Origin of the sequence: Paenibacillus sp. FSL R5-0810, assembly GCF_038002285.1 — a bacterium.
GTDB classification, from domain to species: Bacteria; Bacillota; Bacilli; order Paenibacillales; family Paenibacillaceae; genus Paenibacillus_AQ; species Paenibacillus_AQ lactis.
In genome coordinates this window covers 173,015-403,700 of sequence record NZ_JBBOCF010000001.1, presented here as the reverse complement: position 1 = coordinate 403,700, position 230,686 = coordinate 173,015, and the positions used below count along the sequence as shown (strand labels likewise).

At 50.0% G+C, this 230,686-nt stretch carries 225 protein-coding genes, 2 tRNA genes, 1 other RNA gene and 2 pseudogenes (2 of these 230 cut by a window edge); 68 read left to right on the top strand and 162 right to left on the bottom strand.

Annotated features, from left to right (window positions below; translation table 11 throughout):
• Positions 1 to 323, top strand: the 3' portion of a protein-coding gene (locus MKX76_RS01785; RefSeq protein ID WP_028404704.1) for an SgcJ/EcaC family oxidoreductase. The gene continues 118 nt to the left of window position 1, outside the view; only the last 323 of its 441 coding nucleotides appear in the window; its start codon lies off the left edge, out of view; it ends in the stop codon at positions 321 to 323.
• Positions 324 to 439: 116 nt separating this feature from the next.
• On the opposite strand, the gene MKX76_RS01780 is transcribed toward MKX76_RS01785, so the two are convergent.
• Complete coding sequence (locus tag MKX76_RS01780; protein WP_341032829.1) at positions 440 to 625, bottom strand: hypothetical protein; 186 nt, start codon at positions 623 to 625, stop codon at positions 440 to 442.
• A gap of 397 nt (positions 626 to 1,022) precedes the next feature.
• On the opposite strand from MKX76_RS01780, the gene MKX76_RS01775 reads away from it, so the two are divergent.
• The gene (locus tag MKX76_RS01775) at positions 1,023 to 1,991 is read left to right on the top strand and encodes an LCP family protein (protein ID WP_341032827.1); all 969 of its coding nucleotides are present in this window, start codon (positions 1,023 to 1,025) and stop codon (positions 1,989 to 1,991) included.
• A 232-nt stretch (positions 1,992 to 2,223) separates the two neighbouring features.
• On the opposite strand, the gene MKX76_RS01770 is transcribed toward MKX76_RS01775, so the two are convergent.
• Both MKX76_RS01770 and MKX76_RS01765 read right to left on the bottom strand, forming a co-directional pair.
• Positions 2,224 to 2,628 (bottom strand): hypothetical protein, encoded by a 405-nt coding sequence (locus tag MKX76_RS01770; protein WP_341032825.1) that lies wholly within the window; start codon positions 2,626 to 2,628, stop codon positions 2,224 to 2,226.
• A 136-nt stretch (positions 2,629 to 2,764) separates the two neighbouring features.
• A complete protein-coding gene (locus MKX76_RS01765) occupies positions 2,765 to 3,223 on the bottom strand; it encodes a hypothetical protein (protein WP_341032823.1) in 459 nt (152 codons plus the stop codon).
• 191 nt (positions 3,224 to 3,414) lie between these two features.
• On the opposite strand from MKX76_RS01765, the gene MKX76_RS01760 reads away from it, so the two are divergent.
• On the top strand, positions 3,415 to 3,504 hold the full coding sequence (locus MKX76_RS01760) for a putative holin-like toxin (protein WP_321175361.1): 90 nt from the start codon (positions 3,415 to 3,417) through the stop codon (positions 3,502 to 3,504).
• 204 nt (positions 3,505 to 3,708) lie between these two features.
• Here MKX76_RS01760 and MKX76_RS01755 read toward each other — a convergent pair whose 3' ends face one another.
• The 9 genes from MKX76_RS01755 to MKX76_RS01715 form a co-directional block, all read right to left on the bottom strand.
• Positions 3,709 to 4,893 carry an alanyl-tRNA editing protein gene (locus MKX76_RS01755; RefSeq protein WP_341032821.1) on the bottom strand — a complete coding sequence of 395 codons (1,185 nt, stop codon included), beginning with the start codon at positions 4,891 to 4,893 and terminating at the stop codon, positions 3,709 to 3,711.
• A gap of 714 nt (positions 4,894 to 5,607) precedes the next feature.
• Positions 5,608 to 6,114, bottom strand: coding sequence for a GNAT family N-acetyltransferase (locus tag MKX76_RS01750; protein ID WP_341032819.1), 507 nt, complete (start codon positions 6,112 to 6,114; stop codon positions 5,608 to 5,610).
• A gap of 12 nt (positions 6,115 to 6,126) precedes the next feature.
• Positions 6,127 to 6,639 carry a ClbS/DfsB family four-helix bundle protein gene (locus MKX76_RS01745; RefSeq protein ID WP_341032818.1) on the bottom strand — a complete coding sequence of 171 codons (513 nt, stop codon included), beginning with the start codon at positions 6,637 to 6,639 and terminating at the stop codon, positions 6,127 to 6,129.
• Between the two features lie 219 nt (positions 6,640 to 6,858).
• Positions 6,859 to 7,317, bottom strand: a complete 459-nt coding sequence (locus tag MKX76_RS01740; RefSeq protein ID WP_341032816.1) for an 8-oxo-dGTP diphosphatase — start codon at positions 7,315 to 7,317, stop codon at positions 6,859 to 6,861.
• Between the two features lie 94 nt (positions 7,318 to 7,411).
• The gene (locus tag MKX76_RS01735) at positions 7,412 to 7,681 is read right to left on the bottom strand and encodes a hypothetical protein (RefSeq protein ID WP_341032814.1); all 270 of its coding nucleotides are present in this window, start codon (positions 7,679 to 7,681) and stop codon (positions 7,412 to 7,414) included.
• Entirely contained in the window at positions 7,657 to 7,950 is a 294-nt protein-coding gene (locus MKX76_RS01730; protein ID WP_341032812.1) for a hypothetical protein, read from the bottom strand. The genes MKX76_RS01735 and MKX76_RS01730 overlap by 25 nt, the downstream gene beginning before the upstream one ends.
• A 231-nt stretch (positions 7,951 to 8,181) precedes the next feature.
• The gene (locus MKX76_RS01725) at positions 8,182 to 8,595 is read right to left on the bottom strand and encodes a hypothetical protein (protein ID WP_341032810.1); all 414 of its coding nucleotides are present in this window, start codon (positions 8,593 to 8,595) and stop codon (positions 8,182 to 8,184) included.
• A 74-nt stretch (positions 8,596 to 8,669) separates the two neighbouring features.
• Positions 8,670 to 8,999, bottom strand: a complete 330-nt coding sequence (locus MKX76_RS01720) for a hypothetical protein (protein ID WP_099478864.1) — start codon at positions 8,997 to 8,999, stop codon at positions 8,670 to 8,672.
• Positions 9,000 to 9,746: 747 nt separating this feature from the next.
• Positions 9,747 to 11,456: an MFS transporter gene (locus tag MKX76_RS01715; protein WP_341032807.1), complete on the bottom strand. Its 1,710-nt coding sequence runs from the start codon at positions 11,454 to 11,456 to the stop codon at positions 9,747 to 9,749.
• 156 nt (positions 11,457 to 11,612) lie between these two features.
• Between MKX76_RS01715 and MKX76_RS01710 the strand changes: the two genes are divergently transcribed.
• The gene (locus MKX76_RS01710) at positions 11,613 to 12,287 is read left to right on the top strand and encodes a TetR/AcrR family transcriptional regulator (protein WP_251537673.1); all 675 of its coding nucleotides are present in this window, start codon (positions 11,613 to 11,615) and stop codon (positions 12,285 to 12,287) included.
• Positions 12,288 to 12,424: 137 nt separating this feature from the next.
• Here the strand turns inward: MKX76_RS01710 and MKX76_RS01705 are convergent, their stop codons facing one another.
• On the bottom strand, positions 12,425 to 13,093 hold the full coding sequence (locus MKX76_RS01705) for a hypothetical protein (RefSeq protein WP_341032805.1): 669 nt from the start codon (positions 13,091 to 13,093) through the stop codon (positions 12,425 to 12,427).
• 175 nt (positions 13,094 to 13,268) lie between these two features.
• Positions 13,269 to 13,757, bottom strand: coding sequence for an NUDIX hydrolase (locus MKX76_RS01700; protein WP_341032803.1), 489 nt, complete (start codon positions 13,755 to 13,757; stop codon positions 13,269 to 13,271).
• An 862-nt stretch (positions 13,758 to 14,619) separates the two neighbouring features.
• Between MKX76_RS01700 and MKX76_RS01695 the strand changes: the two genes are divergently transcribed.
• The 5 genes from MKX76_RS01695 (at position 14,620) to MKX76_RS01675 (ending at position 18,824) form a co-directional block, all read left to right on the top strand.
• Complete coding sequence (locus tag MKX76_RS01695) at positions 14,620 to 15,777, top strand: ABC transporter ATP-binding protein (RefSeq protein WP_007127825.1); 1,158 nt, start codon at positions 14,620 to 14,622, stop codon at positions 15,775 to 15,777.
• A 1-nt stretch (position 15,778) separates the two neighbouring features.
• The gene (locus MKX76_RS01690) at positions 15,779 to 16,444 is read left to right on the top strand and encodes an ABC transporter permease (RefSeq protein WP_028406821.1); all 666 of its coding nucleotides are present in this window, start codon (positions 15,779 to 15,781) and stop codon (positions 16,442 to 16,444) included.
• Positions 16,441 to 17,394, top strand: coding sequence for an osmoprotectant ABC transporter substrate-binding protein (locus MKX76_RS01685; protein ID WP_341032800.1), 954 nt, complete (start codon positions 16,441 to 16,443; stop codon positions 17,392 to 17,394). Before MKX76_RS01690 ends, MKX76_RS01685 begins: the two co-directional genes overlap by 4 nt.
• A gap of 12 nt (positions 17,395 to 17,406) precedes the next feature.
• Positions 17,407 to 18,108 (top strand): ABC transporter permease, encoded by a 702-nt coding sequence (locus MKX76_RS01680; RefSeq protein ID WP_144879786.1) that lies wholly within the window; start codon positions 17,407 to 17,409, stop codon positions 18,106 to 18,108.
• A gap of 368 nt (positions 18,109 to 18,476) precedes the next feature.
• On the top strand, positions 18,477 to 18,824 hold the full coding sequence (locus tag MKX76_RS01675; protein ID WP_083832582.1) for a YkgJ family cysteine cluster protein: 348 nt from the start codon (positions 18,477 to 18,479) through the stop codon (positions 18,822 to 18,824).
• A 312-nt stretch (positions 18,825 to 19,136) separates the two neighbouring features.
• Here MKX76_RS01675 and MKX76_RS01670 read toward each other — a convergent pair whose 3' ends face one another.
• The 4 genes from MKX76_RS01670 to MKX76_RS01655 form a co-directional block, all read right to left on the bottom strand.
• Positions 19,137 to 19,979: a phosphotransferase gene (locus MKX76_RS01670; RefSeq protein WP_341032799.1), complete on the bottom strand. Its 843-nt coding sequence runs from the start codon at positions 19,977 to 19,979 to the stop codon at positions 19,137 to 19,139.
• A 104-nt stretch (positions 19,980 to 20,083) separates the two neighbouring features.
• The gene (locus tag MKX76_RS01665; protein WP_341032798.1) at positions 20,084 to 20,551 is read right to left on the bottom strand and encodes an NUDIX domain-containing protein; all 468 of its coding nucleotides are present in this window, start codon (positions 20,549 to 20,551) and stop codon (positions 20,084 to 20,086) included.
• A gap of 96 nt (positions 20,552 to 20,647) precedes the next feature.
• Positions 20,648 to 21,238 (bottom strand): hypothetical protein, encoded by a 591-nt coding sequence (locus tag MKX76_RS01660; protein ID WP_341032797.1) that lies wholly within the window; start codon positions 21,236 to 21,238, stop codon positions 20,648 to 20,650.
• A 156-nt stretch (positions 21,239 to 21,394) separates the two neighbouring features.
• On the bottom strand, positions 21,395 to 21,820 hold the full coding sequence (locus tag MKX76_RS01655; protein ID WP_341032796.1) for an NUDIX hydrolase: 426 nt from the start codon (positions 21,818 to 21,820) through the stop codon (positions 21,395 to 21,397).
• Positions 21,821 to 22,412: 592 nt separating this feature from the next.
• On the opposite strand from MKX76_RS01655, the gene MKX76_RS01650 reads away from it, so the two are divergent.
• The 4 genes from MKX76_RS01650 to MKX76_RS01635 all read left to right on the top strand — a co-directional run bounded on the left by MKX76_RS01650 (position 22,413) and on the right by MKX76_RS01635 (position 25,469).
• Positions 22,413 to 22,934, top strand: coding sequence for a TetR/AcrR family transcriptional regulator (locus tag MKX76_RS01650; RefSeq protein WP_340901441.1), 522 nt, complete (start codon positions 22,413 to 22,415; stop codon positions 22,932 to 22,934).
• A 79-nt stretch (positions 22,935 to 23,013) separates the two neighbouring features.
• Complete coding sequence (locus MKX76_RS01645; protein ID WP_341032795.1) at positions 23,014 to 23,805, top strand: siderophore-interacting protein; 792 nt, start codon at positions 23,014 to 23,016, stop codon at positions 23,803 to 23,805.
• Positions 23,806 to 23,860: 55 nt separating this feature from the next.
• Positions 23,861 to 24,295: a DUF6640 family protein gene (locus tag MKX76_RS01640; protein WP_341032794.1), complete on the top strand. Its 435-nt coding sequence runs from the start codon at positions 23,861 to 23,863 to the stop codon at positions 24,293 to 24,295.
• Between the two features lie 43 nt (positions 24,296 to 24,338).
• Positions 24,339 to 25,469 (top strand): FAD-dependent monooxygenase, encoded by a 1,131-nt coding sequence (locus MKX76_RS01635; protein ID WP_341032793.1) that lies wholly within the window; start codon positions 24,339 to 24,341, stop codon positions 25,467 to 25,469.
• 222 nt (positions 25,470 to 25,691) lie between these two features.
• Here the strand turns inward: MKX76_RS01635 and MKX76_RS01630 are convergent, their stop codons facing one another.
• The 7 genes from MKX76_RS01630 to MKX76_RS01600 form a co-directional block, all read right to left on the bottom strand.
• Positions 25,692 to 26,357: a class I SAM-dependent methyltransferase gene (locus MKX76_RS01630; RefSeq protein WP_341035010.1), complete on the bottom strand. Its 666-nt coding sequence runs from the start codon at positions 26,355 to 26,357 to the stop codon at positions 25,692 to 25,694.
• Positions 26,358 to 26,764: 407 nt separating this feature from the next.
• The gene (locus tag MKX76_RS01625; protein ID WP_341032792.1) at positions 26,765 to 27,736 is read right to left on the bottom strand and encodes a phosphotransferase enzyme family protein; all 972 of its coding nucleotides are present in this window, start codon (positions 27,734 to 27,736) and stop codon (positions 26,765 to 26,767) included.
• 103 nt (positions 27,737 to 27,839) lie between these two features.
• Positions 27,840 to 28,823: a phosphotransferase enzyme family protein gene (locus tag MKX76_RS01620; RefSeq protein WP_341032791.1), complete on the bottom strand. Its 984-nt coding sequence runs from the start codon at positions 28,821 to 28,823 to the stop codon at positions 27,840 to 27,842.
• A gap of 57 nt (positions 28,824 to 28,880) precedes the next feature.
• Positions 28,881 to 29,498, bottom strand: a complete 618-nt coding sequence (locus MKX76_RS01615) for a hypothetical protein (protein WP_341032789.1) — start codon at positions 29,496 to 29,498, stop codon at positions 28,881 to 28,883.
• Positions 29,499 to 29,661: 163 nt separating this feature from the next.
• Positions 29,662 to 30,039 (bottom strand): hypothetical protein, encoded by a 378-nt coding sequence (locus MKX76_RS01610; protein WP_341032787.1) that lies wholly within the window; start codon positions 30,037 to 30,039, stop codon positions 29,662 to 29,664.
• 359 nt (positions 30,040 to 30,398) lie between these two features.
• Positions 30,399 to 30,887 (bottom strand): NUDIX domain-containing protein, encoded by a 489-nt coding sequence (locus MKX76_RS01605; RefSeq protein WP_341035009.1) that lies wholly within the window; start codon positions 30,885 to 30,887, stop codon positions 30,399 to 30,401.
• A 63-nt stretch (positions 30,888 to 30,950) separates the two neighbouring features.
• Complete coding sequence (locus MKX76_RS01600; protein WP_007127807.1) at positions 30,951 to 31,583, bottom strand: TetR/AcrR family transcriptional regulator; 633 nt, start codon at positions 31,581 to 31,583, stop codon at positions 30,951 to 30,953.
• Between the two features lie 202 nt (positions 31,584 to 31,785).
• On the opposite strand from MKX76_RS01600, the gene MKX76_RS01595 reads away from it, so the two are divergent.
• A complete protein-coding gene (locus MKX76_RS01595) occupies positions 31,786 to 32,133 on the top strand; it encodes a TipAS antibiotic-recognition domain-containing protein (protein ID WP_007127806.1) in 348 nt (115 codons plus the stop codon).
• A gap of 79 nt (positions 32,134 to 32,212) precedes the next feature.
• Here the strand turns inward: MKX76_RS01595 and MKX76_RS01590 are convergent, their stop codons facing one another.
• From MKX76_RS01590 to MKX76_RS01535, 12 genes are all read right to left on the bottom strand, one after another.
• A complete protein-coding gene (locus MKX76_RS01590) occupies positions 32,213 to 32,668 on the bottom strand; it encodes a hypothetical protein (protein ID WP_007127805.1) in 456 nt (151 codons plus the stop codon).
• A 22-nt stretch (positions 32,669 to 32,690) separates the two neighbouring features.
• Entirely contained in the window at positions 32,691 to 33,746 is a 1,056-nt protein-coding gene (locus tag MKX76_RS01585; protein WP_251537679.1) for an ankyrin repeat domain-containing protein, read from the bottom strand.
• A 158-nt stretch (positions 33,747 to 33,904) separates the two neighbouring features.
• A complete protein-coding gene (locus MKX76_RS01580; RefSeq protein ID WP_341032785.1) occupies positions 33,905 to 34,189 on the bottom strand; it encodes a hypothetical protein in 285 nt (94 codons plus the stop codon).
• Positions 34,190 to 34,391: 202 nt separating this feature from the next.
• On the bottom strand, positions 34,392 to 34,943 hold the full coding sequence (locus MKX76_RS01575; protein ID WP_341032784.1) for a GNAT family N-acetyltransferase: 552 nt from the start codon (positions 34,941 to 34,943) through the stop codon (positions 34,392 to 34,394).
• Between the two features lie 255 nt (positions 34,944 to 35,198).
• Positions 35,199 to 35,528: a hypothetical protein gene (locus MKX76_RS01570; protein ID WP_341032782.1), complete on the bottom strand. Its 330-nt coding sequence runs from the start codon at positions 35,526 to 35,528 to the stop codon at positions 35,199 to 35,201.
• A 71-nt stretch (positions 35,529 to 35,599) separates the two neighbouring features.
• Positions 35,600 to 36,034, bottom strand: a complete 435-nt coding sequence (locus tag MKX76_RS01565; RefSeq protein WP_340899973.1) for a GNAT family N-acetyltransferase — start codon at positions 36,032 to 36,034, stop codon at positions 35,600 to 35,602.
• Between the two features lie 290 nt (positions 36,035 to 36,324).
• Entirely contained in the window at positions 36,325 to 36,873 is a 549-nt protein-coding gene (locus tag MKX76_RS01560) for a GNAT family N-acetyltransferase (RefSeq protein WP_341032780.1), read from the bottom strand.
• 143 nt (positions 36,874 to 37,016) lie between these two features.
• Positions 37,017 to 37,574, bottom strand: coding sequence for a DUF402 domain-containing protein (locus MKX76_RS01555; protein ID WP_007127799.1), 558 nt, complete (start codon positions 37,572 to 37,574; stop codon positions 37,017 to 37,019).
• Positions 37,575 to 37,851: 277 nt separating this feature from the next.
• Positions 37,852 to 38,256, bottom strand: a complete 405-nt coding sequence (locus MKX76_RS01550; RefSeq protein ID WP_341032778.1) for a hypothetical protein — start codon at positions 38,254 to 38,256, stop codon at positions 37,852 to 37,854.
• 39 nt (positions 38,257 to 38,295) lie between these two features.
• Positions 38,296 to 40,116: a hypothetical protein gene (locus tag MKX76_RS01545; RefSeq protein ID WP_341032777.1), complete on the bottom strand. Its 1,821-nt coding sequence runs from the start codon at positions 40,114 to 40,116 to the stop codon at positions 38,296 to 38,298.
• Positions 40,117 to 40,772: 656 nt separating this feature from the next.
• Positions 40,773 to 41,309 carry an HAD-IIIA family hydrolase gene (locus MKX76_RS01540; protein WP_341032775.1) on the bottom strand — a complete coding sequence of 179 codons (537 nt, stop codon included), beginning with the start codon at positions 41,307 to 41,309 and terminating at the stop codon, positions 40,773 to 40,775.
• A gap of 185 nt (positions 41,310 to 41,494) precedes the next feature.
• On the bottom strand, positions 41,495 to 41,782 hold the full coding sequence (locus tag MKX76_RS01535) for a hypothetical protein (protein ID WP_007127796.1): 288 nt from the start codon (positions 41,780 to 41,782) through the stop codon (positions 41,495 to 41,497).
• A gap of 226 nt (positions 41,783 to 42,008) precedes the next feature.
• On the opposite strand from MKX76_RS01535, the gene MKX76_RS01530 reads away from it, so the two are divergent.
• Positions 42,009 to 42,482 (top strand): MerR family transcriptional regulator, encoded by a 474-nt coding sequence (locus tag MKX76_RS01530; RefSeq protein WP_341032773.1) that lies wholly within the window; start codon positions 42,009 to 42,011, stop codon positions 42,480 to 42,482.
• A complete protein-coding gene (locus tag MKX76_RS01525) occupies positions 42,466 to 42,876 on the top strand; it encodes a hypothetical protein (protein WP_341032772.1) in 411 nt (136 codons plus the stop codon). The genes MKX76_RS01530 and MKX76_RS01525 overlap by 17 nt, the downstream gene beginning before the upstream one ends.
• Before the next feature lie 305 nt (positions 42,877 to 43,181).
• Here the strand turns inward: MKX76_RS01525 and MKX76_RS01520 are convergent, their stop codons facing one another.
• From MKX76_RS01520 to MKX76_RS01495, 6 genes are all read right to left on the bottom strand, one after another.
• Positions 43,182 to 43,730: an ATP-binding protein gene (locus tag MKX76_RS01520; protein WP_007127793.1), complete on the bottom strand. Its 549-nt coding sequence runs from the start codon at positions 43,728 to 43,730 to the stop codon at positions 43,182 to 43,184.
• Positions 43,731 to 43,849: 119 nt separating this feature from the next.
• Positions 43,850 to 44,317, bottom strand: a complete 468-nt coding sequence (locus MKX76_RS01515; RefSeq protein WP_251537692.1) for a GNAT family N-acetyltransferase — start codon at positions 44,315 to 44,317, stop codon at positions 43,850 to 43,852.
• Between the two features lie 98 nt (positions 44,318 to 44,415).
• Positions 44,416 to 45,066: a lysozyme inhibitor LprI family protein gene (locus tag MKX76_RS01510; protein ID WP_007127791.1), complete on the bottom strand. Its 651-nt coding sequence runs from the start codon at positions 45,064 to 45,066 to the stop codon at positions 44,416 to 44,418.
• 31 nt (positions 45,067 to 45,097) lie between these two features.
• Complete coding sequence (locus tag MKX76_RS01505) at positions 45,098 to 45,313, bottom strand: GrpB family protein (RefSeq protein ID WP_341032768.1); 216 nt, start codon at positions 45,311 to 45,313, stop codon at positions 45,098 to 45,100.
• Between the two features lie 390 nt (positions 45,314 to 45,703).
• Positions 45,704 to 45,799 carry a competence inhibitor ComI gene (gene comI / locus MKX76_RS01500; RefSeq protein ID WP_341032767.1) on the bottom strand — a complete coding sequence of 32 codons (96 nt, stop codon included), beginning with the start codon at positions 45,797 to 45,799 and terminating at the stop codon, positions 45,704 to 45,706.
• A 328-nt stretch (positions 45,800 to 46,127) separates the two neighbouring features.
• Positions 46,128 to 46,667 (bottom strand): histidine phosphatase family protein, encoded by a 540-nt coding sequence (locus MKX76_RS01495; protein WP_341032766.1) that lies wholly within the window; start codon positions 46,665 to 46,667, stop codon positions 46,128 to 46,130.
• 338 nt (positions 46,668 to 47,005) lie between these two features.
• Here MKX76_RS01495 and MKX76_RS01490 point away from each other — a divergent pair, with 338 nt between their 5' ends.
• Positions 47,006 to 47,146, top strand: a complete 141-nt coding sequence (locus MKX76_RS01490) for a putative holin-like toxin (protein ID WP_341032765.1) — start codon at positions 47,006 to 47,008, stop codon at positions 47,144 to 47,146.
• 257 nt (positions 47,147 to 47,403) lie between these two features.
• On the opposite strand, the gene MKX76_RS01485 is transcribed toward MKX76_RS01490, so the two are convergent.
• The 9 genes from MKX76_RS01485 to MKX76_RS01445 all read right to left on the bottom strand — a co-directional run bounded on the left by MKX76_RS01485 (position 47,404) and on the right by MKX76_RS01445 (position 54,610).
• Positions 47,404 to 47,826 (bottom strand): GyrI-like domain-containing protein, encoded by a 423-nt coding sequence (locus MKX76_RS01485; protein WP_341032763.1) that lies wholly within the window; start codon positions 47,824 to 47,826, stop codon positions 47,404 to 47,406.
• 231 nt (positions 47,827 to 48,057) lie between these two features.
• A complete protein-coding gene (locus MKX76_RS01480; protein ID WP_341035008.1) occupies positions 48,058 to 48,615 on the bottom strand; it encodes a shikimate kinase in 558 nt (185 codons plus the stop codon).
• A gap of 202 nt (positions 48,616 to 48,817) precedes the next feature.
• Entirely contained in the window at positions 48,818 to 49,381 is a 564-nt protein-coding gene (locus tag MKX76_RS01475; RefSeq protein ID WP_341032762.1) for a GNAT family N-acetyltransferase, read from the bottom strand.
• A gap of 239 nt (positions 49,382 to 49,620) precedes the next feature.
• A complete protein-coding gene (locus tag MKX76_RS01470) occupies positions 49,621 to 49,923 on the bottom strand; it encodes a hypothetical protein (protein WP_341032761.1) in 303 nt (100 codons plus the stop codon).
• A 1,220-nt stretch (positions 49,924 to 51,143) separates the two neighbouring features.
• Positions 51,144 to 51,659: an NUDIX domain-containing protein gene (locus MKX76_RS01465; protein WP_341032760.1), complete on the bottom strand. Its 516-nt coding sequence runs from the start codon at positions 51,657 to 51,659 to the stop codon at positions 51,144 to 51,146.
• 86 nt (positions 51,660 to 51,745) lie between these two features.
• A complete protein-coding gene (locus tag MKX76_RS01460; protein WP_341032758.1) occupies positions 51,746 to 52,657 on the bottom strand; it encodes a hypothetical protein in 912 nt (303 codons plus the stop codon).
• 227 nt (positions 52,658 to 52,884) lie between these two features.
• Entirely contained in the window at positions 52,885 to 53,271 is a 387-nt protein-coding gene (locus MKX76_RS01455) for a hypothetical protein (protein ID WP_341032756.1), read from the bottom strand.
• Positions 53,272 to 53,467: 196 nt separating this feature from the next.
• Positions 53,468 to 53,896, bottom strand: coding sequence for an NUDIX hydrolase (locus MKX76_RS01450; protein WP_341032755.1), 429 nt, complete (start codon positions 53,894 to 53,896; stop codon positions 53,468 to 53,470).
• A gap of 204 nt (positions 53,897 to 54,100) precedes the next feature.
• Entirely contained in the window at positions 54,101 to 54,610 is a 510-nt protein-coding gene (locus MKX76_RS01445) for a DinB family protein (protein ID WP_341032754.1), read from the bottom strand.
• 577 nt (positions 54,611 to 55,187) lie between these two features.
• On the opposite strand from MKX76_RS01445, the gene MKX76_RS29715 reads away from it, so the two are divergent.
• Entirely contained in the window at positions 55,188 to 55,586 is a 399-nt protein-coding gene (locus MKX76_RS29715; RefSeq protein ID WP_007127779.1) for a ribosomal maturation YjgA family protein, read from the top strand.
• Positions 55,587 to 55,913: 327 nt separating this feature from the next.
• Here MKX76_RS29715 and MKX76_RS01440 read toward each other — a convergent pair whose 3' ends face one another.
• Positions 55,914 to 56,090, bottom strand: coding sequence for a hypothetical protein (locus MKX76_RS01440; protein WP_341032753.1), 177 nt, complete (start codon positions 56,088 to 56,090; stop codon positions 55,914 to 55,916).
• Between the two features lie 290 nt (positions 56,091 to 56,380).
• Here MKX76_RS01440 and MKX76_RS01435 point away from each other — a divergent pair, with 290 nt between their 5' ends.
• Positions 56,381 to 56,641, top strand: coding sequence for a hypothetical protein (locus MKX76_RS01435; protein WP_340899956.1), 261 nt, complete (start codon positions 56,381 to 56,383; stop codon positions 56,639 to 56,641).
• Positions 56,638 to 57,018 carry an aspartyl protease family protein gene (locus tag MKX76_RS01430; protein WP_341032752.1) on the top strand — a complete coding sequence of 127 codons (381 nt, stop codon included), beginning with the start codon at positions 56,638 to 56,640 and terminating at the stop codon, positions 57,016 to 57,018. The genes MKX76_RS01435 and MKX76_RS01430 overlap by 4 nt, the downstream gene beginning before the upstream one ends.
• 304 nt (positions 57,019 to 57,322) lie before the next feature.
• On the opposite strand, the gene MKX76_RS01425 is transcribed toward MKX76_RS01430, so the two are convergent.
• The 8 genes from MKX76_RS01425 to MKX76_RS01390 all read right to left on the bottom strand — a co-directional run bounded on the left by MKX76_RS01425 (position 57,323) and on the right by MKX76_RS01390 (position 69,206).
• On the bottom strand, positions 57,323 to 59,302 hold the full coding sequence (locus MKX76_RS01425; RefSeq protein WP_244152621.1) for a stalk domain-containing protein: 1,980 nt from the start codon (positions 59,300 to 59,302) through the stop codon (positions 57,323 to 57,325).
• Between the two features lie 375 nt (positions 59,303 to 59,677).
• Positions 59,678 to 61,183: an alpha/beta hydrolase family protein gene (locus MKX76_RS01420; RefSeq protein WP_007127771.1), complete on the bottom strand. Its 1,506-nt coding sequence runs from the start codon at positions 61,181 to 61,183 to the stop codon at positions 59,678 to 59,680.
• Between the two features lie 381 nt (positions 61,184 to 61,564).
• The gene (locus MKX76_RS01415; protein WP_007127770.1) at positions 61,565 to 62,641 is read right to left on the bottom strand and encodes a Gfo/Idh/MocA family protein; all 1,077 of its coding nucleotides are present in this window, start codon (positions 62,639 to 62,641) and stop codon (positions 61,565 to 61,567) included.
• An 18-nt stretch (positions 62,642 to 62,659) separates the two neighbouring features.
• A complete protein-coding gene (locus tag MKX76_RS01410; protein WP_007127769.1) occupies positions 62,660 to 63,643 on the bottom strand; it encodes a Gfo/Idh/MocA family protein in 984 nt (327 codons plus the stop codon).
• Positions 63,644 to 63,779: 136 nt separating this feature from the next.
• On the bottom strand, positions 63,780 to 65,471 hold the full coding sequence (locus MKX76_RS01405) for an extracellular solute-binding protein (protein ID WP_341032751.1): 1,692 nt from the start codon (positions 65,469 to 65,471) through the stop codon (positions 63,780 to 63,782).
• Positions 65,472 to 65,527: 56 nt separating this feature from the next.
• A complete protein-coding gene (locus MKX76_RS01400) occupies positions 65,528 to 66,448 on the bottom strand; it encodes a carbohydrate ABC transporter permease (protein ID WP_341032749.1) in 921 nt (306 codons plus the stop codon).
• A 32-nt stretch (positions 66,449 to 66,480) separates the two neighbouring features.
• Positions 66,481 to 67,431, bottom strand: coding sequence for an ABC transporter permease (locus MKX76_RS01395; RefSeq protein ID WP_007127766.1), 951 nt, complete (start codon positions 67,429 to 67,431; stop codon positions 66,481 to 66,483).
• 632 nt (positions 67,432 to 68,063) lie between these two features.
• Entirely contained in the window at positions 68,064 to 69,206 is a 1,143-nt protein-coding gene (locus tag MKX76_RS01390; protein WP_007127765.1) for a GntR family transcriptional regulator, read from the bottom strand.
• A gap of 324 nt (positions 69,207 to 69,530) precedes the next feature.
• Between MKX76_RS01390 and MKX76_RS01385 the strand changes: the two genes are divergently transcribed.
• Positions 69,531 to 69,854 (top strand): hypothetical protein, encoded by a 324-nt coding sequence (locus tag MKX76_RS01385; protein WP_341032746.1) that lies wholly within the window; start codon positions 69,531 to 69,533, stop codon positions 69,852 to 69,854.
• 236 nt (positions 69,855 to 70,090) lie between these two features.
• On the opposite strand, the gene MKX76_RS01380 is transcribed toward MKX76_RS01385, so the two are convergent.
• Entirely contained in the window at positions 70,091 to 72,736 is a 2,646-nt protein-coding gene (locus tag MKX76_RS01380; protein WP_373872043.1) for an adenosylcobalamin-dependent ribonucleoside-diphosphate reductase, read from the bottom strand.
• A 610-nt stretch (positions 72,737 to 73,346) separates the two neighbouring features.
• Here MKX76_RS01380 and MKX76_RS01375 point away from each other — a divergent pair.
• The 4 genes from MKX76_RS01375 (at position 73,347) to MKX76_RS01360 (ending at position 77,654) form a co-directional block, all read left to right on the top strand.
• On the top strand, positions 73,347 to 75,104 hold the full coding sequence (locus MKX76_RS01375; protein ID WP_007127762.1) for a DEAD/DEAH box helicase: 1,758 nt from the start codon (positions 73,347 to 73,349) through the stop codon (positions 75,102 to 75,104).
• Between the two features lies 1 nt (position 75,105).
• Entirely contained in the window at positions 75,106 to 76,068 is a 963-nt protein-coding gene (locus MKX76_RS01370; RefSeq protein WP_210094793.1) for a YqhG family protein, read from the top strand.
• A gap of 142 nt (positions 76,069 to 76,210) precedes the next feature.
• Positions 76,211 to 77,308: a hypothetical protein gene (locus tag MKX76_RS01365; protein WP_244869164.1), complete on the top strand. Its 1,098-nt coding sequence runs from the start codon at positions 76,211 to 76,213 to the stop codon at positions 77,306 to 77,308.
• Positions 77,283 to 77,654: a hypothetical protein gene (locus tag MKX76_RS01360; RefSeq protein ID WP_341032744.1), complete on the top strand. Its 372-nt coding sequence runs from the start codon at positions 77,283 to 77,285 to the stop codon at positions 77,652 to 77,654. The genes MKX76_RS01365 and MKX76_RS01360 overlap by 26 nt, the downstream gene beginning before the upstream one ends.
• A 149-nt stretch (positions 77,655 to 77,803) precedes the next feature.
• On the opposite strand, the gene MKX76_RS01355 is transcribed toward MKX76_RS01360, so the two are convergent.
• Complete coding sequence (locus MKX76_RS01355) at positions 77,804 to 77,995, bottom strand: YqzE family protein (RefSeq protein ID WP_210094795.1); 192 nt, start codon at positions 77,993 to 77,995, stop codon at positions 77,804 to 77,806.
• A 161-nt stretch (positions 77,996 to 78,156) separates the two neighbouring features.
• On the opposite strand from MKX76_RS01355, the gene MKX76_RS01350 reads away from it, so the two are divergent.
• Positions 78,157 to 78,963: an N-acetylmuramoyl-L-alanine amidase gene (locus MKX76_RS01350; RefSeq protein WP_210094796.1), complete on the top strand. Its 807-nt coding sequence runs from the start codon at positions 78,157 to 78,159 to the stop codon at positions 78,961 to 78,963.
• A 94-nt stretch (positions 78,964 to 79,057) separates the two neighbouring features.
• Here the strand turns inward: MKX76_RS01350 and MKX76_RS01345 are convergent, their stop codons facing one another.
• The 11 genes and pseudogenes from MKX76_RS01345 to MKX76_RS01295 form a co-directional block, all read right to left on the bottom strand.
• Positions 79,058 to 81,799 (bottom strand): carbohydrate-binding protein, encoded by a 2,742-nt coding sequence (locus MKX76_RS01345; RefSeq protein WP_210094797.1) that lies wholly within the window; start codon positions 81,797 to 81,799, stop codon positions 79,058 to 79,060.
• 34 nt (positions 81,800 to 81,833) lie between these two features.
• Positions 81,834 to 83,102 (bottom strand): glycoside hydrolase family 125 protein, encoded by a 1,269-nt coding sequence (locus MKX76_RS01340; RefSeq protein WP_210094798.1) that lies wholly within the window; start codon positions 83,100 to 83,102, stop codon positions 81,834 to 81,836.
• A 25-nt stretch (positions 83,103 to 83,127) separates the two neighbouring features.
• A pseudogene (locus tag MKX76_RS01335) lies at positions 83,128 to 83,247 on the bottom strand (carbohydrate ABC transporter permease); the annotation flags it as partial.
• 27 nt (positions 83,248 to 83,274) lie between these two features.
• Positions 83,275 to 84,360 carry a glycoside hydrolase family 76 protein gene (locus tag MKX76_RS01330; protein ID WP_210094799.1) on the bottom strand — a complete coding sequence of 362 codons (1,086 nt, stop codon included), beginning with the start codon at positions 84,358 to 84,360 and terminating at the stop codon, positions 83,275 to 83,277.
• A 17-nt stretch (positions 84,361 to 84,377) separates the two neighbouring features.
• Complete coding sequence (locus MKX76_RS01325) at positions 84,378 to 85,445, bottom strand: glycoside hydrolase family 76 protein (RefSeq protein WP_007127748.1); 1,068 nt, start codon at positions 85,443 to 85,445, stop codon at positions 84,378 to 84,380.
• A gap of 18 nt (positions 85,446 to 85,463) precedes the next feature.
• On the bottom strand, positions 85,464 to 86,396 hold the full coding sequence (locus MKX76_RS01320) for a carbohydrate ABC transporter permease (protein ID WP_007127747.1): 933 nt from the start codon (positions 86,394 to 86,396) through the stop codon (positions 85,464 to 85,466).
• Positions 86,397 to 86,424: 28 nt separating this feature from the next.
• Positions 86,425 to 87,312, bottom strand: coding sequence for a carbohydrate ABC transporter permease (locus tag MKX76_RS01315; RefSeq protein ID WP_341032740.1), 888 nt, complete (start codon positions 87,310 to 87,312; stop codon positions 86,425 to 86,427).
• A 27-nt stretch (positions 87,313 to 87,339) separates the two neighbouring features.
• Positions 87,340 to 88,635: an ABC transporter substrate-binding protein gene (locus MKX76_RS01310; RefSeq protein ID WP_007127745.1), complete on the bottom strand. Its 1,296-nt coding sequence runs from the start codon at positions 88,633 to 88,635 to the stop codon at positions 87,340 to 87,342.
• Between the two features lie 614 nt (positions 88,636 to 89,249).
• On the bottom strand, positions 89,250 to 90,434 hold the full coding sequence (locus MKX76_RS01305; protein ID WP_251537734.1) for a GntR family transcriptional regulator: 1,185 nt from the start codon (positions 90,432 to 90,434) through the stop codon (positions 89,250 to 89,252).
• A gap of 268 nt (positions 90,435 to 90,702) precedes the next feature.
• Complete coding sequence (locus MKX76_RS01300; protein ID WP_028406320.1) at positions 90,703 to 92,229, bottom strand: glycoside hydrolase family 43 protein; 1,527 nt, start codon at positions 92,227 to 92,229, stop codon at positions 90,703 to 90,705.
• Positions 92,230 to 92,336: 107 nt separating this feature from the next.
• Positions 92,337 to 94,037, bottom strand: a complete 1,701-nt coding sequence (locus tag MKX76_RS01295) for an ABC transporter substrate-binding protein (protein ID WP_251537736.1) — start codon at positions 94,035 to 94,037, stop codon at positions 92,337 to 92,339.
• A gap of 209 nt (positions 94,038 to 94,246) precedes the next feature.
• Between MKX76_RS01295 and MKX76_RS01290 the strand changes: the two genes are divergently transcribed.
• Together MKX76_RS01290 and MKX76_RS01285 are read left to right on the top strand one after the other, a co-directional pair.
• Positions 94,247 to 95,110, top strand: coding sequence for an AraC family transcriptional regulator (locus MKX76_RS01290; RefSeq protein ID WP_028406322.1), 864 nt, complete (start codon positions 94,247 to 94,249; stop codon positions 95,108 to 95,110).
• A gap of 403 nt (positions 95,111 to 95,513) precedes the next feature.
• On the top strand, positions 95,514 to 96,020 hold the full coding sequence (locus tag MKX76_RS01285; protein WP_034273939.1) for a DinB family protein: 507 nt from the start codon (positions 95,514 to 95,516) through the stop codon (positions 96,018 to 96,020).
• 336 nt (positions 96,021 to 96,356) lie between these two features.
• On the opposite strand, the gene MKX76_RS01280 is transcribed toward MKX76_RS01285, so the two are convergent.
• The 4 genes from MKX76_RS01280 to MKX76_RS01265 all read right to left on the bottom strand — a co-directional run bounded on the left by MKX76_RS01280 (position 96,357) and on the right by MKX76_RS01265 (position 99,447).
• Entirely contained in the window at positions 96,357 to 96,845 is a 489-nt protein-coding gene (locus tag MKX76_RS01280) for a hypothetical protein (protein ID WP_251537738.1), read from the bottom strand.
• A gap of 150 nt (positions 96,846 to 96,995) precedes the next feature.
• On the bottom strand, positions 96,996 to 97,787 hold the full coding sequence (locus MKX76_RS01275) for a hypothetical protein (RefSeq protein ID WP_341032733.1): 792 nt from the start codon (positions 97,785 to 97,787) through the stop codon (positions 96,996 to 96,998).
• A gap of 111 nt (positions 97,788 to 97,898) precedes the next feature.
• Positions 97,899 to 98,906 carry a DUF4367 domain-containing protein gene (locus MKX76_RS01270; protein ID WP_007127740.1) on the bottom strand — a complete coding sequence of 336 codons (1,008 nt, stop codon included), beginning with the start codon at positions 98,904 to 98,906 and terminating at the stop codon, positions 97,899 to 97,901.
• Positions 98,875 to 99,447, bottom strand: a complete 573-nt coding sequence (locus tag MKX76_RS01265) for an RNA polymerase sigma factor (RefSeq protein WP_251537743.1) — start codon at positions 99,445 to 99,447, stop codon at positions 98,875 to 98,877. The genes MKX76_RS01270 and MKX76_RS01265 overlap by 32 nt, the downstream gene beginning before the upstream one ends.
• Before the next feature lie 346 nt (positions 99,448 to 99,793).
• On the opposite strand from MKX76_RS01265, the gene MKX76_RS01260 reads away from it, so the two are divergent.
• Positions 99,794 to 100,519 carry a type II toxin-antitoxin system prevent-host-death family antitoxin gene (locus tag MKX76_RS01260; protein WP_007127738.1) on the top strand — a complete coding sequence of 242 codons (726 nt, stop codon included), beginning with the start codon at positions 99,794 to 99,796 and terminating at the stop codon, positions 100,517 to 100,519.
• A gap of 221 nt (positions 100,520 to 100,740) precedes the next feature.
• Here MKX76_RS01260 and MKX76_RS01255 read toward each other — a convergent pair whose 3' ends face one another.
• Both MKX76_RS01255 and MKX76_RS01250 read right to left on the bottom strand, forming a co-directional pair.
• On the bottom strand, positions 100,741 to 101,928 hold the full coding sequence (locus tag MKX76_RS01255) for an SGNH/GDSL hydrolase family protein (RefSeq protein ID WP_007127737.1): 1,188 nt from the start codon (positions 101,926 to 101,928) through the stop codon (positions 100,741 to 100,743).
• Between the two features lie 340 nt (positions 101,929 to 102,268).
• Positions 102,269 to 102,352 (bottom strand) — tRNA-Leu (locus tag MKX76_RS01250).
• Positions 102,353 to 102,534: 182 nt separating this feature from the next.
• Between MKX76_RS01250 and MKX76_RS01245 the strand changes: the two genes are divergently transcribed.
• Positions 102,535 to 102,951, top strand: a complete 417-nt coding sequence (locus MKX76_RS01245; protein WP_007127736.1) for a hypothetical protein — start codon at positions 102,535 to 102,537, stop codon at positions 102,949 to 102,951.
• 130 nt (positions 102,952 to 103,081) lie between these two features.
• Here the strand turns inward: MKX76_RS01245 and MKX76_RS01240 are convergent, their stop codons facing one another.
• The 4 genes from MKX76_RS01240 to MKX76_RS01225 form a co-directional block, all read right to left on the bottom strand.
• Positions 103,082 to 103,405: a carboxymuconolactone decarboxylase family protein gene (locus MKX76_RS01240; RefSeq protein ID WP_007127735.1), complete on the bottom strand. Its 324-nt coding sequence runs from the start codon at positions 103,403 to 103,405 to the stop codon at positions 103,082 to 103,084.
• 123 nt (positions 103,406 to 103,528) lie between these two features.
• Complete coding sequence (locus tag MKX76_RS01235) at positions 103,529 to 103,747, bottom strand: hypothetical protein (RefSeq protein ID WP_007127734.1); 219 nt, start codon at positions 103,745 to 103,747, stop codon at positions 103,529 to 103,531.
• A gap of 127 nt (positions 103,748 to 103,874) precedes the next feature.
• Positions 103,875 to 104,204: a hypothetical protein gene (locus MKX76_RS01230; RefSeq protein ID WP_007127733.1), complete on the bottom strand. Its 330-nt coding sequence runs from the start codon at positions 104,202 to 104,204 to the stop codon at positions 103,875 to 103,877.
• Between the two features lie 221 nt (positions 104,205 to 104,425).
• Positions 104,426 to 104,995, bottom strand: a complete 570-nt coding sequence (locus MKX76_RS01225; protein ID WP_341032729.1) for a xanthine phosphoribosyltransferase — start codon at positions 104,993 to 104,995, stop codon at positions 104,426 to 104,428.
• Positions 104,996 to 105,194: 199 nt separating this feature from the next.
• On the opposite strand from MKX76_RS01225, the gene MKX76_RS01220 reads away from it, so the two are divergent.
• Both MKX76_RS01220 and MKX76_RS01215 read left to right on the top strand, forming a co-directional pair.
• Positions 105,195 to 105,461, top strand: coding sequence for a hypothetical protein (locus tag MKX76_RS01220; protein ID WP_341032727.1), 267 nt, complete (start codon positions 105,195 to 105,197; stop codon positions 105,459 to 105,461).
• The gene (locus MKX76_RS01215; RefSeq protein ID WP_007127731.1) at positions 105,458 to 106,504 is read left to right on the top strand and encodes a YkvI family membrane protein; all 1,047 of its coding nucleotides are present in this window, start codon (positions 105,458 to 105,460) and stop codon (positions 106,502 to 106,504) included. Before MKX76_RS01220 ends, MKX76_RS01215 begins: the two co-directional genes overlap by 4 nt.
• Before the next feature lie 64 nt (positions 106,505 to 106,568).
• On the opposite strand, the gene MKX76_RS01210 is transcribed toward MKX76_RS01215, so the two are convergent.
• The 3 genes from MKX76_RS01210 to MKX76_RS01200 are packed head-to-tail and all read right to left on the bottom strand — an operon-like array spanning position 106,569 to position 112,252.
• Entirely contained in the window at positions 106,569 to 109,796 is a 3,228-nt protein-coding gene (locus tag MKX76_RS01210) for an AAA family ATPase (RefSeq protein ID WP_007127730.1), read from the bottom strand.
• The gene (locus tag MKX76_RS01205; protein WP_007127729.1) at positions 109,793 to 111,106 is read right to left on the bottom strand and encodes a metallophosphoesterase family protein; all 1,314 of its coding nucleotides are present in this window, start codon (positions 111,104 to 111,106) and stop codon (positions 109,793 to 109,795) included. Before MKX76_RS01205 ends, MKX76_RS01210 begins: the two co-directional genes overlap by 4 nt.
• Before the next feature lie 9 nt (positions 111,107 to 111,115).
• Positions 111,116 to 112,252, bottom strand: coding sequence for a glycosyltransferase family 4 protein (locus MKX76_RS01200; protein ID WP_007127728.1), 1,137 nt, complete (start codon positions 112,250 to 112,252; stop codon positions 111,116 to 111,118).
• A 114-nt stretch (positions 112,253 to 112,366) separates the two neighbouring features.
• On the opposite strand from MKX76_RS01200, the gene MKX76_RS01195 reads away from it, so the two are divergent.
• Together MKX76_RS01195 and MKX76_RS01190 are read left to right on the top strand one after the other, a co-directional pair.
• On the top strand, positions 112,367 to 113,533 hold the full coding sequence (locus tag MKX76_RS01195) for a GGDEF domain-containing protein (protein ID WP_007127727.1): 1,167 nt from the start codon (positions 112,367 to 112,369) through the stop codon (positions 113,531 to 113,533).
• 267 nt (positions 113,534 to 113,800) lie between these two features.
• Complete coding sequence (locus MKX76_RS01190) at positions 113,801 to 115,186, top strand: RsmB/NOP family class I SAM-dependent RNA methyltransferase (protein WP_007127726.1); 1,386 nt, start codon at positions 113,801 to 113,803, stop codon at positions 115,184 to 115,186.
• A gap of 144 nt (positions 115,187 to 115,330) precedes the next feature.
• Here MKX76_RS01190 and MKX76_RS01185 read toward each other — a convergent pair whose 3' ends face one another.
• From MKX76_RS01185 to MKX76_RS01175, 3 genes are read right to left on the bottom strand one after another with little or no spacing between them, the layout of a single operon-like run.
• Positions 115,331 to 116,131, bottom strand: a complete 801-nt coding sequence (locus MKX76_RS01185) for a Cof-type HAD-IIB family hydrolase (protein WP_007127725.1) — start codon at positions 116,129 to 116,131, stop codon at positions 115,331 to 115,333.
• A gap of 56 nt (positions 116,132 to 116,187) precedes the next feature.
• Positions 116,188 to 116,949, bottom strand: coding sequence for a pseudouridine synthase (locus MKX76_RS01180; protein WP_007127724.1), 762 nt, complete (start codon positions 116,947 to 116,949; stop codon positions 116,188 to 116,190).
• Positions 116,946 to 118,550, bottom strand: a complete 1,605-nt coding sequence (locus MKX76_RS01175) for an RsmB/NOP family class I SAM-dependent RNA methyltransferase (protein WP_007127723.1) — start codon at positions 118,548 to 118,550, stop codon at positions 116,946 to 116,948. Before MKX76_RS01175 ends, MKX76_RS01180 begins: the two co-directional genes overlap by 4 nt.
• Positions 118,551 to 118,790: 240 nt before the next feature.
• On the opposite strand from MKX76_RS01175, the gene MKX76_RS01170 reads away from it, so the two are divergent.
• Both MKX76_RS01170 and MKX76_RS01165 read left to right on the top strand, forming a co-directional pair.
• A complete protein-coding gene (locus tag MKX76_RS01170) occupies positions 118,791 to 119,318 on the top strand; it encodes a thioredoxin family protein (protein ID WP_007127722.1) in 528 nt (175 codons plus the stop codon).
• Complete coding sequence (locus MKX76_RS01165) at positions 119,315 to 119,773, top strand: PCYCGC motif-containing (lipo)protein (RefSeq protein WP_007127721.1); 459 nt, start codon at positions 119,315 to 119,317, stop codon at positions 119,771 to 119,773. Before MKX76_RS01170 ends, MKX76_RS01165 begins: the two co-directional genes overlap by 4 nt.
• Before the next feature lie 133 nt (positions 119,774 to 119,906).
• Here MKX76_RS01165 and MKX76_RS01160 read toward each other — a convergent pair whose 3' ends face one another.
• From MKX76_RS01160 to MKX76_RS01150, 3 genes are read right to left on the bottom strand one after another with little or no spacing between them, the layout of a single operon-like run.
• Positions 119,907 to 120,362 (bottom strand): DUF309 domain-containing protein, encoded by a 456-nt coding sequence (locus tag MKX76_RS01160; protein WP_007127720.1) that lies wholly within the window; start codon positions 120,360 to 120,362, stop codon positions 119,907 to 119,909.
• On the bottom strand, positions 120,355 to 121,167 hold the full coding sequence (locus MKX76_RS01155) for a GTP pyrophosphokinase (RefSeq protein WP_007127719.1): 813 nt from the start codon (positions 121,165 to 121,167) through the stop codon (positions 120,355 to 120,357). Before MKX76_RS01155 ends, MKX76_RS01160 begins: the two co-directional genes overlap by 8 nt.
• 26 nt (positions 121,168 to 121,193) lie before the next feature.
• On the bottom strand, positions 121,194 to 122,288 hold the full coding sequence (locus tag MKX76_RS01150) for a quinone-dependent dihydroorotate dehydrogenase (RefSeq protein WP_007127718.1): 1,095 nt from the start codon (positions 122,286 to 122,288) through the stop codon (positions 121,194 to 121,196).
• Positions 122,289 to 122,475: 187 nt separating this feature from the next.
• Here MKX76_RS01150 and MKX76_RS01145 point away from each other — a divergent pair, with 187 nt between their 5' ends.
• Positions 122,476 to 122,613: a hypothetical protein gene (locus MKX76_RS01145; protein WP_007127717.1), complete on the top strand. Its 138-nt coding sequence runs from the start codon at positions 122,476 to 122,478 to the stop codon at positions 122,611 to 122,613.
• On the opposite strand, the gene MKX76_RS01140 is transcribed toward MKX76_RS01145, so the two are convergent.
• From MKX76_RS01140 to MKX76_RS01130, 3 genes are all read right to left on the bottom strand, one after another.
• Positions 122,610 to 124,055 (bottom strand): L,D-transpeptidase, encoded by a 1,446-nt coding sequence (locus MKX76_RS01140; RefSeq protein ID WP_007127716.1) that lies wholly within the window; start codon positions 124,053 to 124,055, stop codon positions 122,610 to 122,612. The two genes, MKX76_RS01145 and MKX76_RS01140, sit on opposite strands and share 4 nt — an antisense overlap.
• Positions 124,056 to 124,369: 314 nt before the next feature.
• Positions 124,370 to 124,609: a ferredoxin gene (locus tag MKX76_RS01135; protein WP_007127715.1), complete on the bottom strand. Its 240-nt coding sequence runs from the start codon at positions 124,607 to 124,609 to the stop codon at positions 124,370 to 124,372.
• A gap of 146 nt (positions 124,610 to 124,755) precedes the next feature.
• Positions 124,756 to 126,057: a DNA polymerase IV gene (locus tag MKX76_RS01130; protein ID WP_007127714.1), complete on the bottom strand. Its 1,302-nt coding sequence runs from the start codon at positions 126,055 to 126,057 to the stop codon at positions 124,756 to 124,758.
• A gap of 334 nt (positions 126,058 to 126,391) precedes the next feature.
• Between MKX76_RS01130 and cimA the strand changes: the two genes are divergently transcribed.
• Positions 126,392 to 128,008 (top strand): citramalate synthase, encoded by a 1,617-nt coding sequence (gene cimA / locus MKX76_RS01125; protein WP_007127713.1) that lies wholly within the window; start codon positions 126,392 to 126,394, stop codon positions 128,006 to 128,008.
• Between the two features lie 77 nt (positions 128,009 to 128,085).
• Here the strand turns inward: cimA and MKX76_RS01120 are convergent, their stop codons facing one another.
• A complete protein-coding gene (locus MKX76_RS01120; RefSeq protein WP_007127712.1) occupies positions 128,086 to 128,643 on the bottom strand; it encodes a TlpA family protein disulfide reductase in 558 nt (185 codons plus the stop codon).
• Between the two features lie 148 nt (positions 128,644 to 128,791).
• Between MKX76_RS01120 and MKX76_RS01115 the strand changes: the two genes are divergently transcribed.
• The gene (locus MKX76_RS01115; protein ID WP_007127711.1) at positions 128,792 to 129,286 is read left to right on the top strand and encodes a M67 family metallopeptidase; all 495 of its coding nucleotides are present in this window, start codon (positions 128,792 to 128,794) and stop codon (positions 129,284 to 129,286) included.
• A 78-nt stretch (positions 129,287 to 129,364) separates the two neighbouring features.
• On the opposite strand, the gene MKX76_RS01110 is transcribed toward MKX76_RS01115, so the two are convergent.
• From MKX76_RS01110 to MKX76_RS01100, 3 genes are read right to left on the bottom strand one after another with little or no spacing between them, the layout of a single operon-like run.
• On the bottom strand, positions 129,365 to 130,105 hold the full coding sequence (locus tag MKX76_RS01110; RefSeq protein ID WP_007127710.1) for an exonuclease domain-containing protein: 741 nt from the start codon (positions 130,103 to 130,105) through the stop codon (positions 129,365 to 129,367).
• The gene (locus MKX76_RS01105) at positions 130,102 to 131,190 is read right to left on the bottom strand and encodes a DUF294 nucleotidyltransferase-like domain-containing protein (RefSeq protein ID WP_341032723.1); all 1,089 of its coding nucleotides are present in this window, start codon (positions 131,188 to 131,190) and stop codon (positions 130,102 to 130,104) included. Before MKX76_RS01105 ends, MKX76_RS01110 begins: the two co-directional genes overlap by 4 nt.
• A 45-nt stretch (positions 131,191 to 131,235) precedes the next feature.
• Positions 131,236 to 132,675 (bottom strand): ammonium transporter, encoded by a 1,440-nt coding sequence (locus tag MKX76_RS01100; protein WP_007127708.1) that lies wholly within the window; start codon positions 132,673 to 132,675, stop codon positions 131,236 to 131,238.
• A 331-nt stretch (positions 132,676 to 133,006) separates the two neighbouring features.
• Here MKX76_RS01100 and MKX76_RS01095 point away from each other — a divergent pair, with 331 nt between their 5' ends.
• Entirely contained in the window at positions 133,007 to 133,453 is a 447-nt protein-coding gene (locus MKX76_RS01095; RefSeq protein ID WP_007127707.1) for a MerR family transcriptional regulator, read from the top strand.
• A 42-nt stretch (positions 133,454 to 133,495) separates the two neighbouring features.
• Positions 133,496 to 134,176, top strand: coding sequence for a zinc metallopeptidase (locus MKX76_RS01090; protein ID WP_007127706.1), 681 nt, complete (start codon positions 133,496 to 133,498; stop codon positions 134,174 to 134,176).
• A gap of 166 nt (positions 134,177 to 134,342) precedes the next feature.
• Here the strand turns inward: MKX76_RS01090 and MKX76_RS01085 are convergent, their stop codons facing one another.
• Positions 134,343 to 135,281 (bottom strand): LysR family transcriptional regulator, encoded by a 939-nt coding sequence (locus MKX76_RS01085; protein WP_007127705.1) that lies wholly within the window; start codon positions 135,279 to 135,281, stop codon positions 134,343 to 134,345.
• 83 nt (positions 135,282 to 135,364) lie between these two features.
• Positions 135,365 to 135,979, bottom strand: a complete 615-nt coding sequence (locus MKX76_RS01080; RefSeq protein WP_007127704.1) for a rhomboid family intramembrane serine protease — start codon at positions 135,977 to 135,979, stop codon at positions 135,365 to 135,367.
• A 120-nt stretch (positions 135,980 to 136,099) separates the two neighbouring features.
• Here MKX76_RS01080 and tpx point away from each other — a divergent pair, with 120 nt between their 5' ends.
• Positions 136,100 to 136,618: a thiol peroxidase gene (gene tpx / locus MKX76_RS01075; RefSeq protein ID WP_007127703.1), complete on the top strand. Its 519-nt coding sequence runs from the start codon at positions 136,100 to 136,102 to the stop codon at positions 136,616 to 136,618.
• Positions 136,619 to 136,703: 85 nt separating this feature from the next.
• Here the strand turns inward: tpx and MKX76_RS01070 are convergent, their stop codons facing one another.
• From MKX76_RS01070 to MKX76_RS01060, 3 genes are all read right to left on the bottom strand, one after another.
• Positions 136,704 to 137,096: a DUF1499 domain-containing protein gene (locus MKX76_RS01070; RefSeq protein ID WP_007127702.1), complete on the bottom strand. Its 393-nt coding sequence runs from the start codon at positions 137,094 to 137,096 to the stop codon at positions 136,704 to 136,706.
• Positions 137,097 to 137,239: 143 nt separating this feature from the next.
• A non-coding RNA gene (gene ssrS / locus MKX76_RS01065) (6S RNA) lies at positions 137,240 to 137,431 on the bottom strand.
• Positions 137,432 to 137,466: 35 nt separating this feature from the next.
• Positions 137,467 to 138,282, bottom strand: a complete 816-nt coding sequence (locus tag MKX76_RS01060) for a YesL family protein (RefSeq protein ID WP_007127701.1) — start codon at positions 138,280 to 138,282, stop codon at positions 137,467 to 137,469.
• A gap of 189 nt (positions 138,283 to 138,471) precedes the next feature.
• Here MKX76_RS01060 and MKX76_RS01055 point away from each other — a divergent pair, with 189 nt between their 5' ends.
• The gene (locus MKX76_RS01055; protein ID WP_007127700.1) at positions 138,472 to 138,570 is read left to right on the top strand and encodes a hypothetical protein; all 99 of its coding nucleotides are present in this window, start codon (positions 138,472 to 138,474) and stop codon (positions 138,568 to 138,570) included.
• 163 nt (positions 138,571 to 138,733) lie between these two features.
• Here MKX76_RS01055 and MKX76_RS01050 read toward each other — a convergent pair whose 3' ends face one another.
• The gene (locus MKX76_RS01050; protein WP_007127699.1) at positions 138,734 to 140,323 is read right to left on the bottom strand and encodes a DEAD/DEAH box helicase; all 1,590 of its coding nucleotides are present in this window, start codon (positions 140,321 to 140,323) and stop codon (positions 138,734 to 138,736) included.
• A 289-nt stretch (positions 140,324 to 140,612) separates the two neighbouring features.
• On the opposite strand from MKX76_RS01050, the gene MKX76_RS01045 reads away from it, so the two are divergent.
• From MKX76_RS01045 to MKX76_RS01030, 4 genes are all read left to right on the top strand, one after another.
• Entirely contained in the window at positions 140,613 to 141,434 is an 822-nt protein-coding gene (locus MKX76_RS01045) for a YitT family protein (RefSeq protein WP_007127698.1), read from the top strand.
• Between the two features lie 159 nt (positions 141,435 to 141,593).
• Positions 141,594 to 141,788, top strand: coding sequence for a hypothetical protein (locus MKX76_RS01040; RefSeq protein WP_007127697.1), 195 nt, complete (start codon positions 141,594 to 141,596; stop codon positions 141,786 to 141,788).
• Positions 141,789 to 142,205: 417 nt separating this feature from the next.
• Complete coding sequence (locus MKX76_RS01035; protein ID WP_340899905.1) at positions 142,206 to 143,393, top strand: putative glycoside hydrolase; 1,188 nt, start codon at positions 142,206 to 142,208, stop codon at positions 143,391 to 143,393.
• Between the two features lie 344 nt (positions 143,394 to 143,737).
• Positions 143,738 to 145,132, top strand: a complete 1,395-nt coding sequence (locus MKX76_RS01030; RefSeq protein WP_007127695.1) for an MATE family efflux transporter — start codon at positions 143,738 to 143,740, stop codon at positions 145,130 to 145,132.
• Between the two features lie 98 nt (positions 145,133 to 145,230).
• Here the strand turns inward: MKX76_RS01030 and pfkA are convergent, their stop codons facing one another.
• The 3 genes from pfkA to MKX76_RS01015 form a co-directional block, all read right to left on the bottom strand.
• Positions 145,231 to 146,202, bottom strand: coding sequence for a 6-phosphofructokinase (pfkA, locus tag MKX76_RS01025; RefSeq protein WP_007127694.1), 972 nt, complete (start codon positions 146,200 to 146,202; stop codon positions 145,231 to 145,233).
• Positions 146,203 to 146,225: 23 nt separating this feature from the next.
• Positions 146,226 to 147,308 carry a tetraprenyl-beta-curcumene synthase family protein gene (locus tag MKX76_RS01020; protein ID WP_007127693.1) on the bottom strand — a complete coding sequence of 361 codons (1,083 nt, stop codon included), beginning with the start codon at positions 147,306 to 147,308 and terminating at the stop codon, positions 146,226 to 146,228.
• 284 nt (positions 147,309 to 147,592) lie between these two features.
• The gene (locus MKX76_RS01015) at positions 147,593 to 147,790 is read right to left on the bottom strand and encodes a cold-shock protein (protein ID WP_028405178.1); all 198 of its coding nucleotides are present in this window, start codon (positions 147,788 to 147,790) and stop codon (positions 147,593 to 147,595) included.
• Positions 147,791 to 147,986: 196 nt separating this feature from the next.
• Here MKX76_RS01015 and MKX76_RS01010 point away from each other — a divergent pair, with 196 nt between their 5' ends.
• From MKX76_RS01010 to MKX76_RS00990, 5 genes are all read left to right on the top strand, one after another.
• The gene (locus tag MKX76_RS01010) at positions 147,987 to 148,220 is read left to right on the top strand and encodes a hypothetical protein (RefSeq protein ID WP_007127692.1); all 234 of its coding nucleotides are present in this window, start codon (positions 147,987 to 147,989) and stop codon (positions 148,218 to 148,220) included.
• 3 nt (positions 148,221 to 148,223) lie between these two features.
• Positions 148,224 to 148,406, top strand: coding sequence for a hypothetical protein (locus MKX76_RS01005; protein ID WP_007127691.1), 183 nt, complete (start codon positions 148,224 to 148,226; stop codon positions 148,404 to 148,406).
• Between the two features lie 201 nt (positions 148,407 to 148,607).
• The gene (gene pepF, locus MKX76_RS01000) at positions 148,608 to 150,398 is read left to right on the top strand and encodes an oligoendopeptidase F (RefSeq protein WP_007127690.1); all 1,791 of its coding nucleotides are present in this window, start codon (positions 148,608 to 148,610) and stop codon (positions 150,396 to 150,398) included.
• Positions 150,399 to 150,509: 111 nt separating this feature from the next.
• Positions 150,510 to 150,848 carry a LapA family protein gene (locus tag MKX76_RS00995; RefSeq protein ID WP_007127689.1) on the top strand — a complete coding sequence of 113 codons (339 nt, stop codon included), beginning with the start codon at positions 150,510 to 150,512 and terminating at the stop codon, positions 150,846 to 150,848.
• A gap of 90 nt (positions 150,849 to 150,938) precedes the next feature.
• Complete coding sequence (locus tag MKX76_RS00990) at positions 150,939 to 151,973, top strand: M42 family metallopeptidase (protein WP_251537755.1); 1,035 nt, start codon at positions 150,939 to 150,941, stop codon at positions 151,971 to 151,973.
• A 93-nt stretch (positions 151,974 to 152,066) separates the two neighbouring features.
• On the opposite strand, the gene MKX76_RS00985 is transcribed toward MKX76_RS00990, so the two are convergent.
• The 7 genes from MKX76_RS00985 to hemE form a co-directional block, all read right to left on the bottom strand.
• Entirely contained in the window at positions 152,067 to 154,043 is a 1,977-nt protein-coding gene (locus tag MKX76_RS00985) for an ABC-F family ATP-binding cassette domain-containing protein (protein ID WP_341032719.1), read from the bottom strand.
• A 64-nt stretch (positions 154,044 to 154,107) separates the two neighbouring features.
• Complete coding sequence (locus MKX76_RS00980) at positions 154,108 to 154,917, bottom strand: DUF92 domain-containing protein (protein WP_341032718.1); 810 nt, start codon at positions 154,915 to 154,917, stop codon at positions 154,108 to 154,110.
• A gap of 32 nt (positions 154,918 to 154,949) precedes the next feature.
• On the bottom strand, positions 154,950 to 155,573 hold the full coding sequence (locus MKX76_RS00975) for a fumarylacetoacetate hydrolase family protein (protein ID WP_210095055.1): 624 nt from the start codon (positions 155,571 to 155,573) through the stop codon (positions 154,950 to 154,952).
• Positions 155,574 to 155,577: 4 nt separating this feature from the next.
• Positions 155,578 to 156,351 carry a glycerophosphodiester phosphodiesterase gene (locus MKX76_RS00970; protein ID WP_341032717.1) on the bottom strand — a complete coding sequence of 258 codons (774 nt, stop codon included), beginning with the start codon at positions 156,349 to 156,351 and terminating at the stop codon, positions 155,578 to 155,580.
• A gap of 29 nt (positions 156,352 to 156,380) precedes the next feature.
• Positions 156,381 to 157,673 (bottom strand): CapA family protein, encoded by a 1,293-nt coding sequence (locus MKX76_RS00965; RefSeq protein WP_210095053.1) that lies wholly within the window; start codon positions 157,671 to 157,673, stop codon positions 156,381 to 156,383.
• Between the two features lie 147 nt (positions 157,674 to 157,820).
• Entirely contained in the window at positions 157,821 to 158,762 is a 942-nt protein-coding gene (hemH, locus tag MKX76_RS00960; RefSeq protein WP_210095052.1) for a ferrochelatase, read from the bottom strand.
• A gap of 35 nt (positions 158,763 to 158,797) precedes the next feature.
• Positions 158,798 to 159,856 (bottom strand): uroporphyrinogen decarboxylase, encoded by a 1,059-nt coding sequence (hemE, locus tag MKX76_RS00955; protein WP_210095051.1) that lies wholly within the window; start codon positions 159,854 to 159,856, stop codon positions 158,798 to 158,800.
• A 264-nt stretch (positions 159,857 to 160,120) separates the two neighbouring features.
• Between hemE and MKX76_RS00950 the strand changes: the two genes are divergently transcribed.
• Positions 160,121 to 161,341 (top strand): MFS transporter, encoded by a 1,221-nt coding sequence (locus MKX76_RS00950; RefSeq protein ID WP_007127680.1) that lies wholly within the window; start codon positions 160,121 to 160,123, stop codon positions 161,339 to 161,341.
• Positions 161,342 to 161,419: 78 nt separating this feature from the next.
• Here the strand turns inward: MKX76_RS00950 and MKX76_RS00945 are convergent, their stop codons facing one another.
• The gene (locus MKX76_RS00945) at positions 161,420 to 162,052 is read right to left on the bottom strand and encodes an O-methyltransferase (protein ID WP_007127679.1); all 633 of its coding nucleotides are present in this window, start codon (positions 162,050 to 162,052) and stop codon (positions 161,420 to 161,422) included.
• 167 nt (positions 162,053 to 162,219) lie between these two features.
• On the opposite strand from MKX76_RS00945, the gene MKX76_RS00940 reads away from it, so the two are divergent.
• Positions 162,220 to 163,374, top strand: coding sequence for a THUMP domain-containing class I SAM-dependent RNA methyltransferase (locus MKX76_RS00940; RefSeq protein WP_210095050.1), 1,155 nt, complete (start codon positions 162,220 to 162,222; stop codon positions 163,372 to 163,374).
• A 190-nt stretch (positions 163,375 to 163,564) separates the two neighbouring features.
• Positions 163,565 to 165,556, top strand: coding sequence for an LTA synthase family protein (locus MKX76_RS00935; RefSeq protein WP_387730636.1), 1,992 nt, complete (start codon positions 163,565 to 163,567; stop codon positions 165,554 to 165,556).
• A 188-nt stretch (positions 165,557 to 165,744) separates the two neighbouring features.
• Here MKX76_RS00935 and MKX76_RS00930 read toward each other — a convergent pair whose 3' ends face one another.
• The 10 genes from MKX76_RS00930 to MKX76_RS00885 all read right to left on the bottom strand — a co-directional run bounded on the left by MKX76_RS00930 (position 165,745) and on the right by MKX76_RS00885 (position 171,772).
• Positions 165,745 to 166,011 carry a hypothetical protein gene (locus MKX76_RS00930; RefSeq protein WP_007127676.1) on the bottom strand — a complete coding sequence of 89 codons (267 nt, stop codon included), beginning with the start codon at positions 166,009 to 166,011 and terminating at the stop codon, positions 165,745 to 165,747.
• A gap of 125 nt (positions 166,012 to 166,136) precedes the next feature.
• Complete coding sequence (locus MKX76_RS00925; RefSeq protein WP_210095048.1) at positions 166,137 to 166,358, bottom strand: DUF1450 domain-containing protein; 222 nt, start codon at positions 166,356 to 166,358, stop codon at positions 166,137 to 166,139.
• A gap of 27 nt (positions 166,359 to 166,385) precedes the next feature.
• Positions 166,386 to 166,688 (bottom strand): HesB/IscA family protein, encoded by a 303-nt coding sequence (locus MKX76_RS00920; RefSeq protein ID WP_007127674.1) that lies wholly within the window; start codon positions 166,686 to 166,688, stop codon positions 166,386 to 166,388.
• Positions 166,689 to 166,836: 148 nt separating this feature from the next.
• Positions 166,837 to 167,106 carry a hypothetical protein gene (locus MKX76_RS00915; protein ID WP_007127673.1) on the bottom strand — a complete coding sequence of 90 codons (270 nt, stop codon included), beginning with the start codon at positions 167,104 to 167,106 and terminating at the stop codon, positions 166,837 to 166,839.
• 236 nt (positions 167,107 to 167,342) lie between these two features.
• Positions 167,343 to 168,545, bottom strand: a complete 1,203-nt coding sequence (locus MKX76_RS00910) for a M14 family zinc carboxypeptidase (RefSeq protein ID WP_210095047.1) — start codon at positions 168,543 to 168,545, stop codon at positions 167,343 to 167,345.
• 246 nt (positions 168,546 to 168,791) lie between these two features.
• On the bottom strand, positions 168,792 to 169,598 hold the full coding sequence (racE, locus tag MKX76_RS00905) for a glutamate racemase (RefSeq protein WP_007127671.1): 807 nt from the start codon (positions 169,596 to 169,598) through the stop codon (positions 168,792 to 168,794).
• Positions 169,599 to 169,964: 366 nt separating this feature from the next.
• The gene (locus MKX76_RS00900) at positions 169,965 to 170,336 is read right to left on the bottom strand and encodes a YtxH domain-containing protein (RefSeq protein ID WP_007127670.1); all 372 of its coding nucleotides are present in this window, start codon (positions 170,334 to 170,336) and stop codon (positions 169,965 to 169,967) included.
• Positions 170,337 to 170,351: 15 nt separating this feature from the next.
• Positions 170,352 to 170,807, bottom strand: coding sequence for a DUF948 domain-containing protein (locus MKX76_RS00895; RefSeq protein ID WP_007127669.1), 456 nt, complete (start codon positions 170,805 to 170,807; stop codon positions 170,352 to 170,354).
• A gap of 213 nt (positions 170,808 to 171,020) precedes the next feature.
• The gene (locus MKX76_RS00890) at positions 171,021 to 171,440 is read right to left on the bottom strand and encodes a DUF86 domain-containing protein (RefSeq protein ID WP_210095046.1); all 420 of its coding nucleotides are present in this window, start codon (positions 171,438 to 171,440) and stop codon (positions 171,021 to 171,023) included.
• A gap of 44 nt (positions 171,441 to 171,484) precedes the next feature.
• Positions 171,485 to 171,772, bottom strand: coding sequence for a Dabb family protein (locus MKX76_RS00885; RefSeq protein ID WP_007127667.1), 288 nt, complete (start codon positions 171,770 to 171,772; stop codon positions 171,485 to 171,487).
• 381 nt (positions 171,773 to 172,153) lie between these two features.
• Between MKX76_RS00885 and MKX76_RS00880 the strand changes: the two genes are divergently transcribed.
• Entirely contained in the window at positions 172,154 to 173,611 is a 1,458-nt protein-coding gene (locus tag MKX76_RS00880; protein ID WP_341032710.1) for an alpha-L-fucosidase, read from the top strand.
• A 125-nt stretch (positions 173,612 to 173,736) separates the two neighbouring features.
• Here MKX76_RS00880 and MKX76_RS00875 read toward each other — a convergent pair whose 3' ends face one another.
• The 4 genes from MKX76_RS00875 to MKX76_RS00860 are packed head-to-tail and all read right to left on the bottom strand — an operon-like array spanning position 173,737 to position 179,736.
• Positions 173,737 to 175,326, bottom strand: a complete 1,590-nt coding sequence (locus MKX76_RS00875) for a glycoside hydrolase family 43 protein (protein ID WP_210095045.1) — start codon at positions 175,324 to 175,326, stop codon at positions 173,737 to 173,739.
• Positions 175,327 to 175,375: 49 nt separating this feature from the next.
• Entirely contained in the window at positions 175,376 to 177,352 is a 1,977-nt protein-coding gene (locus MKX76_RS00870; protein ID WP_341032709.1) for a YjhG/YagF family D-xylonate dehydratase, read from the bottom strand.
• A 16-nt stretch (positions 177,353 to 177,368) separates the two neighbouring features.
• Positions 177,369 to 178,835, bottom strand: a complete 1,467-nt coding sequence (gene gucD, locus MKX76_RS00865) for an alpha-ketoglutaric semialdehyde dehydrogenase GucD (RefSeq protein ID WP_007127654.1) — start codon at positions 178,833 to 178,835, stop codon at positions 177,369 to 177,371.
• A gap of 25 nt (positions 178,836 to 178,860) precedes the next feature.
• Positions 178,861 to 179,736 (bottom strand): fumarylacetoacetate hydrolase family protein, encoded by an 876-nt coding sequence (locus MKX76_RS00860; RefSeq protein WP_341032708.1) that lies wholly within the window; start codon positions 179,734 to 179,736, stop codon positions 178,861 to 178,863.
• 172 nt (positions 179,737 to 179,908) lie between these two features.
• Between MKX76_RS00860 and MKX76_RS00855 the strand changes: the two genes are divergently transcribed.
• The 3 genes from MKX76_RS00855 to MKX76_RS00845 all read left to right on the top strand — a co-directional run bounded on the left by MKX76_RS00855 (position 179,909) and on the right by MKX76_RS00845 (position 182,090).
• Complete coding sequence (locus MKX76_RS00855; RefSeq protein WP_007127652.1) at positions 179,909 to 180,829, top strand: AraC family transcriptional regulator; 921 nt, start codon at positions 179,909 to 179,911, stop codon at positions 180,827 to 180,829.
• 330 nt (positions 180,830 to 181,159) lie between these two features.
• Positions 181,160 to 181,756, top strand: coding sequence for a helix-turn-helix domain-containing protein (locus MKX76_RS00850; protein ID WP_007127651.1), 597 nt, complete (start codon positions 181,160 to 181,162; stop codon positions 181,754 to 181,756).
• Positions 181,757 to 181,901: 145 nt separating this feature from the next.
• Positions 181,902 to 182,090 carry a hypothetical protein gene (locus tag MKX76_RS00845; RefSeq protein ID WP_007127650.1) on the top strand — a complete coding sequence of 63 codons (189 nt, stop codon included), beginning with the start codon at positions 181,902 to 181,904 and terminating at the stop codon, positions 182,088 to 182,090.
• 141 nt (positions 182,091 to 182,231) lie between these two features.
• On the opposite strand, the gene MKX76_RS00840 is transcribed toward MKX76_RS00845, so the two are convergent.
• Positions 182,232 to 182,945 carry a WD40/YVTN/BNR-like repeat-containing protein gene (locus MKX76_RS00840; protein WP_213614699.1) on the bottom strand — a complete coding sequence of 238 codons (714 nt, stop codon included), beginning with the start codon at positions 182,943 to 182,945 and terminating at the stop codon, positions 182,232 to 182,234.
• Between the two features lie 283 nt (positions 182,946 to 183,228).
• Between MKX76_RS00840 and MKX76_RS00835 the strand changes: the two genes are divergently transcribed.
• Positions 183,229 to 183,864: a LysE family translocator gene (locus MKX76_RS00835; protein WP_007127648.1), complete on the top strand. Its 636-nt coding sequence runs from the start codon at positions 183,229 to 183,231 to the stop codon at positions 183,862 to 183,864.
• Between the two features lie 258 nt (positions 183,865 to 184,122).
• On the opposite strand, the gene MKX76_RS00830 is transcribed toward MKX76_RS00835, so the two are convergent.
• The 4 genes from MKX76_RS00830 to MKX76_RS00815 all read right to left on the bottom strand — a co-directional run bounded on the left by MKX76_RS00830 (position 184,123) and on the right by MKX76_RS00815 (position 188,785).
• Positions 184,123 to 184,206: transfer RNA gene (locus MKX76_RS00830), tRNA-Leu, on the bottom strand.
• A gap of 497 nt (positions 184,207 to 184,703) precedes the next feature.
• Complete coding sequence (locus MKX76_RS00825) at positions 184,704 to 185,846, bottom strand: GerAB/ArcD/ProY family transporter (protein WP_210095040.1); 1,143 nt, start codon at positions 185,844 to 185,846, stop codon at positions 184,704 to 184,706.
• Positions 185,847 to 185,860: 14 nt separating this feature from the next.
• Entirely contained in the window at positions 185,861 to 187,075 is a 1,215-nt protein-coding gene (locus MKX76_RS00820; protein ID WP_007127645.1) for a Ger(x)C family spore germination protein, read from the bottom strand.
• A gap of 18 nt (positions 187,076 to 187,093) precedes the next feature.
• Positions 187,094 to 188,785 carry a spore germination protein gene (locus tag MKX76_RS00815; protein WP_007127644.1) on the bottom strand — a complete coding sequence of 564 codons (1,692 nt, stop codon included), beginning with the start codon at positions 188,783 to 188,785 and terminating at the stop codon, positions 187,094 to 187,096.
• 268 nt (positions 188,786 to 189,053) lie between these two features.
• Between MKX76_RS00815 and MKX76_RS00810 the strand changes: the two genes are divergently transcribed.
• Positions 189,054 to 189,569 carry a hypothetical protein gene (locus MKX76_RS00810; protein WP_341032705.1) on the top strand — a complete coding sequence of 172 codons (516 nt, stop codon included), beginning with the start codon at positions 189,054 to 189,056 and terminating at the stop codon, positions 189,567 to 189,569.
• A gap of 61 nt (positions 189,570 to 189,630) precedes the next feature.
• On the opposite strand, the pseudogene MKX76_RS29710 reads toward MKX76_RS00810, so the two are convergent.
• Positions 189,631 to 189,783: pseudogene (locus MKX76_RS29710) on the bottom strand (winged helix-turn-helix domain-containing protein); the annotation flags it as partial.
• Between the two features lie 12 nt (positions 189,784 to 189,795).
• On the opposite strand from MKX76_RS29710, the gene MKX76_RS00805 reads away from it, so the two are divergent.
• Positions 189,796 to 190,920 (top strand): S8 family serine peptidase, encoded by a 1,125-nt coding sequence (locus MKX76_RS00805; protein ID WP_341032704.1) that lies wholly within the window; start codon positions 189,796 to 189,798, stop codon positions 190,918 to 190,920.
• A gap of 191 nt (positions 190,921 to 191,111) precedes the next feature.
• Here the strand turns inward: MKX76_RS00805 and MKX76_RS00800 are convergent, their stop codons facing one another.
• From MKX76_RS00800 to MKX76_RS00780, 5 genes are all read right to left on the bottom strand, one after another.
• Entirely contained in the window at positions 191,112 to 191,825 is a 714-nt protein-coding gene (locus tag MKX76_RS00800; RefSeq protein ID WP_007127643.1) for an MgtC/SapB family protein, read from the bottom strand.
• A gap of 53 nt (positions 191,826 to 191,878) precedes the next feature.
• A complete protein-coding gene (locus MKX76_RS00795) occupies positions 191,879 to 192,484 on the bottom strand; it encodes a glycerol-3-phosphate responsive antiterminator (protein WP_007127642.1) in 606 nt (201 codons plus the stop codon).
• Between the two features lie 66 nt (positions 192,485 to 192,550).
• On the bottom strand, positions 192,551 to 193,360 hold the full coding sequence (locus MKX76_RS00790; RefSeq protein ID WP_341032703.1) for an HAD-IIA family hydrolase: 810 nt from the start codon (positions 193,358 to 193,360) through the stop codon (positions 192,551 to 192,553).
• Between the two features lie 358 nt (positions 193,361 to 193,718).
• Positions 193,719 to 195,464 (bottom strand): glycerol-3-phosphate dehydrogenase/oxidase, encoded by a 1,746-nt coding sequence (locus MKX76_RS00785; protein ID WP_341032702.1) that lies wholly within the window; start codon positions 195,462 to 195,464, stop codon positions 193,719 to 193,721.
• Positions 195,465 to 195,805: 341 nt separating this feature from the next.
• The gene (locus MKX76_RS00780; RefSeq protein ID WP_007127639.1) at positions 195,806 to 196,678 is read right to left on the bottom strand and encodes an AraC family transcriptional regulator; all 873 of its coding nucleotides are present in this window, start codon (positions 196,676 to 196,678) and stop codon (positions 195,806 to 195,808) included.
• 132 nt (positions 196,679 to 196,810) lie between these two features.
• Here MKX76_RS00780 and MKX76_RS00775 point away from each other — a divergent pair, with 132 nt between their 5' ends.
• From MKX76_RS00775 to MKX76_RS00765, 3 genes are all read left to right on the top strand, one after another.
• A complete protein-coding gene (locus tag MKX76_RS00775) occupies positions 196,811 to 197,869 on the top strand; it encodes a Gfo/Idh/MocA family protein (protein ID WP_341032701.1) in 1,059 nt (352 codons plus the stop codon).
• Positions 197,866 to 198,723, top strand: coding sequence for a sugar phosphate isomerase/epimerase family protein (locus MKX76_RS00770; protein WP_341032700.1), 858 nt, complete (start codon positions 197,866 to 197,868; stop codon positions 198,721 to 198,723). The genes MKX76_RS00775 and MKX76_RS00770 overlap by 4 nt, the downstream gene beginning before the upstream one ends.
• A 69-nt stretch (positions 198,724 to 198,792) precedes the next feature.
• Entirely contained in the window at positions 198,793 to 199,689 is an 897-nt protein-coding gene (locus MKX76_RS00765; protein WP_341032699.1) for a sugar phosphate isomerase/epimerase family protein, read from the top strand.
• A 165-nt stretch (positions 199,690 to 199,854) separates the two neighbouring features.
• Here MKX76_RS00765 and MKX76_RS00760 read toward each other — a convergent pair whose 3' ends face one another.
• Both MKX76_RS00760 and MKX76_RS00755 read right to left on the bottom strand, forming a co-directional pair.
• Positions 199,855 to 200,886, bottom strand: a complete 1,032-nt coding sequence (locus MKX76_RS00760) for a Gfo/Idh/MocA family protein (protein WP_007127635.1) — start codon at positions 200,884 to 200,886, stop codon at positions 199,855 to 199,857.
• 23 nt (positions 200,887 to 200,909) lie between these two features.
• On the bottom strand, positions 200,910 to 201,797 hold the full coding sequence (locus MKX76_RS00755) for a sugar phosphate isomerase/epimerase family protein (protein ID WP_341032697.1): 888 nt from the start codon (positions 201,795 to 201,797) through the stop codon (positions 200,910 to 200,912).
• A 257-nt stretch (positions 201,798 to 202,054) separates the two neighbouring features.
• Here MKX76_RS00755 and MKX76_RS00750 point away from each other — a divergent pair, with 257 nt between their 5' ends.
• On the top strand, positions 202,055 to 202,960 hold the full coding sequence (locus MKX76_RS00750) for a helix-turn-helix transcriptional regulator (RefSeq protein ID WP_341032696.1): 906 nt from the start codon (positions 202,055 to 202,057) through the stop codon (positions 202,958 to 202,960).
• On the opposite strand, the gene MKX76_RS00745 is transcribed toward MKX76_RS00750, so the two are convergent.
• The 15 genes from MKX76_RS00745 to MKX76_RS00675 form a co-directional block, all read right to left on the bottom strand.
• Complete coding sequence (locus MKX76_RS00745) at positions 202,920 to 204,155, bottom strand: aminotransferase class I/II-fold pyridoxal phosphate-dependent enzyme (protein ID WP_028405151.1); 1,236 nt, start codon at positions 204,153 to 204,155, stop codon at positions 202,920 to 202,922. The two genes, MKX76_RS00750 and MKX76_RS00745, sit on opposite strands and share 41 nt — an antisense overlap.
• Positions 204,156 to 204,162: 7 nt before the next feature.
• Entirely contained in the window at positions 204,163 to 205,089 is a 927-nt protein-coding gene (locus MKX76_RS00740; protein WP_007127631.1) for a D-alanine--D-alanine ligase, read from the bottom strand.
• A gap of 1,596 nt (positions 205,090 to 206,685) precedes the next feature.
• Positions 206,686 to 208,146, bottom strand: coding sequence for a MocR-like pyridoxine biosynthesis transcription factor PdxR (pdxR, locus tag MKX76_RS00735; RefSeq protein WP_007127629.1), 1,461 nt, complete (start codon positions 208,144 to 208,146; stop codon positions 206,686 to 206,688).
• A gap of 705 nt (positions 208,147 to 208,851) precedes the next feature.
• The gene (locus tag MKX76_RS00730; RefSeq protein ID WP_007127628.1) at positions 208,852 to 210,516 is read right to left on the bottom strand and encodes a DUF4091 domain-containing protein; all 1,665 of its coding nucleotides are present in this window, start codon (positions 210,514 to 210,516) and stop codon (positions 208,852 to 208,854) included.
• Between the two features lie 498 nt (positions 210,517 to 211,014).
• The gene (locus MKX76_RS00725; RefSeq protein WP_341032695.1) at positions 211,015 to 212,436 is read right to left on the bottom strand and encodes an alpha-L-fucosidase; all 1,422 of its coding nucleotides are present in this window, start codon (positions 212,434 to 212,436) and stop codon (positions 211,015 to 211,017) included.
• A gap of 19 nt (positions 212,437 to 212,455) precedes the next feature.
• Complete coding sequence (locus tag MKX76_RS00720; RefSeq protein ID WP_050953996.1) at positions 212,456 to 214,057, bottom strand: ABC transporter substrate-binding protein; 1,602 nt, start codon at positions 214,055 to 214,057, stop codon at positions 212,456 to 212,458.
• Between the two features lie 180 nt (positions 214,058 to 214,237).
• Entirely contained in the window at positions 214,238 to 215,134 is an 897-nt protein-coding gene (locus MKX76_RS00715; protein WP_007127624.1) for a carbohydrate ABC transporter permease, read from the bottom strand.
• Positions 215,135 to 215,149: 15 nt separating this feature from the next.
• Entirely contained in the window at positions 215,150 to 216,079 is a 930-nt protein-coding gene (locus MKX76_RS00710) for an ABC transporter permease (RefSeq protein ID WP_232239426.1), read from the bottom strand.
• A gap of 289 nt (positions 216,080 to 216,368) precedes the next feature.
• Positions 216,369 to 218,624 (bottom strand): helix-turn-helix domain-containing protein, encoded by a 2,256-nt coding sequence (locus MKX76_RS00705; protein WP_341032693.1) that lies wholly within the window; start codon positions 218,622 to 218,624, stop codon positions 216,369 to 216,371.
• A gap of 369 nt (positions 218,625 to 218,993) precedes the next feature.
• Positions 218,994 to 219,509, bottom strand: coding sequence for a DUF4188 domain-containing protein (locus MKX76_RS00700; RefSeq protein WP_007127621.1), 516 nt, complete (start codon positions 219,507 to 219,509; stop codon positions 218,994 to 218,996).
• Positions 219,510 to 219,513: 4 nt separating this feature from the next.
• On the bottom strand, positions 219,514 to 220,158 hold the full coding sequence (locus MKX76_RS00695; RefSeq protein ID WP_007127620.1) for a TetR/AcrR family transcriptional regulator: 645 nt from the start codon (positions 220,156 to 220,158) through the stop codon (positions 219,514 to 219,516).
• A gap of 225 nt (positions 220,159 to 220,383) precedes the next feature.
• A complete protein-coding gene (locus MKX76_RS00690; RefSeq protein ID WP_007127618.1) occupies positions 220,384 to 220,953 on the bottom strand; it encodes a helix-turn-helix domain-containing protein in 570 nt (189 codons plus the stop codon).
• Positions 220,954 to 220,986: 33 nt separating this feature from the next.
• Positions 220,987 to 221,955 carry an NAD-dependent epimerase/dehydratase family protein gene (locus tag MKX76_RS00685; protein WP_007127617.1) on the bottom strand — a complete coding sequence of 323 codons (969 nt, stop codon included), beginning with the start codon at positions 221,953 to 221,955 and terminating at the stop codon, positions 220,987 to 220,989.
• 16 nt (positions 221,956 to 221,971) lie between these two features.
• A complete protein-coding gene (locus MKX76_RS00680) occupies positions 221,972 to 223,162 on the bottom strand; it encodes a glycine C-acetyltransferase (RefSeq protein ID WP_341032691.1) in 1,191 nt (396 codons plus the stop codon).
• A gap of 537 nt (positions 223,163 to 223,699) precedes the next feature.
• The gene (locus MKX76_RS00675; protein WP_007127615.1) at positions 223,700 to 224,602 is read right to left on the bottom strand and encodes a LysR family transcriptional regulator; all 903 of its coding nucleotides are present in this window, start codon (positions 224,600 to 224,602) and stop codon (positions 223,700 to 223,702) included.
• Positions 224,603 to 224,871: 269 nt separating this feature from the next.
• On the opposite strand from MKX76_RS00675, the gene MKX76_RS00670 reads away from it, so the two are divergent.
• Positions 224,872 to 226,419 carry a methyl-accepting chemotaxis protein gene (locus tag MKX76_RS00670; protein WP_341032690.1) on the top strand — a complete coding sequence of 516 codons (1,548 nt, stop codon included), beginning with the start codon at positions 224,872 to 224,874 and terminating at the stop codon, positions 226,417 to 226,419.
• 108 nt (positions 226,420 to 226,527) lie between these two features.
• Here the strand turns inward: MKX76_RS00670 and MKX76_RS00665 are convergent, their stop codons facing one another.
• Both MKX76_RS00665 and MKX76_RS00660 read right to left on the bottom strand, forming a co-directional pair.
• Positions 226,528 to 227,610 (bottom strand): sensor histidine kinase, encoded by a 1,083-nt coding sequence (locus MKX76_RS00665; RefSeq protein WP_040737838.1) that lies wholly within the window; start codon positions 227,608 to 227,610, stop codon positions 226,528 to 226,530.
• Positions 227,607 to 228,293 (bottom strand): response regulator transcription factor, encoded by a 687-nt coding sequence (locus tag MKX76_RS00660; RefSeq protein WP_028406075.1) that lies wholly within the window; start codon positions 228,291 to 228,293, stop codon positions 227,607 to 227,609. The genes MKX76_RS00665 and MKX76_RS00660 overlap by 4 nt, the downstream gene beginning before the upstream one ends.
• 156 nt (positions 228,294 to 228,449) lie before the next feature.
• On the opposite strand from MKX76_RS00660, the gene MKX76_RS00655 reads away from it, so the two are divergent.
• Positions 228,450 to 230,558 (top strand): multicopper oxidase family protein, encoded by a 2,109-nt coding sequence (locus tag MKX76_RS00655; RefSeq protein WP_007127611.1) that lies wholly within the window; start codon positions 228,450 to 228,452, stop codon positions 230,556 to 230,558.
• An 88-nt stretch (positions 230,559 to 230,646) separates the two neighbouring features.
• Here MKX76_RS00655 and MKX76_RS00650 read toward each other — a convergent pair whose 3' ends face one another.
• Positions 230,647 to 230,686: the 3' portion of an ABC transporter ATP-binding protein gene (locus MKX76_RS00650; RefSeq protein WP_007127610.1), read on the bottom strand. Its footprint extends 1,742 nt past the window's final position; 40 of the gene's 1,782 nt are visible here — the last part of the coding sequence; its start codon lies off the right edge, out of view; the stop codon is at positions 230,647 to 230,649.

Here is a 230,686-nt window from a genome sequence, read left to right as displayed (position 1 = left end):
TAACATTCGCCGGCCAGCACCTGAAAGGAAGACAACAAATCGCCGACGTCCACCAAATGCTGTTTAACGGACCACTGAAAGGCTCTGTCCTCGTGTCCCGTTCGTACACGGATCTGCAGCCGCGTTTTATTACACCGGATGTAGCGATCGTTCATGCGATCGGGGAGGTTCAACTTGCCGAGCCTGCTCAAGATCCGAATGACCGTGGGTCACTCAATTCCAATGTGATCATCAAACAAAATGGGGAATGGAAAATAACCGCCTTCCACAATTGCCGCATTCAAGAGATGCAGCAGGGCAAACCGGCGTCCATGAAAGGCTAATGCTTGCTTGCTCAAACTTCCATCATCAAGAAGTCTAATAGATGAGATGGCTGCTCGCTTCCATTCGATTAAATAACATGTAGATATACAGCCACCCGGCCGGGGTATCGCCTGTGTCATACCCGATGCGCACGCAGGCGTTCCTCGTCGAAGGCAACCTTAGACAGAACCAGCTCGTTTACATCCTCGTCCGGATGCGCCTTAGCAACGAGCTCCAGCGCAAGGTCATTCAGTTCGTTCATACGCTCCCATGCCTTCTTGATAGCCGGCGATAGCCGCTTCATATCCGATTCGACCGACACATCTGCTCTCGCCGGAATCTCTATCTATTGTAGACGCACATCCCCCTCCTTTTCCCCACATGATCCCTATCATTTAACTTAGCCCTGGTCTCTCATTTTAAAGTCAATTACGCAATGGCTGACGGGAGGTTTCCCGGTTTTTCTACGGTTTGCTGCGCTGATATCAATATTGCCCCCCGGTACCAGATGCGGCTATTGATGCATATGAATTCGTCCTTCATTACCTTATATTACGATTTTGTAAGGAAAGTGTAAGGTAATTCAATTCCGATACCATCCTGCGAAATGTATAATGTTCATTCGTACCGAATGTTTCAGTGACGGACTCGTCCCGATGGAGATCATCTGTTAAAGTGCTGTGGCACTGATTTTATGAGGTTAGGATGGTTCTAGAACGATGAAAAAGAAATGGTTAAAGATATTTTCGAGCGTATTGTTACTTAGTGTGGTAGCCGTCATATCATATTATCTCTATTCGATTGTTCACTTCACGAACAGCATCTCCACCGCATCGAACCGGCCGCCAATAGCAACGTCGTCGAATTCGCCCACGGATGGTGATCAGACCATTAAGATCCCGAAATGGGAAGGCAAAGAGCGTATCAATATTCTTCTGCTCGGAGGAGATTCCCGCGGGGAGGATTCTGGGAGATCGGATTCGATTTTGGTGGCATCCATCGATCCCGTTTCGAAAAAAGTCCATCTATTTTCAATTCTCAGGGATACTTACGTAGACATACCGGGACATGGAAAAGGAAGATTAAACTCGGCGTTTGCCTACGGCGGTACGAATTTAACGAGACAAACCGTCAGCGAGCTGCTGGATATCCCGATACATAAATACGTCTATACCGACTTTGTCGGCTTTATTGCTCTTGTGGATGCACTTGGCGGGGTTGACATCGAAGTAGAGCGAGATATGCATTACACAAGCAAAGCCGATCAGCACCTATACGACATCGATTTGAAAAAAGGGTACCAGCATCTTGACGGTAACATGGCCCTGCAATACGTGCGTTTCCGGAAAGAGGCAAGGTCGGATTTTGCGCGTACGGAGCGTCAGCGCAAGCTGATCTCTGAAATCGCTAAGAAAATGCAGTCAACCACGGGTCTGATCAAGCTTCCCGGTATTCTGGAATCCATCAGCCCCTACATCGAAACCGATTTATCACCAAAAGAAATGCTGAAGCTGGCCGCTTTAGGTTTCGATCTCGATCTGGACCATATTGATGAGGAGCAGATTCCCCCTTTCTCGTTGTTAACGAATGAAAAGGTAGGACATGCCCAGGTGCTCGGCGTGAATAAGAGCAAGCTCCAAGCCTATGTTAAGGAATTATTTGATGCGGATACGAGCGCGAACGAATAATGGGATAAGGACCTTACATCATAAAAGGTTCTGTTCAATCACTGCAGCAGTGTTGTTGGGGATTGACAGGATGTTCCTTTGGGAGATGTGACGTATGATTCCTGTAATGGACAACGAAGCTTAGGGATATTCCCTAAGCTTCTTACAGTTTTCCGCGATGTTCTGGCCCTTGTGATCAGCAAAGTAATCCCTCTCGCGAGCTCAATCGCTTGAGTATTCTTCTAGTAACTTATTAATGAAGGATATCGATCAATTTATTTCGTTCATCCTCATCTAATAACAGCTTGTAATGCCCATTATCATCATGATCCACAAATAAATCTTCTCCCTGATTCAGCCATAACGATAGCTTCTTCGTTTCTCCATTCTTCATTGCCATTTCAACCACATTATCCGCTGGACCAATATCAAGCTGTCCGATCTCATATACGCCACCATGAATTATATTCATAAAATCCTGCAACTCTGTTGGGGACAATGTTCTATTTGCTTCATCCTTATCCTTTATGATGATATCAATTATATCTCCACTTCTAATAAGATGATTACTTCCCCAGTTATCATCTTTAGTGTCATTGTTCTGACAACCCAAAATTAAGAAGGCCATAAGTAGAAACATCACGGAGATCTTCTTCATGATTCACCTCGCTTCCCAGCATTCTTGAACATCGTTTATTTAAACAGCTGCAATTATTTGATCTGGAGGCCTCTTCTCTACTTATACATGCAGCTGAACCCAGCGGGCATTAACTGGCCTTGCAGCACGAACATCACTAGATGGCGTTATAATGAATGTTTTTAATGTAAGTATAATCTCCATACCGAATCTCTTTGGGATAATCCCCGCTGCAGGTCTCAAGCTTGAGCAAATCATCATAACTTTCAATGAATTTACTCGTGAGCTCTGCCTGGGAGTATATCTGGTATAGCAGGTTCCTGATCTTCTCATCCAGCTTACTGTCGCAGCGAACCCCTAATTTTACCATGTTATGCTGATCGGTATAGCCGTTAAATAAATCAATGAATATAAAGCTGTCCCTATCGTCTTCCTTGATAAATACAAAAATATCTCCTTTTCCTGCCCCATAAGAAAGATATCGATGATATAACGCGGTTATATCGAAACTTATATGCAGCTGCCCCATTAACTGTTCTAAATGGGATCCCTCATCGGGATCATCGATCAAATCAAAAAACGGCAGGTAAAAAGAAAATTCAGTATATTTCTTCATTCGTAATTCCTTTCATGCGTTCGTTTTACATGACTAGGCTCTTCAATCGCATCCACGACGAGACCCGACCTTAGATAGCTCTTATCTTAGGCCGGGTCGTGTGTTGTTTCAATATTCATCTGTCTCTGAGAATTTTTCGAGTACAATGTACGGCTAAAAGGGCGGTTGGCTAGTCTCCATGAAGGGAGGTGATGCCCATGGAGGTCTATGACACACTTTCCTTAATGTTCATGTTCGGCATGTTCATTCTGGCGCTCCTAACCTACATGAAAAAGAAATAGACCGCCCTCCCTAAGGTAACGGTCTATTTCGACCACCACTTAGCGGCCGACTGCTCTTTATGCAGTTATTGTACACTGGAGTCGTGTTCCCGCACGACTCCTTACTTATTCTTACCTCAGTATACTTCATTTTATAACATATTTATAGGGGTTATTTCTTGCGTTTTATTGTTCATTTTATTATCACAATCCGCCTTAATTCCCTTATTCCCCTTCAACCGATGCTAATGACTGCGCCGCGAAATGGTAAAACGCCATCGCATTCTCTTCAGTGGCAAAACCGGCCTGCGCCATGTTGTCGCTTCCTCCGCCTTTACCATTATAATTAGCTAGATGCTGCTTGAAGAACGCACCGCAGGCGAGCTCGCGCTTTCCCCCTTTAGCAAGAAGCACCTTGTTGTCCGCATTGGACACAAAAAGCACGATAACGTCAGTTTGGTCGGTGAGCTTGGCCGCCAGGGTCTGCATATCCTTCAGCGGCTTGTCCGCAAAGACATGCTTGATCAGGCCGCTTTGACGTCCAGCTAATAGCTTCTCGGCCAGGTAGGCATCATTCTCAGCTTTCACGGCGTTTAATTCCGTCTGGAGCTGCTTTTGCTCTTGATCCCATTTTGCAATCCGGTCCAGAATCTCTTCCTTCGAGGTATTGAACCTAGCGGATAGGCTGCTTAGAATGTCCATTCCGGCATTGAATTCCTTCAACGCACGATAACCGCATTTAAAATAAATGCGCAAATGCCCCTTCTGCTTCTCTGCTCTCAGCAGCTTGATCATGCCGATCTCACCTGTGGCTGAGACATGGGTGCCTCCGCATGCGTTATATTCTATCCCTTCAATTTCAACGATCCGGATATCCTCGGTTACCTTCGGCTGCTTTACCAGCGGGAGGACGGCTGCCTGCTCACGGGTCACAAAATAACTCGACACCTTCCGGTTCAGGTATATCTGATCATTGACTTCGAGCTCCAGCATCATTATCTCGGCTGGGGACAGGTCTGCCCGTGCGATATCAATGGTGGCGTAATCCTGGCCCAGGTGGAAACTGAGCGTCTCCGCCTCGCATACCTCCAAACACATGGCGGACAGCAGATGCTGACCGCTATGATGCTGCATGTGGTCAAACCTCCGATCCCAATTCAAACGACATTGAACTTCTTCCTTCTCAGGGAAACGCTCCACTTTATGCAAAATCTCTCCTTCTTCAAGAACGACATCCAGCACCGGGATAGCATCGATCCATCCCAGGTCACACGGCTGCCCTCCGCCGTGCGGATAAAAGGCCGTCTCCTCCAAGACCAGATAAGCTCCATCTTCCCGCTCCCATTTGCGCGTGATTCGCGTCCCCCACTCCCGAATATAGGCTGATTCGTAATATAGCTTCTTTGTCATTTTCTATGTCCTCACTATTCTGGATGATTTATTTTAGTCTGATTTTACTATTGAAAGGTACGGCGCTTCGTTAGGTAGGGTCCGAATAACTTTATCCATCTAAATATTTTCCCACGAGTTACAGCGATTCCATTTACACGTGCCCACACTGTTAATTCCTCTAAATTAGTCTCTTCCTTATTCTTGAACCTGAAATGTAAATCCATTGAAATTAACCTATTGCCGTATCGCTTGATACCAATGCTCTGTGTAAAAGAATCGTCAATGATGATCTTTTCAATGTCTTCCTTAGAGACTTCCTTTCGATTGATCCGAATTTTATTGGGGGTTAATTTCCAGCTCACTGTTTCTTCTAAGCATTCTTGTGATTAAGCTAGCTATTCCTCCGACTTGAACCAAGATCAGGAAAGATAGAAATACCGCAAGGAAAAATGAATCAACGATGAATACCAGCTTAAACATCAATATTGAAACTATACTATAACAAATGACTTGAAGATACATCGATAAGGGAAACTTGATTTCATACTTCTGGTTATATCCGCTTCCAAAACACCCTCCCCCTCTTCCTGTTATAGACAAACATTTGGGATTCACGCGGCTATTACAGCTTAGTCAGCCTTTACCTCGCTCTAATATAAACCGATATGGTGATTAGAAAAAGACCCGTCCTTTGATAGCTTTGATCTTAGGCCGGGTCTTATGTTGTATGCGTTATTTGTTATCATTATGTCGGGCTGCCGACGAGAATGTTTGTATAGGGCCTTCCCAACCCTCTTCTCGTATTTCCTGATAGTTTCCGTCTGTATAACGGTCAATTGTTTTTCTCCAGAAGTCTTGAGCTGGTTGATTCGCCTCAATTTGAGCAACTTTCCAAATGCCCCTAAAGCGATTAAACAACTCCTGTGCAACGGTTTGTCCGACTTTTTGTTTTCGATATTTCTTCATGACAAAAAACTCGGCCATACTATAAATGTTTTCATTTAATTCAGTACCATGCATCCGTACTAAAGCAAAACCCGCCAGTTTATCATCGACCTTGATGAAAAATGGGTATCTTCCGTCTTCCGTCCAATAATGGTCCAAGTATTTATATTCATATAATCCATTGGCATTCAAGTCATCTTCTGGATCAAATTCACTAAAGTCGTATTTATATAATTCGAGGAGATTGCGTAAGATAGACTTTTGTTCGTATTCAACTTCTTGGATTGAGATCATAAAAATTCTCCTTTATACGCACACAATTTTCTTCCATTTTCTGATTTTGGTTCGAAAGCTTTTAAACGGGGCAACAGAATTAATATGAATCCATTTGCAAATTGGCCAGTTTGCGCTGGTGGCAGCCCACTTTCGTTTGCCTGGGGAGAAAAATTCTTCATCTTCAAGCTGCTCAATCCATTGACAGACCTCTTCTACGCGTTGTTGGAGTAGAGCGCGCAGTTCATGCAATGAACTACCGGCATAGGTATCGTAAAAGTGCGCATACAACAGCCCTAACTGATTCCACTTATATAGCGGGGACGGGGTGATCACTTCCAGGCCAGCTAATTCATCCCTTTCCCAGCTTAATAATAAGGTCAGCCAGCCTACCTGATAGGCAAGCATTTCTTGAGGAGTCCGGTCTACCTCTTCGACTCGGAAACATTCACGATCCTTAGGCACGGCGTCGAACTCTTGATCAAGTAAATGATAGGTTCTCATAATTTCATCAATAAGCGCTTGTTTATTTTCATAAGTCGGCATCTAAATAACTCCTTACACCTATCTTTGGCGGGACGGGTACATGGATATAGCTTTAATAATTGCACACTGTAACTTCTTTAAATCGAATTCACGGCGGTAGGCATCCAATTGTAATAATGTTACCACCTGAAATTGACTCGGAGCTTCATTCTACTTGTCCTGCAACGATGAGCGAATCCGTCTTGTTATCTGATGTTTCATTTCTCTATACACAGCAAATTACATCTTTATAACATGTTCTTCTTTCATGCCTTCTTGGTATCGATTCATATGCGTTTCAAACGTCCCTTCCTCGAAAAACAAGGGGATTCTTCTCTTAAAGTTCTCTTGCATATCGATATCGGAAATATCAGCGATCCTTACCCATTCCGGCTTTCCTTCCCGACCATCTTCAATCAAAGTACCTTCAAAGTCATGAGTTATATAATTAAAAATCATATATCTTTCCTTATCGGGATTCATATATTCGGCTAGCCCTTTAAATTTCAAATTCCTTACAAGTAGACCTGTTTCCTCTTGTACTTCTCGAATTGCACATTCAATGGGGCTTTCAGGGAACTCAATTCGTCCTCCTGGAGCAATAAAACCTTTATAGTCATCGTGTTGTCTGTTTAGCAATAAGATTCTACTGTCATTTACTATCAAACAAACGGTATATAGTTTTATAGATTCTTCCACCTTGATTCCTCCAAAATGGATTATTGGTGCATGCGTACCTGCCCCAAAGACACCCACAGCTTTTTATTCGATCTGAGAGTGGTATCTCTTCTCACTAATGACTCCATCCATAATTTTTTATTGTTTTTGTTTCAAGGATGAACTGTAACCAATCTATACCTATAATTCTGGAATTATTACTTGTTCCTTCAAATGCCCATACCGTTTCTTCAGCACTTAAATTTTGTGGTTTTGAAACTAACCAGGTGTAACTTACTTTATGTACTCTTTGTAGGACATCGAAAACTGCGTGTTCGATTTCCATTTCCTCTTCATACTGAGTGATAAATCTTGCATCTATTAGGGAGCTTTCTTTCCAAAACATTCCTCAATCTTAATGCCTTTCAAAAAATACGTGCCATGGAAATTAGCACGCCCAACGATACAACCACGTAGAATGACTTCCTGGTTGAACTGCATGATTGCCAGGTCAAGTGTCTCAATACGGCAGTTCTCGATAACAATTTTTTGATTTATCGTTTCTTCCTTAAACAATGCTTGATTGTAAAAGTCAAGCTCCTCCAGATAATATGAACTTAGGGGTTGCTCTTTCGATATCGTGAATTGTGCTTGTTTCTTCGTTAATACTTCCATTACTCCCCCATACTTCCGATTTTTTTAAAAACAATTCTGCAAACTCACTTTGCGAATAACGTCCGCTTGATCACACTTTTGCTACATTGCTTTTAGTACATTCTGCACTCTTAATCAACTTTCATTATTACAAAGTATACATCCATGGCAACTTAAATAGATATTATGTTGTTCACATTTAGGGTACCCTCTTGGGATTGTCGGGTTATCATCACCCTCTTCAATTTCTGCTCACTCTATATAATTGTTCATGCTCACATCTTCTTGATTAAACGCCTGAATCATGAAGTCAAACTGCTTCAAACAATGAACAACCTGGTCTTGACGTGGTTCATAGCTTAATTTCTCCCACCCTAAGCCTTTTGCCGCATGCGAAATCGTTCGCAGCATAAAATCCTTCTCACTTGCAAAGGAATTGACCGTCCAAGGCATTTCATCGATATCAAAACCAACGGTCCCTATTCCAACGACGGACTGATCCCTTTGTGCTAGCCAGATAATCAATTCTTTTTCTCGATTTGTTCCAGCCAGTATGGAACCGCTAATAACTAAAACCTCAATAAACACGGAGGTTAATCCATTTGACATACTTATTGGTTCAACTACATCCTTGAATCTTGGGGGTAGTGAAATCGTGTTTCCCATGCCGTCCTCCAGTACTTGTTGCTTCGTTCAATTTATCAAGCAGTTTGCCTTTTTTCCGTGGGGGAAATAAAATCCTACCTTTCTTCAAACCACGCTTTATCTATTAATTCGTCCCATTCCATAATCAGTTTCTTGTATTTGATAACCCAATATCCAAAATCAGAATTGTACTTTTTTGAAGCTGTTCCATCAAATCTATGAAATAGATAATTCCCCTCCTTATTGAGTACCTCATCCTTAAGCACTTCAAAATCAACTAACAAATCAGAATAATGAAGTTCCCTCTTTTGAGCATTTATTTCTACAACAATTCTTCTCTTATTCTTCACTTCTGAAGTATCAAATAAAATGGACTCCACAATTTCAAAATCCACAAAAGTTAACGTTGCTTCTCCAGAATACATAGCCATCCCCGTGTAGTTAAGAGGGTGATCCGATAAAACATCTATGTGCTCAAATGTTACCGATAAATTCTGCCCTTCAGTTGAGGTTGATGCAATGATGCAGTCATGCAACGAGATATGGGCAATCGTGTTCTCTGATTTATATTTAATAGGTAGCCCTCCTTCCGTTACAGTATAGTCTCAATGAACACTCTCCCACATTGATGTTTCTTTAAATCGACGCCTTTAAATTTTCCTTGCGACCGAGAGTAGATCGAGGCAGCTCCGAAGCGAGAATACATGTCAATTGCAAGTGAGTCGAGTCCTTTTCTCTCTTCTGAATATTCGCCGAAACAAAAAAATCCCAATGAAGAACACCAACAATGTTAAGAAGTAATCACGGACGAAATCTGGTGCCGTATATGAATACCAATATAAATAAAAGGCATCAGTGATATCTGTATTTATAACGATCTCTTGACCGAATAGATTTGGATCGTGATTTTGTTTTGAATTTTTTATGTTCGTGCTGATTTCTAAAAAACCAAGGTGAATGATTGGAACTAGCAAGGACACACAAGCTGCAATTAGATAGCTCTTACCTTGTTTCATCGTAACCTCCAATCGAAAGCGAAGGATCGACTCTGCCGCCGATCCCTCATTGAATTGCTTTATTCTTTATTCTCGATGGCAAGTCCAAAAACCTTTCTCCGGCAGCGGACAGATCCTTTACGATCCACCTCAATTCCGTCAAATTCATTCTGCCCATCACGCATCTTCGTTGGCAGCGAAGGCCCTCATAGATGGATCAGTCATCAGACGCTTTCCACCTCGACGATCAGAAATCAGGGCAAAGGGGATCCCTAGCAACAAAAACCATCCGCCCGCATGGAAAGTCCGACTGAAGGAGGCAACGAACGCATCCTGCAAATCCGTGCTCACCTGGGATAATTGCTGCCCCAGCTCTTGCCGCTGCTGCGTGAAAGCAGCTTGGAGCTCCTGCATTACCGATTCATCCGCCTCGGACAATAGAGCCTTCTCCATGGTATCCAGTTGAAGGAGGACCGCCCCCTCGGCGTTCTTAGCACCGGCTGAGGACTTCTCTTGTACCATACGCCCCACCTGCTCCAGGATGACCTCCTTGGCCTCCGCCGAGAGGTCGGCGCTGCTCTCGATTTGCAGCTTTATTTTGTTCACAGCCTCCCCACTGTAATGGCTTAACGCCGTATTTAGCACAGAAACCAAAATAGCTACGCCCAGAACTGAGCCGATCGCTCTAGACATATTCATGATACCCGAGGCGATGCCGATCTTCTCTTCCGGCACGTTGCGGATGGAGGCGCCCATAACGGGAGCGACAGAGAGACCTATGCCCACACCTGTTAAGATCAGCCGCCAGACCACGCTCCATTCGGTGGATGCCGCATTCAGCGATCCATACAGATAGAAAGACAGAGCTAATATCCCCATTCCCGCGGTGACAAACCAGCGGCTGCCATACTTGTTGGACATTCCTCCGGCTATTGCGGAAATCACCATTGAAGCAAGTGACATGGCAGAGATGGTGATCCCTGCTTCCAGGATACTATTGCCCAGAATCCCGGTCAGAAAGTACGACATCAGGTAGGTTGAGGCAGTAATGCCCGCACCAATCATCACAAGTGTGAGCACTGCCCCGTTGAAGGGGAGTATGCGCAGCAGCCACAAGGGCAGCATAGGCACAGACGTACGAAGCTCAACGATTAAGAAGAGAACTATAAAAACGAGAAAAGCAGCCATGTACCCGATAAATTTCAACGAATCCCAGCCCCATTCGCTCACGTTAATCAATCCGTAGGTTATGCAGAACATCGCGGCAGAAAGGGTCAACACGCCCAGCCAATCGATCTTCCGTCCCGCGGAAGTGTCGAAGGATTCACGGATCAACGGGATTGCCAGGCAGATTGCAGCTATCCCAATAGGGACATTCACGAAGAAAATAGCTTCCCAACCGATGGAATTGGTTAAAATGCCACCCAAGGTAGGTCCGCTGGCAGCCGCCAGACTGGAGATGGCCCCCCAGATGCCGAGGACCATGCCGTGTTTTTCCTTCGGAAACAAGTCAGCTGCCAAGGGAATCGTAACCGGAACGACAATCGCTGCAGACATGCCCTGCAAGACTCGGTAGAAGACCATCGTTTCGACAGAGGTTGACAGTCCGCACAGAATCGAAGTAACGACAAACAACGCTGTACCGACGAGGAAAAGACGCTTACGACCGAACTGATCAGCGATTCGGGAAGCCGTGATCAAGAAGACGGCAAAGGCCAGGTTATAACCATTGACGATCCAGGACATATCGTCCATGGCGGTGTTGAATTGCCGGGTCATCTCCGGCAAGGTGACGTTAACGATAGTCGTATCCAGGAGTGCCATGAAGTACCCCAAGATAATGGCGGCAAATGCAATCCCGCGGCGGATACCGGTAAGCTTAGACAAAGTAACCCTCTCCTTTTTAACATGAACTTTAGTTCACGTTTTAATCGGATTATATGAACTAAAGTTCATTTTTGTCAATAAAAATGTGAACTATGATTCATAATTTCGTTGACTTTGGATAAGGAGGAGAAATACAATTAGGCGTAGGTGATGAAAATGGCAGAGAAAGATCAGGATAAGACCCGCGTGCCCCAGCAGCAGCGAAGCATGGAAACGAAACAAAAGATCGTTGCGGCGGCCATGAAACTCTTCTCGGAGAAAGGCTTCCACGCCACGAATACAAAGGAAATCGCGAAGGAAGCGAATGTAGCTGTTGGCAGTGTCTATTCCTATTACACGGATAAAATGGAAATTTTCAAAGACGCGCTGGCTCTCTTCCATGAACGCTTCACAGGGATTCTCCGAGGTCACGGCGCTCTTCAACTGAATACCAGCCAGAACAAACGGGAACTGATCCGGGACGTGATCGAGATCATGATTAAGGCTCACGAGGTGGACATCGGTTTTCATCGGGAAATGGACATCATGGCGCTGTCATATCCTGAGATTAAGGACATGGCGGACAAGGAGATGCGGTTCTTCTATAAGTTTACGGCCCGACTTCTTCGCTCCTGGCAGCAGGAGACTCGAATCAAGGACCCGGACGCAGCGGCGACGGTCCTTATTCTTGCAGCGCATGGGGTGGTTGAAGCCGTAGCTTTCGGCGGTATGGGCATCAGCCGGGAGCGTTTGATTAAAGAAAGCATCGACATGCTGCACTCTTATTTGTGGCCGCAGGAAGCTCTGCAAGAAAGGCAGAACGAAGAGCTCGGACTATCTATGGAGGAGTAGCGAGGAAATTCCTCTGGAAATAGGAAAAGCTGCCCGCATAGCTTGGGGCAGCTTTTATTGGTTCAAAGAATAGACAATGTTCGAAACACATAACTTCATCTTTAGATTCAGTTTAGCTCCTGTTAGATAATACTTTGTTATCTGCTGTTCCTTGCCATCCTTGACTTTGCTCTCCTCGATCTAACTTTATAAAGCAGCCACGTCTTTAGCAAGGACTCGTTATCCTTATGGGTTGAAACCTTATCCCGAAAATAGAAATCTTGAATTTCAACTTCCAATCGGGCTATCGGCTTCACATGTTCATATGAAACCCACTCATCAAAATGAATCTTATTTTTATCAGACTGTTTAAATTTTGATTTTGGTAATATGTATATCGTCCCCTTTGTCCAAGGGTTATTCATCATTGTCGATGCATTCAAAGAATAGAAGTGATACTTCTTACTTTTAAATATTAAACATCCATTTCTAAAACCTCCGACTTGTTTACTTCTATCCAATACAGCATAGAATATGGACCATGTAGGATCCGCAGAAGCAAAGACCGCCCTGACTAATTCTCCGTTAAATAACGTTTGTTCCCGAGGTTCAAAAATATCAATCTGAGGATTATTTGATCCGTGAAACAAAATATGATTCTTCAAAGCTAAATACTGAAGAAAACGATATTTAGGATAAGTAGAGTCATAGGCAAATTCACCTTTGTAAAGCCTAGGTATCATTCCTTCATATTCAAAAACCTCTAATTCAGTAAAGTCAGAACTTGGTGAAGGGCTTAATAGAATATTCAACAGAAATTTTATCATCTTCTTTTTGATATCCCCCTTGTCTGTCCTTCTTCTTTATCCATACTTACTCAACCATTTTATAAGTAGCATGAAAATTCCGAGATGCCTCCTTGACGAACGAGTAGCCGTGAGGATTCAATGCGAGAATAGACTGCTAGCAGAGGTTGGTGACTTCCTTATCCAAAACAATCTTTTATATTGTCTCTATCTGCCGTAATCTTACTGCATCGTAATAAATTAATTTATTATTCTCAAGGATACACTTATGTTCAAAACATTCAGCGCTGCTTAAGACCTTCGGTAGGAATTGTGGAATCATCTCCCCGACCCCCAAATTCCCTTCCGACAATATCCACTCAATATCCTTCCAATCTAAAATACCTTCATCTACTTTTTTGGGCGTAATATATTGATAATCATCTGGAATTACTGCTATAAAAACATACATCCCACCTGAATAACTTGCATCTGCAATCCAACTGATAACGCCTTTATACGCTACATTCTCTAAAACAATTCCAGTTTCTTCCAAGGATTCTCGTATTACACATTCAGTTGGTGATTCGTTCCCTTCAATTTTTCCTCCTACTCCATTCCATAATCCTTTTGTCGGAGCTGAATCTCTATTCAACATGAGTAATTTACTTCCTTTTTTTATGAAGCAAAGTGTATACTTGTACATTTAGCCCCCCTATATATATTTATAAAAACAACCTTGAATCTTTTGACTTTTCAGCAATTTCACCTAACAACTTATTCCCAAACTTCATTACAACTCCCATATTACGTGTATTCCCGTCCCTAGTAAACACCCCTAGTAATAGACTTATGCCCCATCATCCAAGCCTCTTTATAGACTTGATTTATCCCCTTCAGTTTGTATGGCTTGCTCTCTAAGGAGAAAGCCTATCTCATCCCCATTTGAACCCCAAGCACCAGCAACCCACCGATCTTTCGAACTACTTGTTTCATTCCAAAGCAAAATGGGTATTGGTATTAAACATATAATTGCGGGCATACGGACCTATTCCTAAGGGACAAGTTGCTAGCTAATGCATTTTGCATAGATCCATTGGGGCTGGGGAAGGCAGTTGATTAGAACATAGCTGCCTGACTTCAGGCATATCAGAGATTCATGTATGAGACACATACTTTCCCGTGTACGACCAGGGGGTCACAGTCTTGGCATACATTTTCGAATGGGTGTAATAAGGGATTATACTGTTGGGACAACTACACTGCAGATAAAGGTGGAATTTTTTTCGATATAAGTCAATGCCGTAACGAAGATTATTGGGCTTACATTGTTAGTCCCCTCCGGGCTTCCTCTTTGATTCTTTCTCCACCATTAAAAAATGTGTCTAATCCTATCCATTTTGAGGCTTTTGCTAACTCGTTCGCTTCATTTTCTATGTCTACATAACAAGGCTGTCGCCATCTAGAGCTCTGATACTGAACTTCCCCCACAACAAATTTGGGATCCCCGTGGATGATATGCCAAATGCTCCGCATAATATGGATACTGCTTGTAAAGGGGCGATTGAATGATAGTACTGGAGCATGTGAACAAGGTTTATGAAAATGGCTTTCACGCGTTGAAAGACATTAATCTTGAATTCAAAAAAGGGGAAATTACCGTCCTCATCGGACCGAGCGGCTGCGGCAAATCGACAACGATGAAGCTGATCAATGCGCTCAACACGCCATCATCTGGCCGAGTACTGATTGACGGCAAGGATATCTCCCGATTGAATCCGGTTGAACTGCGGCGCAATATCGGCTACGTCATTCAAAGCGTTGGATTATTTCCGCATATGAATATCGCCAAGAACGCGGGAGTGGTTCCGCGTCTGAAGAAGTGGGATAAAGATAAAATCGAACAAAAAGTAAACCAGCTGCTCGACATGGTCGGGCTGGACCATACAACGTATGGCACACGCTATCCATCCGAGCTAAGCGGCGGGCAACAGCAGCGTGTGGGTGTCGTACGTGCGCTTGCGGCCGATCCGGACATCATCCTGATGGATGAGCCGTTCTCTGCTCTTGATCCCATCAGCCGTGAGCAGCTTCAAGATGAGCTGATCCGGCTGCAGCAGGAGCTCAATAAAACCATTATTTTTGTGACGCATGATATGGATGAAGCTATTAAAATTGCGGATACCATCGTTCTGATGAAGGATGGTGAAGTGATTCAAACGGGTAGACCGGACACCATTTTACGTCATCCCGCAAATGATTTTGTACGTGACTTTATCGGCTCGAAGCGTCTGCAAAACGAAAGCACCTATGAGATTCCGCTTGTCGATGAAGTCATGATTACGAATCCGGTCACTGCATTCCCAAGCCGAGGATTAGCGGAAGCCATCAAGATGATGGAAAGTAAGCGGGTCGATTCGCTGCTGATCGTAGACCGTAACCGGCAGCTTCAAGGAGCGGTTTCGATCTACCGGGTGCTCGACCAATACGGCGAGGAAGGCAAAACCGTAGCGGACGTTATGCATCCCGTTCGTTATTCGGTGGCTTCGGGAAGCACGCTTGCCCAGGCTATTGAGATCATGGACAGCCATCAGCTCAGCAACCTTCCCGTAGTCGACAGCAATAACCGGTTCCTCGGACTCATTACAAGAGGCAGCGTCGTTAAACATCTGGCAGAGGTATATCCAACGATCGTTCCTCCGGAGCAGAACGGAGAGGGTGAGTGATATGAACGCATTTTGGAGTTTCATCACGGATCGTTATCCGGATATCCTGAAGGCTTTGCAGGAGCATCTGGTCCTCTCCTCTTCTGCCGTGCTTTTGGGGACGGTCATTGCCGTACCGATCGGCATTCTGCTCGTGTACAACCGGGTAGGCTGGATCAATCGTTTCGTCTTTTTTATTGCGAACCTGTTTCAGACGGTTCCCAGCCTGGCGCTTCTGGCGATTCTGATTCCGCTGCTTGGCATCGGCATGAAGCCGGCGGTATTAGCGCTGTTTCTATACTCCCTGATGCCGATCCTGCGGAATACCTACGACGGATTTCACTCCGTGGACAAAGGCGTGCTCCAATCAGCCAGGGGGATGGGGTACAGCACCGCTCAAACGATTTTGAGAATTCAGCTTCCGTTATCGCTTCCTTACATCATGTCCGGCATCCGCATTACGACGGTGTATATCATCAGCTGGGCAACGCTCGCTTCCTTGATTGGCGCTGGCGGGTTAGGCCAGCTTATCGTATCGGGACTTGGGGTGAACAAGCCCGAGATGATATTCGTCGGCGGCATCGGTGCGATTCTCCTGGCCCTTGTAGCTGACGCGTTGCTTGGCCTGCTTGAGGGCTGGCTTAGCAAACACTACCATCAGAACCAGACCCGGGACGCTGCGGTATGAGTCACATCAGCCGTAGGCAGCAAACCGGACGGAACAAGGAAGGCGTGATGAATCTGAACAAGCTGAGATGGATCCCGATGTTAGCCTGCATGTTGACTTTGGCTGTTTTTACGTCCGCATGCGGTATTCAAAGCGACGTGACCATCGGGACTCAAACCTATACCGAAACCAAGATTATTGCCGAGATGTACAAAGCCCTGATTGAAGACCAAACCGATCTCAACGTCGATATTATCCCGGATCTGGCATCCAGTTCATTGGTCATCAATGCGATGAAAGATAACGATGTTCAAATGGCGACATTATATACCGGTGAGATTTTCAACAACCATTTCCCGATCAGCGGCAGCAAAGACCGTGCCAAGGTCTTGAAGGAAGCGCAGGAAGGGTTTCAGGAACACTTCGGATTCACTTGGATGAATCCTTTGGGCTTTGAGAATACGTACGCATTCACGGTAAGAAAGGATCTTGCCGAAACCAATGAGTATACCAAAATTTCCGATGTCAAAAAAGACATGGCCAACATGAAGCTTGGAGTAGACACCACCTGGCTGGAGCGAAGCACCGATGGATATCCGGCCTTCTCCAAAGCGTATGACATTACATTCGGACAGGTTTTCCCCATGGAGATCAGTCTGGTATACAGCGCGGTAGCCAATCAGCAGGTGGATATCGTACTGGCCTACTCGACGGATTCCCGGCTGAAAGCCTACGAATTGCAAACCCTTAAGGATGATAAGCAATTCTTCCCTCCTTATGATGCAAGCCCGGTATTGCGCTCAGACCTTTTGAAAAAACATCCTGAAATTGAGGAGGCAATAGCGCCTTTAATCGGTCGCCTGGATGCGGATACGATGATATCGCTTAATTATCAGGTGGACATTGAGAAGAAAAGCGAGCGGGAGGTCGCCATCGCGTATTTGAAAGAGCAGGGTCTCTTGAACAGCTAAAGGAGGGTAAGCATGGAAAGTGAACATTTAACATTTGCAGACTTTTTGTCGTATATATCACGAAATCAGGAGTTGCTCTGGGAGTACTTCCTCCAGCATATCATGATGGTCGTTATCGGTCTGGGACTGGCATTCATCGTCGGCGTGCCGCTGGGCATCCTGTGCTCCAAAAGCAAATGGGCAGCCAAAATCATTTTGTTTATCACCAACATCCTTCAGGTGGTGCCGAGTTTGGCCATGTTAGTGGTGCTCATGTTATGGATGGGTCTCGGAACGACAACGGTCATGGTTGGACTCTTCCTGTACTCATTGAATCCCATCACACGCAATACGTACGTTGGGTTACAACAGGTGGAGGCAAGCTACCTAGAATCAGGAAAAGGCATTGGCATGAGCCCCTTCCAACTGCTGGTCCAAGTGCGTTTTCCGCTCGCGCTGACGTATATCATGTCGGGACTGCGCATTGCAGCCGTCATTGCCATCGGCGTAGTCACGATTGCTCCTCTCGTTGGAGGAGGCGGGCTGGGGCGGGAGATCTATGCAGGACTGAACAGCAATAACTCCCTGCGAATCTTTGCAGGCGCCATTCCTGCCGCGGTGCTGGCGATTGTCGCGGATGTTGTGCTTGGTATTTTGCAGCGTAAAATGGATCTGTCCAAACGAAAGTCAGACGGTGCGGCTCCATCTGCTGCGAAAGCACAGAAGCCGGCATAATGGTTGATAAATGTAAAAGCGCATTACTACTGCACGGGGTGTCCTGAAAAGATCTAAGATCTTGCGAGGTGCCCCGTCTTTCGGGTATCGGATGCTCCGCTTGGGTGACATCACTTGAAAGTGATATCAACAGATTGAGCATGTCATAGTGATGGCTCGGACCCTTCAATGAGTTCAGAATATTGAACGGGAATTGTTCAACCCTTGCTAAGGATTCAAACAAAATGCTACAATATACCATATAAGCACACGTCGACTATAGTCTTTAGAACGCTTAAAGAGCCATTCTTTGAGCCGATCTAAAGGCTTTTTTTGTTGTGTCTGCATGTTTGAACGCTAGGGATTATAATGGAATGGAGATGATGGAGATGGAAAGTTTGCCTTGTAAAGGCTGTAAAGGGATGTGCTGCGGACCTGTTCCGATTACTCAACAAGAACGAGTGAAAATTAAAAAGGCCATCCGGAAAATGCCTGCTAAACAACGTTTGGAATTACGGAACCAGGAGCGTTTTCCCGGAACATGCATCTTCTTTGACGAACGACATGATCGATGCGGCATTCATTCGGTACGGCCATCCATTTGCAATGCATTCGGTTTTTATAACAACTTGGTCTGCTTTAAAAGCCCCCAAACGGCCTCTGCCCAAAAATACGAAGCTAACGAACGGCCGATCGGTCTATTAAGCGTGGATTTCACTTGGAAGGATTTTGATTGAGGCGATTCCATAGTGCTGTTATCGATACTTCGACCAAATTGCGAAGCTCCCCTTACGGCACCAGGTTTTATTATTTCTATCGCCGAGGGGAGCGAATCACGATCTTGCGAGACGCCCTTTTCTTTCGGTTGACGCTCCGTGCTGGGTTGGATGTCCTGATTAGTGGTTAGCATCGAGTGACTTCAATTTCTTGAAATATTTCCTCCAGCCTCGTCCAGTTCTGCCCTACCCAAATTAATTCATCAACAAACCTTTTTAAGGTCCTATGATTTTCAGACTTTATATTGATCCATGAACATTCTTTCCACCATGTTAATTTGATAGAACGAACTTGTCTACTGTTATTGGCATACTTTCGGTGTAGCCACAGATAAACGCGTTTACTGATTCCATATTGATATTACCGTTCAATAGCGTGCCGGATAGAATGGCCCGTGAAATATCAAACTCGGGATAAATATAATGCATCCTATCAAAATCTAATATTGATGAAACACAATGATCATGGAATAATAGATTGTCTACAAACAAATCCCAATGAACCCATCCCTTCTCGCATGACTTAAATAAATCGAGATCGATTTCGTCAATAATTTTCCTTTGGATTTCTAAAGCGGATACATACTTATCCGCCGCTTGTCCCACTGCTTCGTGCCAACTTTTAGCCCACTTCTGGAGCTTAGCTTCTTTTGATTCTGGTTTCCAATGTAGTGTCAATGATTGGGGCGCTTTCGAATACAGTATTTTGTGCATTCTACCTACGATCTGTCCAAGGTGGTACATTTGATCCGCGTTGACTTCGCCTGGTTTGACTAATTCACCTTCACAATATTCAGTTACAATAAATCTCTCACCGGATGGTGTGCGTTGAATGAATAAATCATTTTTTGAAAAGAGTTTCGGACAAGGGATTCCTTCTGAATGTAATAGATCTTGTAGACCTAGTGCTGCTTCCACAGAACTTAATAATTCTTCCGGATATCGTACTTCGTTATATTGTTTAACAAACAACACTTCATCGCCAGTATGAACCTTCCATTTCAAGTTAGCATAGCCCATAAGTACTGCAATAGCATCCCGGACCTTAAATCCAAATGTTGTATTTATATGTTCGCTTATCTCCTTAATTATTTCATTAGATGATTTATCACTCATGTGGAAATCCCCTTAGATTCATGTTATCTGAACTACGATAGCTAATTAATATTGTTTTCCTCAAGTCGAGGATTCCTTCAACCAGTCGTTTAAGCCATTGGTAATCATTTATACTGCTTTAGCTTAAATTCTTCTATGATCTCAATATTTCTCTTGTTGTTCACATAGTCCTTAATATGATCTTTAATATTGGGATATAGTACTATATCATCTATTTTATCGATTTGAATCCATCTAACATTGGTCTGGTTATGATCTGGCTTCGCTGGTAAAGCCGGGCTTCCGGACGAAATTCTGCAATCAAACATCAAACTCAATCTATGCCCTGTTCCATGATTATAAGCGTTTAAATGAGGGGCATATTCATACACGAAAGCTAATGGCCCCACTTCAACTTCTATATTTGCCTCTTCACGCGCTTCTCGCTTGACGGCTTCAATTATGGATTCGCCTGGTTCCGCTCCTCCTGCAGGTAAATTGTAATGAACGCCATGTTCATCATTAAATTCAACTAATAAAATCGAATCATTCTCAATGATTAGTGCACATGCTCTAACTCTTATATGGTGCATGCTTTTCTCCTTCGTGTCATATAGCTTCGCCTCAGCCGGCAGGCAGCGTAAGCCATTGTTATGGATGTTTATTCCTTACATCGAATTGTCTATGCCTCATCTCGAAATTGCAACACATTCCCTAACAGTTCTTTCAAGGACCTCGATGACTTCTTTCAAATCAAGAATCTCTAATTCTTGCTCCTTCGCCTCATCTTTCTTAGCAAAATCAACTTCAATATCCTTTATTAAATCTGGGAGGTATCTATAATCAATCTCTTCAATCTCTATGGGCTTGACTTCCATCGGTCTATAAGTGACGGAATAATGGTCAATCAGTTTTCCATTTAGTCTCCAAAAATCTCGATAATACTTTAACTGCGCTTCCTTCTTATCGGGTTGGGGTAGCCACTTGATTTTCTTGTTGTAAATGTCTTCGACCCAAATAACATCCGATATTAAATGATAGAAGTATCCGCGGTAAAATGGTTCATTCATAGAACTCAGATACTTATCCTTGAATCCGAAATAATCGGCAAATTTATGCCCGTCATTATTAGTCTTCACAAAATGAGAAATTGCTTTTGGGGTATTCATATTTTTATGTACATCAGGCGCGATGCCACCTAAGTAAAATTGATCATCATCAATCTGTAACGCTTGAGCAAGACGTGCGGTTATACAATAATGCATGACTCTAGATCCCATGGTAATCTCCTTTGCATAGTTTTTCTGAGAGCGTTTCTTACCTCCACGAACCTCGCTATCTTTCCCTTCCCCTACTTCTAGTGAACCAAGGGGGAACGAAGCCGGCAGAAATCGTTAATATGTTGTTAGATGATACATCCCTCGCAGCTTTTATCCTCAAATATTCTTATTATCCACAAACTCAACACAAAAAGGTTGCAATTCAGGTTTTAAGCAGTACTCGATGCGTTGTCTAAAATCCTTCCATTCTACTTTACGAAGCGCTTCCTCGATCGGGAAGAACCCTACTTCCAAGCTTTCATCTGTTATCGTTAATTCTCCTCCAATGGGCTTTGCTAAAAACAATGTGTTGCAAATGGAATTCCCAATGTTCTGAAAAATGCCGCAGAATTTAATAACTTCGATATCGATTCCGGATTCTTCTTTAGTCTCTCTTATGGCAGCTTGACTTAAAGACTCTCCTTCCTCTACTTGACCGCCAGGCATCTCCCAGCCCCTACGGGGTCCTTTAATTAGTAATAATTCATTTTTATCATTTACAACAATCGCTGCAGCGGAGAGGATATGTTTCGGCGGACTCATTATTCTCGCTCCTTTAGGTTTGTTTATTATATGTGCATTAAAAAATTTTATATTTCGCAGGTTTCATCAAACGTCCTTCGTTTATGACGCGACCCGGCCATAAATAACTCTTAACTTAGGCCGGGTCGTGTGTTGTCTGAATGTTCTTTCTTGTAAAAACTCTGGGAACCAAGGGCAAATGCTAATACATATGGTGGCCAAAGACGCACTTTCCTAAATGTTATTGTTGGGCATGTTCATTTCGGCGCTTCTAACCATAAAAAGAAATAGACCGCACTCCCTAAAGTAACGGTCTATTCTCGACCTAGCTTGTATGGCCGACTGCTCTTTAAGCAGTATATTGTACTGCGTTAGCCGTGTGTCCAGAACAGTTCCTTACTTATTCTTACATCAGTATAGCTCAAGTTATAACGGTTATACAGAAGTTATTTTATTGGAATAACATTGACCTTCATCCGCCAAATATGTTTCTCAAAACAAATGATTGATGTCTATAAAATCAAGTGTTCCCAACCTACGCTATTGACAATGTGCTGTTTAACATGCATTATTTATTTATCGGTTAATAAATAAATGTTAGGGGGCGTTAACGATCTCACCTAAAGGCGACACGATACCAAATGTAAAGCAGCAAATTATTCAAGCCGCCATTCAGTTATTCGCAGACAAGGGCTATTACAAAACAACGACAGCCAATATCGCAAATGCTGTTGGCGTCACTCAACCGTATGTGTTTCATTTTTTCAGCAATAAGGAACAACTTTATCTTGCCGTGCTTGAGCAGGCTATTCAGCGGGTCTTTCAGACTTTTTTGAATGTGGAGGCTCCTTCCGACAAGTTAAAAGAGGCCATGAGTCAGGCATTTAATGAATTACTGAATAGTCATCGTAACGAAATATTAGTGACGATGATGGCATACACCATCCCTGAGACTGAGATTCGAGATGTTGTTCGGAAGGGATTCGATCAAGTTTATGAGCAATTAAAAATGAAGTTTTTGCAGGCTGGATATCCAGACGCCAGTCGCGAGGCCAAGATATTTATCGGAGAAGGGCTGCTTATTTCGCTGTCAGAAACAATCCAATTAGAGAAACTGCTCCCGTGGTACCCATGATCGTTGATTCAACGATCTCATTTTTTGGATTTTATTTATTTATCAATAAATAAAACAATTGATAAAAGGAGGCCATCGTATGAATGACAACCTGAATAAAAAAAATCAGAACACATCTGAACAACCTTCATCCCAAAACCTCTTGCATCATGCGCTCGCCAAGCACATCTCGAAAGGGATGGTGTCCGAAGTAGAACAAATCTCATCATCGATGTTACGCGTCCGAATTTTGTCCAGTTCGTTGGGGAAGCTTTCTTACTCACCTGGGCAGCATGTCAGAATACAGATTAACGATCCGCTTTCCTTAAGAGGAATACTGCGTCCCCGTGAAACGCTCCGCTCTTACACCATTTGGGAATTTTCGCCCCAAGAGCAGGCATTCGAGTTACGTATTTATCTCCATGGAGAGGAAGGGATCGGTCAGAACTGGGCACGTAACGTGAAGGCTGGTGATCCAGTGACGTTCTGGGGTCCCATGGGGGACTTTGTCATCCGTTCCGCATCCTATCATCTCTTTATTGGGGAAGAAACGGCGTCCATTGCATTTGGTTCCATGATTCGATCGCTTGATCCGAAAGAACAGATTTATGGCATATTGGAGAGCAATTCGCCAGATGATGACATACCGATGCCGAGATCACAAGAACTGATTCGTGTATATCGTAACGGGGCTTCAGCCGTTGCATCACAATCCCTGCTTTCTGCGATATCCGAAATTCATCTTCCTGCGTTACGTGGAGCAGCGTATGTAGCAGGGGAATCGAAAACTTGCCAGATGGTACTCCAACATCTTGTACGCGAGCGCGGTTGGCCACGCTCATCGATCAAGGTTAAACCTTTTTGGACACCAGGCAAGCGAGGTCTGCACTGAGGCTAAGGAAACAATCAAAGTGAATACATCAACTTGGATGATAGGAGGGTTTTATATGTTTTTGATATCAAAAATAATCATTTCCTTTGTGGCGATTGTTACAATTGCAGGTGCCTTGCTTGCCGATGTGATTGTCCGTAAGACGGCGAGCCAACATATTTTTAATCCCAAATGGCCTCCGCACGCCAAATTTCATAACGGTCAGACGATATCTTTATCCATTCTACTTGGTTTTTCATCGCTATACTTACTGTTCCGGACTGAGGGGGATCTGTGGTTTCAGTTTATTTTAGCGATCTTGACCGCATCGTATTATTGGCTTTCCATGATCTTGGCCGCAATATTTCCTAACACCGGTTGGATTGATGAGGAATTTAAATCCGATGTCAAAAGCATTTTGGGACTACATCCGCAACAGTTTTTAGCATATATTATGATTTTTTTGTTAGTGGCTAGCTTCGTTCTCGGCTATCTGGATTTTCAACCGTGATTTGAACTTTCGTTTAAACTACTTTGAAGGGAAGAGCATATGCATGCGAAGCAAAGTCATTATTTTAGGCGGGGGAACCGCGGGTTTGTGTTTGGCGATTTCATTGCGATATTTTGGGATAGAGGTAAAGGTATACGAAAAGAGACCGCAGCCAGGAGATGCCGGTGCCGGTATCATTATAGCCCCCAATGCGCTGCAAGCGCTTGAACCGTTCGGAATTACGGATCAAATCATACATGCAGGGTACGGTAGGGATGGCATTCAGACATTAACTCACAAAGGGAAAAAAATCATCAAGATGTCGGTGCAGGATGGATCTTACAAATTGTACTCCATTCATCGAGGAGATTTGAACAATCTGTTATATGAGGCTCTGCCTCCTAGTACAGTTGAATATGGAAAGGAATGTGTGGGGATCAATCAAGACGAACATGGCGTCCGTATCCAGTTTCGTGATGGCAGTGATGCGACGGGAGATATTCTGGTTGCAGCAGACGGAATTCATTCCATCGTAAGAAAACAACTATCAAACAAAAATTCTTATCGTTTCGCCGGATATACATGTTGGCGTGGTATTGTCTCATCTGATTCTTGTACAGGATTGTCTGAAGAATTTATTGAAACATGGGGACCACAGGGGCGCTTTGGGATCATCCCGCTTCCAAATAGTCAAGTGTATTGGTATGCCATGGTAAATGCCCTAGAGAACGATGATCGATTCCGCAGTTATACAGTTACTGACTTAGCAAATCACTTCGAAAAATATCATGATCCCATTCCCAGTTTACTGAAGTCAAGTCACAAGATGATCCATCGTGATATTGTGGATATCATTCCCATGGATCGTTTCTATTCTAACCGCACTTTGTTTATTGGTGATGCCGCCCACGCGTTTACACCCAATCTAGGACAAGGAGCTTGCCAAGCGATTGAGGATGCGGTGGTTGCTGCCGAATGTATAAGTAGGCATACCGATTATAGGCAGGCCTTTGCGGAATTCGATTCACGCCGTCGAACAAAAATAGAAAAGATATCGAAACGTTCATGGATGTTTGGAAAAATCACTCAATTGGAACATCCGATGGCCATCGCCGTTAGAAATTTATTGCTTCAGCATACACCAAAGCAAATGTATCAACATGGTATGCAACAGCTTTACAAATTCCAAGGGTAAGCGGCCGTCGGCTTCTTCGTCAGCAATATCACCGATCAAAATCCGAGAGATTATGATCGGTGATTTATTTAGGGCTGGCTGAACTACTAATTGAAATTGCTATTCCACAGAAGCCCGAATGTTAACGTTTCAGGAGGCTGACCACGTGATGCGGTTAGCCGGTGCGGATGTGTCCCCTCCACGGTAATTTCATTTCGCACTCCACTTCCCTTTTTACTTATTCTAAAGTTTTCTTGCCTTGATAACGAAGGTTACAGGGAACATCTTCGCTCTTTTTACGAAATTATTGTTTTCATCCTGCATTTGTATGATTTCACTGTCGGTTTCTTCAATCATTTGTTCAATGACAAACCCTGCCTTCGCCATCGCATTGATATAGGTTGATAGTTTTCGGTCAGATAAGGTTAGGTCCCCTTGGCAAAAATCAGGAGATACCGGATACCACGATTCATCGAAATAACGCTTATTCAAAACAAATCTATTATTTTCTTCAACAACACATTTATGTATAGGATGAGACCAACTGAAGATAAAGACGCCGTCTTTTTTTAAATAAGAAGCGATCCGACTAAACGTGCTTTCAAGGTCGGTTGTCCAGCCAATGGCATAGATCGAATAAACGAAGTCAAAATAATCCTCGGGTATGCCGCATTCTTCTTCCATCGGAGAACGGATCAAATTTGCCGAAAGTCCGCATGCCGTCAAATGCTGCTTGGCCTTTTCAATCTGCTTTTCCGATATATCTATCCCCCATAGCTCGGATGCTTGGCGTTCCCCATGATATTGCAAGGATTGACCATTTCCACAGCCTATTTCTAGCATCTTTTTTCCTGAAACATCGCCAAACAGCTTGCATTTCTCTTCCGTGACAAACGCTCTCATGCGCATACCTAGGGCAGGTAACGCAATATAAGATCCGGTAATGTCCTGGCCATATTGCACCGATTATTGTGTTGTCCTCTATTGCGATAATTACTAACTTTTTGAAAAATTCCTCACCGCCAAACGAACGGTTGTAATCCATGTCACCGAGACTCGGATAGAATCGTCTGTTGGGTTCTTCAAATTTTCGGACGATGATGTCGCGTATCGCCTCATAATCATCTTCACCTGCATAAGGCCTGAACACAATACTCATATCTAAACCACCGTCCCTTGGATTTTTAGAGATATTGAATCTATTTTTAGGACTCCACGCGATACAAAAGAAGCCAAGGGCCAACCCCTCTGCAACGTAAATAAATTGTTATATCTAGTTGGCGCCCCCAAGAAAATTCCTTAAAAGATCCCTTCGACTATGGGCACTCCTTCTTCCAATCTTTCTTGGCTCTCAGCAATGTAAGTACTAGTCCAATCAATTTTGAAAGATCAAAACTCCGGTACATTCCGATATAAACGATAAACTCCCTTAGTCGCAGAAATAAACTCAAATTATTTAATGATTCATCATCAATATTTCTGTATCGTTCATATCCTTTAAGAAAACACTTTAAAAATTTCCTGGCCTGTTTATTCCGTTCCGGTATCGAATCATTAAGCACCACATAAACCATGTAAAAAATTTGAATTGCGATATCTTCTACGTACCAGCTATATTGGCATTCATCAAAATCAAAAAGCGTCATTTTATTATGATCGATAAAGAAGTTTCCTACATTAATATCCCCATGAATAAGTCCATATTTATCTTCTTTTTTTAAATTATTTATCTGACTAGTGAGTTGCTTGAAACTTTCAAACACACGATCCTGATTCGAGGGAATATATTTCTTTATATCCTTTAAATAAGAGTTCTCCGTCCAATCATGACGCATGAATTCTTTTCTGCTTGGTACATATGTTCTTGATAGTTTATGAATTTGTCCTGTTAGTTCCCCGCACATCTCTGAGAGGGGATCATTATTCATACACTCAGGGTAAAAAATCTTCTTTCCCGGTGCCTTCTCAAACGAAGTAATAATGAAATAGGAGTTATCAAGTTCCAGAACCTCAACATATCTGTCAGCTTTGGACGCGATTGGTTTACTTACAGACACTCCATTATTATAAAGATATTGGACCCACTCTATTTCCCCACATACATGATTTGAATGCCTGTGGGAACTATGCGTTATTCTTAAAATATATAGCTTATCCTTCTTAGGATATTCATAGACAAAGTTTTGAAAACCACCGATATACTTTAAATCTGACAAATCTATTCCAAAAAACTTCGCAGCATCCTCAAGTATATGCTCATTCATCAGTTCTTTTATATGTTGCTCCATTGCGCTCACCACCAAAGAAATTCTGAACACTAAAAATAACTTGTGCTTCGTGAATATATTGTTAGATGATGCCTCCGAGAGTTCATCGAATCCCCCTCATCATCTACAATTCAATATTGCATCCCTCAAACGGCATATCTCTTTCGATGAACTTAACTGCTTCAGTAATAGCATTCTTTTGAAATATAGATAGATTATCTTCATTCCCATCCCAGTGACCAAGCCACCAGAAAAAAGAACTGATATTTCGATATTCCATAAATAAAGGAATTCTTCGAATCCAATCATAATCTAAATTGTTATTCTTCAAGTAACCCTCTAAAAACGAAGATAGAAAATGCTTGGCAAAATCATTTTTCGATCCCCATTCTTGGTAATGTGAGCCCCACCATACGGCGTGTGCCGCTGCGATTCCGATATCAAGCGCAAACCAACCGTGCAATGAATCATCAAAATCAAATACCGTGATATCCCCTTGATGAATGAGAAAATTATAGGGATGAAAGTCATTATGAATTAATCCATAGGAGTCATTGTTCTTAGACAGAGACGCTAATTGTTTTTCAATGGATAAAAGTTTCCCAAGAAGTAACGAATAGTTACCTTTATGTAAATGCGGGTTATTGATCTCCGCTGGTCTCCATTCCATCCTTTTTAGCTCTGGTTCACCTGGGTCATACGATCTTGTTAATCTATGCATGAGTCCCATTGTCGAGCCCCATCTATAAAACAAATGCGGTCCCCATAACTTCGGGGACTCATTAAAGAACTTTCCAAAAGCCCCTTCAAACACAACTGCTATAAAGCATTTTTCATGATCTCTGCAACTTGTCGTTAGGCTTCCTTCTAATGTTTGGATTGGTAATGAGGCGCGAACACCATTCTCAGCCAAATACCGAACCCAATGAACTTCGGACTGAATCATCATTTCGTATTCGACTGGTTTTTCCGACAAACGTAGAAAGTAGCTCTTATTGCCTTTAATGTATTTGTATACCTCGTTTGTTGAGTTACTTACAAACTCTAATGAATGCATATCAAATCCGAAAGCACCAGCCGCTTGCGAAAGTATTTCATTACTAACCAATGCGATCCCACTTCCTTCTCTCCATAGCCGCCTCCAAACTCAGCTGCAGCCCCTCGGTTACTTCCGAGGTTGAATTTTACTTATTTCTATGAACTCGCTCGGTATAGCAATGCCTTCCCCCAGCCTTACAACTTGAACTATCGGGGCATGGTGTTGATCGATGTATTCATGTATATCGATATAGGAATTCACATAGGCTTGTGTGCATTCTCTACCATTACTGCAGTCATATTCAAAACCAATCCCTATCCCTTTTTCTTCCTCAATCATTTTACATTCAAGGATATGAGCATAGTCAGCAATATATATTGGGAAATCCGCCATTGGAAGAGAAATCTCAAGCAACACGTCCCCAATATATTTTCTTGTAAGCTCGTACCCCAAATCATTGTAATATTGGCTTTCGGTTAACCATGCCGGCAGAGGATCAATAAAACCTTCAACAAGATGACATCCGATTAACTCTTCCGGTGGATCAGGACAAGCTACTTCACGTCGTGCCCACAGACCTTCAGCCATGATGTTTGGGATATTTCCTTCATAAGTATAATGATAAAAGGTAAAATAGCCCTCTGTACTTACATTTAGTTTTGCCTTGTCGGTAGAATAATTTAAGTCTTTTAAGGTCCTTTTTCTGTTCTGCAAAAAGGTTTGGCCCAATCTCAAAACGTTCACTCTCCTTACGAGGGGATTACAGCTACCGTCCTTGTTTCCACGAAAAGACCCAGCCTTAGATACTCTATTCTTATCTTAGGCTGGGTCTTTTGTTGTCTGAGCTTCTTCCATGATTATACATCTGGCAGTCAAAGGGCGATAGCCCCTTAGCGTGATTATGGCACTATGCAAGAACGGCGGTGACCCAAAAACATATGGCCGTAATCACGGATAACGGTGTAATGATGTACTTCTCTTTTTTACTTTTAGATAACGCGTTCATTACGGAATTGATGGATAAATATACGGCAAAGAAGTAACATAGCCCTTTTGTAATTCCACTTGAGAACATGAAGGGGATAAGTCCTGCTGTTTGTAACAGGATCAATATTGCAAACCATTGAATCAATACAGAAAAGGCACACATATATCTCATGCGGGTCGGCATAATTTTATATTTACCTCCCATGGCAAACTCTCCATAGGGCAATCCTAATGCAAGAAGAATATATAATATGGATGCGAAGAAAAAAGCCACACTTCCTATAACTGCTGCTATCATACGATCCCTCCAATCGCTATAATATCTATTCTCATTGAACGTTCCGTATTCACAAGACCTGGAAAATGCCAAGGTGTCTGCTATGAACGCCTCGCTCCCGCCTCTCAAAGTCCATCTGTCTGATGCCTTTTCCAATGCGTTAATTCCTTTATTTAGTACAAAGGTCAATGTGCCGTTTTAGAGACATCATGATCCACTATAACTGCATTCGTTTGTTTAAATATTTGTTTTGCTCATGTTGATTTTCCTGATTCCGGAAACCCTGACATTTGTAAAAAGAACATAATGTTCCTCCTCACAAAAAATAAATGTGTTCAGGCATTAAATAGGTATCAGATGCTCCGGTCTTCCTTGAAATTCTATAAAATTTCCCCTAAATATGTTTTTATGTAGGTTCCTTTACTATAAGAATTAATAAGACTTCTGATTCCTACAGGAAACAACGGTTCTTCCATTATGTTTTCAATTTCTATCCATTCAATTCCTATCTGGTTCTTGTCCATTACTGCCCCATCCGTTACACCAGCTTCTTTCATAATCCCGCAAAATATAAATTCAACTCTATGAATACCTTTATCTAAAAAGCATTCCCTTACAAATAGCAATTCATGGACCTCTATTTCATATCCTGTTTCCTCTGCACATTCTCTGACCAGACATTCTTTAAGCATCTCGCCAGGTTTTTGCCCTCCTCCAGGCAATAAATAAAATACTTCATTCTTTTCTTCTAGCTTGGTTACAAGTAATTTATTATTATGTATGATTACAGCTTTGGATGAATTCCTTATCTTCATTGAAATCTCCTTCGGTATATTTACTAAATTATTAGAAGAATGTGTTAATAACATGTTCACATAAGCAATCCCCTTTTCGAATCACCCATCTAATTATTTTGGATCTGGATTAAAGGCTTATGCCTTTACTGGACCAGATCCATTATTATGGGAAATTCCGTACAATTGATTCAACCCGCTGCTCAGAATACTGGTAATCATAAGTGCAATGGTTCGTGGAGATTGCTGCATTCCAGTTTCGATCCAGTTCAGAAGAATGCTGAGATTGGAGGCAGCCAAGTAAGCAATCATATAGTCCTTCGGAACGATCGTGTCGGCCAAATCAGGTCGGATATCGAGGATTTTGGAGAGATGATGTTCTTTCAAAAATTCCTTAATTCGAACGGCAAACGCAGGATCTCCATTAGGACCAAGGATAACCTTGAAGAAATCGGCGTGCTCGCCGTAATATTCGATAACCTTCACCATTGCGGGATCAGGTTCATTTTTGACAGCGTAGGAGAGATAGTTGTAAGGATTCAGATTCTTCATCCTCTCTGACAAGCCCGCCCATATGTCAGCCTTCACCCGTTCGAGTAAATCGATTGCATCTGTATAGTGTAAGTAGAAGGTGCTGCGGTTTAAACCGGCATTCTCCGTTATATCACTAACGGTAATACGGGAGGGTCCTTTTTCCTCCAGCACCTTTATGAGAGCTTTGTATAATAGTGCTTTTGTTCTTACCTTTCGTCGATCCATTTTCTCAGCCATACCGATCCACCTCTGATTTTTTTTTGAGAAAATCTACAGTTCTTATCGCAATTATCGATTAAGCGACAGATCTGAATATTATCAATGATTGAATAGGTCATTAATTTTTTTTAATATACAATCATACAATATGTTATTCAACAGTTTGTCGATTAACTCTGATCGATTTCCTAAAAATTCATGAATTAGAGGAGAGACGGACATGGGCGTATGGGATTACTTTACACCTGAGCAACAGGAAAGACTTAGTAAGAGAATAGAACAAGTCAAAAATGAGTTGGGACTGGAGGAATTTAAGCGATTAAGAAGGGAGTCAAATGAAGTCGTCTCCAAACTAATCAAAGGATTTGAAGAGGGAGTCCCTCCCGAAAATGAAGAGATTATAGCTTTAGCCAAACGTTTAGATGAAAGTCAGGCTATATTCAATGAACGAGATCCTGAGATTGAAGGAACGATTGAACGATTTCACATTGAAAACCCTGATGAGAAAGATCATGGGATGGATTTGAAAATCTACAGATATATTGAGAAAGCGAAGTCTTACATATAATAAGAGGCCGTCATGCCTCCTCTAGAGCATTCCATCATCAGAGTAGCTCCAGTGCAGCGGTGGCTGACGACCTTTTTTTCTATATAGTCACACTCGAGTCTGTTAGTTCAAAATACCACTCTAGAAAGGAGTTAAAGCTTTTCCATTGCGGATCCAATGTACCAGCAAAAAAATCCGCCATCTGCTGGCCTAATCCTAAGCCTAACACTGCGTCAGTGCTCTTATTATAAAAAAAGCCAAACTCCCCTTCAAAGTTATCCAACGGAATATACTCTTGAGGCAGCTTTAAAACAACATGAGTTCTCTCCATGCCTAACCTATAATCCGAAGAATTGATCATAAACCAACAAATCTGATAGATTTGACGTCGTCTACTTAAGAAAGTCGGCCCATCCTCTGCATGCAAATAAAACGCTGCAAAATCTGAATCCAAATCGATCCCTAACTTTACTAATGCGTGTTCATATTCCTCTGTAGTGTCTTCAAACCACCAGTTTTTGCTTTTGCAATAATTGATCACTTTTTCTGAAAGCATCTTCACTGCTCCTTCGATAATGTTATCGTTTATAGCCAGGCTGTTCTAATGTTATAGGCGTTGGATTGTTGAGCACCCAATGAACTGCCAGCTCGCACAATCTTGCAGGTTCATCATTTCCATTTCCGCTTTGAAGCTCCCTTGCTAATGTTACTGCCTCCTGAAGTGAAGCGGGATTTAACGGTATACCCAGGCTAAAGTAATGAATCAAACTACTGAGCATTTTACGAAAATGATTATCCCAGTTTATACCGCCATTATCTAAAATTTCGTAAGACACCTTACCCGTAATCCGGATAACTTCACCTTGTACGGTTGCCGCGTGGCCCTTTGAAGGTATAAGTAAATTCCAAAGTTCATGATGCTGCGCCTGCCATCCCTTGGTTGATACGGTTATCGTAGAGACGCCGTCATGCGTCTTTCGCTTCTTTACTGGGGGAACATCAAATAACTCATATAGTCGTAGAAGTGCCTCATCGGTCTGACTCAAATATTCTTTATTAAACCCTTCTCTGTGAAATTCAAAGTCGTTTCCGATTCGATTAATCGAATCTTTCATTTTCGGCGTTACCGTTGTTCCAGCGTTCAGCAAAAGCTCGGCAACCTCCGCCATACTGACAATATCCGCATTCCTGCACGTTGCCAAAGCCTTTTCTAATGGGGTCTGTCTCATCTTATTCTTTGCGTTAATGTTTGCGCCTTTAGTAACCAACGTGTGAACCGATTTGGATTTAAATGAACCGGCGGCTGCAAACAAAGGGGTCTCGTCTTGATAATCAGCGGCTTCTATGTCTGCACCCAAATCAATAAGCAATTCAGTATTACCGTTCCAGCTCATGGCATGTTTATGTAAAGCCGTTCTTCCGTAATTGTCCCTAGCATTTAGATCAGCCCCCTGTTCCACGAGCCATCGAACCAATTCATCCGGAATATTGAAAAAGCTCAAGGCCGTTGATTTGCTGTAGCCGCCGCGGGCATCCCATTCGCATTTGGTAAATACCTCTTTTAATGCCGCTATATCGCCTGCATCGATTAGCTCGTCAAAATTTCTTGGTAAGGTTTTTTTCTTCTTGCCCAATATGCTTTCTCTCCTTACGTCAGAGTTTATATATTTTCTTCATCACCATATAAACCCTACATTTTACCATCTTTTTAATTTATGTAGTATTGTTGTATTAAATATAAGACTTCATCTTCCTTATCAAAACGCAAACCAATGCAAAATTTCAGTTATGATCATTCCTTAAAATGTTCATAACGGACATAAAACGCTCTAATATAAATGCACCCTATTCTTGCTTTTCCATCAGGCTCAATAAAATAATCAACTTGAGCTTTGTCATAATGTGGGGTCCAATCGTAGCCCCCTTCAAGATACTTTAAGATGAATGAGTCCAAGTCAAAATGTATACAAGCACAGTTACCATCATCTATTGTTCCATGCTTTCTTATGTACTCAAATAATCTGTCTTTTTCTTCTTTAGGAATAACTCCGATAAAACCATAATCGAGTCCCATCAACTATCCCCGCCTAAGTCATTTTCTGAAACAGACATTTCTCAAAAATTCTGTATTCATGGAGCGAGCCTGCCTTAGATCCCACTTATCTTAGGCCGGCCCGTGTGTCCTTCAAGTTTTCTTCCATAATTATACCAGGGATTGCTTTATGGAGATCGTAAGTCCATCAGTATGAAAACAATGTTACGTCATATGCCTTCTTCGATCATCCCTGTTCATTTCTCCATTCATTCGCTTTCAATCCATAAATTATTCGATCTAAATATCGACCATTGATATATTCGTAATCTCTTATTTCACCTTCTCGTTTAAATCCCAATTTCTCAGGAATTGCACGGCTCCTTGCATTATCTGTAGCTACTCCTATTTCAATTTTATTTAGTTTAAGTTCGTCAAAAGCATAATTTATCAGTGCTTTAACAGATTTAGTAATTATTCCTTTTCCCTCGTATTCTTTACCTAGCCAATATCCAATCTCAGTTTTTTTATTTTCTTCATCCAAATATAAGTAACCAATAGATCCTACCAGTTTATCCCCGCTCCATATCCCTAACCAGTAACCTTCACCCTTGGCATATCTTAAACGCGTTCTTTCAATAAACGTTTTTGAATCATCCGCTTTTAAAGTAATACTCGGAAACTTCAACCACGCACCAATATGGTCCCTATTCCTGTTAATCAAATCATATAACTTCTCTGCATCTTTAATCTCCAGTAACGACAAATAAGAAGAATCATCAATTTCGTATTTAAACATTATTGGCTTCCCCTTTATACCTTTATCTCGATTCTAGCATGTGTTTTCATCTAAATTATCGCGTCTACGAACCCAAGAGGCTAAAGGAGCGTCAGTGACTAAGGCCTGGGACTCAGCCTCGTAGGTTTGTTGTTCACGGATTCCGCTTCTCGTAAATACTTCTTGTAAACCTATGACGCAACCTGAAGCGTAGATAGATTGTTATAAGTTATCACCTTCTTTAAAAGCTAACACTATTTCCATCCGTTAATTAAGTTATTTGTTTGATTTTCCTTGTGTAGAAAAATAGATGATCGGATTGATTATCCCCATACCTGTAATTGCTAAAAAACTATAAAATAAAGCAGGGTCTCCATTTAATCCAATCTCGTCAACAATGATCCCACTACTATATAAAAGTTGGCCAGAAACTAGAATCGAAATCGCTGACAAACTAAGGACCGTGAAACCGTTAATCATTTTATTTTTTTGTTTAAGGATTATCATTATAAAAAATAAAATTAGGGATGCAACCAAAATAGAGATAAAAATAGGTATTAGCATAGTGAGAGCTCCAACAGTTTCAATCGATTTATGTGTGTACATTTCTTCTACCTCTCTTCCAATACATATTCTTATACTTCAATTTGCTCTACCACCAAACTTATTAATGGAAGTCAAAGCGCTTTATCAAAGCAGTATGAATCTTTGTCATAACCATTATGTTCATAAAAAGCATGGGCATCCGTGCGTTTGAATCCACTACATAAGATGATGCTTGAAATTCCTTTTCTTTTGGAATAATCCTCAACATATTTAAGCAATTTTGTTCCTATTCCTTTATTCTGAAGCCCTTTTTGCACAGCAAGGCCCTGGATGTGTAAGTAACCAAATTCATCTCCAATTGATAACGCGTGTACCGTTGAAATAAAACCAACCACTTTATTTTCAAATAATGCTACAAATGTCTTATAGTTCCCATCTCTATTCATTTTCTCTAACGTCACTGAAAAATTATCAATATTAACCTTGCGGTTTCCTAACACATTAATCCATAACGATACTACCTCAGGATAATCACTTACTTCAATTTCACGTATTAAAACTTCCATATTCACACCGCCCAAAATATTAATAATAAAGGTTGCGAAGAATAATAATATACATTCTGGCAATGGTTATATTGTAGTTGAACTAGTTTCTTGAGATCTGGTATGTAAACATTTTAATCCCGGCATCCCGTATTCACGACGTTCCACCGATTTAAGCACCACCAGGGTCCGGCCACGGTGCGGATGTATCCCCTGAGCCTGCTTCTCTGACGATCGCTACAAGCAGGCCGAGGAGTCAAAAAACTCGGATGCGTGAATATTATGTTAGGCGAATTGACTTTGCTTTCTATCTAATGCACTTTATAGTCTTTCTTAAGAAATGCATATATGACATTATCAACAAACCGATTCCTCCAAAAATAATGTTCCTTCAATATCCCTTCTTCTCTAAAACCGACTTTCTCTAATACCGTTCTTGATCCCACATTCTCTGGTTCTACAAATGCTTCAATTCGGTTCAATCCTAGATCATTAAATCCATATTCAATTATCTTTTCAATTGCCTCGGTCATAAAACCTTGACGCCAATATTCTGGCGCTAATTCATATCCTATTTCAGCTTTATAATGGTTTTTCTTCCAGCCATGAAATCCACATGTTCCGATTACTCTGTTTAACGACTTCAGAGTGATACCCCAACGAATGGCTTGACTTCTTTCAAATCTTTCATTCCATCTTTGAATTAGTTCTTCTGCTTGTCTTATGTTCGTAAAACTCTCCACATCATAAAATCTCGTTACTTCATCCAATGAAAAATATTGAAATATATCTACGGAATCATTTTTTGTTATCTGTCTTAGCACAAATCTTTCTGTTTCTAATTCAGGAAACTGAGGCATAGAACTTTCTCCTTTAGTGGTTTAGGTCACATCATCTATCGTTCCTGTATTCACGGACCCAAGAGTCTTCAAGGAGCAAAACGACTGGGACGTATTCCAGGAAATCCAATGGCCGAACGGTCTGAAGCGTGAATACGATGTTATCAATTGCTAATACTGTCTCTGAGATACCTGGAAATAAGATTAAAATGTTTTATAGTGTTCTTTAAAATAGTGTTTTCCATTGGTTCAACTTCTTTGATTAAACCTGTCATCACATGGTTGGCCAGAATATATTCATCTTCTGTGATTTGATTGTTAGTTATGGCTTCTTCTAACTCATCCTCATCTTTTATACAGAAATCACCACTTGGAAAGACAATTAGATCTAGATAAAGATCATCCCAGAAAGGTATACCTCGCTCATTAATCCCTACGTTCTTGGATATATCGAAATACCATTGAACGATTTCTTTTTTCTCATTGAGCATTGTTGTAACACAATAATTAGAGCCAATAGGAAAGTGTTGCATCCAGTAGTACCCATTATCAACCAGACAAACTTCTTGGCCGCCTATTCTTCTTACTAGAGGTTCCTTTACCTCGTGAATACGAATTAATGATATATGCCCTTTAAAATCCCCGTCATCGAAAAACCTGCATATATAATCCCTCTTTAAAACACGTTTCCAATCTAAACGGTCAGCATATTTTCTCTTCATCTCGCACCTCTGAATTAGTTCGTCTCATTCTTGACTTACATTAATTTCTGTTAATGTTCCCAGCATCTATGAACCTAATTACAAGTGCATTAGCCATTTGTGTTTTCCATTAACATGATTATACATCTGCGGCATCTCACAGGTATATGTTCTTGTATTTCGATAATTTGCCAATTCAGCTTTTACATGTATGTTCCGATAAACAAATCAAACAGCCTGCCACAGCGGCAGGCTTATTTGTCTGTTTTAAGCTTTTTGTTTTCAAGTTATCTGACTACTATGAAGAATAGTTAATAATTATGCCTTCCTTCGTACCTTCATCGTAAGCAATCCACAACTCATCCCCCACCACTACACCATATACTGGTTCAATAGTCTGTTTAATGTGGTAGGTAATTCCGTCTTTTTCTGCGGTAATCATGGCCAATGGCCGTTCCCCTTGCGTTCCGTCATAATGAACGGAGAGAACCTTAGCCGCACCTTGCTTGCCTTGAAGTAAACGGGTTTCTCTCTGGAAATCTTCCTTCTGCATGTTAACCGGAATGACGGCGCCCACATTCACCGACAAATTTTCAGGTACAAAGAGACTATTGGCTTTACGGATTCGATCTGCCCCTCTCGAAATCATGACTTCCAGAAGCATCAGCTGCTTATTTTCAATAATGATCGGCATTTTATGCACATGGATCACTTCGCCCTGAAGAGAGAGTTGGTCCGTTTCCTATACCGTGCTCCCATTGCCGCCGTACCTAAAGATTCTCGCCATTCCCTGAATCAAAATGAGTTTCGCTCTTTCACCCGTACGATATTCAAATCCGAAAGGTTGAACGACCGGTACGGTATAATCCCGTCCTTCGGCTGTGAAGTAAAGCTTAAGGGCTTGCCCCCGGTTCACTTTCCCATGTGGTTCAATACGAGTAAGTATCGCATTTTCAATGATGACCGGTTTAGACGACTGCGCTGCATGTTTAAGATCCTCCTCTGTGATAAATACAGCTTTGTGCTTCTTTCGGTCGTAACTGATCATTACGGTGTCTCCAATTTGAATAGGACTCAGATAGGAGATGACCTGCTTGATTTCAACCTCTTTCATCCGACCTTCATCCTCGAACTGAACGATAAATCGGACCTGTGGCTGTTCATTCACATATAAGCCTGATTCCTCCATATCTATAATCCGGCCCTGAATATGCTGGCCATCTCTCATTTTTTTCATTCTTGATCCCGCCAACATGCGAGGGGCGACTGCGACGCTTAGGAATGTGAGTAGAATGATGAAGACCCAGACCGACCAGTTAATAACAATCGCTCCGCCTTGCTTATAATAATTCCAGAAACTTTGAATCGAGACTTTGTTTTCGGCTTCTGTGAGCAACCATTTCTCGACCTGATCGCTTGATAGAACCTTAGCTTCCTGGAGTCCCATCTCAACATAACCTGCCGTTCGATCTCCCCCGCGATAGTAAAGGACGTCACTGCCTAAATTCTTATAAAATTCAGTATCGCTATTTTTCAAATTCTCGTAGGACAGCTGCTCCAGAAGAGCAGAGGCATCTTGAAATTGTCCGGATTTCTCATTGAAAACATATCCTATAACGGATCCATTTAATTCATCTTCTGCAGTAGATCCGGCAATCAGAACTTCTTCGTCATTCAACAGGAATACGGAAGCTTGATATACCGGCTTTGGCGTTGGAACCGCAGCTCCCCAATGATTCTCGTTAGCGTTATAAAATGATGCTTCTTCAGGATAGTTCCCATTTTCGCGTACCAACTTGGCGTTATTGAACCCAAAGACTTTGGCGAAGCGGGCGCCGGCCCGATCCTGTGCAGCAAACGTCCCTTCATCCTTGTTCTGAAGCAGCACGGATAAATCACCGTTTTTGTCTAAAATCCCGCTGACAAATGCCGTTCTATCGTCCTTTAAATCCACTGTAAATACGGGAACTGCCTGGTCATTCTCAAAGCTCCCATGCACTTCATCTAATCGAACTGGCCTGGACGGAAGCAGACCCTTCTCACCTAAATTTACTTTATTCAGCTTTCCGTCCTTCACCTGAGCTATGTACCATTCTGAATTTGGCGATTCCCCTGCTACAATGAGTCTGCCACGCCAGGCGTAAACATTTGAACTCCATGAGGGTGGAAGGTGCATCGTTCCCTGAGCCAACTCTTCAACCTTGCCAGTTGAATGGAAGTAATTGATTTGCAGCCCGTATGAATCGTCGTAGGTCGGGATGATGATTCCATCTTGCTGATAAGTCGCCGGCCCCAGCCCGGCTTGGAAATTGGTATGTATCGTAGTATCTGTAATTAAGTTTTCCTTATCGGGATCAAAAAGATAAACATCATACTGCTCTCCAACCGGGTGTTTTGCCAAGCCAATTAATTTCTTCCCCTCATCCAGCATATAGATGCGCTCAAAGGAAGGTTGATACTCATCAATGTATCTCTTGTAATCATTCCACATGAACACACTTAACAGAATGACTGGAATCAAAAATACCAAATTGCCGAGAGATATTGCTCGCTTTTTATTCAATCTGTTTCTCTCCCTTTTTATATGTCCGTTGTTATTTGTTATGTAAAGACCTAATAATCGCGATGGTAGATACCACATTCTTATCCTGGTTCTTATGCTATAGCCACTTATATGAAATTGTTTATAAGAAGACAATCGTATTTCTCTTTGGGCGGGAGTATGTGCATGAGTTCGGCAAACAATAAAATAACCACTGATCAAACTTCAGTGGCTTGATGAGATTCATTCTATAATTGCCTTGATTCAATTCTTTATCATACCTGCTCCCTGTGAAAGCCCTATTGTTTAGAGTTTAATAAGATTCTCTATTATTCTACAACAAATTCCATATTTAAGGTATGGAGATACTTTAAAAGCATTTGGGTGCTTCAGATAGGTTTTCCATATTCACGATGTCCATTCCCCCTTAGCTGCATGAGATCTGCGAACAGGAAGACCTCAGCTGACCACAAACCGGTTGAATGAGTAGGTTGTCAACTATATCTGCCGCCATGATAGCAACCTTCAAAATGTACTTACTGAATGTTCTTAATATAAGCCCCAAACACTAAACTTATCAGAGAACCCGATAATTACTTCAAGTCATCAGGTATATGCCGAAGGACAGCGCGGCTGGCCCAATGCGTGAGTTTGTTGTTAGAAGATGCTACTGCCTTTTATGAGTTGCTTCCGAGAATCCATATCACTGCTTCTTTAAGATCCCGTGCAATGTAATTCGGCTCAGTTTCTTTCCATTTGTGTCTATACGCGTTTAAGGATCCTTCGCCCCACCCGGTTCTTACCAGTATCTTACTTGCTCCGACAGCATGTGCTGCCAGCATATCGGTATCACCGACGTCGCCTATCACTATACATCTTGTTAAGTCCAATTTATATCTCTTTGCAGCTGCGAGGAGCATTCCAGAGCTTGGCTTCCTGCAATTACAACCATCATCAGGACCATGAGGACATATAAAGGAGTCATCGAATCCAAATGAATAAAACTGTTTTCGGAATTCATCGACTGTCGCTTGTCCACGTGATATCCTATGTTGATTGGTAAATGCAAATACCTTAAGACCTGCATCTTTGAGCTTATTGATCGCTTCTTGAGCCCCTTCAAATAATGTAAAATCTCGTGGATGTATGAAATGGCCTGTACCACCAATGGTTCCATCCCGATCGATAAATACAGCTTTCCATTCTATCAACATTCATACCTCCTCGAATGATTTTAATAATACACTTTTTTGGATTTCGCCTAACCTTACTGTATTTCATGGCACGAGTCAGCCTTAAATCGCTCTTTTCTTAGGCCAGCTCGTGTGTCGTTAAAGGTATCCTCCATAATTGGAATCGGACGAATCAAGGGGCATAAGGCCTGCTGCGTGAATATCCTTTATCTCCCCTCAAATTCTCTGTCTAGTATTCCATCAATATAAACTTTATATTTTGTCTTCCTAAATCCAGCCAGTACCAACTTTCTGATTTTTTCAACCTTAACTTGGTGTTTTTCTTCATTTCCAACTTCGAATTCATAGGTTTTAATCAATTTAAATGAGAACGTTCTAAAATCATTGATTCTATCGTTTCCGTCCACTTTAATACTCAGGTTTCCTAAGAATTGATTAAATTCAAACTCCACAATATGCTTTTCTGAATGTCCAACTTCGAATGAAAATTTCATTCAGCCACCTCTTCCCTGGATATTGATTTAATCTCCGAGATTTCAAAACACGCTATTTCCTGCCCCTATTTGGAATTGTATCCCATTCTCCTTCTTGTTTCACTTCTTAGACTTTTTTTTCATTAAGATAACTGGCAGAATAGTTCCATGGATTGCATGAATGCCGCATGCGAAAGACAGAAAAAACGATTGACATTGGAGTTTACTCCAATGCTAATCTGAAGATATGGAAAAACAATATTCTATACAAGAGGTTTCACGAATGCTTGGTATCCCGAAGGATACGCTGCGGTATTATGACCGGATTGGAGTCGTATCACCGTCTCGGGGACATAATTCTTATCGCAAGTATTCGAGGGACGATATCGTCGATTTGATGAATATTCAAATCATGCAGTATGCGGACTTTTCTCTAGAAGAAATCAAGGGGAAGTTTCAGTTCCACCGAATGCAGAGTATAGATCCTGCTTATTGTGAGGAGGTCGCTGAATTCCTTGAAACCAAAAAGGCAGAAACACGCAAGAAAATCGCACATCTTGAAAAGGTCAGTGAGTTACTCGACGTAGCAGCTAAAACACTAAGGGACTTTAACCATGAAAATGACCAGCAGCTGGCAGTGTTCGTTCGGGAGATTTACCGGGATCTTCACAAGAAGGAACCTGAAATAACTAAGGAGGATTGTGATGGACATCAAAATTAAAAATTATTATTGCTTGATTGCTGGCGTTCTTGCCATACTTTTTGCTGTTACGCACGCATGGAACGGGCAATCCGTTGTACTGCCGACGCTCTTGGTAAATGATTTAGCCTTGAATGCACGGATTACATTTACGTATATCTGGCACATTATCACCGCTGAAAATCTGGCTTTCGGCATAGTATTCATTATCCTGTCATTTCAAAGCGAGAAATCGAAGATCCGGTTTGCTGCGTTAATTTTGGCGTCACTTCTACTCATTCGTCTGATGGTCATTCTCGGTGTAACGGCATTTTACGATACTTCGGCACTTACGAATACGTTAATCGATTCAATTGCCATCTTAATCTATGCTGCTTTCATCATACTGGGCACAAGAATAAAGAAAAAAGAGTAAAGGGTAAGAAGGTTAATATTTGGATCTAGCCCCATGCAATCAAGATAAAGCTTAAGTAATGCTGTTTCTTGTTTGACTTACTGAAACTAAAGTTGTACTTATCTGTCTTACAATGCTCTTTCCGGAGATTTCATCTAACGTTTCTTGTATTCACGACGTCCATCTCCTTTAGATGGCTCTTATCACAGGGAGATGGATGTGTTCGGGTGATTTTGCTTCCTTGCTTATTCACTCCCACCGGCCCGAGAGCCACTAGGTTCGAAGCATGAATATGTTGGTTATCTTATGGATCGGCCTTCTTCGAATTATCTAAATTCACTAATAACTTTTATTTGTTGAATAATTTCCATGGTACTACTGGAGTCCTTAATGTCAAATAGATAATTCGCTTCATCTTTACTAGGTTGTATTAATGTCGAATTTTCTTGTCTCTCCAATACTTCCAAAAAGCTCGAAGCACTTCTAAATATAGCTTTACTTCTTTGAGTTTTTATTACACGTTCTTTCAGTAAATCTGTTGGTAGATCAAAGTAAACGATAATGCTTTCAAATCCTTTGTCCTGAAAGTGTCGGAGTACATTTGTTCTTCCGGATTTACTTAAATTGGAATTACTCAAGATAATGTGGAAATTGCTTTCCTCAATAGCGTACTTAACAATCGCATTAGTTACAGAGAACTTTAAAGTGTTAGGACCCTCTATAGGGCGAAGTTTCTTATAATGGCTATTAATAAATTCAGCATGATTATCTTGATCAATAACAACGGCTTGTTGTAATACAGATTCTAATTCTTTAGCAAAAGTGGTCTTTCCACTATGCGTTTTTCCAACCGTCATGATTACCAGGCGCCTCATAAAATACTCTCCAATCAATGATCTGATGAACACTATAATGTTTTTGCCAATCTTTCAGATAACTTCTTTGAATCAACTTTCAAGACTTCATTGGGTGTCAATTTATTTTTAAAATAAATCTAAAATACAATAGAGTATGTAGGTTCACCATACGTAAGAGTGTTTTCTGAAGTAAATCCAAGCTTTGTATAAAATTTTATTCCGGCATCATTGTTAGGATGCACTGTTAATCTAATGCGATGACAATTAGGATGAAATTCTTTAATGAAATTAATTAGCGCGTTTATCGTTTCTGCTCCTATTCCCTTTCTTTGAAACCTTTGATCAATAAAAAAATGAAAGAGCCAATAATCTTCTTTACTAGCAGGTGTATAGTGCAAATTGAAGAAGCCTACCATTTGATTTTGTTTGTAGACCCCATAAGGTTCTACTATCCTACCATCCGGTCTGATATAAGCCTTCGCAAGAGCAATTGCAGCGGGAGGTGTTACCGAAGCAACAAATCTTTGTTGTTCCACACTTACAGTTAGTTCAATAGCTTCTCTCCAGTTCTCAGAAGTAATCTTTTTTAGTATGACTTGAGACATGACTGTTTTCCTCCAATAATAAAACCACAGTTGGGTTATTCATGTTATCGTTGCGCTGATTACCGATAACCTAAAAACCTCTGATCAAGATTCCAACTCTATTTTTCACTTTGGTATAAAAACTCAACTTCACCATCTAGCAAATATCGATATTCAAATAATTGCATTGTTCTTTCCCTAATTCTCTCCCGTATAACCCTGCCTAGGCTTACCGATCCTTGTGATCCAAGGTTACCATTATTAATAAATGTCTTCTCTACAAATTTTGTTTCCCTTAAGTGATACTGTAACCATTCTTTTTGCGATTCAATTAGTGCTTTTCTTGGTTCTTTATCCAACTTAGAAAGAAGCTTCTTATATATTTGATTCAACTCTTTATCCCAAGTCTCTGCATATTTGCTTTCCAACGCCCCCCATCCCAATGTTGTAATCTCTTTGGAATTTTGAAATTCATTAAATTCCACTTCATAATCATGATCTATAGGATTTCGAAGCATTTCATCATAAAATTCCCCAGTCAATTCATAGTTCCCAATGCTCATGGATAACAATTTATTGTTAGCAGGATCTGATCGACCTTCAGATATTTTTTTTGATTCTGTTTCATTACCTGTACTCACCACATCGGAAGGCAGTTCAGAATTCTTTATTGATTTAGTTTCGCTGTTCAAGGTAGTCGATTGACTAATATTCTGACAAGATGAAAACACGATCGTAATAAAAAATAATAAGAGTATCTTACTCTTCATAAACGATCTCCTTAAATATTATCCATAATATTTACCGGTAATGGCGCATAACGTCCCTGTGTTCACGACCCCTCGCCGACATAAGTGACCGTAGGGCACGGCAGCGATGCCCTTCAATAGAAGTTGAGCCGATATGATCTACTCGAATAGCTAGCTCGCCAAGTGCTTGTCGAATCTCTAAACCAATACTTTTAAATTCTTCTTTCCAAGAAGGATTATAGGGTACTACAATAATCGAATCTGACATAATAACCTCCGCTAAGGTTTGTGGACTAGTTCCGCATAGTGCAGGGTTGTCCACCTGATTCACTTCCTTGATAAACCCCGGGCGGCCCCAGGGAACGAAGGTGCCGCAACGTAAATACGGTGTTAGACGGAGTTAACGCTCCTTTGCGGCTGTCCTCAAATAAGGGGTGATTATCTAATTTTTTACCAAGCTTTTACCAAGCTTTTACCAAGCTCCGCTTTATTCGTTTATGTATTTTCCAGGTTCACTTCTTTTTCCAATTGTGTTATCATACTTTTAAAGAAGCCGAGTGCGGCAAACACTCGGCTTGACAATTGGCTTGGATGGGAGTCCCCTTCTGAGTCGAATAGGAACAAAAACCCACCTGGGCGCTAACCTTTGGGTGGGTTTTTACTTTTTCTTGTTGTTGGAATTGAGGTATGTTAAAAGGGCAAGAATAAACGATCCAAATAGAAACATGATCGTCAGTGCATCCTTAACTTCCATGGATTCACCTCCTTTCGAAGGGAAACCATGCCCACCCAAGATTCAATTGTCCTTCCTATTGTACCATCATCTCCCAATGGGGTGAAGAACAATTGTTCGATATTTTTATGGTTTAGATGTCGTTAATTTCAGATAACGTTCCCATACTCATCACGTCCCACCAACTCAAGGCTGAGCCAGCAGCGGCCGCGATGCGGTTAGTCGGTTCGGATGTGCCCGCTGAATCTACCATCCTGCCGATACTTCTCGCGGACGGAGGAGTCACAGGTTCCGATGCGAGATTATATTGTTATATGATGTGTGGCGCTTCTTCGAGTTACTTAACAAATTATTGTTTATTATATGTATATAATTTCCCGTTTCTAGGCTTTATATCTACCTTCCCCTTATACCCTCTGCGATCCAACTCTTTTGTTAAAGTCTTAATAAATGCTCCGTGACTTACTATTAATACATTTGTTTCTGAATATTTTTGTTCTATTTCATCTAATATCAGCTTAGCTCTAATAAGAGTTTGTAACTTGCTCTCTTCTTGTGACTTATGCGACAAAAACCAAGCTATTCGAGCTAGGATCAGCCAAATAGTGAGATGAAGTTTTATTTTTGATTTACTTACTGCTGTAATTCCTATTTCTCTTAGTTGATCAGTAATAATAATTTTACCATCAAAAATTACCTTGGCCGTTCTGGTTGCTCGAGATTGGTTACTACAATAACATACATCCCATTTCCTATCGTTACTAATATTATTTGCGATTTGTATTTCTGCATTATCGTATTCTTCTACCCAATTATTAAATTGTTTAGCTGTCATCCATTTGTTCTCAGGTTTATATGTGACCTTAAAATGCCTTGCTATTCCAATCATTTCAAGTCTCCGTTTTGATTATTTATCTCGCCACCGCATCTATGACAAGACCCGGCCTTAGATAGTTCTTATCTTAGGCGGGTCGTGTGTTGTCTGAATTTACGCCTATGGGCTTGCTTCTGGCAACCAAGGGGCTAATGCCCCGCAGCTTAGATGCATTGTTAAGTGATGTTTCTGCCTTCTCTGTATTACATTCTCATATAAGTTTTACAGATATATTTTTTCTTTCTAGTTATTTATAGTATTTTAGTGGTATTTCATCATGTCCTCTATGTTAAAATTTTCTAGTGCAATTTACGGATTTAAGGGCGGTCGGCTAATCTCCCAGAAGGGAGGTGATGCCCATGGAGGTCAAAAATGCATTTTCCTTAATGTTCATGTTCGGCATGTTCATTCTGGCATTGCTCAACGCTTTTATAGGTTTTGTTGAATATTTTTTATATAAGGTCTGTAATGTTGATTGCAGTAATTTCACTTAACGTCTTACGCATTCACGAACCCGAGAGGCTTAAGCTTACACGGCGATAAAACGAAGTGATCGCCTCGCCGGGTCGAAGACTTCGCCTCGCAGGTGTTGTCCGCTGAACTGAAGCTGTTTCCCCGAAATGCCCCGAGTGGACCGAGGGGGCGACAGCGTGAATGGCGTTGTTAGGAGATGCCGCCCTGAAATACCCTCATTATATCTTCTTTACTGGACAATATATCTTGATTTCATTCTTCTCATTATCATTTTCTATTATTGTTTTCTCATCGTATTTCTCAAAGTAATATGCCACATCATCGTACGTATATCCATTTTATGTATCCATCTTGAAGTATACTCATATGCAGTTTCTGTCTGACTAATCGGACCAACGTAGTGTGTTAATGAATAAGTTCTAGGAAGTAGATGGATATGTACCATCTCATTTGGCAATTTACTGAATGGCTCTACTTCATAGCAGCAATAGAAGTCCACGAGTCCCTGGTTCTCTTTATAGTTAGGCGGAGTTATTCCAAAGGTGACATTCGGATTCTTAACGTTTGGTATTTCTTCCCTTCTTCTCGTTAATTCAAGGAATCCTTTATTTATATTCTCTCCCAGCATAGAGATATAGGCAGTTGCTCGAATCCCAACATATGTTGTGATATCTTTTGTTTTTATGATTTCTACCTTCATTGTGATCACCTCATCGTTATCCTTCTGGCGGTTTCGCCTAACGTTCTTGTATCTACGAACCGAGAGGCTTAAGGCGCGAATGCGCCAGGTCCGACGGACTTAGCCTTGTAGGGTTGTCTGCTGAATCAACTTCCCCGAATTGCCTCTGCAGACCAAGGGCCGCTAGGCACGCAGCGTGAATACATTGTTATAGAATGTCAGTGCCTTCATGGAAAACTTACATAGCACTTATCATAAATTGAAATGCTTTTTAATCATATTTGCTACTTCGTCAGCACTTAGATAAGTATTATTAATTTTCATATAGTTTTCCCTTGTAATTTCTCCTTGATATGAATTTAACCTATGATTTTCCAAGGTATTCATTAGATCTTTCTCAGATTGTTCAACGTTCCTTTTACTCGGTTTTTGATCCAATCTAAAAGATGTTCTGTTTCTGACAATTCTTTCATCGATTTCTGCTTCTAACTCAACAAAATAGATCTCTGCACCTTTAGATTCAAAAATTTCACAAGTTTTCCTTACAAAATCCCAATCACCCTCAAGATCGAGTCCCCATACATAAGTAAAAATTAGACCATATTGATTGCTTCGAGAAAATGATTCAAAAAACTCGTTCCTAACAATATCTGATAGTCTCCAGGTTTCACTAGTGAATCCAAAATAGGGTTGAAACAATTCTATTGACATATGATTGTGGAATAATTTCAATTCAGTTATTTTCGTCAACTCATAACCGACTGTCATTTTACCTACTGCCTGAGGGCCAAATATTAGTATGAATTTAATAATTATCACTCCTGTTTTTTAGATTTGCGCTAATTTCCTATAACGTTGTTGTATTCACGACTTCCGACAAAGTCGGATGTGTCCAACTGAATTTGCTTCCTGCTTGCTGTCAATTGCCTCCCCGAATCATCTTCTCACTCTGGCCGGACCGTTGAATATGTTGTTATAGGATGTCAACGCCTTCTCGAGCCACTAGCACTTATTATTTAACTAGAGCGTAAATATGAGTATCTCTTATCTGACTCTTATCTGCTGATAAATCATTACATCTTAAGGTTCCTTCTAATTGAAAGCCTAATCGTTCTGGAATCGCCTTACTCTTAAAATTTAAAGTATCACAACGAATTTCTAATCTTCTAGCCTTCAACTCTGTAAAGGCAAAATTGGTTATTCCTTGAACTGCTTCAGTCATATACCCTTTTCCGCTCATACGTGTATCAATCCAATATCCGATTTCAAATTTACGTATCTCCCAATCCGGCTTATACAATCCAGATAAACCAATGAATTGTTCAGTTTCTTTATCAAATATCAAGAGTCTAAGATATTCTCTCTTAATAAACTTTGCATGTTCTTCTCGTAGAATCTCTTCGATTGACTGTTCAGAATGTTCGTTCTGTGCAAAAAGCGAAAACCATTCCTTGAGCTCATTGATCGAGGATAATATACTCTCATACACTATCTTGCCATCACCAGGTAGAGGTGCTCTAATCAATAACCTTTCAGTTGTAAATTGGTTTGGAAAATCTATTAGTATTGGATTCATTCTATAGTCCCCTCTAAATTTATAAATATTTTTTATCCGATATTGCGTTGATTTCCTATAACATTGTTGCATTCACGAACCTTCACTACCTTAAGGCTCGAAAGCCGCCGCGACGCGGTTAGGTAGTGAAAGGTTGTCGCCTGATTTCACCTCTCCGAAAATCCTCTTGGCGACCGAGGGCCTCTTTAGAAGCCCGATGCGTGAATGCTGTGTTATCAGATGTCGAGGTCTTCTCCGGTTTACTTACAAAATTCATTTAATTCTTTGATTTTATACCTATATCTCTTAAGACCTGGTTGTGAGAATTTCATGGCCCAAGTTCCTATGACTTCAATTTTTTTGTTGTCTTTTTCTGTCTTTATATTAACAAATTTATTTTCAAAAATTTCATTCGAAACTTTTGTAATTAACTCAATATAAAAAAACTCTTCATGTCCCTTTTCTATTTTGTAATTAAGTATTTTGACGTTAGTATCATTTACCAAGATTTTATAATGTTGATTTATTTTTTTATGCCTTTTAAAAATTTGCTCTTCATTCAATATAAAATCACTTCTTCCATATATATTTTTTATACAATTATTGTTTTTTCAGCTTTACCTCGATTTCGGATAACGGTTCGTATATTCACGACGCCTGGCGAATGCCAGGTTTGTCACAGCAACTGCCTCCTTGAAGTCGCTTCTGGGACCGAGGGGCGTAGCCCTAATGCGTGAATATGTTGTTATCTGATGGCACCAGCTTCACGAAATACTCACATTCTTTAAATAATTATTCTGAATACTCTATTTTAAATTAATTCCAGTTGTTTTTATAAAATTTTCTTGTAATTATTATAAGAGATGATACACAAGACGATTACTCCACATAATATTAGTAAAGACCCTATCCAATAGTTAAGTGATAGATTAACATAATATTCTTCTGGACTATAAGATCCTGCTGAGGCTGCTTGATATGCAGTTCGCCCCATGATTACTGAAAATTCTTCAACAATCTTTGAAATTGAGATTATACATGTACCTACTAGAATTGCTATTAAAGAAATATGACTTGGATCTTTGCTTCCGCCAGTTAAATTTGTATTCATCAGTAGTATGTGGTTTTGAAACACTATGTCTGTCTCTTGAGTAAAAGGCATTTTCGGAGGGTTGATTCATTTCTTTTGATAGTTTTTCAACTAACACTTGAAAAACTAATGCATCAGAAGGTTGCGGAGTAACCAAATGTCTACATACACCAAACTTCTTTTCAATTCTATATGTAAGTGCTTGGGATACCTTATAATTTCCACTTAAGATATCATTGCGTATTGATGTAGCTAGCTCTTTCATCAGTATTATAATTAAAATCATAGTGATCAAAAAGATCTTTAAGATCAATGCTTCGGAGTTGATTTTTTACAATTTTTCTCCAAATCTCTATTTTATCTTTTTTTCAAATATCTTGGCGAGCTCTGATTTTCTTAATTTACTGAAGCGTTCTGTCTGCATTCCAATGAACCTTCTCTCTTCATTATGAATTACTTCTTAATATGTTTTGTTCTACAAAACATATTAAGAAGACTCCACAAATTGTTGTTTTTTGTTGAAAAATCGAATTTCCGATAACGTTTCGTATATTCACGACGCCCGGCGAATGCCGGGCGTGTCCAAAGCAACCGCTTTTTCGAAGCCGCTTCTGGGACCGAGGGCGACAGCCCGATGCGTGAATATGGTGTTATTTGATGGTGACGACTTCATGAATTACTTACAAAATACTCTTAATAGTACTTCAATAATTCCTTATCAATTTCATCTATGTATCCAATGTCTTCAATTCCATCCCAAAAGATAATCTTGTTTGCTTCTTCATTCACTTCAAATGGTTTTTCCTCTACTATATCTGCGCTGAAGAGGCCACCATATTCAATCTTTCCAGTCCTTAATGTAAATTTCATTAAACCTTTAAAATCAATTCTTTCAGGAGATTGATTCGTTTCTTCATGCATCTCCCTAATTGCACATTCTCTTAATGATTCTCCTGGCTCGAGTAGGCCTCCAGGTACCTCCCAATTGTTCTTCCAGCTATTGAACAAAAGTAAAAACCCTTCTTTATTCTTTGCAACGACTAATGCATGTGTAATTGGATAATCCAAGCTAATTTGTTTTATTTGCTCTTCAGTGATATTTAACAGTTCTTCGAAAATATCACCCTTTTGATTTATACATATTGGCATCATAGATCTCCCCCACAATATAAGAATTTCGTCACTTTCATATAACGTTCCCGTATTCACGACTCAGCGCATGCTGAGTATCCGGCGAATGCCGGATCAAGGGCGCACGCCCGCAGCGTGAATATTATGTTATCTGAAGTACGCGACTACCTTGATTTCTCTCTGATGTTTCTGTTTCTTGCTACAAGCTCTAGTGTAAAACAAGCAAATACGGAACCAATTAAATAAGGAAGAGAAACCCATTTAACAACTACATCTATAAGTTCTTTGATTTCGTCTCTTGTAAAGGATTCAAATTGATTGATTTCATTTAGCTTTGATGTAACTACTTCAGCAAGATAATCAGAAATAAAAAAACAATACGAAATTGTTGAAAAAACTGCAAGCAACAAATAGACTGCAACCTTCACTTCATCAAACCTATCTGCTGGTGTCCAACATACAAAGATACTTGTTAACAATACACAAAATAGAATGACCATCCATTTGAATGCAGTATCTGATACAAAAAACTCTTTATTTGTAAATTCAAATATTAATGATCCCAAAAAACTATAAATAAAAAACGAGATAATAGGCATTAAGGAAAATAACATAAAATAAAAAAACCAATGTTTTACCCATTTCAAAAATAAATATCTCATTCCATAATAAAAAAATAGAGAAAATGGAATTAAAAATATTTTCACCAGATATGGATTAACATGAACAAAGCTCATAGAGGCAAATATCCAAAAAAAGCTTACTGTAAGCCACCAATTTAACGATTGAGAATAGAATTTCATGTGATCTTCTTTCATTCTTAAAATTTTTTTGTAAATACATATCAGAACTATTGCAGCTGAAATTACTACTACCAGATTTAAAAACTTTATAAGAATACTGTTGTATTTAAGTGAAAAAAATAAGAATGTCATCAGAATGAATGTATATGCTGCATATACTTTTTGGAATTCCTCTATAAATATATTTCTTTTTATCCAATCTTTAATCATAAAGCATATTTTATAAAACAACTTATAAAAAGCAATTATGAAACTTATTAATAGATCTTTCAACTTACAAACTCCTTTTGCTTAGTATTTCAGATAACGTTTCCGTATTCACGATTCCTCACTGGCTTAAGGGGCGAATGCCCCGGGTCCGATGGACTTAGCCAGTGCAGGGTTGTCCGGTTGCATCTACTTCCAGAAATCCCTCTGACGGACCGAGGACCCAATGGCCGATGCGTGAATATATTGTTATCGGATATTAGCGGCCTCTTGAAATACCAACATACAATAGTTTAATTTTTTTGATAACTTGGTTTAAGCCATAATACTTCAAAACCTAACTGGCTCATAATATCAAGCCCATCAAACTCTACAACACTTTCTCCATTCCATCCATTATCTATAGCATTTGTTATGAAATTCTTTATCTGTGTTGGATGATGTAAATTGAAATATTCAAATTCATTTAAACCTCTTTTCTTTAGCCTTACACCCACTAGAAGAGGACTGCCTGTAATTGCATCTTCCCATGTAATAAAACTAAATGTACAAGTAATGTTTTTAGCCTTCTCTAATGTAATCTTTAGTTTAATATCACTTTTTTCTTGATAATACTTTTGGCTAATCACATATAGATATTTTTTGCCATTGACAGTAATCTTTCTTGTTTTCTTCTTCACTAAGATCACACCTATAAGTCTATTCTTACCTTTGATGAATCGATAACGTTTCCATGTTCACTACGTCCCACCACCTTAAGGTCCGAAGGAACGTCCGCGATGCGGTTAGGTGGTGCGGATGTGTCCCTGAATCAACTTCCCTGAATTATCTCCTGGCGACCGTGGCGGCTTGTCCGGCCGATGCGTGAACATATTGTTATGTGATGTTCGGGCTATCTTCGAGTTTTCTTACTAATTCTATTATTGGTTTTGTATAGTTATCGAATATTTTATAATCATCAATTGATAACCATTTGATCTCTATAATATCGTCGTTGTCCTTATTGCTTTTATCGAGGTGTATTCTGCCTTCAATATCTGTCACTAGATATGTATATTTCCCCTCTTGGTGTTGGATTAATTTTAATGCTTTTACATCGAGTCCAGTTTCTTCTTTGACTTCTCTAATACAAGCCTCATCAGGGGTTTCTCCTTCTTCAATTCCCCCACCTGGAAAATTCCATACGATAGCCCCTCTTTGCACAAATTGACGGACCATCAGTATGTACTTGTCTTTAATAATGATTGCCTGAGCTATGATTAGGATCATCTCCAGAGTTTTTTCTCTTACTAGCCCGAATTTCACATAACGTTCTTGTATCTACGAACCCGAGAGGCTTAAGGCGCGAATGCGCCGGGTCCGACGGACTTAGCTTCGTAGGGTTGTCTGCTGAATTACTTCTCGGAAATACTTCTAGCAGACCAAGGGCCGAATGGCCTGCAACGTAGATACTTTGTTATAGGATGTCAGTGCCTTCTTCGAAGCACTTTAATATCATACACTTTTATATTAGTCATAATTCCATACAAGTTGTCCCTTTCTAATCTTTGCTGCATATATTATTTGCCCGGTATGATAATGCATTTCTCTAATCATTGCTACCATAAGATTTAGAACGGTTGTCTCATTGTTTACCTGGCTATATGTAAGAGGCGGACGATTGATAAACGGTTGTGATAATAACAATTCAGGGTTTGACTTGAGGTGTTCGAGATACTGAATGATTATATCAAATGCTTCTTTCGTCATGTTGTAAACTTGCTCTTTAGAATATTTGAGCCCACGTTCAAATTCCTTGTCTCTGTCCCTAGTGTCTGGAATATCATAAAAGATTGTTTCTATTCTGGAATGAACACAACCTCGAATATGAGCAACTAAATTAGTAATACTATTACTTTCAGAGTTAGGCACCCATGTTAAATCTTCCTCTGACAATTGTCCAATCGCTTGGAGAGTCCATTTCCTCTCCGAGTTAAACTTAATTAACATACTTTCGATTACTTCATTTGCAATTTCCATGGGCGAGCCTCCAATTAGTATCTTGATAACCAATATTAATAGTTACTTAATCTCTATGTATTATCTAATATTTGTTTTGCGCTGATTTCCGATAACGTTCCCGTGTTCACGACGTCCCACCACCTTAAGCCCGAAAGGCGGCCGCGATGCGGTTAGGTGGTGTGGATATGTACAGTAGATTCCGCTTCCCTGCTGCTGAAATGCCTCCTAGAATCCCATCTAACTTCTGACGGACCGAGGGCAAATGCCCGAAGCGTGAATATGTTGTTAGGTGATGTCCCTGTCTTCTTCGAGCTACATCCCTTCTCTTTATCTATAATCTGCAAACAGTGATCTCAATAGATTATTTTTTTACTCTTCCCTATTGTAATTTGTCAGACCACATCGAATTTCTGGCATTGCTAATTTATTTAAACTGGCCGGCCCTGCCATTGAGATCTCGTTAATCCGAAGCCTTCTTTATGTATGAACCGACGATTGGCACTACTGAGTTAATAGGATATACTTCACCTTATAAAATAACTATAAAAATTATTTCTCTGATGTCATTTCTCATACAAGAAACAGAGGTGTACTTATGAGTAGAAGACTAGTTTACTTTAGCCTTTCCTTAATGTGTATTATTTTCTGTATACTTATAGTTTTGCTCTTTAGTGAAATGCCGTTCATAAGAGGATTGGTTGGGGATGTTATTATTGTAGTTTTTATATATTATTTTATTATGACTCTGAAAGATTTTAATTCGATTTATGTTGTAATCTTTACTCTTGTATTGGCTTTTATCACAGAAGTGCTGCAGTATTTTCACTTTGCTTCAATTCTAGGTCTTCAACACAATAAAATTGCACAGCTAATAATTGGTTCTATATTCGACCCTATGGATATGATCGCATATACAATTGGAGGTATTGTTGCTTTCATCATCGATACGAAAATAATTAAGAAGCCGAAAAACACCCATATCCGCACGTACTAAGAATGCAGCAAGTATCAATTGAGTTGTACAAGAAGTGCGACTATAGAGAGAGACTTCCTTACACGGGTCTTTCTTTTAGTTTTCACCCTACTAAGGGGAAACATCAATCCAAGAAGTTATACTTCCCCCGGCTCAGTCAAGAAATAAATGGAGCTCCGCAAATAACCACCGCGGTTTTGCATCCGCAGAAATAATAATGAGCCAGTTGGTATTCCTAAGGCGTAGTAAATAAGTTTTTCTTGATTTCTATTAACTCCATCGAATTCACTCTATCATAGTATTACTGGGATTTCACCTAACGTTCTTGTATTCGCGACGCCCACCACCTTAAGTCCCTGTAATTATAACTTCATTGAAATCCTTATCCAGAAGGGAGGACTTATCGGCTAATTCATGAATTGAATCGGTCAAAAATGAAACTGGAATTTCGATTATTTCACCTTCACTGAAAGTTATCGATATATCTAACCAACCATGGGGTTGAAGATTCATTATGATATCCATGAGTTCCCCCTATTTTGAATGTATTTAGAGACTTTCGTATAACGTTTATGTGTTCCTGAACCCGAGAGGCTTAAAGGAGCGTAGCGACAGGGTGCCTCCGCCACTTAGCCTCGCAGGGTTGTCTGCCCTGATTATCCTCATCGAAAATCCTCTGGCAGATCAAGGAGCGGACGCGACGCAGCAGGAAAACGATGTTATACGCTGGTTCGTTCTCCTTCGAACTCACTATCATTGAATGTTTCAAGATGGGGTTGTACAATGAATATAAGTATTTTCGGAGGTGTTCATGTATGAAATGGAGCCATATCCGTGAAATCTACCCTAATCGTTGGATTCTAGTTGAAGCTCTTGCCACTCATTCAAATAACCATATAAGAACAATTGAAGAAATGTCAGTTGTTTCTGATTATGACGACCCTAAGCGTGCATGGGCTTCATATAAGAAACTTCATATGTTAGAACCAACTAGAGAACTCTATGTTTTTTACACCGGAAATGAATGTATTGAAGTCATCGAGCAACCCTTTACCGGGATTAGAGGTCTTCGATGAAAATCCATCTTGTAAATGGTTTGCCTATTGTTTCTCTCCCTTTATCTTACAATAATAAATCAACTCTTCTGAATAATGTACTCTTGGATACCGGATGCTCCACAACTATTTTTGATACTGATGTTGTTGAACCAATTGGGATAGATATAGACTTTATCAACGGAAAATCGGTACGGATGTATGGAGTAGGTGGTTCAAGTGAATTATGTTATCAGCAAATTATTTCAGATCTCTCTATTGATAACATTGTGCTTAAAGATTTTACTATCCAACTAGGACTTACCAAAGAACCATATGGCTTCAATGCAATATTGGGTGTCGACTTTCTTTACAAATATGGTTTAAAAATAGATTTCGAGAAATTAGTTATTTCATAAAGGTTTAACGAACTTGCACATAACCCTACACAAAAAAAGACCCCCAGCCCATCATTTCCATGACCGGGCTGCAGGCCTTCCGTGCTTCGAAGCCTCTGCTTGCCTATATAAGTTGAACTATTGTTTGGATGCGATAGGGCAGCCGTGTGAAATGTTCTTGCGATCGCTGTTGTTCCCGGATTTCTTTTGATTGTATTCATTCAAAATCAGTAGAAATCCGCTCACAAGACGACCACTACCGTTTCTTCAGAATCATTTTCCACTCTTCCTGACTCGCTCCTTTCTTTAGTTCATCTTATTTAGCTTACATGATGATCAAAATAGCTTTCCCATTCACGAAGGAAACGATATTGAAATTGGAATATCCCCACGTTTCAATGGTTTTTCCACCGCCGGAGGTAATGTCTTTGGCAGCCGGGTTGCCCCATGACAGCTGTACCTGCTCCTTCGTCATGCCGAGGGAAACCTGTCCGGCCTTAATCTGCTTCCAGATGGACGCGGACCATTTGTATTTTTTATAAGGGTCGTAAGTTAATAAGGAGGAACGGTCTGCGAACAGCTGCGTCACTTCCGAAGAGCGCATTGGGTAGCTTTTTACCGTTTTCCCTGATGCCGTCTTGAAGATGACGTTGAATTCACCCTTGTCGTCAGGCAAAATGTCGGTTACCGTCAATTTCGAGAAGCGTTCCAGGTCCTCGAATTCGTTCACCCAATACGTCCGGCCGATGAATTTAACCAAATTGCCTTGCATCGTTTTTTTGATCAATCCAGCCGTTTCGCTGGAAACCACGGTCATGGTCGCATCCTTGCCAAGGGAGATATGCGCTTGCTTCCACTTGGCATCCCAGGTAGTTTTAGCCCCCAGCGCGTCGGATAATACCGAGGCCGGGATGAGCAGCTCGCCCTTGTCGTTCATGGGCGCAGCTTTGAGACGGATGAAGCTTTCATTCAGCTTGGCCTGGCTGCTGCCTGCTTTGAACGAGAGCACGGTCTGTCCGAACTTCGCCTCCACGCCTCCGCTTTTGGCCGAATAGGTTCCGCCCAATGCTTGGATTACGGATCTCGCCGGAACCATGACATTGCCATTGACCTGTTTCGCGTATTTCAAATTGTTACGCAGGCTGGACGACACCGTTACCGATTTGGACTGGCCGCCCGATGTTACCGTAATCTGCGTCTTGCCGACTCCGGCAGATTTCAACGTGCCGTTCTTCTGCACGCTCAACAAATACGGCTTCTCGATCTCGATGCTTGCATCTTTAACCGGCACCTTGATCTTGGCCCCGTTGGTGTAGTTCTCCTGGATGCTCACTTCCAGCGACTCTCCTACATAAGGGGTCGCATTGGATATCGCAACGGATAAACTTTTAACCACCGGTACATCCACATTCTTGTTCTGCCCATCCTTATGGTGTACCCAGCTTCCGTCACTTCGCTGCGCATAGAAGCCTTCCGACAAATCCTTCGCATTCCCGTAAATGGATGTCCTTACGATCCCGCTAAGCCCCGAGATCTGCTCCTTGAGCTTCCAGCGGTCTTTATACGTTCCGGTGGTCCACACAGTTCCGTCCTGGAGTGTCACGATCAGAAGATCCGTCGGTTCATTCGATACATAAACGATATGAGCTGCCTGTTGAGCCACGGTAACCGGGATGATCCGCCCGTTATCGTCGAAGTTGGACGTCTCATATACAACCACGTCACCGTTATCATGCAGCAGGGCAACGCGTCCGCTGTGTACGGTCATGGATTTAACGGAAGCCAGACTTTCCACGATCCCTAGCTTTTTAAATTGATCGTTCTTGTAGTTATCCTCGAGCAGCAGCTCTCCGCTTGAGGACAATGCAGCCAGCTCCTGATCCGCATTGGCAATCAGCCGAATGCCGCTGAGATTGTTTACTTTTACATTGCCGCTCCATACGGTACCATCCGACTTCAGCCAGTAGGAACCCGAAATCTGCTTCACGCCGCTTGTACCCGGAACGACCTGGGGTCCCTTGCCGATGCCCCATTCCACTAAGCGGCCATCCTGCGTCATCCCGATGCCCCCGTACTCATAACCGCTAATGGCTGCGACACTACCTGGCGTACGAATGCTATGGCGCCCGTCAATCAGGGACCACATGGAGCCGTCACTCATCAGATAGGTATTCTTTCCCGCAATGTCTTTGATCTGGAGCTCGGCCCCTTCGGCAGAGACGCTGCCTTGGTTCGTCCCCGCCAATCCGAGTCCCACCAGCAAGCTGAACAAAACGAGAACATACAACGTTCTTTTCACTTCCATGACCTCTCTTCACTGTCCAAATAGGAATATTTTTCTAACAACCTCGATTGATTTCGACAAAATAGGTATAAATTCCTGCATGAAACAGCGGGACATTAATTAAAAAGCACCAAAAAAATAACGCTCCCTTTTGGGGCGTTTTGCAGATTACGCAAGATGCATGTGGGAAAGTCTGCATGTGTTCGAAATAAGCCCACTAACTAGAAAGTCCGGACCAAAAAAGGGACGCAGTCCCATCCAGTATTCGATTCGCATTCAAGCTAAACGAAAAAGCCAGCCACCGGTTAGATACCGGCGACTGGCTGCTTACATGTGACGATAGTCTTTGTTTACTTAATAAGGGAGCATGCCGAAATCGGCTGCTTGTTCCATCATTTATAATAGCGAGGTTGCGAACTTCATCTCGGGAAAGCGGCTATCCGGTCCTTTCATTAAGTTTCCGCCTTGATTTTTCAGATGCATGTCAAAGAAATCCAGCATATAGGCATTAATAACGGTGCTCGCTCTTTCAGGTGCAATTTTTCCTGTAATGCCCAGCAATTTGAAAATAGGAGAAATGAACTGGACATCGGTAAAATTCAAATGCTCCGCATCGTCGATATAGAGGACTTGTCCCCCTTCGCCGACCGTTTCGCGCATCCGTTTAAGCTCCAGCTTTTTATCTTCCCTTACTTGATCCATCCACTCTCTTGTTGAGCCCATACGGTCAAGCTCTGCATCCGTGTAAACCCGGTCATCCCTCACCATTTTTAATCGTTCATATTCGGTTTCCGAGTGGATGAATAAAAACGGCTTTTTCAGCCCCTCTCTGTCACGCAGGCGGTAAAGCCCTCCGTCCAAGTTTATCCCAGCCGTGATTCGCGGATCGAAAGCAGCGTCATAGGCCGTCGCTCCGCCGATGGAATGACCAAACACCCCGACATGCTTGAGATCCATTTTCCCTTTAAAACGACTTGGAATCTGCCCCGATTGGATAAGCTCGAACTGGTCCAGCACAAAGGCCACATCATCTGTTAAAACTTTTCCCAATTTGTCGCGATTTCCGCTTTCGGTTCGGTAATCGTGGTCGGGCGAAAATAAGTCGTTGGTTGTGCTGGTCGTGATTCGACCGTCCGGAAACTCTGTTGCAAATGTATTGAAGGTATGGTCGATCACGGCGACGATATATCCGTGACTCGCGAGATTTTCGGCTTGCGACGTATGGAGGAACCTGGAGGAGCCAAAGCCGGGATTCGCAAGGATCAGCGGGTATGTAGTCTGTGCTGAAGAGACTTCGGCCTCGGAATAAGCATGACTGGATACGTACTTCAAGTGTTGAAAAGTAAACCCGGGAAGGCCGTAATTCGCCGCCATGTAACTTAGAATCCGGGTATCAGGGATAAAAGGAGCGTACTGCCCGGTGCCGGCTTGAGCCGGATACCATACCTGAACCATCAATTCCCTCTTCCCTGTGGCGGTTGTACCGAATGTCTCCTCCCGGCTTGAATCGATGAAATGAAAGACTTGTGTACCTACCTTCAGCTCGCCAGTTGGCTCAGGAACGTTAAATACGGGAAACACAAATAGGAAGCATCCCGTTGCGATTAACCCAAACGCGATAAAGAGTCGGCCCAGCAGCCTACGGATTCGCGAAGCAGTCTGAACGGCTGCCGGTGCTTTGAAAGCGTCAATCAGTGAAAGAATAAGCATCAGGAGCGTAAATCCGTATAAAAACAATAGCTGAACCCTGTATCCTTCGACAAGCAAATGGATCACTACAAAGATGGAGCCTGCTCCGCTTGTCAGGAGCAAAGCTGATCTTCGGATACGTGGATTGACTACGAACTGGAATGCCAACAAACACGTACTCGAAAAGAATAGCAGTATTTCAAAAAACCTCACGCCAACTCCCCCTTAACAATAATCCTATCCAGGGAGTATTTTAGAGGAACAGCCAGTTTGGTACCATTGATTTAGATGACAATACCCTTACACGCTTGTAAGGCTGCACGATGATGTGCGGGAAGGCCCGGATCATCCATGGATATTAACGCCGATGAGACGTTCTTTAGTCATTAAAATAACCCGCGCAAGGCGCGGGCTCCAATGGACGATTTCCTTGTCTATCGGCAGTCTTGAATGCGTCCGACGAAATGCAGAGGTATCCACGAAGACAAGGATACGTATAAAGATCGGTATTTGATCGAATACATTCTTAATAAAACGAAAAATAATCGGCGCTTGGCAACCCGCAATGGCAAGACAGCGTTTCACGACCCTTCCCTAATCAAAATAAACCGTTTTTCCTGTTTCCGCCGATATATATACCGCTTCTAATATTTGCGAAACAATCATCGCTTCCCTCGGTTTAACCAGGGGCTCGGTATCGTTCACGATACTGTGAATCCATTGTTTGGCTTCATATTCGAAATCCGTTAATTCTTCTCCCCTGAACAATTCTCTTGCATTCGGATTCACCTCGATTTTATTGAGGAACAAGCTTCCGTCCCGCTCGCCGTTGATCCGCAGTTCATTTTTGGCAAAATCCGCCCCGCCCTTCGTCCCGCACAGCAGGTTGCCGCCGCTTTCCGCAATGTTGAGGGCCCAACTGGTTTCAATGATGACCGTCGCACCATTTTTAAATTTCACATACCCGAACGCCGAATCTTCGACCTCGAATTCGCTCGGATCCCAGGATCCCCATTCGTTCGCGGCATTTTCGGTAAACTTCAGCTTATGGAAGGTACTACCGACGACGCTCTCCGGCTCATAGTTATCCATCAGCCACAGGATCAGATCCAGGGAGTGGGTTCCAATATCGATCATCGGACCGCCCCCCTGCTTCTCTTTATCCAGAAACACGCCCCAGGTAGGCACTCCTCGTCTTCGGGTAGCGACCGCTTTGGCAAAATAGATATCCCCAAGCTCCCCGTCGGCGATCATCTTCTTTAGCAGCTGGCTCTTGGCGTTGGAACGGTTCTGGTATCCGACGGTGAGCTTCTTGCCTGTTCGCAAGTGGGCTTCGTACATCGCTTTGGCCTCGGCGCCTGTGACGGCCATCGGTTTTTCGCACATGACATGTTTGCCGCTTTCGAGCGCATCAATGGAAATTGCCGCGTGTGAGCTGTTCGGTGTTAGCACATGAACAACCTCGATCTCTTCCATCGCCAGCAGATCCTTGTAATCCGTAAACACCTTTGCGTCTGGCGTGCCGTATTTTTGGGCGGCTTCCTCGGCTCGTTCCGGCTTCAAGTCGCAGAAGGCCACCATCTGTACGTTATCCAACTTGGACAAACATGGCATATGCTTCCCGCCCGCAATCATCCCGCAGCCGATAATCCCGACTTTTACGGTTCTCATGGAATCCCCTCCCCCGCGTTATTTGAACTCCACCGTTCGGTTTTCCTTATGTGCGATGTAGGCCCCTTCCAGCAGCTCCGTCAATTTCGTCCCGTCCTCCAGTCCGAAAGGCATCGGCTTGTCATCAAGCAACGCATCTGCCCACTGGATGATCGGAAGCGGCTGCTCTTTAGGGAGCTGAGTCGGTGAGATCCATCCCGAAAAAGGTAGCTCGAGCTTCTTCGAGATGACTCGAACGGAATCATCCGAGATCATCAAGGTGCCCTCCGTACCGTAAATCTCAAGGGCCGAAGGGGTTCTGTACGTCACAAGGCTCGTTTCGACCAATGCGACCGCGTTGTTGACGAACTCAATGGAGCACTGCGCGTTATCCTCTACTGCCCGATGGGTGAAGTAATGGAACATGGATGTGATTCTTTTGGGCTGACCCAACATCCAACTGGCTAAGTACATCGGATGACATCCCAAATCCATCATGGCTCCGCCCCCGGTTTGCTTCTCATCATACCAGTAGTCGGGGAGCCAATTATTCAGAGCACCGTCGTGGCCGTTTCGAATGCGCAAAAGCGTCACGTCCCCTAATACATGGTCATCGATCAGCTGCTTCGCAAACAATTGGTGCGGCCTTGTACGGGCGGGAAAAGAAATGCAGAACTTGACGCCTGCTTTGCGTACCGCCGCAGAAATCCGATTGCATTCTTCAACAGTAAGAGCCATCGCTTTCTCGGTAAAAATATGCTTGCCGGCCTCCGCGGCAGCGACCATGACGTCGGCGTGCATGCTTGTAGGGGCATCCACCACAACGCCGTCGATGTCTTCCCGCCGTAGCAGCTTATCCAAATCCGCTTCAAAATCCGCTCCCAATCGGGCAGCCCATTCCCTTCCGCGTTCAGGCTGTTCGTCCCAGACGGCCGCGAGCTTCACGTTACCGTGAGATTGCAGCTTTCTTGCATAATCCTCTGCATGCACATGCCACTTACTTAGCATCGCAACGTTCAACATGCGTCTTCCCTCCGTAACCGTTTATATTTTTTCACCAAATTTTACACACTCAAAGGGAGGCGGCGATATAAACAAGGTTAAGAAAGTGATTGGGGATGGAGCGGCACCATCCACACCATCCCGCAATCTTCCTTCATTAGAACCCTACATCATCCCGTTCCGCAGCTTTTTGAGCCACGAACTCCGCCATTTCCTCCACGCCGGCCGCTCTGAATTTTTCCTGAACACTATGAAGCATATTTAGAGCCTCTTCATCGGACGCCGCAAAAAATGCCTTCTTAAATTCCTCATCAAAATTCAAACTACTGGTTTTATCGATATATTCCTGATATTTAGGCCACTCTCTTGCAAGGTAGCTGGCGCTTACTTTATCTATGATTTTGATCGGCATTCTTGCCGAGAAGCTCTCCTCCAGCTTTTGCCACTCGGTTTTTTGATCTTCAGGCGTAGGCCAAGTGACTTCCGAGGAGAAGGCCCCGATAAATCTTCCCGGAAGATAATTGAGCCCTGCGTCTCTCTTCAGATCCGGGTTGTCATCGAATTGCTTTTTCACATCCGGAATCCATTGGGGGATCCCGTTTTCCATGGTGTAGTGCGTTCCTTCGATCCCAAAATACGCAAGCAACCGGCCCTCTTCGCTGTTGACATAATCAATGTACCGCAATGCCGCATCGGGATCTTTGATGTCCGCGCTTAAGAACAGGACAGGGAACCCGGAACGGCCCGGCTTTTCCACTTGCGTTCGAATGTTTCCGCTCTTGTTCTTCATCGGTCCGAGCAGCTCATATTGCATTTCCGGATTCGTCTTGTACAGCGTTTTTTGTAAATCCGCCAGCATCGGCTGGGCTCCGAATACGGCAAGCTTGCCGGTCGTCAGCTTTTCATTCGCCGTTGTGCTCGTATTGTTGAAGGCTTCAAGATCGAACAAACCTTCCGTTATTAACTTTCTCATGTATAACAGCCTGGCTTCATGATCCTTGGATTGCGTCCAGTGGATCAGTTTTCCGTCGACTTCACGATAGTCCGAAATCGTGTAATCCGTCCACCCGGCTAGGAATTGGCCGTAATCCCATCCATTCCACATGGTTCCGGCCGGGATAACCGGCTTTCCGCCAATATCCTTGAAACCGCCATCCCGGATCTTGACCAATAACTCATATAGCTCTTCCTGCGTATCAATATCCTCCGCTTTCACATTTAAGGCTTTCAGGATATCTCCCCTGGCAAACAGGCCGTAGTTCCAATTATGAATGCTCTCCGGGGTTCCGTCCGGCGTCTCCGTAGGAATGAGATAAGTCTTGCCCTCAAATTCGGGGCTGTTGAGATCGAACTCGGCAAAATCCTTCGCAATCCCGGTCGTCACAAGTCTTTTTACATTCGGGTATTTATCGAGATAAGGGGTTAAATCCAGAAGCTGTCCTTCCGTGGCCGCCTTCTTGATGACTTGTCCTTCTCCTCCTGTCGTAGACCAGAAAGGTGCGTTTACGATATCCGGAACCGTACCGGAAGCAAAGATGGTGTTCAGTTTCTCGACTTCGCTCGTTGTAATGGATTCAAGTTTTAATGTGACCCCGGTTTTCTCCCTGATCTGCCCGGCAACGGGATTATTCTCCTGGTCCTGCGGGAAACCGGCTCCGCCGCCATTCCAGGCACTGAGGAAAGTCAAGGTGACCGGCTTTATTTCTTCAGTCCCTGACTCTTTTGGACCCGGTTCATTCGTGCCTGCTTCCTCTTTACCGCCCGATCCTGTGCATGCCGTCATTGTCATGAAAAGCAGCAAAGCGATTAGTGCCATGCCTAGAACACTCCTGCGCTTGTTCTTTCTCATCCTACAATCCCCTTCCATTGGAAGTTTTATATAAGAGGCTTAGCCTTTTATACCAACTACTCCTTAAGAGAACCGACCAATACGCCTTTTACAAAATATTTCTGAAGAAATGGATACACACAGATGATCGGGGTCGTAATAATGATGACGAACGTCATCCTCAAGGCCTCCGGCGTTACGCCTCGCAGCTCCATCTGGGTTTCGGTCATGTTTTGAATTGCAGATCCGCTATTTCCCGACGATGACGTCATTGACTGGAAGGACGCTTCGCTGATCATCTTGTTCAGGAACGTGGCGGCAGGCTGCAGGTTCTCATTCTGTATGAAGAACTGGCCGGTAAACCAGTCATTCCACACGCCCACCCCGACAAACAGGGCAATGGTCGCAAGCACCGGCATCGAGAGAGGCAGGATGATTCTTGCAAATACAGACAACTCGCTTGCTCCGTCGATGCGGGCCGATTCCGAGAGCCCCTCCGGGATCCCGTCGAAGAAGGTTTTCATGATAATCGCATTGAAGAAATTGTATAGCGACGGCAGCACCAATACCCAAAACGTATCCAGGATGTGGATTTGCCGGAACAGGATAAACGTCGGGATAAGCCCACCGCTGAACAACGTGGTGAAGAAAAAGAAGAATACGATATACTTTCTTCCGGGCAGCCCTTTCCGCGAAAGCGCATAGGCTAATAAGGCCGTCAGAAATACGGAGACTACCGTTACGACAACGGTTCGGGTAATGGAAATGAAGAACGAATTCAAGATCAATGAGTTGCTGAACGCTTTCGCATAGTTTTCTAACGTAAACACTCTAGGAAAAAAATAGATTCCGCCCTTCATCGCATCGTAGCCGTCATTGAAAGATAGGGCCAGGAAATAGATAAATGGATAGAGCGCCGTAGCGCAGAATAAAAACAGCACCGTATAGTTGAGCGTCATATACATTTTATCTGCCGGCGACAGCCTTCTCGCACCCATACACACACCTCCTTATCTTGAGTGCCAGCCTATTACCATAGCGATACGTTACTCACACGTCTGGATATATTGTTGACAGCAACAATGAGCAGCAGCGAAATCGCGGACTTGAATAATCCTATCGCCGTGGAATAGGCGAGTTGCCCCTGCTGGAGGCCGGTTTTCAAGACATAGGTGTCCAAGATCTCTGAGACGCTTAGCGTTGCCGGGGACTGCATCAGCCAGATTTGGTCAAAGCCGGCGTTCAGGATTCCGCTGAGGGAGAAGATCAGCAATATGCCGATCGTTGGAGTAAGGCATGGCAGCGTGATCTTAAATAGCTTGCTCCACCTTCCAGCCCCGTCGATTTCCGCTGCTTCATACAAATGCGGATCGATATTCGTTAACGCGGCTAAATAAATGATCGAACCCCAGCCTACACCCTTCCAAATGTCGGAGATGATGACCAACGGATAGAATAATTCCGGCTTTCCCATAAAAAAGATCGGATCCAAACCCATTTGGAATCGAATGTCATTGATTAGCCCTACGTTAGGAGACAGGATCTTTTGAAGTAAGGTAACGACAACAACCCACGACACGAAGTGCGGCAGATAGGAAATCGTCTGAAACACTCTTTTGATTCTTTTGTGCATGACGGCATTGAGCATTAAGGCCAGGATCAATGGAGCCGGAAATCCGAAAATAAGCTTAAGCGCGCTGATGGATAACGTATTTCGGAGCACATCGTAAAAGCTGGAATCGTTCAAAAACTGTTCGAAATATTTAAAGCCTGCCCACGGACTTCCCAAGATCCCCAAATTAAATTTGAAATCCTTGAACGCGATTAATATGCCGTACATCGGATAGTAAGCAAACACCAGAAACCAGATGATCGCAGGAAGCAAAAACAAATAGATGTGCCTGAATTGCCAGATTTTAGAGAACTTCTTATTCTTTTTTAATTGCTCAAATCCAGGGATACCTACACCTTTGGGTACCACTCTCCGAACACCTCCTCCATCTTCGTCGGATCGGATGGTTACGAATCCATTCCCGATAGCTTGGGAACAGAGCCCATGCCAATGGTTATCGATTTTCGATTATATATATCGACTGCCCCCTCCTTACTGCAAGCGGTTTCACTAAACGGTAGTTTAAATATATTCAATATACTGTTGGAATCATTCCATAATTTCTTCATTCCGGTAAAAGTATTTTTAGGCCGATAAAAGTACGGGTGGTTTCGTTGATTAATAATCGGGGGTTACATCAAAAAGAAGCTGCAGGTGGCCTAGAGTGACCTCCTGTTCTTTAGGTTATTGAGAAATGGGGGGGTCTCCTTCTCCACCTTTCAGGCATTCCTTAAGCGAAGGCACATTATATTCAATATATCCACAGAAAATTGTGTGATCAAAAATGTGGTACGAAGTCAAACAGACTGGACATGGTTGGGAGGGCTTCTGCTGAATTTCTTTATGGGGTTAGGACTTCTTATGGGAGGATTTCATGGGAAGGAGTAGCAGATGACCTAGTAGAAGAGTCCGGGGAGCCGCCGCTTCCAGAGTCAGATTCGATCGAAAGCGCGTCGGACTCGTATTTAGGTTCCTTTATATAGGGGAAACGGGGGTTGATATCACAAAGCGGAGAAGACGTTTGTTCCCGTCGTCTCGCCAATCACCAATTCCGGCTCCACGAGGGTTTTGAAATATTTCCCTTGATGTCCCTCATCACCGTTAATGACCTCAAGCAGGGTATAGGCCGCTCGGTAGCCCATGTCCCGTTCAAACTGCTTAACATGCGTAAACGTGCTGTAGCCTTCGATGATGGAGGTCGGATCATCAAAGCTGATAATGGAAATATCCTCCGGGACCTTCAATCCAACCTGACGCGCAATCTGGTAGATTTTCACGGCAAGACTTCCGTTCAGCGTAATATAGGCCGTAGCCATCCGATTTTTGATATAGCGGTACAGCGGATGGGTTTCCGCTTGCTCCAGACTTCCGAGTTCAAAGCCGGTTACGATGTGGGCTGGGTTAATGAGTGCTCCCTTTTCCTTGAAGGCATTCATATATCCGTCGATCCGCTCTTGGACGGTAACGGTTTGTATGGGCGAATCGGAGCATATGGCGATTTCACGATGCCCCAGCTCCCACAGGTAATTGACCGCCATGTTAGCGCCGAGCCTGCCGTCTGATGCTATATAATGCGTTTCTACCCCGGGAAGGTAACGATCGATGAGAACAAACGGAAACCCCGCAAATTTCATGCTTAATATTTCCTCATTGAATATTTCCTCGTCAACCGGGAAGATCAATAGCCCTTCCACTCCGATGTTACTGCATGTCTTGATCGCTTCTTTTTCTTTATCAATATCGCCCTCCGACAAATAGATCATGCAGCGGTAATCGTTCTCGTTGAGTGCTTGCTGAATGCCTTGTATAAGCCGAATCGTAAAATAATCATAAATGCTGGGCAGAATCAGGCCTATTAACCTTGTCCCCATTGCTCCGCCAGCTTTATGAATAGACTTTACGGCATTTATAGGAGAAGCCGCCGGCATTTCAGATTCAGGCTCACTTACAAAAGTCCCCTTTCCGGGCACCCTCGTTATGATTTTTTCGTTAACCAGGCCGGCCAGGGCATTCACGACCGTAATCTTGCTGACTCCGAAACGCTCCATGAGGTCTTTTTCCGTAGGAATACGGTCTCCAACCTTCAATACATTTGACGATATCAAGTCGCGTATATACTCTTGAACCCTCTGATACAAAGGCATTCTTTCCGTAGAGCTCAACCGAATCACCACATTTCATTGAATATGTTTAATATATACATTACGAATGGCGCAAGCGTTTTATTCCAAGTCATCATCAGCTTGATAAGCTGCTATTGGTAATATCATTATGGCATAATCTGTAACATTTCCTCAATTCTCCCGCTTCTCGAAACTCAGGCGAATCCTGATTTCGGTTAAAAAATTTCAAGAAAATGGTAACCTTTTTATATCTTACGTCGTCTAATTATGCAAAGGCAATAAGTACGAGCTTAGACAGAAAGGCGTGATTGTACTGAATCATTAAGGTATGATTTTCATGAAAGTGTGAAGGCGCTTTTCCTTATACGTGTTCGAGACCCGCTGCCTGCCCAATATGATCTAAAGCAGCTTGAAGCTGCTGGCACAAAGGAGTTTGAACCGTTCGGCGAAGTCTCCGATTTTAGCGGAGAGCTTATCGAGCATCCTTTTGGTTCCGCCGAGCTCTACCTACAAGCCTCGAGCGGTGGAGGAATCAGCGATTATATCGTGTGGCGGTCAGACACAGGCGACGCCTTCCTGTTCCGGCTTCACAATCCCAAGGGTGAGGAAGCTTGGGATTTCGCCGGTCCGGTCCTCGTTTCGTTATCTACGGTGCAAAGCGATTCATAATAAAGAATTCATTTACGGAAAATGAGAGAGATCATTTACGGAAGGGGACGATACTTGCGCATTAAAATATCCCATGGATCAACTTTTACTGTTAATGCACCTTCTTAGTTGCATCCTATAATCGACTCTTCACTCCAGGGTTTTAATCAAAAAAAAAGACCAGAGCAACAGCAGCTGTTGTCTGGTCTTTTTCTCTGTATTTGTATGAATATTAATTTTACAGCTTCCTTACACCCTTACGAGCACTTGCTATACCCGCAGTTCCCGCAAGTCTTACATCCCTCGATGTTGATCAGGGACGCGCCGCCGCAGGACGGGCACAGGTCCAGCGACATCGAGCCGCCGGCGTGAGCGCCGTGGCCGCCGTGGCCATGGTCGGCTGCTGGTGCGCCGTGGCTGGCAACCGCAGGCTCGGCCGGAGCCATGGTGGCCGCAACCGGCGCAGGATCATGGTCATGATCCGGTGCTCCGCTTGCCACATGCGTCTCGAGCGCCTTCGCTACGGCGTCCGCGATGGACTCCACGCGGTTCGCGCCGAAGCCGATCGCCCCGGTGCCGCCGATGCCCTTCAGATGCTTGATCAGCAGCTCCACCTTGTTGCCATGGTCACCATACCGTAGGAACAGGGAGCAGACGCGTCCAAGCGCCTCGGCCATCGCGAACACGTCCGAACCGGCTTTGCCGACGTTCAGGAAGATTTCGCTCGGGATGCCGTCCAGGTCGTTGATCGTAATGTACGCCATGCCAAATGGCGTGTTCATTTTATATGTTGCGCCGCGCAGCACCTGTGGACGCTTCTTGTACTGCTTATCGAGTCCGCTCTTGCTTCCAACCGGTGCCGCAGGGGCAGCTGCTGATGGCTGTACGCCGGCGGCATCCTCTGTTGCTTGACCTGCCGCGCTTTGCTCTAGCGCCGTTTCCTGGGAAGACGCCGTTACAGCTTCCGCTGCCTTGTCTTCTTTCTTCTCGGTCTGCAGCACTTGGATGTCGCGGCTGCCGTCGCGGTAGATCGTTACCCCTTTGCAGCCAAGGTCAAAGGCCAGCTCATAGAGGCGCTTCGTATCCTCAACCGTGAAGTCGGCAGGGCAGTTGGCCGTCTTCGAAATCGAGCTGTCCACCCAGCGCTGGATGGCAGCCTGCGCCCGGATATGATCCTCGGCGGACAGATCCATCGCCGTCACGAAGTAATCCGGAAGCTCCTCACCCGGATGGCTGTCCAGCCACTCCTGAGCGATCGGCACGAACTGCTCGTCGAAGCCGAGACGGCTTTGACGGAAATATTTGAAGGCGAAGTACGGCTCGATCCCCGTCGAGGTGCCGACCATAGTGCCGGTACTGCCTGTAGGGGCTTGCGTAATGACCGTAACGTTCCGTGCGCCTTTGGCACGTACAGCCTCAGCCACTTCCGGATAAACCTCCGCCATATTTTTCATGAATCCGCTCTGCAGGTACAGCTCAGCATCGAACGCTTCGAACGAGCCTTTCTCCGCCGCGATGTCGGCGGATGCCAGATACGCTTCGCGGGCGATGAAACCGTACAGCTTATCGAGGAATTCCAACGATTCCGGGCTGCCGTAGCGAATTTTCAGCTTGATCATCAGCTCGGCGAGACCCATCGTTCCAAGGCCGACGCGGCGTTCTTTTTTCTGATTCGCCTCGTTCTCCTCAAAATGGTAAGGCGTCCGGTCGATGACGTTATCCAGGAAGCGAACGGAGTAACGCGTCGTTACCGCCAATTCGTCCCAAGCCACATCATGCTTCTCCTCGTCGTAGAACTTCGACAGGTTCATCGCAGACAGGTTGCACACGCCCCAGCCCGGAAGCCCCTGCTCGCCGCAAGGATTCGTGCAGATGATCGGGTTGAAGTACCAGCTGTTCGACATTTGGTTGTAGTATTCCATGAAGACAACGCCCGGCTCGGCCGATTTCCAGGCCGATTCGATAATCGTATGCCACACTTCGCGCGCTCTTACCGTACGGTATGGAATGACCTTTCGTCCGGCCTTTTTCCATTTGTCCAGATCGCCGTCCCACACCTCGTCGTAATCCGGATCGGTCGTGTCCGGGAATACCAGCTCCCACTCCAGATCCTCCTTCACGGCCATCATGAAGCCGTTGCTGACGCATACCGACAGGTTCGCGTTGGTCACCTGGCCCATCGTCTGCTTCACCGTAATGAAATCCAGCACATCCGGGTGCCAGTCGTTGATCATGAGCATCAGCGCGCCGCGGCGGCTTCCGCCCTGCTCGATAAGTCCTGTCGTGTAGCTGAACAGGCCGCCCCAGGATACGGCGCCACTGGAGGAACCGTTCACGCCCTTAACGATCGCGCGGCGAGGACGCAGCGATGACAGGTTAATACCTACGCCGCCTCCGCGGGCCATAATTTCGGTCATCTCGGTCAACGTCTCCATAATGCCCCCACGGCTGTCCTTTGGAGAAGGGATGACATAGCAGTTGAAGAGCGTCAGCTCATCGCTGGCTCCCGCGCCTGCTGCAATCCGGCCGCCCGGAACGAGCTTCCAGTCATCCAGAATGTAACGGAACTTCTCCCGCCATTCCTCCTGCAGCTCCGGTGTTGCCTCAACCGATGACATCGCGGCCGCAAGCCGATCCCACATTTCCTCCGGCGTCTTCTCGATGGTCAGCGTCAGCTTCTCCACCTCCGACTCCACCAGCTCGCCTTTGCGCGTACGAACCGTTACCTTCCGTCCTTCACGAGCCACGATTTCGCCGACTTCCTTCGTCGGGAACTTCGGGTCGTCCTTCGTCAGAACGAGCACCACATCGCCGACCTTCGCATTATTGGTGTCCGCATCCTTCCACGCATACCGGTCCAAAAAGATCTTCTCGCTCAAACCTTCCAGCCTCTGACTTTGCATCGTACTCAAGAGCAACTCCTCCTAATTAAAATATAACGATTATAAATAAAACGTTGATCGACGTTCTCTAAGAAGACAGACCGCGTTTAAAAACGAACCGCCCTGAGCGGTTATCCTGCGTCGATATCAGATGCCGTGATCATGTACCGATCCGGGCAAATTCCGATAAGACTGCCAAAATTTCCGCAGTTATGCCGCAGTAGTAAGGATCCCCGTGCAGCTGCCGCTTTTTCACGAATACTGCTAGCGGGCTCACCATCAACATAACCTCATATGTAGCGGATCAAACATACAAAACGCCGAAACACACCATATATAGTGCAATGAATTCATTATACTACACTATATATAGTAAAACTATGCCGATAATGTGAAAATTAAGGGCGAAACCCCATGCTTGTCCGCTCCTGCTTCCGCTTTCTTCGTCCCGCTCTCTTTTTCACTTGTCTCCTATGAAAAACACGTTGAAAATTGCCAATTCCAGCAGCCGTGCGCTCTCTCCGCCCTTTCGCACCCCATAAAGGGAGGTGCAAGTTATGAAGACTTCTTTTTTCGTCCATACTACTCATACACCGCTGTCCGGAAACTTTCATAACAGGAGGGGATCACCATGAATCATCAGCCATCCACTGCCGGTCCAGACATGACGACGGATCCGCGCCTGCCCGTACCGCTTCAGATGGACCGTTCCTGGCTGGACGATCTCGAAGGGCGCCTTGAGAAAGGCGGTCCGTGGGGGGACTTCAGGCTGTCTCAGCTAGCCGTTGAGGGCGAGCAATCCCGCCTGGTGACGAGCTTCGAAGAGCTTCAGTGCCTCAAGCACCTGGGTGATTTGTCCCCGCTTCCGCATCAGACCGACACCGCCAAGCGGGTGCTGTTCGAGATGTCGGGCCGGGCGATTCTGGCCGATGAGGTTGGACTCGGGAAGACGATTGAAGCCGGTCTTATTTTAAAAGAATATATTCTCCGCGGGCTCGTATCCAGAGTGCTGATTCTCGTACCTGCTTCCTTGGTGCTCCAGTGGGTCCGGGAGCTGAACTCCAAGTTCGGCATTCCGGCCATTGCGCAGAAAAAAGCCTATTCCTGGGCGAATGACATCGTCGTCGCCTCCATGGACACCGCCAAACGGGATCCGCATAGCGAATATCTCCTGAATCAGGAATACGATATGCTCATCATCGATGAGGCCCACAAGCTCAAAAACAAGAAAACATCCAACTACCAATTCATTCAGAAGCTGCGCAAAAAATACTGCCTGCTCCTCACCGCTACGCCTGTACAAAATGACCTCAGCGAGCTGTTCAACCTGATCACGCTCCTGAAGCCGGGCCAGCTTGGCGGCCAGGGGCAGTTTGCGGCCAATTTCGTTGTGGATAAACGAAAGCCGAAGAACCAGGAGCAGCTCAAGGACGAGCTGTCCAAGGTCATGATCCGAAACCGGCGGGGCGAAGGCGAAGTGAAGTTTACGAAGCGTTCCGTCCGCAATGTCGGGCTGACTTTATCGCCCGAAGAACAGTCATTATACGACGGGGTCACGTCCTTCGTCAAAGATCAGTATCAGGCAGCAGGGGGAAATTTAAGCAGCATGCTGTCCCTCGTCACCCTCCAGCGCGAGGTGTGCAGCAGCCGGGATGCGGTCTTTGTTACGCTCGTCAATCTGTCCAAGAAGCTGCCGGAGGACTCCCCGCTCCGCGATAAAATCTGGGAATTGGTGTATCTGATCAAAGCGATTAAAGCCAATACCAAGGCCGAGAAAACGATCGAGCTCATCCGCCAGATGAACGAGAAGGTGATCGTGTTCACCGAGTACCGGGCCACCCAGGAATATCTGCTTAACTATTTCCGGGATCACGGACTCATATCGGTGCCGTACCGGGGCGGCATGAACCGGGGGAAAAAGGACTGGATGATGGACCTGTTCAGGGGGAGAGCTCAGGTTATGATCGCAACTGAAGCCGGGGGCGAAGGAATTAACCTGCAGTTTTGCCACCATATGATCAATTTCGACCTGCCCTGGAATCCGATGCGAGTGGAGCAGCGGATCGGACGCGTGCACCGTCTCGGCCAGACCAACGATGTGCAAATCTTCAACCTGTCCACTGCAGGTACGATCGAGGAGCATATTTTGAATCTGCTGCATGAGAAGATCAATATGTTCGAGATGGTTATCGGAGGACTGGATGTCATTCTGGAACGCTACGAGAAGAACGAATCCTTCGAGAAGAGCCTGTACAAAATCATGCTGGAGTCCGGCAACGACGAAGAGATCCGGAGGCGCATCAATACGCTCGGCGACTCGCTGCACCATATCAAGCAGGATATCGAGCAGGAAGCGAGCGGAGAAACCTTAAGAGAGGAAGAAGCCTGATATGACCATGACGCCGCAGGAGGTGCAGAAGCACTTCATGGCCTATTTGGAAGCCACCGAATGCACCGTCATTGAAAAATCACCGGAGCATGTTACCGTGAAGCTGTCGCCCCAAGCCGACAAAATGCTCACCAACCGCCCTTACTACTGGAGCTTTGTGGAACGTACCGGGGCGCCGGCCGAGACTCTCTCCTTCCAGTTCGTGTTCGATCCGGAAGCCTACGACGAGCGGATGGCCAAGGCCAAGCTCGCCGAGAGCAAGGCGCAGCTGTCCGCGCCGCAGCAGGACCCGCTGCTGGCCCGCTTTTACGGCAACGCTCCCGTGCTCCCCGTGCTCGGTCCCGGCCGCATCCAGCGCGAGAACGTCAGCTACGGAAGCAGCAGGCTGGCTCAAATCTGGAACGCGGCCCGAGAGGAAGGCAAATGCGTGTATCTGTTCCAGCAGCCCGTCACGGAGCCGCGCCCACGGGCAAGGTCAACGCCGTACGAGCAGTGGCTCGGCGTCTGCTTCAAGGTAGAGTTCAGCTGTGATCTGAAGCGCGAGGAGCTCCATTATGTTGGCATCTCGCTGTCCACCCGGAAGATCGTGACAGATTTCCCGGCTGTGCTTAATGGCCGCGAGCTGACGCCCCGCCTGCCCGAAAGCGTGCACGTCCGTCCTGCGGCCGTTTCGCTGCGCGAGGCGGCGGGGCTCCTTGAGGAGCATCTGATCGTCAGCTTAAGCAAGCTGGATTATACATGGGCATCCAAGGCACGCGAACGACTGGCGGAGGAACTTGCGGTGATCGACAGTTATTACGAGGACCTGCTGAAAGAGCAGGATGAGGAAAAGAAAGCTCAAATCGAGGAACAATACCGGAACCGGAGGTCGGAAATGCAGTGGCAGTATGAGCCGAAAATCAGCTTCTCCGCCATAACCTGCGGCCTCTTTCACCTGTGTTCGCCCGTGAGCGCGTCCTCTTGACGCTCCTCTACAAAACAAGGCAAAAAAAGAACCGTTCCCTTCTGTCCTGGCGCGACACCTTGCAACAGCGTTTGCACAGCTTGTCCGATATGATAGAACCACCATATCCCCCATCGCTTAGGATGGCGGGAAGGAAAGGCGGTTGATCCATTTGTTGCATTGGCATAAAAATAACGTCCTCCATGGAGGCTCTTTCAATAACGAAAACGACAGCCGGTCCAATCGATCCCGCGCAAGGTCTGCCCTGCTGCTGGCGGCCATATGTACGGCGGCCCTCATCCATCCGCTTGCGGTCGCTGCGGCCGGCAGTGAAGCGGCGATAATCACTCCCGCTTCCGCCGATCCATCCCTCTCCCTCGCGGATGACAGCTCCATTCGGAAGTCCGCAGTCTCCGCCGCGGTTCCGCAGAGCTTGCTCCATTTCACGGAGGACACCGTGGAGCAGCTCTCGGCCCATGTGCCGTTTACAGCCTGGAGCGAGGCCGAGCTGGAATACACCCCGCTCGGACCCGGGACGCACGGCTGGCTGGTCACGGTAACCGATGAAGGTTTGCCTCAAGGTTACCTCATTATCAGCGCCTCCGAGGATGGAGGGTATGTGCTCAGTGAATATGGAATCGGCGGTACCCTCCCCTTCAGCTTGGGACCGCTGGAGCAGCGTCTAGCCGCCGAGGGGCTTACCGATCCCGAGGGATCTCTCCCGCAAGGCAGCTTGATTCGTAAACGATATACGGGAGCTCCTGTATGGGAGGTCACCCTTCCAAACCAAGATACGCTTTATATCAGCGGCTTCAATAGCGAGCTGCTCCCGAACGTCTCGCTGGCCTCCGGCACATTGGACCGCTCCGGCATCAGCAAAGGAGTTGTTGCAGCCGGATCTGCACATGGATGGTCGGCGGACGCTCCGTCCATCACGGAGCATCGTCCCGACCCGTATGATAATCTTCAATGGCTGACCTCATCCAGCCTCACGGCCCGAAGCAGCAGCGAGCTCAGAAGGCTGCTGCAAAAGCACCCTTCACTGGTGTTTAAATCGAAGGGCGATGGCAATGCCGCTTTCGGTGCCCCGTTCAGCTTGACCGGATGGCAGCGCTGGTCATCCGTCTCCGGCAGCGCTGCTGATGCTGCAGCCATCTATGTAGCGATTCCGCTCCGGAATACGGACACTACCCGGTTTCTGCCGGCACCCCGATTAGTGGGTCAAGGCAAGTTCTATGTTTATCCGGGAAAATCAAATTAAAGACATGAATGACCGAAGATATGCCGGTTTCTTATCGAACAATAATCCAGGCTACATTCAATTTCAAAAAAACAAAGACGGAAATTATAGGTGGCAGCATATAGAAGTAAACGTTAATGAAGCATTTAGCGTCTTCGCCCCAGAACCTCTCTTGTTTTTGATTGTCACTAATGAAGAAAATAAAATAGCGAAAATGCAGGTAAGCGTAAATGGACAGGAAATAGAACAAGAGTTTACGCCTTATAAGGCCAGTGTCACCTGGATGTCTCCCCCTAAGACTGGAAAAAGTCATTATTCATATAAGTATTACGATAAAGATGGAGAGCTAATTTATTATTTTAAATAAGATGTTTTCAAACATGCTTGCGGATTTAGGTAAATCAGACAAAAACAAACACCGGAAAAAGCATCCATTCCGGTGTTTGTTTCTTTGTCATGAGGGTGCCGACGTCTCATCGTGTGCTATTAACCATCCTTTGGCCTGGTCACGTCACCCTATTTGGTTTTTCGCTTACGCTTGGATGACATGTCCTCTTTCCACAGCGATACGGAGAACGGAATCATGCCGAACCATTTCGTTGTCCACGATTCCTTCACCTTGGACTGGCGGCGGATCTCCTTCGGTGTATCTATATAGGTTACGAATCGCTCCGTAATGTATTTGATCAGTTCATCTCCGCTGGCCATCTCATCATCTCCTTTGGATCTTCTTAGGGTTTATCCGCATCCCGTTATCAGTTTGCTCCGTTTCAATCGTTTCTAGACTCACAGCTTTAGGAATCGGGATGATTTTCCGCAAATTGCACATTCTAAAGAAGTCGAAATCCACGAGAAAGAAGGAGTCCATCATGGTTAAGGCAGCAGGAATATGGATGCTTCTCCTGGCATTGGCATGCCCGGATCATATGGCAGCAGCTTTCCATTCGGAGCATGTTCAGGCCGTGGGCCAGGCCGCAAGCCACAACAATCGCACACAGGCCGCCGCCCGCAGCCTGCATATAGAGATCCCAGAATCCCCTGTCTCGTCAGGCCGGGAAAACAACCAGCATCACACACGCCACCTACATCCTTTTGCCCAGGACGTCGTACTGATCGATGCGGGGCACGGCGGCATCGACGGGGGAACCTCCCATGGCGATATTTTGGAAAAGGATATCAATCTTGAAATATCGCGCAGGCTGTTTATGCTGCTCCGGCAGCAGGGATATCCTGCCGTGCTCAATCGCGACGGCGATTACGCTTTAAGCGACGACAACCGGTGGCACAGGACGTCCTCCAGGCATCGGCGCGACCTTTCGCAGCGCAAGCAGCTTAGCGAAGAGATCCCGACCAAGCTTGTAGTAAGCATCCATGTGAACTGGGGCCGAAACAGCTCGAAACGCGGCGGCATCGTGCTGCATCAATCGGAAGGGCGCAGCAAGGCTCTGGCCGATGCAATCCAACAGCAGTTGAATCAAGTATACCGAAACCGCAACCAGATCATGGTCGGCAAGCCGTACTATTTGCTGAATACGACCGACGTTCCCGCCGTCATTGTGGAGACCGGCTTCATCAGCAATTCCGAGGACCGGCAGCTGCTGACGAGCCGCAACGGGCAGATGAAGCTGGCCGAAGCAATTGCGGCAGGCATTGTCCATTATTTAACAGCCCTGTGAGTCGGCCCGGGGCCTGCCTCATGACCATGGGCCGAACACGATCCAGCAAAAATAGACCGGCGCCCGCTTAAGCGGTACGCCGGTCTGGTTCATGTCATTTCTTTATTAAATCATCCAGCCGGACGGTGTGCCCCTTGGAGACATTTCCGGAATGGTCCACGGCTGTGAAGGTGACGGTATGGTTCCGGGGATTTCTCACCTCCGGCAGGAGCGCAGTCTGAATCCCGCGCCGTACCTCAAGCGTATCGCCCACCTGCTTTTTGTTCTTGAACAGGCGGATCTGTACAAGCTTGCCGTCCATATCGTACGGCCCATCCCAGTACAGCCGGATGTGCCCGTTCTCCCGAAGGGCCCGGACGTTCTCCACCTCGCCCGGAGGCACATCGTCCGGCACAGGCGCCGGCAGAGTAGTCGGGGCCGTAAATAAGGCCGGATCGCCGAACGTAAATTTGTCCAGGTTATACAGCCAATCCGAGCCTTTGAAAATCAGGAACACGATATGTTTGCCAGTGACGGGTGTCGCAATGTTCGCCGAGAACACTTCAAAGTTATGCCAGCCGCCGGTGCCGTCGACCTTAGCGGCGGCAATCAGCGGGCCGTTCATGCTGTCGATTCGCACTTCAATCGTGCCGCCGCCCGTATCACTGGCCGCATGAACATGGAACTGTTCCGGGCTCGTATCGCCAAAGTCGACGTAGTTGTACATCGCGTAAGGCTGGTTAGGGCCGAACAGCCCCGCCAGATACGTCTGCCCTCCGCCCTGCTCTGTGCCGAACCCGTTGCCGATCGTATAATGCTCGGCTTCGAGCTTGCCGAAGGCATCCCGGCCCGTGCCTTTAACCGTCGTGAAATTGAACCAATCGAGATTGCAAGGATAATCCTGGCCGTCCGTCCCGTGAAAAACAAGATACACGTCATGAATGCCGACAGCCTGTTCCCCATCTACGAGCGCCATCAGATCGACCCAGTCGTCCCAGCCGCCCAGGGCAGGAATCCGGGCAACGCCGACGGTCGGTCCGTCCAGACTATCCAGCTTCACCTCGATCGAGCCGCCTTTATGGCCGCTGGATACGCGCATCGTTACGCCGGATGCACCGCTGCTGCCGAAGTCGATATCCCGATAGATGGCATGAGCGCCGTCCGCAATTCCCTCCAGGTAGCCGTGTTCGGCGTTAACGCTTAAGCCCGAGCCGCCATCCAGCTGACCGGCCCGCAGCTTGGCATAGGCATCGGTTTGTCTCGGATCGTTCTCGGTAAACCGAAACCAGTTCAAGTTAAACAGATATTCGTCGTTGACTTGGTTAAACACCAAATATACGTCATGCGTGCCAGTTACGGTCACAGGATTCCCCTGCTCATCCTCAAGCACGCCGACTGCATCGATAAATTGATGCCAGCCGCCGGTGCCTTCCACGCGGACCGTGCCGACCCGCGGTCCATCCAGCCCATCCAGCCGGATGTCGATATTGCCGCCGCCCGTCCCGCTGGCGGCCCGGGCAATAAACCCGATCGCGCCGTCCGTTCCGAAGTCAACGTTCTTATAGGCAGCGAAATGGCCGGAACGGATGCCGCCGAGCTGCAGCGTGCCTTCCGGGCTCCCCTCCAGCACGAACCCTTTACCGATATTGTATTTTTCCGCTTCGATTCTTGAATAGGCGTTCCTAACCGGATAACGCGGAGCAGCCTCCTGCGGCTCCACAACCGTAAGTGCTTGAACCGCGCCCGCGGACGACCAAGACTCATAGGTGCCGGAGAGCAGTTGTCCCACCCAGTTCCCGTCAACGATCCCCTCTTCGCCGCGATGACTCCAGGCCGTAGCCGTATTAAAGGCCAGCCAGGCGTCGAATTCGCGCTCAAAATCGTCATAGGCGCGGTCATCGAGATCGTCCAGCGTCTGCTGCAAATAAGCCAGGTTGCGGATCAGAATCGTTTTGCCGCCTTTCAAATCCCCGTTCGGCCCTTCATAATTGAGCAGCCGGTTGTCGTCCACCAGCCGGTCCATCGTAAACCGGGCACCCTTCACGGCATCCTCCAGATACGTCTCGTCCCCGGTTGCCCGGTACAGCCCCACCGCCGCACCGACGAATGTCCCTTGATTATAATGCGTGGAATCCGGCACCGGACCGCGCTCCAGCTCGATCCGGTCGAACACTTTGCCGTTCCCGTCCGTCAGCATCGTTTTGCCCCAGCTGAAAATGCGGGTCGCCGCCTCAAGATAATGCCGATCTCCCGTAATTTCGTACAGGAATACAGCCGCCTGGGCAGCCGGGAAATTAATGCAGGCGTTCTTCGTGTTGTGCTCGCTGTTCAGCCACCAAATGCCGCCGCCCGCAAACTCGTCGTCCCACTGCGTATCGTACACGAAGTCGAAGTAATACTTGGCCTTCTCCAAATATCTGGCTTCGCCGGTAATCTGATAAGCCCGCGCGCTGCCCATTGCCCACCACATGATGTCATCGTTAAACGGATTGTTCGTCCAGTCCTCGCCGTGCTTAGCCACCGTGCCGTCAAAGATGTCGTCGATCTGGGTTCGAAGCTCGGCCTTCAGCTTCGGGTCTGATGTGTTCAGATAGGCGTCCATCACCATCTCCCACAGCTCCGCTTCGACCCAGAAGCTCTGGTAATTGTCGCCGCGGTTCGAATTGGCCCAGAAGTACTTCGCTTGCGGGTCCCAAAACTTGGCGTTGAACGCTTTAATCGCCGCGTCCGCGTCGGCCGGTCCGAACGAGGCGGCACGGACCGGGGCGGCCCCGATAACTGATGTCAGCAGAAGGGCCATGATCAATGGCAATGCAGTCAACCTCAATAACGACCTTTTTCCCGGATTCCCTTTCACGACATTACCTCCGTTTCGATTTGCTATTTCAAAACTATCGCATTTTGATTTCCAAACCGCACAGGCTTAACACAAATTCAACGAACATGGCGTTGGACCAGGAGAACCACTCCCGCGTAAATTGCTGCGGATTATCTTTATGGAAGCCCTCGTGGACGAGCCCCGTATCGGCATCCGTCCGCTCGAACATGCCCAGAATCTCCAGCTTCTCCGCTTCCCCGGTCGCCGTGATGCCCTGAATGGACAGGGCGATGTGCCAGATGTAGTCCTTCGGCGTATGCGGACTGCCAATGCCTCTCGCATAAGTCCCTTCGTAATAATAAGGATTGCGGCGGCTGAGGATCAGCTTGCGCGTATTCACATAAACGGGATCGTCTTTGGCGCAATAATCGAGATAAGGCAGGGACAGCAGGCTGGGCACATTGGCATCGTCCATCAGATTGACCCCGCCAAGTCCGTCAACCTCATAAGCGTAGACCTGACCGAACTCCGCATCCTCAATCAAGGCATGCTCCTCGATGCCCTGCCGGATGTCCTCCCGCAGCGCACGGACCTCCTCCGCAAACGCCTCGTCCCGGTAAAACTGCTCGTTTACCTCCAGCAAATACCCCAGCACCACGACTGCAAACATGTTAGACGGCACCAGATAACCATACTCGCAGGCGTCATCGCTTGGGCGGAAGCCAGACCAGGTCATGCCGGTATAGGCGGTTTTCCCTGCCAGCGTATTCGTAGGGCCGCCACCCGGCCGTTCAAACGTATAGGGAGACATTTCCTCATGCCGCTGCTCCGTCCGCCACGTGCGCACAATCAGCTCGGCCGCCTGCTTGAACGCTGCCGTGAAATGCTTTGTCTCTCCGGTGTTTTTCCAATATAAATAGGCCAATTGAATCGGATAGCACAGCGAATCGACCTCATATTTGCGCTCCCAGATCCAGCCGGACATGTCGGTGAGATCGTCATGGTGGCCGTGGAAGTTCTCGAATTCATTAAATGCATTGGCATAGGGATCCCGCAGGATGCACTCGCACTGTCTTTTCAGCACGCCTTCGATAATCTCCCGCAGTCCCTCGTCCCCGGCTGCCGGAATCAGATACGGCCGCAGCTGATTGACGGAGTCGCGCAGCCACATGGCCGGAATATCGCCGGTCAACATGAATACGGTGCCGTCTTCATGACGGCGGATCGTCGTTTCCAGCGTATTTTCGTAACAGCGTTTAAACATGTCTACAATCTTCGGGCGATGCCCCATCGTTTGTTCAACCAGGGCGATAATCTCGGTTTGACTAAGGGGTTTGGTCATGCTCATTCTCCTCTGCTCACTTCCATTATTCTTTTACCGACCCCAATACGATGCCATGGATGAGATACCGCTGCAGAAACGGATAGATCAGCATAATCGGAATCATCGACACAAGGATTTTGGCCGAGTTCAAGGTCGTATTGGAGCACATTCATCATCCCGCCATCTCCTTTCACGGTTGATCACTCCCCGCCTCCAGCGCAGCCGCTGCCTCCAGCAGCATCAGTCCGCTAAGCTGGACGCTGAGCTGCACCGGCAGACGCGGCGGCTTATCCCAGCCAGGCCCGCACATCAGCGGCGAAGGCTGCATGCCTTCGCGCCACAGGCGCTCCGCATTGGCCGCGATGATGCCGCGGACCCGGGGAACCTCCGGGTCGAGCCGCAGCAGCTCCAGCAAATAGCGGATCAGGATGCCCTTGAACAGCCCGGTATCGTCGATCCCTTCATCGGGCAGCAGGCCGCTGTCCGGATCGGCAAGCTCGTCAAAACAAGCTTGCGCGGTCCGCCGGGCGTCCTCCAGATATTGCGCGCTGCCGGTACACTGGTACAGCTCGACCCCGGCACCGATGAACACGCCCTGGCAGTAGGTGAATTTCCAGTCCTTGTCGATCCGGCCGTCGCCCAGCCGGTTGAGGCCGTCCCAGACAAAGCCTGTCTCCGGATCGACAAGATGAGCCTTGTTCCAATCGTAAATGCGCTTAGCCCAGGACAGATCCGCTTCATCGCCGAAGCGCCGGTAGAGTCTTGCCGCCAAAATGGCGGCCGGGGCGTTGGCCGGGGTGTTTTTGTAATCGAGCTGGTCTTTCTTCCAGGCCATTCCCCCGCCGCAATGCCCGTTCCACGCGGTTTGGATATCCGCCCACAGCTCCAGTGATTTTTTCTTGTACCACGGGTCGCCCAATGCGTCATAGGCCCGCAGCAGCGCCAGCGCCGTCCATTCCATATCGTCGTAATAATTATGCTTGAACGTACCGCCGTTATAGCTTTCCAGACTGCGGCAGAACCGCCCAATCCGCTCCGGCAGTGCCGGATCGCCGCTGCGCTCATAGGCGTCCACCAGGACGTCGAGGACATGCGCCTGCCACCAGTAGTAGAAGTTGTCGCCAGGCCGGTTCTCCGAACGGGGATACCATTGATCGAGAATACCGGTCTCATCGTTCATATAGCAGGCGAACATGTCCTGATGCATCCGGGCCGCCCGCTCCGCCCAAAGGGCGGCCTGCCCGGCCGCCAAACGCCCGCTTCGCTGTGCTTCCATCCCTTTCCCTCCTCTTCCTATCCCTGCAATCCGGGCTTCAGCTCCGCTGCCGCTTCCAGCAGCATCGCGCCGCTAAGCTGCGCGCTAAGCTGTACCGTCTCGTCAGGCTCAGGCCTGCGCCCCCAATCGGTGCCAAAGAGCGGCTGCTCCTCCGCATCATCCTGCGACCGCCAGGCCGCCTCCGCCTGAGCCGCGATGAACGCCGCAACGTTCCCCGCTTCCGGCGCGGATCGGGCCAGCTCTGCCAAATAACGGATCAGGATGCCTTTGAACAGCCCGGCATCCCCGCCGCCTTCATCGGGCAGAAGACCGGTCTCCGGTGCGGTGAATTCGCTTTGCACCACACGGAACGTCCGCATGGCCGCCTCCAAATAGGCGGGCTGCGCGCTTTCCCGGTACAGCTCCACCGCAGCCCCGATGAACACGCCCTGGCAATAGGTGAATCTCCAATCCTTGTCGATCGCTCCGTCCCCGGTCCGGTTCATGCCATCCCAGACGAGTCCCGTCTCCGGATCGACGAGATTCGCTTCCTGCCATTCGTATATCCGCCGCGCCCATGCCAGATCATCCGGATTGCCAAACTCCCTATGCAGCCGCATGGCCAGAATGGCCGCGGGGGCGTTGGCCGGGGTATTTTTATAATCCAGCTGCGATTTTTGCCAGGCGATCCCGCCGCCCATCTGCTCGTTCCAGCCGGTCTTGATGTCCTCCCATAACGTCTTCACAGCTGCTTTGTACTTCGGCTCGCCGGTTGCTTGATACGCCCGCAGCCAGGCAAGCGCCATCCATTCCATATCGTCGTACAGCTCGTTGGGCCAGACGCAGCCGTTCCGCGCCAGAATACCCTCATGGAAATTCCGCAGCCGCTCAGCGTAACGCTGATCCCCGGTGCGCTCAAGTCCGTCGACCAGCACATCGACCGCATGGGCCATCCACCAATAATGAAAAATATCATTGCACTTCCCGCCCTCGCACGGCGTCTCAATGTTGTACATACGGATCGACTCGTTCCAGAACCGCTTATCGAGCGCCCGCTGAACCCGGTCCGCCCGCTCTTGCCATACCTCTGTCATCGCTGCATTCATCTTGATCTCTCCTATCTCCTAACCCTTGATTCCGCTAAATGCAATGCCCTGGATAAAATACCGCTGCAGCATCAGGAACAGAACCAGGATAGGCAAAATCGCCACCAGCGCCCCCGCCATCATCGGTCCATAATCCGTCTGATAATTGTAAGAGAACGCCTGCAATCCCATCTGAATCGTCGCCTTGGCCGGGTCGTTCAGCACGATCATCGGCCACAGGAAGCTGTTCCATCCTGCCTGAAAGGTGAAGATGCCCAGCGTAGCCAGCGCCGGCTTCGTCAGCGGCAAATAAATTCGCCAAAATATTTTGAATTCGCCGCAGCCTTCAATCCGGGCCATTTCCATCATGTCCTTCGGCAGCGTCAGGAAGAACTGGCGCATGAAGAACACCGCAAACGTCCCCGAGGCTCCCGGCAAAATAATGCCCCAAAACGAGTTCATCAGTCCGTGACCCCCGCTGCCAAACAAATCGTTACCGCCGACAAACGGAATATGCCGCAGCACGTACACGCTTGGAATCATCGTCACAATCCCTGGAACCATCATGGACACCAGCAATATCCGGAAGAACGGCTGGTTCATCTTGAAATCCAGTTTGGCAAATGCATAGCCGCTCAGCGAGCCGAAGAACAGGTTGAGCAGCACCCCGGCTGTCGCAAGCACAAAGGAATTCCAGAAATACAGGCCGAACGGGACCGTTGTAAACGCATTGTAGTAATGCTCGAACGTGATATTGGTCGTTATCCATTTGATCGGCATGCTGAACATCTCGTTGTCCGGTTTAAAGGAGGTAAGCACGCTCCAGTAAAAAGGCAAAAACATCATTACGGCAATCACGCTGCTGATCAGGTAAAAAATAAAGTTCAGCCCTCTCTTTCTCGCCGGCGCTCCCAGCCTTTCAGTACCGGGCCGGGGATGCCCGTTCGATTGGGGAACATGTTCCGCCATCATCGCTTTCGACCTCCCTTCCGCTGCTGGCTCATACGATCGGCTCCTCCGCTTTGGTCAATCTCATGCTGATGATTGAAAACACGAGGATCGCCATCGCCAGCACAAATGCCTGTGCCGAAGCATAGCCCATCTGCAATTGGTTGAAGCCCTGCTGATAGATCAGGTAGACCGGCGTCTTGGTCACGTTGGCCGGACCGCCTTGCGTCAGGACGAAGGCCTGGTCAAACAGCTGCAGTGCACCGATGATCGCCATGACGCTGACGAGAAACGTGGTCGGGCGCAGCTGCGGCCAGGTGATGTAGCGGAAGCAGGCGAACCGCGACGCGCCGTCCAGACGGGCCGACTCGTACAGATAATCGGGCACACCCTGCAGGCCGGCCAAATAAATGATCATATTCGAGCCGACCGATTGCCATAGCGTCATGACGATGATCGACAGCATGGCCGTTTCCGTCTGCGATACCCAGGCTGGTCCCGTAATGCCAAAGTACCCCAGCAGCCCGTTGATCAGGCCATATTCCGGGTGCAGCATCCAGATCCATACGGTCGAGGCAGCGACGGCCGAGGTTAGCGTTGGCAAGTAGTAAAATGTGCGAAACAGCTTGACCCCGGCTTTTCTTTTGTTAAGCAGCATCGCCAGCAGCAGGGAAATCATCAGATTCAGCGGCACAAACACCACCGCGTAATACATGACGTTCAGAAACGTCTGCCACAACAGCGTATCGCCCGCCAGCCGCCGGTAATTATCCAGCCCCACCCAATCGTGACTGCTCAGCACGTCGTAGTTGGTGAAGCTGAGATAAAGGGCCATTACGACGGGAATGACCATAAATACGGCAAACAGCAGCATCGTTGGCGTGATGAACAGATAGGCCATTCGGGCTTGATGCCGCCCCAGCTTATTGACGGATGCCATAGTTTCCTCCCCTTTCATCGGCCCGTTTTATTCCACGGACGCATTGTCCGCAAGCAGCTTGTCGCCTTGCTCCTGGGCTTTTTTCAGCGTATCGTCGAGGCTTTGCTTGTTTTGCATGAACAGCTCCAGATTCGGGATCACGGCGTTCTCCTCCATTACGGAGTAGCCCGGATGCGTCGGACGTGTCTTGGCAAACTCCAGCGTCTCCGTAAACGGCTTCCACAGCGGGTCCTCCGTGAAGAACGGATCCGCAAGCGCCGGCTTGAAGCCCGGCATATTCAGACTGGTCTTGGCCCACAGCAGTGCATTGTCCTTATTCGCCGTCCACCATTTGATGAACTCCCACGCTTCCTCCGGATGCTTGGAGCCTTGCGGGATCACCAGGCCGAAGCCGCCCATTACGCTGCCCTGATCTCCGTTCGGCCCGCTCGGCGGCGGCACGATGCCGTAATCCAGGTCCTTGCCGTATTTGTTATAGGTGCTCATCATCCAAGGTCCGGTGTACAGCATCGCCACTTTGCCGGTAACAAATGCGTCGTTGCCTTCGCCAAGCCCTTCCTCAAAGCCGATTTTGTAAACTTTGTCCTCGTTCAGCAAGCGCTGCCAAAACTCCAATACTTGCTTGCCCTGCTCGTTGTTGAAATTCGTCTTTCCGTCCTCGGTCAGCATCTGGCCGCCGGCCTGCTGCAGATACATGTTAAACAGTCCCGGATCGCCCATCGAGAAGCCGGCGACCTCCAGCTTGCTGCCATTCCATTTCGTCAGCGTCTTGGCCGCCTGCTCCAATTCGTCCCATGTTGTCGGCGGCTGTAATCCCGCGTCCGCAAACATCTTCTTGTTATAAAACAGCGCGCGTGCATCAACCGTTAACGGCAGGCCGTAGAGCTTGCCATCATGCGTGAGCTCCTTTAACGATTCCTCGTAAAAATCATCCGGGTTCAAACCATCCCTGGTCATGTACTCGTCAATGGGCCGCAGCACGTTCTTCGGGGCGTACAGCGATGTTCTCCAGCGGTCCCAGAACAGAATATCCGGCGCGCCGCCGCTCGTTGCAGCCGTCAGGAACTTGGTGACCATATCCTGCTGCAGCATGTATTTGACTTCGATTCGGTCCTGGGACTTGTTGAACGCATCCACCATCGTCTCAAACTGCTTCTGCCCCTCTCCGCCCCAATCGCCCCAAAAGGTCAATTGAACCTTACCGCCGCTCTTACCGTCGCCCCCGTTGTCGCCGCCGCTGCTGCTTCCGCCGCTTCCTCCGCAGCCGGCGAGCAGCCCTCCGAACATAACAACCGTCAGCATCATGATCAGCCACTTTCTCATACATAAACCTCCCCTTTGATTTAAGTTCATCAAGTTGATTATAAAGCGCTTTCAGTAAATATAGTATATTAACCTAATATCATTATGTCAATAAAGAAAAGTGAGATTTCCCTGGTATAAAAATGAATATGGTGAGTATGTTGTTACATCCGTTTATGTAATTTTGCTGCTTCTGCAAAAATGGCACAGGGGACTTTCAATGGATCTTGCTAACGGAAGCATAGACACAGAAAGAAAATAAGCCTGGCTGCAAACCAGTCTGAACATCATAGGCATATTTATATCATGTTATATAATTGGTATGTGTTAAAGGAAGGCTACCAAATGAGCGAATGTTTGACGGAAAGGGGGATCTGTAGAAGTTTTAATTAAGCGAAAAACTAAACAAGTTTAAGACTGGGGGCTTAAGGAATGCGGAATTATTTATAATGCTCGCCATAATTCTTGAATTAAGGATCTACTACATGAAATATGGAATAACGTGCACCACATGAGATTAGGATTGAAAAGGGGTGACTTCAACAATCGAAGCCACCCTTTAACTTCCGTTATGAGGATACTTGTATGCCGCGCATCATGTGTCCGACCCTCTAGAGCAATCGCTAGATAACTTGCTACTTGCCCTGATCGCGGGCAGGACCGGTGGATTCCCCGGGGATGAGCTGTGCAGGAAGCTTGATTTTGTTCGCGACCGTTTCCTGCTCCATGATCGCCAGCACGTTTTCTACGGCCAGCTTGCCCATCTCCTCCTCGCTTTGTCGCATATGCGTGAAGGCATACCCTTCTCCGATGCGGAATTGCGGGCTGTCAAAGCAAATAATCGAAATATCTTCCGGGATGCTGAGTCCAAGGCGGGTTACCGCTTCTTTCGCCAGCAGCGCGATATAGTATTCGATGGCAAAAATAGCCGTAATCGCCGGCTGCTCCTGCAGATGCTTCATAATTCTCCCGATATCCCGCTCGATGTTCTCGTCGTTGAACGAGTTGGGCAGCGTGGAGGTCAGATCGCAAATCCACAAGCTCCGGTCTGCGGCCACGCCGCGGCCGGCATGGGCCTGGACGAAGCCCTCAATCCGATCCTCCACCGCAGACGTATCCACCGGAGGCGGGGACAACAGGGCAATATGGGTATGCCCGAGATCGAACAGATGCTCCGCCGCCTCCGTTGCCGCCTTCGTGTTGTCGGTGCTGATCGACGCCGCGGCCACTCCCTTGATCTCACGGTCGATCAGGACAAGCGGGAATCGCTCGATCACCAGCTTAAGGATCTCGGCATTAAAGAACTCCCCTTGCGCGGGAAACACGATCAGTCCGTCCACCCCAAGCTGCAGCAGCTTGCGGATCGTGTCCTCCTCGTTCTCCTGAACGCCGAATGTCCGCCGCAGCACCAGAAAGCAATCCCGTTCGCGCGCGGCATCCTCCATCCCGTAGATCAGCCGGGTGCCGTAGCTGCCGGCAAAATCGGTCAGCACAACGCCGATCAGCTTCACGGCCTGCTCCTGGCCATGCCCGTTTACTCCCCGGCTTCCGTCCTGCCGCCCGGGCGCTGCCGCCTCCTGCATGCTTGTCTCCGGATCGGCGACAAACGAGCCGCGCCCCGGCTTCCGCACAATCATCCCTTCGGCTGCCAGCAGCTCCATCGCCTTTTTGCTGGTAATCCGGCTCACATTGTACGCTTCAGCCAGCTCCTTCTCCGAAGGAATCCGGTCCCCGGGTCTATAGCTATTGGACATAATTTGGTGCTTCACATCATCGAATATCTTCTCGTACATCGGTTTGGACGAGGTCGTTTCATTCATGACAATCCTCCCGTGTTTCCTCCAAAAGAAATTGATATATGTTATAATATATCATGATATATTATCGTTGTCGAATCGTTGCGAGCAGCCAGCCGTATCTCCCATGTTAGTGAAAACGGGGCGACAAGGAGTCAATCTTCCAGGAACATCGTGTGAAAAAAAGAGGCCCGTGACTTGGCTGAACCTTGTCACAGACCCTCTCGTTAATTCCCTGCTGAAGCCCCCGAGCTGTGGCGCTTATGCTCACTCTGGTCGAGCCTTAACTTCATCACACTCCGCTGGCATGGTTATCAGCAACTTCATAATCGAACCAGTCAAACGCCGCAGGCGTGGTTCCATTCTCACCGTGTGCATACATCGCAATAATGACGCCTGTAAAGCCGCCGGCAACTTCTGTCGAAAGCAAATGGCTCTCGCCTGATCCCATATCGATGACATCGGACGCGTTCTGCTCAATGGAGAAACTGAAGATCTCGGGCTTTGCGTCAACCCTGAATACGACAGGTCCCTCTGAGCATCGCCGGGTCTGCTCTGAACGGAGCGAGCCTACTGTTCGTCTGAAGACGATGGATTTCTCCCCGTTAATCAACTTTACAGCAAGATCGTAATGATACCTTTCGTTCATAAACACCGTTAATCCTGCTTCCTCCCCCTCGTACGCAGGCTCAAAGTCCAGTGCGGCAGAGATATGGCTGGAAAAATGGCTTAGCCGTCGCCCGACAAACGCCGGGGAGCCTGCATCGTTTAAAGAGGATGCGTTGCCCCGAAGCACCAGAGAGCCCGGACGCTCGCGCAGCGACCAGCTTCCTTGTTTAGGATTGCGCAAGAAGATCCAGTCCAGGCCCAGCGCATTACTATCAAAATCATCCCGGATCGGCTTTCCTGGCCACCGGCATTCCGGCAATTGCGGACGTTCCATCGTCTCTTCAACCCGCCCCTCGATGCCGATGCTCGGCCAGCCGTCGTCCGCCCAGGTTACAGGAGCCAAGAAAACCTCCCTGCCAAGATGATGGCGCATCGGGTATGAAACAGGCCTGATCCCCAAGAAAACGGCCCACCACGTGCCATCCTGAGCCTGTACCAAATCCGCGTGTCCGGTCGCGTGTATGCTGCTTCTCCGGCTTCGATGGGACAGGATGGGATTACGGGGACATGGCTCAAACGGTCCGTAAGGATGATGGCTGCGCGAAATCGTAACCATATGACCATACTCGGTTCCGCCCTCGGCAATCATTAAGTAATACAGGCCATTTATTTTATATAAGTGCGGGGCTTCCGGGCTGGCTCCCCCCGTTCCTCTCCAGATTAAGCGGGTCTCCGTTAATTTCCTGCCGCTTGAAATGTCAATTTCACATTGATAGATTCCCTCTCCCTCGTCGCCTAAACAGGCTGTCTGAAAATACACGCGGCCATCGTCATCAAACAAAAGCGAAGGGTCTATGCCCTGCTGGGCGACGGGGACCGGATCAGACCACGGACCGGCTGGGTCCTTGCTTGTGACTATAAAATTGCCGACTCCGTTAACATTGGTGGTTGTCATGTAAAACCAGCCCTCATGGTAACGAAGGGTCGGAGCATAAATGCCTCCGGAAGTCGAAGCATTCGCAAGCGGCAGCTGCTCTGCCGATGTCAGGCAATGCCCGATTTGATGCCAGTTTACCAGATCCCTGCTATGAAAAACAGGAACGCCTGGAAAATATCCAAATGTGCTCGTAACCAAGTAATAATCTTCGCCAACGCGGCAGATGCTCGGATCAGGATAAAAGCCGGGTATAATCGGGTTGTTGAATTTCATGAAAGAAAACACTCCTCTGCATGCCATATTTATGTCTAGACACAATTGCCAAATCACTCGGCATAAAAAAGAGGCAGCGAATGGCCTGCCCCTGTATATCAAACGGATCAGTTATTCCACAGCTTCACCCGGTCACGGACCAGCTCCGAATATTCCCGCTCCATTTTTTCCGCCCCGGCGTTGTTCAAATCTTGGATGAACTGATCGTAAAGCGTATCGAACTGAGACGGGTCCGCAAGGATGATCTCCGGGATCCGTTTGCGAACAATCTCTTCAACCCGCTTGTAGGTGATCGTAATATTGGAGTCAACCGGCGGGGAAATGAGATATGCCGCTCCCCACGGCTTCTGCGGAAATTCCTCCGATTTCGGCCAGAGATCCTTCCACATTTCCGCACCATAGGCTTTCAGCGTTTCTTTGGCGGATGGCGTATAGTTGGCCTTAATTTGTTCCGGGAAATTGGTCGTATAATAATTGCCGGTCGAATCCATCACGCCGTCGCCGTAACGTGGGAACAAACTGTTGTATAATCCAATTCCACTCTCTTTGGTAAAGTTGGCATTATCGTTAACTTTACGGTCCTGCACGTCTTCCGGGATCACGCGCTTGCCATCCACAACTTGGTAGTGCTCTCCTTCAATCCCCCAGTTCATCAAAACTTGCCCTTCCTCGGAAGCCAAATAATCGAGGAACTTGATGATTCGCACCGGATCCTTCGCGGATGTTGTGATCCCTACGCCCCAGCCAGCCGCATAACCTGCATCCTGGAACGAAGCATCCTTGGTCGTCTCATCCAATTGGATCGGGAATCTTGCATAGGTGCGATTCTCTTTGCCGGCCGTTCTCAGCGCATTCGTCGGGTTTCCAAATCCCCAATCGGCGTCAATGACGCCAAGGACGCGGCCCGAGGCGATTTTCGCTTCGTATTGGTCCGTCTTCTGAACGAACGTTTCTTTATCCAGCAGGCCCGTGGCGTTGAGATGATTCAGCCAGCGGAAATACTCCTTATCCTCCGGGCGTCTGTAGTGCAACTTCGCCTCATACGTTTCCGGATCAATATAATACTCCCCATCCCCAGACAACCCCGTAGCAATGACGGCTGCATCCGTGACGGAGATCATGAACCGCCAGCCGTCTGCATTGAGTGTGAGCGGAATCGTCGGTTGACCGTCGATCGTCGGGTATTTCTCATAATAATCCTCCAGCGCCTTCTCAAAATCCTTTACGGTCTTAATTTCCGGATAACCGAGCTCTTTCAGCACTTCATGCTGAATATGAAAGTTTCCTCCGGCATCCAGCTGCTGATGATCCACGGCATTCAGTGTCGGAAGGACATAAATCGACTCATCCTCATTGTTCCACTTCAAACGGTTCATGTAATCCCCATAGAGCTTTTTCAGGTTCGGTGCATGTTCCTCGATCAAATCCGTAAGGTCGATAAAAGCGCCCGAATCAACAAACAGATTCGCATCGCCTTTAGCGAAAACGAGATCCGGATATTCACCGCTCGCTACCATCAACGGCAGCTTCTGATTGGAGCCGTCGACCGCGAATTCGGCCTGGATCGTGACACCGGTCTTCTCCGTCAGCTTCTTGCCGACGGCATCCTGCATATTGGCCCAGTTGGCATTCGAATCCGCGCTGAAATAAGTGATTGTAATCGGTTCCAAAACATCTCCTTCGCTGCCTTCCCCGCTGCTCGCGGACGTTGCGCCTTTGCCTTCATTACCGCTGCTGCATGCAGCTAGACTAAATGCGGCAAGCATGATCATTACAAGAAATAGTGACAGTCTCTTCTTGTGTTTCATGGATTTACCCCCATTCCAAATATCTTAGCGATCAGGTCATACTCGGCTCCCGCTTCTCAAGTCTTTCTAGGTATGAACCGTTCAGAGCTTCACTTCACGAAATCTATTATAGTGATAGCAATGTCCTCAATCCTTGATTTTAGAGTCCAAAAATAGCATGATAAGGACATCATAAAATGCAAGACCTGAGTGGGAGGGAGGGAAATCAAATGCGAAGCGTTCCCCTGAATTGGTTTACAGACGATGAGGAGTTTAAGTTTTTTATTCAGTACGGTAAGCATGAAGAGGATATGTATGTGCATCAGCATGTTGATTTCTCCGAGCTTGTGATCGTTTTACACGGCAATGCCACCCATATCGTCAACTCCGAGGAATCGTTCATCAAGAAAGGGGACGTATTTGTCATTAACGGCGAAACCTCCCATGGATATAAAGACCCCCATGAGTTTCGTATCTGCAACATCATGTATAAACCCGAGATGCTGGAATCGGCCGGTCCTGACTTCAAAAGATCGAACGGGTATCAGGCGCTGTTCGTTCTGGAACCGTATTACCGCAATATCAACCACGCCTTGAGCAAGATGAGCCTATCAATCTCAAGCCTGGAATACGTAGCGTCCGTCGTTGACTTCATGATTGAGGAATACACGAACAAGCAGCAGGGCTACCAGACCATCCTGCGTTCGCGTTTTATGGAGCTCGTCGTCCAATTGTCCAGGCAGTATGAGAACCAGGAGCGTCAAGGGGTCCAACATCATCTGATGCATTTGGCCAAGGCCATTTCCTTTATGGAGGATAACTATTTGCAGCCAATTTCACGCGAAGAAATTGCGGCCAAATCGAATATTTCCGTCAGGCATTTGAACCGGATTTTCCAATCCTATTACAAAACGACCCCTTCCGCCTATCTCCTGCAGCTTCGCTTGGAGCATGCGTGCCGGCTGTTGAAGTCGACCAACCTTCCCATTTCGGAAGTGTCTTATCAGAGCGGATTTAATGACAGCAATTATTTTACTCGTCAGTTCACAAAGGTGATTGGCCTATCGCCAAAAGTATATCGAAAGAGGAGATAAGTGCTATGAGCATCGCCTGGCAGAACACCGTCTATATCCACCCGCCGCATGCGGAATTCTTCCTGGACAATGGCATGGGCCCTGTTACCAAACCGATTATCCAGGGGTACTGTAACGATTGATGACAAAGAAGCCGGAGCATGTTCCTTCCTGCTCTAGCTTCTGTTTTTGCTGCCATACGCACAGCTGGTTAAACTAAGATTCGGCTTATGCAGGTCCAAGTTGGGTCATACTGAGAATATACACTAAATGAATCATTCAGGAGTTCTGCCATAATCCCTGCAGGGAAGAATTGAATAAACGGCGAACTGCAGTACAATATAGATGTAGTATTTTTTTGGAAAAGCTATAAGAATTGAAAGCACTGCTTAAATTGATCATGAATAAAAGGGAGAGATGTATCATGTATGCAACCATCGAACAATTTCTGAACGATTGGAAACAGGAAGCTGATCTTACTCTGCAGGTGCTGGACAAGCTGACAGACGACTCATTGAGCCAGGCGGTGTCAGAGGCACAGCCGCGAACGCTCGGCGAAATCGCATGGCATATCACCCAGAGCATCAGCGTATTCTTTAATCAAATCGGGCTGGAGCAGGAGATCCCGGCAGCCGAGGGAAGCTCCGCGGCGGCCATCGCCCAAGCTTACCGCCGTACCAACGAATCGTCCATTGCGGAATTCCGCACGAAATGGGAGGGTCAGGAGGACAAGCTGCAGGAGCCTGTTAAGCTGTTTGGCTTCATCGACACCACCAATGCCGGCATATTGGACAAAATGGTGCGTCACCAGATCCACCATCGCGGCCAGCTCACGATCCTGATGCGTCAAGCCGGACTGGCAGCGCCGGGCGTGTATGGACCGAATGAGGAAGAGACCGCAGCGATGAAAGCGGCAAGAGGGCAGTCTTAAGTTTTGTCGCTGTGGCAGGAGCAGTGCTCACTGCTTCGCTGTTTTAAACGGATTGCTATATTAACGCTGGAAACAAGGAGGGCTGCCTTGAGGCAACCCTCCTTGTTGCTGCTGCAGGGGGCATGGAATATTCCGGTGGGGAAAAGTTAAGACTTTCGGTGTATTATCACTTGCTTTTGTACTGCTATTTACTGCAAAACTGCGAATCACACAAAAGAAAACCAACAGCTTTTTTATAAAAGCTATTAGCTGGATACTGGAATAATAAGCGCAGGATTGCCGCTGTTACGAGTTGCAGCTGTTCCTCCGGTCGAGCGCAAAACGCTCTATCGAAGCTCAATTCTCAATCACATGAATCTTCTTCCGCTCAGTTTCCAATTCGTATACCTTACTGCTGCCGTCTCCATGATGAAGTCTAATTTCAGTGGCTGCCGAGATCTCGTATACGCCCGGATTTTTAAACCGATAAGTATGCTTCTCTACTATTACCTCTTTCATATCTATAGTCCGTACAATTCCGACATCCGTTCTAGTTACCGTATTTATGGACTTCCCCGTACTGTCTCGAATGATATAGTAAAACACTGGATCTCCAGTAGTAATTTCAAGCATTTCATCCGCTGCATTTTTAATTTCCGCATCCATCGTAAAAGACTCGTTAACCCCCACTTGCTCCGGAACAATAACATCAACCGCAACCGGATACTGCTCTGCTTCTGCCGTAGATGAAGGAATGGTCTCTGCCTTATCAGCCAAGGATCGTTCGGATTCAACAGACTGACAACCGAGTATAAACAACAGGAAGATCATAGCGAACTTTTTCAAGATTAAACACCTCCTAAATCACACTGACGTAATATGAGGTGGTTTTGTTTTCAAATGGAATATAAAAAAACAGATATTTGTTATAGTTTGGGTAATCCCTTCGAAGAAGCTGACAAAAGCCTGCCCGGAAGGCAGACTCTTGGATCAGATTTATGGATTCTGAGATTTACTCGATAGGATGCTCTCCGCAATCGATACGAGCGCTTCTTTCGTCAGAGGACTTGTCTTATAGGTAGAAATCTCGTATTCCAGCCCTTTTTCCGTGTCCTCCCATGTTAACTTCGTGGAATAAAGAGCGTTCGAGTTTGTAGCGTATAGAGCATCGACCCCTTCTATGCTCAGCCTTTCAAACTTCTCGCCTTTCCCCGGCACCCGTGTAATTTCGGTAATGAACGGGTATACTTTTTTGGCACTGATGCGGATAACATCTGAATCTTTCGAGAATAAAAGCGCCGCTCCCCCTGCTTCGCTCCATTTTACTTTTTTCGCGTAATATTTCTTCCCTTTCGCCTCAGCCTTGAGTTCCTTTAGCAAATCTTGATACGGTTCGCTATAAGAATCGTAGTATGGAGGGACGATATCGCCGGATTGAAAAGCATACCCTTCCGGAAGCCATTCCGGCTGCTGTAACGCCGGGGCTTTGTATTTAGACACCAGCTTCAAATAATCATCGTAATCCGTGCTGGTTATGGAGTAAAAGCTAAATGAAAGCGTATTGTCAGTCCCATCATACATAACGGTTAACTCGCCCGGCTTCTTCGCTTTAGAGTGTATGGCCAACGCTTCTTTTTTTTGCTGCTCGAGACGCTCCTTACTCGAAGCGGGCTGGGCTTTGGATGCTTTCTGCGGTGCGGCGGCAGCACCCGCCGTATAACCGCTCGCCGAGCTCAGCGCAAGCAGGAAGCTTGCGGCGACAATAATCGTTTTTTTCGTCAGATTCATGGGTAAATCTCCTTTCGGCCCAAACAGGCACATGGTTTATTTCGGGATATTTGCAAAACCCTTACTTGTATAACACCTTTACCGCCTGAAAAGGGACACTTTGGAATAATGTTATTCGACCATGCTTGCTGCGGTCCGGATGAATTCGGACTTGGACAGAGTGCTGCCCTGATTGTCGAAAACGCTATAAATGACCTCATTCTCCTCATCCAGCCACTCCAACTTATGTTTATAGAAAACTTCATCTACCGATGCAGCTTTCGACGCCTCCATATATACCATCTCTTGCCCGCCTTCCGTCACCTTCTCGACGGATACGCCCTTGTGATTCCTGAATACGACCGAGGAGGGTTGTTTTTTCCGTACGAAGGCGGTGATATAGATCGTATCCTCCCCGTTGGTATAGCTGACATTCGCACTGCCCGCTTTATTCCAAGCCAACATTTTGATGAACAATTTGGTGTCGCTGGGGGAGGATTCCGCCATCCGGATAAATTCCGGCTCCAGCTTTTTCAGATGATCAAGACTGGCCTCCCCTTCCGTAATACTCGGAAATAACTTCCCTGCCGCAAAGCTGTATCCTTTAGGCAAATATCGGGGCTCAGGAAGCAGCGGCCCGGCCGTGATCTCAAGCTGCTTCTTCAATTCCGCAAAAGTTTTGTACACAATCGGTTGATATACGGTCTGAACCCTATTGCCTGTATCGTAAGCATTCAGCGTTTCGTCATGGACATAATAAGCCGCCAGCTCTCCTGGTTTGAGCTGCTCCAGGACATGCTCTTTGTACGCAGACCGCATTTCCATATATGTCTTGGCATGCGGCGTATACTTATCTTCTCGAATTTCCTTCGTTTGAACGACCACTTCCCCTTTGGAGTTCAAAATTTGCACATACCGGGAAGCCGCGTAGCCGGTTAAGGAGGTCAGCACAAGAATAAGACAGGTAATTGTAACGACAGCTCCAGTCCGGTGCCGAACCTTGTGTTTGCCGCTGCGCCGCTCATGAATCTCCTGAACCCGTTCCATCACGTTTAGGCGTACATCGATGGGGTCGGGCTCCCCCCGAATGAGAAGTCCCTTGATCGTTTCATCTTGAAGTGTAGCTTTGGCCTTGCGCATAACCTGCTCCTCCCTTCTGCTCCATCAGCTTCTGCAGCTTCAGCTTCAACCGGCCGTATTTTTTCTTGACCGCTCCCGCGCTCTTCCCCGAAATTTCTCCTATCTCGGCAAAAGATTTCTCTTCAAGCGCTCGCAAGATCAGCAAGCTGCGCTCCTCCGCATTTAACGAGGTGATGGCGGAAGCCAGCGGTTCCCCGAATAAGCGTCCGGTCATCGTTTGCTCTGCGCTTTCGGTTATCGTATCCTGCCGGAACCAACGCTGGAACTTACGCTGAACGCTACGCTTACGGAGTAAATTCAGACAATGGTAATGCGCGATTCTGTATAACCAGGATGAAAAGCTGCCGGTCGGCTCGTAGCCTTCTATTTTTTCAAACGCTCTGATCAAAATGTCCTGCACTGCATCCTCCGCCTCTTGCCGGTTCCCCAACATCCGGGTGCAGTACCGGTACAGCGGAGCCTGGAATGCTTCCACGATATGTACATACTTTTGAATTTCGCCCGCTTGGACTTCCATTACGTATTTTTCCGCAGACTCCATGAAGCCGCCTCCTTCCTACTATAAAACACTTCAGCGGCAGCAAAAGGGACACTTTTTCCCGCTTTCGTTATTTCATGTACGATGCTTCCAATAGACGCCCCATAGGGAAGCCATGCGGACAAACGCGATGACCGCTTAACCGCGCAAAAAAAGAGACGGCCCTCCTAACGCATGGCCGCCCCTTCTTCATCCTTTGATGTAACTATGCTTTGGCCCAAAACCGAAATCCTTCTTCTTCCAATTTAGTTCGGATTATGGATTTCGTCAACAAATTAGCTATCTTCGTTGATTCCCATCTCAGAATTAGCTAATATATCATTAAATTAGCTAATTCGAGGTGAAATGTATGCGAGTGCCTTCCACCGATATGCAAAACCATTTCGGAAAATATCTAAAGTTTGCCGAGGCGGGCGAGGAAATAATCGTGACGAAGAACGGCAGAGATGTTGCCAAATTAACAACCTATACCGACGCAAATGAACTTGTACTAAGGGAGGGAGCTGCGAGGGATACGGCTGACAACGACAGAGTCACCTACGAGGAATTTCTGGAGCTGACCGAAGGCTCGGAACAGCGCTACGAGCTGATCGACGGGATCGTCTATAACCTGGCCTCCCCTTCGTACAAACACCAACACGCGGTCAATGAACTGCACGGCACCTTTTACAACTGGTTTAAAGGAAAACCCTGCACTCCCCTGACTTCTCCATTCGATATTACGTTAGAGAAGGAGAAGACAAACATCTGTGTCGTGCAGCCGGATCTGGTCGTCATTTGCGACAAAGATCGGATCGATGAGAGGGGAAAATATATGGGCACGCCTGATCTCGTCATCGAGGTGCTCTCCCCGTCCACGCGAAGCAAGGACATGATCCCAAAGCTTGATCTCTATCGGCAATGCGGCGTGAAAGAGTATTGGATCGTCGACCCGATGAAAGCTCTAGTCACGGTGTATTCCTTGTTGGACGGAGAGATCGCGGATGTGAGCTATTACGCGGGGGCCCATGATCCGTTTGTGGAATCCGCACTTTACCAGGGCTTAAAGGTTTCAACGCAAGATTTATTCGCGTGAGCCTTGCATATAAAAAAAGCAGGGGCCCCTTCGGCCACCTGCTTCCTAGCCTATGAAACCGCCGCTACACTGCGATAAAAGATTGGTGCTGAGGCGGTAAGCGAAAACGCCGGTTATTGCCGCCATATTCGCAGATCTGTACAAAAGGGACCGGCTTCCCCTTAAGATCAGTTAACTGCTCGGTTAACTAACTTTCGGAATCAGGCATTACCTCCTGCTGATTACTTGGATAAATCTTGCATGAGGGCGTTTTGGTCTTTCGGCTGCGCCTCAAACCATTTCAGGAAAGCTTCGGCAACCACCGCACCCGCAAGCCCGTTCGGATGCGGATCATCGGAAAAGCTCATATACTTCGGCTCGATCCGATGCTCCTCCGGAGCCGGGCAGGACAGGATTTCCGCAATATCGAACACGGCGTCCACGCCTTCCGGAGGACGGGTGCGAATCACTTCATTGACGGTACGCCATACCTCTTCCCTGTCTCCGGTAAAATTGAACGGAGCTACAGTGAAGAGGATGATCCGCGCTTTCGTCCCGTCCTCCCTCTGCTTTAACCGCCTTACGATCGCGGACAAATCATCCAGCAGTTCCCCGGAGCTTCTCGCTCCGATATCGATATCGTTGACGCCAAGCGCGATCGCAACAATATCCCCTTCCGCTGCCTTCGCGAGCCACGGGCCGTCTGCCGAAGCGTCATAGGCCCTCGCCCAGCCGGAACCGAGATTCCATACGCTGTAGTCCGGCGATAGGCCGTCCGCGATACGGGACACCCAGTATTCGTAGCCGTCTTTAGCCGTTCTTACGCCTTGGGTAATAGAATCGCCCAGGAAGATCATGCGCTGCTTGACCGGTCGGGCATACCCTATAAATGCAGGCATAACCAAACGGTTCTCTGCCGGCATGAATCCTGTTCCACGCTCGTCATCCGCCAGGTTCCCCTCAGCCTCATAAGCTGATACGAGCAGTCCCTCCGTATTGTACGGCACCGTTTTCCCTGGAGAGCGCGTCGTAATGGTCCACGTGAACGCCAGATCATGTCCATCGGGCAGTTCGAGCTGTACCGGATCGCTCCAAAACGTTTCGCCGGGAGCCACCTCCTTACCGGGCTTCCTGTCAAATGTAATCTGCACGCTGGTTCCTGGTACAAGCTGTCCATCCCGGCCCGTGCCGCCATCGGCAGCATAAGCCGCTTCAATGCGCCACGCTCCCCCCGGCATGCTCCCTTTTGCGACCGAGCCAACATCCCAAGTAGAATCGACCGAGTTGCTATGCCAAAATCTCAGCTCCAGCTGCCCGGACTCTCTCGGTTTCATATAGGTTCGATATGTACGTGTACTTCGATCCTCTTGCTCCATAATAAAATTGGTTGCCGTTGATACTACCGTTAATGATGCATATCTTCCTCTCACAATGTCTCCCCCTCAGCTCTATGATCTTGGGAATCTGCGGGAATCGTTTGCAGTTCCGCTTCTTGCTTAATCTATCGTCGGCCTCGTTCCCCACCGGCATCGACTGCTGATAATCGGCCGATGTTCATGGCCGCCAGTTGTCCTGTTATCCGGCCTAATGCTCATTGTAGATCAATCCGGTGGAATTGTGTTCATTTTTTTACGCATCACGATGCTAACAGCTTGCCCGGCGCCTCCTGGAACCCAGCAACCAGTTTAAGGCTTTTTTGGGAAGCAACGCAAAAAAGCTCTTGAACTCCCACAAGGGAAATTCAAGAGCTTCTTCATGGTAAATAAGGTATGCGGTCGAGAGGACTCGAACCTCCACGGGGGTTAGCCCACACGGACCTGAACCGTGCGCGTCTGCCAATTCCGCCACGACCGCGTATCATGTTCTTCGCTATTCGGAGACAAGCTCTTATCAGCGGCGACAAGATATATAATATCACGGTAATAATAGGGAGTCAACACTTTTTTTAAAACTTGATTAAACCATGGATGTTCGGTTAAAATAAGAACATAAGTTCGTATAATATATCCGATTTCTATATAAAGGCGGTGAAGTTGATGGCCATACCGGCTGTTACCTCAGAGGAGCGGGCGTTGATTAAGAGCTACCTGCTTCTGATGTTCATTCATAAGGTGTTTGAGCGGGATTGCCGAATCATTCAGGAGAGCGGTGTCTTCAAGACCCCGCAATTGTATGTGGAGGTGGTCGGCAACGGAGCGAAGCGGGCGGCCGTGCTTCTCCGTGAAGTGAAGCAGGAATTCGCGAAGCGGGCGATCAAGGTGTTCGACATCGGTCAGGGCAAGGAAGGAATCGAGGCGCGCTATGCGTGTAGGGGCTACATTGGATCGATCAACATTCTATGGCCATCCTTTCGCGAGGAGATGATGGACCGCATGCGGGCCTACCTCAATCTGCCCGCATCGGAGGCGGAAGAAGGCGTCCTAACTCCCGCTGAGGCCGCCCCAGTCCGCTGAGCGGATTACCACTGGACTACACGGATGACCTTGCTTGATCTTAATGAATCGGGTCCCATCGGTGTCCACAACATAACAACAACCGTCTGCCCCGAAATCTATTCGGAACCGACGGTTGTTTCCTTAGAGGCTATTGCAGATGGTGCTGTACCCGGGTCAGACCCTGCGACAGGGCATGTCCTGCACTTGCAGCCGAAGCGACCGCTACGGCCTCCATAATTTCAGCCTCCGTAGCCCCCTTCGAGCGAGCTTCCTCCATATGATAGAACGTGCACAGCTCATTGTTTGCGAACAAACCGATGCCAAGAGCAATCAGCTGCTTCGTCTTCTCGTCCAGCTCTCCCTCACGGAAGCACACGCCCGTGAAATGATGATAAGCCTCTGCCATCTCCGGCATGCTCTGCTTCAGATTGAGAATTTCATTCTTGTAAGCTGTTACTTTGTCATTGATCATGTCCAAGCGTCTAATCACACCTTTTCTGAATAATCATGCGTCCAGCTTAAGATGTCCGACGTTCGGCTGATCTATGCCTTATGCCCTGCCTATTGCCTGCTTATCATCTGCTTATCCTCTGCCCTATGGTTCAATCGGGCTTACCCGCGGCTCGCTCTTGAGCTGGTAGCTGTAATTCCGGTCCAGCTTCACAACGCGCCGATTTCTCCGGCGGATAATGACATGCTGGGGATCCCATGCCACGACGAAGCCGATAATATCATTGCTCTCGAGGCCGTCCCGGACAACCCGAACAAGGTCGCCGGACAAGCGAAGCTCGTCCAGCCGTTCATCGCTAATCATAGTCGATCATTCCCTCCCTTAGAATAGGATGCGCATTTCCTGCAACAAAAAGACCTAAATGAAACCATTTAGGTCTTCCTGTACGATATGGATAAACATCTGAAGCCTCAGATGTTCTATATTCCCATTAACGCTGCGCTGGCTCAATGCTGTCATTCTTCTCGTACCAGAAATCCAGCACCGTCGAAGACATGACGCGCTTCTCGATATATTCCACTTGCTGCGGCGTAAACTGCTCCTTCCACTCGAAGGAAAGCTCTTCGCATAGACCGGCAATCGTCAGAAGTTCGGACCAGGCAACATATCGTTTGTACCAGAAAAACTGAGGATGTTCAATCATATAGGGATATAGATCATCGAACTCCGTATGTTTACAGTCCAAAGCTCGTTCAAAGTGTACCTTCGCTTCATTCAGCTTCTCAATCATAAACGGCTCGGTTACAGGTTGTTTCCCCATGTTGCTGCCTCCTCTCTCATGCCTATACCTCTTCATTATAAGCGAAAATGCCCGGGGCGAAAAGAATTTGTTGTGATTTTAGGCCGAAAATTCGAATCGACAAGCATTTGCCCACCTAAAAGAACAAGGTTCGCCAAGCTTCGCTTAGGGCGGCAGTTGGTATCGGCAGCGCGCGGATGCGACTGCATGGGCAGAATCGATCGGGATCACCTGCATCCCGGCTAGTCGAAATGAATATGTCCGTCCTCCAGCGAGGAAATGGTGACCAGGGATTCCACGCGAACATTCTGCTCGCGGAGTGTCCGCGCACCCGCCTGGAAGCTTTTCTCGATCACGACGCCAAGACCAACAAGCTCCGCGCCGGCCCGGCTGATAATTTTGATCAAGCCTCTGGCTGCATCGCCATTGGCAATAATATCGTCAATGAAGAGTACTCTGTCATTATCCCGTATATACTGCCTTGACACCATGATGTCGGTCACAATCCCTTTTGTAAAAGACGGAACCCGTTCGCATAAAGCATCCGGATCGGCGAGCAGCGTCTTTTTCCGCCGGGCGAACACCATCGGCACCCCGAGCTCCAGCGCAGCCGCAAACGCGACCGATATGCCGGAGGATTCCAGCGTAATCACCTTCGTCACGCCTTGATCCCGAAAACGCATAGCAAATTCCCTGCCCATATCCATAATAAGAGCCGGGTCCACTTGATGCGTCAGCAGGGCGTCCAAGATCAGCACCTGATCCGACAGCACGACCCCCTCTTTAACAATCCGCTCCTTTAACCAATCCATCCACAATGACCTCCCACCCATTCCTTTGTCGTAAAAGTAACATATTCAACCCTTGTACGGCAAGTACAAACGCTCCACCCGTCACTTATCCGTCATGTAATTACACGGGAATTCGTCATTATACCTGACATTGGGAGTGGAGCCATCGGTTCACCTTACCATGTGCCCCTTCTGAAGCACGGTGTAAGGATGTTGCAGTGTGATGCTCGCTTGTGCGATGCATGGCAGTGTGCTGCATGGCAGTGTGCTGCATGGCAGTGCGCTGCATGGCAGTGTGCTGCATGGCAGTGCGCTGCATGGCAGTGCGCTTCCCGCCAGTGTGCTGGGAAGCGCAAGCACCAAGCACAATCCCCCTAAACCCAGCGTGGCAGGACAGGTTCGAGTCATGTCCATGCGCGGTCAGGCATACCTTGTACTATACACAGATGTGCCGATCACACCATTAGCAAGGGGGCTTAGCGCTTGAAGGATATTATCCGTGTTTTCCAGATCGCTTTCACATATATCGGAACCATCGTCGGCGCAGGCTTTGCCACCGGCCGTGAAATCCTACAGTTTTTTACCCAATACGGTCACTGGGCAACCCTTACCATCATTCTCGCAACCGGTTTGTTCATTTGGCTCGGCACGAAAATCCTGATGATCTCCAGGCGGATCGGCGCGAAATCGTTCGAGGATTTAAATAAATTTTTGTTCGGCTCGAAGTCAGGGAGCTGGATCAGCGTGTTCATGTTCGTCATTCTGCTTGGCGTCAACAGCATCATGCTGGCCGGCGCCGGGTCGGTGTTCGTGGAGCATTTAAATATCGGTTATCAGACCGGCTTGTTCGTAACCATGATCGGGGCCTACTTCATTCTGAGAAAGGGCATCCAGTCCATCATGACCATGAACTCGCTCGTCGTCCCCATGATGATTACATTATCCATTGCGGTGATCTCGCAGACGTTCCAGGCTCCCGGCGCCACCCGGTTTCTCACCTTAACGACGGATCAGAGCCTGCCCGCGGCATGGCTGGCCCCGCTTCTGTACACCGCCTTTAATTTGGTGCTGGCGATGCCCGTACTGGTGCCCCTCGGCAATCAGACCGAAAATACGAATGTCGTAAAATGGGGCGGCATCCTCGGCGGAGCGGGGGTTGGATTTATGCTGATGGCTGCCCATTTCGCCTTATCCGCGCAGATGCCCGGCATCGCCCAGTTTGAAATTCCGATGGGGAGCATTGCCGCTCATCTCGGCTGGTTCGTGCAAATGATCTACCTGATCCTGATCTTCCTCGAAATCTTCAGCACCTTCGTGGCGAATATATACGGGATAACACTGCAGGTGCAGCAGTGGACCTCATGGTCCTCAAGAACGATCACTTTCGGGATCATGCTGTTCTGCTATTTCTTCAGCCAATTCGGCTTCAGTTCGCTGCTGTCGCTGCTCTATCCGATCTTTGGCGGCCTCTGCCTGCTGTGGGTGCTGCGCCTCACCTTGTTCGGCACCCCCTTGACGAACACGAAGTAAGCGACCAGCATTTAATCGAAAAAAAGACCGGTTTCCTCCGACTGGAACCGGTCTTCCCTTATATTTACATTACGATGACTTGCGCCCCGGGAATACGCTGCCGGATCTGATCTGTAACGTGCGGATGACACGTCATCATGACGATCTGGCGGCTGTGCGACAGCTCGGATATCAGCTCCAGGACATACCCGAGCCGCCGGCTGTCAAAATTGACGAACAGATCATCGAGCATAAGCGGAATGCCCGCCGCATGCGGCATGGATTGTACCAGAGCAAGCCGCATCGCCAGATACAGCTGCTCCGCCGTCCCCCGGCTCAACTTCGCGCTCTCGACAAGCCCGCCGTCCGGCCGCTCGGCTAATAGGGCATGATCTCCCATGCGCATAACGATCCTGCTGTAGGTGCCGCCTGTAAGCTTCGAGAAATAGCGGGAAGCAAGCCGCAGCACCTGCGGCTGCTTCTCCTGTTCATAGAAGCGTCTTGTGCGCTCAATCAGCCCAGCTGCAATGGCGCGAACGGCATATTGGCTGACGAGCTCCTTCAGCTCTGCCCGCTGCTCCTCCAGCTGCTGGTTCGCAGAGTCGCGATTCCCGGCGGCCTCCAGCGATTCCCGCTCCTGCAGCAATCTTCCGCGCCGCTCCTGAAGCTCATCCCGCAGCTCAGCCAAAGAGGCATCGGCCGCCTCCCGCTCTTTGAGCATGGCCTCCAGCGCCGCACCGTCGGCCGATTCAAGCAGCTGTAAGACCTGGCTTCGGAGCTGGCTGCCCAGCCCGCTGAACATCGTGATTTCATGATGACGGACCGTGCGCTCCAGCTCTTCCTTTCGCCGTGCGGCAGCGCCCATCCGCAGATAGGCTTCCCCGTCGGCTGCCCCGGACAAGCCGAGCAGCTGTTCCTTCCGCTGCAGCACTGCCGAGCGGGCTTCGTCCGCGGCTGCCGCTTCTTCCTGCAGCTCCAAGAGCCGATGCCGAAGCGATTCCCGCTGTGCCGAAGCCTCTTGATACTGCTTCCAGCGCCGGTGCAAATCGCCGAGCAAAGACAGAATGGCATCCGGGGTAGTCAGGGACTCTCTGTTTCGCTCCGGGTCCTGTTCGCCCTGAGCCAGCTCAAGGCAGGAAGCCGCATAAGCCTTGGCATCTCGCGTTAGCTCAGCGATCTTTGCCGCTCTCGCTCTCTGCTGCCGCACGATCTCTTGCCCCTGCTCAATCGCACTAAACATATCCAGCATCGCATCAGGCGACAGGCTCTGCGGCAGCAAACGCTGCATCAGCCAGGATTCCCACTGCCGCTCCAGCTGGACAAACCGCCTCTCTTCACTTTGAATTGCACTCTCGATCGCCGATCGCTCGGCAGCCTGGAGCTTAACCTTCTCCTCGGCCGAAAGGCACTCGGACGTCAAGCGGTCCAGCCGCTGACGCCATGCCTGCCAGGCATCCATGACCGATCGGAGCTCCCGCAGCTGAGCCTCCACCGCGAGCGGATCCCGCGCAGGCCGCGCTTCGGTCTTCGCCCGTCGGCTCCCCCGATACTCCAGCGTCGCAGCGGCAGCATGGTATGGACTGGAAACAAGCTCCGACAACAGTTGTTCAACCTCATGGGCATCATCTCCGCCGGGCTCCCCGGCAGAAGGGGAGGATTCCCGGGAAGGACTGTCCTTCACATTTCTTCGGCCGCTCCAGATCACATAGACCATACCCGCCAGCATGAGCACGCCGGATATAGCTGCTGCGCCGTTCGCACCGCTCCAGAACAGGAAGGACACCAGGACAACCGTTAATATGGCCATGACGGCAAGCAGGCCCGAATAAGCGGACGGCAGCCAGCCATGCTCGCTTGCCCCGGAAGCCTTAAGCTCAGGCAGGGCCTGGCTGAGCCTTCGCTCCCGCCAGCGCTCCGCCGTCTGCTGAAGCCGGCTCCATAGCATGGCCGTCTCTTGTGGCGAGCGGGGCTTAAGCATCGCAAAATTCTCTTTCCCCCGCTCCATCTCCTCGCGCAGCTGCCGCCGTGCTTCGCTTAATTCAGACTCCGCAGCGACTGCCGCCCGCTGGGCTCCGCGCAGCTCCAGCGACAGCTGCTCCATCCGGCGGTCATAGCCGGCAAAGGCAGCTCCGAGCCGCCGAACCTCCTCGCGTTCGGCCGCCGAGGTGGACAGCGCGAGCAGCTCCGCCTCGGTCCAGCCCGGATCGATGCTTCGCAGCAGCCCTGCAAGACGGTCGGCCTGGGCCGTTTGCTCTGCCGTAAGCTGTGCAAGCTCGCGGTTTCCCGCCTCATACAAACTCCGCTTGCCCCATAAATCCTCAATTCGCTGTCCCTGCTCCTCCAGCCATGTCAGCCGGGGCATGTCGGCAAGCTTCGCCTCGGTATCCCCGAGCGCACGCTCGATCCGCTGGATCTGCGCCTCCAGCTGCAGCAGCTCCTCTTCGATTCTCTCCCACCTCGCGGCACCCTCCGGCGGGAAGCTGCCGCAATCCGGCAAGCCGTCCAGCTCCAGCTTGGCCTCACGCCAAGCCAGCCACAACGGGCGGATATCAATCGCCTTGCGCAGCAGCGTTAGATCCTCTGCAGTGTCCGCGCGTTCAAGCTCCAGCCTCTCCAGCCGGTCCTCCGTTTCCCGGATAGCATCGATGACCTCGTTATAACGAGGGACATACGTCCTGCTCTCTGTCACCTCCGCCTTGAGCTGCTCGATGGACTGCAGCAGCTTTGCCGCATGCTGTACTTTGCCCCGCGGCTTATACAGCTTGTCCATCTCCTGCGTCAATCGGCGCTCGGCTTCCAAAATATTCGCGCCGCCGCCGATTCCGGCATGGAACAGATAGCCGCTGATCTCGGCGGACTGCAGGCTGCGAATTTCCTGCAGCTCGCTAAGCGAGATGGCAAACAGCTGCCGGAACATATCTTTCGATACACCGCCGAGCGCTTCCCGTTCAAGGTCATACTGCCCCAGCTCAAGCACCGTGCCGTCACCGGCCTGCTTCTGGATATGTACGCGTTCCTTCCGGCTTCCCGCAGAGCCCTCACTCGGCTGACCAAAGCGGCGGATCGTCCATAACGTTCCCTCATCGTCCAAGAAGCGCAATTCTCCCCCATGAACGCCGGAATCCGCCGGTTCACCGCGCTCCGCCGGCACACTCTTTCCGGGAAAGCCGTACAGCATTGCTCTTATAAAATACAGCACCGTGCTCTTACCCGCTTCATTCGGCCCGTACAGTACCGTTACCGGCGCCTCGATCGGGATACGCTTGTCCTGTACGCCGCCGAACCCCTGAATATGCAACCGCTCAAGCCTCATATCCCGGCACCTTCTCCCCGCTTAGACTCTTGAGTCAGCAGCGTAAGCGTCAGCTCCTCCGCCCTGCGCAGCCAGTCCAGCAGTTCTTCGGCGGGCATGCGTTCGAGCAGCGCCCGGATTTCGGCATGCTCCATCAGCGGCGCCAATGCATAGGGTACAATCCCGTCGTCCGCAAGCAAGCGCTGCTCCGACTGCTCCTTGCGAGCAAGACGGAGCAGTTCCCCGGCGAAGCTGTCCTCGGCAAGCAGACGGTCCAGATCAAGCACATCCCCGGATTGAAGCGCGAAGCCCTCGATCCAGACGCAGCCGCCGTAGCCCTGGGTCTTCGCCTTAGCCGCTTCCCTTCTCCTCATCTCGCTTAGCAGCTCATCGAGCACGTAGCCGTTTTCAAGCTGCCGGTGGACAGGACTGCGGCCCGTGATCATGACCCGGACCAAACTGAGCTTCTCCCTGTTTTCCTCCGCAACCTGCCCGAGCGTACGCTCCAGGTATTGCCTCCATTCGTCCACGCTGCCGCATCCATCGATCGGCGCTTGCACCAGGCTCCACCGCATGGAGTCCAGCTCATGGAAGCTCAGCACGGTGTTATACCCCTCGTCGACATCGACGACATAGCACCCTTTCGGTCCGGTTTCCTTGATATGCCGCCCTTGAATATTGCCCGGATACACAATATAGGGCGATTCCTGCAGCATCCGACGGGTATGGATATGCCCGAGCGCCCAGTAGTGATAACCGGCCTGCGACAAATCCTTACGCGTGCACGGCGCGTACGTTTCGTGCTGGGCATCGCCATCCACATTCGCATGAAGCAGCCCGATATGATAAAGCTCCCGGGTTGCCTGCGGATAGGTAAGCGCAATATTATCCGTCACCTTCGATGTCGGATAGGACATGCCGGTGATCTGCGCCACCTCCCGCTTGTCCGAACGCCGGACGGCCGTCACCCGGGAAGGCTCGGCCCCGAACTCTTGAACGTTCGGGGGCAGCTTCACCGCAAGCTTCGCGCTGTCCAGCGGATCGTGGTTTCCATGGATAACGTATACCGCTATTCCCTCCCGCGCCAAGGACTCCATCGCATCCAGGAAGCGAAGCTGCGCGCGGAGCGAAATGTTGGAACTGTCATAAATATCGCCGCTAATGACCATAAAATCCACCTGCTCGCTTACGGCAAGCCGAACCAGCCGTTCCAGCGCCCGGAAGGTCGAATCCTGAATGAAGGAGCGCATCCCGTCATCCAGTCCCCGCAGGCCGATGAACGGACTGTCTAGATGGAGGTCCGCAGCATGTATAAATCGAAATGAAGCCATAGCCGCTCTTTAGCTCTCTTTCTTCGGTTGATAATTCAAATACATTTTTTTCAGCTGATTGACTGAACGGGACAACGAATATTGGTTTTTCGCCTTATCCGACGCGGTCCGGGCCAGCTCATACCGGTACAGCGGGTCCACGATGACCTTCTCCAGGGCGTCCGCCAGCGCATTCGGATCCTCCGTCGGTACCAGCAGCCCGTTCACCCCGTCCTCAATCTGCTCCGCAATACCGCCGACATTGGTGCCGACTAGCGCAAGGCAGCTCAGCGCCGCCTCCGCGAATACGGAGCCGAAGGCTTCCGCCCTCGATGGCAGAACGAAGATATCAAAGAATGGCATGAATTCCTCGGGATGAAGCGTATAACCGTAAAATATCGTTTCCTGGTAAATGCCCAGCGATTTGGCCATCTCCTCCAGCTCTTGGCGAGCAGGGCCGTCTCCGATGATATGAAGGACATAATCATGGCCTTTTCGTTTCAGCTCGGCGCAAGCCTGGAGCAGAATATCCAGTCCCTTCGCAGGAACAAGGCGGCATACAGTCACCAGCTGAGGGACCGTATTTTCATGGGGAACCGGCTTAAAGCGCCGATCGTCGAATCCGTTATGGATGACCTCGATCGAATCGGCTTGATCCACATATGGAGACATATAGGACTTGAAGGATTCCGACACCGTCACCAGACGGTCGCTGATAAACTCAAGCTCTTTGTACAGAGAGGTGAGGAAACGGTGCTCAGGCCCGCCCTCTCGAATTTTTCCGTTCAAAATCAGCTCCCGCTCATAACTCGAATGGACGGTTTGGATAAGCGGAACCTCCGGGAATACGGCTTTCATGGACATGCCTGCAATCGGATGATGGCTATGAATGAGATCATAAGGCTTTTGGATGCGCAGCCGGGTCCACCATAAATAATCCCGGTAGGTCTGTATATATTTTGCAACAATCGGACTTTCCTCGAATTCCTTCCAATCAAAGGTATGAAAGACCGGATCCTCGTGGCCTTTATTGCGGATCCGCTTCGGGAGCCAGAACATCTCCATCTCCCATCGGGAGGAATGGAACCGTTCCTGCAAATATGGAATCATCGACGATACGCCGCCCGGCTGTTCAGGAGGGAAGAATAATGCTTGAAGAAGTTTCATGGGGATCTCCCTTTCTATAAATCTCTTTCTTTAAATCTCTTTCCAGAATCTTTTTCGATATGATATATTAGAACATATGTTTCATGCAAAGGAAACCTACAGGAGTGAAGCCATTTGTCCACAGATTTGACCTCTTGGTCGACTTCGCCTCTGCCAATGATATTCGCTGTCTGCGGGGCTTGCATCGCGTTCATGATGCTGATCATGTGCCTTTTTATGTACAGCAGGCAGCGGAAGAGCGCATATATTTATATGGCGGCCGCTTTCTCTTTCATTATGACACACGAGGGTCTGAACATCCATTCGGCATGGATCGGAATTGTCGATTTTTCGCCAGAACCGATCGTGCTTCGCATCATCCGCCTCTTCTCATTCGTGCTGCTCAATATGTCCGTTGTCATGCTGTACCGCAAAATCAAGACGATGCATTACTGGCTCCCGCTGCTGACCGCCGCCCTTCTATTGCTTCCGCTGATTCTTCCATCATTTCTGTCCTTCACCATTGATCCGGTCTGGCAAAGCGTATATTTTGACGTCATCTTGCTCTGCGCTTTATATGTCGCCTTTACGAAAGGGGTTCCGCGCATCGGGCAGCCCGTGAAATATGCGGTCGGACTTGCCGCCTACGCTCTGTGGTTCGCGCTTCAAGCCGTACAAACCTACACAGGCATCGTATCCATCCCGCTGCAGGGCTTTGCGCTCGCGCTCCCGGTGTTGTTCTACACCCTTGTATTCTTCATCCTGTTCCGGCGGATCGTAGAACTGATGCAATCCATCTATCGCTCGGCGATCACGGATGGCTTGACCGGCCTATACAACCGGAGACATTTCATGAAATACCTGGATCACTACACTGCCCAGGCTTTGAAGATATCCGCGATCTTCTGCGATATTGACAATTTCAAGAAGCTGAACGATACCCAGGGCCACGCCAGAGCCGATGAAGTGCTGAAGCAAGTGGCTGCCATCATGGAAGAGGAGCTAGACGGGATCGGGATTACCGGCCGATACGGAGGCGAGGAGCTGGTTGCGCTCGTGGTGGATCGCAAGATCAAGCCCTCCCAGGTTGCCGAGAATATCCGGGCCCGCGTGGCTGCGGAGACCATCGTGACCATCAGTGTCGGATACAGCGTGCTCCGTCAGGGCGTCCAGGGGGACGAGCTGATGAATCAAGCCGACAAAGCGATGTATCATTCAAAAACGACGGGTAAGAATAAGGTTACCGATTACCGCTCTTTGGAGGAATTGCTCAATGAGCCGAAGGAAGCCGCCGTCCAGTAAAGGCCAAGGCCGTCCCTTAATCAGGGCGGTCTTTTTTTGCGGCAGAGCGGGTCGTAATGTATTCTTTACGAGCACCGCTGCCGCGTGATAAACTATTGACCGTTCCTCAAGAGCCCGGGAAGTTGCCGCATGGAATTCGCATGATGTTTCGTCCTGGCGCGGCCGCCTTCCTAAGTGCCGTTACCTTATAGTTGCTTCTGCGTGAGCTGCTCGTGGTTACGAGAGAGAACAACGGATATTTTGCACGAAAAAGGAGCTGCTGACCGGATGGGAAAGGAACAACTGCCCGCCGACTTCGTCTCCCGTATGCAGGAGCTGCTTCGAGAGGAGTCGGACGATTTTTTTGCCAGCTATGACATGCCCCGCACGCAAGGCCTTCGTCTTAATCTGCTGAAGGCGGAACGGGCTGCTGAACCTGTACGGAACATCCTGCGGGATTTCCGGCTGACACCGGTTCCCTGGTGCGATACAGGTTATTATTACGATGAAACGGTACGTCCCGGCAAGCATCCGTACCATACTGCCGGACTATATTATATTCAGGAACCCTCGGCGATGTCAGCGGTAGAGCTGCTTGACCCGCAGCCGGGAGAGACGATCCTTGACCTTGCTGCGGCGCCGGGAGGAAAAACCAGCCACATTGCTTCCAAAATGGCGGGACGCGGCCTGCTCATCGCCAATGAGATTCATCCGGAGCGGGCCAGAATCCTCTCCGAGAACGTGGAACGAATGGGTATTTCCAATGCCGTCGTGACCAGTGCTGCACCGGACGAGCTCTCCCGGCGCTTCGCCGGATGCTTCGACCGGATTATGCTGGACGCCCCCTGCTCGGGCGAAGGGATGTTCCGCAAGGATCCCGGCGCGATCGAAGAGTGGTCGCCTTCCCACGTGGAGCTATGCGTCTCCAGGCAATGGGACATTGTGCAGGACGCTTGTGCCATGCTGAAGCCTGGAGGCACTTTAGCCTACTCCACCTGCACCTTCAACGAAGACGAGAACGAGAACATGGTGCAGCGCATCCTCGCCCGGTATCCTGAGCTTCAGCTTTGCGGCATGAAGCGCCTGTGGCCGCACCGGGAACGGGGAGAAGGCCACTTCGTGGCCGTCCTCGTCAAGAACGCGGAGGGAGGATCAGCGGGCGAGCAGCCTCACACGGAGGCAGAGTCCAAGCGAGGCGGCAAATCACGCCGAGGAGACAAGCCCTCGGCGGAGCGATCCGCCCTTGAAGCGTTTAAAGCGTGGGCAGAGCAGGACTTACCGGGCCATGAGCTGCCTCCGGGCGCTCCTCTGTTGTTCGGGGATGAGCTCTATTGGCTGCCGGCCGGCGAAGGCTGGAGCTGGAGCGAGCATCAGCTGCGCGGGCTGAAAATTCTCCGTGCCGGCCTTCATCTCGCCCACCTCAAGAAGAACCGGATCGAGCCCGCCCACGCGCTCGCGATGGCCAGCAAGCCGGAGCAAGCCGCTCGCGCCGTCGATCTGCCCCCGGATTCGGCCGAGGTCTCGGCCTACCTTAGGGGTGAAACGCTATCGGTTCCAGCCGATTATAAAGGATGGACCCTCGTGACGACCGACGGGCTGCCGCTCGGATGGGGCAAGGCCAGCGGCGGACAGCTCAAGAATCACCTGCCTAAGGGCCTGCGCCAGTTTAAGTAATGACAGTGACATTTAAGGCTCCTTCATGCTTGACGACATTGCGGTAGATTCATGTGAACCGTCATTCAAGCAAATAAGGCGCTGCTGCAGCCACATATCCGTGGTTGCAGCAGCGCCTTGTTTTATGCGCGGAGCATAATAGCACTAGGACAAGCAGTATTTGACCAAAGCTTCGTGAACGCCGTCTTCGTTGTTGGACGCGGTCACCGCATTCGCAGCAGCCTTTACCTCGACCGGCGAGTTGTCCATGGCAATGCCCATGCCGGCAAATGTAAGCATCGTAATATCGTTATAATAGTTGCCGATGGCAAGCACCTCTTCCTGCCGGTATCCCCTTTTCGCGGCAAGCTGCTTCAGCGCACTGCCCTTGGAGGCCTCCGCATGCATCAGATCGATGAAGTATTCGCCGCTGCGGAGCATATTAAGGGTCATCGTCCATGTGCTCCAGTCCTTGAGGACGGCGTCCATATCCCCGGGTTCGCCGAAGGCGGTAAATTTGACAACCGGGTCGGGCAGCTCCTCCCAGGCCGGGAGATTGCTCGGCATCATCAAGTAATTTTCATACATATGCCGGACAGGGCCTGCAAGCTCCTCCACATTGTCTACATACATTTCGAAGGCTGTATTGATGTCGAAATGAACACCCCGCTCCCGGCAATAGGTCATAAACGGATCCAGCTCCGCCTGCTCCATGCCGAACTGGTGAACGATTCGCTTCGTTTCAACCTCCACCGTAGCCGCCCCGTTATGACTGATTACATAACCGCCGAGCCCCATGCTCTCCATGAACGGAATCGAGTTGAGCGGTCCGCGGCCCGTGCACAGCACGATCTCAATCCCCTGCCTTGCAGCTTCCATCACGGTGTTCCTGGTTACCTCGGTTATTTCATGCTCATCATTCAGAAGCGTCCCGTCTACGTCAAGCGCTACTAATTTGTATGCCATTCTCTACCCATCCTTATCCACTTTTTATCGTTGTCTATATCTTTAGCTCGTCCATTTTATTCGTCCGTCGCCCGTCCGATCCCGGCCAGCTCCGCTTTCGTCAGCTCCCGGTAAGAGCCGATCTCGAGCGATTCGTCCAGCCGGAGGGTTCCCATACTGATCCGCTTGAGGTAAATCACCTTTTTGCCGACCGCTTCGAACATTCGCTTGACCTGGTGGAACTTGCCTTCATGGATGGTCAGCGTAATGCGGGAGCGGATGCTTCCATCGCCTTGCTCTTCCAAGGCGTCGATAACGAGCTCCGACGGCAAGGTTACATAACCGTCATCCAAAGTCACGCCCCTGGAAAATTGCCGGATATCCTCCTCGTCCACCCGTCCTTCGACGATCGCCTGATAGGTCTTAGGCACATGCTTTCGGGGTGACAGCAGCTCATGTGCGAGCTTGCCGTCATTGGTCAGCAGCAGCAGGCCCTCCGTATCTTTATCCAATCTTCCAACGGGAAAAGGCTCGAATACAAGATACTTTTCATCCAGAAGATCCAGTACCGTCCGTTCCCGCACATCCTCCGTCGCCGAGATCACGCCTGGAGGCTTATGCAGCATGAGATACACAAACTCCCGATAGGCGATGGTTTCCCCATCGATTTCGATCGAATCCGTATACGGATCCACATGCTTCCCCGGATCTTTTACGACAGTGCCATTCACTACAATGCTGCCGCTCTTGGCCTTCTTCTTCAGCTCGGCCCTGGAGCCGAACCCCATATTGGACAACACCTTATCCAACCGCTGTGTCGTTTTTCCCTTTGCTCTCATACGGATGTCCACCTCCAACCTGCCGGATATTCGTTCTTAAGCATGCCGCCCTGCCATTTGCCCCAGCCTGCCGAGTAGCCATCTATACAGACTAACACATATCCCTTTCCTTCTGCAGCCCCGAAAACTTGCAGCCGCTCCTCCGGTATCGACAGCGTCTCGCCCTTCAGGTAACGGATCGCTTCCCCGTCTTCCGAATGCAGGCTGATCGTCCGCACGAATTCCTCAGCGCGAAGAGCGGTTGCCAGCGGGTGGCCGGGAACAAAGCGTTCGTTCTTGATCTGACCCATATACCACCCGGGGCGAATCACCTTGAGCCTCTCCAGGCGTTCTTTCGGTAACGGGGACAAATACACATGATTCCCGTAGGTAACCGTATAACCATGTAGAGTTCCTGGCAGATCCTCCCTCAGAAACGTTGTAAAAGGTTCCAGCGAGATGGAGTCGGCAGGACGCCCGGAGCCTTGCTGGCGAGTCGAATCATGCTGACCGCCTCTTCCGCCTCCGCGCGGATTGCCTTTGCGCGGATCCCGGAGGGACCCCCGTCCCTTGCGTTCGCTTCGCTTCTCCTTACCGGATGAGACCGCCAGGTGGCCGCCGGCAGCAGTATCCACATGAACAGGGGGCGCTTGTTCATCAGCTTCCTCCATCCGTGCAAGCTCGCCTTCCCGGCGCAGAACGGCAACAAAATGGCCTTCCCCTTGAACTTTATGCGGCCACAGCCTGCCTGTTCCGGCGACCTGCTCACGCACTTCAGCGGAGATATGTTCCATGTGCCGAGCTAACCACTCGGTTTCCCCCGGCGAAAACGGGCCCGAATGATCGATCGGTATGACCCGGAAATCCGGATGCTTCATCAGAAGCTCTGCAATCATTCCCTCATTCTCCTCCGGCGAGAAGGTACATGTAGAATATACAAGCGTTCCTCCCGGACGCAGCATCTTCACGGCTGAATGCAAAATGTCGCGCTGCATTTCGGCAAACGTCAGCGGGGACGACTCCTCCCAATATTTCAGCATCGACTCGTCCTTGCGGAACATGCCTTCACCTGAGCAGGGTGCGTCAATCAGTATTTTCGTAAAGGCCTCGGGAAAGGCCTCGGCAATCCGCTCCGGGCTGTCATTAAGCACAATGGCATTGCGTACCCCGTACATTTCCAAGTTTTTGGCCAGCGCTTTGGTGCGGTCCGGATGCAGGTCATTGCTGACCAGCACCCCCTTACCCTGCAGCTTGGCAGCTATTTGCGTCGATTTCCCGCCCGGTGCGGCGCACAGGTCCAGCACGACATCGCCCGGCTCAACGCCAAGGAGCTCAACCGGAGCCATGGCGCTCGGCTCCTGAATATAATACAGCCCCGCATGATAATACGGGTGCCGTCCCGGGCGCTCCCCTTCTTCAATATAATAGCCGGTCTTGCACCAAGGTATCGGGTCCAGCTTATATGGCGAGATGCGGCGGAAATCTTCATCCGAAATCTTCAGCGTGTTGACCCGGATCCCGGCAAACGGAGGCTGTTCGTAGGATTTCATAAAATTGTCATAGTTCGGTCCCAGCAGTGTTTTCATCTTCGCCTGAAACGGCGAGGGCAGACGTAATGCCATGTTTAGTACCTACCTGTTCTGTATCAGATCTGTTGCCCGCTTATTTCGTCAATATGTAGCGGCGTTTCGCATGTTCCGCTCCTACCGTTAATATTGTATAATAAACTACATTAAAAAGGACAAGTCCTTATAGAGGTTGTTCAAAAAGTCGTCTTTTGATCACGAAGGGGGTCATAAAGTAACTCGACCTTTTTGAACTCTCACTTGTGCGCTTATTATTAATCCTTAAGGGGTGTATTCATGAATCGAAAAAAAAAGAATAACTACACAGCGCTTTACGCATTCGGAGGCGTATTTGTTGTCCTTGTTGCGGCGCTTGTCATTCTGAACCTCTCGGGCGGGAAGAGCGACCTGTACGGCGGCAAGAAAATATCCAGCCTGAATCCGGCTACGCAAGAGCTGCTGAATGATCCGAACTATCAGAATATCATACTTCCGGATCAGTTGAAGGACAAGGTCAACAACAAGGAGAACTTCTTCGTATACTTCTTCGCATCCGACTGTCCGCATTGCCGGGCGACAACCCCTGAACTGATGCCGCTGGCCAGCGACGCCGGCATTTCACTGCACCAGTACAATCTGCGTGAATATCAGGAAGGCTGGAGAGATTACAATATCGAGTTCACCCCTACCCTTGTCTACTTCGAGAACGGTGTGGAGAAGGAACGCATGGTCGGCGGTTTGAAGCCGGAAGGTGCATCGGAAGGGTACAGCTTGGACGATTTCAAGCAATTCCTGGACAAATATAAAGGGAGTGTGACGAAATGAAGCGCACTCGGGCCATCCTATTTACCTTCATGCTGTCAGGCATGCTACTTGCCGCATGCGGCGGCAAGGAATCTGCTACCGCAGGGCATCATCATGGGGCCGCCTCCGAACGGTATGAAACAACGGCAAGCGTGAGCGAGATGCCGAAATTCCTATCAAGCTACACCGACAATACGCAGGCGACCTATGCGACGGTCGGCGAACTGGAAGATATCATTAAAGAGATCAAATGCTACTGCGGCTGCATGGACGAGGAAACCGGCTATCACGATTCCCTTCACCGCTGCTTCATCGCCGAGAACAAGGACGGCGAGGTGAAATGGACGGACCATGGCGCCCAGTGCGGCATATGCCTTACCGAGCTTCAGGATGCGAAGCGGCTTCATGACGAAGGCAAATCCGTCGATGAAATCAAGCAATTTATCGACAATAAATATAAAGGCACCGAGTCCTGATTCGATATATTTGCAAAAAGAAGAGCTGCTCTCAAGTAGATTATTCTACTGACGGGCAGCTCTTGTTTATCTTTTCTATATCTTGCGCTAACTCCTTGATCGATATTTCCGACCATGCATTTCGCTTCCCGGATTAAGAGGACAATCCTTGCTTCGCACGCGGCCGTTCCGGCTTACGCCGCTGCGGCACATTCGGAGGAATATGCCTCGAGGCCTCATCGACGGCTTTCCGAAGCTTCGGATCCACGATGTCGATCGTCAAATCCCGATACGGAATCGGGTATTGCTCGTACCCGGACAGTCCGCGGACATACTCCCGCATCTCCTCCACCAGTTTTCCCATCCGGATGCCCAGCTCATCTTCGGCATAGCCTTCGAGCTTGTTTACGGCGCTGCGAAACATCTTCAATCCGCCCCGAATGTTATCGTTCCGGAAATGGAACAAGGCGACAGCCGCTTGAAGGAGCCCCTTGTATCTCGGATCCTTATCCGTATCGAGCCAAAGCTCCTCCAGCACCTCATGACATTCGAAATAGTCCCGGTCCCGGTTGAAGTAAACGAGGAACGCTACGTACAGCCGCTCATACATCGTACTCGTTCACTTTCTTCTTGGCCTGTGACAACAGCTCCTTCACCTCGTCCAAGAGCAGCTTCATTTCCTCCATGTCATGCTCCTGCCAGATGGCGTTAAAGCGCTCCTGGAAGGAGATCGCTTCGTTGACCAGGTGGAAAAAATACAGCTGGTGAATCGCATGCAGCACCTGGGTCGTTATGTTGGAATCATCCTCGAACCGACGCTGCGCTTCCAGTATTTCCTCGCGGATGCTGGACATTTCGGTATCGAGCGTGTTCGCCGCTTCTCCGGCCTTTTTCAGACGTTCCCGGATATCGTCAGGCAGGCTTTCTCTATATTTATAGCTGAGCGAGTGCTCGATCGTAGCCCAGAAATTCATCGCAAGCGTCCGGATTTGAATCTCGGCTAGCACCTTCTTCTGCCCGAGCGCGGTCTGCACCGGATACTCGATGATCATATGGAAGCTGCGATAGCCGCTTTCCTTAAAGTTTGTTATATAATCCTTCTCATATAATACCGTCAGGTCCTTCCGTGCCCGAATATACTCGGCAACCCGCCGGATGTCTTCCACGAATTGGCACATGATCCGGATGCCCGCGATATCCTCGATTCCGGTTTCCAGCTGATCCATAGGAACATTAAGGCGTTTTGCCTTGTCCAGAATGCTCGATATCCGCTTGACCCGGCCCGTTACGAATTCGATAGGCGCATATTCCTCCCGTTTCTTCAGCTCTGCGCGCATCGTCTTGAATTTGACCTTCAATTCTTCAACGGTCTGCTCGTACGGAAGCAAAAATGTCCCCCAGTCTCTAACGTCCATTGCCCTTGCCTCCTGTCTTTACCCCTTTACCGATGATTCGCCCCGACAGCTTCGGAAATATGGCTGAAGCCGTCCTTGGCCAGCAGCTGCCTCAAACCGGCGTGCAGCTTGCGGTTGACCTCGGGCCCTTCATAGATAAGTGCCGTATAAATTTCTACCAGGCTGGCGCCTGCGCGTATTTTCTCATAGGCATCGGCTGCCGTGAAGATTCCCCCGGAGCCGATGATCGGCAGCGCTCCGCCGGTCTGCTTATAAATCCTGGAGATGATTTCAGTCGAGCGCTCGCGCAGCGGCTTCCCGCTGAGCCCGCCGGTCTCTTTGGCGTTGGTGTGCGTAAGCCCCTCCCTGGAGAGCGTTGTGTTGGTAGCAATAATGCCGGACACCCCGCTGGCACGGATCGTCTCCACCATGTACTCCAGCTCGGCATCGCTCACGTCCGGCGCAATCTTGACGAGCACAGCCTTCCGGCTGCCGTGAATCTCCGCCTGCCGGTTCATCTCGTTCATCACCGCTTCCAGCAATGACGAGAGCTCGCTGCCGTGCTGCAAGCTCCGCAGGTCCGGCGTGTTCGGCGAGCTGATATTCACCACGAAAAAATCGCCATACGGAAACAAAGCCTGGATGCAGGCCTCGTAGTCGCCATTCGCCTTCTCGTTCGGCGTAACTTTATTTTTACCGATGTTGACCGCTACCGGAATCCGGCGCTCCTTGAGCGCGGACAGCCTCTTCGCCATCGCATCGGCGCCTTCGTTATTAAAGCCCATTCGATTGATGAGCGCCTCATCCGGAGGCAAACGGAACAGCCTCGGCTGTTCATTACCCGGCTGGGCTTTCGGCGTAACCGTACCAACTTCCATAAAACCAAAGCCGATGGAGGAAAATCCCTTGACGGCTTGCGCATTTTTATCCAAACCGGCGGCAAGCCCGACCGGTGTCGGGAAGTGAAGTCCGAACAGGTCCACGGCCAAATCCGGGGTTTCGCTCACGCCATACATCCCCCGCATGACCGCTTCCGCGCCGATGACGCCGGAGGCACGCCCAAGGCCGCCGACCACGAGATGGTGGGCCTTTTCCGGGTCCATTTTGAAAAATAAAGGTTTGCCTATATTGCGGTACAGCACATCGACTCTTCCTCTCATCCAATTAATTTCTCTACCCTTCAGTTTATCCGTTTCCGCCGCAAAAAGAAAGTTTTTGGGCATAAACCGGGCGCGCTTGCGTACGGACATGTTATGGATTTTTGGGCGCAAACCCTATACAATATAAGGAAATCAGCGATTATTTCATTGAGAAAGAAGGGAACGCCATATGTCAGCCAAACGAAAGCCTCCAGTCCTGCAGCAAAAAAAAGAAGAGGTTAACAAGAAAGCTCTGCTGTGGATCGGCACAGGCATCGCACTCCTTGTTATCCTCATTATCGTACTGATTGTGATTTCCCAGCCTTAATCAAGCCAGTGATACACTTTGGCGGGGTTGGTCTGACCCTGGCTGTGCTTCAGCTTGAAGCGCTCTTTCGGCGTCCACAGGTCGTCAGGCAGAACCCCTTCCCGAATTTTCACCGAGGTTCCCATCGGAACGAGATCGAACAGCTCTTCGACATCCTCTTTCAGCATCCGGATGCAGCCCTCGGACTCGTCCGCGCCGATGCTGTCCAAATCCTCCGTGCCGTGTATCGCGTACTGCGTATCGGATAACTGCATGCCTCGTGTGCCGTAGGGGCCTCTGGTCGTCCCATTCGGGTTAACCACCTTATCGCTGATCTGAAAATCCCCAAGCGGCGTCTTGGCTCCGCCAAGCCCGACCGCATAGTTCCGAAGCATGATCTTACCGCTGACCACGGCGAGGCGATGCTTGTCCTTGTCAATGATGACCTGCAGCGGCTCCTTGAAATACGGAGCTCCGTCCGGCGAGGTGCCCCAGTATCCGGGCTTGTCCGCCGCTTCTCCTTCTTCCGCATTCCCCTTGGCATCGTCTTGTACCTTGCCGGGAGGGGCATCGTCCTGTTTCAGCTGAATCAGGACATCAAACATGTCCTCCATCGCAGTCGAGCGCCCGGACAGCCAGTTGTTCGGAAACGGCCGAGTCAGCTCATCCAGCGAACTCGGCAGCCGCCCGTGCCGTGTTTGATAGTTCTCCACCGCCTTCTCCAGCACGGCCGTCTCCAATTGCAGATCCGCCCACTGCTTCGCGCTGCGGGCCAATCCCGCACTGCTTTGCGGCTCGCACTCGCATTCTCCGGCAGCTCCTTCGAACGGCGTAATCGCTATTTCCCCTGCCCGGTCCCGATGCAATGCATATAACCGCTCCATATCGCTGCTCCAGAGCAGCCACTTGCCCCGGAGAGGCATACCAAGCGCAACCGACCATGAAGGTAATTGCTCGGGATGCATTAGAAGGCGAGGCAATGCGCTGTCTCCCTCTTCGTCCGCCCCGTCGCCGGCTACTGCGTTCCTGCCTTCGGCCACAGCTGTGAACATCGGTTTACCCGCACGTTCGCCCACCGCTTGCCTGATCGCCGCTGCGGAAGCCGGGGCTTCAGGCTGAGCATCGGCTTCCGCCGGCAATCCTCCCGGATATCCCGGAGCTTGCGCAGGCGGAATGAGAACGAGGAGCAGCAGCGCGAGGGCTACCAGCCAGCGCCGGTTCCGCCTCCGCTTGAGCTCCTTCTCCCGCTCGAGCTGCAGCAGACGCTGCTCGTAATTTTTCCATATGTCCGAAGGGACTTTGCTTAGCTCGAAGGCCTCGTATACCTCCTCAGCCCGGTTATAGCAGTAAGTGGCCTTGCCCTGCTCTCCTGCCCGCTCGTACTCCTTGCCCAGCAAATACCAGGCCATCTTGTTATCGGGATGGGTCTCCACATACCTTTTAAGGTACATTGAATTGTTCATATGAGAGCCTCCAATACGGCTTCAATTGTTATCTAGATCTGGATATGTCCATATCCTTTATATCGGATCCTGCATCCGGAATATGTATAAATTACAGATTGATGCCATATGTCATTCTAGCCTTATGTCCTTATGTCATGCTAGCCCCATATTTTCTGCCCCATGTCATCTTAGTCTTACGCCACTCTCTCGTGTATGTCGCTCGCAATTATCGTCATTTGCGCATACGAAAAACGTCCCCTGCCGCTGCAGGCAGGGGACGTAAGTTATGAGTTCATAAATATAGGATGTTATAGTATTTAGCCGACTCGCAATTATTCAGCGTTGAACGGTTCGTCAGCGATGCGGATCGAATCCGTCGGGCAACCGTCGCAAGCATCGAGCATATCGTCGTGCATGTCTTCCGGTATTTCCGTCACCCCGCGGTTATTGTCCCCGTTAAAGATTACTTCCGCCAGGCCTTCATCATCATAATCGTAAATATCAGGGGCTGTTGCTCCGCAAGCGCCGCATGCGATGCATGTATCTTTATCAACCCAGGTGTATTTAGCCATAGTCTCTCTTCCTCCTGTATATCTATAAACATTCTTTTAAATGAACAAAATACAAGCCAACGGATTTGCTCCGCCATCTTCATATATTAATACAATTTTTTTAGGAATACAAATAAATTTCCTAACATATTCCGACAAAACGACGTCTAATCTTCGTTATTTCGCGATTGGCCATGCTCTCTGGCAAAGTCCATCTGCAGCGATGTTCCTCTCCGTTTATGATCGCGGATGAGGGACGACGGATCATCACCCAGCATGCCGGCCGTCAGCACGGCGCTCTCCCCGAATTTATTGCGCAGCTCGTCCATAACCCGGGTCAGCGACTCCTTCTTCGGCTGCTTCTCATAATCGAACAGATCGAGCTGAATCGCCGCTTCCTCCTTCCGGGCAAGCTGCTGCAGCGTGACGCCGAGCAGCCTAAGCGGGCGTTCCTGCTTCCAATGCCGATCATACAATACACAGGCTTCCCGGTAGATGTCTTCCGTATTCTCGGTCGGAACGGAAAGCTGCTTCGATCGGGTGATCGTCTTCATATCCGGCGTGCGCAGGGTAATCTGGATCCCGCTGGCCATCAAGCCCTTACGCCTTAGCCGGCGCGCAACCTGATCGCTTAAATTCAGCAGCACGCGCTTCGCTTCGTCACTCGAGGTGACGTCCTGCGGCAGCGTCGTCGTGTGCCCGATGGATTTGCTCTGCTCCCGTTCCGCCACGACAGGTGAATGGTCAATCCCGTTCGCGGCGCGCTTCATCCAAGCCCCCGTCACGCCAAAGGCCGAAGTCAGCAAATGTTCATCGGCTTTGGCCAGATCGCCGATGGTGAGAATGTTCAGCTTGCGAAGCTTCTCGGCCGTCTTGCGGCCGATGCCGAACAGCTCGGCGCACGGCTTGCCCCACAGCACATTCGGCACATCCCGGATCCGGAGCACCGAGAGCCCGCTCGGCTTCTTCATGTCCGACGCCATCTTGGCGAGCAGCTTGTTCGGCGCGATGCCGACGGAGCATGGCAGGGACAGCTCCTCGCGGATCCGTTCCTGGATCTCCTTCGCGATATCGAGCGGTGTGCCGAATTGCTTGGAGCCGGTAATATCCAGATAGCATTCGTCGATCGACGTCGCTTCCAGCAGCGGCGTGTAAGCATACGCTATATTCATAAACGCATTGGAGTACTTCCGGTACAGATGGAAATCAGGCTGAATGATGATCAGGTCCGGGTACAGCCGCAGCGCCTGCCTTACATTCATTCCCGTGCGAATGCCGAGGGCACGTGCAGCATAGGAGCAGGTAACGATGACCCCTTTGCGCAGCTCGACGCTCCCGGCGACGGCCGTCGGCTTGCCGCGATACAGCTCCGGCTCTTCCGCCTCATGCACCGAGCAGTAAAAAGCATTCATATCCACATGTAGAATGACGCGGCCGCTGGCCGGATAATAATCATCAATATGTCCCATGGGGATACCTTCTTTCTGTTTGGTACGGTTCTATCTTAAATCCGAGACGCGGTTAATCTCATATTCGATAAGGATAAGGTTACATTCCTGACGCCTACAGCATACCCCTCGACGAATCGAACGGTCAAGACGGCTTGCTTTCTTAAAAGTTTGTTTTACTCTGTTACTTTCCCGCAAAGAAATGCTATAATACAAAATTATAAGAAAATCGTATACCAACAAGCATCATAAGAAGCACTGCTTCAGGCTTGCGGCATCTGGAATGCAAGCGCTATGAATGAATCACACACAAACTAAAAACAGTCCATCCCGGACACCCAAAAAGGAGGACATCATGTCTAAGTCCATTTCCATCTTTGATACGACGCTTCGCGACGGAACCCAAGGCGAAGGAGTCAGCCTGTCAGCGGACGACAAGGTCAAAATTGCCAAGAAGCTGGATGCTCTTGGTGTTCATTATATTGAAGGCGGGATCCCGGGAAGCAACAGCAAGGACATCGAGTTTTTCAAAAGAGTCCAGGAGCTTCGCTTAACCTCCAAAATAACGGCGTTCGGCAGCACCCGCCGCAAAGGTTCCGTTGCGGAGCAGGATGCGAATCTGAAGCGAATCCTGGAGTCGGGCGTACAGGCCGCGACGCTGGTAGGGAAGTCATGGGATTTCCATGTCCATACGGCGCTTCAGACGACGCTGGAAGAGAATCTGTCCATGATCTATGATTCCATCGCCTTTCTTAAGCAGAAGGGACTCGAGGTTATCTTTGACGCCGAGCACTTCTTCGACGGCTATAAGAATAATCCGGAGTATGCGGTTGCCGTGTTGTCCAAAGCCCGTGAAGCAGGCGCCGATTGGCTCGTCATGTGCGACACGAACGGGGGCAGCCTGCCGCATGAAATTTCGCAGATCGTCACTTCTTTGCAAGGCCCTCTGCCAGGTGCCAACCTGGGGATTCATACGCACAATGACTGCGAGCTGGCGGTAGCCAATACGCTAAGCGCTGTACAGGCCGGGGTCCGCCACGTTCAGGGAACGATGAACGGATACGGGGAACGCTGCGGTAACGCGAATCTGTGCTCCATCATCCCGAATCTGCAGCTGAAGCTCGGTTACGAATGCATCGGCGAAGAGAATCTGCGGACCTTGACCAATACCGCAAGATATATCAGCGAAATTGCCAATGTCAACATGCCGGTCAATCAGCCGTATGTCGGCAATGCGGCCTTTGCCCACAAGGGCGGCATCCACGTCTCCGCCATTTTGCGCGATTCCCGGACGTACGAGCACATCGAGCCTGAGAAGGTCGGGAACAAGCAGCGGGTGCTCGTATCCGAGCTGGCCGGCCAGAGCAATGTCGTCTCCAAGGCTCAAGATATGGGCATAGCGCTCGATCCGGCAAGCGAGCAGTCAAAGCATATTATCGGAAAGATCAAGGAGCTTGAGCATGAAGGCTACCAGTTCGAGGGTGCCGACGCATCCTTGGAGCTGCTGCTGCGGGAAGCGAGCGGGGAGCTGAAGGAGTTGTTCACCTTCGAATCCTTCAAAATGCTTGTCGAGAAGGCAGCCGGACAGCCGGTAGTCTCCGAGGCCTTCGTTAAGGTGAACGTTGCCGGGGAGAGCATCTACACGGCGGCTGAAGGCAACGGACCGGTCAATGCGCTTGACAACGCGCTCCGTAAGGCGCTCGTTCAATACTTTCCAACGCTTAAGGAAATGCATCTGGCCGACTATAAAGTGCGCGTCCTGGATGATAAAGACGCCACTGCCGCGAAGGTCCGCGTATTGATCGAATCGAAAAACTTCGAGAATTCATGGAATACGGTCGGCGTATCCAGCAACGTCATCGAAGCGAGCTGGGAGGCGCTGGTCGACAGTATGAGATATGCCCTCCTCGGCCAAATATCGCCGGAGCATGTGCATGCAGCCGAGAAACGGCAGGGGCTGGTCAATCACTAATCACTACTCCACTTAACGAAAAAGAGCGCGGGTATCCAAGCAAGATCGGATACCTGCGCTTTTTTATATGCCGCCGCTTACTCCTTGACAAGCTTCGCAACCTTCTTGTGCAGATCTTTCGGATCAGGCGCACCGAGTATGATTTCCTGGATGACGCCGTTGCGATCGATCAGGACGTTCGTAGGGAAGGCTTGGCCATGGTACAGCCCCTCGAACACCTCCCCCTTCGGGTCCGTGAGGATCGGATAACGAAGATTGTAGTCTTGAATAAACTGCTCTGCTTTTTTCTTATTATCGTATTTGCCTACATTAATCCCGTAAATCTCCAGTTCATCTGCGTACTGCTCCGCCAGCTTGTTAAGCTCCGGCGCTTCCTGCTGGCAGGGACCGCACCAGGACGCCCAGAAGTTGATCAGCAGCGCCTTATCACGCGGGCCTCCGGCGGAATACGTCTCTTTGTCATCAAAGCCTTGGAGCGTAAAAGTCGGGGCGAGCAGCCCTGCTTTGGCTCCCGTCTCGGTCGGAAGAGGCTTCTCCTGCAAGAAGACGGCCTCGATATCGTCGCCGGCCTGATTATAAATGACGGCACCCGCCGCGATAATGATCAGAACCAGGATCATGATGTTACGTTTCATGGGTATGGATTCCTTTGCTATACTTAGTAGGATGCTGCTTTGAAGAAGCGTATCCCCGCTAATATCAATCAGCATCCAATACCTATTGTACCCTGAAACCGGCAACTTTCAAACTACGCAGCACGAAGATAGTAATTGGAGGATGACCATGAATAAATCAGAGAATCCGTTCCGCCCCATTCTCCTCTGCAGGCCCGTATTCGAGCAGATGGCTGCTTATACATACGCCGCGCTTCCTCAAGAGGCATGCGGAATCCTTATCGGGCAGGGGAATCATCAAAATGCACCGATAAGCGTATCGGAATTTATACCTGTACCGAATACCGCCGAGGATCCGCTGCATCATTTTCGGCTTGAGCCGGCGGAATGGACCCGCCTTCTCCTGTCGAAGCGCGGCATCATCGGCTTGTTCCACAGCCATCCCTCCTCCCACCCGGAGCCCTCACGGAAGGACCTTGCCGACCTGCAGGCCTTCGGCGGCCTGTTCAGTATTTATCTCATCGGCACACCGGCTGGAACCGGGACAGAAGAGCTTAAGCTGAACGCCTACCGGGTTGAAGCACGCATGGACAAGGATGAACGAGGGGTTAAGAAAATACAATCGCTCCTCCCTCATACCTTCGAGATCCGGGACGATGGTTAGACAGCCCACCCCGGCTGCTGAACGATACTGCTACTGGCCCTTCAACGGCCGGAAACGGCTCGGGGCTCGTGCTGCGATTCAATCCTTGCCTAAATAAACGTACATATCGCCAAGCGTTTCGGCAAAGCCCCGCTCCTGGATTTCCCGTATATAGCGCGTCCACAGGCGGGCGGTCATCCGGGCATCGGACAATGCCTGGTGCCTTCCTTCCACCGGAATGCCGCTGCTTTGCAGCAGCTCATCCAGGCTGTAGCCAGTTTGTCCGGGGAAGAGCTTCTGTGCCAGCATCATCGTATCCAGCAGTCTGTGGGAGAGACGGACCTTAGACGTTTTCCACAGCGCCGCATTCAGAAACCCCCGGTCATGCGCGGCAGCATGGGCAACCAGAACACTGCCGCCGACAAAGCTCATGAAATCGCGAAGCCCCTCCACTAAAGGCGGGGCTTCATCGACCATAGCCTGCGTTATGCCCGTCAGCTCCGTGATCGAAGGAGGCACCGGAGCGCCGCTGTTAACGATCATGTGGAATTCATCCTCTTCGATGATTCGCTCTCCTATGGCCCTGACCGCTCCGAACGATAAGATTTCATCACCGTGCTGATGATGGAACCCTGTCGTCTCCAGATCGAACACGACGACCTCCAACTCGTTCAGGGGCGTCCCCAAAGCTTCCGGCCTCCGGTTATCCTTCATTTGCGAACGGATAAAGGCAAGCTGCTGCGCCGTCTGGGCACCGCGCATTGACGTGATGGCGGAATGGATGTTGCGGGGGCGGAGCATATTCCAGAACCCTCCGCCCGGTTGGACTGGCTCTGTCATAGGTTCCTCCTTTCCGCAAAACGATGCTCTCGCTGCAAGGAGCGGTGAATCCGTCTCACCACGCCCAGCGTATCGCGGAGCTCATACTGCACGTTTTTGTTCTTAAGCTGCTCTTTCTGAATATAACCGCTGCTCTTGACCAGCCCATCCTCGATGCGCCAAGGAGTATCGTTACGGTAACGCAAGGCTGTAAGGAATGCGCGCTGCACGCTCTCGAGCAGCAAATTATCCCCTTCGAGCAGCATCACTTTCTCCATCCGCTTCAAGGTGGAATGCTCGATAATTCCCCGCTGTAGCGCCATCGTTCGAATGCTGTTCACCAGCGGGATATACATCCCGTATTTCACGTCAAAATCGCCTGCATGCTCGCCGAACCTTTCGGTCACGATTCTGCCCATCACGTTTAGCGTAGCTTTATGCCGGACCGTGTTTCGCAACACGGCATGCGTAATTCCCGGATGCTGCGCCACCGAGCTTCGGAAATGGGACAGCCATGCATCAGAAAGCTCGGGGCATCCGGCGATGAGGCGAAGATCGGAGGCTATGATCAGATTCCGGATCGGCTCCCACTCGTGATTACTGCTCCATTCAAGGATCTGATTCTTCCAGTCTTCAAGACGCATACTCCACAAGGGCTCGGAGCACATCACCCTGCCCGGACATTTTGGATAACCCAGCACTTCCAGCATGTCGGCGAGTCTCAAACCGAATTCGCGGAAATATGCCAGATCCTCCCCCTGCATCTCATCGCCGATGATCAGACCGTTATCTTGATCGCTCCATAATGTCGCCTCCTGCCTTCCGATGCTGCCAAAAGCAACAAAAGCATAACGTGCGGGAAGCCGTCCGAAGCCGGCCTCCCACATGTTCTGCTCACAGAGCTCCGCTGCGCGCCTGTTGATCTGGTCATGCATGCTGTTCACGGAAGCGACCCACTCCAAAAACTCCATCTTGGGGCGCAGATCAAGCAGCTGCTGTTGACATGTAATCCGTACATCACGCAATTGCTCGACTGAATTTGCTTTCTGAATGTCCGGCATTTCCGAATGCTCCAGAAGCCGGTTGACGGATGCTTTGGATTCCATGCTGCGGCCTCCTTATTTATTCAATCATTCACATGACAGTAATGCTTAAAGCGCAGGATCACTGCCCGGTGCCGGATTCGGTCCGGTACGGAAGCTGCCCGATTTTACTTCGGATTCGGTCATCAGCTTCATTTGCTCCGGATAACCATACGTTCCGTGCTCGCTGATGTCCAGACCCATCAACTCCTCTTCCTCCGTTACGCGAAGACCCATCGTTACTTTCATAATGTACAAAATGATAAAGGAGATCACGAGCACGAATGCGAATGTGCCGATCAGCCCGAGGAGCTGCACGCCAAGCTGGCCGAAGCCTCCGCCGTAGAACAGTCCTGCTTTACCGACGCCGGTAATTTCAACAAGTCGTGGAGCCGCGAACAGGCCTGTGGATACCGCCCCCCACATTCCGGCGACGCCGTGCACGGAGAACGCGTATACCGGATCGTCGATGCCTTTGCGGTCAAACCACTGCGCCGTGAAAAAGGTAATCGTTCCTGCAATCGCACCGATAACGACTGCGGCCCATGGCTCTACGAATGCACAAGCGCCGGTGATTGCAACGAATGCAGCCAGAATACCGTTGAGCATGCTTGGAATATCGGCTTTGCCGAGCACCGCCCAAGAAATGAGCAGGGCTGCCAGCGCGCCTGCTGCCGCTGCGATATTCGTATTTAAAGAAACGAAGCCGAAGAATCCGTCCGTCAGCGCCGAAATGGTGCTGCCCGGATTAAAGCCGAACCAGCCGATCCAAATGATAAATACACCGAGAACCGACAGCACTTGGTTATGGCCGGGAATGCTGTTGGGCTTCCCGTCTTTGTTGTATTTGCCAAGACGAGGCTTCAGCAGAATAGTAGCTACCAGAGCTGCCGTAGCACCGGTCAAGTGAACGACGGTCGAACCGGCGAAATCCTGCATCCCCAGAGCACCGAGCCAGCCGCCGCCCCATACCCAGTGAGCAACGACCGGGTAAATGACGATCGTGAACAACAGTCCAAACACGATATACACGCTGAGCTTAGCGCGTTCTGCCATGCCGCCGCAGGCGATTGCCAAGGATACGGCAGCGAAGGACAGATGGAATAAGAACATAATCGTTGTCGGCACATCATAAATCGACAATGAGTCGAATGAGCTTGCGGCATTATCTCCGCTTAGGAAGAAGCCCTCAAACCCGAAGAAGCTGTTGCCGTTGCCGAAGGCCAGACCAAATCCGAACGCCCAGAATGCGACAATCGAAATGCCGAAGGTGAGGAAGGTCTTCCCAGCGACGTGCCCGGCGTTTTTCATCCGGACCGAGCCTGCCTCCAGCAATGCGAAGCCGGCTTGCATAAAGAATACAAGCAAGGCAGCCAGAAATACGAATACGGAGTTTAGTCCCGCCGTCAATTCAACGTTTGAGGCCCCTTCTTCCGCGGCGAACGCATTAACCGGAAACACCAGTAATGCGAGCATCCCCACCATTAAACCAATCCATCTTTTTTTCATCAAGCCTTGCACTCCCCTTCATGTCATATAATATAACACAAGTTCAAATTCTTATTGTTATTATAGGGAGCATCCTTCGCGATTTCAACGGCTTTTTTCAAAAAAATGATAACAAACCGCCGTTTTATGTAATAAAATATAACATATAGTGTTTACAGTGCAAACTCTCCGTACATTTCTTAGGAAGCGGTATAGGGGCATCGGCCAGCATATTCGTCACAACTATGACGTTTGACTGTACGGTTCCGAATCATGTATCATATTTCTATTAAAATGAAAATATATTGCTTTCATTAATGTCCAATCAAAGAACCTGTGAGGTGATTTCATTATGGGGATCATGAAAGGAAACCTTTTCCGGATCGGAGAGCTGGCGAAGGCAGCCGGAATCAGTGAAAGAACCATTGATTATTACACCAAGCTGGGATTGATCTCCCCTGAAAAACGGACGTTAAAAAATTACCGTTTGTACAGTTCCGAAACCTTAAGCACGCTCGAACGTATTAATCAGTTGAAGCAAGAGAAATATACTCTCGAAGAGATTAAGGACAGATTGAACCGGTGGAAATCCGTACCGAATGATTCCGAAATGACCGAAAAGCTGACCGAACTGGAAATCCAGATGAAGCAGCTGGAGCGCAACGTCAAGGAGCTCAATCCGCTTCTTCGTGAGATGAAGCCTAGTCAGGCCCGGGAGGTACTTGCGAATATTTTGCCCAAAGGAGCTGCATGTATCGAGTCACTTCAAATTTTGCTGAATCAATTCACGTCGATGTAGTCATGTAGCAGTCACAATCTTATTACGATGGGGGTATGATAAATGTACGCTGACTGGATGTTTGTTCTTATTATCATCGCTTTTATTTTCTCTTTATGGGCACAGTTCCGGGTAAAAGGAACGTTTAATAAATGGGCTAAGGTTGACAACAGCACCGGATTGACCGGCTATGATGCCGCACGACGCATGCTCGACGCCAACGGTCTGCACGATGTGCCGATCGAACCGGTGCCGGGCGCACTGTCCGACCATTACGATCCCGTTAAACGGGTGGTTCGCTTGTCGGAGCCGGTATATTACGAGCGTTCGATCTCTGCGGTTTCGGTAGCATGTCACGAGGTGGGCCACGCAATCCAGCATGCCGAGCATTATCCGATGCTGGTGGCGCGTCACAAGATGTTCCCGGTCGTTAACTTCGCTTCCGGCATCGCACCGTTTCTCCTAATTGCCGGGTTCCTGTTCCAGGCGATGAACCTCGTCGGTCTCGGTATCATCTTCTTCTCTTGCGCCGTGGCTTTCCAGCTGGTAACACTCCCTGTCGAGTTTAACGCCAGCAGCCGTGCCCGCCAGTTGATGGTTCAGGAAGGTTATATTGCGAACAACGAAGAACGCGGTGTGGCCAAGGTACTGAATGCTGCCGCTCTGACCTATGTCGCAGCAGCGCTGATTTCCTTGCTGGAGCTGATCCGTTACATTATGATCTTTACAAGCAATCGAGAGTAATCTTGCTTACCATCACCCCCGATCGGGCCGCTAGCGGCATGATCGGATGACAATCCAAAGATGCAACAAGCAAAGGGCCTCCCCTTACAGCCGCTACCGGCGTAAAGGGAAGCCCTTTTTCTGTGGAAACTTATGATAATTCGAATAACGAACCGCAATGCGCTAACTAGGGAGATGAAACCGACTCCCCTTCTTCTCCTTCCGGCTTGACGGATGGATCAATCCCGAAATATTGAAGGAGGAATGTGCGGAAGGCCTGGGCAACAGGCGGAAGCTTCTCATCCGCGCGATGAATCAGGCCGATTGAACGCGTAACCTTCGGTTCGGAAATCTGAACACGGGCCGGCTGAAGCGGGTTGGTCTGAAACAGCGCCATTTCGGGGAGCAGACTAACCCCCATGCCGGCTGCAACCAGTCCCCGAATCGTATCCGTCTCTTCCCCCTCGAAGGCGATCTTCGGGGTGAATCCGGCTTCCAGACAAGCATGCCAGACGATCGGACGGAGGGAGTAGCCTTTGCTGAACAGCACAAACCGCTCATCCTTGAGCTGCTCCAGCTTGATCGACTTCTCGCCGGCCAGCGGATGATTCGGAGGCAGGATCGCGAACAGCTCCTCCGTCAGCACGATATCTCCATCCACCTGCTCATGCCGTTCCGGAAACGGCGACACGAAGGCCAGATCCACCTCCGCCGTCACCACATCCCGGATCAGCGTCGGAAACATGCCTTGCTTGAACCGGAATTTGACGTTCGGATACTTCTTCCGAAACTCGGCTACAATCGAAGGAATCAAGTGTATGCCAAGGCTGTGAGGAAATCCGATGCGAATCTCCCCTTGCTCCGGGTCCAGAAATTCATGAATTTCGACGACCGCCCGCTCCAAGTCTTTCATGATGCTTTCCACCCGTTTGCAAAAAAGCTGTCCGACCGGAGTCAGCTGCAGATTCCGGCCCTTCTGCATGAACAAATTAACACCCAGCTCTTCTTCCAATTGATGAATCTGACGGCTGACGGCTGACTGAGCCACATGAAGCTCCTCCGCCGCTTGGGTAACGTGTTCCTTCTGCGCAACCTTTACAAAGTATTGCAACTGTCGTAATTCCACGCCTTTTATCGCTCCATTCTCATTCCCTAGAAAACTTTATCGGATCATTCATTATATTTGTTACAGCACCTCTACAGATCTGATTAAGTCCTCTGCTTAAATAATCGAATCATCAGACCATAGAGGAAAAACCCGCCGATCAGTCCGCCGAAATGCGCGACGAGGCTGATTCCCGGCGTAAAGGAGAGGACAATCCCTAAGATCAGCAAAGTGAACAATGTCCTGCGCGACGCCATGTCCATGACATGCCGTTGAAAGAGCGCAATATACAGATAGGCTCCGTAGGCCCCGTAGATGGCGCCTGACGCGCCCACAAGAGTCTCATAGCCTTCCATACGGCCGTAATAAGCCAGGGCGATCACGTTCCCCAGAATGCCGCTGAGCAGGTAGAGCAGCCCGAACTTCCAGCTTCCCATAATGCGCTCCAGCGGCGGGACGAAGACGAGCAGGGCAAAGCTGTTAAACAGCAGGTGATCGAACCCGTTGTGCAAAAACATCGCCGTCACGTAACGCCAAGGTTCCCCCGTAAATTGCGGCAGATCCGTCAGCGCCCCGTATTTCAGCAGCGTGATCGGATTTCGGGAGCCGCCGTCGAAGACCGTAATAAAGAACATCACCAGGTTTGCAACCAGCAGCAGCGAAGTGACGGGATAATAACGGAGATAGCTTCTCCAGTTCTCATAACGAACAAATATCATAGCATCCTCCTCTTCCAAGCCAAACAGGACGTCCGGAAAGTGGACATATCCTTTTTAAAAAGATTATAATGTACCATGAACCTGATCACCAAACTTTGATATCCAAGGAGGAGATTTCTCATGGCTCAAGAACGCACGGGGGCTGCCACATTCAAGGGCAATCCTATTACACTTATCGGACCTCAGCTTAAGGTTGGCGATTCGGCACCTGATTTCACGGTGAGCAAAAACCTGCTGGAGGATGCATCCCTTAAGGACTTTGCAGGCAAAATCAAGCTGATCAGCGTCGTCCCTTCCCTCGACACCGGCGTATGCGATGCGCAGACCCGCCGCTTCAACGAAGAAGCCGCAGGGCTCGGAGACGACGTTGTCGTGCTGACGATCAGCGCCGACCTGCCGTTCGCCCAAGCCCGCTGGTGCGGAGCAGCCGGCGTCGACCGTGTCATTACACTGTCGGACTACAAATCCCGTTCTTTCGGGGAAGCCTACGGCGTGCTCATCAAGGAATTCCAGCTTGATATGCGCTCGATCTTCGTGGTCGACAAGGAAGACAAGATCGCCTATGTGGAATACCTCGGTGAAATGACAGAGCATCCGAACTACGAAGCGGCCGTCGATGCCGTGAAGTCTCTTCGATAGAACCGCTTAGCCGCGGTTACATACGAAAATAAAAGCATCACCTTTAAAAAAGCGGGAGAGCAGCTCTCCCGCTTTTATCTATTGCCTAAGCATCCACTTTATACTTGCCGAGCTTCTTGTCCAGCACAGCGTACAGGTTCAGGATGACCCGGTAATTCGCCCCCAGGTCGCCCAGCGAGCCGCGGGAGGCCGAATACATATCAACTGCGCTGCGTACGGGACTGATGCCCAGCACGGATACGGTAATGTCCAGCGTTCGTCCGAAGGACGTTCTTTTCTCGAGTGTGATTTCTCCAACGGACTTTACTTCATGCAGCACTTTATAGCCCGGAATTTTTTTGAGTGTCGAGGTAACCTCTTCAAAACACTTTTCTTTTGAAAGATTGTAATAACGCGTCTTCAGCTTGGGATCTTTCGCACGGTCGCTTGTGCCGTCATAGCTGCGCACGATACCGATTAGAACTCGTTTTAATGACAAAGACCGTTCCTCCTTTATAAATGACCGTTCCTTTACCTACTAGTTTAACATTGTTTAGGCTTTCAGCAAACCTTTATATCCAGCAAAAAAAGGCATCTCTTCACTTCGGATTCGAAATAAAGAGATGCCGCTTCATAATCAGTACGAAACCCGCCTATGCCGTCCGGTAAACATTGTCTTCGAACCTGCTTAAGCAGGTGGGTGACCGCAGAACCGCTTATGAATTCCCCTTGTCATATAGACAGGGCTTTCCAGCCACGGTTACATATTGATCTCCCTAGACATCGTCATTGGTTCAAAACAACGGAAAACCGAAACGAACATCGCAGGATGTAGTCTTATTATAGGGGGTTTTGCCGCAAAAGTAAACCTATGAATTTCGCGGTTTCGATCCTTTATCCTCGGTTTTGACGTTATCCATGCTTTCGAGCAGCGCCTGCTCCGTCTCCGATTCCTCTTCCTCGGCTTGTCTCATCTTCTCCTGCTGCTCCTGCATCTTGGTAAACGTTGCATAGAAGTTAAAGAACGCGAACAATGCCATCAGGCAGAAGAGGAAGAACACGAACAGCACAGGCATTTGCGTGCCGATATATACCAAGATAGCGCTTCCGGCAAGCGTCGAAAACACCCGGAACGGACGAATCAAGGTCAGCAGGACCGCATTTTTCAGAAGCTGGGTCGTCTTCATCTCATAATGGACCGTCATGGAAAAGAAATTAAACAACGAGACGAACAGCACGATGAGCAGCACCAGCATAACGATGCCGACGAGCTGAAAGCCGTCTCCAAGCTGCGTCATATACACCGTATAATCCACATACATAATCACGAACAGCAGGGTGTAGACGAATCCGCCGATCATGCTTTGCTTATAATTTTCCTTATAGCCCTTGAAAAACGTTTTAAATACAGGTACATCCGGGTTCCCCATCACCCACTTGCGGACTACGGTAAAAAGGGCAGCGGTTGCAGGGAACAGCACAAAAGGCGACAAGATCCCCAAAATCCAGTTCGACAGCAGCTGCTCGTTATGAGCATCCGGCGTCTGGACGGCCATCAGGAATTTGGTCAGTACGATAAACAGGAATGGCGATGTGCATAAAACCCATAAAATATTAGAAAACGCGATGCGGGTAATCCATTCGGTGAGCTTATATAAGCCACCCATGGCTCCTTTCATTTCCAAATCTTTTCCTCCTCACTCAAAGCATGCATGTATCTATTAATATACCTTATATCGCATAGGCATGACCAGAGCCTAATTTGCGGCGGTCTGGGTGAATATCCAATCGCATAACCTGATATCACCATAGGATATCTCGTAATCCATTCAAATCAATGCTTCAATTCTCACTAATCAGAGGAGGGAATATGCATGTCTAACGTAGGCGGTTACGGTTATGGCGGAACTACTGGAGTAGTTCTGGTTCTCTTCATCCTGCTTGTTATTATCCTTAGCACATTCTATATCTAATGGATGAATTAGCAGCTTAAATGCATGATACAGCTAAGCTAAACACCATTGAACTCGTAAAAAAAGACGAAGCGCCTCTGCCCCATGCGAATGCGGGCAGGTGCTTCGTCTTTTTCATTCCATTCAAGCGATGGCCAGCGGGCTATTGCCGCTGCCGATCGGATTACTCGTCTCCGCTGCGGTTCGGACGGCGTTCGCCGCCGCCGCTGTAGCTGCGCTGCTTACGTTCGCCGCTGTTGTTGCGGTCACGGTTGTAGCCGCCATCGCGGTTATTGTAGCTGCCGCCTCCGTCACGACCGTAGCCGCCCTTGGAGTAGCCTCCGCGGTTGCCGCCACCGCCTTCGCGGTTACCGCGATAGCCTCCGCTGCGGCCGTTATAACCGCCGCTAGGCTTGCGTCCGCTGCGGATGTCCGGCTTCCGGCGCTTCGCGCGAATCGGATCCTCCGGCGTAAGGTGGATATCGGCTGCTTCCTTCTTGTCTCCGGTCAGGAGCTTCATCGCAGCTGCAAGCAGCTGAACGGAGTCATACTGCTCCAGAAGCTGGATGGCAAGCCCTTTATATTCGGTCAGCTCGCCTTGGTCGATGATTTCCAATACGCGTTCAGCGATGACGCGCTGCTTGCCTTCAATGGCTTCGGCCATCGTTGGCAGCGGCTTGCGCGGAATCCGGTGACGGGTAACGCGCTCGATGAAGTACAGATGATCCATTTCACGCGGGGTAACAAAGGACCATGCCGTTCCTTCTTTCCCTGCGCGGCCCGTACGGCCGATACGGTGTACATAGCTTTCCGGATCCTGCGGCAAGTCGAAGTTGACGACATGCGTTACGCCGGATACGTCCAGACCCCGAGCGGCTACGTCGGTTGCTACCAGCACATCGATGCTGCCGTCGCGGAACTTGCGCATAACGGTGTCGCGCTGGTGCTGAGACAAGTCGCCATGGAGGCCGTCTGCGGAATAACCGCGTTTTTGCAGCGCTTCGGCCAATTCGTCTACACGGCGCTTCGTGCGGCCGAATACAATCGCCAGCTCAGGCGATTCCATATCGAGGAGACGGCTCAGCGCCTCGAACTTCTGACGCTCAGGAACCTCGATGTAGGCTTGGTCGATCAGCGGTGCGCTCACATGCTTAGGAATGACGGATACATGCTCCGGATCCTTCAGGAACTGGGAAGCCAGCTTCTGGATGTTCGGAGGCATCGTTGCGGAGAACAGCAGGGTTTGGCGATTTTCCGGTACCAGCTTCAGGATGGATTGGATATCATCCATGAAGCCCATGTCCAGCATTTCATCCGCTTCGTCCAGCACGACGGTTTGAACATCGTCAAGCCGGATGGTCTTCCGGTTAATGTGGTCAAGCAATCGGCCAGGTGTGCCGATAATAATTTGAGGCTTCTTTTTCAAAGCGCGAATTTGCCGGCCTATATCTTGTCCGCCGTAAATCGCAAGGGAGCGGATCCCTTTAAATCTGGACAATTTGCCGATCTCTTCGGCAACCTGAATGGCGAGCTCGCGGGTTGGCGTCATGACGAGAGCGACGATCCGCTCTTCTTCTTTCGCGATTTTGTGAATAAGAGGAAGGCCGAATGCTGCGGTCTTACCGGTACCTGTCTGTGCTTGTCCGATCATGTCCTTTCCGGTGAGGGCAATCGGGATGGATTGGGATTGAATCGGTGTCGCTTCTTCAAATCCAAGTTCCGTAATCGCTTGAAGCACTCGGGGCTCCAAGCCAAAATCTGCAAAATTTTTCAATAGGTTCATACTCCTTCTATCTGTGGACTCCACTTTCTTCTCTGTATTCTTAAGTAGTGGTAACGTTTATAGGCTTTCCCGGCCAGCAGGATTTTCTGCATGAGGTGAACCGGTATATTTCTCTCTGATCACCAGCGGTGTAACTGGTTAATGTATAATCATCCTGATAAGCTTCCAAAAAGTTATCATTGTAACGGACTACTCAAGAATATCCAATACATTATATCACAAAACATTTCTGGAATACCAGCAAGCTTCAAGAAGTCATAATAACCGGGAGGTGATTCCTATGTTGAAGCGTCTATGGACCTACTTCTCCATCCTATTCGGCGGCATCATCATTGCCGCAGGCTTCAATCTGTTTCTGATTCCGCACCATCTGCTCAGCGGCGGCGTTTCCGGCGTTGCCATGCTGATCGGTTATTTCACGCCGCTTAATATCAGCATCCTGTACTTCGTGCTCAACATTCCCATCCTCCTTGCAGGGTGGTTCCAGCTTGGAAAACATTTTGTCGTGCTCAGCGTGCTCTCGGTCCTCGTGACAACGGTGTTTCTCGAGATCATTCCGGTCAGCGCCGTCGCCACCGACATGCTCCTCTCCGCCGTCTTCGGAGGAATCCTGGTCGGCTTCGGAACCGGCCTGTCCTTCCGGGTCGGCGGCTCGACCGGGGGATTTGACATCATCGGCTCCATCGTCACGAAATATCGCGACTTTCCGGTCGGCAGCGTCCTGGTATCGCTGAACGCCATCGTTATCCTGGCCGTCACTTATCTCGAGAACGACTGGAACCTCGCGCTTGCCTCCATGGTGTCCATTTACCTGGCGGGCAAAATGATCGATATGCTGCACATCAGCCATATCAAAGTGACCGTGTTCATTGTAACGAATCAGACCGAGGCCCTGCTGGAGAAGCTGCTCAAGCGCCCACGGGGCGTTACGAAGATCAAAACCCAGGGGGCGTTCAGCCACAAGGAGAAGGACATGCTGATGACGGTCACGACGAAATACGAGCTCGCTGAATTAAAGCATATCATTACACAGACTGATCCGGACGCCTTCGTCAACATCGTGGAGACGGTTGCGGTGATGGGACAGTTCCGCAAGAACTAATTGCCAAGATGAAAACACGGCAATTTTTGTGGTATAATATGAATGCCAGGTTCCTACAATATTCATGAGCTACTCTTCGTTGCCCCAATTTTAATGTTTTTCCGTTTTACAATAAGAACGTCCTGCCTGACCAAATTTGGAAGGAGAGGGTGATTTTTTATGGAAATGGAAACGGTAAAATTGTCACAGATCGTCATGAAGTGGTTCCCGGAAATGATTCCGTTCTTCAGACAGAGCGAGCTAAATTCCATGATCGTTTTGAGGGACGGGCTGAATATTTTGGAGCAGGATGACGCTTTGGAAATTATTCAGTACAGCATTTGCGAACACCAAAGCCACACGCTGCTGCATTAATGGAATATCCGCTTGAAATATTTGCAAGATCAATGCCGTTGTTCACCGGTGCATGCCGCTGAACAGCGGCATTTTTTGCCCGAATTCTCCTACGACGACAGCCCGGCTTGGCCAAGCTTAAGCCCCTCATCCTAAACATTATCGCTCGTCTTTGCCGGTGCATTTCTAAAATCCGATGCAGGATCGTTGATCTAGGCAATCCGTCTGCAATTAACTGTCCTCCCTTCAATTTCCTATCGTAATTATGTCCACTTTCGGTAAATATGGAAAAGTCGTTTAAATTGCCCTTCACCCGTTTAATGAACCAATACCGCATGCTTTAGCTCCATATCTTGGGCGAATGTAACAAACCTGTTCTTTTTGAAAGCTGCGGTTCCATTATAATCATGGTGAATGTAGACAAGGGAGAGAGTAATTATGAACATCATCTTGGCATTTTTCATCTTGGCTGCCGCGGGCTTTGGCGGCTCCGGCGCGCAGGAGAGCCCGCTTACAACCCAATTGCAGGCTTCCTGGAACTCCGCAGTGATTCAGAGCATGCATCAAAATCAGGGGAAGGGTCAGGGACAGAACGGCATCAAGCCGAATACGACCGAGATCGACCCGCAAGTCGACGCACCGAAAGTCAAAGGCATTTATGTAACAGCTTACAGTGCCGGGGGCTCCAGAATGACACAGCTTATTGACCTGATGGACACAACGGAGCTGAACGCCATGGTCATCGATATCAAGGACGACGAAGGCTACATAACGTACAAAACCGATAATCCGAAGCTTCAAAAGCTTGGAAAGTCCCAGCCCTTTATCAAGGATATCCATCAGCTGATGAAACGGCTGGAGAAGCATGACATTTATCCGATCGCCCGTGTCGTCGTGTTCAAGGATACGATCCTGGCCAAGAAGAATCCGGAGCTGTCCTTCCGCAAAGGAGACGGCACCGTGTGGACCAACGGCGGCGGAGACAGCTTCGTCAATCCGTACAGTAAAGAGGTATGGGATTACAATATCGAAATCGCCAAAGAAGCAGCCAAGCTCGGCTTTAAGGAGATCCAGTTCGACTATGTCCGGTTCCCGGAAGGCTTTGAGAAGCGGGCCGACACTTTGAAGTATGTGAAAACCGAGCAGTCCCGCGTCGATGTCGTATCGGATTTCGTCCAGTATGCCCGTGAAGAGCTTGCACCGCTCGGCATCCGCGTTTCCGTCGATATTTTCGGCTACGCGGCATCGGTGCCGGCAGCAGAAGGAATCGGCCAGGATTTTGTAAAGATATCGAATAATGTGGATATTATCAGCCCGATGGTATACCCGAGCCACTACACGACGGGCTGGTTCGGCGCCGAGGTGCCGGATAAGGCTCCGTACCAGACCATCAAGGGATCGATGGAGGATACCCACAAGAAACTCAAAGAGCTGGGCGACAATAAGCCGATCATCCGCCCATGGATTCAGGATTTCACGGCCAGCTGGCTGGGCAAAGGGAATTATATCAAATACGGGAAAAAACAGATTGAAGAGCAGATTCGGGCCTTGAAAGATACCGGAGTCGACGAGTATTTGCTCTGGAACGCCTCCAACCGTTATACGGAAGGCGTGAAGTATAAATAAACCTTAAGAGCCAGGCCGATCATGCGGCCGGGCTCTTTTTCATGAGACTGCTCGAACAGGGCTGCGCTCCCATGCCTGAACGGAGAGATTGAGTTATTTCGGCCGGCATATGGACGTAAATGAACCTTTCGCTCCATTTACGAATATGGAGGCTTGGCGAAGGATTCATGTCTTGACATCGGATGCTATGATGATTGTGGGACATGCACTTTCCCGGTCCGAGCCTAAAAGGATGTCATTCTTTGGTTCTTTTACTGCGCGCGGTGTGGCGCGAATCTAACGAATGGTCACCGCTCGCATTCGGACAGCGTGCAAATACTAAAGAGAGAAAGGCAATATGCAGCATGCAATCTACCACGACGATCCAGGGGAAACTGAGGCAGTTCGCCGTCATTCTCATCCCCATTCTCGTAACACAGCTGGCTTTATCCGCCATTACTTTTTTCGATACGAATATGTCCGGCAAATTCAGCTCCGTCGATCTGGCCGGCGTTGCGATCGCCACCAGCATCTGGGTTCCGGTACAGACCGGACTCAGCGGCATTCTGATGGGAATTACCCCCGTCGTCTCCCAGCTAGTCGGCGGGCGCCAGGAGAACAAGGTGGCCTATCAGGTTAACCAGGCACTGTGGCTGTCCATCTTGCTGGCCGTTATCGTGCTCGCTGCGGGATACGCCGTCGTCCCGAGCATTCTCGGAGCGATGAACCTGGAGCCTGAGGTTCGCCATGTCGCCGCGAGGTTTTTGGCCGCCATTTCGGCAGGCATTATTCCGCTGTTCGCCTATACGGTGCTCCGCTGCTTTATCGATGCCCTTGGACAAACCAAAATTTCCATGGTCATCACCCTGATTACGCTTCCGATCAACGTCGGGCTGAATGCCCTCTTTATCTATGGCTTTTGGGGCTTTCCCAGGCTTGGAGGCGTCGGGGCCGGCGTTGCATCCGCCATTACCTACTGGGCGGTGCTGGTCATTGCGATCATAACCGTCCACCGGGTGCACCCGTTTGCTGAATACGGCATCTTCCGCAGTTTCTCCAAGATTTCCTTCAGCGCTTGGAAGGGACATTTGAAGATCGGATTGCCCATTGGCTTCTCGATTTTCCTGGAAACCGCCGTGTTTGCAGCCGTAACGTTGCTGATGAGCGGCTTTGATACGGCTACGATCGCCGCGCACCAAGCAGCCTTGAACTTTGCCTCCACGCTGTACATGCTGCCGCTGAGCATCTGCATGAGCTTAACGATCCTGGTAGGCTACGAGGTCGGATCGGGTCGGATGAAGGATGCATGGCAGTACGCCAAGCTTGGGATCGGCACCGCCGTCATCCTCTCGCTGATAACGGCCGTCATTCTGCTTGTTGCCGGACGCCAGGTTGCGGGCTTGTACTCGAATGAACCTGCCGTAATCGCACTCATCCAGCAGTTTCTCCTGTATGCGATCTTCTTCCAGATCTCGGACGCCATTGCGACACCGACGCAGGGAGCGCTGCGGGGGTACAAAGATGTGAATGTGGCTTTCATCCTGGCCCTCGTCTCGTTCTGGGTGATCGGCTTGCCCGTCGGATATGTACTGGCCAATTACACGGATTGGCACGCCTTCGGCTATTGGATCGGCCTCATAACGGGCCTTGCCGCCGGTGCAGCGCTTATGCTGAGGCGCCTGGTCAAGATCCAGCGCAGATTCACCGAGCAACAGATGCCTGCTCGATCAGCCGCTTCCTCGCTTCCTCATCATCAATAGCCCGATTAAAAAAGACCGTCTTCCATTGCAGCGCTTCAGCTTCTGCAATGGAAGGCGGTCTTCTTTTGGTTGTGCATTAAAGGAAATCCGTAATTCGATTACTGCGACAGACGAAGTGCCAGATCGTACAACTCTCGATTGAATTCCTTCTTCGTATTCACGACCTTGTCAATATCGGTCAGGACGAGCTCGCCTTTGATGATGCCGCACCCTTTATCCGATTCTCCGTTGATCAGGCTGCGTACGGCGAAGTCGCCGAGACGGCTGGCAAGATTGCGGTCGAACGGCGTTGGCGCACCGCCGCGCTGAATATGTCCAAGCACGGTTACGCGGGCGTCGATGGAAGCATGACATTCCTTCAGCTTGCTGACAACGTCTTCGCCCCGGCCCACGCCTTCGGCTACAATAATGATGCTGTGGCGCTTGCCCTTCGCAAAGTTCTCTCTGAGGCGCTCTGCCACCTCATCCAGGTTAAATTCCACTTCAGGGACCAAAATAGTCTCTGCGCCGGAGGCAAGCCCTGCATGCAGCGCAATGTCGCCGCAGTGGCGTCCCATGACCTCGACGACGGATGAGCGCGCATGAGAGGACATCGTGTCGCGCAATTTGTTAACCGCATCGACAACGACGCTTACCGCGGTGTCAAAGCCGATCGTGTAGTCGGTAAAGGAAATATCGTTGTCAATCGTTCCCGGCAGACCCATCGTTTTGATGCCGAGCTTGCTCAGCTTGTTAGCGCCTTGGTAAGAGCCGTCGCCGCCGATGACAACGAGTCCGTCGATGCCGTGCTGATTCAGCACATCAGCGCCCCTCTGCTGCCCTTCCGGCGTCTTGAACTCCGCGGATCGGGCCGACCGAAGAATCGTGCCTCCCCGCTGGATGATATCCCCAACACTGCGAAGATCCATCTTGATAATATCGTTCTCGAGAAGCCCCTGGTATCCGCGCTGGATCCCGTATACCTCAAGCCCATAATACAAACCGCTGCGCACCACGGCGCGAAGCGCTGCGTTCATCCCCTGGGAATCCCCGCCGCTCGTAAGAACTGCAATTTTTTTGACTGCTGTCATAATTCTTGTTTCCTCCTTCTATGTCACTCATGCTTATGCTTGCGAATCCAACGACTGTTGACGTAGAAGAACAGCCTTGTCATCGGGCTTCTCCTCATCAGGCGTTTGGACACGGTGCGAACCAGCTGCTGCTCGCTGACTTTTGGATCGGATAAATATAACGCCAGTAATCCCTCAATGATCATCCGATGAAAAGGGGTGGAGGGAATTGCTCTGACATCCTTCCGGGCCCAATCGACAATGGAAGCAATGCGGTTCAGCATCGTATCGGCATCTTCGTAGTAGTTGCAAAAGTTCAGATCGCCGCCCAGCCTGTCTTCGTCCTGATCAATCAGGTAATCCAGCATAATGTGGAGACTGCATACATTCGGAAAATAAGAGGCATGAATTCTGGATGCATCCTCATCATCCAAAAACGGATCGGTCGCAGCCAAAAACAGCATGAATACGCCCAGCGTGGATCCCGTTGCAGCAGCAAACTCATTCCACCGCAAGTGCGGCGTATGATGGGCATGCTGGGACCACCATTCAAGCAATGCAGCCTCCCGCTGATCCGGGTGGATATGCTTGTAAACCTGCAGATCCGTGTACAGCCCGGCCAATTTCCTTATGTATGGCTTTGCTGCCTCATATCCCGACAATTGGCCGATGCAGTCCCGGCATGTCTGCACCAGTCCGGCCAGATAGCCTCCATCCTCCCTCTCGGTTCGGAGCGAGTAATAATCCGCCATCTCGTCTTCAGGCGTAACGGCATCCAGCATCGATTGATGGAGCTGCCGAAAATCCGCCGGATCCAGCGAAGTGCTGCGGTCACATAAATTATCGAGATAATCGCTGATCGTCTGGTAAGCAACAATCAACGGGATGAGTATATGCTTCTCTGGCAAATTGGCGGCGGCATATACCGCGCCTCCCTGGCAGTGGAATCTTTTCGTCTCTATACTGGCCAACGCCTGCTTCCGAAGCTCCTCATCCGGAATTTGCTCAGCCTCCCGGCGCCACTTCTCCAATTCAGCCCGCACTTCCGGGAGAATATATCGGTATACCCGGCTCATCAATCCAACCGGGCTTCGCGGAACCTTGCGGCTTAGCTCTTGATTATTCAATGAACTCTGCCTCCACATGGTTGTCTTTTTTATACCTATCCAAATCAAACCTATTATAATATGATCGGTCATTTTGCACAAATAACACACGTCATTGACGGCACAAAGGCCATGGTGGAAGGCCGTTACTTCCAGCTATCCCCAAGAAGACAATCATAATATACCAACCATGATGGATCAGCTGTACCCGTGAACAGGCCATCCCACGCAAAAAAACACAGTTCTCAGGGAGAACTGTGCTTCATGCCTAGGTAATTCTATAAGATCTCCTCTTCGGAGTTAGCTTACAGTTTTGTTACGTTGGCTGCTTGAGGACCACGGTTACCTTCTGTAATTTCGAATTCTACCGCTTGACCTTCTTCCAAAGTTTTGAAACCTTCTTCTTGAATTGCGGAGAAGTGTACGAATACATCCTCGCCACCTTCAACGGAAATGAAGCCGTAACCTTTTTCTGCGTTAAACCATTTAACTGTACCTTTCAAATGAACAACCTCCTAAAAATACCGCCATCTATGGCGAATATCCATATTATATCCCATGTTTTCCGACAATGCAATCCGTCAAACCCCCAGATGGAGCTTTTTTGGACCGATATTTTTACGTCATCATGATTTGCTTTTGAGCCCTTGTGTGCGTTATCATTGACCCAAAAGCCTAAGTAGCGGACGGAGAATGCATATGATCAAAAAACATGAAATATACAAAAAAGACAAGTGGAACATGATGACGGTCGAGGTTCAGGGCCGCTACATTGTACTCCGCGAAATTTCCGACCAGTGGGGCGAAGAGACGCATACCTTCATGAGCCGGCCGGCCTTGATGGAATGGGCTAGGAATCGCTTCCCCAAAGAGGATTTCGAAGGACGGGAAGAGGAATGGCAGGACATCATGGCTTCCTTTAAGCAGGTGTAAACGATGGATACCACGAATATTGTCATCTTCATTATTTTGGCGTTCAGCCTTGGCGCCATCATGATCCTGAATCGTGACCGGATCCCGGCAAGGCTGCGCCGCGGAATGGCCCTGATTGCCGCCGCCTTCATTTTGTTTGCCTTTTACCTTATTGTATACACTTTTATTAATCTGGGTTCCTCATAATTTATAAGGATGAAAGAGCCGGGTACGCGGCATACTATCGCTCGAATGCGATGAATTCGAGGAGGTTGTGCCATGAAAGGTTCCAAGGCGCTTTGCATTACGCTGGTCCTCTGCCTGCTGCCTTGTGCCGCTGCCCGCTCCGAAGCCTATACTGAAGAAGCCCGGACTCCAAATAATACATATCATGCAAGGAGGATCTCTATGGAACAACTACTGAAACGCTCCGAAGTCCCGAAGGAGCACCAATGGAAGCTTGAGGACATGTTCGCCGATCAACAGGCATGGGACGACAGCTTTGCCAAGCTGAAGGACCTGCTGAAGAAAACGGCCGATTATCAAGGCAAATTAAACAATGCCGCTTCAATCAAGGAATGCTTCGAGCTCGAAGACGAAATTTCCTACCATGCCGAGCGTCTGTACGTATATGCTCATATGCATCATGACGAAGATACCGCGAATCCTACATATCAGGCTTTGTCCGCCAAAGCCAAAAAGCTCAATGTTGAGGTGGGCGAATCCCTCTCCTTCATTACGCCGGAAATTCTGGCCCTCTCCGATGCGGAGCTGGATCAATTGATTGCCGATCCCCTGCTGAAGGAATATCAATTCACCCTTGTTGAAATGAAGCGGGAGAAAGCCCATGTGCTCTCCAAAACCGAAGAAGCGCTTCTGGCCCAGGTCGGAAATCTATCCTCTGCGCCGCAGACCATATTCGGCATGCTGAACAACGCGGATATGAAGTTTCCGAAAATCAAGAACGAGGACGGCAAGGAAGTGGAGCTGACCCACGGGAACTACATTCAATTCCTTGAAAGTCCGAATCGCGAAGTCCGCGAGCGTGCGTTCAAAGCCGTCTACGAAACCTACGGCAAGCAGAAGAACACCTTGGCCGCGACGCTTAATGCCAATGTGAACAAGAACATCTTCTACTCGCGTGTACGAAAGTATCCGTCCGTGCTGGAGATGGCTTTATATGGCGATAACATTCCGAAGGAAGTCTACACAAACCTGATCGATACGATCCACGAGAGCCTCCCGCTCCTGCACCGCTACATGGAGCTTCGCAAGAAGCTGCTTGGCGTGGATGAGCTGCATATGTACGATTTGTTCGCGCCGCTTGTCGAAGAGTACAAGTGGGACATTACGTACGAGGAAGCGAAGCAGATGACCAAGGAAGGACTCGCCCCGCTTGGCGAGGATTACCTGAAGAGTCTGCAGGAAGGCTATGACAACGGCTGGATCGATGTCTATGAGAACGAAAACAAGCGTACAGGCGCATACAGCTGGGGCGCTTACGGCACCCATCCTTACGTGCTGCTGAACCATAAGGATAACCTGAACAGCATGTTCACCCTGGCTCACGAAATGGGGCACGCGCTGCATTCGTATTATTCCGACAACAACTTGAAATACCGTGATGCGCAGTACACGATCTTCTTGGCTGAAGTGGCTTCCACAACGAACGAAGCGCTGCTGATGGATTACCTGCTTAAGAACGCCAAGGATCCGAAACAGAAGATGTACCTGCTCACTTATTATGCCGATCAGTTCCGGACGACCGTCTTCCGGCAAACGATGTTCGCCGAATTCGAGAAGATCGTCCATGAGCGCGCCGAGAGCGGTGAATCCTTGACGGCTCAGGATCTATCGGACATTTATTACGACCTGAACGTCAAGTACCACGGTAAAGGCATGCAGGTAGACAAGGAGATCGGAATGGAGTGGGCCCGCATCCCTCACTTCTATACCAGCTTCTATGTATACAAATACGCGACCGGCTTCTCCGCTGCAACGAGCTTCTCGAAGCAAATTCTGGAAGACGGCCAGCCGGCGGTGGATCGTTACCTCGGCTTCCTTAAGAGCGGCGGCAGCGACTATTCCATTAACATCCTGAAGAAAGCCGGCGTGGATATGTCCTCGCCGGAGCCGATTCGCGAAGCGATGAGCGTTTTCGAGGATATTATCAACCAAATGGAGCAGTTGACGAAATAACGATCAAGCACTTACCCGCGTTTACAATCGATCTCAATTGACCGGTGGAATAAAATCCCTTGCCCTTGCAGGCAAGGGATTTTATACTGTGTGAGGAAGGAGGTGTTCCCAGTGAAGATTCAATGGTCATTAATCGCTGCCCTGCTGTTTGCATTAATCACGGCTGTATTTGCCGTCATCAACGTCAATCCGGTACAGGTGAATTTGCTGTTCGGTACCGTCGACATCCCGCTAATCCTGCTGATTATTGGCTGCTCGCTGATCGGGGGATTGATCGTCGGAGCATTCGGCATCTACCGCCAATATCAGATGCAGAAGGAAATCCGTTCGCTCGCAGAGCAGCTCATCCATATCCGTGAGGTTACGGGATACACCCCTGAAATGCATGCCGCGGATCACCAGCTGGAGGAAGAGCAGAAGGAAGAATCCAAGGAAGGTCCGAAGCTCTAGATAACGGTTCCTGCCTTATGGATTCACATCCTATGCTTCCATTGGTTGTTCCCAGCTCATACATACAAATCCGAGGAGGCTGTTAGCCAGATGTCGATACAACCGAATGAAACCTATATCCTCAATCTGTTGAAGGAATTGCTGGATACCCCAAGTCCGACCGGATATACAGGACATATCATGAAACGAATCGAGAAGGAGGCTGCCTCCCTTTCCGTCCCGCTGGCCTGGAATGAAAAAGGCGGGGCGATCCTGTCCATCACGGGACAGGATACCAGCCGTACGGTAGGCTTGAGCGGGCATGTGGATACGCTTGGCGCCATGGTTCGCGCCATCAAATCCGAAGGCACGCTGAGGCTCACTTCCGTCGGCGGTTATATGATGAACAGCATTGAGAACGAATACTGCGTCATTCACACCCGCAGCGGCAAGAAATATACGGGCACTATCCTGTCCACGCACCCATCGGTGCATGTCTACAGCGATGCCCGCAAGTTCAAACGCGAGGAAGCCAATATGGAAGTCCGAATCGATGAATGGGTTGAGTCTGCGGATGATGTGAAGAAGCTCGGCATCGGCGTCGGCGATTTCGTATCCTTCGACGCCCGTGCGGTCATTACGCCAAGCGGCTTTATCAAATCCCGGCATCTTGACGACAAGGCAAGCGTTGCTGCGCTGTTCGGCCTTCTGGAGAGCATGAAACGCGAGAATTGGAAGCCGAAATACAATGTTAAAGTACTGATCTCGAACTACGAGGAGGTCGGACACGGCGCAGCTTACATTCCTTCGGACATCAAGGAGCTCATCGCCGTGGATATGGGCTGTATCGGCGATGATTTAAGCTGCAAGGAAACCGACGTTTCGATCTGCGCCAAGGATTCCTCCGGTCCATACGATTATGAAATGACAAGCCGTCTGATCCAGCTGGCCGAACAGGAAGGCATTGCATATGCCGTTGACGTGTACCCTCATTACGGCTCGGATGCATCGGCCGCGCTCGGCGCAGGCAGCAACATCAAAGCAGCGCTCATCGGACCGGGCGTTCACGCATCCCATGCGATGGAAAGAACGCATAAACAGGCCGTTTTAAATACAGTGAAGCTGCTTGCCGCTTATGTCAAATAATCAAGATGTAAAGAAATAAGCTCCGAACCGGTAAAAAGGGACGCCCGCTACGGCCATTGGCCGACGGGCGTCCCTTTTTCATCGAACGGCGAGTTACGACTTCTTGCTCTGCTCTATCTTCTCCGCCAGCTCGTTCAAATACGTCCAGCGCTCCATCAGCCGCTCCAGCTCCTGCTCGCATGCCTCCTGTGCCTGAAGCAGCTCCTGGAGCCTCGCAGCATCGCTTCCGGCGGCTTCCATCTCGGTCTGGACAGCGGCGAGCTTATTCTCGGCTGCCTCGATCAAACCATCGATCTGTTCAAACTCCCGCTGCTCGTTGTAGCTGAACCTGAGCTTTTCACGAGGCGCTTCCTTCGCCGGGCTGCCGTTTCCGCAGCCTGCCGCCCTCCCTTCCCCCGATGGGCTTCCTGCTGCTCCTGTACCGGCGCTATCTCGGCTTCCTGCTGCTCCGGATCCGGAAGCTTCCCCACCATTGCGCAGCATCCATTCCGCATACTCGCTGTATGAGCCTACGTGCACACGCACACGTCCTTGGCCTTCGAAAGCCATGATTTTATCGACGGTACGGTCCAAGAAGAAACGATCGTGAGACACGACGATAACAACCCCGGGGAACTCATCCAAGTACTGTTCCAGGACCGACAGCGTCTGGATGTCCAGATCATTCGTCGGTTCGTCGAGCAGCAGCACATTCGGAGCGCTCATCAGCACCCGCAGCAAATATAATCTGCGTTTCTCGCCGCCCGACAGCCTTGCAATCGGCGTCCACTGCATCGCCGGAGGGAACAGGAAGCGCTCAAGCATCTGGGCTGCCGTAATCGCAGAGCCGTCTGCTGTCCGGACGACCTCCGCCTCATCTTTAATATATTCGATCACCCGCTGGCTTCCGTCCATCTCCTGATGCTCCTGGGTGAAATAACCGAGCTTCACCGTCGGACCCATCACGATATTCCCGGAATCCGGCTCAAGCCGGCCTGCGATGAGATTCAGCAGGGTCGATTTGCCGCTGCCGTTAGGACCGACGATCCCGATCCGGTCCTCAGGAACGGCAATATAGGACAGATCGTCAACAAGAACCTTGTCGCCGACCGTTTTCCGAAGCCCTTCGATCTCCAAAATCTTGCGCCCGAGCCGCGTCGAGGCAACCGAGACGTCCAGCTCGCCCGAGCTGTGGACCGGCTCCTGCTCCTTGAGCTTCTCAAACCGCTCAATTCTCGCCTTCTGCTTCGTCGTCCGGGCCTTCGCGCCGCGGCGGATCCAGGCAAGCTCATTTCGAAGCAAGTTTTGCCGCTTCTGCTCGGATGCCGCTTCCCGCTCTTCCCGCTCTGCCTTCAATTCAAGAAACCGGCTATAGTTGGCCTCGTACCGGAATAGGCGTCCGTGGTCCAGCTCCAGCATCACGTTGGCCACGCGGTCAAGGAAGTACCGGTCATGCGTAATCATGAGGAGCGCGCCCCGGCGTTTTTGCAAATACTGCTCCAGCCAGGCGACCGATTCATTATCGATATGGTTGGTGGGCTCGTCCAAGATGAGCAAATTCGAGGGCTGAATCAATGCGGCGGCCAAAGCGACCCGCTTCCGCTGCCCGCCGGACAGCGTCCCCATCTTGGCATCATAATTCCGGATTCCGAGTTTGGACAGAATGATCTTGGCGTCGCTCTCCAGCTGCCAGGCCTGAAGATTGTCCATCTGCTGGCTCAGCTTCAGCAGCTTCTGCTGAAGCGCCTCATCATGCGGGTGGAGCTCCAGCAGCTCCATCGTTTCCGTATATTCCCGGATCGCCTTCATCTCCGGCAGCTCGCCTTCAAATACTTGCTGCAGCACCGTGTTATCGGGAGCAAATTCCGGATTTTGGGCAAGATAGCGCACCCGAATGCGTCCGCCGATCGATATTTTACCCGAATCCGGCGGCTCCAGGCCGGCGATAACCCGCAGAAAGGTGGACTTTCCCGTGCCGTTTACGCCAATGATGCCGATCTTATCCCCATCCTCCATACCGAAGGAGGCATCCTGAAACAGGATTTTCTCTCCATAGCTCTTCGTCAACTGTTCAACGGTCAAGATATTCATTCTTCTGATCCCTACTTCTGTATATAAATTTCGGTGTTCGCTTCGCTCTTTAGCCGTCAGTAATTCAATAAATCGTAAATAGAAGCGCCGTCCCGTAAGCCGCGGCCCCTCCGAGCAGCGAGCTGATCAGGTTAACCGCATCATTGGAAAGCCAGCGGAAGCCCCGATGATAGACGGTTGCCTTGCCGCAATGCCGGGAGACCTCAACCGCTCTGCCGCAAACTTGGCAGCGGTACATAACTTGAAGAGATGCTCCTAGGATCGAATCCGCAAACGCACCGACCAGCCCTCCGGTCAGTCCTGCCGCCAGGTAAGGCAGAAAGGAGGGATCCATCCCGCTCCATTCAGCCAGCAGCCACCCTCCGGCTCCGATCAGCAGGCTTCCCGCCCCGGCCGCACTGGATCCGAGCCAGGTTATGCCGCCCGATTCGCCGGCTGTCAGCTTCCTGCCGCCAAGAATGGAGCGGGGCTGCTTGCGGCTTAGACTTCCCAGCTCCGTTGCCCACGTATCCGCCGTTACCGTTGCCATGACGCCGATGTACAGCATCACCCAAAGCTCGGAGGGTTGAATAGCATGCAGCAGGCACAGGATCATGCCGATGCCCCCATTGGCGAACACCTGCCCCGCATCGCGGCGTCCGGTCTTCGCATAGGATTTCTCCAGCTCTGCCTTCCTTCTCTTTCCGTACCTCGTCAACAGCGTCGAGGTGATGAAAAAAAGAAGCAGGGTCCCGAACCAAAACAAGTTCCCCGCTCCGTAATAAATCGTACCCATCAGAATCGCGGCGGCCGCGCCGGATTCCGAGAGCGATCGTCTCCGGTAAGCCGCTGCGGACACCATCGCCGCACAGACGGCACCGATCAACCAATCCATTCCAGGACCCCTCCACCTCTATCGCGTAATGCTTAACCGATTTCGCAGCGGCCCAGACGGACATCGCCCCAGTACAACTCAAATACATCACCGGATACAGTCGGACCGACACCCGCCGGCGTTCCCGTAAAGATCAAATCTCCTTTACCCAAGCCATAATGCTTACCGATATAGTCGACAATCGTCTGAAGGGAGAAAATCATATCCTTCACATTCCCCCGCTGTACCTCTTCCCCGTTCTTGATCACCGTAAAGTCCGTATCCGCAAGCGACTCCGTGCCGGGAAAGGCGATGGATGCTGTCAGCGGAGCGGACGATTTGAAGGCTTTCGCCGCGGTCCAAGGGTGTCCCTTTTCTTTAATAACGGACTGCACGTCCCTTAGCGTAAAATCAATGCCGAGCGCCATCGTATCGACCAGCTCGTCAACGCTCATCCCCGGCTCGTAATCCCGGGCTGCCTGGATGACCAACTCCCCTTCGAAATGAAGACTGCCCCGGTCCAGCGGCAGCTGCAGCACGCTGCCGTCCAAAGGAACGACAGCATGGGAAGGCTTGAGGAATATCATCGGCTCCTCCGGAACGGCATTGCCGAGCTCTGCCGCATGCAGCTGATAATTGCGTCCGACACAATATACGTTACTCACTAATGCACACATGGTATTAGAACCTCCATTTTCGTCGCCAGAACGGAACTTTGGGCGCAATTTTCTGAATAAAAATCTGCCCCCACGTATCGGGGCGGTTCGTACAGATCATAATGTCCGGGCTCATCTTGGCCAGTGTCCGCATGCTCTTGGCATCATCCACGGTCCAGGCCATCGGCGTGATCCCGTTCCGCACCAGCTCGGCTGCAAAGGCCGCATCCAGATGGGAGTACCCGATTGATAAAAACGAACATTTCATTTGCTTAAGCCGGGATATCAAATTCCGGGGATGCGCATCGATAATAAGTCCGGTTCGAACTTCAGGCTCCAATTCCTTCGCTTTGATGAGCGCCTTCGGCTCAAAGGAGGTAAGCACCACATCCGGCAGCATATGGTATGCGCGAATCCGCTCCAGAACGGCCTCCTCCAAGCCCGGGTACATATCGCCGCTTGTCTTGAGTTCAATGTTCAGCTTCAGCCGTCCCTTGACCATCTGCAGCACTTCGTCCAGCGAAGGAACCTGCTCTCCCTTGAACTGGCGTCCTTTCCACTGGCCTGCATCCATTCTCCGAATTTCCTGCCAGGTCAGGTCCTTTACCTTCCCGCGCCCGGTTGTGGTCCGATCCACGCTGAAATCGTGGATGACGACGGGAACGCCGTCCCGGGTCAGCTGCACGTCGATTTCCATCCAATGCACGAATGGCTCATCCATCGCCATCTGAATGGCTGCGCGCGTATTTTCGGGAGCTTTGCCGGAGAAGCCGCGATGGGCCACGCATAAATTGTTCATGATGGCACCTCCTTGGTGTAACTGGTAGCTTAGATTTCCTTGGCCGTTCCCGGGATTACCTCCCCTCGAGGCGTAACGGTAACGCCGCCGATCGATCGGGACTGGACTTCCTTCAGCACGGCCTCTGCCTCCTTGCCTTCGAGCGGAATGACCTGTCCGATTTCCGTCCGGTATGGCGTCAGCTTGATGTCACATGCACCCTGCTTATTGCAGGAAGCTTGAAAGACCGCGGTCTTCCACGTATCGGCATTGGAGGATTTGGTAAAAATAAAATTGCCCGTGCTGTACGCAATCCATTTTCCTTTATATTGCTCCAGTCCCTGCAGCACATGCGGGTGTCCGCCGATGATCAGGTCTGCGCCGGCTTCGATGAAGGCGCGGGACAGATTGATCTGGTTCGCATCCGGCGTCTTATGCAGCTCCTGACCCCAATGCGGAATCACGATGACGAGATCGGCCTTCTGCCTTGCCGCGGCGATAGCTTCAACCGCTTTCGGCAAAACATGATCATAAGCACCGGCGACCCCGGGCCGGTTCTCCAGCGCATACCAAGTCGTTTCGGGCAGCACGCGGCTGAAGCCGAGAAGTGCCACCGTCATTCCTTTAAGCTCGAAATACTGTGCCGCAAAGGCCTCTTTTTCATTCCTGCCGGCCCCTACGTAGCGTATCTCGTGGTCGTCCAGGTGCTTGAGCGTATCGAGCAGCCCATCCTGACCCTGGTCCAGGATGTGGTTATTGGCCAGATTTACGGCCTCGACCCCGGCAGCCCGCAGCGCAGGCAGCACATCCGGCGATGACTTGAACACGAATTGTTTATTCGCGGCGGCTACGCCTCGCGTTGTCACCGGAGTCTCCAGGTTTAAGACGGTCAGATCATCGTCCAGAAACGCCGTGCCGAGATGCCGGTACGGATAATCATAGCCATGCTGCTTAAGGGCGTTCTCCACTTTGCCCGAGAATAAACTATCCCCGGCAAAATGCAGAACGACCCGCTCCTCCTCGCCGGAATCCCGCACTTCCTCTATTTCAGCAACCGGAATCTCCGGATCGGGATCTTCCAATTCGCCGGTATCGAACGAGCCGGAGCCAGCGCCCTTCCCGGATCCCGGGTCCGCTTCCCTGCCGCCTTCCATGCCGATGCCCGCCTGATCCGGGTAGGCCGTTCCCGCGGCCGGGTCGTGCTGCTTAAACTTAAAATAATAGATCAGCAGAGCAGCGATCATCATAATCAGGCAAAGGTTAAGGATTAACCATACCTGTCCGCTCCGCTGCTTACGGGCCTTCTTCTTGGCCTTGCTTTTCTCCGATCGTGACAGATGCATAGGGCACTCCTTCATTCACTGATGAGATCTTCGCATTAGGTCGCTTCTCCCATTATACCAGCATCCCTATAAAGAATAGAACCCCCCGGTTAACGGGGGGTTCTGCCTTGACATGATCCGGTTCGTATAAACGCTAGGCGTGTGCGTTTACAGGTTCAGAAGGGTAATGATGGAATCGCTGAGCGCTTCCATATACAGCGGATCACTGTTCAACGAGTCGATCCGCTCAAGCCGCATATCCATTTCTTTGGCGATGCTCTTCGCCTCAATATCCAGGTCATAAAGCACCTCGAGATGGTCCGAGACGAAGCCGACAGGAGCGACAAGCACATCCTCGACCTGCTCCTCTTTATTCAGCGTCTGGAGCGTATCCAGAATGTCCGGGCCTAGCCACGGCTCCGCCGTCCGTCCCGCGCTTTGCCAAGTGAACTGCCAATGCTTCACGCCGGCCTTCTCCGCTACAGCCTTCGATGTCTCCAGCAATTGATCCTGGTAAGGATCGCCCATGGAGAGAATCCGTTCCGGAAGGCTGTGAGCGCTGAACAGCACGCGCACGCTATCCCGGTTCGCTCCAGCTTCCTCGAACTGGTTCAGCTTCGCCGATACCCGGTCCGCAAATGCCTCGATCAGCTTCGGATGCAGATGATAGCTTTCCACGAACGAAATGTCGAGTCCAAGCTCGTCGGCTTTCGCCTTCGCCCGCTTCACGTAAGAGCCGATGCTCATCGTAGAATAATGGGGCGCAAGGACGATTCCGACCGCTTTCGTAATCCCGTCCTGCACCATCTTCTCCACGCCGTCTTCAATATACGGAGCTGCATGCTTCAGTCCCTGATAGCAAACGAATTCGACATCCGTCGCGCGGGGGTCCACGTTCAGCGTGTCCTGCAGCGTACGGACCTGCCGGTCGGTATTCTCGCGGAGCGGGAACACGCCTCCCACGATGGCCTCATAGCGTTCCGTCAGCTCGCGCAGCTGCTCCTCGGAAGGCTTATTTCCCCGGCGGATATGGGTATAATAGCTTTCGATTCCTTCCATGCTTTCCGGCGTTCCGTAGGACATGACCAACACGCCAATTTTATTCTTCATAACCTTCTCACCTCTAGCTATTAAGTATTCGTTCTCTAAGCTCGCTGTGCGGCGGTCTTTAATGCCTGCGCCGAGTATTCATGGATGTAGGAGGTTAGCTCGCGCAGCTTCTCCAGCGAAGCTTCCGGAAACAGTCCATGCCCCAGGTTAAACACAAAGCCGGGCTCTTGAATCCCTTGATCGATAATTTCTTTCGCATACTGCTGAATCAGCGGCATCGGACCGGTGAGCACGGTCGGATCGAGGTTGCCTTGAACGGCATATTTACCGCCCAAGCGGCGGCGCCCTTCGCTAATGGACACTCTCCAGTCGAGGCCGATGACGTCGGCCCGGAGTTCCGTCAGGGTCGGCAGCAGCTCTCCGGAGCTGACGCCCGGAAAATAAATTTTAGGCACGTTCAAATCCGCCAGCTCCGCAAAAATCCGTTCGATCGTCGGCAGGACGAAGGTGCGGAAATCCTGAGGAGACAGCGCGCCGACCCAGCTGTCGAACAGCTGGAACGCCTTGCCGCCATTGCTCACATGCGCTCTCAGATAAGCGATGACCATATCGCCGAGCTTGTCCATCAAGGAGAACCATACCTTCGGCTCGCTGTACATGAGCTCTTTCGTCCGCAGATAATTTTTCGAAGGTCTTCCTTCGATCAAATAGCTGGCGATCGTAAACGGCGCGCCCGCAAACGTAATGAGCGGCACCTCCAGCTCTCTGTCCAAGATTCGGATCGTTTCCAGCACATGTCCAAGATCGCCCTCCACATCAATCGGGCGGAGCTTTTCGACATCGGCTGCTGTACGTATCGGTTGATCGATAACGGGCCCGATATTTTTCACAATATCGAAGTCGACCCCGATCGAAGCAACCGGATTCATGATGTCGGAATATAGAATCGCCGCATCGACACCGAGCTTCCGTACCGGCATCAGCGTCACTTCAGCCGCAAGCTCGGGCTGGCTGCAAATTTCCAGAAGGGAGTATTTCTCTTTAATCTTTCGGTACTCCGGGTCATAGCGCCCGGCCTGCCGCATGTACCATACAGGAACATGGCTGATATCCTGCTTGCGGCATGCGCGGATAAATTGATCGTTGTAGGTCATGATTAGGCCCCCATCAATAGTTCATCATAGTTCATCATAGTTCATCAATGTGTATAAAGTTTCCTAATGTTCATTATGCCCTTTTTAAAAGTAAGTAACAACCGTCTTACATGGACATCCTATGAAAATCAGATGACAATCTTATGACATTGTCAACATTTGGCGCTTTTCAGATGTGTTATACTGAAAGAACGGCATTTTTTAGGGTATGCATAATTTGAGGGCCCGGATCACTTCGGGCTGGACAGCTTAGAAAGGAAGTGAGTGAGCACATTGAACCGTTGGAAAATCAATCTCATTGTGCTTTGGTTCGGGCAGTTTTTGGTCAACTCCGGGATGACGATGATCACCCCGTTCCTGACACTGTATTTGGCGCAGGACCTCCATGTCACGGGGGAACGGGAAATTGGAGTATGGGCAGGACTCATATTCGCAGCCAACTTCCTGACCTCATTTATTTTTCAACCGATCTGGGGGAAGGTGGCCGACAAGTACGGCCGCAAGCTGATGCTGCTTCGTTCGGGGTTCGGCATGGCGATCGTTATCGGCTGTATGGGATTTGCCACCCATCCATGGCATCTGCTTGCCTTGCGTCTGCTGAACGGGACGATTTCCGGCTTCAACCCGGCGGCGATATCGCTTGTATCGGGCACCACGCCGAAGAACCGGATGGGCTTTGCCATGGGCATCATGCAATCCGGACAAGTTGCCGGAACGATCCTTGGCCCCTTGATCGGCGGCGTCATGGCCAACTGGGTCGGATACCGTCCGATCTTCTTCATTACAGGCGGTCTGATATTTGCCGCTTCGCTGCTTGCCTTGTTTCTGGTTAAGGAAAAATTCGACCGGGAGGAAGCCGCTCACACGCCTCAGGTCTCGGTTATCGGCGGCCTGAAGGAGCTCAGCCATATTCCGCAGCTTCCGTCACTGTTCGCCGTTACGTTTCTGCTGCAGTTCGCAATGATCAGTCCGATGTCGCTCTTGCCGCTGTACGTCCAGAAGCTTCACGGCACGGCCGAGGATATCGCGATATGGGCCGGCTTCGTCGTTGCGGTAACCGGCCTCTCCAACATGATCGCCTCACCGATCCTCGGAAGGCTAAGCGACAAGGTCGGTGCACATCGGATATTGACGTATGCCTTGATCGGCACCGGGCTCACCTTGATCCCGCAGGCATTCGTACAGTCCGTGTGGCAGCTGATCCTGGTGCGGTTCATGATGGGCGTCTTTATGGGCGGACTCCTGCCGAGCGTCAATGCGCTGATCCGCTCGTACACGCCGGACGGTATGGAGAGCCGTTCATTCGGCTTCAACACAAGCTCGCTCGCGCTCGGCAATATGCTGGGCGCCGTCATCGGCGGTTTTTTAGCCGGGTTTATCGGGATCGAGGGATTGTTCATCACCTCCGGCTGCCTGCTGATCATCAATATGCTGTGGGTAAGAAGGAAGCTGTTTGCGAGCAAGCCTGCTCCGAAATTCCGGTAGCGGCACACATAAGAACCCATACACAAAAAGGGAGATCCCGGCGGCATACGTCCGGGATCTCCCTTTTTGTGGGTACATTCACTTTACTCGTGCCAGAATCAGCCCGTCGTAAGCAGGGAGCAGCGTGCTCACAAGCCGGTCATCCGTCGCGATTCGTTCATTAAACCGGCGTACGGCCTGCACCGATGGACCGTTCTTATCCGAATTCAGCGTTCTTCCGCGCAGGAAGCAGTTATCTCCTGCGATCAGCGCTCCCGGATTCGCCAGCTCGATGGCATAATCCAGGTACAGCGGGTAATTCTCTTTATCGGCATCGATGAAGAAAAAATCAAACGTCTTCCCTTCCCGCTTCAGCTCCGCCAGACTGTCCGCCGCAGGACCGATCCGGTATTCCACCCGATCCTTAAAGCCCGCCTTCTCCAGATGGCGGCCGGCCAGCTGCGCATACTCCTCCTTCAATTCGAGCGAGGTGAGCTTGCCATCAGCCGGAAGACCCCGGCAGAGGCAGATGCCGCTGTAGCCGCCGAGGGCGCCGATCTCCAGTATGCTGCGCGCGCCTGAAGTCTGCACGAGCAGTGTCAGCAGCCTGCCGTAAGCGGGTGCTACGGATACTTCGGGCATCCCATTTTCCCTAATGGCTTGCAGTACCTGCTTGAGCTCGTCATCTTCGGGATATAATTGATTAACATAATCGTCAGGGGTCGTCAGCAAGTGATGCCGCCTCCTTTGTTTCAGGCTTTAAGCCTTAAAATGATCCGTTAAACCTAACGAGGTCTATCATAAGACAATTGTCTTGGCGAATGCAATCGCCTATACTATAAAGATTGAACCGGCGGCGTGAAGCGCCGTACACATGTTAAATGGAGTTGACACCGTTAATGCCTCGATTACAATTGATCGCAACCGCCCCTATGGGCCTTGAAGCTATTGTCGCCCGGGAACTGAAGGAGCTCGGATATACCGATATGGAAGTAGAGAACGGAAGAGTGACCTTCTCCGGCGACCTGATCGATATTTGCCGCTGCAATCTGTGGCTTCGGACATCCGACCGCATTTTGGTGAAAATGGGCGAGTTCAAAGCGATGACCTTTGACGAGCTCTTTGAGGGAACCAAAGCGCTCCCTTGGGAGCAGTGGATTCCCGCGCGCGGGGAATTCCCGGTCGAAGGACGCTCCCATAAATCCCAGCTGAGCAGCGTTCCCGCCTGCCAAGGGATCGTCAAGAAGGCGATCGTGGAGAAGCTAAAGCTGTCGCATCGTACCGAGTGGTTTCCCGAAGACGGTCCCCGGTACGTCATCGAAGTGTCGCTGCTGAAAGACCGCGCTTTATTAACGCTCGATACGACGGGACCGGCTCTGCATAAACGCGGATACCGCAAGCTCGTGACCGAGGCGCCCCTGAAGGAAACGATGGCGTCCGCCCTCCTGCAGATCAGCCGCTGGGGTCCCCACCGTCCGCTGTATGATCCGTGCTGCGGCTCCGGTACCATATTGATTGAAGCCGCTATGCAAGCTTGGAATATCGCGCCGGGTCTGCGCCGCTCGTTCCCTTCCGAGCACTGGGGTATCATCGGGGATAAGCTGTGGGAGGAGGCGCGAGAAGAAGCGTTCGATGCCGTAACCGACGACATCCCGCTTCACATCGCGGGAAGCGATATCGATCCGAAGGCGATCGAAGTGGCCAAGGCGGCAGCCAAAAGCGCCGGACTTGCCGGCGAGATCGACTTTAAGATTCTCCCTGCCGCCAAAGCGCTGCCTGAAGGAGAATTCGGCTGCATCATCACGAACCCTCCGTATGGCGAGCGCTTGAGCGATAAGCCGGAGGTAGAGCGGCTGATCCGCCAATTGGGCACGATGACCGGGGCGCTGCCGACATGGTCCTTCTTCGCGCTCAGCCCGACCAAGCAGTTCGAGCATTATTTCGGCCGCAAGGCGGACAAGCGGCGCAAGCTGTATAACGGCCGGATCGAATGCCAGTACTATCAGTACTTAGGCCCGTTACCTCCGCGTAAACCTGCGCCTGAACAATCGTAAAGCTGGAGCAAGGCTTTATATCACGCCTATCACGCCAGAGCCGCCTGCAGGGCGGCTTTTTGCTCTTTCGAGAGCTTGCATCCTCTTGGGGGACATATGAGTTTGCGCCTCATTTATGTTATAAATGTAATCATCGATAACACCGGCTCGAATCGGGGAACTCCCGATGCTAGAAGGAGGGAATCTAACATTGCTATCATTTCACGCCAGGCGTGGCCTGCGAAGTCGGGTCGCCCGTATTTTACACTACAGATTCACGGCATTTTGGATCTTTCTCATACTCATGATGTACAAGCTGGTTCTGTTCGACGACAGGCTCCGGCTGACCCAGATCAAGCTCGATCAGGCGGACTATGTCATTGCGGTCGGCTCGCTGCTTCTCGTCTCGTTCTGGACCCTGTGGCTTCCCCCTAAGGCAAGGCTCGTCTCCTTGACGCTGTTAAACATGCTGTGGACCGGCATCCTCTATGCAGACCTCGTATACTACCGCTATTTCGACGATTTCATAACGGTGCCGGTGCTGCTTCAAGCCGGTCAGGTCAGCTCGCTGGGCGACAGCATCCGGTCCCTGACAGACGCGGGAGATCTGTTCTTTGTTATCGATTGGCTGGTCATGATCCCGTTCACTGTCATCATGCTGCTGCGTAAAAAAGGATCCGGGGCGGCACGCGGACTATCGTTTGCAGGGGAGCTTCGGCAGGAGCGAAGAAGAAGGCTTATCCTTCGTCTCGTATCCGGGTCACTCGCTCTGATCCTGGGTCTTGGCATGACCTTGGTTCCCATTAAACGGGCGTCGGATACGTGGGCGGTCGGCCTGTTCGAAGGCAACTGGTGGAATATTACGCTGTATAACGTTACCGGATTGATCGGCTTTCATGGCTATGATCTGTATCGCTACAGCCGGGATCATGTCATCAGCCAGCCGAAGCTCGCCGGGACGGAGATCGAGCGGATTCGGGAATGGTTTGAGGCCAGGAGGTCCACCCAGCCGAATGCAGGCGGGTTGTTCGGGAAGTATAAAGACAGCAATGTCATCATGGTTCAAACGGAGGCCTTGATGAACTTCGTGATCGGACAATCCGTGAACGGTCAGGAAATTACGCCGAATCTCAATAAACTGATGAAGGAGAGTTTATATTTCAGCAATTTTTATCATCAGACCGGACAGGGACGGACCTCCGACGCCGACTTCGTCACGCACAGCTCGCTGCTGCCGCTGCCGACGGGCTCCGTATTTACCCGCTACGCGGACCGTGATTTCGATACCCTTCCGGAAATATTGAAGGACCAGGGCTATTCCGCCAACGTCTTTCACTCCTATGATGCAAGCTTCTGGAACCGGACGACGATGTACCGCGAGATGAAATACGACCATTTTTACAGCAAGAAAGATTTCGTGATGAACGATGTGCTGGGCTGGTCCCTGAGCGATAAAGCCTTATTCGACCAGTCGCTCGATTATATGAAGAATATCAAGCAGCCGTTCTATTCGTTTCTTATCACCCTGTCAAGCCATCATCCGTATCATCTCCCCGAAGCGGAACGCAAGCTGGACATCGGCGGACTCGAGGGATCGATGCTGGGGGATTATCTTCAGTCGGTTCATTACGTTGACGCTGCGTTCGGCGAGCTCGTCGAGCAGATGAAGGAGCAGGGGCTGTGGGATAACACCATCCTGTTAATCTATGGGGACCATGACAACTCCATTAAGGAAAAAGAGGACTACGAGAAATTTTTGGGACGCGAGCTAAGTCCGCTCGATATGGAGCAGATCATGAATCAAGTACCGCTCCTCATTCATTTGCCGGACGGCGGCAGTGCGGGCGTGTATCCGGAACCCTCCGGCATGATGAATGTGGCGCCTTCGATTCTCCACCTGCTTGGGATAGCGGCAGACCCTTATTGGATCGGCGGGCATCTATTCGGAGACGAAGAGCGGCTGATTCCGCTGCGTACCGGGGCATTTTCCGACGGGAAGGTGTTCTATCTGCCATCCGAGGCCGCCGGACTTCAGGGCGGCACCTGCTATGATCTGGCTAGCCGTCAGCCGACCGATATTCAGGCCTGCAGCCAGGGATATGAGGAAACGCAGGAAATGCTGCAGGTGTCGGATCAGGTGATCATGTATGATTTGCTCCGTCAATTTAAAGCTTCGAGTTCTTCTGCAATCTCAAAACCTTGATCAATAGCTCCTGTTCGTCCATTTGGGCAGCCAAGTGGATACAGGGGCTTTATTTTGTGGAAAATGACCTGGATGTCGGCCGATCGGGTACGCATCGCTAAACGGGCCGGATGATTGGGCCGCACACTACAAAAAAGCCCGCTATAGAGCTTTAATGCTCGAATAGCGGGCTTGCACAGGATTCATACCTATTTCTTGCTTGAACGAAGCTTGGACAGACGTTCCTTCTCCTCGCCTAACAGCTCTTCCGCCAATTCTACGGCGTTCGGACTTCCCTGCTCCATCACCTGAGAAACCGCCCGCTCCGTGTGGGAGAGGGAATTCTCAGCCTGCCGGATCAGCTGCTCCGTAGGATGCGACATTGCCGAGGATACGGCACGGTGCAGCTTTTCTACGGAATCCAGAGCGCTATTGCTGGGATTGTTGGAATGAAGACTGGAATCGTGGCTGTTCATGTTGGTTGCTCCCTTCTGAAGTTCAGGTTCCTGTTGCCTTCTTAGCATGGATGGACAAGGCAGGAACTATACCCTTCATAAGGGAATTATCAGGGTGAAGCCGTCAAATTATGCTCGCCTGGAATCTACTTGATGAACGGCTGCGCCTTGGCGAGCACTTCATCCTCCGTCGGCGCGCTGACATATCGGCCGTTGATATAAATGAATGCACGTTTGCCGCACGGTCCGCAGTAAGATTTGCATCCAATTTTGATCTCGGCGTCAGGCGCCATTTTCTTGATTTTCGGGATAAGGGTCTTCAGTCTCGTATGCTTGCATTTCTCGCAGACTCTTATATCATTTGCCATGTTTCATACCTTCTTTACTGCAGCAACCTAGTGGTCGCCGTGATTGCCTTTGGACGGATTCGTGATTTCGAAGCCTTCCTGTGGAAAGTAGAGATAATCAATCTTGACGCCATCAAGGAACGGCTGCCCCTTTTCCAGAATCACATCAATCTCTTTATCGGTCGCAACCACTTCGTCGTTCTCCTTCGGCGTATCGAAATCAAGCCCGTAGTGGGCATGATCGCCGTGCGCATGGGTCACGATAACCCGAAGCAGCTTTCCTGCATTCTCTTCCTTCGCCATTTCACGCTTTATAACCTTGGCCGCATTGCGGGTGATTTTACATTTCACTATTCGTTCATCTCCTCTAAGATGATGCATTCAATAGTTTATTGTAGACCATAGTGAGGAATATGCGCAAGAGCAGGGTAATGAGGCAATTCCCTCCCGTACGGTAGGACCAGGCCATTTCCTCTGGATATGCAAAGCTTAAGCAGCCTTATTTCACCGTTCGCCGCTGCTTGTCCTGCAGCAATTGGGGATACTTTCGTTCGACGCGCGAAACGAACCAGTTCATCAGCAGCATCGTAAAGCCGATATCGTCGATCGGCAGCAGAGGCATCAGATCCGGGAGCACCCAGTAGAGTATGACCGGAACCAGAAACAAGAGCTTGTCCGGCAGTGAAACCTCGGAGGAGGCGATATAACCGAAAATACGCTGAAATACATGCGACCAGCGCCGCAGCGACCATAATCTTCTCCATTTCATGATGCTATCCCTCCATTCGAGCCGCAGTTATGATTATCATTACCCAATCTTCAAATTACAGCCTTCCGGTCTATAAGACGGTTTATTCTATACAATGTTCCTCAGCCTTCCGTTTGGCCGGGTCTTAAGCCATAAGCCGTGGCGAAAAATAACAAGACCGCTGCAGGAGATTCCATGCAGCGGCTGCTCCTAAAGGATATACGAGCTCGGCATCGCTTCCGTTTCAAATCCCAACGTTATTTCAGTGACATGAACGCGGCGGCAATGGAGCCTGCCTCAACGCATAAATCTTCAAAATCCTCCAGCGGGAGCGGATTTACGCCAAAACCGATCTCAACGGTAAAGCCGGGTCTCCGATAATGCTGAATGAACCAATCTTTATACCCGGCATCGCTGCCCTGCAGCTTGACCGGGCGGTAGCCCGCTGCCTTGCCCAAAATCCTTGCCCAGTCTTCGGTCTCAGGCGGCTCATAATCCCTGTAATTCCAATAGATCTCCTTCCCCTGGCTGTGCAGGGAAACCGCCCTTACAGGGGATATGTCCAGGGTATGCTCGTATAAGGCTCTAGCCTCCGGCTCACACAGCGGAGCGGTCCCGGCATAATCCTGCGGGCATGGCCCCGTTTTCCCTCTGCGCTCCACCTCTTCTTCCCAGTGCGCGGGAAACTGATCGCCGAGGTCGACTCCGCGGATGTTGGCCTTCCAGCGGCGAAAATCCTCACGTCCATAATTCCAATCAAGCAGCCGGTCGTAATAAGGATGGTCCGGGGTTACCCCCTCCTGCACCAGCTCCACGCCGTCCGGATTCGCCATGGGCACGATCCATAGCGTATATTCCGTATACCATGCTTCCGGGTCCCCTCCATAAATGCGCGTGCTTCCGGACAGCGCCTTGGCGTAATCCTCTGCAAACCGCAACAGGCACGGGGCGGTAATCCATTCATTGGCATGCAGGGCCGCATTCATATGAAGCGCCTTCGGGCCGACGCCGATGGAAGCGGCATGGATCGGTTTGCCGAGAACGCTTGTGCCGATCACCGTCCACTTTAGGGCCGGGTACCTTATGCGCATTTCTTGAATATCGCGCTCAAGCTCATTCGGGCCGTACTCGCCCGCCAGCCTGATCAGATGCCCGGATGACGGAGCCGGCAGAACCATTGTCTTGCCAGGAGGCAGGCTGTGATCCGTTAACCCGGGATTCAGGTCGATCAAAGCGCCTACGGATAACCGGAAGGCAGCGCCGATGCGCTCCAGCGTGTCCCCCTCTTGAATGATGTACCTCCGGCGCAATGAGGAAGGGAGATACAACAATTGCCCCTTTTTCAAATAAGGCTGCTGGGCCGCCCATGGATTCGCCGTTAACAGCTGTTCCAGCGCCAGGCCGTTGCGTGCCGCGACGCGTCTTAAAGTATCGCCTTTCTGAACGACATACTGCTGCATAGTGGATTCCTTTCCGCGGCCAGAGCCGCTTCGATTATCGTCCACTCCATATATATGATTTGCGGTTTGTCCATCATGTGCCTTTGAACCGGCGGATGATACGGACGCTTGATCCGCCGGACTCGTTAACCATACGCGATCCCTATCCCATACACCGTTAGGGGCAGGTCACAAAACGGGCCGGCAGGGATTTCTTCCCTGCCGGCCCGCTCCTTTCGTCCTTTTCGCTCGATGATGATTCGTGAATTATAGCTTCGTAATCTGCCATACCACCGGCGTCCGCTTAATATGATCCCCCAGCCATTCCTTAGCGATGCTCTGGAAGATCACCGGATCTCCGGTGCAAAAAAACTGATGGACCGGACTCTCGTCATTGCTGGCGAGCTGTCCCTTGTCGTACAGAATCGTGCTGACCTCGCGCGCCGTCTCGTCAGCCGAACTGATTAGCTTCACATCCTGCCCCATAACGGTCTGGATGGGATCCATCAGGAATGGATAATGCGTACAGCCAAGGATCAGACAATCAATGGATGAGTCTTTCATTCCATTCAGTGATTCTTCGACAACCTGCAGCGAATCTTTGGATCGGAATAATCCGTGTTCCACCAGCGGAACGAGATCCGGGCAAGCCCGGCTCTCAACCTCCACATAGGGGGACAGCTGCTTCAGAGCCGCCGTATATGCTCCGCTTCCGATCGTCCCGACGGTGCCGATCACACCGACACGGCCGGTTTTCGTTGCACTGATCGCGGCTCGCGCGCCCGGATGAATGACACCGATGACAGGCACCGGCACCTTGGATGAAATATAATCGAGCGCCGCCGCCGTAGCCGTATTGCAGGCGATGACAATCATTTTGGGATCATATTGGATTAGATAATCTACAATCTGTTCCGTAAATAAACGGACTTCTTCCGGTGTACGGGGTCCGTAGGGTGCGCGGGCAGTATCTCCGAAATAAATAATCTTCTCTCTCGGGAGCTGTCTCATCACTTCCTTAGCGACGGTCAGCCCACCCACACCTGAGTCTAGTATTGCGATTGCTTGCTGCACGAACCCACCGCTTCCTTCTCATCATATTCATGGTTTACGTGATACCATATGTCATTTCGGTTCGAAATGTACCTAAATCTTACCCCAATTCCCCCCTATCTTCAACAAGGTGCGCCAGGATTAGACAAGCGCTGGAAGACCACAGATGAACTATGGATGACACTCGCGGAAAGCCTCCTAAATCCCCTTGACGCCAATTCGCCGATCTGAAAGCTACGCTTACTAGCTTGCTCGGATTTTCAACGTTAACGCTGACCAAATTCCTTCTTCCTGCTGCGAAATGCGCATAGTAAAAGCCGGGCCCGCATCTATAGCAGTCCCGGCTTTCGCCTATGTTCGATATGGTGGCCGCGAACCTCGCAGCGATTATGCTTGCGGATCTTTGGACTCCGGAATGAAGCTGATAAACTGCTCTTCCTCCTCAGCCTCATCATCGCTGAAAGACGACACTTGAACGATGTCTTCCTCCTCCAGCCAGGATTCTTTCCGGCCGCGCCATGCCTGAATGTCAGAGATCACGTTTTCAGCGCGATCGGTCATAATGCCGACCAGATTCAAGCCCTGCTCCCCAACCTTCTCGGCTGCCTCCTGCACCTTGCTCCCGATGCCGCGGGCGCCTTCGGCAATATCGCCCCGAAGCTCTTTTCCGGATTTCGGTGCGAGAAGAAGCGCCGTCACGGAGCCTGCAACGCTGCCGATCAATACGCCCCACAGGAGTCCTTTGCTCTTATCGTTCATACAATCCCATCCCTTCTATTTGGCCTGCCCCTCGCCGGATTTGGCGGAAGAGTATCTGCTCCATGAGTGCCATAAGGTCATGCCGGCATCAATCCATCGAAACATCTCCCCGATATGCCTTTCATTATCGAGGCGCGCCCGTTCCAGATGCTCAATCGCCGTTATCGAAGCCTTCTTCCCTACGGCATGAACGGCATCCGCCGTCTTGGCAATGGCCGAAGCTGCATCGTTCAGCGAAGCAGTTAAGGCTTCGCCCGCTGCCAGCTGCCGCTGTACCATCTCCATCGATACGGAGGCCTGCTTCAACACTTGCGAGGCTTCCTGCGCCAGCTGCGAGCTATCCTGCTCCAGCTTGGCAAGAACGGCTTCCGTATGCTGCAGCAGCTTGCGAAGGGACAGCATCATCACGATCGCTGCGCCGGCAACGATCATAATTCCAACAGCAGCCGCAAGCGCGCTCCACTCCGTCATAGGGAACTCCTCCTTTCATCCGACCGGGCGAATGCCTAGTCGCTTGATGCATTATAAGCAGGATGGGCTTGTATTGACACAGCTTTTTACATTTTTCTCGGGAGGTTATGAAGAGGACCTGTCTAACACGAAAAAGGCCCGGGATATCCCGGACCGGATGTTTTACAAATGCGTCGCCAAGCCGTGCTGCACGGTTAGAATCCTTTTCCTCGCTTAAAGCTCATTCTTCAAATACTCGCGAACATGCGCCGCGAACCGCTCCAAAGCATCCGGCAGCTTCGCCGTTAACGGATGCAGCGAATGCCTGTCCCAATCGTAATATTCCTGAACCAGCGGCTTGCGGAGCCTAACCAGCTCCAGCAGCACGGCGTGCACGTCTTGAGGAAAGACCTTCTCCTCGTGGACGATATCCATAATATCCTCGTAGCTGCTTGCATCCCGCATAATAAAGCCGTCGATCAGATAGCTTCCGACATCGGTCACGACCTCGATCGCCAGATGAAGGGCCCGTTCCTGCATCATTCCCAGCACAAGTCCGCCGTCCCATGACTGCGCTGCTTTCCTGAGTCCCTCCGCAATCTCGGGAATAGCCTCAAGCCGCCGTTCAATTTGTTCCTGATTTACATAATACACGGTCAATCTCCTCCAGAGCTGTTAAATGATTATCAAACAACGGGCTACACTTCAAAGTCAACGCTGAGCGTATGATCCTTGACGGTATTAATGTAGCGGATCACTTCCTGATGGACCGGATGAACCGCGTAAGCCTGCAGATCCTCAAGCGAATCGACTTCAACGATGAGAGCCAGATCGTACGAGCGCTCCGAACGGATGACATCGGCACCGGCCTCGATCGATCTCAGCATCGGTATTTTCCCTTCCATATCACGCAGCACTTGTACCGTCCGTTCAATATTTTCGGCTGTTGGCTCCTTTAATTTAAAAAACACAATATGTTTAATCACGATTGGTTCCTCCATCTCTTCGCTATGTAAAATTCCCACTTCTATCATACCCCGTTCGTGCGGAAAAGGAAATCGCTCTCATGCAGTGGTTCGAAGCCGCAGCCTGGCCTCACCGGCCGACATTGGGCAATCCATACGCCTGCCGCCCCCGCCTGAGCCAGTCCCCGCCAAAGCCACTGTCGGCTATATGCCCTCGTTGTAGGCATAGTCAACCCACCGTTTTGACGCTGTTGAACCACATGGAATGATCCTAATATAAATGGATTTCTCCGGCCGTAACAGGTTAATAAAATCCACGATGAGATGAGTATTATCCATTCTTTCCTTTCTACGATAGCGCTATCATAAGAGAACATGAACCGAAAAGGAGGATTGTACTTCATGGATAGAAATGAATATTTGCAAGTGATCGACGGGACGATTGCGAGAGGGCGATTCAAAGACGATTGGGGATCTCTTGGAGCATTTCGTGTTCCCGAATGGTACAGAGATGCCAAATTCGGTATCTTCATCCACTGGGGTGTATACTCCGTACCCGCTTTTAAAAACGAGTGGTATCCACGCAATATGTACATTCAAAATTCAGAGGAATATGAGCATCATATTGCTACTTACGGAGAACACAAACAGTTCGGGTACAAGGATTTCATTCCGATGTTCAAGGCTGAGCGGTTTGACGCGGAAGAATGGGCCGATTTATTCAGACGCAGCGGGGCCAGATATGTAATGCCCGTTGCCGAACATCATGATGGTTTCCAAATGTACAAAAGCGGACTCTCCCGGTTTAACGCCTATGAGATGGGGCCAGGCCGGGATCTTCTCGCTGAAATGAAAACCGCTTTCGAACGCCAGGGACTGGAGCTGTGCGTCTCTTCTCACCGTGCGGAGCATTGGTTCTTCTTGTCTCACGGCAAGGATTTCGATTCGGATATCCGGGAACCGCTTGCACGCGACGACTTCTACTGGCCTTCAATGCCGGAGCCGGATCATCAAGATCTGGCAGGCTCGCCTCCGAGTCATGAATTTTTGGAGGACTGGCTGCTCCGGTGCTGCGAGCTGGTCGACCGTTTCCGCCCTAAAGTTTTTTATTTCGACTGGTGGATTCAGACCAGCGCTTTTAAACCGTACCTGAAGAAATTCGCAGCCTATTATTATAATAAGGGCGACGAATGGGGATACCCGGTTGCCATCAATTACAAGCACGACGCTTATATGTTTGGCACGGCCGTCCCTGATGTAGAGAGAGGCCAATTTGCGGAACTGAAGCCGTACTTTTGGCAAACCGATACAGCCGTTGCGAGGAACTCCTGGTGCTATACGCCCGATAATGAATACAAATCGCCAGTCGAAATCATTCAGAATCTGGTTGATATCGTGAGCAAAAACGGCAGTTTGTTGCTCAATATTGGGCCCAAAGCAGATGGAACGATCCCCGCCGAGGACCGAGATATTCTCATTGCCATCGGAGATTGGCTGCAGGTCAACGGAGAAGCGATATACGGGACAACGTTTTGGAAAACATTCGGTGAAGGGCCGACGGAAATTAAAGAAGGTCAATTCACGGACGGAACGGCCACAGACTTCACAAGCGAAGATATCCGTTTCACAATGAAAGGATGTTATCTGTATGCAACGGTTTTGGCTTATCCTGAGGATGGCATCGTCCGCATCCGCTCGCTGAAAGAGCGTTCCCCCCACTATCATGGCATCATCCGGGATATTCGTGTGCTCGGGTTCGATGAGAAGCCGACATGGGACCGAAACGATGAAGCCTTATCGATACAAACCGTAACCGTCAAAAGTTCGGTACCGGTCGTTTTTCAAATCGAAATCGAATAATATGGGCGAACGGACAAACCTTCCCCGCCTTCTTGTCAAAACTGCTAGACAAGAGGCGAGGAACTCTTTTTTTCTTCCATCAATCTGAAAAGCCATGTCATATTGGGGGGCATATCAGTATCGGCTTAAATCGTCGTGCTGTTCGTCTCTTTGTATACAAAGTAATCAAAATCAGCGTGTTTCCGGGTCCCGCCAAGATCCTGCACACAAAGACCGATGTAGGTTCCCGTAAACCGGATATATTCAGGAGATTCATCGGACAGATGCGTGATATCGAACCATCCGCCTGCGGGATACCAGGACGGATCATCCTGTAACGCATAGTAGAAGCAGGCACGGTCATGATCAACCACAACCTTTAACCGGATTCCGTTCACCGATTTCAGCGGAATATCCTCCAGCAGCTCATCGTAAACCCCGTATCTGGACTGAATGATTCCCAGGCACTGTCCTTTTTCTTCATGATAAGTTACCCGTAAATAAAGATAGTCTTTCGTGTCGTAATACAGAATCAGCCCTGCCATTTGCTGCGGATGGTCCGGTGCAAACTCCAGACAAGTTTCGGCTTCACACGCAAAAGCCTGCAGTCTTCGGGCGACCATGCTCTGCCTGTGCGTCGAGCTCATCGACTCCATGCCGCGCAGGCGCAAGTAACCGGGACGTTCCGTAAGGCTCAGCCACGTCGGATCCGGCGGAATACGAAGCGTATTCCAATCGCTCCGGAGCATGGGTTGATCAAAGTGGTCCATCTCCGGTGCCGGTTCAAAAGGATGCGGCTTGATTTTTGGTGCAGGCACCTGAACCTCGGGATATCGGTCACCGCTCGCAAGCCGCAGCCAGCCGTCCTCGCTCCACGTGCACTGCTGCAAAGCCGTCTCACGGCCAAGTGTGCAAAACTGTCCATTGACAGGCCGGCCGACCAGATGGGCCATGTACCATTCGCCGGTGTGCGTCTCGACGAGGCTGCCGTGACCGGCCTTCTGCAGCTTTAAATCCGGCCTGCCGTATGAAGTAAGGATCGGGTTGGCAGGATCGACCTCATAGGGCCCTTGTAACGTACGGGATCGCGCTACCGTCACCGCATGTTCATAACCGGTTCCCCCTTCAGCCGTGAGCAGATAATAATACCCCTTATATTTGTACAGATGCGGTGCTTCCGTCAGCCCTAATTCCGTGCCCTTGAATATGTTAACGGCGGGCCCGGTCAGTTTGTGTTCCTGAACGGAAAATTCCTGGAGCACGATGCCCGAGAACCGGTTCTTTCCTTTACGGTGATCCCAAATCATATTGACCAGCCACTTGCGTCCGTCCTCATCATGAAATAAGGAAGGATCGAACCCGCTGCTGTTCAAATACACCGGCTCAGACCACGGGCCTTCGATATTCGTCGCCGTCACAAGGTAATTATGGGTATCTTTAAAAGCGCCGACCCGGCTTTTGACATCTGTGTAAATCAGGTAAAACACGCCGTTGTCATAGCTGAGGCAGGGAGCCCATACACCTCCGGAATCGATGTTGCCTTCCATATGCAGCTGCGATGTCCGGGTCAGCGGAGATTGTATCGGCTTCCAATGAACCAGGTCCCGGGAATGGTGAATCCGTACGCCCGGGAACCATTCGAAGGTGGATGTGGCGATATAATAATCTTCCCCTGCCCGGCATATGGACGGATCGGGATGAAAACCGCGAAGAATGGGGTTCGTGATCATATTCATTTAAGCAACCTCCGGCATGAAAATGATGATTGTACAAAAAGTGATTGTTTCAGTGCCAGCCCAGTACTTTTTTGCCGGCTTCCAGAGCGGTTATGATCCGTTCCACGTCGTACACATTTCCTCTCCATGTCCCTCCGCTGACGGACTGCAGCGCAGCCCACAGCCTGGTGTCATCCGGCAGAGCTTCATCCGGCCGCATATCGGGATGGAAAGGCCTCTGTGCCAGGATGAGAGCGCCTTCCTCCGGCGAAACCTCGACTTCCCCTTCACCGACAAAATTTATGCTGCCTTCCAGCGTGTTGCGATCCACGACGATATCAATCAAGTCACCGTTCCGAAGCTTGCCGATTGGCCCGCCTGCCAGCGCTTCGGGGCCAACATGGCCAATGCATGCCCCGGTGGAAACACCGGAAAACCGGGCATCGGTAATGAGCGACACGTATTTGCCGAAAGACAGATGCTTCAGCGCAGACGTAAGCTGGTAAGTCTCCTCCATCCCGGTCCCTGACGGACCCCGCCCGAGAAGTACGACGACGTCGCCTGCCAGAACTCCGCCGGACTTAATCGCACGGATCGCTTCGCGTTCGGTTGTAAATACTTTGGCTCTGCCTCTGTGACGATACACGCCATGGTCATCCAGTACCGAAGGGTCGATCGATGTGGATTTGATCACAGAGCCTTCCGGAGCGATATTCCCGGTCGGAAACGTTACGGTAGAGGTAATGCCAAGACGCCGCGAATACTCCGCGCTCATAATGACACTATCCGGATCAACCCCGTCCTTCTCTTTCAGCTGCTTCCGTAGCAGATGACGGCGTTCCGACGATTCCCACCAGTCGAGCACCTCGCCCAGCGTCGTACCTGTTACGGTAAGCACGGACTCATCCAGTATGCCAAGCTGCCTGAGGTGAAGCATCACTTCAGGCACTCCTCCGGCCTGAAACACCCGAATGGTCGGGTGGCAGATCGGGCCGTTCGGCAGGGCGCTGACCAGTCTCGGCACATGCTTGTTGACCTGGATCCAGTCCTGCACCGCAGGCACGGTTAAACCGGCTGCATGGGCAATGGCGGGAATGTGGAGCAGCAGATTGGTAGAGCCGCCGAATGCGGCATGAACGGCCATCGCATTGCGAATCGCCGCATCGGTGACAATGTCCGCCATTCTCAGCCCTTTGGACTCCATGACCATGAGTGCGCGTGAGGATTGCCGAGCCATTTCGATCCAGATCGGCTGCCCGGATGGTGCAAGCGCGGCATGCGGCACCGTCATGCCCATCGCCTCGGCGACGACCTGGGCCGTTGCCGCCGTGCCTAGAAACTGGCAGCCTCCTCCCGGTGTAGCGCATGCCCGGCAGCCGAGCTCCGCCGCCGCTTCCAGGGAGAGCTCGCCGCTGACGTACCGTGCGCCGATCGTCTGAATTTTGCCGGCGTCCTCTCCATCGACAGGCGGAAGGGTGACGCCCCCGGGAACGATCACACCAGGCAGCTGTGGCATGCCCGCAAGCGCAAGCATCATCGCCGGCAGACCTTTGTCGCAAGTGGCGACGCCGATCACCCCTTTGCGCGTCGGCAAGGAGCGAATCAGTCTGCGGAACACCATGGCAGCATCGTTCCGGTATGGAAGGGAATCAAACATGCCTGTCGTTCCCTGGGATCGGCCGTCACAAGGGTCGCTGACATACCCGGCAAACGGAATTCCACCGCGGCCCGATATCTCTTCCGCCGCGGCCTTCATGAGCAGGCCGACCTCCCAGTGGCCCGTATGGTAACCGAGGGCGGCAGGACTGCCGTCCTCGTTGCGAATTCCGCCCTGCGTGCTCAGGATCAGAAACTGTTTTCCGTTCAACTCCCCGGGCTTCCAGCCCATCCCGACATTCTGGGACATGCCGAACAAGTCGCCGCTCGGAGCGTTCCGCAGCAAGTCATCCGTTAAAGGCAGCCGTCCCGCCGCCCCGGGAGCATACGCCATAATATCGAAACAGCTTGAGTCTTTCTCCCCCATTATCGACATAATCTGTTCGTGCATGGCACCCTCCCGCCGCCTAAGACTTAACGAAAACCGTTTTGATGGATGTGAAAAACTCGATGGCCGCTTGCCCCTGTTCCCTGGAATGCGAGCTCGACATTTTCATTCCGCCGAATGGAGCCTGCAGCTCTACGCCGGCCGTTTCCGCATTGATCCTGACCAATCCGGCATCCATATCCCGGATGAAAGACAGCATTGCGCCGACATTTTGCGTATAGATGGAGGCACTCAAACCAAAGTCGCTGTCATTGGCCGTCTCTATGGCTTCCTCCAGGGAATCCACCGCGATCAATGCAAGCACAGGGCCGAAGATTTCTTCCCGGGCTATGGACATGTGCGGTTCGACCCCCTCAAATACGGTTGGCTGGACATAAAACCCTTCTTCAAGCCCTGGACCGTCCGCTCTTTTTCCGCCGGTCAGCAGCACGGCGCCTTCATCCTGCCCTTTCTGAATATAGTTCAGCACCGTTTCGAGCTGTCCTTCGTTCGCGCACGGTCCCATCCAGCTTTCGGAAGACATGCCGTCCCCCAACCGGATCTCCCGGATTTGCGACAGGAGCTTTTCTTTAAAGGCTTCATATACTTTCCGCTCCACAATGACCCGGCTGGTGGCGGTGCATTTTTGGCCTGTGGATTTCAAGCCGCCGCTGATGGTGGCCTCGACTGCCAAGTCCAGGTCCGCATCTGCCGCGATAATGATCGGATTTTTGCCGCCCATTTCAAGCTGATACTTGGCTCCCCGCCCCAAAGCGGCGGCGCCGACCCGTTTTCCGACTTCGTTGGAACCTGTGAACGTTATCCCGTTGACATCCGGATGCTCGGCAAGCGCAGATCCGATCACCGAACCTCTGCCGCATACAAGATTGAGAACGCCTGCCGGAATTCCCGCCTCCTCAAAGCATTCCATGATTTTGGCTGCCGTGACCGCCGTTTCCTGCGCCGGCTTTAACACAACGGTATTGCCGTATATCAAAGCCGGGGCCGTCTTCCAAATCGGAATCGCTACGGGAAAATTCCATGGGGCAATGACGCCCACGACGCCAAGCGGTACACGGGTCGTAAACATCAGCGCTTCGCTGTCCGTCGAAGGAATGACATCGCCTATTTTTCGCATCCCTTCGCCAGCGTAATACCTTAGGATCGCGACGCCGCGCATCGTCTCTCCCTTAGCTTCTGCAAGCGTTTTGCCCATTTCCCTCGTCATCGCCTCGGCGACCTCATCGGCCCGGCGTTCCAACACATTAGCTGCCTTGTAGAGAACATTGCCGCGTTCCGCGCCGGTTAATCGCCGCCAGGCTCGGCCTGCTGCTTTGGCCGCTGCGACAGCACGGTTCAGATCCTCTATACCGGAAACCGGTACATAACCGACTACCTCTTTCCGGTTTGCCGGATTGATGCTGGGTTCGGTTTCTCCGGACGCAGCCTTCACCCATTCTCCGTTGATATAGTTCCTGTATACTTGCTCTCTTTGAAATGCCGTCATGGGAATACGCCCTCCTTATTAAAAACTAATTTGATAAAACAGGGTTCACCAGCGTACCGATACTGCTGATCGAAATTTCAATCCGGTCTCCGGGCTCAAGCGTAAAATCATTAGGCGGCACAATGCTTGTGCCTGTCAAAAGCACCGTACCATCGAATAAATCGTTGTCCTTTGCCAAGAACGAGACCAGTTCATCCAGCTTTCGGTTTAATTCACTTGTACTTGCCTGGCTCTTCACGACCATGCGCCCCTCGCGGTAAATCTCGCAGACGATGCTGAATGCATATGGATTCTGCACCGTTTCCGCAAGCCGGATGGCCGGTCCGATGGAGCAGGAATTGCGCCATATTTTTGCTTGCGGCAAATACAGCGGGTTCTCCCCTTCGATATCGCGGCAGCTCATGTCATTACCCACGATGTATCCCACTATACTTCCATCAGCGGCAAGGACTAGTCCCAACTCAGGCTCTGGAATCTGCCATGTGGAATCGCTGCGCAGCGTGACGGCCTCGTTCGGTCCGATGGTGCGGGCGGCCGTGGATTTGAAAAAGATTTCCGGCCGCTCAGCGTCATAGACTTTATCGTAAAATGTCTCCGCATCCAGTCTTCCATCCGTAGCTTCATAATTTCGTGCTTCGCGGCTTCGTTGATACGTAACACCCGCCGCCCATACTTCCGGCGCGTCCAGTGGCGTGACAAGATGCAGAGAAGTCCAATCACCAGCCAGCTCACTTGTCGGACTAAAAGCGCTTTCAACCAATTGAACAGGAGAGATCCCGCGCTCCCTGGCTTGATGGATCAAAGTCATAAAATCCGGCTGCGGCAGACGATAGGCTGTTTCATCATCCGTAACGGCTGCCAGCCGCTTCCGTTGTCCGTCCAGAAATCGAATAATTCTCATTCAGGCTTGCCCCCATTTCTTCCCCATCGGGTTGATATTACTACCATAGCACCACCGATCGCCCATGACGATGCGCTAATCTCTACGACGATTTACCCTTTTCACGCATAATTTTTCTGTTAAGATGAGTCTAACCGTTACGGGAATACAGGACATACCGAGGAGGTTTGCTGTGACCAAGCTTTCCGAAGCCGCGTATTTAGGTCGTCTGCCCGATGTTCGCATGTCTTTTCAATTATTGGGGCTGCATGCAAGAAAAGTGGATTCCCGCTGGACTTATCCGTCCCACGAGCATTCCATGTACGAAATTCATTGGATGATGGACGGCGAGATGAATATGGTGGTCAATGGACAGCTGTACAAGCAGTCCGTTGGAGACTTGTTGTTCATTCGCCCCGGCATGACACATTCCTGCACGTGTGCCGGTCCGCAGGGTTTCACTTACTTCTCCGTTCATTTCAGCGTTCACGATACATCCTTTTGCAGAGAACTCAACCGCTGCAAGGACATTTATTATCCGGCAGATTCGGCTTTAGCCCAGGGACTGTCTTCTTCTCTGTCTACGCTGTACAATCTGGCCACAGAGCACTTATCCAGCCCGCTGCCGGCCTCCAAACAGATGAGGGTCCATGCCGCCGTATTCGAACTGCTCGGCTCCCTGGTCGGACAGCTGTCTCAGACCACATCCGTCACCTTATCCAGAACAGAATCCATCGCGCGTCAGATCGCCGAGCAAATCGAGGACTCCGTAAGATATATTCATCTTCACGGTGAAATTCAGGAGACCGAGCGAACCTGGATCCAAGACATCGCCAAGTCGCTGAACCTTAGTCCGTCGCAGGTTAATCGGATTTTTCGGCAGGTATACGGCAGAGCACCGCGCAAGTTTCTATCCGAAACCCTCCTGAATGAGGCCCAGCGGCTGTTGAAGCAAACAGACCTAAGCATTGACCATATTGCGATGATGCTGGGGTATAAGACCAATGCGCATTTCAGCCGCCAATTCAAGCGGTGGACCGGCATCGCACCAAGCGAGTTCCGCATCCATTCCCAGCAGCCATCGGCAGCCGGCCCGGATCATCCGGATTATTGAACCAAATTGCGAATAGAACCGGCCGGCGGCAGTTTTTTTTGTTAGGCATAGACAAGTCTAATGAAACATTTAAGCTTTGTAGCCAACTGTACACCCTACGAGATACAGATCATTTGATATTCGTTGAGTCGACGAGACATCATCACTTTAACGTTGCCGGATTCATACTCCAGCGGCGTGTTTCTGGGTACGGCAAGCACTTCTTTCACAGGTCTGTCGCAGTACGCGTTGATTATGCAACAACGAAATGGAAACAAATGTTTAGACGTTGGCTATTGAAAAGTTAGTGTCGAATATTGTAGTATTGTGTTAAAAAAAATCGGAGGAATTATGCCTACACCATTGCAGCAAGAAAAACACTCCATTGAGGCGTGGTCCCTGATCAATCGGAAATATTTGGGGAAAGGCGTGCGAGTCAAGCGCTTTCGGAGGCCGACCCGCTGCCAAATTCGCAACCGCGTCCTCCTTGCCATTCTAATGGCCAATGACATCAAACTGTCTCAGCTTGCCGAAGAATTGGGAGTTTCCTCGCGCAGCGTCAGTGCTTGGGTATATGAGGGACGCGTACCCGGAAAGCAAAATCTGGAGAAAGCCTGCAGTTACCTCGGGTATCCCCGTCATATTCTGTTCCGGGAGGAGCTGCTGGAGCAGTCCCCGCTGATCTGCCAGCCTGCACCGTCGCGCTTTATGAAGCGGACGTTGACACGCTCGCCGGTCAGTAACCGGATCCTGACAGGCCTATGCATGGTGCACGATTTGTCGGTAAGCGATGTGAGCCGCTGGATCGGCGTGCATCCCGGCACATTCCGCAAATGGCTGCATCAAGGAACGGTTCCATCGGCAGCATTTCAGGAGAAAGCGGAACAATTTTTCCGCATTCCAAAATCGGTCCTGTTTGCAGACTGCATCCTGAACAAACATTCGTAAAGCAAGAACGAAATGAACTCATAACCTCTTCATCAACTGCTCTGCGCGACCTTACCCGGATTAAGGCTCGCCGGGCTTTTTTTCTTCTTGCCGGCATGTTCTTCGCGTTAACTGGGAATATTGTTCGTTGAGGTGATGGTCTGGCATGAGCTTAAATCAGAAGAACGGTGCTGCGCTGGGTCTGCTGGCAGGAACGACGTTCGGCAGCGGCATCGGTTTTTTGCTGGGATGGCACTCCTACGATCTGGTCGGCAGCGTAGCCGCCGGCGGTATTCTCGGCATTGCAGGAGGCATATGGCTCGGCTGCCGAATCCTGTTTAAGGAGCTGCCCTGAGGGAAGCGCCCGGTTGAAACAACCGCAGGAGCAAAAATATAAAGCAAACAAGCAGACCGGATAAGAGAGCTACCTCTTGCCCGTGCCTGCTTGTTTTACGTTGGTGTGGATTTCTTCCATGCCGCCTGATCTTCTTCTATGTTACAGCCATTCGCCATGACCGTGAAGATCCTGCTGGTCATTCTGAAGCCGCCAGCCAATCAACGGCTCACGCAAATCTTCCGGTTTCCGGGTCGTATCCGGACCCTCGGATTCTCCCCACGTTTTCCCCCCGTCTTCCGTTCTCGCCGATCCGCTGAACCCCGTGTCCGGCGATACGAAATGAAGAAATCCCCCATTCGGCGTCCTGCCGATCTTGTTCCAGACCTGTCCCCCGTCCGTCGACTGATATAAATCATTGTTCTCCATGACGGCCCATACGTGGTTTGCGTTCAAGGCAAAGATTTGGCGAACCGTCTCCTCGGGATAAGCCTGCACCTCCCAATCGGTTCCGCCGTCATCACTGAAGGCAATCCATCCGTCTCCCCCAATCCATCCGGCTTGGTGATTGATAAGCCACATGGCCGTAACATCCGTGAGATCCACTTCGTCTTTGCTCTTTCCATCCGCTTCGCCACTTGAACCCTGGCCGGCAGGTTCTGATGGGTTCCCCTCGGACTGATCCGTCTTCGAGGATTTCCCGCCGGATGCCGATCCGTCCGAATCGCTCCGCTTCCCGTCATGGTTCTGCGTAAGCGATACGGGAGCAGGAGCGACAACGCTGCTCCCGGAATCGGGCGCCTCACAACCGGCTGTCACGGACAGCAAGACGACCAGCAGCAACCATGTGCCGAACCGGTTTCGTACGTTTGCCATTTCGACCACTCCCCCTTCCCGGTCAAATTCCCCCTGCTGTCAATCTATCCATGATGGAACGGCGATAACATAACGCCAGCTCCAAGACCATTCAATTACTATAAGTATAATGGCAACACCCCATAAAACGGAACAGGAAAAAACGCTTATCCGGGAGGTTCTAAGAGCAGCATAATTATCGATTCACCTGCTTGCCATTTGAATCATTTGACTCTAATATAGGGACAGGATGGTTTGAGTAACGACAGACCCATCGCTTTAGGACCATAAAGGGGGAATGCAAATGCTCGATTTTCCGACTCTTATGACGTACATCATCGTTGTTCTTGGTCTATTTTTGATTCCAGGACCCGCCGTTCTCCTCACCATTACCCGCACCGTTCAGAACGGGCGAAGAGGAGGCATAATGGCTGGGCTCGGTATCGCTACCGGGGATTTCCTACATACCTTATTTGCAACGGTAGGTCTATCCGCAATATTGATGACTTCGGCACTTGCCTTCAATGTTGTTAAATTTGCAGGCGCAGCCTACTTGCTATACCTAGGGATTCGCGCAATCCTAAGCAAGCCCTCCGAACCGCAAATGCCCCAGGTTGAATCGGCAGGCTCCCTGAAATCCTACGTTTCGGCAACTGTTGCTGAGCTTCTTAATCCGAAGACGGCCCTCTTCTTTCTGGCATTCCTGCCTCAATTTATTCATCACGAACGCGGTGAAGCGGTCGGGCAGTTCTTAGTCCTGGGATTGATTTTTGTGATTCTAAGCATATTGTATACAACCACGATTGTATTAAGTGTCTCCACGCTTGGAAGAGTGGTTAAACGGACGCCATGGATCAGGCGCCTAAGCCAGTGGAGCGGCAAATTCGTTGGAGCAATCTACATTGGACTGGGCCTAAAGGTAGCATTCCAAAGACAGTAATGGATGAAACGTATCCCTATCAAGGCGCTTAAGTGCACGGTGCCGGCAGACAAACTTATTGCAGATGCAACCCCCACTTATTGAATTGTGGGATACTCAGCGCATGAGAACAGCTCCGAAGGGAGCTGTTTCTTATTTTCGTACAACCCTCATCACGCTTTCAACCGATGATACGAGCTGCGGAAAACTCAGATATACAAAAAAGCTCTTGAATTGCCGCAAGGACAAATTCAAGAGCTTATTCGCTGTTACATTAGATGCGGTCGAGAGGACTCGAACCTCCACGGGGGTTAGCCCACACGGACCTGAACCGTGCGCGTCTGCCAATTCCGCCACGACCGCATGTGTTTGGGTTATCAACTCGTTGTGATCACCGTAATTAAGAGTATATAACGACTAAAGTTAAAAAGCAAGCATTTTTTTAAAAAAAATGTCGAAAGCATGGTATGCATCATGATGGCGTACCGCATGACCCGCTCTCCCGCTTCGGTATTTTTAACCTCCCTCCCCTCCATACTATAACAGGACGGGGTTATAAGAGGCGCCAATCCGATTGACCCCCTAAGACGAAAGGCGAGGTGAGTTGCATGCTCCTGAAAAAATATTCGATCATGTTATTAACCGCCGTATTATGCTTGACCATAACGATCCTTACGGACATCCTCTTCGGCTTTCCGTGGTACAACTTTATCATTAACTGGCGTTTCACGCTCTTCTCTCCCGTTGAGAGAATCACCGTGATCCTCTTGCTAGCTCTGCTGGTTATTCCGGATCTTTATCGCAGCTTCCGCAAGAGGAAGCATGAAACGAGCCCCTCTAGAGCGTCTGGGGAATCGGATTCAGGAACCGGAAGCGGGTCCCGAACCCGGGCCGGGTGCAGAACCGGAACGCCTTCCGAGGATGGCTTTGCGGATCAGACATATGATCACGAGCAGGAGCGGTAAACCGATGGAATAGAACGGGAACACCGTATACAGGTAGGCTCCCCCTTTCATTAGATGCTCGCTGTAAGAGCGGGCAAGGATAATGGAGAGGCCGAGTATGACCAGTGCATAGGGATAAATTAATTTACGATACGGGATTTTGAACAATATGGAGGAACTGATCAATGCTGCATAATAATATAAGCTGATTTTAAAGAACACGCCGATGATCAGAACCATCACGATCAGAATTTGCGTCCGCTCGATAAATTCCGAAATCTCTACCTTCCCCATCATGGTCAAGAGCGGAAATACCGCCCGTTCGGTAATATCCGCTCCCAGTACTGAAATCGTGATCAACGACACGTGAGCCAGGATGACGCCGGTAACCAATATCGCCAGCAGTCCTGCTTTCACCCCATTTTTGGTATGGTTAACAGCCGGAAAGATGGCCGTCGCACAGATAAGCTCGCCAAACGGAAAATGAATGTTTTTCTTTAGCACCGATTCTAGAATCGGCTGGAATCCTTCACCCATGACAGGTAGCAGGAGCTGAAGGTCAATGATCCCGGAAAATAGAATCACGATCCCGCTGAACACCCCGATCATAAACATAATCGCCAAAAAGATGGTAGCCGTCCGTGCCAGCACCTCCAAGCCTTGATGCAGCACATAGGCCACCGCCATGATCATGAGCAGATTCACGATCAGAAGCGGCGTTTCCCTCAACGCGGCGGACGCCATGACCAGCAGTCCCCCGTCTACGAGATCTCGAGCCGCTGTGAACATATAAAGGACGGCATAGACTAGTCCTACAAGGCTGCCGACATATTTCCCGAGCAATAATCGATAATACTCCACTGGCAGTTTATCGGGAAATGCCGTGTACAAATACGCATTCAAGGAGAAGATCAGCATGCCGATCACCGTTCCGATGAGCACGGCTATCCATGCATCCCGGCCTGCCTCAAGTCCCAAATTTACGACGAGCGTCGTGCCGAACTGAAACAGAACCAATATCGAGAAGAATTGAAATGGGCTGATTTTCACCTTTTCCATTTGACTCTCCTCCTTCATTGGTTGTGGATCTTGTATAGAACGGAACGATCCCTCATTTGAGAATTTCGTATCACCGGTTTCACATGGTATTTCACTTGCACCCGTGGAAAGAGCTGATCCCAGCGATTCTTCATCTTTCGCCAAGCGGACGGATCGGACCGTTCCACAGCCTGACCAAATCCCAGAATATCGCTATTCACTTCCTTGCTCTTACGAACGGCTAGCTCCATAATACGAATAACCTCTCTCGAGGCTGCGTCCTCCAGGAGCTTCATCGTTGCCGGATTTCGCAGGTCAATCGCGCTGTTCACTTCACGGATCGAGAAATTAGGCTCCACGTGAATGTGAATAATCGGATTCGCAGGATCTTCTAAGTCAGCGAGCAGCCTTGTTTTGGACCGCATAACTTCAAGCGATATTTCTCCACCTTGATCAAGTAACTTCAAATGGATCGGCGTGATTTTCATTTTATTCCGGATCCAAACGGTGCCGCGGGATTCGTCCGCGTTTAACCAGCTCACAAGACGATCCCCTTTAAATACAGCCATTTGGGAGATGACCGCCAATCCTTCTACCTTCGCGTTCTTTAAGGTTTCCATCTTCGATGCCTTTTCGGCGCTGCCTTCGATCATCACTCCGTTCACCAAAGGCCCGCCTCCCGGGGTAAGCAATCCACGGATGACATCATCTACCTCGATCCGAAAATTCTCTCCAAGCTGTCCCGACGTTAAATCGATCTTCTGCTCGAGTGCAAAAGCCGTGATTTTTCCAATCGGTGTCATTGCAGACACGACATCCTCTGCGGTTTGTCCCTGGGTTGCAATCAATACTTCGGCATTCAGCCGGATATCGGAGTCTCTGTCCAAATAATCGAAGAGATCGATAATGCCCTCTCTCGCCACGCGATCCGAGATGACGATCAGACCGGTATGGGCGAGCGAAATGATACGGGGCACTTTGCGGGAAGCATTGCGCATCGCTTCGACTACGCTCTTCCCTGATGCCTTATATACGGAGGTAGGCGTTGCTCCTCTGCCGGCCTTCCCCGAAATTTCATCGGCGATGACCGTCTGGAAGGAAACGAGATATTCCTTCTCCTCTTCCTTCCAATCCACGCCGATACCGGAGACAATTGCACGCTTATTCAGCTCTACCACATCCCAGCAGCCGCTCAGCAGGCCGAGACAGCAGCACATGATCAGAATGGTCAGCCCTTGATGTTTGCGCATATCTCAGTTCGCCTCCCATCATGAGTTACGATTTCCTCCTGCTCCGTTCGCAGCCGTATGCTGCCCCCTTCCCGAAGCGCTTCCGCCATCGGCACCTTGTTGCCCCGACCCGCTCATCCTCCCATCCGAGTCTCCAGCCAAGGAAGTGTCTTGATTCGATGACGCTCCAAATCCGGTTGAAGACTCCGCAGCTTGAGTTTGCAGCGGCTGAAAGGGTAAACGGATGATCGCATCCTTCTGATTCCTGAGCCGGAATGGACTGATTGGCGACATAAAGGGTACACCGAAGGACCGGAGACTGTTCATATGCGCGATCAGCACGATGACGCCCAAGGTCAGCCCATAGAAGCCGAACATGCCGGAGAGAACCATGAAGCCAAAGCGAATCAGCCGTCCAGCGATGGACAGGTTGTAGGCCGGAAGCGTGAAGCTTGCAATACCGGTCAATGCCACTACGATAACCATCGCTGGCGTAATCAGACCTGCTTCAACGACAGCTTGTCCGAGGATGAGCGCACCGACAACCGAAACCGTCTGCCCAATCGCCCGCGGCATCCTGACACCGGCTTCCCGCAATATCTCGAACACAACCTCCATGAGCATCGCTTCGATAAAAGCCGGAAAGGGGACGCCTTCACGTTGGGCAACCAGACTGATCAGCAGCTGCGTCGGTACCATTTCATAGTGAAACGTTGTTAATGCGATATAAACAGACGGACCCAGAATCAAAATAATAAAGCTGATATAGCGTACGAGCCGCATGACGATGGCGATATCGAAACGCTGCGCATAATCCTCAGGCGACTGAAAGAAATGGGCAAATACCGTTGGAAGCACCAGCACAAAAGGGGTTCCGTCCACCAAGACAACGATCCGGCCCTCCAGCAGCTTGCTCGTCGCATCGTCAGGACGCTCCGTGTTATATATCGTTGGAAACGGAGTAATGGTCTTATCTTGAATGAATTCTTCAATATAGGCAGACTCCAATATCCCTTCAATCTCAATCCGGTTCAGCCTGTCCTTGATCTCCCTGACAATCCCCGGATCCGCCTTGCCCTTGACGTACATGATGGCTACGTGGGTATGGGTGACCGATCCGATCTTCATCGTTTCGAGCCATAGCTGAGAAGATTTTAATCTTCGCCGGATGAGTGAAATATTGGTTGCAATGGACTCCACGAAGCTGTCCTTCGGGCCACGGACGACCAGCTGCGAGGTTGGCTCGGTTACGGATCTCCATTGCCCGCCCTGAGTGCCTGCGATAATGATGTGATCCGCCCCCTCAAACAGGATGACCGTGTCTCCAGACAATATCGCCAGCATCGCTTCGTTCCAATCTGCACTCATTCTGGATTCGCCCATCGCAAGTCCGTCTTTCATGACCATATCCAGAAAATCGGCCGGGCTGCGCTCCTTCTGCAGGAATTCCTTGCTTAATTGCAGCAGCGATTCCATCACATCGTGATTGATCATTTCCGGATCGCTGAGCCCGTTTAAATAAACGATGGCGCAATTGGCCTCGGACGCTCCTCCAAGCTTCAATTGCCGGAAAATGATATCCGGGCTGTTCCCAAGTTCTGTACGGATGCGGTCCAGATGCTCCTGTAAATGGTCGGCCGGCTCGATTCCCGCAATTTTCCGGGAAGCTTCCTGCCCCGGCGCATCCTTCCTTGGGGCGAAGCGGCGGCCGCGAGGCCGGTAGCGTAGCATTTCGTTTCCTCCCAGCATGCAAAGCTCGAGTTACCTCCATTATTTGCTTTACATGCCTTTTTCATGCGAAGCCAGTATAGGAGGAAGTTTTGCGCTAGGCGATTTATGTTATAGGGAGTCTTATGCTTGTCATGGTTCTTCAACTTCAATTCGATTCTATTTGGGAGCACCCGAAAAAGTAAGTTCCTGATTACTGGCAACCTTTAAGGGGCCCTTGACGTTATTAAATATGAATGCATTAAATTGTGATAAGGAGGTGAGTTATGGAATGAAACTGCATAAGCAGTTAGCCATTTCAATGCTGGTGATCCTAATTACTATTCCTTCTGTTGCATATGCTGAAAATAAACCGGAGGATAGTAACTTATTTAAAATCATTGGACAAACGAAGGAATTTCCTGTAACAAGCATTAAAGTTAATTACAAAACAGTAAAAAAAGTTATCGTTTCACACTCATCCACAATTAATTTAAACCAATCTGAAAAGACTAATAAAACCCCAAAAATATTTCAAGCACTTCAAGAAAAAATAGACGAATTTATTAAAAATAATGACTCAGGGAAAATTGAAGTAAGTATTATGCTAAATCAAAATATAAAAATTACAAAAGAACAATTCATTAATACTATTTTCGCCACATTCAAAGATTCGATCACTAACGAGGAAGGTTTAGGAGGGTATAACTTTTTTGTTGAACTGACTCCAATCGAGATTCTGGAAATCAGCAGATGGGATTCGATCTCTTCCCTCTCTATCCCAGAAGATGTTATCTCTGTTTGGTAAGCTACTATTATTTTGGTGCCTACTACCATTTTCCAACAAGGATAATGTAGTAGGCATTTTTCTAAGTAGTATACGTACTGAGCTTATATCCAAAGCCTCTTACAGACTTAATGTATCGAGGTTTGCGGGGGTTATCTTCAACTATGATACGTATACGATTTATGTAAACATACAGCATGTGGACATCCATGTTTTCCTCCTCTACTAGCCATACAAATTTGTATAGATGTTAAGCGGTGGGAAAATCATTGGGTGGAAAGATTTCGTTAATCCTAAATCAACCTCTGCGTATGATGATCTAGGTCACGGTACACACGTAGCAAGTATTGCTGCCGGTACTGGAACAGGGGATCCAGGCATACAAACTGGAGTCGCACCCGGTGCAGCACTTGTAGGAATAAAGGTATGCTCTACGAATACTAATTGTTCTTATCAAAACATAATCGAGGCTATGGACTGGGTCATTCAAAATAAAGGGACCTATGGTATAGATATTATGAACTTGAGTTTAGGTGCACCTGGAGCAGCGGATTCACAATTTTGTAGTAGAGCCGGGAGTGCTGCTAGTAATGGAATACTTACAGTAGTAGCTGCAGGTAACACTCCTGGTGGAGCAAATTATGATTCTTTGAATCGATTTGCTAAATGCCCCGGTGTTCTGTCAGTAGCCAATGTAGCCGATCCGTACGAAGGGGGTTGGTATCTAAATCCTACTTCAAATAGGGGGACAGGAAGCGAAGGTCCATCCCTCGCTGCTCCAGGTACAAGTATTCGTGCTGCAAAGGCAAACTCAACGAATGAATATATTACATACACAGGTACTTCAATGGCTGCACCTATGATCTCTGGTTTGACTGCCCTTATGCTTGAAGCAAGTAATGGAAGTGTCAATTTCGATTATAAAATTGAAGACTATGGAATGGACGGATATGACAAAGTATATGGTAACGGATTAATTTTAGGACATAGCACGATTAAAGCAGCAGCAGGTTCATCTTCTGGGTCATTCGATAATTATCGTAAACATTTCCGCGCACAGGGTAATATTGCAGCAGGGACTATTGATATCTACCAAATCAATGTAACAGATATCGAAGCTTTTTTTGCGACAACTCTTATAATAAATAATGAAGATGGTGCTGATTTAGATTTATTCATTTGGAGTCCTGGAGTACAGCCAATCCAGAATGGCGAACTTAGACTTGATTTAGCTAAATATGGAAGTTCAGGTCTTCTTCCCCAAGAAAATATAAGTTTCAAGCCTTCTGTAAAAGGTACTTATTCCATCGGAGTTATTGCCTATTCAACAGCAACCTACGCAATTGACTGGGCTGGGCAAATTTCTCCATAAGTTTAAATGTTCAAGTTGGCCTCATAAAGAATGGAGCCGTAAAATCGTACGGCTCCATTGATTACCTTCTTTGGCGACACTCACGCTCATCATAAAATGATTTAACGTCTTGATCACATTTCCTGTCTGCCAACGCTTCAAGTTGAGCTGTGCACTGAGCTTATTAACACTTCCCCCTTTTGCCGTACGCACTAATCCCGCCAATTCATCCGCACCTGCTTGATCCCCTCGACCTGCCACAGCTGCTCGAATAAGGCATCGATGCCTTTGCTGTTAAATGAATACACCCGGAATTCCATCGTTACTTTCGTTGAATCATCATCGGCAGAGTCATTATTGACGATCATGCCCTGGACGGTCATGTTCGCCTTTTGGAGAAGATCGGTAATGATGCTGACCTGCACGGGCCGATCACCCGCTTCAATCATGATTTTCAGGCTCCCCGACTTCTTAATGAACAAAAACCGGGATTCCAGCTTGTTCAGCACAAGCGTACTGATCAGCACGATGGCAGTCGTAACGACCGCCGGCCAGTAAAACCCGGACCCCACGCTGAGCCCGATGGCAGCAGCTACCCATAACGTTGCTGCTGTGGTGAGGCCTGAAATAATATGATTGGAACGCCGCAGGATAGCGCCCGCGCCAAGGAAGCCGATACCGCTTACCACCTGCGCCGCAAGCCGCGCAGGGTCAAATCTGGCATTGGGATGATTGATAAGCAAGGAGTCAAATCCGTAAATGGAGGTCAACATGATGAGGGTTGATCCCACGGCAACCAACAGATGGGTCTTCAGTCCAGCCTGCTTATTTCTGCGCTCCCGTTCCCAACCGATCAGCCCGCCGAGCAGAGCTGCAAGCAGCAGCCGCATCAGCATCGTTTGCATATCCAGTGAAATATCGTACATTTTCGTTCACTCCTCATCAGCAACCGTTCTATTATCCCCCTCGCTGGCCGGTCTTATTGCATATGCTCATCCTGCCAGCGCCATAGTTCCTTACTGGAGGTCGAAATCCCGATGACGCCGCTCTTTAGAGCCGTATCGAAATCCTCCAAATCAATCATTAATCCACCCGCAATGACGGGCACATCGACTTCCGCCCGGATCCGGTCCATAATCCGCTCGCATACCATGCCTGGCAGCACTTCAATGGCATCCGGATTCGAAGCCTTAATCATCTTGATCCCGTTATCCAGCGAAACGGAGTCAAATACGAACAGTCGTTGAACGGTCAGCAGGCCAAGCTTCTTGGCCTCGACGATGATCGTATTCTTCGTGGTGACAATGCCGTCGATGCCTACCTTTTCAGCCAAATAAGTTACTCCCGCCCGATCCTTCCCGATCCCTTCGATCAGGTCGAAATGAACGAAGGACAGCTTTCCGGCCTCCTGGATTTGTTCTACGATCGACTCGATATTAAATATATCGGTCCTCAAAATAAACACGATGTTCGATTCGGTTGCAAGCACGGAGGGGAGCTCGTCAGCATTCATCAAAGATGTAATGATCGGTTTGCGCTTCAAGCAGTACGTGATTCGCTGCGCGCCTTCTACACTTGTTCTCATGTCTTCACCTCGTTGCCAAGAGCAGCATCTCCGGTTCTCCAGCTGCCCGGGCTTATTTTTTGTACCTTAAGAACCCGCTTCATTTGCCTCTTTCACGGTACGGCTGCGATAAATATCGTGGACCGAATCCAGAATATAGGTTGGCTTCACATCGCTGTCTTTCAAATCCTCCGAAGTCGAGACGCCGGTAAGCACCAACGCTGTGCTCATCCCGGCCTGATTGCCCATTCGAATATCGGTTTCCAGACGATCTCCCGTCATGAGGCACTCTTCAGCCTTAACTCCCAAAATATCAAGTGCCGTCAACGCCGTCAAGACGGAGGGCTTACCCATGACGGTTGTAATTTTCATGCCGGTCGTGCCTTCAATAGCCCCGATCATGCCGCCGCAATCAGGAATATCGCCTCCCGGCATCGGGCATGTTCGATCCGGATGCGTAGCGATAACGGCCGCGCCTCTCTTAATCGATTGGTATGCAAAGTCCAGATGCTTATAATGAAAGTCCCGATCCCAGGACACGACAACGACGTCCGTCTCTTCCGGCGCGGAAGCAAATGTAATCCCGTTATCCAGCAGCTCCTGCTTTAATATCGGCTCGCCGATGACATAAACCTTCGCCCCCGGATGATGCTTGTGCAAATAATGAATCGTTACGAGTGCGGGATTCAAAATGTTATCCAGCTCCACCCGGATTCCGAGCTTCCCTAGCTTTTTCAAATAATTTTCTCGGGAATCGATCGTTTTGTTCGTCAGAAACAACAAGCGTTTATTCAAGCCCTGCAAATAACGGACGGTCTCTACGGCCCCCTCGATCGCTTCCGGCCCTAAATAAATCGTGCCATCCAAGTCAAAGATATACCCTGAAAAATGATCCATACTCGATCTCCTCTGCATGTTCCATCTTGGAATTTTGATAGATTCACAATCTGACTCGTGGGACTACGAAAACGGAGCCGCACGTGGTCTAGTATTCATATGTTCCGGCACAGCCGGTTAGTCCTTGCCGAAACCACTTGCTAAAGGAGCCGGATTTCTAAAATCGCCCATAAAAAATGAGAAGCTCCTCTGCATAGCAAGATGCTCATTCATGCAAAATGAATGATTCCGTTATGCAAAGGGCTTCTCATCATCTCCGCCCAGCTCTATAATCGATAATTTAATACTACATCCAGTTATTCCATTTGACAAGTGAATCATGGGGATCATTCGGTTCGAATGCCGAAAATGGGGACCATTAGGTTTGCGTTAGCTGTTTCGCTGCCTCATCCGTTACAATCAGCTCGGCGGGATCTTGGTCAGGCTCCAAGGGGAACCGCTCAAGTAGGTTGCCTCCTCCAAGTCCCCATGCCATCTGAAGCTGATCCTCAAGCAAACGCCACTGCCTGGCCTGCTCTTCTTCATCCCAATCCAGCAGCTCGCCCATGATCTCCATGACGGGAGCGATCATCCGCTCGGCCGTCTCCCGCTCAAACCATACCCAGCCGGTTCGCCGCAGCAGGAAATCTTCGACGGCAACGGTCATTTCATGCTCGATTGAATAGATCAGCTCTGCCCGCAGCAGCTTATATTCATCCTTTTCCTCAGCTGACGAAGCCCGATAAATGTCCAGCAGCTTCTTGGCGTTCGACCCGTATCTTGCTATAAGTCTTCGCATGGGGTCAGCTCCGATTCCTTGAAGGGCACCCTGTTCGACCATCATTTCCTTGAACCGTTTATAAGTAAGACCGTTCAGGTCCCCTCCGCTGATTGGCGTCCGGTCGGTCATGCAAGGAGGATAGATCGTTCCATCCGCATCCTGGATGTGCTTAGCCACGAGGTCCACAACGGACATCGCCCTCTTGCGAAATCCGGTTAGATTTCCTGGCCTCGCTGTGATCAACCCTGATTCGGATATGAGAATGCCATCCTTCCCGGTCATGTCGGGAGACTGTCTGTTCTCCGGCTTGAACATCGCGCTTAATCCGCACCAGCCTGATTCGATATCCCCATGCTCCAGGCGGATTCCGGGGAACAAGCCGTTGACGGCGCCCATCAAATACCGCTTATCCTCGTCCGTTATATCTGGTGTCCCGACACCTCCTTCAAACGGAGTCCCGGTCATACCGATGCAAGTCTTAGAATCCTTAGGGATGACGAGGACTCTCCTTCCTCCGGGACCTTCAAAACAAACAGCCTGACGAACAGGGAGTTTGTTATAATCGACAACAAGATGCACCCCCTTGGTCAATTGCAGCTGCTCGCTGGCCAGCGAGTTGTCCATTTGCCTTACCTGATCCGCCCATGGGCCGGCGGCATTCACAATTTGGCGGGCGAGGATCGGATATCGGATTCCGCTTAAGCGGTCCTCGACACGGACGCCTGCAATCCTCCCGCCCCGATAGATAAAACCCAACACTTTTGCGTAATTGACCATCAGCGCGCCCTTCATCCGGGCAGCCTTCAGCACCTCAATCGTCAATCTCGCATCGTCAGCCCGGTACTCACGGCAGTAGGCCGCCCCTTTTAACGCGTCTGAATTCAGCAGGTTTTCCAAAGACAGGGTTTGTTCCCGCCGGTACATCCTTCCCCGACGGCTAGCCTTCGCACCGGCAAGCCGATCATACGCATACAGCCTGATGGAACTCGCCAAATAACCGCTGGGCTGATGTTTATAAATCGGCAGCAGCACTGGAAGCGGTTTCACCAAATGGGGGGCGCAGCGACGCAGCAATGCCCGCTCGGTACAAGACTCGCGTACCAAACGAAGCTTCCCTTTCCTGAGATATATCAATCCGCCATGGATCACCTTGGCGGATTTGCCGCTTGTTCCGGAGGCGAAATCATTCATCTCCACCAAGCCGACCGTCATTCCACGGCAGCTGGCGTCCCAGGCAATCCCGGCGCCCGTAATGCCACCGCCGATCACCAGAACATCCAGCTTGCCCCTCTCCATGTCCTGTAAATATTGAGCCCGCAGCTTTGCGGATAACCCTTCGTTCACCGTCAATCACCTCTTTCCCCAACGCCTTGATATAAGAAAAACGTCTATCGACGTGCTTTCAAGGAAGACAAACCTCGTTTAGCAGTAGTTTTTTGCGAGATCTGGCAGCAGCTTCCTCCGGAGTTTATAGCTTCAGATAGCTAAAAAAGAACCGCATCTGCCGAAAATGCGCACGTCATACGCATCCATAGCAAAAGGGTCCTCCATGATCTCCGCCCGCTTATGCATTTAAGATAATGATATTCATTATAGGATGCATTGATCTATATGTCTACAGTCTTATCCTATGATACAGCGGCACGGCGTATGAACTGCCTGCACATGGATCAGCTTATGACAGATCAATGAGAAACAGCACTGTTTTTTCTTAAAAAAGAAGGGGCAAGCCGTTTATATTTCTTGAAGATGCGGCTGAAATAATAAATATCCTTGAACCCCGTCGCTACCGCGATCTCGGAGACGGTAAGCGGGCTGCTTCGCAGCAGATAATCCGCTTTATTAATCCGGGTCTCGTTAACATATTCCGTTACGGTTCTTCCGCTCAGCTCTTTAAACAACCGGCTGAAATGATATCGGCTGAGACCGGCCATCCCGGATAGCAGCTCGACCGAAAGCTCCTCCTTGTAATGCTCCTCAATGTATTTGAATATCGGGGCAAAACGCTCTACGTTCTTCATCCGCTCCACATATTCATCCTGTGTGAGAACGGTTGCAACATAGCCTCTCAAGAGCAGCGTAAGCAAGCGGTACAGCTCGGATTTAATGGCGAGCTCATAACCGAATTCCCGCTTTTCCAGCTCTTGGATGATCGCCAGCATAGATGAAAGAACGTCATCTCCGTTAACCCGGTTGGCGAACACCAGACGATTTTGGGTAATCGGCGTAATGAATTTCATCTCCGGCGCATCCAAGGAATGGCTCTGGAGCAGCGAGAAGTCCACGATTAACGCATAATAGAACAAATGATCAGACTGACTGATTCCATAATGAAGCTCATTGCGATTAATGACAATCAAATCGCCTTCGCGGGCATGCAAGGTGGAGGAACCGCACTCCAGCATTGCTTCTCCGGAGACAAAATACAAAATTTCCAAATGCTCGTGATAGTGGCGATTAAACATGACCTGTCCCCTGCCCTCGAACTGGCAGAGATGAACCTTGATCGGAAATTGGGGGTCCGGCATCGTCATCGGTTCCCGCAGTGTATGGTCCAATGCTCTGGTCTCCTTTGAACTTGATCAAGACAGCACGATCGTACAAACAAAAAGCACGGTTTATCATGGTGTCTTTCCTTAGAAGCATTATAATACAGAAGTGTAATGCAGTAAATTCAGAGGAGTGAAATCATGAAATCAATTAATGTTGGGGTCATTGGAACTGGTTCGATCTCTGCTATGCATTTGCAATCCTACCAAAAACACGCGAACGCGAATCTGCTCGCGGTATGTGATTTAAATGAAGAACGCGCACGGCTTGCGGCTGAAAAGTACGGCGCTACCAAAGTATTTACAGATTATCGCGAGCTGCTGGCCGATCCTGAGATCGATGCGGTAAGCATCTGTACCTGGAACAATACCCATGCCGAGATCAGCATTGCCGCTCTTAACGCCGGCAAGCATGTCCTCGTCGAGAAGCCGCTGTGCCGTACGGTCGAGGAAGCGCTGCGCGTTCAGGAAGCGGTGAAATCCTCCGGCAAGCTGCTTCAAGTCGGCTTTGTCAGACGCTATGATCCGAATGCTCAAATGCTGCGCGAGTTCGCGGACAAAGGCGAGTTCGGAGAAATTTATTTTGCGAAGGCCTCTTCGATCCGCAGACTCGGAAATCCGGGCGGCTGGTTCTCCGACATTGAACGTTCAGGGGGCGGACCGCTAATTGATATCGGCGTTCACGTCATTGATCTGTGCTGGTACATGATGGGCCGTCCGAAGCCGGTAGCTGTCAGCGCCAATACATACCGAAAGCTGGGCAACCGTTCCAATGTCCGGAATCTGTCGTTCTACAAAGCTGCAGACTATGATGCGGAGAAGAATACGGTCGAGGATATGGCAAATGCGATGATCCGATTTGAAAACGGTGCCTCGATGCTGGTTGATGTCAGCTTCACGCTGCATTCGAAGGAAAATCAGCAGACCGTTAAATTGTATGGCGACAAGGGCGGTTTCGAGATTGATCCTGAAGTTGTCATCGTCACCGAGAAGCATGACACGATCATCAACATCCAGCCTCAAACGGACCACAAGGGATTTGACTTCGATTCCGCTTTCCAGAGCGAGGTCAACCACTTTATCGCAAGCATTGAGAACGGAACCCAGCCGCTAAGCCCTGTGGAAGACGGCGTGGAAATAATGAAAATTCTGTGCGGTATCTATGAATCCGCCGAAAAAGGAGCTGAAGTTCTGCTATGAAACTTGGCGTAAGCTCGTACAGCCTTTACCAGGCCATGAACAAAGGTGAAATGACCATAACCGACGTGATCGACTACATTGCCGAAATCGGCGGTGAGCATATTGAGATCGTGCCCCTCGGATTCAATTTAAAGGAAAATCCGGAGCTCATCGATACGATTAAGTCCCATGCCGCCGCCAAAGGGCTCGAGCTCTCCAACTATGCTATCGGCGCGAACTTCGCCGAACTCGATGATGCCGCTTATGAGGCAGAGATCGAGCGCGTAAAAAGCGAGGTCGATATTGCAGCAGCCCTGGGCGTAAAGCGGATGCGCCATGACGTGGCAACGTCCAAGGACTTGTCGCTCGTTCATTTTATCGAGGAGCTCCCTCGCCTTGCAAATGCCTGCCGCATCATCGCGGATTATGCAGCCGGGCGCGGCATTATCACCAGCGTGGAGAATCACGGGTATTTCATTCAGCACAGCGACCGGGTGAAAGCGCTTGTCCAAACCGTTAACCATCCAAATTTCAAGACGACGCTGGACGTCGGCAACTTCATGTGTGCGGATGAGGAATCCACGGTAGCCGTGAAGAACAATATCGGTCTCGCTTCCATGGTGCATTTCAAGGACTTCTATTACCGTCCGGCTAGCCGTCCTCCAGGCGGAGGCTGGTTTAACACGTCTAGCGGTAACTGGCTTCGCGGTGCCATTGTCGGCCAAGGCGACATTAAGATTCCAGAAGTGATTCGCATCGTGAAGGAATCCGGTTATGACGGCTACATTTCCATTGAATTCGAGGGCATGGAGGATTGCCGCACCGGAACCAAGCTAGGCCTGGAGTATGTGCGCAAAGTGTGGAACGAAAGCTGATCTTTTCGTTTTTTGATATTCGATAGAAGCAACCGATCGACGACAAAGATTGAGGGAGGAGTTTAAACGATGTCGAAGCCTATCATGCCGAACAAAATCGGCGTTATTGTTGACAGCTTTCGGGTTGGCGTAAGAGAAGGTTTGGTCAAGGCGAAAAATGTCGGTGCCGACGGTGTTCAGATCTACGCTGTTCATGGAGAAATGGATCCGGCCAATTTGTCCGCGTCCGCACGCAAGGAGCTGAAGGATTACATTGAATCCTTGGGCCTTGAAATCTCGGCGCTTGTGGGAGACCTGGGGGGCCACGGTTTCCAGGATCCGTCCGAAAATGCAGCCAAAATCGAGAAGTCGAAACGCATCATGGAGCTGGGTCTTGAGCTCGGCACCAATATCGTGACCACCCACATTGGCATCGTGCCGCAGGATCGCAACAGCCGCGTATACGAGACGATGCACAATGCCTGCCTCGAGCTTAGCACGTTCGCCAAATCCATGAACGCGTTCTTTGCCATCGAGACGGGGCCGGAGCCTTCCGCCCATCTCAAGTCCTTCCTGGACGGTCTTGGCTCGAACGGCGTGTCCGTGAACTTTGACCCGGCCAATATGGTGATGGTGACCGGCGATGATCCTGTCCAAGGCGTATATAATCTGAAGGATTATATCGTCCATACACACGCGAAGGACGGTATCAAGCTGGCCGAGTTTGTGGATCCCCGTGACGTGTACGGAGATTTCGGTTATGAAGCGCCGGCACTTGATCATGACAAAATTGCCGACATGGCGGAGTCCGGCGAGAAGTTCCGTGAAGTTCCGCTCGGCGAAGGCAGCGTGGATTGGCCTGCATATCTTCAAGCGTTGAAGGATATCGGCTACACCGGATATTTGACGATCGAACGTGAAGTGAAAGCTAATCCGGAGGCCGATATTAAGCTGGCGGTTGACTTCCTGAAGACGTTCCGTGCGTAGAGCCTAACGAATACTTCACAATTGTGAGACGAAAGAAACGGGGCTGTCCCGCAGATGAACTGCTCCCCTACAGTAGCAGGCTTTATGATTTCACCTGTCTACCGTATGGGGAGCATATCACAGCTGGGACAGCCCCGTTTTATTATGGATACAATATTTATACGCTTACGATACGCTCTGCTTCCCGGACAGCGCTTCCAGCGCTCCCTGAGCCTTGGCCGAGCGGATCTCCGCTTCGATGATTTCCAGTGAGCCTACGGCACTCTCCGGCGTGCATACCGTTACAGCCTTCCCTTGTGCCACGCTGTCAATGAAATAGCGGAGCTCGCGGTAATATCCGGAATCACCTGACAGCTCAGCCGTAAAGCCCGGCGCGTCCTCTGGATACACCTTCACTTCATTGTTTTCAAATACAATCGTAGCCTTCTCCAGGTTCACACGGTACCCCATATAGAAGCCGTGGTCGCCATGCAGGGTCCAATCCGCTCTGGCCGTAATGACCTTGCCGTCCGGATAGCTGTAATGCGTCGACACGATATCGTACGAGCTTCCTTCGATGATATTCTTGGCGAAAGTAGATACATGCTGCGGTCTGCCTAACAGCCAATGGATCATATCCACGTCATGGACATGCATATCCGTGATGCAGCCGCCGCTCTTGTCTCCCTCGAGGAACCAGCCTTTAGGCGGCTCGGAGCCGCGGAAGAATTCGCCGGCTACGATTTGTCCGTAACGCCCGTCCTCCAGGCAAGCCTTCAAATATTCGTACGCAGGCCAGAAACGAAGACATTGCCCGATCATTAGGGTTGCCCCCGTACGCTCAGCCGTCTTCACCATCCGCCAGGCTTCTTCCGAGCTGCCTGCGATCGGCTTCTCGCATAAGACATGAATTCCGCGTTCGAGCAGCATGCAGGTCATATCCGCGTGCAGATTCGTCGGCAAGCATACATCGACGATGTCGAGCTCCTCATTCTCCAGCATGCGATCGATATGGTCATACAGCCGGTAAGGCGTAAGATCATACACTTCCCGCTCGGTCGCCATATTACCGTTAGCCTTGCTTTCTTTCAGTTCATCAATTCGGATATCGCAAATCGCGGCAAGCTGGATATCCGCTCCTTCATCCATTAGTCGCATGTAATTGTCAAAGTGCATACGTCCCATAAAACCAAAGCCCAACAGTCCGATTTTCAGCATGCTGATCCCCTCCTCTTCTTCCCTTAAGATTGTCCCAATTGCTCACGCACGGCCGTTTGACGCAGCGTTGGCGTCCGGCCAAGAATCGCATCCATGGCGTTCGAGGTGTTGAAAATGATCTGATCCGAATAATGCGTGTAAGCAGGGATCATCTCCGCGGTGACATAGTTGTCATAGCCGATCCCCTTTAATGCCTCGACCACGGCAGGATAATCGACGTCTCCGGCCAGCAGGTCCACGAAGCCGTGCAAGCCTCCCGCCTGTCTGCGGTAGTCCTTGAAATGAACCTTCTTGATTCTTGATCCCAGAATGCGAATCCAGTGCTCCGGATAACCGCTGTGCACGACGTTACCCACATCAAAATAGGAGCCGACATAATCGGAGCCGATCTCATCTATAAAGGTGCGGAGCTCCAGCGGAGAGAGCAAAAATTTGTTCCAAACGTTCTCGATGGCAATCGCCACGCCCGCGCTTTCGGCATACGGAACCAGCTTGCGAATGCCTTCCTGCGCCCGTTCGTAAGCAACCTCGTAATCGATTACGGCGGAGCCGGGGATGAAATCCACGCCAACCGCCCCAGGAATAACCAGGATCGCATCCACTCCAAAGGCTGCGGCCAGCTCGAGCTGTTTTTTGCAAATATCGATAGCCTTTTCGCGCACTGCAGGGTCATCGCTTGTCATCGGATAATCCCAGTACAGACCTGTAGCAAGTCCGGCGATTTCCAAATTCGCGTCCTCCAGCTGAGCCTTGATGTTTTTAACCACCTGATCGCCGGCCTGAAGGCCAAGCTCTCCATCCTTATTCAGCGACAGCTCGATCCCTTCGAAGCCGGCCTCCTTCGCCAGTTGGATGCATTCCGCAATAGACGCATCTCCCCGAAACGACCAAATGTTGATCCCTTTCTTCATAACGAATACCTCCCCATTTGTTTTGGTTTGCTGCTAGCCTGCCACGGGTGCCGGGTTAGCCATGAAAATGAAAGAAAGCTCCTAGAAACGCATCATTTGACTTTTTCCGTCAAGTTGAAAGGCAGGGAATGTCATGTAATAATACTTATATAATAAACAAAGACTCGTCTGATTGATTTAGATAGAAAAGCGATTTTTTGGACAATTCCGTTATGTTGCCAGGAAGGGTTATGTAGGTTAAAAAGGAGGAACAGCTTATGGCCGTCGAGGCATCGGAATACCCTCTGCAGCGGCTCGCCCCGGTTCAGCAGTGGTCTCCCAGCATTCATTACGCCCAGCTTCAACGAATGGGGACCGGAGCTCTTCCGCAGCGCAGATTGTACGATTTCGAGCTGCTGTACGTCAGCCAAGGGGAGGCCGTCACGACGATGTACGGAAAGCGTCATGTTATTGAGGCAGGCCAGCTCATCTTTCTGCCCTCCGGCGTTTACCATCAGAATGAAGTGACCTCGATCCCGGAAGCGCATTTTCTCGGCATTCACTTTGATTTTTTCGGAGAGCTTGAAATCCAGACCGAAGCGGACATGATTGTGAACGAAGCCGCCGTAGCGGCGGATAAATTTGCCAGGGAGGCCATCTCGGAGGTTTTCCCTCCGCTGTCTTCCCGGACGATTTACACGCCTCCGCTCTCCTGCGTTCAATTAATGGAGCGGGTCGTGGAGGAGTTTACGCTCCGTTCGGCGGGATATGAGCTTGTCTGTAAAGGATTGATGCTGGATATTCTCGTTCAGTTATTCCGCACCCACTCCTCCCAGGCTCTGACGGAAACGTCGCCCCATGACGGCAAGCTGATGGATCTGATGGCCCGCATTGAAAAAGCTCCAGCCGAAGACTGGAGCAACAAACGGATCGCGGCGCATCTGATGCTGAGCCCTGATCATACCGCCAAGCTGTTTAAGCGCCTGGCGGGGATGCCGCCAAGCGAGTTTGTTCAATCGGTTCGCCACCGCGAAGCACGGCGGCTGCTGCGGGAAACCGATCTTTCGATTGAAGCGATCGGAGACCGGATCGGCTACCCGGATATCCATTATTTCAGCCGGATCTTCCGCAAGCTTGAAGGGATTACAGCGACAGACTACCGCAAGCTTTCGAGAATTCTGTAGGGAAAGCCGCATGAACGGAAGGCAGAAGCTCCGCCGACTTCAGCCAACGGCCGATCCGCTCAACCGCCTCCTGAAGCTGCCCGGAGGAAGCTGCATAGGAGCAGCGGATGAATCCTTCCCCGCCAAGACCGAATACGTGGCCGGGCACGGCTGCAACCTTCGCCTCGCGCAGCATCCGTTCGGCGAACTGCTGTGAGCTAAGCCCCGTTCCGGCAATGCTCGGAAAGGCATAGAAGGCTCCCTTCGGCTCGCGGCAGGGAAGGCCGATCTCGTTCAGCCCTTGAACGAACATCTTCCGGCGTTCATCGAACGCCGCCTTCATGGATTCCTTGTCCTCCTGCCCGTTTCTCATACATTCAATCGCTGCGATCTGTCCCATAATTGGAGCGCAGAGGGCCGTATACTGGTGAATTTTTATCATCCCCTTAAGCAGCTCCCGTTCTCCGCATAAATACCCGACCCGCCAGCCCGTCATGGCGAAGGCTTTCGAGAAACCGCCGATGACGAGTGTGCGGTCCCGCATCCCCGGCAGGGAGGCGATGCTGGTATGCTCCCCGACGTACGTAAGCTCCGCATACATTTCATCCGAGATGACAACCAGATTGTGCTGAATCGCGAGGCTGGCAATCGGCAGCCAATCGGCAGCCGTCATCACAGCCCCCGTCGGATTGCTCGGAAAGTTCACGACGAGCGCTTTGGTTCGTGGTGTAATCGCCTGCTGCAGCGCGTCGGCGGTCAATTTGAAATCCTGCTCGGCAGTCAGCTCCAGTTCCACGGCACGTCCGCCATTCAGACTGACGAGCGGAGCATAGGCAACATACCCCGGCACAGGAATGATCACCTCGTCGCCCGGGGATACAAGGGCGCGCAGCGCCAAGTCGATCGCCTCGCTGCCGCCCACCGTGACCAGCACCTCCCGCGACGGCTCGTAGCTCAGCTGAAAGCGGCTGTACAAATACTCCGCAATAGCTTCCCGCAGCTCCATTAGCCCCTCATTCGGCGTATACATGGTCCGTCCGCTCTCCAGCGCCCGGGCGCTCGCCTCAATGGCACGCTTCGGGGTAACAAAATCCGGCTCGCCGACTCCCAGGGAGATCACCTCCGGATCCGCTTCGGCCGCATTAAAGAACTGCCGGATCCCTGAGGGCGGCATGGTTTGCACAATCGGCGTCAGGAAGCTATTCGTTGTATTCATATTCGCTCTACTCCTTGTATGTGGTATTTTCTCTTAACCGTTCCGATAAAGATGACGTAATGATGGCATCCAGCAGCATGCTGAATGAGAGGCCTGCCGCCGCCGCGCTTTTGGGCAGCAGGCTCGTTCTCGTTAATCCCGGCAGCGTATTGACTTCCAGTATAAACGGAACGCCGTCCTTCAGGATGATATCGACCCGCGCATAAACGCTGCACTTCAGCGCCTTATAGCATTGAAGCGCTGCCGCGCATACCTTCCTCTGAAGTTCCTCCGGCAGCTCAATCACCTGCTCTTCGGCTTCGCCTTCCGCGTATTTGGATGTGTAATCAAAGAATTCGGCATTCGGCTTGATCGACACGATCGGCAGCAGCTTTCCGTCCAAAATGGAGCAAGTGATTTCCTGGCCTTCTATCCACTGCTCGATCATGACCGATCGATCCCATTGGAGGGCATCCGCCACTGCCGCTTTCAGCTTATCGCGGGATCGCACAATCCGGGTACCGATGCTGGACCCTCCCGTATTCGGTTTGACCACGAGGGGAAATCCCAGCGACTCTACATTCGCTTCCGCCAGCTCCTCCAGGCTGCTGACGATGAGCCAATCGGCCGTATGCAATCCTTCATACCGAAGCAGCTTCTTGCTGACATCTTTGTCCATGCAGATACTGCTGGACAAGACGCTGCTGCCCGTATATGGAATGCCCATGGACTCCAGGGTGGCCTGTACTGTACCGTCCTCCCCGTACTGGCCGTGCAGTGCAAGCAGGGCAATGTCGATCCCTTCGGTCTTGTTGATCAGGTCGCGCTTGTCATTGATTTCAATCGGGATGGCCTCGTACTTGGACGGATCCAGATGAGCCATCATTTCCTGACCCGTGAGCAGCGAAATGTCCCGCTCGGATGAAACGCCTCCCATGATGACGCCGACTTTCATGATGTGTGACCTCCTTCATGTAATGTGAGCTGGCCCTCAAGTGGAAAGCTTGCCGTGGGCCTGCTTCGCAATCCGCATGCGGATTGTGCCTCCGATCCCTTCTATGGGGCTAATCCGCACTACGCATGCGGCGGATTGCAGTTCCCGTTCCTTCTGCGGGTCTATGCAGCAATACGCATGCGGATTGCTGTTTCCGATCCATCTGTGGGGCTATTCAGCACTCCGCATGCGGATTGCACCTCCGATCCCTCTTATCCCCAGATTCCTTTCATCCCATTTTCATTGTTGGAATCCGGGGATAAAGGGGCACGCTTCGCTTCTACGGTCCAATTCCGCCTGCTCCGTTGATGCGGTTGTTGTGCTGCTCTTCGCCTGCAGCCGGATTCGCTTAGGCCGAAACAGCGGTTTGTGGGTCTGGTCCGCACTACGCATGCGGATTGCTGTTTCCGATCCATCTGTGGGGCTATTCAGCACTCCGCATGCGGATTGTACCTCCGATCCCTCTTATCCCCAGATTCCCTGTCATCCCATTTCCGTTGTTGGAATCCGGGGATAAAGGGGCACGCTTCGCTTCTACGGTCCAATTCCGCCTGCTCCGTTGATGCGATTGCTGTGCTGCTCTTGCTTGGCACAAGTCCCTTTTGGGGACTTGCTCCGCCATCGCAGCTCCTTTTCGACCGCACAAGTCCCTTTTCGGGACTTGCTCCGCCATCGCAGCTCCTTTTAGCCTGCACAAGTCCCTTTTCGGGACTTGCTCCGCCATCGCAGCTCCTTTTCGCCTGCACAAGTCCCTTTTGGGGACTTGCTCCGCCATCGCAGCTCATTTTCGACCGCACAAGTCCCTTTTGGGGACTTGCTCCGCTACCGCAGCCCCTTTTCGGCCGCACAAGTCCCTTTTGGGAACTTGTTACGCCATCGCAGCTCCTTTTCGACCGCACAAGTCCCTTTTGGGGACTTGCTCCGCCACGGCAGCTCCTTTTCGACCGCACAAGTCCCTTTTCGGGACTTGCTCCGCTACCGCAGCTCCTTTTCGACCGCACAAGTCCCTTTTGGGGACTTGCTCCGCCATCGCAGCTCCTTTTCGACCGCACAAGTCCCTTTTCGGGACTTGCTCCGCCATCGCAGCTCCTTTTCGCCTGCACAAGTCCCTTTTGGGGACTTGCTCCGCCACGGCAGCTCCTTTTCGACCGCACAAGTCCCTTTTCGGGACTTGCTCCGCCACCTGACATGCAGCCGCTTCGGCTCCATAGTCCGAACTCCACCTGCTAGTTGAAGCAGCCCCAACGCTCCCACATCTCCGGCTACCGCCTACTTAGACATGGTACACAGCCAAGGCTCAGTCCCATTCCTTCTAGACTTCGCTGCAGTGTTTAGTTCCTTCAAGCATGATATTCGTCTACTTTCGAGTTCATCTACTTTCAAGTTCTTCTACTTTCGAGTTCTTCTACTTTCAAGTTCTTCTACTTTCGAGTTCTTCTACTTACGAAGCCTTACTCGAGAACAGCTAATATAGCCCATCTGCAATCAAGTTCTTCTACTTTCCAAGCCTTCCACTTTCGGAAACCCCTAAACTAGACATCTAAACCCACACAATCTCTACACCATCCTCCTGGCGGTTTCGCCGATGATGCGGATCCCCTTCCGGATGTTCTCATCCGAAACGCGAGAGAATCCAAGCCGCATCGTATGCTGCCCGCCGCCGTCGGTGTAGAAAATATCCCCGGGCGTAAACACTACGCCTTGCGCGGAGCAGGCTTCCAATAGCTCGCGCGTCCGCAAGCCTTGCTCGAATTGAACGAATACGTGGAGCCCGCCGTCTCCGGTCAGCCGGTGCTGCGGCAGCCATTCTTCGCAGCAGCTTTTGGCCAGCTCATATTTTCGCTTATATTCCGCCTTGGCCCGCTTCAGGTATTTCTCGAAATTGCCGTTATAGAGATACTGGTAAAGCAGGGACTGGTCCAGCGTAGAGGTGTGGATGCTGCGCGCACGCTTCACGCTTTCGAGGTAATCGATCAGGGTTTTATCCGCGAGGACCCAGCCGACGCGCAGTCCTGGAAACAGAATTTTGGAAAAGCTGCCCAAATAAATTACGCTGTTGTTTCCCCCGCCGGCACAGGCGACGAGCGGCGCGATATGCGAGCCGGAATACCGGAGCTCCTCATTGAAGCCGTCCTCTATCACCGGCGTCTCATACTCGCTGAGCAGCCGCAAAGTCTCGAGCCTCTTCTGCGGCGACATCACGATCCCCGTTGGATTATGGTAGGAAGGCACGAGGTACGCCAAATCATAAGGGCGAGCCGCGAGCTCGCCGGCAAGGTCCGCTAAGCTGATGCCATCTTGCTCCATCGGAACGCCGGTGATGGCGTAACCGTGCATTTTGAAATTTTTAATGGCGGTATGGTGGGTCGGATTCTCGCATAGGATGCGGCCATGGCCTTTATTCAAGGCTGCAAGCACCAAGCTCAGTCCCTCTGTAAAGCCGCTGGTCACCAACAGATCCTTGCCCGATACATCAACGCCTTTATTCTCCATATAGTGAAGCAAATAATCGATCAGCGGCTTGTAGCCCTTGGCATAGCCGTAATTGAGGAGGACTTCTCCCTCCAGCGACATTCGGTCAAGGAAGGCGCGCTTTACATTTTGCAGATCGAACAGCTTCTCATCGGGTGCGATGCTCGTAAACGATATCGCCCCTTTGCCGGCACGGATGCCGTGCTTCATCAAGTCATTCGCTTCCGCCAGCCTCGCGTAGTCGTTCAACCGCGAAGTCCAGTCCAGCTGTACATTTGCCGGCTGCGCTTCCGTTTCATTCGTGTTGATCGAGGGGATCACGAAATGCCCCTGGCCTTTGACGGCGTAAATATAGCCTTCGTCCTCAAGGTCCGAGTAGGCATTCAGCACGGTGTTGCGGCTGACGTGAAGCAGCGAACCGAGCTCCCGCGTAGACGGCAGCTTTTGATCCGCCTGCAACGCTCCGGTCGTCATCAGCCGTTTCATATAATCTTTGACCTGTATATAAGCCGGACGGTCATCCGCTAGCGTAAAATCGGAATACATCCCATAACCCCCTTGCCACAATCATGGCATATTTTTGAATGGTCCACTAGAACCACGACATGTCGCTTTCATGACCGGTGTGGTTGCCTTGCCACGTGACGCCCCATGTCCAATGATGGCTCAAAGAAAACAGTTTGTTCCATGCCGACGAAATTCGACGTTGGAATCGAAGCAGAACTCGCAATTTCCTAAACGGTGATCGTGATAAAAGTTTAACAGCCACCCGGTGCTTTTTTGAATCGAATTACTCTATATCTGTGATTGACAGCCCCTAAGATCAGATGATCGCTGGTACTGCACTGCTTAATTCTACCCTAGTTTTCACCTGTTCGGGCCGCTATCCGTCCAATCATTAAGTTAGGTAGTTCCAAGTTATTAAAGGTTTAGATCTAAAAAACTCCTCTCGGCAAAACAAGTTACTTCCTTCCTTTGTCATGTCACCTGTCTACCTATAGGGAGCCGTGGGAGCCTATCGGTCTGGGCAAAACGAAAAGCCGCTCCGATACATTGTATCGAAGCGGCAAGCATTTGAAAGGGACCAATTTCGTGAGAGTGGCCGGGAATAGAGATTATGCAATCATAGCAGCTACGCATATCACCAGTACGAACCCTGTAATTATGTCGTTGTCTTGGCTTTGTATATAGCGATGATCTCGGGAATATAGCGGTACGCGCGGTGACCATCCACCTCTGCTCCCTTTTCCCTTATTTAACCGCCATCGACTCCTTAATCTTGTCATTAATCCATTGCCGCTTGGACAGAAGCCACTTCTCATCACGCGGATACGTCTTGAATGTGATCGGCTCTTCCAGCCCTTCCTCCAGCGCCTCCAGCACGGCCTCACGGCCGATCTGCTGCTCCAGCAGCTGCAGCGCCCGGAGATCCTGAAGCGCTTCATGGAACACCTTCAGCCGGATCGACTCCACCGGTCCGTCCTCTCCTGGATAAACCAGGAACGCATCGCCGGACGGAAAGCCGCTGTCCGCGTCGGTTACCCGATAAGGATCGATCGCCCGCCGCGAGTACTGGGAGTACCAGAAATTGTAGCCCCAATGCAGGAAGCCTTCGATGTTATATTTATAGAGCTGCATGCCAAGAATGCGGTTTCGAGCGGAAGGCAGGTTGAAGAACCGGTTGGACACCTCTTTATACTGCGAGCAGCAGTAGTAGGTCCACAGCCCTTCGACTCCGGCTTCGAGGAACGGCTCGATATGGTTGCTTGCCGGAATCGGGCGCTTTACAAGCCCTTCCTCATAGAACGAAAAATCGGAAAGCGCGTCGATAATCGGGTAATCGGGCAGCAGCTCGTTCATTAAACGGCTCGCTTGGCCGTATGCCTCAATATGGGAGGCATGGGGCTCATCGGACACATGGAAATAACATCTGTCGTCACGCCCATGATCCTCGATCCAGTCCACTAAAGCCGGAATGAACTGTCTAAGGAAGGCTTGATATTCCTCACCCGATGCATCGGTCTCCCAGCCGAACAGCTTCTGGGTCTCCCCGTTTACGTTCGCCACAATTTTCGGTGCGTGCTTCGCCCCCCACTGCGTGAAGAAATGGGAGAACTCTAGGTATTGAATGCCGCAGCGGTCGCACAGATCGGTCCAGCGGTCCAGCTTGTCAAATCCGAACCGGTAGGAGCCATCGCCGAGAACCTCAACATCCACGAGCTGCACCGTCGGGCGCTCGCCGCCCACTTCGGTATCCAGCGGGGGAGTAAACAGCGGGGTCAACATCATGTTCATCCCGTGCTCTGCCGCCGTCCGGATATACTGCTCGATCAGCTGCCAATGACGTTCGCTGAACACATCGACACCATAGTAGGTTGCCAGGCAATCCGTATGGAACCACTCGGTATGAATCAGCGTCTGCGCCGGCAGCACAGCTGGGATCAGCTCCAGCCGGAAAGTCTCTTCGGCAAGCTTCTCTCCCGAATCCGTCTCAAACCGGAGCCCGATATCGTATTTACCGCCCGCTCTGCCGGAATCCGGCTCAACTGTAACCCATAAGCTTCTCCACTGGCTCGGACGCCCTGTTACAGCTGCGTCTGCAGCGAGAGGAAATAACGGATCCGGGTATAACCCCGGGGTGCTTCTTAATATGAACTCGTCATGGTCATGGTACGTCGGCAGGTCCGAAGGGGCAAGACCTACAGAGCGAATGGAAATGTACTCGCTCAGCTCGGACTCGACAACGACGCGGATATTTTTCATCAGTTGACTTGAGCGGTAAGCCACTTGAAAAGAAAACGTCTCATTCAGGAAAGCCGACCCTGCATCATACGGTGCGGCTGCCAGCTCTTCATCGGCAAACACTTTGGACAAGGAGCTGAGAAGCCGGGTCTCGAACGTTGGAATATTGCTCATTCGGCGATGCATCCTCTCTATCGTGATTTGGATCAATCTTTCGTATATCATACTAGCGAACTCGCGGAACTTGCACGAGAAAAAAATGATTTCGATAAAAAAGGGGACCATCCTCCTAGAAGATGGCCGCCCTGTTGCAAGTACGAATGTGTTTGGGCCCAACATGAAGTCGTGATACGCTCCCTGGGACGCGCCAAGAGCGCTTCATCGGTGCCCGGTCTTGCTCCATGGTCAATGGTAGCACCCGGGTATTGCCCCCATGACCAATGGTAGCGCGAGGCCTAGCCTCATGACCGATGATAGCACCAGGTCTCGTCTCATGCTCAATGGTAGCCGCCCGGTCTTGCCCCATGGTCAATGGTAGCACCCGGGTATTGCCCCACATGACCAATGGTAGCGCCGATCCAGCCCCAAGATTGCATCCAACCCCATGTTTAGTTCATTAATTCATCAATGAACGCTCTCGGTCAGCTCCAACCGCAGGGGTTCAACCCAGCTTCAGTCAACGCCCCGATACACCTCGATCGCGGAAATGTTCGGACACCATCGCGATTCCAAAATGGTAAACCGGATGTATCTGGACCGTACCGCTGGAAACTTGCAGATCCGCTTGCGGCCAATGACCGTTCCGCGGCAGATTGGCTTCCAGGCACCGTCCTCCCTATACTCCAGCTCGTACCGTTCGACCCGCTGCCCATATCGGTGCTCAGCCAGCACGATATGATCAAACTCCTGCTCGCTCCCGAGATCGACCTCGATCACGGCGTATTCGGTGCCCTCCTCCGGGCACCAATACGTGTCCTTGTCCCCGTCCAGCATATTCGCGGCATCCGACCCCGGCATCGTCTCCGATGCCGCAATATGCGCCTGTGCAGCGAGGTTCGTCTTGAACGTAGCGCGCAGCACCTCGCCCAGCTCCCGCAGCCGCTGCCTGTCGTTCTCGTGAATCAGCCCGCGGGGATCCGGCGGAATATTCAGAAGGAAGGTGGCGTTGCCCCCGACCGAGCCGTAATAAATATGCAGCAGCTCTGCAAGCGGCCGAACCTTATCGTCCTCCGAGGCATGGTAGAACCAGCCCGGGCGGATCGACGTATTCACTTCGGCCGGATACCACACCAGCTCGCGCTCACTCAGGATGACGCTGCGGCTGCCAAGGTCCTCCTCGCTCGAGCTGTAATGGCGGGCAAACTCGCGGTCGTCCGTCTTCTGGGATTTTTCCTGAATCGCTTCGTTTTCGCGCAGGGACGCAGGGACGACGCTCCATTCGGACTCCCGGCAATGCCCCGCCTCATTCCCGCACCAGCGTATGTCGGGACCGCATACGGAAATGGCGGCTCCCGGCTGCAGCTCCCGGATCAGGGCGTAATACGCCTCCCAGTCATATTTCTGGCGCTTGCCGTTCGGCCCTTCGCCGCAGGCGCCGTCGAACCATACGCAGAACAACTCGCCATACCCCGTAAGCAGCTCCCTTAATTGGTTCAGAAAAAACTGATTATACCGCGGTGAATCTCCATACGTCGGCTCATGCCGGTCCCAAGGGGAGACATAGATGCCGAACTTGATCCCGCCCCTCCGGCAGGCCTCCGCGACTTCCCGTACCACATCGCCCTCGCCGCCGCGCCATGGGCTGCTCTTTACGGAATGTTCGGTATACCGGCTCGGCCACAGGCAGAACCCGTCATGATGCTTGCATGTAAGGATCAAGCCCCGCATGCCGGCGCTGACGCAGGCCTCTACCCACTGATCCGCATCCAGCTCCGTGGGATTGAACAGCGCAGGGTCCTCCTTCCCCGTTCCCCACTCCATATCGGTAAACGTATTTACCGTAAAGTGGATAAATGCGTAAAACTCCATGTCTTGAACGGCCAATTGCCGCTGTGTCGGCTGGATGCGAGCCGCGTATTCGATCCTATTTTGCAAGCGATAAACCTCCTGTCTGTTACGAACCTTGGTTATCCAGCGCTTTCTGGTGAATTTCAAGATATTTATCCAGCTGCAGCCCTTTAAACCCGCTTACGTAAGCGTCCCAATCCTTCTCGATATCCTTGCTGCCGGTTACGAACTGGGCCAGGTTCGATTTCACGTAATCCTGAATCGTTTTTTGAATCTGCGCAATGAACGTGGCGTCGGCCGGATCGATGAACACGTCAGTCGGGTACACGAGCTCAGGCTTGGCAAACGGCTCATATTTCTTGGCAGCCAGCCACAGCCGGTATTCATAGGCTCCGTTGCCCAGCGGATCCTCAGGCGCGACGAACGATTCGCGGATCGAGTTGACCATCAGCATCGTCCCGAGCTGCCACCAAGTAACATCCGGCGTCCCTTCGGGCACATCCCGCTTCAGGGCCTCGTATTTGGCCGGCTTGCCATTGTAATCAAGCGCACCGGCTTCCGCCTTCCTCCAGCCGTCCCCTTCAAACCCCCAAGAGGTCATGACCGTCCCTTCCTCCGAGAACAGATAGTCGGCCAGCTTAATGGCGGCGATCCGCTCCTCCTCCGTCGCTTTATTCGTGATGACAAAAGATCCATCCCCCGCGCCTACGCTGTAGCCTGCCAGCTGTACACCGTTCGGCCCTTTCAGCGGCGGAACGACGTCGTACTCCTTATGGCGCGGCTTCGCGTCCGTTGTATCCAGCATGCTGCTGATCAGGGCGTAGCCGACCGCACCGACCACATTCTCGGATTTATTCCCCAGCTGCTTGACGGCATCGCCGTTTTGCGTAAACGCGCCCTTGTCGATCAAGCCCTCGCTGTACAGCTTCCGTAAGTACTTCAGCCCCTCCTTCCATTCAGGCTCCGTCGCGGACAGAATAACCTTCCCGTCCTTCACGCTCAAATACGAGGTGCCATTGTTATATATAAAGGCATTCATCAAAAAGGCGTCAACTCCTCCTCCCCACACATCAAGCGAGGTGGTCAGCGGAATTTCATCGGCTTTGCCGTTTCCGTTCGGGTCCTTCTCCTTGAAGGCTTTCAGCACTTCATAGAATTCATCCGTGGTTTGGGGCATTTCAAGCCCCAGCTTCTCCAGCCATGTCGTATTGATCCACATCCGCTGGCCATATGTGCAGTGCAAGCACTCATTCACCTTCGGCAAGGCATAAATGTTGCCGTCCGGCGCCGTCATGGCCGGGGCCAGGTACGGAATCTCCTCCATCGCCTTCTTAATGTTCGGCGCATGCTGCTCGATCAGATCGTTCAACGGAATGAATGCGCCCTGCATACCGTATTTGATCTGATCCGCCTTTGAGATGCCGGCGTTCATAATGAGGGCCGGATAATCTCCGCTGGCCAGCATAAGCAGCTTCTTGTCGTTGAATACGGCATCCGGGGTCGTATTCCATTTAAATTTGATGCCCAGCTTTTCTTCAATATGCTTGGAGAACGGATTGACGTCCAGGCTTTCGATCCCTGCGGACTGGGGCGCGAATACCGTCAATTCGACCGGAGATCCCGGATCCCCCGTCTTAGCGGTGCTTCCCCCTTCTCCTTTGGGTTCTGCCGGCTTCGAGCAGCCCGATAGCGCCAAGACAATGACCATAATCAAACTTAAGTGCCATACGATGGTTCTCTTCAAACGAACTCCTCCTCATGAATGGAATTAGAACGCAAGTCTTACCATCTTCCAATCAAATGCTTCTACATTTACCCCCATAGCTGATGAATCGCTTGCATGACAGTCTGTGCCTCACCTCCTTCCCTTCGGCTTCACTCCAGTGAGCTATCCCTTGAGTGAACCGATCATGACTCCCTTGACAAAATACTTCTGCACGAACGGGTAAATCATCAGCACCGGCGCGCTCGCTACCACGATCAGTGAATATTTCAGCAGGTCCTTCATCCCTTCGCGGACAAGCAGCTCGTTCACGTTGGTGACCATCTCCGCGCTGACGGAATTCAAAATCAGAATGTCCCTTAGAAAAATTTGCAGCGGGAACAAACTGCTGTCCTTCAAATAAATCAAGGCGTTGAAGTAGGAATTCCAATGTCCGACTGCATACATCAAAGCCAGCACGGCAATGATCGGCTTGGATAACGGCAGGGCAATTCTTAGAAAAAAGGTAATGTCGCTGCTCCCGTCCATCTCTGCCGCTTCGGCCAGCTCTTCTGGAATGGTGGTTTGAAAGAACGTTCTGGCGATGATAACCTGAAATACGGCCAGGGCTCCCGGGATGATCATCGCCCATCTTGTATCAAGCATCCCCAGCGATTTGACGAGCAGGTAGTTCGGGATCAAGCCCCCATCGAAGAACATCGTGAACACCAGCAGCATCATAATGATATTGCGGACATAGAACGTTTTTCTGGCCAGCGGGTAAGCCAGCATGACGGTAAAGGCCACGTTCACGAGGGTGCCGACCACCGCATAAAATAGCGAGTTGCCGAATCCGATCAGCACATTGGAATTTTGGAAGACGGCCTTATACCCGATCAGCGTCACATCGACCGGCCACAGCCACACTTTTCCGGAGGATACAGCCCCCGGAGAGCTAAAGGATGCGCTTACAATGTGCAGCAGCGGAAACAGAATGACGATCAGAATAACCGACAGAAACAAATACACCAAGCCGAGAAACAACCGGTCCTGGACAGACTCCCGAATAGCGGTTCTGCTCATGCGAATCCTCCTCTCTTACCATAGACTCGTGGATGATACCTTGCGGGACACAAAATTGACGATAACCAGCAAAATAAAGTTAATGACGGAGTTGAACAGCCCGATCGCTGCCGAGAAGCTGAAGTTCGCTCCAAGCAGTCCGACCTTGTACACATACGTGGAGATGACCTCCGACGTATTCTGGTTGAGCGGGTTCTGCATAAGATAGATTTTCTCGAAGCCAAGGCTCATTACATTTCCAAGATTCAGGATCAGGAGGATGACGATTACCGGGAACAGACTCGGAATATCAATGTTGATGATCTTCTGAAGCCGGGTCGCTCCATCCACCCTGGCCGCCTCGTACAGATCCGGATTCACGCCGGCGAGGGCCGCTATGTAGATAATGGCGCCATAACCGGTGAACTGCCATGCATCGGACCAGACGTAAATGGACTTGAACAGCCCCGGGATGCCTAGAAAATCGACGGGCTCAAGCCCCAGCGCCCGATACAGATTGGACATGAGTCCGGTATTCGGCGATAAATTCACGATGAGGATCGAAACGATGACCACGGTCGAAATAAAATAAGGCGCATACGTGACCATTTGGACCGTCTTCTTGAACCTGCCGTTTCGAATTTCATTCAGAGCCAGTGCGAGCAGGATTGGCGCCGGGAAACCGACGAGCAGTCCGTACAGGGAAATTTCCAGCGTATTTCGGACATACTGCCAGAAGAACGGAGCCTCGAACAGCTGCTTGAAATAATCGAATCCCACCCAGGGGCTTCCGAATATTCCCTGAACGACGTTGTATTCCTTAAATGCAATCAGAACGCCGAACATCGGAACATATTTAAAAATGACGATATACAGCAGAGGGAAGAACACGAGCAGGTAAAATTGCCAGTGCTTCATCAGCTTCTTCCTTGTTCTGCTTCCGGGCTTGTGCAATGGGACATTCATTCCGGCCGTTGCTTCCATTGTTTTGCTCATGCGAGCCACCGGGCTACCCCTCCTTATCGGTTTGATGACCCTTAGTTTAGGGGAAGCCTCCCCGGCCGTTCAATAAACAAGATTCGCCGGCCCAACGTATTTCCGCGAAGCAGACTAGATGCCATAGATCAGGCAAGCATCAGACGGATAAACCTTTTTCCGCCGCTAAACCAAACTCCCCGCATGAAAAAAATCCCGCAGAATAGCGCATTCCGCGGGATTTTGAAGCCTCGTCCATAATCTGGGGCGCGTCTCGGTTCTAGCCTTCGGCGATCCGATTTGCGTCCCCGGAAGCCGCCTGGTCCCGATATTCGCCAGGGGACAGGCCCACTGTTTTTTTGAACATCCGGCCAAAAGAGATGGCATTCGAGTATCCGACCTTGGTCGCGATTTCCTGAACGGGCAGGGTCGTCTCGACAAGCAGCCTTCGGGCATGCGTGATCCGCAGCTCAATCAAATAATCAACGAACTTCTGGCCCGTCTCCTCCCGGAACAGCTTGCTGAGCGTCTTCCAATTCATATGGAACTGTTCGCTCAAGTAGTTCAGCGACAGATCGGGATTCGCCGAATTTTCCTCCATATACTGCCGAATTCGCCGGATCGTATCGGCGTGATTGCGCCCGTTGAGGACCGATGCCATGCCCTCGTATAGGGACGAGAGCGCCTCGCCGCAGTTTTGCTGCAGCTGCTCCAGCGTGTCCGATCGCTGCAGTGCATGCCGCAGTTGGGGCTGGCCCTCGTTTAGCCAAACGTCCTGAAACTCCTTAGCCATACAGGACAATTCCCGGCCGAGCGCATAGATCAAGTAATCCGCTAAACTGTGAACCCCGTCCCGGTCCAGCATATTCTTCTCAATATGCTCGATCAAGGCTTTATATTTCTCCCGCCAATCCGGATTCACCATCCGTAAGGACTGGGCGATGGAACGGATCAGATTCAGAAAATCAAACGCATGTCCACGCTCCTCGCCGGCGATTTGTCCGTAAGGAATGATCCTGTTCTCGCCGAGAATCATTTTATATTTCAATGCCTTGAGCGCTTGGCTGTACGACTCCGGTATTTCCGTATACTGCTCTGCCAGCTTTCCCATGCCAATCGTTACGGTCAGCTTCAGATGCTCCTCCACCCACCGGCGGGCATCTTCGAAGATTACAGCAGCCTCCTGCATCATATCCGGAGCCGGATCGACCTGGATGATAACACCCAGCTTCGATGCGGATGTCCATTCCGCCCAAAGGACGGATCCCCGTGCGGCTGCCGTTTCCTGAACAACGCTCTTCAGAGCAAATTTCAATAAATATTGATCCTGCTCCCGGTACTGTTCGCAGAAGTGAGCGTACTTATCGATCTCCATCACGCTGACGATCTGAGGAGAGGCCAGATCCGGCAGCTCAATGACATCCCTCTGTTCATTCCATTGCTCCAACTGCAGCGGATACTGCCCCTCGATCAGCTGCTGAAACAAATAAGCCTTCCGAAGCAGCAAATCCTCGCGGTGCTGCTGCTGAAAGCTGTTGGACTGCTCCAATATGCTCTCAAGCGCCGATTCAATAAAAGCAAACTCATCCTGCTTGCGGCCGTGAAGCAGGGCATTCGTCTTGGTCTGTGTATACTTCTGAACCTGAGACACGATGGCCTCTACCGGCTTGTAGTTTCTGCGTGTAACATAAACGATCCATACAATGCCGGCCAAACACATCAATATGCCTACCATGAACCACACGTTGTACAGCTGGCTTACGATGCCGACCACCCTGCCCTGCGTCAGGCCGCCCTCATATACCCAGCCCGTGTACGGAGAGACTGCGCTGGACACCGGCTCTCTGTCCTCCGCCACCATCGCCCCCGGGGTCATGGAACGGCCGTCGGCATCCTTCATTCGGATAAAGCTGACGTCCGAGTTATACATCCCCTGAACCATTTGGGATATGGCATCCACGTTGATGTTGATCGCAATCAGCCCCCGGCCGCGGGATACGAACGGGGCGTCCCGGACGAGCGTGACCGTCTGCCGTGCACCGTTAAAGCTGAATTCGCGAAAATCCCTGATGCCGCTCCACTGGGCTTCGCTGTTTTTCCGGCTCAAGTAAGGTTTAAGGAAGGCATAATCCGCATAGTCCTGAAGCTTGAAGGCGGAGGATGTGGTTAGAACATATTCATCCTGCGTGCGCACCAGCGCCATGGAATCCACAAGGGGACTGGAGACTTTGAATTGCTTCATCGCTTGCACGGCCTGCATATTCAGGTAAACGTCATCCTGATTCTCGGAGCTGAAAAAATCGGACAGATCCGGATTAAACAGCAGCTCCTGCACCAGCATCTGATCAATGGACTTCAGCGAGTTATCCACCGACCGCATCGCCTGCTGGATCATCGTCTCATTGGCTTGCACCGCTCCCTGCCGCGACTGTTCGCCAAGCATTTGGAAAAACACGAAAAACACAAAGGAAATGACAATAAAAAAGACGGGCATATACGACAGCAGCTGACGGTAAAACCAAGCTTTGTTCCCCATAGACATCCCCCTGACCCAAAAGGTTGTTCATCCATACCGATACGTCAGCCATGCCGATAGACACGCTGACCGTGTTTGGTCCGGAACCGCCGGACCTCTGGAAGCGCTTTCTAATTTCAAGCCTTGCGTTTCTATGGAACTCGATTGCTCCCTTTCTCCGCATTTCATGTAATAGCTTCATATTAGAAGAAAACGCGCGATTTACCAACACTTTTATGGAGAGGAGTTGAAAAACATGTCTCTGGTATTAGCCCGATAGGAGAGACGGATCAGCATGACCGGTTAGGATCCGAATCCGATATGAAACGAAGCAGGGGGACAATGAAGGTTTCTTTTAGAAAACAGCTTTGTCCCCGGGAGCTCCGTTCCCTACCGGGACATCCTGTTCGGAGGCGTTGGGACAGCAGGCTCATTGTCCCTGCCCAGCCTGCGGCCGGCCGTTTCTCTGCGTCCTGTTGCAGGCACATGCGCGCCTGCCCGTGCAAGGCCGAACCGTGGCATGTTATTGTACAGGCACTCATACTGCCCCTCCTGAACGAGGTAGGTTTCGTGGAAGATGCCGACATCGCCGCCGGTGCCGACGGCTTGGTTAAACCTCCGCCAGGCACTCAGATGATTGGCGCCATGGCGGGCGTAGTGCTCCAGCTGCTCGAAGCTTCTCCAATATTGGATCAGCGTCAATCCCCGCCATGACACGTGGAAGGTACCATCGATGAATCCGAGCTCCTTGTTCCGGTATAGCTCCTGCAGCATCGGAGACATGGAATTCATAACAGGCAGCCATTTGTGCACGGCCCACAGCTTGTTGATCCGAAATCCGATGATAAAGACAACAAATGAGCCTTCCATCTGGGCGGTATAACGCCCGGGCGTCACTTTGCTCATGCCGTTACTCTCCTTCCTTCATTTCAAGTAAACGCAGATGGTTCTCATACACGTTTCCGATATCCTCCGAACCGTACAGCTGCGCGGTCAAGAACGCCCCATAGAACACGGTGAAGCAGAACTCGACCGCCTGCTCCACCGACATCGCCGGATTCAAGCGCCCCGCCTCAGCCTCTGTCGTCATGAAACGGTGAAACAGCCGGTACATATCGGGAGACTTTCTCCCGATCTCTTCCTGTCCCGGAAAGAGCAATGCGACTTCAGCCTCGCTGAGCTCCGGCATGCAGGGCTGCATTTTGACCTCGGCCAAGAACGAGATCAGGCTTGGCATAATTCCCAGCCGGATTTCATGCTCTTTAACCACTTGATCCAGCAGATGCCGAAAAGCTGCAAATCCGCTTTTTCCTTCCTGTTCGATCTCAATGATCCGCTTCGTCAGCCATATCCGCATAAAATAGATCAGGACATCCTCCTTGCGCTGATAGAACTTGAAGAAAGTAACCTTCGATATCTCGGCCGCCCGGCAAATGTCCTCCAGCAGCACCTCGCTGAACATCCGGTCACGCATCAGCGCGATTCCCGATTCATACAACGCGATTTTGTTTTTGGCTTTTTTCAGTTCACGCAAAGGGATTTCCGAAACGGGCATATGTCTCCACCTCAAAATAATTTACTTTTGTAAATAAATTAACACAAGTAAACTTATTTTATCAAGGTGAATTTTCACTTCTTATCACGGTCGTAGGTTTAAGAGCTGATTTCGCAAAGATCTCCATAAAAAAAGCAAGCACAGGATGCTCGATCCTGTACTTGCTGTGGATACCATGAGGTTGGATACGCCTCGGCACTTGAGGCTTTCCCGCTCTCAGGCCGCTTATCCGCGTGCCGCGGCATCCGCATAGAAAATAATCGTATAAAATTTCGTAATCTCGTTCCCCGGGTTCCGGTAACGGTGGGGACGATTGGCCGCGAAATGCACGGAGCTTCCCGCAGGCACCGTATAGCATTCGTCCTCCCGCCAGAGCTCGAGCTCTCCCTGGTGGACAAATATATATTCCTCAACGCCGTCGTTATGCGCTTCCGATCCATGATCGCAGCCGGGATCCATGATGACCATATACGACTCGAATTTGGTGCGAAGGTTGTAGGAGAACAACGGATGCACCCGGTACGCGCCTTCTGCCTCATGGAAAGGCTCCACATCCTCAGGCGATACGACCGTCACCTCGGTCTCCGCTTCCTCAATCAGCGTCGTGAATGATATCCCCAGACCGCTTACGATGCGCCATAACACCGATATCGTCGGGTTCGAATCCCCCCGCTCGATCTGGCCGAGCATTGCTTTGCTTACGCCGGTCAGCTCCGATACATTGTCCAGGCTAAGGCTCCTCGATTTTCGAATGGCTTGTAAATTTCTCCCTACCTTTTTATGAATGGGTTCCAATCGTACAATATCCTCCTTCGGTACCTAAAACGGCTAGCTGATTTTGCTCTGATCCGCCCGCAGCTTTTCCGTAAGCTTTGATACCATATCATCCGTCATGCGGTTCAAATCATATTGTACATCAAATCCCCATTCTTCGCGTGCGCAAGTTGCATCAATCGCGTCCGGCCATTCGTTCGCAATGGACTGGCGGACCGGATCGACCTGATAATCCAGCTTAAAGTCCGGGATATGCCGGCGGATGCTGGCAGCGATCGATTCAGGCTCAACGCTCATCGCCGTCACATTAAAGGCGTTCCGGTGCTTCAGCCGGGAACCGTCTGCCTCCATCAGCGTTATGATCGCGGATATGGCATCCGGCATATACATCATGTCGAGGTACGTTCCTTTCGCGATATAGGAGGTGTATGAGCCGCTGCGAACCGCTTCCCAATACATGTCGACCGCGTAATCGGTCGTTCCTCCTCCAGGTGGCGCGGAATGGGAGATTAGCCCTGGAAAACGGAGTCCCCTCGTGTCCACGCCGTATTTATGATGGTAATAATCGCACAGCAGCTCGCCAGACACTTTGCTGACTCCGTACATCGTCAGTGGACGCTGCAGCGTATCCTGCGGGGTCGCACGCTTCGGGGTATCCGCCCCGAAGGCTGCGATCGAGCTCGGTGTAAAGAACTGGCATGACAACGCCCGTGCCGTCTCCAGCGCGCTCAACAGGCCTCCCATATTCAGATTCCAGGCAAGCGCCGGGTTCGATTCCGCCCGCGCTGACAACAGAGCCGCCAGATGGATTATTGTATCCGCTCGAAACTCTTTAGCCGCGTCATAGAACGCCTTGCTGTCCGTGACATCCAACAGCCTGAACGGTCCGCTCTGCACCGCCTCGCTTTGCGATTGACGAATATCCGTTGCCAGCACGGCTTCGTCGCCGTATATTTGCCGCAGCTTCACGATCAGGTCCGAACCGATCTGACCGAGTGCACCCGTGACCAAGATTCGTTTCATGAATCATGCCTCCTTCTTAGATCAGACCAAGCTCGCGTCCGATGGATTCGTATGCCGCAAGCGCGCGGTCCAGCATTTCCTTCGTATGGATCGCGGTAGGCATGTTGCGTACTCTCCCCGTCCCTTTCGGCACCGTCGGGAACACGATCGCTTTGGCGTACACTCCCTCTTCGTAGAGACGGGTGCTGAACTTCTGAGTCGTCGATTCGTCCCCGATGATGCAAGGCGTAATCGGGGTTTCCGTAGCGCCGGTCGAGTAGCCGAGCTGCCGGAGCCCTTCCTGCAAATAGCGGGTATTTTCCCATAGCTTCGATTGAAGCTCCTTGCTGTTCTGAAGGATATCTATCGCCGTAATGCACGCTGCAACTGCACCTGGAGGCAGTGCGGTCGAGAAGAGGAACGGCCGGCTGCGGACCTTGAGCCAGTCGATCAAATCCCTGGATCCCGCGACGTAACCGCCGACCACGCCGACAGCCTTGGACAGCGTTCCGATCTGCAGATCAACCCGGTCCGACAACCCGAAATGCTTCACCGTCCCCGCTCCGTCCCCGAGCACGCCGGAGCCATGGGCATCGTCAACATAAGTAATGAGATCATAGGCCTCCGCGATTTCCACGATTTCCGGCAGCTTGGCGATATCGCCGTCCATGGAAAATACGCCGTCGGTAATAACCATAATTTTATTGTATTGCCCGGATTCTCTCGCCTCGCGGGCTTTCGTCCGCAAATCATCCATATCCGAGTGGTTGTAGCGAATCACCTTCGCTTTCGTCAGACGGCAGCCGTCAATGATCGAAGCATGGTTCAGCTCATCCGAGAGAATGGCATCCCCGGCTCCCATCACAGCCGAAATGGCCGCCATATTGCAGTTGAACCCGGATTGGTACGACAGCACGGCTTCCGTTCCTTTGAACTGGGCCAGCTTCTCTTCAAGCTCCACGTGAAGCGACAGCGTTCCGTTAATGCTGCGCACGGCGCCGCTTCCTGTCCCAAAATCCCGGGTTGCCCGGATTGCCGCTTCCTTCAGCCGCTCGTCATTGGCAAGGCCCAAATAATTGTTGGAGGACAAATTTACGAATTCGCGTCCTTGAATCTTGATGACCGGACCGTTCGGACTTTCGAGCGGCTGGATCGTATTATAGAGCCCCTGCTCCTTGAGTTCGGTTAAATTCTGCTGCAAGAAAGCGCTTAACGAGTGACTTGGCATATCATTTCCCTCCTAAATGGATGATGAATCTGAAAGAGGTTGTTCAAAAAGTCATTTTTTGATCACGAAGGGAGTCAAGAAGTATCTCGGCATCGAATCTTGAATTCAGCCGGGCCTAAGCAGATGCTTCCGAAGTATGTTTCCTGCGGAAACATTGTAGGTGCTCACGTACCCAATACAGCAGATGCTTTCGAAGGCGTTTTCTGCGAAAACGTGTAGCTCCGCTCCTCACTCCCTAGCTTCGTCTAACTAAAGCGTTTTGGAAAAACGCACTTCGGAAGCATGGGCTTCGGTGCTGAAAAACCGACTTTTTAAACTCGCACTGAACATCCTATCAATTACAACTCCATTGTATGCAAAACCTCACATATATGCAATATCTCGCACAAATATATGTTATATTAGACTACGAAATAAAAAATCCCCCGTGCCATGATCAAAAAAGACAAAGCGTCTTTCCTATCATTACCCCGGAGGATGCTTTCAGATATATTATGGATTCGAGATCAGCTATGACAGCCCTGTGCGAAAGCCCGGTCAATCGGCAATCGCCGCATGCAGAGCCTCCACATAGGCCGTGGCCAGCTTGGAGAGCGCGATATTTTTATGATGAATCCAGCCGACGTTGATCGTCTCATCGCATGCCAGAGGAACGGGAATGATCTCGTTGCCGTTCAAATCCGCGCTGAGCACGCCCGTGGAAATCGTATAGCCGTTCAGGCCGATCAGCAGATTGAACAAAGTTGCACGGTCGTTGACCCGGATGCTTTTTTTATGCGACAACGTGCTCAGAATCTCCTCGGAGAAATGGAAGGAGTTGTATTCCCCCTGCTCGAAGGACAGGTACGGATAATGCTGCAGCTCTTCGATCGTGACGATGGACTGCTTGGCAAGCGGGTTATGGACGCTGATAAAAATATGCGGCTTCGCTGTGAACAGGCTGTTAAACTCTAAACCGGCGTCCTTCAGCAGCTTGTTGATGACCTTGGCATTAAATTCATTAAGGTACAGGATTCCGATCTCGCTGCGGAAGGTCTTCACATCCTGAATGATTTCATAAGTCTTCGTCTCACGGAGCGCAAGCTCGTACTCCTCCTGTCCGTACTCCTGAACCAAATGGACGAAGGCATTCACGGCAAAAGCATAATGCTGCGTCGACACCGAGAAATGCTGCGGTGACGGCTTGGCGTTCAGGTACCTTCCCTCCAGCAGCTCCGCCTGCTCGACGACCTGCCGGGCATATCCTAGGAACTCGGCCCCTTCCTTGGACAGGATGATTCCTTTGTTCGTCCGTTCGAAAATGGTTATCCCAAGCTCCTCCTCCAGGTCCTTGATCGCATTGGACAGACTGGGCTGAGAGATAAACAAACGCTTGGCCGCCTCATTCATCGAGCCCCGGCCCGCAACCTCTATCACATACTTCAATTGCTGCAATGTCACCCTAGATCTCCCCCTTCTAACACCGGACTTTAAAGCTGATCTTTTACATGTTCACGAAGGACCAATGGCATAAAATTTTATTTTTTGAGCCATGCGGCCGATAACATAATTACAAGAAATCTTTAAAATTTAAGCTGTATATTTTAAGTCCAGAATTCTTGATCTGAAGAAAAGCACTTCCTCTGCGCCATTGTACTTATCCCAAGCACAGGTATACGCAGAACCTACTATTGCACCCTGCCAAATGAAAAGGAGTCCGATCCCTGCCCATGATGAACCGTAAGAACAAACTTATGAATGCCGTATCGCTAGCTATTATCGGAATTACCGCTATTGTACATCTTCTAGCCCGCAGGTTCCATGTGTTCGACCAAAACATGCACGCCCAGGAGATGCTCTCCTCTGCCCAAATGGAAGGCCAATTCGGAGCCATCCTGAACGTGCTGCTTGTTTTGCCTGCACTGCTGCTGGCGGTTACGCTCGTCATTTACAGCCGCAAGCCGGACCACCCGTGTATTCCCTATATGCATACCTTAGTCCTAACCCTTGGCAGCATCTCGATCATTGCCGGCGCAGGGGGGCATGTCGAATTTCACTTTTCCATCTTCATGGTGATCGCGGCCCTCTCTTACTATAAAAATATAAAGCTCATCTTCTGCATGACCGGCATATTTGCCGCGCAGCATATTCTCGGGTTTCTTCTTATTCCGGAGCTTGTGTTTGGAACGACGAGCTATTCCTTGACGATGCTGATCATTCATGCGGTATTTCTCATTCTTACCTCGGCTGCAACCAGCTGGCAAATTCACAGCACTCTGCGGATCGAAGCATCCTTGAGAGAGGCGCAGCATCAGCAGCGTGCTGCGATGATGAATGACATCACGTCTAAGCTGGCCGACTCCACCCGCCAATTGAAGGAGACCGCTGAGCGGCTGGCCGGGCAATCCAGGCAAAGCACCGGACTAAGTCAACATCTGGGGAAGATCATCGAGGACATTGCTCATGGAACGAGGGAACAGATGGCTGCGATGGAGCAAAACCGTGCCATCATTCTCGAAATTGGCGGAAGCATCCGCCATGCGGCAGCATCGGCGTCGGAAGCCGCCGGGGCCTCCGAGGAATCCGCGCGACAGGCGGAATTCGGCAGTCATATCATCGGCAATATTTTATCCGAAATCAAGAATACCGGTCACTCGGTCGACCAAAGCCGGAATACGTTGATGGTGCTGAACCGGCACGTCTCCCGAATCGGTGATATTCTCGAGGTAGTCCGAGGCATTGCAAGCCAAACCCATCTCCTGGCATTAAACGCGTCGATTGAGTCGGCAAGAGCCGGGGAAGCTGGCAGGGGATTTGCCGTCGTTGCCGGCGAAGTACGTAAGCTCGCCGAGCAATCCTCGGCCTCTGTCGGCGAAATCACCGAACTGATTGACAGCATACATAGGGAAACCGCCGATCTGCTCGGCAGCATCGGCCAAGTCCACGACAATATGAGCTCGGGAGTACGGGTCGTCGATCAGGCGAGGGCCTCGTTTGATGTCATCCACCATGCCGTGAAACAGTCTTCCGACCAGATGAAGGAAATATCCGCCGCGACGCAGCAGTTGTCTGCCGGCTCCGACCGGATGAATCATTCGATTCAAGAAATGACCCGTTTTACGAACGATACGGCCGCCCACGCTCACGACATCGTCGAAGCTTTCCAAGAGCACTCCGCATCCATCCGGCAGGTGTCGGATGCCGCGGATCTTATGGCAGCGCTGGTCACGGACTTGAACGGCATCATGGACCAGTTGGCGAAAGAGGCGACCGATTAAATGTCTCATTCGCCTGCCAAGGCTTTGAACGCTTTCAGTACATAAAAGAAGAGACCGCTTTGTGGTCTGCAGCCCATCTATTCCCGTGTTGTAGGTGGGCTGTTTTTTTCATCCTAATGGAAGTTTCACCGTAAACTCGGAGCCGACCCCCACTTCGCTCCGTACCTGGATGCTTCCCCCATGGACTGAAACGATCTGATGTGCAATCGACAGTCCGAGCCCTGAGCCACCGGCGATTCTTCCTCTTCCGGCATCGGCGCGATAGAACCGGTCGAACAAATGCGGAATCGCTCCCTCCGGAATTCCGGATCCGGTATCGGTGATCGAAATCGAGACGCAATCATGAATGATCTGCATGCAGACCGTAATCTTCCCGCCTTCCCGCGTATGTCTTAGCGCATTCGTCAATAAATTCAGAAACACCTGCTTTATCCGTCTAGGATCCAGACATACCGTCGGCATATCTTCGTTACAAGATACGGCCAGACTAACCCCATATTCATCCGCTTCCGGCTGCACCAGCTCAATCAGCTCCTCCATAAGCATAGGCAAGTTCGTTGGTTCTTTGTTTAATATAAGCTCTCCGGCTTCCGCCGTATTCAGCAACTGCAGTTCATCCACTAGCCTGATCAGCCGCAGCACTTCATCATGCACGGAGAGCAGCGCTTCCGGCTTAACGGTCCCTTGAGACTGCTGAATCAGCTCGAGCTTGGATTGAATGATCGCCAGCGGCGTCCTAAGCTCATGCGCTACATCCTCAACAAGGCGCTTTCGATTATCCATCAAGTCGCGGAGCTGGGTCGTCATCGAATTAAAGGCCTCGCCGACCTGACCGTATTCATCGGCCCGTTCAATCGGGACTTCGGTGGCAAGCTCACCGCCCGCTACCCGGCGCATGACGCGTATCAGCTTGTTCAAGGGATTCATGATTAGCCCAGAAAGCCAGTAGCCGAGGATCAATGCCGCTCCCGCAATAAACAAAGTCATGTTGAAGGCCTTGATCTTCATCTCTGCGAGGATATACTGGCTTACCCCCTCCAAAGAGATCATTCCTTCATTGCTTCCACCGCCATCCGTGTAATATCGGGCGAATAGGCTACCCAGGTAACCTTGCGTCGTCCCGATATAGGCCGCACTGACAAGGACTACCAGGACGCCCATCGCCAAAAAGATTTTGCCCCGCACACTCATCCTTCTTCACCGAACCTGTATCCGAATCCGTACACCGTCTGAATATATTTCATCCGCTCCGGATCATTCTCCAGCTTTTTCCGAAGCTTGCTGATATGGGAGTCCAGCGTGCGTTCATAATTCATGAAATCATCGTCCATGGCGGCTTTTATTAACTGCAGCCGGCTGAAAACGACGCCTGGTCTTGAAGCCAGTGTCAGCAAAATTTTAAACTCGGTCGGGGTCAGGGGAATGAGTGCGCCGTTTCTTGTAACCTGGCACTTGGTCAAGGAAATACGAAGATCTCCCCGCTCAAGGTCGGCCGGTTCGTCGTTTCTCGGATCGATTCTCCGAAGCAATGAACGGATCCGGGAGGCAAGCTCCCGCAAACTAAAGGGCTTGGTCATATAATCATCCGCCCCCAGCTCCAGGCCGATAATTTTATCCGTTTCCTCCGTTTTGGCCGTTACCATAATAATGCCGCAAGAGCTGACCTGTCGTAACTCCCTGCAAACGTCAATGCCGCTCTTACCCGGAAGCATCCAGTCAAGGACTACGATCGCGGGCCGTTCCCTGCGTGCGGCTTCCACCGCGTCAAGACCATTGGTAACTGCGTATACGAGGAAGCCTTCGGCCTCTAAATATTGCTTCATCGACTCGAGCATCGCCTTTTCATCCTCTACTATCATAAGTTTCGTTTCCATAAGCATAATTTCTCCTCATTCGTTTGTAGCCATTATAACCCGGATATGGCCATAAAAAGTGCTCTTACACATAATCAAAAGATCGTTTCCACAAGTTCTACACAATCGGACGGTAAACTGGTTACATCAATGAAAAGGCGAAGGAGAATTGAACTTATGAGAACTTGGATTATGATTGAATACGGAATCACAATCGCTCTTGTGCCGCTCTGGTGGCTGGTCTATTCCCGAGCTCGACATGTGCTTGACCATAACACTTCGGAATCGTTCCATACCCATCTGCGCAGCCTGCGATTCCGGTTATGGCCGGCCGTCTGCTTGACCACGGTCAAGCTAGCCGCAACGATTCGGATGTGGATGACCGACTGGTCCTTCGTCGAAGACAAGGTGCTGATCCAGTGGCCGCTGTACCTATGCGGCATGTTCGCCATTTTCATGTTCTCGCTTCCGGAACTCTATCGGCGCGAACAGTCCGCCTTCTCTTCCACGAAGGGGAGAGCGGGAGGGCTATCTAACCCCATCATATTCCTGCCGTTTTCGGCAGCATTTACCGCATCCGCAGCTTCCGCGATCCAAATGCTGTTCTTCGCGCAATCCCCGCTACGATTCGAGACGTTATATGGGGTTTGGGCAGGGTTTGGTCTTGGGGTTGCTTTCCAAGCCTTCACTTATCGAAGGCACCTGAATCGTCAAGCCGCAGGCGGAAAGTTAGCCAGGCAAGAAAACTCAGGGAAACGCTTCCTCCGCATGGTCCAAAAGGGCTTGGTGCTTCTTGTTGTCGTCTCGACGATCGTTGCATCCGGACTGCTATCATCCAGACTTCCGGATCGGATGAGCATGATGGATCACGGTACCCAAAGCTCCCATGGAGGCCACGCCAATGCAAGCCACAATCTTGCAGGTCTCGATCATGCAGACTCGCCTGTGTCTGCGGCTGTAATGAGCCCGGAAGCCGTCAGCGTCGAGGACCTGAGAGGTCCGCAAGATGCGCCGCCGGACCGCTCTTTTACAATATCAGCGTCAAAGCTGATAACAACGCTTCCCACCGGAGAACATTCGGAACTCTGGACCTTCAATCAAACCGTCCCGGGACCAGAGCTTCGAGTAAAGGAAGGCGACCTGGTCGAAGTCGTATTGCACAACGTTGATATCGAGGATGGCGTCACCATCCACTGGCATGGCCTGAATGTCCCGAACGGCGAAGACGGCGTAGCGGGGCTGACGCAAGATGCTGTGATGCCGGGAGAACGGTTCGTTTACCGTTTCATTACCAATCAGACGGGAACTTACTGGTATCATTCGCATCAACAATCCTCGGTTCAAGTTGCCAAAGGACTCTACGGCACGCTAATCATCGAACCGAAGGAAGGTATCGCGGAGGATGTCGATATGACCGTCATGTCCCACTCTCACGGGACGAGCAACGGCAGCACGATTACGCTGGGTCCCACTGGCGTGCTGTCGCGCCGGATCATTGAACCGGGTACGGCCGTCCGTATCCGGCTCATTAACGCCCATAACATGCCGCGTATTTTTTACGTATCGGGAGCGCGGTATCGAGTAGCCGCCATAGACGGGGTCAATCTGAACGGACCGGAATGGATGGAAGACCGGCCGCTTCTGCTTGCCGCCGGCGGAAGGTATGATCTCGCCTTGGTCATGCCGGAGCATGCCGTTTCGGTGTCGCACAGCCTGGGTACGATCAACGAAACCAGCGAGGCCGTTGTCCTCTCGGCCACGGATCACGACATGCCAGCTCCCGGGGTTGAGGGAACGATCTTTGACCCTGCATACTATGGCGCTCCGGCGCCGGTTCCCTTTGATTCCGACACGAAATATGACAAGGCGTTTACGCTGGTACTGGACAATCGGGTTGGATTTTATAACGGAACCATGACCAATTTACAGACGATCAATGGGTATGTCTTTCCGGATACGCCCTCGCTGATGGTAAGTGAAGGCGATGTCGTCAAAATGAAATTCGTCAATCGCGGATTCATGGATCACCCGATGCATCTGCACGGCCATCACCTATTGGTGCTGAGCCGGAACGGCATACCGGTTCAGGGCAGTCCGTGGTGGACCGATTCCTTGAACGTAGCCCCAGGCGAAGTGTATGAAGCCGCTTTTGTTGCGGATAATCCCGGACTGTGGATGGATCATTGCCACAACCTGGAACACGCCGCGGCAGGGATGTCCATGCACCCCGAGGGAGTCTACACTCCATTTGAAATCGGCCGGTCTACGGTCAATATCCCTGAATGATGTGTGGAAAAGTACGCGGAGGCAGTGAAAAACCCTTCCGGGAGCAGTGCCTAAAGGCTTGCTCTTGGAAGGGTCATTTCAGCGTTCTCTATTGTTCTCCCGTCTGAAACTGCTTCTTGGCCCATTCC

What these genes read in the sequence shown, in the direction of transcription:
- MKX76_RS01100 (WP_007127708.1), bottom strand. Translation starts at nt 132,675, where the DNA reads ATGAAAAAAAGATGGATTGGTTTAATGGTGGGGATGCTCGCATTACTG.
- MKX76_RS00795 (WP_007127642.1), bottom strand. Translation starts at nt 192,484, where the DNA reads ATGAGAACAAGTGTAGAAGGCGCGCAGCGAATCACGTACTGCTTGAAG.
- MKX76_RS00750 (WP_341032696.1), top strand. Translation starts at nt 202,055, where the DNA reads ATGGCCGTCGAGGCATCGGAATACCCTCTGCAGCGGCTCGCCCCGGTT.
- MKX76_RS01305 (WP_251537734.1), bottom strand. Translation starts at nt 90,434, where the DNA reads ATGAATGAAACGACCTCGTCCAAACCGATGTACGAGAAGATATTCGAT.
- MKX76_RS01240 (WP_007127735.1), bottom strand. Translation starts at nt 103,405, where the DNA reads ATGATCAATGACAAAGTAACAGCTTACAAGAATGAAATTCTCAATCTG.
- MKX76_RS00775 (WP_341032701.1), top strand. Translation starts at nt 196,811, where the DNA reads ATGAAATCAATTAATGTTGGGGTCATTGGAACTGGTTCGATCTCTGCT.
- MKX76_RS01475 (WP_341032762.1), bottom strand. Translation starts at nt 49,381, where the DNA reads ATGAATCCAATACTAATAGATTTTCCAAACCAATTTACAACTGAAAGG.
- MKX76_RS01435 (WP_340899956.1), top strand. Translation starts at nt 56,381, where the DNA reads ATGAAATGGAGCCATATCCGTGAAATCTACCCTAATCGTTGGATTCTA.
- MKX76_RS00760 (WP_007127635.1), bottom strand. Translation starts at nt 200,886, where the DNA reads ATGCTGAAAATCGGACTGTTGGGCTTTGGTTTTATGGGACGTATGCAC.
- MKX76_RS01270 (WP_007127740.1), bottom strand. Translation starts at nt 98,906, where the DNA reads ATGCGCAAGGCCAAAGCTACACTTCAAGATGAAACGATCAAGGGACTT.
- MKX76_RS01120 (WP_007127712.1), bottom strand. Translation starts at nt 128,643, where the DNA reads ATGAAACGTAACATCATGATCCTGGTTCTGATCATTATCGCGGCGGGT.
- MKX76_RS01630 (WP_341035010.1), bottom strand. Translation starts at nt 26,357, where the DNA reads ATGCGCATGAGAGCGTTTGTCACGGAAGAGAAATGCAAGCTGTTTGGC.
- MKX76_RS01310 (WP_007127745.1), bottom strand. Translation starts at nt 88,635, where the DNA reads ATGAGAAAGTGGCTGATCATGATGCTGACGGTTGTTATGTTCGGAGGG.
- MKX76_RS00770 (WP_341032700.1), top strand. Translation starts at nt 197,866, where the DNA reads ATGAAACTTGGCGTAAGCTCGTACAGCCTTTACCAGGCCATGAACAAA.
- MKX76_RS00790 (WP_341032703.1), bottom strand. Translation starts at nt 193,360, where the DNA reads ATGGATCATTTTTCAGGGTATATCTTTGACTTGGATGGCACGATTTAT.
- MKX76_RS01570 (WP_341032782.1), bottom strand. Translation starts at nt 35,528, where the DNA reads ATGTACACACATAAATCGATTGAAACTGTTGGAGCTCTCACTATGCTA.
- MKX76_RS01300 (WP_028406320.1), bottom strand. Translation starts at nt 92,229, where the DNA reads ATGAAATTCAACAACCCGATTATACCCGGCTTTTATCCTGATCCGAGC.
- MKX76_RS00745 (WP_028405151.1), bottom strand. Translation starts at nt 204,155, where the DNA reads ATGAATACAACGAATAGCTTCCTGACGCCGATTGTGCAAACCATGCCG.
- MKX76_RS01260 (WP_007127738.1), top strand. Translation starts at nt 99,794, where the DNA reads ATGCGAGTGCCTTCCACCGATATGCAAAACCATTTCGGAAAATATCTA.
- MKX76_RS01755 (WP_341032821.1), bottom strand. Translation starts at nt 4,893, where the DNA reads ATGACAAAGAAGCTATATTACGAATCAGCCTATATTCGGGAGTGGGGG.
- MKX76_RS01680 (WP_144879786.1), top strand. Translation starts at nt 17,407, where the DNA reads ATGGAAAGTGAACATTTAACATTTGCAGACTTTTTGTCGTATATATCA.
- MKX76_RS01540 (WP_341032775.1), bottom strand. Translation starts at nt 41,309, where the DNA reads ATGTTGATAGAATGGAAAGCTGTATTTATCGATCGGGATGGAACCATT.
- MKX76_RS01640 (WP_341032794.1), top strand. Translation starts at nt 23,861, where the DNA reads ATGTTTTTGATATCAAAAATAATCATTTCCTTTGTGGCGATTGTTACA.
- MKX76_RS00850 (WP_007127651.1), top strand. Translation starts at nt 181,160, where the DNA reads ATGCCTACACCATTGCAGCAAGAAAAACACTCCATTGAGGCGTGGTCC.
- MKX76_RS00895 (WP_007127669.1), bottom strand. Translation starts at nt 170,807, where the DNA reads ATGACGGAGTGGAGCGCGCTTGCGGCTGCTGTTGGAATTATGATCGTT.
- MKX76_RS01595 (WP_007127806.1), top strand. Translation starts at nt 31,786, where the DNA reads ATGGGCGTATGGGATTACTTTACACCTGAGCAACAGGAAAGACTTAGT.
- pepF (WP_007127690.1), top strand. Translation starts at nt 148,608, where the DNA reads ATGGAACAACTACTGAAACGCTCCGAAGTCCCGAAGGAGCACCAATGG.
- MKX76_RS01670 (WP_341032799.1), bottom strand. Translation starts at nt 19,979, where the DNA reads ATGAGTGATAAATCATCTAATGAAATAATTAAGGAGATAAGCGAACAT.
- MKX76_RS01210 (WP_007127730.1), bottom strand. Translation starts at nt 109,796, where the DNA reads ATGAGGCTTGAGCGGTTGCATATTCAGGGGTTCGGCGGCGTACAGGAC.
- MKX76_RS01660 (WP_341032797.1), bottom strand. Translation starts at nt 21,238, where the DNA reads ATGGGATCTAGAGTCATGCATTATTGTATAACCGCACGTCTTGCTCAA.
- MKX76_RS01515 (WP_251537692.1), bottom strand. Translation starts at nt 44,317, where the DNA reads ATGTCTCAAGTCATACTAAAAAAGATTACTTCTGAGAACTGGAGAGAA.
- MKX76_RS01380 (WP_373872043.1), bottom strand. Translation starts at nt 72,736, where the DNA reads ATGCAAAGTCAGAGGCTGGAAGGTTTGAGCGAGAAGATCTTTTTGGAC.
- MKX76_RS01410 (WP_007127769.1), bottom strand. Translation starts at nt 63,643, where the DNA reads ATGTTGAACGTTGCGATGCTAAGTAAGTGGCATGTGCATGCAGAGGAT.
- MKX76_RS01430 (WP_341032752.1), top strand. Translation starts at nt 56,638, where the DNA reads ATGAAAATCCATCTTGTAAATGGTTTGCCTATTGTTTCTCTCCCTTTA.
- MKX76_RS01490 (WP_341032765.1), top strand. Translation starts at nt 47,006, where the DNA reads ATGCCCATGGAGGTCAAAAATGCATTTTCCTTAATGTTCATGTTCGGC.
- MKX76_RS01350 (WP_210094796.1), top strand. Translation starts at nt 78,157, where the DNA reads ATGGTTAAGGCAGCAGGAATATGGATGCTTCTCCTGGCATTGGCATGC.
- MKX76_RS01710 (WP_251537673.1), top strand. Translation starts at nt 11,613, where the DNA reads ATGGCAGAGAAAGATCAGGATAAGACCCGCGTGCCCCAGCAGCAGCGA.
- MKX76_RS01655 (WP_341032796.1), bottom strand. Translation starts at nt 21,820, where the DNA reads ATGAGTCCGCCGAAACATATCCTCTCCGCTGCAGCGATTGTTGTAAAT.
- MKX76_RS01010 (WP_007127692.1), top strand. Translation starts at nt 147,987, where the DNA reads ATGATCAAAAAACATGAAATATACAAAAAAGACAAGTGGAACATGATG.
- MKX76_RS00665 (WP_040737838.1), bottom strand. Translation starts at nt 227,610, where the DNA reads ATGAGTGTGCGGGGCAAAATCTTTTTGGCGATGGGCGTCCTGGTAGTC.
- MKX76_RS01355 (WP_210094795.1), bottom strand. Translation starts at nt 77,995, where the DNA reads ATGGCCAGCGGAGATGAACTGATCAAATACATTACGGAGCGATTCGTA.
- MKX76_RS00655 (WP_007127611.1), top strand. Translation starts at nt 228,450, where the DNA reads ATGAGAACTTGGATTATGATTGAATACGGAATCACAATCGCTCTTGTG.
- MKX76_RS01275 (WP_341032733.1), bottom strand. Translation starts at nt 97,787, where the DNA reads ATGAATCTGACGAAAAAAACGATTATTGTCGCCGCAAGCTTCCTGCTT.
- MKX76_RS00825 (WP_210095040.1), bottom strand. Translation starts at nt 185,846, where the DNA reads ATGGAAAAGGTGAAAATCAGCCCATTTCAATTCTTCTCGATATTGGTT.
- MKX76_RS01390 (WP_007127765.1), bottom strand. Translation starts at nt 69,206, where the DNA reads ATGCCTTTGTATCAGAGGGTTCAAGAGTATATACGCGACTTGATATCG.
- MKX76_RS00755 (WP_341032697.1), bottom strand. Translation starts at nt 201,797, where the DNA reads ATGAAGAAAGGGATCAACATTTGGTCGTTTCGGGGAGATGCGTCTATT.
- MKX76_RS00715 (WP_007127624.1), bottom strand. Translation starts at nt 215,134, where the DNA reads ATGAGCAGAACCGCTATTCGGGAGTCTGTCCAGGACCGGTTGTTTCTC.
- comI (WP_341032767.1), bottom strand. Translation starts at nt 45,799, where the DNA reads ATGGAAGTTAAGGATGCACTGACGATCATGTTTCTATTTGGATCGTTT.
- MKX76_RS01105 (WP_341032723.1), bottom strand. Translation starts at nt 131,190, where the DNA reads ATGGAATCCAAAGCATCCGTCAACCGGCTTCTGGAGCATTCGGAAATG.
- MKX76_RS29715 (WP_007127779.1), top strand. Translation starts at nt 55,188, where the DNA reads ATGAGTAGAAGACTAGTTTACTTTAGCCTTTCCTTAATGTGTATTATT.
- MKX76_RS01685 (WP_341032800.1), top strand. Translation starts at nt 16,441, where the DNA reads ATGAGTCACATCAGCCGTAGGCAGCAAACCGGACGGAACAAGGAAGGC.
- MKX76_RS01225 (WP_341032729.1), bottom strand. Translation starts at nt 104,995, where the DNA reads ATGGATTGGTTAAAGGAGCGGATTGTTAAAGAGGGGGTCGTGCTGTCG.
- MKX76_RS01665 (WP_341032798.1), bottom strand. Translation starts at nt 20,551, where the DNA reads ATGCACCATATAAGAGTTAGAGCATGTGCACTAATCATTGAGAATGAT.
- MKX76_RS01510 (WP_007127791.1), bottom strand. Translation starts at nt 45,066, where the DNA reads ATGAAGAGTAAGATACTCTTATTATTTTTTATTACGATCGTGTTTTCA.
- MKX76_RS01445 (WP_341032754.1), bottom strand. Translation starts at nt 54,610, where the DNA reads ATGGAAATTGCAAATGAAGTAATCGAAAGTATGTTAATTAAGTTTAAC.
- MKX76_RS01200 (WP_007127728.1), bottom strand. Translation starts at nt 112,252, where the DNA reads ATGAAACTTCTTCAAGCATTATTCTTCCCTCCTGAACAGCCGGGCGGC.
- MKX76_RS01055 (WP_007127700.1), top strand. Translation starts at nt 138,472, where the DNA reads ATGTCTAACGTAGGCGGTTACGGTTATGGCGGAACTACTGGAGTAGTT.
- MKX76_RS01190 (WP_007127726.1), top strand. Translation starts at nt 113,801, where the DNA reads ATGGGAAAGGAACAACTGCCCGCCGACTTCGTCTCCCGTATGCAGGAG.
- MKX76_RS00880 (WP_341032710.1), top strand. Translation starts at nt 172,154, where the DNA reads ATGGATAGAAATGAATATTTGCAAGTGATCGACGGGACGATTGCGAGA.
- MKX76_RS00845 (WP_007127650.1), top strand. Translation starts at nt 181,902, where the DNA reads ATGAGCTTAAATCAGAAGAACGGTGCTGCGCTGGGTCTGCTGGCAGGA.
- pdxR (WP_007127629.1), bottom strand. Translation starts at nt 208,146, where the DNA reads ATGTATTCCGATTTTACGCTAGCGGATGACCGTCCGGCTTATATACAG.
- MKX76_RS01520 (WP_007127793.1), bottom strand. Translation starts at nt 43,730, where the DNA reads ATGAGGCGCCTGGTAATCATGACGGTTGGAAAAACGCATAGTGGAAAG.
- MKX76_RS00970 (WP_341032717.1), bottom strand. Translation starts at nt 156,351, where the DNA reads ATGAACAATTTATGCGTGGCCCATCGCGGCTTCTCCGGCAAAGCTCCC.
- MKX76_RS01425 (WP_244152621.1), bottom strand. Translation starts at nt 59,302, where the DNA reads ATGGAAGTGAAAAGAACGTTGTATGTTCTCGTTTTGTTCAGCTTGCTG.
- MKX76_RS00965 (WP_210095053.1), bottom strand. Translation starts at nt 157,673, where the DNA reads ATGCATCTGTCACGATCGGAGAAAAGCAAGGCCAAGAAGAAGGCCCGT.
- MKX76_RS01040 (WP_007127697.1), top strand. Translation starts at nt 141,594, where the DNA reads ATGGAAATGGAAACGGTAAAATTGTCACAGATCGTCATGAAGTGGTTC.
- MKX76_RS00875 (WP_210095045.1), bottom strand. Translation starts at nt 175,326, where the DNA reads ATGAATATGATCACGAACCCCATTCTTCGCGGTTTTCATCCCGATCCG.
- MKX76_RS01155 (WP_007127719.1), bottom strand. Translation starts at nt 121,167, where the DNA reads ATGGACGTTAGAGACTGGGGGACATTTTTGCTTCCGTACGAGCAGACC.
- MKX76_RS01080 (WP_007127704.1), bottom strand. Translation starts at nt 135,979, where the DNA reads ATGATATTTGTTCGTTATGAGAACTGGAGAAGCTATCTCCGTTATTAT.
- MKX76_RS01700 (WP_341032803.1), bottom strand. Translation starts at nt 13,757, where the DNA reads ATGTACAAGTATACACTTTGCTTCATAAAAAAAGGAAGTAAATTACTC.
- hemE (WP_210095051.1), bottom strand. Translation starts at nt 159,856, where the DNA reads ATGACCTACAACGATCAATTTATCCGCGCATGCCGCAAGCAGGATATC.
- MKX76_RS01185 (WP_007127725.1), bottom strand. Translation starts at nt 116,131, where the DNA reads ATGGCATACAAATTAGTAGCGCTTGACGTAGACGGGACGCTTCTGAAT.
- pfkA (WP_007127694.1), bottom strand. Translation starts at nt 146,202, where the DNA reads ATGACAGCAGTCAAAAAAATTGCAGTTCTTACGAGCGGCGGGGATTCC.
- MKX76_RS01170 (WP_007127722.1), top strand. Translation starts at nt 118,791, where the DNA reads ATGAATCGAAAAAAAAAGAATAACTACACAGCGCTTTACGCATTCGGA.
- MKX76_RS01405 (WP_341032751.1), bottom strand. Translation starts at nt 65,471, where the DNA reads ATGAGAAAGAACAAGCGCAGGAGTGTTCTAGGCATGGCACTAATCGCT.
- MKX76_RS01145 (WP_007127717.1), top strand. Translation starts at nt 122,476, where the DNA reads ATGTCAGCCAAACGAAAGCCTCCAGTCCTGCAGCAAAAAAAAGAAGAG.
- MKX76_RS01375 (WP_007127762.1), top strand. Translation starts at nt 73,347, where the DNA reads ATGAATCATCAGCCATCCACTGCCGGTCCAGACATGACGACGGATCCG.
- MKX76_RS00990 (WP_251537755.1), top strand. Translation starts at nt 150,939, where the DNA reads ATGTCGATACAACCGAATGAAACCTATATCCTCAATCTGTTGAAGGAA.
- MKX76_RS01165 (WP_007127721.1), top strand. Translation starts at nt 119,315, where the DNA reads ATGAAGCGCACTCGGGCCATCCTATTTACCTTCATGCTGTCAGGCATG.
- MKX76_RS01555 (WP_007127799.1), bottom strand. Translation starts at nt 37,574, where the DNA reads ATGAAGAGAAAATATGCTGACCGTTTAGATTGGAAACGTGTTTTAAAG.
- MKX76_RS00840 (WP_213614699.1), bottom strand. Translation starts at nt 182,945, where the DNA reads ATGGCAAACGTACGAAACCGGTTCGGCACATGGTTGCTGCTGGTCGTC.
- MKX76_RS00925 (WP_210095048.1), bottom strand. Translation starts at nt 166,358, where the DNA reads ATGGCAAATGATATAAGAGTCTGCGAGAAATGCAAGCATACGAGACTG.
- MKX76_RS00720 (WP_050953996.1), bottom strand. Translation starts at nt 214,057, where the DNA reads ATGGTCATTGTCTTGGCGCTATCGGGCTGCTCGAAGCCGGCAGAACCC.
- MKX76_RS01560 (WP_341032780.1), bottom strand. Translation starts at nt 36,873, where the DNA reads ATGCCTCAGTTTCCTGAATTAGAAACAGAAAGATTTGTGCTAAGACAG.
- MKX76_RS00985 (WP_341032719.1), bottom strand. Translation starts at nt 154,043, where the DNA reads ATGAATATCTTGACCGTTGAACAGTTGACGAAGAGCTATGGAGAGAAA.
- MKX76_RS01720 (WP_099478864.1), bottom strand. Translation starts at nt 8,999, where the DNA reads ATGTATTCTGGAGAAGCAACGTTAACTTTTGTGGATTTTGAAATTGTG.
- MKX76_RS01725 (WP_341032810.1), bottom strand. Translation starts at nt 8,595, where the DNA reads ATGGGAAACACGATTTCACTACCCCCAAGATTCAAGGATGTAGTTGAA.
- MKX76_RS01605 (WP_341035009.1), bottom strand. Translation starts at nt 30,887, where the DNA reads ATGTTATTAACACATTCTTCTAATAATTTAGTAAATATACCGAAGGAG.
- MKX76_RS00710 (WP_232239426.1), bottom strand. Translation starts at nt 216,079, where the DNA reads ATGAATGTCCCATTGCACAAGCCCGGAAGCAGAACAAGGAAGAAGCTG.
- MKX76_RS01530 (WP_341032773.1), top strand. Translation starts at nt 42,009, where the DNA reads ATGGAAAAACAATATTCTATACAAGAGGTTTCACGAATGCTTGGTATC.
- MKX76_RS01730 (WP_341032812.1), bottom strand. Translation starts at nt 7,950, where the DNA reads ATGGAAGTATTAACGAAGAAACAAGCACAATTCACGATATCGAAAGAG.
- MKX76_RS00800 (WP_007127643.1), bottom strand. Translation starts at nt 191,825, where the DNA reads ATGTACGATATTTCACTGGATATGCAAACGATGCTGATGCGGCTGCTG.
- MKX76_RS01690 (WP_028406821.1), top strand. Translation starts at nt 15,779, where the DNA reads ATGAACGCATTTTGGAGTTTCATCACGGATCGTTATCCGGATATCCTG.
- MKX76_RS01325 (WP_007127748.1), bottom strand. Translation starts at nt 85,445, where the DNA reads ATGAATGCAGCGATGACAGAGGTATGGCAAGAGCGGGCGGACCGGGTT.
- MKX76_RS01440 (WP_341032753.1), bottom strand. Translation starts at nt 56,090, where the DNA reads ATGGATATCATAATGAATCTTCAACCCCATGGTTGGTTAGATATATCG.
- MKX76_RS00930 (WP_007127676.1), bottom strand. Translation starts at nt 166,011, where the DNA reads ATGAACAGCCACGATTCCAGTCTTCATTCCAACAATCCCAGCAATAGC.
- MKX76_RS01245 (WP_007127736.1), top strand. Translation starts at nt 102,535, where the DNA reads ATGGCCATACCGGCTGTTACCTCAGAGGAGCGGGCGTTGATTAAGAGC.
- MKX76_RS01745 (WP_341032818.1), bottom strand. Translation starts at nt 6,639, where the DNA reads ATGCCGACTTATGAAAATAAACAAGCGCTTATTGATGAAATTATGAGA.
- MKX76_RS01770 (WP_341032825.1), bottom strand. Translation starts at nt 2,628, where the DNA reads ATGAAGAAGATCTCCGTGATGTTTCTACTTATGGCCTTCTTAATTTTG.
- MKX76_RS01765 (WP_341032823.1), bottom strand. Translation starts at nt 3,223, where the DNA reads ATGAAGAAATATACTGAATTTTCTTTTTACCTGCCGTTTTTTGATTTG.
- MKX76_RS01030 (WP_007127695.1), top strand. Translation starts at nt 143,738, where the DNA reads ATGCAATCTACCACGACGATCCAGGGGAAACTGAGGCAGTTCGCCGTC.
- MKX76_RS01565 (WP_340899973.1), bottom strand. Translation starts at nt 36,034, where the DNA reads ATGGAAGTTTTAATACGTGAAATTGAAGTAAGTGATTATCCTGAGGTA.
- MKX76_RS01750 (WP_341032819.1), bottom strand. Translation starts at nt 6,114, where the DNA reads ATGATCTCAATCCAAGAAGTTGAATACGAACAAAAGTCTATCTTACGC.
- MKX76_RS01575 (WP_341032784.1), bottom strand. Translation starts at nt 34,943, where the DNA reads ATGTTTAAATACGAAATTGATGATTCTTCTTATTTGTCGTTACTGGAG.
- MKX76_RS01330 (WP_210094799.1), bottom strand. Translation starts at nt 84,360, where the DNA reads ATGGAAGCACAGCGAAGCGGGCGTTTGGCGGCCGGGCAGGCCGCCCTT.
- MKX76_RS00860 (WP_341032708.1), bottom strand. Translation starts at nt 179,736, where the DNA reads ATGAGAATTATTCGATTTCTGGACGGACAACGGAAGCGGCTGGCAGCC.
- MKX76_RS01340 (WP_210094798.1), bottom strand. Translation starts at nt 83,102, where the DNA reads ATGACCAAACCCCTTAGTCAAACCGAGATTATCGCCCTGGTTGAACAA.
- MKX76_RS01625 (WP_341032792.1), bottom strand. Translation starts at nt 27,736, where the DNA reads ATGGAGCAACATATAAAAGAACTGATGAATGAGCATATACTTGAGGAT.
- MKX76_RS00835 (WP_007127648.1), top strand. Translation starts at nt 183,229, where the DNA reads ATGCTCGATTTTCCGACTCTTATGACGTACATCATCGTTGTTCTTGGT.
- MKX76_RS00680 (WP_341032691.1), bottom strand. Translation starts at nt 223,162, where the DNA reads ATGCCAAGTCACTCGTTAAGCGCTTTCTTGCAGCAGAATTTAACCGAA.
- MKX76_RS01775 (WP_341032827.1), top strand. Translation starts at nt 1,023, where the DNA reads ATGAAAAAGAAATGGTTAAAGATATTTTCGAGCGTATTGTTACTTAGT.
- MKX76_RS01035 (WP_340899905.1), top strand. Translation starts at nt 142,206, where the DNA reads ATGAACATCATCTTGGCATTTTTCATCTTGGCTGCCGCGGGCTTTGGC.
- MKX76_RS00700 (WP_007127621.1), bottom strand. Translation starts at nt 219,509, where the DNA reads ATGAGCAAAGTGACGCCCGGGCGTTATACCGCCCAGATGGAAGGCTCA.
- MKX76_RS00765 (WP_341032699.1), top strand. Translation starts at nt 198,793, where the DNA reads ATGTCGAAGCCTATCATGCCGAACAAAATCGGCGTTATTGTTGACAGC.
- MKX76_RS00705 (WP_341032693.1), bottom strand. Translation starts at nt 218,624, where the DNA reads ATGGGGAACAAAGCTTGGTTTTACCGTCAGCTGCTGTCGTATATGCCC.
- MKX76_RS00910 (WP_210095047.1), bottom strand. Translation starts at nt 168,545, where the DNA reads ATGCAGCAGTATGTCGTTCAGAAAGGCGATACTTTAAGACGCGTCGCG.
- MKX76_RS01285 (WP_034273939.1), top strand. Translation starts at nt 95,514, where the DNA reads ATGTATGCAACCATCGAACAATTTCTGAACGATTGGAAACAGGAAGCT.
- MKX76_RS01675 (WP_083832582.1), top strand. Translation starts at nt 18,477, where the DNA reads ATGGAAAGTTTGCCTTGTAAAGGCTGTAAAGGGATGTGCTGCGGACCT.
- MKX76_RS01005 (WP_007127691.1), top strand. Translation starts at nt 148,224, where the DNA reads ATGGATACCACGAATATTGTCATCTTCATTATTTTGGCGTTCAGCCTT.
- MKX76_RS01160 (WP_007127720.1), bottom strand. Translation starts at nt 120,362, where the DNA reads ATGTATGAGCGGCTGTACGTAGCGTTCCTCGTTTACTTCAACCGGGAC.
- MKX76_RS01180 (WP_007127724.1), bottom strand. Translation starts at nt 116,949, where the DNA reads ATGAGAGCAAAGGGAAAAACGACACAGCGGTTGGATAAGGTGTTGTCC.
- MKX76_RS00685 (WP_007127617.1), bottom strand. Translation starts at nt 221,955, where the DNA reads ATGAAACGAATCTTGGTCACGGGTGCACTCGGTCAGATCGGTTCGGAC.
- MKX76_RS01400 (WP_341032749.1), bottom strand. Translation starts at nt 66,448, where the DNA reads ATGGGTGCGAGAAGGCTGTCGCCGGCAGATAAAATGTATATGACGCTC.
- MKX76_RS00740 (WP_007127631.1), bottom strand. Translation starts at nt 205,089, where the DNA reads ATGAAAGTCGGCGTCATCATGGGAGGCGTTTCATCCGAGCGGGACATT.
- MKX76_RS01610 (WP_341032787.1), bottom strand. Translation starts at nt 30,039, where the DNA reads ATGATAGCAGCAGTTATAGGAAGTGTGGCTTTTTTCTTCGCATCCATA.
- MKX76_RS01295 (WP_251537736.1), bottom strand. Translation starts at nt 94,037, where the DNA reads ATGAAACACAAGAAGAGACTGTCACTATTTCTTGTAATGATCATGCTT.
- MKX76_RS01635 (WP_341032793.1), top strand. Translation starts at nt 24,339, where the DNA reads ATGCGAAGCAAAGTCATTATTTTAGGCGGGGGAACCGCGGGTTTGTGT.
- gucD (WP_007127654.1), bottom strand. Translation starts at nt 178,835, where the DNA reads ATGACGGCATTTCAAAGAGAGCAAGTATACAGGAACTATATCAACGGA.
- MKX76_RS01600 (WP_007127807.1), bottom strand. Translation starts at nt 31,583, where the DNA reads ATGGCTGAGAAAATGGATCGACGAAAGGTAAGAACAAAAGCACTATTA.
- MKX76_RS01115 (WP_007127711.1), top strand. Translation starts at nt 128,792, where the DNA reads ATGAATAAATCAGAGAATCCGTTCCGCCCCATTCTCCTCTGCAGGCCC.
- MKX76_RS00980 (WP_341032718.1), bottom strand. Translation starts at nt 154,917, where the DNA reads ATGGATTGGTTGATCGGTGCCGTCTGTGCGGCGATGGTGTCCGCAGCG.
- MKX76_RS00730 (WP_007127628.1), bottom strand. Translation starts at nt 210,516, where the DNA reads ATGAGCAATATTCCAACGTTCGAGACCCGGCTTCTCAGCTCCTTGTCC.
- tpx (WP_007127703.1), top strand. Translation starts at nt 136,100, where the DNA reads ATGGCTCAAGAACGCACGGGGGCTGCCACATTCAAGGGCAATCCTATT.
- MKX76_RS01135 (WP_007127715.1), bottom strand. Translation starts at nt 124,609, where the DNA reads ATGGCTAAATACACCTGGGTTGATAAAGATACATGCATCGCATGCGGC.
- MKX76_RS01760 (WP_321175361.1), top strand. Translation starts at nt 3,415, where the DNA reads ATGCCCATGGAGGTCTATGACACACTTTCCTTAATGTTCATGTTCGGC.
- MKX76_RS01140 (WP_007127716.1), bottom strand. Translation starts at nt 124,055, where the DNA reads ATGAACAATTCAATGTACCTTAAAAGGTATGTGGAGACCCATCCCGAT.
- MKX76_RS00810 (WP_341032705.1), top strand. Translation starts at nt 189,054, where the DNA reads ATGAAACTGCATAAGCAGTTAGCCATTTCAATGCTGGTGATCCTAATT.
- MKX76_RS01320 (WP_007127747.1), bottom strand. Translation starts at nt 86,396, where the DNA reads ATGATGGCGGAACATGTTCCCCAATCGAACGGGCATCCCCGGCCCGGT.
- MKX76_RS01370 (WP_210094793.1), top strand. Translation starts at nt 75,106, where the DNA reads ATGACCATGACGCCGCAGGAGGTGCAGAAGCACTTCATGGCCTATTTG.
- MKX76_RS00695 (WP_007127620.1), bottom strand. Translation starts at nt 220,158, where the DNA reads ATGCCCGTTTCGGAAATCCCTTTGCGTGAACTGAAAAAAGCCAAAAAC.
- MKX76_RS01505 (WP_341032768.1), bottom strand. Translation starts at nt 45,313, where the DNA reads ATGTCAGATTCGATTATTGTAGTACCCTATAATCCTTCTTGGAAAGAA.
- MKX76_RS00805 (WP_341032704.1), top strand. Translation starts at nt 189,796, where the DNA reads ATGTTAAGCGGTGGGAAAATCATTGGGTGGAAAGATTTCGTTAATCCT.
- MKX76_RS01705 (WP_341032805.1), bottom strand. Translation starts at nt 13,093, where the DNA reads ATGATAAAATTTCTGTTGAATATTCTATTAAGCCCTTCACCAAGTTCT.
- MKX76_RS01360 (WP_341032744.1), top strand. Translation starts at nt 77,283, where the DNA reads ATGTTTATCCGGGAAAATCAAATTAAAGACATGAATGACCGAAGATAT.
- MKX76_RS01235 (WP_007127734.1), bottom strand. Translation starts at nt 103,747, where the DNA reads ATGATTAGCGATGAACGGCTGGACGAGCTTCGCTTGTCCGGCGACCTT.
- MKX76_RS01590 (WP_007127805.1), bottom strand. Translation starts at nt 32,668, where the DNA reads ATGCTTTCAGAAAAAGTGATCAATTATTGCAAAAGCAAAAACTGGTGG.
- cimA (WP_007127713.1), top strand. Translation starts at nt 126,392, where the DNA reads ATGTCTAAGTCCATTTCCATCTTTGATACGACGCTTCGCGACGGAACC.
- MKX76_RS00975 (WP_210095055.1), bottom strand. Translation starts at nt 155,573, where the DNA reads ATGTGTGCATTAGTGAGTAACGTATATTGTGTCGGACGCAATTATCAG.
- MKX76_RS01735 (WP_341032814.1), bottom strand. Translation starts at nt 7,681, where the DNA reads ATGTTTTGGAAAGAAAGCTCCCTAATAGATGCAAGATTTATCACTCAG.
- MKX76_RS01485 (WP_341032763.1), bottom strand. Translation starts at nt 47,826, where the DNA reads ATGAAGGTAGAAATCATAAAAACAAAAGATATCACAACATATGTTGGG.
- MKX76_RS01175 (WP_007127723.1), bottom strand. Translation starts at nt 118,550, where the DNA reads ATGGCATTACGTCTGCCCTCGCCGTTTCAGGCGAAGATGAAAACACTG.
- MKX76_RS01230 (WP_007127733.1), bottom strand. Translation starts at nt 104,204, where the DNA reads ATGGGGAAACAACCTGTAACCGAGCCGTTTATGATTGAGAAGCTGAAT.
- MKX76_RS00900 (WP_007127670.1), bottom strand. Translation starts at nt 170,336, where the DNA reads ATGAACGATAAGAGCAAAGGACTCCTGTGGGGCGTATTGATCGGCAGC.
- MKX76_RS01095 (WP_007127707.1), top strand. Translation starts at nt 133,007, where the DNA reads ATGGGGATCATGAAAGGAAACCTTTTCCGGATCGGAGAGCTGGCGAAG.
- MKX76_RS01535 (WP_007127796.1), bottom strand. Translation starts at nt 41,782, where the DNA reads ATGAAATTTTCATTCGAAGTTGGACATTCAGAAAAGCATATTGTGGAG.
- MKX76_RS01045 (WP_007127698.1), top strand. Translation starts at nt 140,613, where the DNA reads ATGTTGAAGCGTCTATGGACCTACTTCTCCATCCTATTCGGCGGCATC.
- MKX76_RS01315 (WP_341032740.1), bottom strand. Translation starts at nt 87,312, where the DNA reads ATGGCATCCGTCAATAAGCTGGGGCGGCATCAAGCCCGAATGGCCTAT.
- MKX76_RS01525 (WP_341032772.1), top strand. Translation starts at nt 42,466, where the DNA reads ATGGACATCAAAATTAAAAATTATTATTGCTTGATTGCTGGCGTTCTT.
- MKX76_RS00915 (WP_007127673.1), bottom strand. Translation starts at nt 167,106, where the DNA reads ATGAAATGGAGAAGATTATGGTCGCTGCGGCGCTGGTCGCATGTATTT.
- MKX76_RS01090 (WP_007127706.1), top strand. Translation starts at nt 133,496, where the DNA reads ATGTACGCTGACTGGATGTTTGTTCTTATTATCATCGCTTTTATTTTC.
- MKX76_RS01495 (WP_341032766.1), bottom strand. Translation starts at nt 46,667, where the DNA reads ATGATTGGAATAGCAAGGCATTTTAAGGTCACATATAAACCTGAGAAC.
- MKX76_RS01645 (WP_341032795.1), top strand. Translation starts at nt 23,014, where the DNA reads ATGAATGACAACCTGAATAAAAAAAATCAGAACACATCTGAACAACCT.
- MKX76_RS01110 (WP_007127710.1), bottom strand. Translation starts at nt 130,105, where the DNA reads ATGACAGAGCCAGTCCAACCGGGCGGAGGGTTCTGGAATATGCTCCGC.
- MKX76_RS01265 (WP_251537743.1), bottom strand. Translation starts at nt 99,447, where the DNA reads ATGGAGTCTGCGGAAAAATACGTAATGGAAGTCCAAGCGGGCGAAATT.
- MKX76_RS01290 (WP_028406322.1), top strand. Translation starts at nt 94,247, where the DNA reads ATGCGAAGCGTTCCCCTGAATTGGTTTACAGACGATGAGGAGTTTAAG.
- hemH (WP_210095052.1), bottom strand. Translation starts at nt 158,762, where the DNA reads ATGAAGAATAAAATTGGCGTGTTGGTCATGTCCTACGGAACGCCGGAA.
- MKX76_RS00660 (WP_028406075.1), bottom strand. Translation starts at nt 228,293, where the DNA reads ATGGAAACGAAACTTATGATAGTAGAGGATGAAAAGGCGATGCTCGAG.
- MKX76_RS01695 (WP_007127825.1), top strand. Translation starts at nt 14,620, where the DNA reads ATGATAGTACTGGAGCATGTGAACAAGGTTTATGAAAATGGCTTTCAC.
- MKX76_RS01130 (WP_007127714.1), bottom strand. Translation starts at nt 126,057, where the DNA reads ATGGGACATATTGATGATTATTATCCGGCCAGCGGCCGCGTCATTCTA.
- MKX76_RS00670 (WP_341032690.1), top strand. Translation starts at nt 224,872, where the DNA reads ATGATGAACCGTAAGAACAAACTTATGAATGCCGTATCGCTAGCTATT.
- MKX76_RS00820 (WP_007127645.1), bottom strand. Translation starts at nt 187,075, where the DNA reads ATGCGCAAACATCAAGGGCTGACCATTCTGATCATGTGCTGCTGTCTC.
- MKX76_RS00815 (WP_007127644.1), bottom strand. Translation starts at nt 188,785, where the DNA reads ATGCTACGCTACCGGCCTCGCGGCCGCCGCTTCGCCCCAAGGAAGGAT.
- MKX76_RS01415 (WP_007127770.1), bottom strand. Translation starts at nt 62,641, where the DNA reads ATGAGAACCGTAAAAGTCGGGATTATCGGCTGCGGGATGATTGCGGGC.
- MKX76_RS00870 (WP_341032709.1), bottom strand. Translation starts at nt 177,352, where the DNA reads ATGCACGAACAGATTATGTCGATAATGGGGGAGAAAGACTCAAGCTGT.
- MKX76_RS00940 (WP_210095050.1), top strand. Translation starts at nt 162,220, where the DNA reads ATGCCTCGATTACAATTGATCGCAACCGCCCCTATGGGCCTTGAAGCT.
- MKX76_RS01205 (WP_007127729.1), bottom strand. Translation starts at nt 111,106, where the DNA reads ATGGCTTCATTTCGATTTATACATGCTGCGGACCTCCATCTAGACAGT.